Raw genomic sequence first — 198,559 nt, 5'->3', positions numbered from 1 at the left:
ACGAATCCTCACAGATCAGACGTCAACCAAACTCGGGGCAGTCCCGATTCCCGCAAACCTGCGCCTGATCACTGCGACGGTCACCGTCGGATCAGATCAGTACACGAGCCACATTCAGGGCTTCGAGTACGTCCCGACCTCCACGACCTCCGAGGTCACTGACGTGGGCGGCACCGTCCGCAAGTTCGCCGGCGAATCGGGCTGGGATCTCCAGCTCAGCGTCTTCCAGGACTTCACGACCACCGGCCTCGCCCGCAAGATGCTCGATGACGAAGGCGAGCAGGTCGAGATGGTCATCGTGGACGGACCCGTCACCTGGGCCTCGACCGTCACGCTCGTGGCGCCGAACATCGGTGGGGCGACCAAGCAGGTCGGAGTCTCGCAGGTCACGCTGCCCTCGTCGCGCCCCACCCCTACGACGACCGCCTGACCATGGCCGGGGGCATCTCGCTCCTGATCGACAGCCCTCTGCAAGCGCTCGCGCGCTCACTCCGGGCCGTTGGTCCGGACGTACGCAAGCAGATCAGCACGCACACGAAGAGCGCGGCCCAGCCCATCTGGGCCGAGGAGACCCGGGGGCGCGCAATGACGCGGCTCAAGCAGCGCGCCCTTGTCGGGACCGCCCGCGTCGGCGTCACCTCACGCAATGTGCTCCTCCGCTCGGGCGGGCTGACGTTCAAAGGCGGGAAGTCCGCTGACCGCATGACCGGCGCCGCTGAGTTCGGCGGCGGCGCCGGCAAGGTCATCACGTCACGCAGCCGCCTGGGCACCACCTACACCCGACGCCTCGGCGCGACCTTCGGCCCACCGTACCGCGGCGGCTCCGTCGTCTACCCGGCCGCAAGCGACTCGATCTCCCGGTTCGCGAGCCTCTGGGTACAGACCGCACGGCGCACGATTCACGAAGCCATCGAGGGGGTCTGACCGTGGCACGCAAGGGCGATATCGAGATCCCGGTCGCCGTCGATACCGGCGGCGTCGAGAAGAGCATTCAGAAGGGCCTCATCGACCCGATCGAGGACGCCGAGAAGGCGCTCGAAGCCCTCGGCAAGGTCGACGCCGGCCGCGACATCGACCGGGACATGAAGAAGGCGCAGGACGCCACCGAAGACCTCGACCGCGAACTGAACGCCACGCGCAAGGAACTCGACAAGCTCGGATACGCAGCGCGCGACGTGGGCGACGAAGGGCAGCGCGGATTTCGCAAGCTCGGCGACACCGGAACCGAGGTCGGCGGCGAGCTTCGCCAGAACCTCGGCGAGACGTTCTCATCCTTCCGCGGCGACCTCGAAGACCTCCCTCAGATCGCGCAGGACACCCTCGGCGGCCTGGCCGGATCAGGGGCACTCGGCGGCATCCCCGGCCTCGTCGCCACCGCGGCCGGTGCCGCTGGCCTCGGCCTCCTCATCGGCGCACTCGATCAGGCCGGCGAAGCCCAGGAGCGCCTGAAGGAGAAGGCACAGGACTGGGCCGACACGTTCATCGAAGAAGGCTCGCGCGTCCTGTCCACCGCCACCACGATCGCAAAGGGCCAGCAGATCCTCGCGGACTCCTACGACGAGGTGGCCGAGAACGCAAAGATCTGGGGCGTCAGCGAATCCACCGCACTCGCAGCGATGTCCGGGTCGGCGTCCGCGCTCGATGAGGTCACGCAGGCGCTCCGCCGCAAGAAGGACGCCGCCGCCGAGGACGCGAAACTGGCACAGGAGGTCGCTCAGGCGAACGGCGGTGTGCTGGCCTCTCTCACGGTGCTGGAGCAGGAATACGCCAAGGGCAAGCAGCGCCTGGATGAGATCAACGGAGCGATGGAGCAGGGCGCCGCCCAGGCCGACACGTACAGCTACTTCCTCCGCGACCTCGCCGCGAACACCGCCGGCGCGACGACCAAGGTCGATGAGTTCGGCGACACGGTGACCGAGCTGCCTGACGGCACGGTCATCTACATCGACGCGGAGACCGGCCAGGCTACGAGCGACGTCGACGCAATCGAGAAGAAGTTGTACAGCGTGCCGAGCGAGGTCAGGACGAAGGTCAAGGTCGATGTCGACTCGAGCGCGTGGGACAACTACCGCCCTCTGCCCAAGCGCGCCTCTGTCATCGCGCGACCGGGCGCGAACCCGAGAGGCGGGGTGAGCTGGGAATGAGCACCATCATCACTCAAGGCGACGAGACCATCGCGCCGCACGCCGTCGAGGTCTGGCAGGACTCTTCCGAGGGCGGCAACATCGTTCACCCGATCCTCGGCCGCGCCAACCCCGATGTCACGTTGCGGCCGGCTGCGCTCCCCACCGGGACGCTCTCCCTGGTGTTCGATGACGCCGCCGCCGCCCTGGCAGCACGCGACCTACACCGAAGCGGCGGGACATTCACTCTCATCAGCGCCGATCGCCCCGAACTCGATATGACCTACGTCGTTTCCGGTCGCGTCACGCGCACGCAAGACACTGAGACCCTCGCATTCTGGCGCATCACTGCCGACTACCAGGAGATCGAATGACGGTCTCTACACACGTCTACGCGGCGCACCTCCTCGGCTCCCCCGACATCGCGCTATCCGTGGTCGGTGGCCGAATCGCGCTTGACGCGGGCGCGGCACCGCATGTTCAGGCACAGCTCACAATCTCCATGCCCGACCCCGCGGCCCTCACGCGCCTCGATCCCCGCGAGGATGCCCGCATCCGCATCGAGGTAGACGGCATCTATCCGAGCTTCAGCACTCATCGAGAGTTCGATCTGGGGCTGCGGGATCGCGACGTCCAGCACTCGGAGGGCGCGCTGTCCCTGTCGCTGGCAAGTGACGAGGCACTTCTCGCCGACTTCGCCCCGCTCGCTGACGACACCGGGGCATTCGACCTGGCGGCCTCACTTCGAGATGTCGTGGCCTATGTGCTCGGCAAGGCAATCCCCGGCGCTACCCTCGAGCCGTCCCCCGCCATCGACGCGGACATGACGCCCTACTGGCCAGTGACCAACATGCACCCTAACCCGCGTGTGGTCGGCACCACGCTCGGATTCCAGAACGGCGGCGGCGCCAATCCCCCGACCCTGAACGGAGGCCCTCCAACGCACGTGCGCTGGACGACAACGGCCGCAGCATCGAATCTCATCGTGGCGCCCTCCCTCACTGCGTTCCGCGTCACTCCTGGCAGACGGTATGTGTTCGAAGTCGATTGGTCAGCCAGCGCGGTCGGACGAACGGGCCGCGCCATCATCCAGTGGCGCAACAACGGCTCCGCCACTGTCGTAGGAAACTCCTACGGTCCCGAGTTCGTGCGCTCCCCGGACTACCAACGGCTCTACGTCATCGCCACTGCACCGGTCGGTGCCGAATACGCGTACCCAATCCTCTCCACCGCGGGCAACACGACGGTCACCACGCACCTTGCCCGCGTGCCGATGTTCTACGAAGGTTCCTGGCGTGTTCCCTTCTTCTCCGGCTACTCCGCAAACACCGACGTATACGCATACGAGTGGGCGGACCCCACGGCGCCCGACACCTCGAGCAGCATTCGCAAGCCTCTAGTCGACTCGCCTGATCCGGATTCCTTCACGTGGAAAGCAGGGCAGTCGGCCCTCGACTTCCTGCACCCTCTCCTCCAGGTCGCGGGCTTCCGCCTCGTGTGCGACGAGCAGCGCCGTTGGACGCTTCGCGACGAGAATTATGCCGCCGCCGGCTCGCTGAGCATCCGTCACGCGGTCAACCTCATCGACGGTTCCGACACAATCAGCCGCGACAGCGGACTCTGGTACGACGCCGCGGTGACGACCTACACATGGCGGACACCGCAAGGCGAAGAGCAGACACGCGCCGATGCCTACGCGCTGAATACGCCGCACACACGGCTACGCACGTTCGAGAAGACCACCGCTTACCCGGGTCCGGGCTTCAGTGAGTACGCCGTCAGGCGCGCCCAAGGGCGTGGGCGCGAGGTGACGGCTATCGCCGTTGCCGACTGGCGCGCGAATGCCGAGCAGGCGGCCACCGTCGTGCTCGAGAACACCCCCACGCAGACGGGCCGAACCGAGCGCATCGAGTACGACCTCGACACCGACCGTATGACCGCGACCCTGCGCACCACCGACACCCCCGAACTCGCGTGGGTGCTCGGCTCTGGCGCGCTGACCTGGGACGACGCTGGACCCGTCACCTGGGACGACCTCACTGAATGGAGTGACCTCTGATGCCTACCGGAGACGACGCCCTCGCCGCAGGAATGGACATCCTCGACCCGTCCACGGATCTCGTGCGAGACGGCGCAGAGGAGATCAACCGAACCCGCGACTACCTCGCACAGCGCACGGCCAACGTCACGCCGATCGCTAAGGGCGGCACCGGCGCAACCAACGCGGCGGGCGCTCGCGCTGCGCTCGGCGCGTTGGGCAACGACGACGCGGCGGCTCCCGGCACCGTGTCGGGCGGAAAGCTCGTGAGGTTCAAGGGCAATACGCGCATCACGGTGTCGTCCCCGCTCGAAGCCGCCGACGCGGCGAACAAGACCTATGTGGATAGTGCGATCGCGAGCATCACCCCGCCTTCGTTCAACGGCGGCACGGTCGGCGGTCAGATCTATTTGCCCAACTCTTTCGCCGCGGCATCCGGATACGTCGTCGCCTACATCAACGGCGACGGCCGCATCAGCCGTGGTGCATCCTCGGCGCGCTACAAGGAGGGCATCACAGACGCACCCGATCTCGGCGACCTCTTCGTGACGCCACTGCGCGAGTTCGAGATGATCGGCGGCGACGGCAAGCCCGTCATCGGCTACATCGCCGAGGAACTCGCCGAACACCCCGACACGGCCCGGTTCGTGGTCCGGTACGGAGACCCGGAACGCATCGAGTCGATCGACTTCATCCAGCTCTTGCTCGCACAGGTGGCGCAACTCCACGCGCGGGTCGCGACGCTCGAGGCGGCCTGAACTCTCACCTGACCACTCAAGCCGCATACACCCTAAAACCAGCGTAGGCCGGTAAGGCGCTTCACGGCGTGTCGGATCACTCCGATGTCGGCACCCCTCCATAGCATGCTTCCAAGGAATCCCCACATCGCAAACAAGTCCGCCAAATCGAAGGACGCACGATGTTCGGGAATTCCGAAGTCATTGAGTCGCTCATAGCCTGCCCAAACAACGAGGAGCACCGGGCAGTGGTTGGAACCGGATGCCGCTTGTGCGGCATCCTCCTGTGGGAAACAGTAGAGCAGGAGTTTGAAGCCGTAGGCGGCTAGCAGCCGAGCTAGCAACTTTGGTTCCCTTCGATACCTTCGAGCGGGCCGGACAGGGCGTCCGGCCCGCTCTCCCGTTCACCGCACGGGGCACTAGTAGGCTCCGGTTCATGGGACTCGCGGAAGACCTGCAAGTCGTCGTCCTCGGCGCTGTGAACGCATACCGGCGCGCGATCCTGGAAGGCATTGCTCACCTACCCGAAGACGAGCAGGGCGCGGCGGCGCTACTGCTCCTGCGAGAGCCAGTCACGGGTGTTTAACGACAAGTCCTATTGCGAAGATGCGGTCGCGACTCTTCGCCACCTACGGCGTCAACGTCGTCGCGGGCCTAGCGCGCGGGCTCAAGGACTCGTCACCGATCGACTCCGCGATGCTCGCCCTCTCGGGATATCTCGGCACCCGCTATAGCGGGAGCAGCGAACGCGTACAACTCAGACGAAGCACGGCGAGGGAACGGCTAGAGCCGCTCCGATCGGGTTGGCGCCGACCACTTGAGATCGTTGCATTCCACGAAATAAGCCGTAGGCGGCTCTGTCATTGACCCAACAACGGCCGGCACGCTCGCCGCGAGCGCTGACAGGATCGCGCTGTAGAAGCCGAGGCCGCGGGCGTCTTCTGGCTCCCTCATGCCGACCCAATGGAGCGACGCAGACCGTAGGCCTGCACGCTCCGCGGCATTAATAGTCTGCGCGAAGTCCTTCGTCACGATCACGTCAAACCGGCGGGCGGCAAGCTCCTCAAAGAGCGGCAAATCGTACACGCCCGAGAGCTTCTCGTCCCTGTGGGAACGGAAGACGAGGCGACGGTAAGCACGATGAAGCGAGCCCGCGAGCTGGTGAGGCAGGTTCTCATCGATGTAGATCCGAGGGCGCTCGATCGACACTAGGCGACCCTAACCTCATCGTTGAACGCCAGGGCGTCGAGCGCAGCAGATCGCGAGACACGGGGGTAGAAGTCTTTGACGTCCTCTGGAAACACGGTCTTGAAGTCGACGAGCTTAGCGACTGAATCGAACGCAACCCTTGTGCCGGAAATCGTAGGCCAGCCGCCTAACGTCTCGGGATGAACGGAGAGGTGCCGCGCAGGATTGCGGAATGGCACTACAGGCCGCCCGCGAAAGTCTTCGAACTCCTCGAAGAGTTGCTCGAAGGTGTACTGCACGATGGTATGCCCAGGGTGCTTCAGCAGATCAAGTGGGCCGTCTGGCCCCGCGACGAAGATCGCGTTACCGTCCGTTCCGAATGAGTATTGGCCCGGATGGTCGGTTAGGTGAACGACCGGGAGGTTCCCCCAGGCTTTCCTTAGCCGCTGTGAGGACGTGCGCGCGCGGAGGAAGACCATCGAACGCAACGCCAGCAGGTCCTGATACGAGTAGAGCATCGGTCGGTGACGTTTGACGCCTGGTGTTAAAAGGTCTTCGCGAGCCCATCGTCGCAACTGAGAGGGCGTCGCCCCCGTTAGTTTGCTGGTCAACTGAAGCGGAAAAGCCATCGCCCCACCTCCCCCCATGTCATGAGGCGAATCATATCCATCTCGCCCTCCTGCGCGCGGGACTGAAGGGGATCGCGAGATCGGGCACTGGTCATATTGACAAGATGCGGTCGGGAGCATTCACCCACAGCTCCTCGACCGTCGGATCGTCGATGTATGCCTGCAACGGCCCGTACCCCGCGACGGCGGCGAGCACCTCGCGCACACACGCCGCCTCGTCATCGACGGGCACGAGCCCGCGGGCCAGCGCGAAATCGTTGTGACGGCGCACCTCATCGCGCGCGACACGCCCGGCATGCTCGGGATCGCGCGTCGGATCGCTCTGCTCGCGCCGCAGCCGCTCGCGCACGCGCTCGGCCACGACGGTGGCGGCAACGGCCCGGCCACGGGCGAAGACGGAGGCGGCGGCGGAACTCATCGGAGCATCCTCGCAAGCCACCACAGAGGCACCGCGAAGTTGTCCACAGAGCGGGGTTCTGGTGAAGACAGCGTGGGGCAGGCAGGATGGATCCAGCCAGGGAAAGGAACCCCATGTCCGTGAAGAAGAACCTCCCCCTCCCCGCGCGCGGCGCGATCGGGGTGCTCGCCATCCTTCAGGTGACCTTCGCGTTCCTCGCGTTCTGGGACCTCAGCCACCGCGACAAGCGCGAGGTGAGAGGGCAGAAGCCCGCCTGGATCCCCGTGATCCTCGTGAACTGGATCGGCCCGGCGACGTACTTCCTCTTCGGCATCAAGCACTGACATCCGGGGGCCAGCACCCCGTGCGACGTAGGCCCTCCTCAGTAGACTTGTGAGGCTCGCGGGAGTGGTGAAACTGGTAGACACGCAGGATTTAGGTTCCTGTGCTTCAGGGCGTGTGGGTTCGAATCCCACCTTCCGCACGAATTCCCATGCCCTTCAGACCGCGAACGATCGACCCCGACGGGACCCCTCGTGCAGCACCTCTCCCTGATTCCATGGCTCGACCCTGCGATGATCATCGCCGCAGCGGGCCCATGGGCGCTCCTCGTCGTGTGCTTCATCGTGTTCGCCGAGACCGGTCTTCTCGTCGGCTTCCTGCTGCCCGGCGACACCCTGCTGATCATGGCCGGGCTGCTGTCCCACCCGATCCCCGGCGCAGAGAACGGCGTCTTCGGCATCAGCGCCTGGATCGTCGCGCTTTTGATCGGTCTCTCGGCGTTCGTCGGCGGAGAGGTCGGCTACTTCATCGGCCACAAGGGCGGCCCGGCGGTGTTCGAACGCAAAGAGTCGGGCATCTTCAGCCGTCGCAACGTCGAGCGTACAAACGCGTTCTTCGAGAAGTACGGCGGGCTCACGGTCATCCTCGCCCGCTTCGTGCCGATCGTGCGCACCTTCGCCCCCGTCGCGGCCGGCGTCGGCCACATGCCGTGGCGGCGCTACTCGCTCTACAACTTCATCGGCGCCCTCATCTGGGGCTTCGGCCTCACGATGCTCGGCTACGGGATCGGCTACATCCCCGGCGTCGGCGATTTCGTCGCCGAGTACATCGATGTCATCTTGCTCGTCGCGGTCGCCGGCACGGTGATCTTCGTCGTCTGGCACTTCTTCGCGGAGCGCCGGAAGGTCCGCAAAGAAGCCGCCGAGGGCAGCGACACCGTGACGGATGCTGAAGAAGCCGAAGCGCTCGCGCTCGACCCCGAGGTCTTCAACGAGGCAGCCGAGGGCGACTCGCGGGCTTGACCCGCCTCACGACGCCTTCTTCTTGGCGCCCGTCTTCTTCGCGGGCTTCTTCACACTGGTCGCCGTGGTCTTCGCCGCGCCGCGCGCCGCGCGCGACCGCTCGACGCTCGCCCGCAGCGCATCCATGAGGTCGATGACCTCACCGCCGGCGTCGGCCTCTTCGCTCTCACCGAAGGTCTCGGCCGTGTCGAGCGCGTCACCCTTGTCGAGCTTCGCTTCGATGAGCGTGCGCAGTTCGCGCTGATAGTCATCGGTGAAGTCCTCGGGCGCGAAGTCGCTCGCGAAGCTGTCGACGAGGGATGCCGAGAGCTCGAGCTCCTTCGCCGAGATGCGCACGCTCTCATCGAGCGACGGGAACGCGGCCTCGCGCACTTCGTCGGCCCACAGCAGCGTCTGGAGCACGAGCACATCGCCGCGCACGCGCAGCGCCGCGAGGCGGGTCTTCTGCCGCAGCGAGAACTGCACGATCGCCGTGCGCTCGGTCTGCTCGAGCGTGCGACGTAGCAGCACATAGGCCTTCGGCGACGCCGAATCCGGTTCGAGGTAGTAGGCGCGATCGAACAGGATCGGATCGACCTGGTCGCTCGGCACGAACTCGACGACGTCGATCTCACGGCTGCGCTCGGCAGGGAGCGAGGCGATGTCCTCTTTCGTGAGCACGACCGTCTTCTCACCGTCGTCGAAGGCCTTGTCGATGTCCTGGTACGGCACGACCTCACCGTCGATCTCGCAGACGCGCTGGTAGCGGATCCGCCCGCCGTCCTTGTTGTGCACCTGATGCAGCGACACGTCGTGATCCTCGGTCGCGGAATACACCTTGACCGGCACGTTCACGAGACCGAACGTCAGCGCACCCTTCCAGATCGCTCTCATCCCACCAGTAGACACCCGTCACACCTCTCATCGCCAGCCTCACGGTTCCCCTTGACAGGCACGGCAGGATGGGCGCATGGCGAAATCTGCCGGTGAGCTCGTGCGGATCGACGGCCGCCGTCTGCGCGTGACGAACCTCGACAAGGTCATGTACCCCGAGACGGGCACGACCAAGGGCGAAGTGATCGACTACTACACGCGCATCGCACCGCTGCTGATCCCCCACGTCGTGGGGCGCCCCGTGACCCGCAAGCGGTGGGTCGAGGGCGTCGGCACCGACGAGCATCCCGAGCCCGTATTCTTCGCGAAGGACCTCGAGCCCGGTGCTCCGTCGTGGATCGCAAGGCGGCCGATCGAGCACTCGGGCGGCGCCAAGGACTATCCGCTCATCGGCGACGTGCCCACGCTCGTCTACCTCGCCCAGGTCGCGAGCCTCGAACTGCACGTGCCGCAGTGGCGGTTCTCCCCCGACGGCAGCCGGGGCGATGCCGACCGGCTCGTGCTCGACCTCGATCCCGGACCGGGCGTGGGCCTTGCCGAATGCGCCGTCGTCGCGGGCTGGGCGCGGGGCATCCTCACCGATATGGGACTCGAGCCGTACCCCGTCACCAGCGGCAGCAAAGGCATCCACCTGTACGCGGCACTCCCCCCGGGACAGTCCACAGAGGCGGCCTCGGCGCTTGCCCGCGAACTCGCGCGCGCGATCGAAGCCGACCAGCCCGACCTCGTTGTGAGCAGCATGAAGAAGGCCGAGCGCGCGGGCAGGGTGCTCATCGACTGGAGCCAGAACAACGGCGCCAAGACGACGATCGCCCCCTACTCGCTGCGTGGCCGCGCGCACCCCACCGTGGCGGCGCCGCGCACGTGGGAAGAGATCGACGACCCCGACCTTCGTCACCTGACCTTCGACGATGTGCTCGAGCGGATGGACCGCATCGGCGACCCGATGGATGCCCTGGGGTTCCACGCCGGCGCGCGCGAGGCCGAGCACGGTCCTCTCTCGGCGTACATCTCCAAGCGCACGGCAGGACGAACCCCCGAACCGGTTCCCGCCAATCCGCTGGGTGAGACGCCCGACACCGACACCCCCGCCTTCGTCATCCAAGAGCACCACGCGTCGCGCCTGCACTGGGATTTCCGTCTCGAACGCGACGGCGTGCTCGTGAGCTGGGCCGTGCCCCGCGGCGTGCCGCACTCGTACCGGCGCAACAGCCTCGCGATCATGACCGAGGACCATCCCCTCAGCTACGGGTCGTTCGAGGGCACGATCCCCTCCGGCGAGTACGGCGGAGGCACCGTCACGATCTGGGATGAGGGCCGCTACGAGCTCGAGAAGTGGCGCGACGACGAGATCATCGCCACTCTCGAGGGCCGCCCGGGCGGCCCGCTCGGGCGCGTGCGTCTCGCGCTCATCCGCACCGAGGGCGAGGGTGAGAAGTCGAGCTGGCTGCTGCACCGCATGAAGACGGATGCCTCGGGCCGGCCGCAGCCCGACGGCACCCCCGTCTCACCCTCCCGCCAGGGCGATGAGGACAAGCCGCCGCGGATGCCCGGTGGTCCGGCGGTTGAGAAGGAGCAGGCGGATGACCCGCCTGACACCGACGCGGATTGGCCCCCCGCGGCGCAGGACCTGCACCCCATGCACTCCGCGCCCGCGACCCCCGGCATCGTCCGCGCCGCCGCGGCGCGCTGGGGCGCGTGGGTCGAGATGAAGTGGGACGGCATCCGCGCCGTGGGCGTGTGGGACGACGCCCGACTGCGCCTCGTCGCGCGCAGCGGCAACGACATGACACCCCGATACCCCGAACTCACCGCCGTCGACGCGGGTCTCGGCGGTTCCCGGACGATCGTCGACGGCGAGCTCGTCGCCCTCGAACCGGACGGCCGGCCGAGCTTTCCGCTGCTGCAGAGCCGGATGAACCTCGAGCGACCCGGTGACATCGCCCGCGAAGCCCGCCGCATCGCCGTGCGGTACTACCTCTTCGACGTGCTCGTGCACGAAGGGCGCGATGTGACGGGGCTCCCTCTGACCGAGCGCCGTCGCATCCTCGAAGAGCTCGCCGCGGATGCGATCAGCGCGATCACCGTCCCGCCGGTCTTCGACGACGTCGACGCGGCGCTCGAGACGAGTGAGACTCTGCGCCTGGAGGGCATCGTCGTGAAGGATCCGGCGTCGACCTATCGACGCGGCATCCGCTCGGAATCATGGCTCAAGGTGAAGCTCACCCGCACGCAGGAGGTCGTGATCGCCGGCATCCGCCCCGGCAAGGGCGGCCGCAGCGGCACGTTCGGGTCGCTGCTGCTCGGCATCCCCGGCGATGAGGGTCTGCAGTACGCGGGGCGCGTCGGCACGGGGTTCAGCGACGCCGCGCTCGCGCATCTGCTGCGAACACTCACCCCGATGCGCACCGACGACAACCCGCTCACCGGCGTTCCCGCGGCCGACGCACGCGATGCCCTCTGGGTGCGCCCCGAACTCGTCGGTGAGGTCGAGTACGGAGAGTTCACGCCGGGGGGGATCCTGCGCCATCCGCGGTGGCGAGGGCTGCGGCCCGACAAATCCCCCACGGACGTGCGTCGCGAGGACTGAGGCCCCTCACGCGTGCGCGTCGTGCTCGGTGTGCCCGGCAGGCTCGAGCTGGAACGTCGAGTGCTCGACGTCGAAGTGCTGGGCGAGGCAGTCCTGCAGCGCGCCGAGCAGCGCCCCCGTGCCGTCGCGGAAGGCCGCCTCGTCGACGACGACGTGCGCGCTGAAGACCGGAGCTCCGCGCGTGAGCTGCCACACGTGCACGTCGTGAACGTCGACGACGCCCTCTTTGCTCATCAGGTGCGCGCGGATCTCGGCGACCTGCATGCCGCGGGGCGTCGACTCCGACAGCACCGAGGCCACCTCGCGCAGGAGCGCCACGGCGCGCGGCACGATGAGGGCCGCGATGAAGAGAGACGCGATCGCGTCGGCGGCGGCCCATCCCGTCACGATGATGACGATGGCGGCGATGATGACGGCGGCCGACCCGATCAGGTCGCCGAGCACTTCGAGATATGCGCCGCGCACGTTGATGCTGCGCCTCTGCGCCGAGCTGAGCAGCCACAGGGCGACGGTGTTCGCCACGAGACCGATGACCGCGACGACCAGCATGAGACCGCCGCGGATCTCGACCTCGCCCGGGTCGACGAGACGCCGGATGCCCTCGACCGCGACCCAGACCGACAGCACGATGAGGATCACGCCGTTGATGAGCGCACCGAACACCTCGGCGCGCTGATAGCCGAACGTGCGCCGATCGTCAGCGGGCCGGGCGGCGACGATGCTCGCGACGAGGGCGATCAGCAGTGCGGCAGCATCCGTGAACATGTGCGCGGCGTCGGCGAGGAGCGCGAGGGAGCCGGTGAGCACGGCACCGATGACCTGGGCGACCATGACGACAGACGTGATCGCGAGCGAGATCGCGAGCAGGCGGCGGTTGCCTGCGCCCCGGATGCCGCTCGGCGCGTGATCGTGCATGTGTCCAGGCTAGGCCGGGTTCACCCGGCGGCGGGCATCGGCCCGGTCACAGCCGTTCGAGGAGGGGAACGAGCGCCCGGAAGGCCCGCGCGCGGTGCGACGCGGCGTTCTTCTGCTCGGCCGTCCACTCGGCGACCGAACGATCCGCGGACGCGCCGTCGGGCTGTTCGCCGGCAGCGCGGTCGTCATCGGGCTGCTCATCGGGCACGAAGACGGGGTCGTAGCCGAAGCCGCCCTCGCCGCGCGCCTCGCGCGCGATGCGTCCCGGCCACACGCCTTCGACGACGTCTTCGCTTCCCGTGGCGGGATCCACGAGCGCGATCGTCGAGACGAAGCTCGCCGTGCGGTGCGGATCGGCGATGTCGGCGAGCTGATCCAGGAGCAGCTCGCGGTTCGCGACGGCGTCCTTCGCGTGGCCGGCCCAGTATGCCGAGAAGACCCCCGGCGACCCGCCCAGCACGTCGACGCACACCCCTGAGTCATCGGCGAGCGCCGGCAGCCCCGTGTGAGCCGCCGCGGCGCGCGCCTTGATGAGCGCGTTCTCGGCGAACGTCACGCCGTCCTCGACCGGCTCGGGGCCGTCGTAGCCGACGACCTCGAGGTCGGGGCGCGTCGCCGCGACGATCGCCTGGAACTCCGCGACCTTGTGCGGATTGTGCGTCGCGAGGACGACCCGGCCGCTCATGAGGCAGCGAGCGCCGCGGTCTGGATGTCGCGCAGATCGCCGCACCCGGCGAGTCCGAGCTCGAGCATGGCGTCGAGTTCGCGCTTGTCGAACGGCGCCCCCTCGGCGGTGCCCTGGACCTCGACGAAGAGTCCGCGGCCGGTCACGACGACGTTCATGTCGGTGCCCGCGCGCACGTCTTCGACGTAGGCGAGATCGAGCATCGGCTCGCCGTCGATGATGCCGACCGAGACGGCGGCGACCGAGTCGAACAGCGGCGTGGCCTTCTGCGCGATGAACTTCTTCTCGCGGCCCCACTCGATCGCGTCGGCGAGCGCGACGTACGCGCCTGTGATCGCGGCCGTGCGGGTGCCGCCGTCGGCCTGCAGCACGTCGCAGTCGATGACGATCGTGTTCTCACCGAGCGCCTTCGTGTCCACGACTGAGCGCAGTGCACGTCCGATGAGGCGGGAGATCTCGTGCGTGCGTCCGCCGACGCGGCCCTTGATGCTCTCGCGGTCGTTGCGCGAGTTCGTGGCGCGCGGGAGCATCGCGTACTCCGCGGTGACCCAGCCCTTGCCCTTGCCGGTCAGCCAGCGAGGCACGCCGTTCGTGAACGACGCCGTGCAGAGCACCTTCGTGCCTCCGAACGAGATGAGCGCCGAGCCCTCGGCGTGCGCGCTCCACCCGCGCTCGATCGTGATGGGTCGCAGCTGCTCGGGGGTGCGGCCGTCGGCGCGGACGATCTCGGTCATGCGGGGTTCCTCTCGGGTGTGCGGTCCCGGATGGGGCTGCACGGTCTGGGGTCAGGGGGTCTGTCGGGGAAGGTCGATCGCGCCGGTGTGCACCAGCTGCACCTCACGCACTTCGCGGCCCATCAGGCGGTGCGCGAGGCGGAGGAACTCATCGGCGGACGCACCGGTCGCTTCGTACGTGTGCCGCGGCGTGGCATCCGGACCCGCGAGCAACGAGCGCGACACGAGCTGGCGGTAGACGTCTTTCGCCGTCTCGGTGTCGCTCGAGACGAGGCTCACGCCCTCGCCCATGACGTAGCTGATGGCGCCCTCGAGGAACGGGTAGTGGGTGCAGCCCAGCACGAGCGTGTCGACGCCGGCGTGCCGCAGCGGTGCGAGGTACTCCTCAGCGACGGCGAGCACGTCGGGGGAATCGGTGACACCGGCTTCGACGAAGTCGACGAAGCGGGGGCACGCCTGCGCGAAGACCGTGAGGCGCTCGTTGACCTCGAGCATGTCCTGGTAGGCGCGCGAACCGATCGTGCCGACGGTGCCGATGACGCCGATGCGGCCGTTGCGGCTCGTCGACATGGCGGTGCGCACAGCGGGGCCGATCACTTCGACGACGGGCACGTCGTAGCGCTCGCGCGCGTCGCGCAACATAGCCGCCGATGCGGTGTTGCACGCGATGACGAGCATCTTCACACCCTGCTCGACGAGCGTGTCCAGCACCTCGAGCGAGTACCGCCGCACGTCGGCGATCGGCTTGGGACCATAGGGCGAGCGCGCCGTGTCGCCCACATAGAGGATCGATTCGCGCGGCAGGAGCGCCGACACAGCCCTCGCGACCGTGAGCCCGCCTACTCCGGAGTCGAAGATCCCGATCGGCGCGTCATTCACGATGCCCCAGCCTACGCCAGCACGCGCGGCTCACTAGGCTGACCGGCATGCACGCCTCCAGCGCCCTGTACACCGACCGGTACGAGCTGACGATGCTCGACGCCGCACTGCGCGACGGCACGGCCGAGCGCCGCTGCGTCTTCGAACTGTTCGGACGCCGGTTGTCGGGCGGGCGCCGCTTCGGCGTCGTGGCCGGCACAGGGCGCCTCCTGAGTCTCCTCCGCGACTTCCGCTTCGGCGACGACGAGCTGCGCTTCCTGCGCGACGAACGCGTCGTGGGCCCCGCGACGATCGACTACCTCGCCGAGTACCGGTTCACCGGCTCGATCACGGGCTACCGCGAGGGCGAGCTGTACTTCCCCGGCTCCCCCATCCTCACGTTCGAGGGCACCTTCGCCGAGGCCGTCGTGCTCGAGACCCTCGCCCTCAGCGTCATGAACCACGACTCCGCCGTCGCGACGGCGGCCGCGCGCATGAGCATCGCCGCGGGAGACCGCCCGCTCGCCGAGATGGGCTCGCGCCGCGCGGGCGAGGCCTCGGCGATCGCTGCGGCTCGGGCCGCCTACATCGCAGGCTTCACGGCGACGTCGAATCTCGAGGCGGGCCGAACGTGGGGCATCCCGACGATGGGCACCGCAGCCCATTCGTGGACGCTCCTGCACGACACCGAAGAAGACTCGTTCCGGTCTCAGATCGACGCACTCGGCGTCGAGACGACGTTGCTCGTCGACACGTACGACATCCGCCGCGGTGTCGAGACGGCGATCCGCGTCGCCGGCACGGGCCTCGGCGGCGTGCGGCTGGACTCGGGCGACCTGCCCATCGTCGCCGCCGACGTACGCGCGCAGCTCGATGAGCTCGGCGCGACCGGTACGACGATCACCGTCACGAGCGATCTCGACGAGTTCGCCATCGCGTCGCTGGCCGCCTCACCGGTGGACTCGTACGGTGTCGGTACATCGGTGGTCACCGGATCGGGCGTGCCCACGGCGGGCATGGTCTACAAGCTCGTCGCTCGGCAGGATGCCGCGGGCGGGTGGGTCCCGGTCGCGAAGGCGTCCGCCGACAAGGTGTCGACGGGCGGTCGCAAGGCGGCTTTCCGCCGACTCGACGAAGGCACCGCGACAGACGAGGTCATCGCGGTGTCAGACGGGTTCGAGCCCCTGGATACGTCCGCGGAGCACCCCGACGCGCGGCCGCTGCAGGTGAGCCTGGTCGAAGGCGGCGAGATCGACTCAGGCTTCGAGGGGCCACAGGGCGTTCAGGCCGCCCGCCGCCACCACGCACGCGTGCGCGAAGAACTGCCCGTTCGCGCACTCGCGCTCAGCCGGTCAGACCCCGCGATCCCGACGGTCTACTTGTTGAGCGACGCGTAGATCTCTTTGCAGGTGGGGCAGACGGGAAACTTCTCGGGGTCGCGCCCCGGAGTCCACTTCTTGCCGCACAGCGCGCGCACGGGCTTGCCGGTGATCGCCGACTCGAGGATCTTGTCCTTCTTGACATAGTGCGAGAAACGCTCGTGGTCTCCCGGTTCGATCGACTCCTCGCGGATGAGCTCTTCGAGTTCGCGGTCGAGGGTGGCCAGCCCGCCCTGGTCAGGGCTGTCGAGAGGAGTGCTCATGGTTCGTCATTCTATCCGCGCGTCCACGTCATGGGCGCGCTTCGCGGACGCTGCGACACCGGTCATCCGGTTGATTCGGCGAACTCCATGACGCGGCCGCCCCGGTGTTCGAACAGAACCGCGCCGACGACCGTGCCGATCACGAACACACCGATGCCGATGCCCAGCCCGCTCCAGAGCGCGGGCATGATGCTCGATTCGGCGCCGTTCATCGCCTGCCAGCACCATCTCAGGGCGGGAATCGAGCACGCGATCGCGCCAACCATGACCGCCGTCTGCGAGATGGCGCCGGCGGCACTGGTTCGTTGCGGCTGCTGGAACGGGCTCTCTCCTGGGCGCGACACCGCGTAGGGGGCCAGCACGGATGCGACGCTCGACAGGCCGAGCGCCGAGAAGAAGAGCGACGCGGAGACCCCCGCGAGGGCGGGAAGCAGCGTCGGGTCGCCGTTCAGCGCAACCGCGACCGGGACGGCCACGGCGAGCAGCGGCACGCCGATGAGCAGCACGGGGACGATCCGCCCCAGCCGGTCAGACCACCCGCGCACACCACTCGCGACGTGCATCCATACAGCGGTCGAGTCGTACGCGATGTCGTTATGCGGCAGCCAGCCGAGGAAGAGCGCGGCGAACAGCACCGGCACGAACACGGCGATCTCGAGCGGCACGCCGGCCACCAGCAGCGGCACAACCGTCACGACGGCGGCGAACGGGATCACGATCATGTTCATGAGGTAGCGGCGATCGCGGGACCAGTACAGCAGGCTGCGCGCCGCGATCGCTCCGCCGGGCGTACCGGGGGCCACGGCGAACCAGCCGAGGCCCGTGCGCTCGCGCACCGACAGCGGCCGCTCGGTCGTCGTGAGCAGGCGACCGACGATCCAGCGCCAAGCCGCAGCGAGCGCGATGAGGGTGAGCAGCGCCACCGCGAGGGTGGGCCACACATCGTCGTCGGCTGCGACGCGGCCCGGGATCGCCCACGCAGCACCGAGCGGCATCACGGCGAGGATGTCGACGGCATCGGCGAGCGCGGCGGGCACAGTGCCGTTCCATTCGAGCGAACCGAGGAAGACCGCTGCGGGCACGACCACGACGACCACGAGAAGCACGAAGAGTCCGGTCATCTCGCGTGTCCGTCGCTCGCGGAGGAACAGCGAGGTCAGCCCCATGAAGACCCGTGCCGTCAGGACGCACGTCGTGACTCCGAGGACGGCGGCGGCGATTCCCGCGACGAGAGGCGACCCGTGCTCGCCCCAGACGACGGCAGATGTCACCGCGACAGCGGTCAGCGCGAGAACGGGGACGCTCACGAACCCGGCGAGAGTGAGCACGGCGGCAAGCTTGCCGGGCGCGAGCGACATCAGTGCGAAGCGGCGTGGATCGAGCGGGTCATCGACGCCGCCGATGACGGGTGTGAGCGCGAAGCCGAGGGTGAGCGCTGAGCCCCCGAGCACCGTGACGGCGAACAGGGCATCGGGTGCCGCGTCGGTCATCGAGACGAGCGCGCCGCAGGCGGCGAACGTTGCCGCGGCGAGCAGGATCAGCGCGACGGCGACGCGGGTCGCGTGCCCCGTGCTCCCCCGCAGCGCGCCGAAGAGAAGCGCGAGCCTCAGCCGGAGAACGTGTGCAGCCACTCGAGGCCCTCCACGTCGCTCAGGCCACCGGCCAGTTCGATGAAGCGCTGTTCGAGCGTGAGTTCGCCGCGCACCTCGTCGACGGTGCCTTCAGCCAGGACCTGCCCCGACACGATGACGGCGACGCGCGTACAGACGCGCTCGACGAATTCCATGCCGTGGCTGGACAGGATGACCGTGCCCCCGTGCGCCACGTAGGCCGACAGAATCTCGAGGATGACAGCGCTGGACACAGGGTCGACGGCCTCGAACGGCTCGTCGAGCACGAGCACGCGCGGCGAGTGGATCATGGCGCCCGCCAGCATGACCTTCTTGAGCATGCCCGCGGAGTAGTCGCTCACGACGCGACCGAGTGCGCCGGTGAGATCGAAGGCCCTCGCGAGGTCGGCCGTGCGACTCTCGACGACATCCCGCGGAAGGCCGCGCAGCACGCCGTAGTAGTAAAGCAACTGCCGCCCGGTCAACCGGTCGAACGTGCGCAGCCGGTCGGGCAGCACACCCATGAGCCGCTTCGCGGCAAGAGGATCGGATGCCGCGTCCACGCCGGCGACGCGGACGACACCCCGATCCGGGGTGAGCAGGCCCGCGATCATCGAGAGGGTCGTCGTCTTACCCGCACCGTTCGGCCCGACGAGGCCGTAGAACGTGCCCGCAGGAACCGTGAGGTCGATCTCTTCGACGGCGCGTGTGTCTCCGAAGCTCTTCGAGACGCCGCGCAGGCTGAGTGCCGCGGAGTCGTCGTCTGCCGCGAGCTCGGCGTGGGCTGCGGCGAAGACGGCTGCGAGGGAATCCCCGTCGTCGACGCGTTCGTCCGGCTCGTCGAGATCGGCGAAAAGCGTCTCGGCATCGTCTTGGGCAGATGCGGGCTCGGTGTCGATCGGCGCTGCGGAGGTGTCGGTGTCGGCGAGAGGCTCGGGCGCGGGCTCGACGAAAAGCTCCGGCTCCGACTCGGCCGCGCCGAGCGGCTCGGGCTCGGGCTCGGACGCGACGAGCGGTTGGGGCTCGGGCGCCGGGTCGACCAGAAGCTCAGGCTCAGGCTCGACGACGACCTCCGGCTCGACTTCGGCAAAAGGCTCGGGGTCCACCTCGGGGAGAGGCTCGTGCACCGCTTCGGGTACCGGCTCGGGGTCGAGTTCGGTCACCGACGCGACGAACTCGGCATCGACTTCCGCCGTCTCGGCGTGGTCGTCGTCGAGCGGCGCGTCCTGGACAGCGGAGTCGGTGTCAGACTCCTCGACCTCGTGGATCACGACGGCCGCGGATTGCTTTGACGCGGTCGACGGTGCTTCGAATGCCGCCGCAGCGACATCAGGGGCGACGTCCGGCTTCGGAGGTACGGGAGGCACCGGAGGCGCCGGAGGAGGCGCAGCCGCCGCCAACGCGGCGGGCACCTCGGGTTTCGGCGGCACCGCGACGTCGGCGAACTCGGGCGGCAACGGCGGCGGAGGCCCAGGATCGGCCGTCGCGGCCTTCACGGCAGAGGCGCGCGCAGTGCGCGGAGCTCGTTTCTCAGGCGTGGCCGAAGCCTCGTTATCCGCCCACGGCGTTCGTGCCTTCGAAAACTCGACGATGCGCCCTCCGCTTTCGTGCGTGTCAGTGTCTTCCGGCTCGTCCGGAAGCGCCTCATGTGGCACCGGCAGGAAGGCTGTCACCGTTCAACGGTACCAACCGGATGCGACATGATCGCTATGGATGTCATCAGGTTTCAGACTGTTCACGGATCACGAATCTGCAACGACGGTCACGCTTCCTGCCCGTTCCCAGCCACCGTCGCTAGCATTGTCGCGGCACGAGGGAGTGTCGTGTCGGCGAACTGTCGATGAACCTCGCACTCCAGGAGCAGCACGTGACTCTTCAGACCGTTATCCTCGCCGCCGGCATGGGCTCACGCCTCGGCCGCAGTCTTCCCAAACCGCTGACCGAGCTCAGCGACGGCCGCAGCATCATGCAGCAGCAGCACGACAACATCAGGGCGGCGTTCGGCGATGACGCGCGCATCATGGCCGTCGTCGGCTACCGCGCCGAGACGATCGTCGAAGCCTTCCCCGCGACGGACTACGTCTACAACGACCGGTACGACCAGACGAACACGTCGAAGAGCCTCCTGCGCGCCCTCGCCAAGACGGGCCGCGCCGGCGTGCTGTGGATGAACGGCGACGTCGTCTTCGACCCCCGCATCCTCGGTCGCGCGATCGAGTTCATCGAGCGCGATCAGTCGTTCGTGACGGTCAACACCGCCAAGGTCAGCGACGAAGAGGTCAAGTACACCGTCACCGCCGAGGGGTTCATCGATGAGCTCTCCAAGACCGTCAAGGGCGGCATCGGCGAGGCCGTGGGCATCAACTACATCGCCGCCGCCGACAAGAAGGCGTTCATGCGCCAGCTCACGCGCGTCGACGACCAGGACTACTTCGAGCGCGGCCTCGAGCTCGCGATCGCCGAAGACGGCCTGCTGCTCGAACCGATGGACATCTCGGACCTGTACGCCGTCGAGGTCGACTTCGCCGAAGATCTTGAGCGGGCGAACCTCTTCGTCTGATCTCAGCGGGAACCCAGAGTCGCAGTCCTAGGATCGCGTCATGGCCGAGAAGGTGCACCGCATCCACTCCTTGCCCTCTGACGCACCCTGGGCAGGCGGGCTGCCGCCTGTCGGATCCGAAGAGCACCCGCGTGTCGTGCGCATGCTCGACCGGGTGCTCGCGATCCAGCGCCCGGCGGTGCTGGCGCATCTGCGCAGCGTCCGCCTGCGGTATCCGCACGCGACGACCGACGCGATCATCCGCATCCTCGAGCGCCGCTATCTCAGCGCCGTGACGACCGGCGGCGCCGCCGTGGGGGCGACCGCCGTGATCCCGGGGGTCGGCACGAGCGTGACGCTCGCGTTGAGCGGCGTCGAGACAGTCGGATTCCTCGAGGCGACGACGCTGTTCGCGCAGTCCGTCGCCGAAGTGCACGGGATCCCCGTGTCGGACCCCGACCGCGCGCGGGCGCTCGTGCTCGCTCTCATGCTCGGCAAGGAGGGCACCGACCTCATCGCCCAGCTGGCGGGTCAGGCGACGGGCAAAGGCGTCGCGCGCGACCGGTACTGGGGTGAACTCGTCACCAAGACGCTGCCCCGCGCCGCGGTCGGTCCGCTCGTCGACCGACTCAAGACGGCCTTCGTGCGGCAGTTCGCCGCGCGCGGCGGCGCGTCGTGGCTCGGCAAGGCCCTCCCCTTCGGGGTCGGGGCGGTCGTCGGCGGTGCCGGCAACAACGTCCTCGGCAGGCGCGTGCTGGTCAACTCACGACGAGCGTTCGGGATGCCCCCGGTCACGCTCCCGGCCGAGCTCGAGCCGCGCCCCGGAGCGGCACGCCTCGAGACCGTGGCCGGACGCGCGGCACGCCGCGCCGGTGGCGCGATCGCGGGCGGCGTTTCGAAGGGCGCCTCGGCGGTGGGCGGTGCGGCCCGCACGGTCGGACGCGCCGTCGCGCCCCGCCGCCGGCCCGGCGAGGTCGAAGCCGGCGCACACCCCGACGACCTCGGCGACGACTGAACGGAGACAACCATGGGACTGTTCCAGCAACGACCCGAAGAGCCCAACGACTGGGCGGGGCTGCCCTCGGAGCCCGCGAAGACACAGCCGCCGGCGGCGCACGTCGACACGTCGACGTCACTCGACGTACTGGGCCTCACCCCCGAATCCACCGCCTCGGTGTCGATCCCGCTCCCGACACCCGAACCCTGAACCGAGCGTCGAGGCCGGGAGCGCGGTCAAGGGCTTCAGCGAACGTCAGGCGGTGATCTCGTCGTCGAGCTCGGCCTCGTCGGAGTCGGACGAGTCGTCACCGTCCGTGAGCGCCCGGGCGTGCCAGGCCTCCCACTCGCCCATGAGCCGACGGATCGCACCGTGGAACCTCGCCGTCGCCGCGCCGGGCGCCGTGTCGCCGAAGTAGTGTCTGGCCCAGTGCGAGAGCCGGGCGCTGGCATCGGGGTCGGCGAGCACGCGCGCCGATTCTGCGACGATGTTCGGCGCGGCGGCAGCCGTGAGCCACTCGCACGCTGACAGATAGCCGTGCGTGTCGATGACGGCGGCGGGATCGACGGGCCGCGTGATGAGCAGCGGCTTGTCGGCTGCGAGGCGGTCGTAGACCATCGCCGAGATGTCGACCACGGCGACATCGGCCGCCGCGAGCTGCCAGCCGAGTTCGGGGCCGTCGTCGTAGACGTGGTGCGCGTCCGGGTCGCGGTCGTTCGCTGCGGCGATCGCGCCGATGATCCGACGGTCGGCGGCCCCGTACGCGGCATCTACGACACCCGAACGGGGATGCGGACGGTAGATCACCCGGTGTTCGTCCGAGCTGAGCAGAGCGTCGATGAGCGCTTCACCGTGCGTCAGGATCGACCCGTAGTGTGCCGAGGGCCGGTCGCCCTCCCAGGTCGGCGCGTACAGCACGACCGTTCGTCCATCGGGCGTGTACGGCAGGACTCCGGAGTAGTGATCGGCTTGCGGGCGCCCGATCTCGATCGTGCGGGCGTCGATGTCGTAGTCCCACAGCACGCGTGACAGGCGCTCCCTCGCGGCTTGCCCCGCCACGAGCGCATAGTCGTAGGCCTTGTACTGGTTCGTCGTCATGTACATCTTGTCCGACTCGCCATGGTTGATGAACACGTGCCAGCGGCGCCCGTACCGGAACATCTGGAAGTTGCGGGTGTTCTGGTTGACGTACAGAACGATGCGGATGTCCTGGGTCGCGAGGTAGCTCTCGAGGTGGCGCACGGTCGGCACGAAGGCGATCGGCAGAGCCTCGTCGGCCAGGAGCGCCCGCGCCCCCGTTGCGGCGCGACTGAGCACGACAACGGGCCAGATCTTCGCGAGTTCAGCGAGCGGCCGGTACCACTGCCGCATCTGGTACATGTTCACTTCGCCGTCGGCGAAGTACACCGCGACGCGGAAATGATCCCTCGGCTGCGACGGGCGAGCCGCCAGCCGACGCCGCACATCGATCGCGGCGGAGCGGTTCGTGACCGCCTTGCGCATGAGCGCGACGGCCTTCTTCACATCCGAGACAACTCCCACCCCTCCAGGGTACCTACGGGCGCGTCTGGCATGATCGATGAGTGCACGAGACCACCGGCCGAGGCAAGGATGCCCCCGCGGTGGAGCCCGGATCAGGCGTCACCTTCGTGATGCCGGTGCTCAACGAACGCGACTACCTCGAGCGCGCCGTCGAGACGGTGCTCGCTCAGGATGTCACCGAGCCGATCGAGATCGTCCTGGCGCTGGGGCCCTCCAGCGACGGCACGACCGAGCTGGCGCACAAGCTCGCCGCCCGCGATCCCCGCATCGTGATCATCGAGAACCCCGCCGCTGATATCCCCGTCGGGCTCAACCTCGCCATCCGCGCCGGCTCGTACCCCACGATCGTCCGCGTCGACGCGCACTCGGAACTCGAACCGGGCTACACCCGCAACGCCCTGGCCCTGCTCGACCGAACGCGCGCCGCCAACGTCGGCGGTGTCATGCGCGCCGACGGGCGAGCGCCCTTCCAGCGCGCCGTCGCGCGGGCCTACAACTCGCCGATCGGTCTGGGTGGGGGCGCCTATCATGGCGGCGCCCAGGCCGGCGAGGCCGAATCCGCCTACCTCGGTGTCATGCGCCGAGCCGTGCTCGATGAAGTCGGCCTCTTCGACGAGTCGATCCGCCGCGGCGAGGACTGGGAACTCAACCTGCGCATCCGCCGCGCCGGGTATCGGGTGTGGTTCGACCCGTCCCTGTCGGTGACGTACTGGCCGCGCGCGAGCTGGTCGCGCCTCGTCCGCCAGTTCTATGCGACCGGCAGGTGGCGCGGCGAACTCGTGCGCCGCTTCGGGCGCGGCAACTCCCTGCGCTTCTTCGCTCCCCCGCTGCTCGTGCTCGCCCTCGCGCTCGCCCTCGTCGTCGGGGTGCTGCAGGCGACGACCGTGCTCAGCGGATGGGTCGGTGCCCTGGCATCCGTCGTCTATCTGCCCCTCGTGGCGTATGCGATCCTCGTCATCGCCGTCGCAGCCGGGCCGGGCGGCGGCACGGGCTGGCGGGACAAGGTGTGGACTCTCGCGGTGCTCCCCTCGATGCATCTGTCCTGGGGCACGGGGTTCATCAGCGGAGTCCTGCGCGGTGCGAACGACACCGTCGACACGTCGCGACTGGGCGACCGGAACACGCCGCTTCCGTAGCGCTAGGCGCGCTCGACGAGGCCCTGATCCAGAATGCGCGTGACGACCCGCTCGGCCGCGTGCCCGTCGTCGCGCGCGTTGAAGCGCTCGCGCCAGCTCGCGTACTTCTGGGCGTATGCGGCGGGGTCGTGGTCGCGCATCGCGGCGACGAGGTCGTCCTGCCTGCTCACGACGGGGCCGGGGGCGCGTGCCGCGAGGTCGAAGTAGAAGCCGCGCAGTTCGCCGCGGTAGTGCTCCATGTCGGGCACAAGGAAGAAGATCGGCTTACCCGTCACGGTGTAGTCGAACATGATCGACGAGTAGTCGGTCACGAGCGCGTCGGCACACAGCAGCAGGAGCGACGTGTCCGGAAAGCCCGTCACGTCCACGACACGCGGGCCGACGGCGTCTGAGCCGGGCGCAAGAGTGCGGGAATGCCCTCGCACGAGCACGACAGCGTCAAGGGCGACGGCGAGCGCCGCCGGATCGAGGAAGTCGACCATCTCTTCGCGGTCGTCTCGCCAGGTGGGCGCGTAGAGCACGACCTTCTCATCGGGCCCGATCCCCAGATCGCGGCGCGTATCCGCGCCGTCACCCCCGGTCACGAGGATGTCGTTGCGCGGATAGCCCTCGACCCAGATCGGTCGACGCAGAAACGCATATGCCTTGCCCAGCATGTGGGCGGCATAGGGGTTCTGGGCGAGCAGCACGTTCCAGCGTCGCGATTCCTTGACGACGGCCGCCATTCGCCGCGGATCGAATCCGGGCCGGTGCAGAGCGAGCCGTTTGAGGGGTGTGCCGTGCCAGGTCTGCAGCACGACCTGGCCGCGGCGACGCGCGAAGCGGCGGCGCAGCCAGTCGTTGACGACGAGCAGGCGGGATGCACCGCGGGCGCGCCACCACTCCGGACTGCCGTCGACGACGGGAATCGCTCCATCGGGGACGGGCACCGAGAGGTCGACGACGCTCCAGTACCGGGTCACGTGCGGCGCACGGCGGGCGAGCTCACGATCGATCGCCAGCGGGTTGCAGCTCGCGTTGCGTCCGTAGAAGCTCTCGAAGAAGACGGCGTTCTCGAGACTCGCCGGCCGTGTCGCGTACCGACGCTCGAGGGCGTCCTGCCCTTCGCCGGAGTCGTAGGCGGGATCGATCGGCGGCCCGATGCGGACCGTGGCTGCGTCAAGGCTCGCGCGCAGCGGACCGAGCTGTGTCAGGGGAAGCGCCTCGATGGCGCCCGGATCGATCCCCGACGCTTCGATCCGGTATGTCCCGATCGGCAGCGGCAGTTCGGGACCGCCCCAGCGCGAGGCGACGAGCGGAACGACGGCCTGCCAGGTCCTGCCCCCACCGGTGATCTCGGCGGATGTCCGCGCACGGGGACCGATGAGATCGACCGATGTCGGCTTCTCCCCCTCACCCGAGAGCACCAGGGCAGGTGAACCCGCAGCAGCATCGAACCTCGCGTCGGTCATCGTCGTCCTCTCCCCCGCGGGCGCCGGGCCAGAATCGCACGGTACACCCTCGCGGCGTTCTCCCCGTCGCGGAAGGCATGAAAGCGCGCGCTCAGGGCGCGCGACAGGCCGCGCCGGCGGGCGTCTTCGCTCTCGTCGCCGAGCAGTCGGGCCAACTGCGCCGTGGCGTCGGCCCACGACGCAGCGACGTCGTCTCCGGCCACGTCGCGATACGCGCCGTAGAACCCGCGGCGTCGTGCGTAGTCGGCCAGATCGGGAGCGAGGTAGACCACCGGCAGCGGCACGAGCGCCGCGTCGAAGGCGAGCGAGGAGTAGTCCGTAACGAGCGCGTCGAGCCCCGGCAGCAGCGGCGTGACGTCAGGCGCGAGGTCGCTGCCCACTGCCCTCACCCGATCGGTCGGGAAGGGCGGCGTGTACTCGCCCGCGCCGAGCGGATGCGACCGCACGAGCAGCACGGCGTCTTCGGCGTCGAGCAGGTCGACGAGGCGGCGCCAATCCGCCGTCGACGGGATCGCGGGGTCAGCGGCCCCGTCGCGCCACGTCGGCGCGTACAGCACGACGCGCGATGATCCGACGTCGCCCACGAGATGCGAGAGCTGGGCGCGGGCGGTCGCGCGGCGCTCGTCGGCGGTGCCCTGCGAGAGCACGTCGACGCGCGGCTCACCCGTCACCGGGACGCGATCATCGCTGAGCGCGAAGGCCGATTCGAGGCGCCCGCGCACGATGTGCGATGCGGCCGGCAGCACGCGGATGCGCTGCGCGGCCCCGCGGAACATCGCACCCAGCGCGCGTCGTGCGACCACCTCGACAGGCCGCAGAACGCCCGGCACGCGCAGAGTCTCGGGTGAGTCGAGCCCGATCCGCTTGAGCGGGATACCGTGCCACAGCTGCACGACGAACGCCCCCGACACGGCGTACCGATTGACGTCGCCGAAGCCGTGCGTCACGACCACGACGCCGGCACGGGCCGTGCGCCAGAAGCCGCGCAGGGTGTTCTTGTACACGTACGGGATGCCGTGAGCCGCGGCATCCGTGGCTTCACGCGCCGATCCGACGAGCCACACCATGTCGTGACCGTCCGCGATCGCGGTCTGCCACAGCGCGAGTGCCCCATCACCGATGCCGGCCCCGCAGCCGAAGACCCACGCATCGCGCGTGCGCGGGATGAGCAGCGTGGCCAGCCGGCCGACGGCGTAGAGCGGGAGGGCGGCGAGCTTCTGGGCATTCCCCGCACCGAACGAGAAGGACGCCACCTCGCGAGCCTATCGCGGGGCGGCGTCCTTCGTCGGGTGCGGTCAGGGCAGCTCGCCGAGCGTCACCTCGGCCGTGCGCGTCTCGCCGTCGCGCACGAACGTGACGGTCGCATCGCTTCCTGCTGCGGCCGCGCGCACCTGGGCGGTGAGGTCGACCGAATCGGTGATGGGGAACCCGTTGAAGCCCGTGACGATGTCGCCCACTTGAAGCCCGCCGTCGGCCGCCGCTCCGCCCTCAACGATCTCCTGGATGTAGGCGCCCGTCATGGACGCGCCCTCCACATAGGCGGCGGCGCTGACGCTCGCGCCCAGCAGGCCGTGCGTCGCGACGCCGTCCTCGATGAGTTCACCCGTGATGCGCTCGACCACGTTCGAAGGGATCGCGAAGCCGACGCCGATCGAGCCTGCGCCGCCCGAGGATCCGCCCGCAGAGGCGATCGCGACGTTGATGCCGATGAGCTTGCCCTCGGCGTCGACGAGCGCACCGCCCGAGTTGCCGGGGTTGATGGCGGCGTCGGTCTGGATGACGGAGATCTTGATGCTCTCGGTGGCCTGACCACCGCCCTGGCCCTGACCGAAGTCGAAGAAGAAGGGAGCATCGCCCTGTTCGCCGCCGTCCCCCTCGTCTTCGGAATCCGGCGCGGCCGCCGAGGCGATCTCGATCGAGCGGTTGAGGGCGCTCACGATGCCTGTCGTGACGGTGCTCGACAGGCCCAAGGGCGCACCGACGGCGATCGCGAGGTCGCCGACGTTGAGGTCGGACGAATCTGCGAACTCGATCGGCGTGAGGCCTTCTGCATCGATGAGCTTGATGACCGCGAGATCGTAGGTGGGGTCGGTTCCCACGACCTCGGCGTCGTAGACGCGGCCGTCCGACGTCGTGACGCGCACGGCCGCACCGCCGGTCGCACCGTCGAGGGTCACGACGTGCGTGTTCGTCACGACGTAGCCGTCGCTCGTGAGCACGACGCCCGAACCCGTGCCCGAGCCGTTGTTGCTGGCGGCCTCGATCGTCACAACACTCGGCACGACCTTCGCGGCGATCGCCGTCGTCTGCTCCACCGCGTCGGTGTTGTTGACCGTGACGGTGCCGGGGCCGACCGCCGGGATCCCGATGCCCGCGCCGAAGAGCTGGAGACCGGCGTAGCTTCCGCCGAGGCCCGCGAGTCCGCCGACGAGCGCGGCAGCGACGATGATCCCCGCCACCTTGCCGGCACCCGACTTCTGCTTCGTGGGAGCTTCGGTTCCGCTGCCCGAACCGGCGAGGGGCACGGTCGGCTGCGTGTCGCCGGGGCGTCCGAACCCGCCACCGTACGGCGGCTGGCCCGCACCCCCCTGACCAGGCGTCGGGGCCTGCGGGCGCTGGGGAGCCGCGTAGCCGGCGTAGGGCTGAGCCGTCGCATAGGCGGGCAGGCGGGGCTGGGCACCGGACTGCAGAACGTAACCGGGGGGCACGGGTCCGGGTGCGACGGGACGCGTCGGCACCCCGGCGTTCGAGGCGCCGGCGGGAGTGCCCGCGGCGTTCGGGCGGGCGACCGGCGCGCTCGGGCTCTGCGCAGCCGCACTCGACCCGGCGGGGTCCTGTGCGGCACCGCTCGTCGGCGCGGGGTCCTGCGGTGCAGCTGCTGCGGGCGCGTCGGACACCGCCGGCGCGGGGTTCTGGGAGGCAGCGTCAGACGCCGATGCCGATGCCGACGGCGCCGGCGGGACGGGCGGCGCCGGGGGCGCGGCATCCGTCGCCCCGGTCTCGGGAGACGACGCGGCAGGCGCAGTGCTCGCCTCGGCCGGCGGCGCCGATGGGGCAGAGGTTTCCAGGGTGGCGTCGACGGGACGGTCGTCGTTCGTGTCGCTCATGAGTACTCCTTCTGCTGACATCATCCACCTTGCCGCGCCCACCTGTGCGTTTCTTATGCCACGGATGGGACGGATCTATGCGATCGGTCTGGATCCGACGGGTACCGTGGAGCACCATGCAGCAGATTCACGGCGCATGGCGCCGCACGGCGCAGGGCGCGGGGCTCGTCGATGCCGACGGCACCATCCGGACGACGATCTTCGCGGAGATGTCGGCGTTGGCCGCCCAGACCGGCGCGATCAATCTCGGTCAGGGGTTCCCCGACGAGGATGGCCCCGCCGAGGTGCTCGAGGCGGCACGTGAGGCGATCGCGAACGGTCTCAACCAGTACGCGCCCGGACGGGGCATGCCCGACCTGCTGCACGCGATCGCCGAGCATCAGGAGCGGTTCCACGGCATCTCGCTGGATCCGCACCGCGACGTGCTCGTGACGGCCGGCGCCACCGAGGCGATCGCCGCCGCCCTGCTCGCACTCACGGGCGCACCCGACGACGAGATCGTCGTCTTCGAGCCGTTCTACGACTCATACGCCGCCGTCACGGCGCTGGCAGGGGCACGGATCGTGCCGGTTCCGCTGCGCTGGCCCGAGTTCCAGCCGGACCTCGACGACCTCCGCCGCGCCGTCACCGATCGCACGCGCGTCATCCTCGTCAACGACCCGCACAACCCCACGGGCGCCGTTTTCACCCGGGAGGTGCGCGAAGAGATCGTGCGCCTCGCCGAGCGGCACGACGCCGTCATCGTGACCGACGAGGTCTACGAGCACCTCGTGTTCGACCAGGCGCACGTGCCGATCGCGACGATGCCGGGCGCCTGGCCGCGCACGCTCACGATCTCATCGGCAGGCAAGACGTTCTCGACGACGGGGTGGAAGATCGGCTGGATCAGCGGGCCGGCCGCACTGATCGACGCCGTCGTCGCCGTCAAGCAGTTCCTGACCTACACAAACGGAACACCGTTCCAGCCCGCGATCGCGACGGGGCTACGACTGCCCGACGAGTTCTTCACGGGGCTCGCCTCGACTCTGCGCGGCAAGCGGGACCTGCTCGGCGACGGACTGCGCGCCGCCGGCTTCGAGGTCTCCGTGCCCGCCGGGTCGTACTTCACCGTCGCCGACGCCGCACCGCTCGGGGCGACGGACGCCGACGAGTTCTGCCGCGATCTGCCGCGTCGCGCGGGCGTCGTCGGCATCCCCCTGACCGCCTTCGTGACGCCCGAGCATCGTCCCGAGTTCGCGACGCTCGTCAGGTTCGCCGCGTGCAAGCGCGTCGACGTGCTGCACGAGGCGGCATCCCGGCTCGCAACCCTCGCCGACTGACGCAGCGTCAGTCGCGCGGCACGACGGCGAACCGCCGCAGCGCGAGCGCGGGATTGACGCGGCGCACGCGCGCGACGGCATCGCGGTCGATGTGCGCGACGGCGACGTCGGTGGCCGTGCCCACCGCGGCGATCTCGATGCCCGTCGGATCGACGATCATCGACAGCCCCACGCCGAGGGGCGGCGGGTGGTCGGCTGCCGCGACGAACAGTGTGTTCTCGATCGCCCGCGCGTGCAGCAGCGTGCGCCAGTGGTGCTCTTTCAGGGGGCCGCGCACCCATTGCGCCGGGACGAGCACGACGTCGGCGCCCGCATCGGCGAGCACCCGCCCGACCTCGGGAAAGCGCACGTCGTAGCAGGTCATGAGCGCGAAGGTGAGCCCGTCGATCTCGAACGTCTGCGGTGCACCGAGCTCGCCCGGTTCGACCCAGTCCGACTCGCGCTGACCGAAGGCGTCGTACAGGTGCGCCTTGCGGTACGTCGCGACGACGCCCGTCCCATCGACCGCGACGACGGTGTTTCGCACACGCCGCGGATCGCCGGCCCGCTCGAGCAGGCCCGCGACGATGTGCAGGTCGTGCGCGGCGGCGAGGCGGGTCAGCGCCTGCGTGAACGCCCCCTCGACGTCCTGCGCATGCTCGGCGAGCGTCGCGTCGAAGGGGTCGACGAAGTAGCTGGAGTACTCCGGGAAGAGCACGAGCTTCGCGCCGCGGGCGGATGCCGCCGCGACGAGCCGGCCGATCAGCTCGAGGTTCGCCTTCTCGTCGGCCGTGGGGGCGAACTGGGCGATCGCGATCGGCGTCGTCTCGGACGGGTTCATGTGTTCTCCTTCGCGGCGTGCCGCGTGCGCACGACGAGGGGCGTGACGATCCACAGCGTAACGAGCAGGACCGCCAGAGCGATCGTCGTGAGGGCGGCGGCACCGGTGTCCAGGACGACGTCGAAGACGAACGCGACGACGCCGAGCAGCAGCGTCGCGACGGTCGCGAGGCACGTGATGAGAGCCACGTGCCCGTAGATGACGACTTCCCGCTTGGCGCGCTGCTGGAACAGGAGTCGATGCAGGGCGACGGGAGCGAGCGCGACGATGGCGCTCAGCGCCGCAAGCACGATGAGCACGAGGTAGAGCACGCGCTGTCCCCCGTCGAGGTCGGAGAACCCCGGTTGGAAGGCCAGGGCGAGCAGGAACCCCGTGAGGATCTGGGAACCCGTCTGCATGACGCGCAGCTCTTGCAGCACGTCGATCCACTGCCGGTCGGCCCGCTCTTCGGGTGACTCGTCGCGCCCGTCATCCCTGTCGTCACGGCGATCGGGATCGTGAGGGGCGGCCATGCCCTCATCCTCCCGCCCGTCGCCACACCCCGGCAACCACGCCTTCCCGCACCGGCGGTCAACGTGCCGCGGAACGCGTGGTAGAGTTATGGACGTGCCGCGGGGTGGAGCAGTTCGGTAGCTCGCTGGGCTCATAACCCAGAGGTCGTAGGTTCAAATCCTGCCCCCGCAACCAGAAGAAGAAGGCGTCCCGGACGGGGCGCCTTCTTCGTTTCCCCGCTCGGCCGCGTGATCCCCCGCTCGGCCCGGGCGTTTCCCGCTCGGCCGCGTGATTCCGGCTAGACCGGGTCGATGACGCGTCCGACGTCGCAGAGGAACCGCGTGATGGTCTCGAGCTCCGATTCGGTGTACTTCTCGGCCACCCCGCGCATGGCGCGCAGTCGCTGGCCGAAGTGGCGATAGAAGGCCTCGCGCGACTCCTGTGTGAGCACGACGATCCGCGCACGCCGGTCGGTCGGGTGCGGACGGCGCTCGAGATGCCCCGACGCCGTCAGTCGGTCCAGCAGCTTCGTCGTCGATGCGGTCGAGATGCGAAGGTGACGCGCGACATCGTGCGGGCTCACGGCCTTCTGCTGCTGCTCGCGCATGATCAGCATTCGCAACGCGGCCAGGTCGGTCGCGTTCATGATCATGTCGCCCTTCAGTCCGCCGTACATGCGGTCCATGGCGTCGCTGAAAGCCCGTATCGCGTTCAAGACGTCCATGACAGCATGGTCATGAGTGGTCTGCGGGTTCCAGGGTTGCGACATGTGGACACTTCCTCCCTTCCCGTTGTAACATCGCCACGAAGGAATTGCTAGCTAAACTAGCAAAAAAACATGGAGGATAGACGGATGCTGGACACCGAGTACGTTGTACTGCTCGACGACGACGGTGAGGCGATCGGCACCGCACCCAAGAGCAGCGTCCACGGTACCGAAACCGCACTGCATTTGGCATTCTCGTGTCACGTCCTCAACGATGAGGGCCAGATTCTCGTGACGCGACGCGCACTCGACAAGAAGACGTGGCCCGGTGTGTGGAGCAATTCCTTCTGCGGCCACCCCCGCCCCGCCGAGCCCCTCATCGCTGCCGTGCATCGGCGCGCCGAATACGAGATCGGTCTGACCCTGACCGACATCGAGCTCGCTCTGCCCCTGTTCCGATACCGCGCGACCGATGCCAACGGCATCGTCGAGCACGAAGTGTGCCCCGTCTACACGGCGCGCGCCGTGGGCGAGCCCACACTGAACCCGCTCGAGGTCGTCGATGCGAAGTGGGTTGACCCTGTCGATCTCGCCGCGTCCCTGCGGACCACGCCGTGGGCGTTCAGCCCGTGGCTCGTTCTGCAGGCTCAGCAGCTGCACCTGTTGAACGGCACCGCCCCCCAGCGACGGGCGTCATGATCACCCTGAGCTCGCGGATCGACATCGACGCCCCCATCGAGGCAGCCCTGAGTCGGCTCCGCGACCGAGCCGCGACGCTCGGGCCGAGCTTCGAGGCGCTCGCCGGCGCCGTCGCGCGGTCCACCGACGGCGGCAAGCGGATGCGGCCACGTCTCGTCGCGGCATCCTTCGAGGCGTTCGGGGGCGATATCGCCACCACGCCCGCCGTCGGGCCCGTTGCGGCCGCGTTCGAGCTGCTGCATGCCGCCTTCGTCGTACACGACGACGTCATCGACCACGACACCGAGCGACGGGGCATTCCCAATGTCACGGGCGAGTTCCGTGCGCGGGCGCTCGACAGCGGGGCGGATGCCGCCGGCTCGGCCCTGCTCGGAGACGCCGCGGGCATCCTCGCGGGCGACCTCCTGCTGCACGAGGCGTCACGTCTCATCGCCCTCGCCGGGCTCCCCCACGACACGCTCGCCCGCATCTACGATCTGCTCGACGACGCCGTGCACGTGTCGGCGGCGGGCGAGCTCGCCGACGTCGAGAACAGCATCACCGACGGCCGAGTGCCCTCTTCGGAGTTGCTCGAGACGGCCTACAACAAGACCGCCGTGTACTCCTTCCGCTCCCCGCTCGCCGCCGGCGCCATTCTGGCCGGCGCCCCCGAGGATGCCCGGCAGGTGCTGCAGCGCATCGGCGGACGCTTGGGCCTCGCCTACCAGCTCGTCGACGATCTCATCGGCGCGTTCGGCGATGCGACGCAGGCGGGCCGTGAGAGCGGCGGCGACCTGCGCGAAGCCAAGCAGACACCGCTCGTGGCTCTCGCCCGGGAGACGGCGCAGTGGACGCGCGTGAGCGACGCTCTGGCCGTGGCATACACGGGACCCATCGCCGTTCGCGACGCGCAGCGTGCCCTCGAAGCCAGTGGCGCACGCGATTCGCTCCGCGAGATGGTCACCGCGACCCTCTCGGATGTGCGCTTCTCGACCGCCGACCCCGTCCTTCCGGCCGAGGCGGGAGCGCTTCTGCGAGACCTCGCCGACCGTATCGAGGAGCGCGTGCCGTGACCGACCGAACCGTCCGCCAGGGCGGCCCGACGGGACTTCGCCTGTATGACCGCACGGCAAATGAGGCGGCCGCCGCCGTCATCTCGGCCTACTCGACCTCGTTCGGACTCGCGGGGCGGCTGCTCGGCCCGCGACCACGGCCGCACGTGCGCAATATCTATGCCCTCGTGCGCATCGCCGACGAGGTCGTCGACGGTCCCGGCGAGGAGTCGGGCCTGACCCCCGACGAGGTGCGCGAGGTCCTCGACGCGCTCGAGGCCGAGACGCTGCGTGCGATCGATCGGGGCTTCAGCGCGAACCTCATCGTGCACGCCTTCGCCCAGACGGCGCGGGAGTGCGGCATCCGTGAGGAACTGGTGCGGCCCTTCTTCCAGTCGATGCGCACCGACATCGCCACGACGCAGCACGATGCCGCATCGCACGACGACTACGTCTACGGCTCGGCCGAAGTCGTGGGCCTCATGTGCCTGCAGGTGTTCGTCAACGCGGGTGCGCGTCGCCCCTCCGATCCGCCGGCCGAGCTCGTCGAAGGCGCGCGGCGCCTCGGCGCGGCCTTCCAGGACGTCAACTTCCTGCGCGACCGCGACCATGACGCGGGCGCGCTCGGACGCGATTACCTCGGAATCGACGGTGCAGAGACGACCCGCGCCGACGTGCTCGACCGCATCGACGCCGATCTCGCCGCCGCGGCATCGGTGATCGGGCTGCTCCCCCGCGACTGCCGCGCCGCCGTGACGGCCGCGCACGACCTGTTCGCAGCGCTGTCGACGCGCCTGCGCGCCTCGGACTCCTCTCAGGGGCGCGTACGCGTGCCCGACCCCGTCAAGGCCGCCATCGCCGCACGCGCGCTGCTGGCCGCCGCACCCCGAAGGACACGCGTATGACCGCCACGACGTCGACCCTCGTCATCGGCGGTGGCATCGCGGGTCTCGCGACCGCAGCCCTGCTCGCCGCCGAGGGGCATCGAGTGACACTCCTCGAGGCTCGCGACGAGCTCGGCGGGCGCGCCGGGTCGTGGGAGCACGAGGGCTTCCGCTTCGACACGGGACCCAGCTGGTACCTCATGCCCGAGGTGTTCGATCACTTCTTCCGGCTGCTCGGCACGAGCGCTGCGGAAGAGCTCGACCTCGTGCGGCTCGACCCGGCCTACCGCGTGTACAGCGAGGGAGCTGAGCTGGTCGACGTGCACTCGGGGCGGGAAGAGGCCGCCGCACTGTTCGAGAGCATCGAGCCCGGTGCCGGCGCCCGCCTCGAGAGCTACCTCGACTCGGCCGCTGACGCCTACGACCTCGCGGTGTCGCGCTTCCTCTATGACACGTACGAGACGACGGCGGGTCTGCGGGACCGCGAGATCGTCAAGCGCCTTCCGACCCTTGCGCCGCTGCTGGTGCGCACCCTCGCCTCGCACGTCGACCGCAGGTTCACCGATCAGCGTCTGCGGCAGATCCTCGGCTATCCGGCCGTCTTCCTCGGCGGCTCGCCGTACGGCGTCCCGAGCCTCTACCACCTCATGAGCCATCTCGACCTCGGCGACGGCGTGCTCTACCCGCGCGGCGGCTTCACCGAGGTCATCGCGGCGGTCGAGCGCTGCGCCCGCGCTCAGGGCGTCGAGATCCGCACGGGCAGCGAAGTGGTCGAGATCCTCACGACGGATGCCACCGCGACCGGAGTCCGCCTGGCCGACGGCACGGTGCTCGACGCCGATCTCGTCGTCTCGACGGCTGATCTGCACCACACAGAGACGAAGCTGCTCCCGCCGAAGCTGCGGTCCTACCCCGAACCCTGGTGGCGCTCGCGCACGCCAAGCCCCGGCGCCCTGCTGGTGATGCTCGGCGTACGCGGACGACTGCCCGAGCTCGCCCACCACACGCTGCTGTTCACAAGCGACTGGCGGACCAACTTCGAGGCGATCTTCGGGAAGGACACGCACATCCCCGACCCCGCGTCGCTCTACGTGTGCCGGCCGAGTGCCACCGACGACTCGGTCGCGCCGCCCGAGCACGAGAACCTCTTCGTGCTCGTTCCCGTCCCCGCCGACCCCGACCTCGGCCACGGCGGAATCGACGGCGCAGGCGACGCCCGGATCGAACGCGCCGCCGACGTCGTGATCGACCAGATCGCCCAGTGGTGCGGCATCCCGGATCTCGCCGAGCGCATCGTGGTGCGCCGCACGGTCGCCCCCGCCGACTTCGAAGCCGATCTGCACGCTTGGCGGGGCAATTCGCTCGGCCTCGCGCACACGCTCGGCCAGAGTGCCGTCTTCCGCCCGCGGAACGTCTCCAAGAAGGTCGACCGGCTCATGTACGCCGGCACGTCGGTCCTGCCGGGGATCGGCCTGCCGATGTGCCTCATCTCTGCGGAACTCATCGTCAAGCGTCTGCGCGGTGACCGCACGCCCGGCCCGTTGCCCACGCCGCGACGTGCGAGAGTGTGAGTGTGCCCGGCCTCTACCTCATCGCGATTCTTCTGAGCGCAGCGGGCATAGCCGCGTTGGACGCGCGCTGGAAGCTCGCGGCATGGCGTACACCCGGACGCACGCTGGTGGCCGTCGCCATCGGCACGGCGTTCTTCCTCGCGTGGGATGCCGCCGGGATCGCCCTCGGCGTCTTCGTCAAGGGCGACAGCCCCCTGCTGCTGGGGATCGACCTCGCCCCGCACCTGCCGGTGGAAGAGCCCGTCTTCCTCGCCTTCCTCTGCTACCTGAGCCTCGTCGCCTACGCCGCTGCTGAGCGCTTCGTCGCGCGTCGGCGCGCCGCTGCAGAGACGAGCGGAACCTCATGACCTATCCCCTGCTCCTCGTGCCGTTCGTCGCCGTCACGGCGTTCGTCGTGCTCTCCACGATCCGCCGTCCCGGCTTCGGCCAGAGGATGGCGGCCTCGGGGATCGCCGCCCTCGTGCTGGTCATCCTGACCGCGGTCTTCGACAACCTCATGATCGCAGCGGACCTCTTCACCTATCCCGAAGAGCACGTGAGCGGCATCCGCATCGGGCTCGCCCCGATCGAGGACTTCTCCTACGCCGTGTGCGCCGCCTTCCTCGTGCCGGCCGTGCACACGCTGCTGGCCCGAACCGAACCCCGAGAGGCATGATGCGCGCCCGCACCGTCCTGACGCAGCTGTTCGTCTCGTCTCGGCCCGTCAGCTGGATCAACACGGCCTATCCCTTCGCGGCGGCCTACCTGCTCACGACCCGGTCGATCGATGCCACCCTCATCATCGGCACGCTGTTCTTCCTGGTCCCCTACAACCTCGCCATGTACGGGATCAACGATGTGTTCGATTACGAATCCGACCTGCGCAATCCGCGCAAGGGCGGAGCGCACGGCGCGATCCTCGACCGCCACCTGCACCGGGCCACCCTGTGGGCTGCGGCACTCACGTCGCTGCCGTTCGTCATCTACCTCGTCATCGTGGGCTCGCCCCTGTCGTGGCTCGTGCTCGCGGCGAGCCTCTTCTTCGTCGTGTTCTACAGCGCGCCGCCGCTCCGGCTGAAGGAAGTCCCCTTCGCCGACTCGGTCACCAGCAGCATCCACTTCTTCTCGCCGGCCGTGTACGCGCTCGTCCTCGCGGGCGCGACCTGGACGTGGCAGCTCGTGGCGATCATCGTCGCGTTCGGGCTGTGGGGCGTCGCCTCGCATGCCTTCGGCGCGGTGCAGGACGTCATGGCCGACCGCGAAGCCGGCATCGCCTCGATCGCGACGGTCCGCGGTGCTCGATGGACGGTGTGGTTCGCGCTCGTCGCCTATGCCGCAGCCGGCCTCGTGATGCTCGCGACGGCGTGGCCCGGACCTCTCGCGGCGATCGTCGTCCTGCCCTACCTCGCCACGGTGTGGCCGCATCGCCGCGTGACGGATGCGACGGCGAACACGGCGACCCGGGGCTGGGACCGTTTCCTCTGGCTCAACCAGTTCGCCGGCTTCGTCGTGACGCTGCTGCTCATCTGGTACGCGATCATCACCGCCTGAACGGTCGCGGCGCCCCGGCGCTCAGCCGGGGCGTACGCAGACTCGGCCTCTGCGCTCGCAGGGCAGATTTCGTGGTCCTGCCGTGCGCGTGAGCGACGCCGGCGGCGCCGGGAACGAGCCCCCGGAACGACGAATGCCCCCGCCGGTGAGGCGGGGGCATTCGTCGTTCGATCAGCGCTCGCCGAAGGCGATGAGCTTCTCGACCGCGGCGGTCAGTCGCTCATCCGCCTCGGCGAAGGCGGTGAGGTCACCGGCCTGCAGCGCCGTGTTGCGGTCGAGCATGGCCTGACGGGCCTCTTCGAGGGCCGTCGCGTAGTCACCTGCGGGCGGTGTGGGCGCGGGCGTGTCGGTGCCGGGCTCCGTCGGGCTCGGCGTCGGGGTGGGCGTCGGAACGGGGGTCTCGCCCTCGTCGGGCACGACCTCGCCGTCACCCGTCGTCGCGCCGGAATCGCCTCCGAACAGCGAGTCGAGGGCTTCGCTCAGGGTGTCCTCGAAGGCGATGTCATCACCGAACGCGACGAGCACCTTGCGCAGCTGCGGCAACTGGGTGCCCTCGGCCGCCTGAACGAAGACAGGCTGCACATAGAGCAGTCCACCGCCCACGGGCAGGGTCAACAGGTTTCCGTTGAGCACCTCGGACTGGCCGATCGTGAGCACGTTGATCTGCTGCGACACCGTGGGATCCGAGTCGAAGCGGTTCTGCACCTGCCCGGGGCCGGGCACCGTCGTCTCGGCTGCGATCTCGAGCATCCGCAGCTTGCCGTAGTCCTCGCCCTTGACTCCCGCTTCACTGCCGGCATTCGAATCGGCAGCGAGGTAGCCCATCAGAACGTTACGGCTCTCGGCCCCCGTCGAGGAGGACGGGATGAAGGTCGTGAACATCGAGAACGAGGGGTCCCGCTGTCCAGGCATCTGCATCGTCAGGTAATACGGCGGCTGCAGAGCGTTCTCGTTCTGCGGATCAGCCGGGGTCGCCCAGGCGTTGTCGCGCTCGTAGAACGACTGTGCGTCGTCGACGTGGTACACCTGCAGCATCGCGCGCTGCACCTTGAACAGGTCGGTGGGGTACCGCACGTGCGAGATGAGATCAGCCGGCATGTCCGCGATCGGCTTGATCTCGGTCGGGTACACGTTCTGCCAGGTCTGCAGCACCGGGTCCTCTGGCTCCCACGCGTACAGCGTGACCGAGCCGTCGTAGGCGTCGACAGTCGCCTTGACCGAGTTGCGGATGTAGTTGATGTCATCGAGCGCGAAACGCGGCTGCGTGTTGTTCGAGTCGGCGATCGCCTCAGACAGCGACACGGTCGTCGAGTACGGGTAGTTCGAACTCAGCGTGTAGCCGTCGACGACCCACTTGATCCGTCCGTCCACGACCGTGGGGTAAGGGTCGCGGTCGAGTTCGAGATACGGAGCGACCTTCGAGACGCGCGCGAGCGGGTGGCGGTCGTAGAGGATCTGCGACTCGGCGTTCACGCCGTCGGCGAAGAGGATCTGCTCGGACTGGAACTTCAGCGCGTAGATGAGGCGGTTGAAGACGTTGCCGACCGAGGGGCCGCCGTCGCCGTCGAACGTCGTGCGCGGTCCGGCGTTGCCGTCACTGCCCGACGGGTAGTCGAGCTCGATCGGGTCGGTGCCCTCGGGGGCGCCCACGATCGAGTACGTCGGCGAGGATTCGCCGAAGTACACGCGCGGCTGGAAGTCGGGGATCTCCGAGAGGAAGCCCGAGGCCGGGATGCCGCGCTCGAGGAAGACGGGGTTGCCGTCGGCCGTGCGCTCGTTGCCGGCCGCGGCGATCATGCCGTAGCCGTGCGTGTACACGAGCGTCTCGTTGACCCACGACGATCCCGCGCCGAGCTGGTCGACGTTGAGCTCCCGGACCGCGACGATCGTGTCCTGCATCTCGCCGTCGATCTCGTAGCGGTCGACGTCGAGGGGGTTCTGGAACTGGTAGTACGGGCGGTACTGCTCGAGCTGGCGCACCGTCGGGCCGATGATCGCGGGGTCCATGATGCGGATCTGCGTCGTCGTGGCGGCGTCGGCGCGCAGCTGGCCTGCATCCGCCGTGGTCTCGGCTGTGAACTCGGTCTTCTCGAGTCCGTCGATCCCGTACGCGGCCTTCGTGCCATCGAGGTTGCGCTGGTAGAACTCACGCTCGTACGCGGCCTGGTTGGGCTGCACCTGGAAGGTCGTGACGACCCACGGGTAGCCGACGCCCAGGACGAGAGCCACGATCACCAGCAGCGCCGTGCCGATGAGGGGGAAGCGCCAGCGGCCGATGACGGCCGTGACGAAGAACAGGATCGCGACGATGACGGCGGCGATCGCGAGGATCATCTGCCCCTGGATGACGGCGTTGACCTCGGTGTATCCGGGACCGGTGATCCGCCCGTCTGCGCCGGGCTGCACGAGCGTCATATATCGGTCGATCCACAGGCTCACACCCTGCACGAGCAGGTAGAGACCGGCCAGAACGGCGAGCTGGATGCGCGCCGACTTCGAGATGCGCAGCTCCTTCTGGCCGATGCGCACCGAGCCGTACAGGTAGGACACGAGGGCCGTGACGAGCAGGCAGATGAGCACAGTGGCCGAGACGAAGCCGACGACGGCGGCGTAGAACGGCAGCGCGAACATGTAGAAGCCCGAGTCCAGACCGAACTGAGGGTCCTTGTCGTTCGTGGCGACGCCGTTGATCCACATCCACGTGGTCTGCCACTGCGCCGACGCCGAGAAGCCGGCGAAGAAGCCGAAGAACACCGGGATGCCCCACATCGCGAGGCGACGCAGCGGCTCGACGACTTCCTGGTAGCGGTCCAGCTGCGAGCTGAGCCGCGCATACACGGGTCGCAGGCGATAGGCGAGCTGGATGGCTCCCCACACGGGGAGCGCCATGCCGAGGAATCCGACGACGAACATGATGACGCGCGCGGTCCACTCCGTCAGGAGGACACCGTTGAATCCGAGTTGCTCGTACCATAGCCACTCGGAATAGAGGCTCGCGAAGATGAAGAACGCCACCACGAGGGCGGCGATGATCGCCAGCGATATCGCGAGGATTCTGCGGGAATGGGGGGGCGTGGCCTGGGTCGGCGCTGAGGTCGTGGTCACACAGCCATCCTACGCGGCAGGATTCCGGGGTTCGGCCGAGTCAGCCGAACGAGACCGCGCTCAGCCGCTCGTGCAGGTCGGCAGAGCGTCGAGATCGCCGTCCTCGCGGACCGTCTCGAGAACATCCAGCGCGTCGTCGAGCGTTTCGACGGCGAAGACCCGCAGCCCATCGGGCACGTAGCCAACCACGTCATCGCAATTGGCCTGCGGCGCGAGGAACCAGTCGGCACCGGCGTCGAGGGCCCCCCACATCTTCTGGCGGATGCCGCCGATCGGACCGACGGCGCCTTCGGCGGAGATCGTGCCGGTTCCGGCGAAGCTCTCGCCGCCGGTCAGCTCGCCCGGGGTCAGGACGTCCATGATTCCCAGCGCGAACATCATGCCCGCGCTCGGGCCGCCGACGTTGTCGATCTGGATCGTCACATCGAAGGGGAAGTCGTACTCGTTGGTGAGGGTGACCCCGATGCGCCACGCGGCACCATCGGCGGTCTCGGTCTCGCGCGGAGTGAGCTGGAGCGTCTGCGGCGTTCCATCGCGTTCGATCTCGAGCGATATCGTCGCGCCGTCGCCCGCCTCGACGAGGGTGCGCAGCGCCGTGGCATCCGCGACCGTCTCGCCGTCGGCGGTGAGGATGACGTCGCCCTCTTCGAGCACGCCGTCGGCGGCGGAATCGGGGGCGACAGCGTGCACGATCAGTGTCCGGCCGACGTCCTCGCCGAGCTCGATGAGGGCCGCCGCGGTCGCCTCCTGCTGCGAGTCGACCATGAGGGCCGTGCTCTCCTCGGTGCGCTCCTCGCTCGTCTGCCCCTCGGGGAAGACCGCGTCGATCGGCAGGACGGCGCGGGTCTGGTCGAACCAGGCGAGCGCCAGCTCGAACCACGACGGAGTCCGTTCGCGGTTGCCGACGACCTGCACCGTGAGCAGGTCCAGGGCGCCCGAGGTCTCGTAGGTCTGCGCACCCTCGACCGAGATGAGCGGCACGTCCTCGCCGTCGGAGGTCTGCGCCGTACCGAGGGTGTTGTAGACGGGGCCCGGTCGCTGCACGACGTACGACGTCGGCAGGAAGGTGAGCACGAGCAGCACGACCATCGCCAGGGCGAGCGCCCACAGACCCGCGACCATGCCGCCGGTCAGCCGACGCCGGCGTGGACGGATCGAGACGTTCTCATCGAAGAGCGCCACGGCGGAACCTTCCTGTGCCTGGTCGTTCGCGACCGGCGTAAGGCGTTTAGCGTGGTGCCGGGGGGTGCGAGGGGATGCTGCGACTAGCGTAGATCCTGACGTCATGAACCGGCTGAAAGGCGCCTGAAGTGTCTGATGACGACCGCAATCCCGAAGACGACCTGCAGGAGCTGATGCGTCAGCTGTTCGGAGGCGGAAGCCCCGATTTCAGCGCGGAGAAGCTGTCCGAGCTGACCGGGATGCAGATCGATCCCGCCATGATGCAGAAGGTCATGGGCCACCTGCAGGGTGTGTTCGGAGGCGGCGGCGAGGACATCTCGTGGGACACCGCCCGCCGCCAGGCGCTGCACATCGCCAATCAGGACGGTCTCGGCGTGACGACCGGCGAACGCACAGACCTCGACCAGGCGTTCGCGCTCGCGACGCTGTGGCTGAGCGAGGCGACGACGATCTCGGATCTGGCCGTTGCACCCCGCGCCATCACGCGCGGCGCATGGGTCGAAGCGACGATGCCGGTCTGGCAGGAGCTCGCCGCGCCCGTCGCGACCAGCATGGCCGACGCGATGACGTCCGCGCTCAGCGAGCAGGCGCCCGATGACATGCAGGGCATGATCGAGGGCGCGGGCAGACTCATGCGCATGGTCGGCGGCTCGCTCTTCGCGGCGCAGCTGGGCCAGGTCGTCGGCAACCTGTCGAAAGAGGTCGTCTCCGGCGGCGACGTCGGCATCCCGCTCATGCCCGACGGAGAAGCCGCGATCCTGCCGCAGAACTTCGCCGACTTCGGTCGAGACCTCGAGATCCCCCACGACCAGCTCGCTCTGTTCGTCGCGACGCGCGAACTCGCCCACGCGCGACTGTTCCGCCACGCGCGCTGGCTGCGCCTGCACGTCATCTCGCAGGTGACCGAATTCGCCCGCGGAGTGCACGTCGACACCGACGCGCTCGAAGACCTCGCGGCGCGCTTCGATCCCTCTCAGCCCGACGAGCTGCGTCAGGCGATCGAGAGTGGAGCGCTGCTCCCCCAGCGCTCCGAAGCCCAGACTGCCGCCCTCACGCGCCTCGAGAACCTGCTCGCCACGGTCGAGGGCTGGGTCGATGTCGTGACCGAGCAGGCGCTCGCGCGCCTGCCGTCGGTCGACCGCATCTCAGAGGTCGTGCGGCGTCGCCGTGCCGTCGGCGGTCCCGCCGAGCGGGCGCTCGGATCGCTCGTCGGGCTCGAACTGCGCCCGCGCCGCATGCGGGAGGCCGCCGCGATGTGGCGCGCCGTGACCGACGCCGTCGGTGTCGCCGAGCGAGACGCGCTGTGGGACTACCCCGACCTCATGCCGACCGCCGAGGACATCGACGATCCCGCCGGCCTGGTCGCCCGGCTCGAGGCACGCGCACGAGGCGAAGAGCCGGTGCGCGACGAGATGGACGACGCGCTCGAGCGGCTGCTCGCGGGCGAAGAGCCCGATGACGACGGCGACGGCACCCCCGAGGACAGCCGACCCGTCTGACACGATCGGCTCCTCCCCAGGCCATTGGCCTGTGGATGGCCGCCGCGGAGACGCGACCGCGGGGCATGATCTCGTCATGTTCCGCCTCGACCCCGCACATCCCGTCGTCTGGCGCACGCCGTCGAGCCTGCAGTTCGGCGCCGACGCGGTCGTCGTCCTGCACGACCCCACGCCCTGGCAGGAGCGACTCGTGCGCGAGCTCGAGATCGGCGTCCCCGATTCAGCGGTCGACCCCGTCGCGCTCTCCCTCGGTGCCCCCAAGGGCGGAGCCGACGCGCTGCTCGCGCGGCTGCGCCCCGTCCTGCTCGACGACACGCCGCTCCTGCACGTGCGCGCCCTGGTCACGGCAGCAGGGGCGGTCAGTGACGACGTCGTGTCGTCCGTGTCGACGGGCCTCGCTGCGGCGGGGGTGCAGCTCATCGACGACCCCGCGGACGGGCTCGCCGACCTCGCCGTCGTGATCGCATATCACGCCATCGAACCGCGTCTGGTCGCGGGCTTCATGTCCGCCGATGTGCCGCACATCCCGATCCTCTTCACGGGGCACACCGCCGAAGTGGGGCCGTTCGTGTCACCGGGGCGCACGCCGTGCACGACGTGCCTGGCCGAGCACCGGCGCGATGCGGATGCCGCGTGGCCGGCCGTCGCGGCGCAGCTCGCTCACCGTCGGTCGGCGGCGATCCCCGCGAGTCTGGCCCTCGAAGCGGGCATCGCGGTGCTGCATCTCATCCGCGAAGACGCCGGTCGTCGGGGGCGTTCGTCTGCGGCCTCGTTGGTGCTGCACCGCGACCACGCGCACCGCGAGGTGCGGATGCATCGGCCGCACGCAGCGTGCCGCTGCCGATCTCTCGCAGGAACCGCGAGGGCTGGCGGTTCCGCTGGCCCCGTGCCCATGACAGAGCGAGCGTACGCGCGGCCCGCGTGATGCCGACGTACGCGAGCCGTCGCTCCTCGTCGACCTGCTCGAAGGTCGATGCATAGCTGATCGGCAGCTGACCCTCCGCGAAACCGACGAGGTGCACGTGGTCCCACTCGAGTCCCTTCGCCGCGTGCAGCGTCGCAAGAGTGATGGTGCGCATCGCCGGCTCATCGTGCGTGCGCGCTCGAGCCATCAGCTCGTCGGTGAACTCGCGCAGCGTCGTCGTCGCGGGCGCTTCCTCCGCCAGCCGCAGCACCGCGGCGCGCGCTTCCCACGCGTCGCGCAGGGCGCCCCCGGCCTGCGGTGGATCGTCAGTGAGCCCGCGCGAACGCAGGATGTCGCGCACCGTGTCGACGAAGCCCGTCGCGATCGGCGCGACCGTCGCGGCACGCAGCTCCATGATCGCCTGACGCACTTCGGGCAGGTCGAAGAAGCGCCGGCCACCGAGCACGGATGCGGCGATCCCGGCATCCACCAGCGCGCGGCTGATCTCGGCCGACTGCGCGTGTGCGCGGTAGAGCACGGCGATCCCACGGGGGTCGATGCCGGCGTCCAGCTGCGCGCGGATGCGCGCGGCGACGCCGCGGGCCTCGGCGACATCGTCGGGGTACTCCGTGACCGTCGGCATCGGCCCCGCGGGTGCTCCGCGCTCCGCGGCGGTGAGGTGCAGGGCGCCGGGGCGGCCGCGCATGAGCGCGTTGGCGACACCGAGGATCGCGGCATCCGATCGGTAGTTCGTCTCGAGCCGCACGACCGTGGCGTCGGCATGCCGGCTCCCGAACTCGAGCAGGTAGCGCGCGTCGGCGCCCGTGAAGGAGTAGATCGTCTGGCTCGCGTCACCGACGACACAGAGGTCCTTGCGCTCACCCAGCCACAGTTCGAGAAGGCGGTGCTGCAGAGGCGAGACGTCCTGGAACTCATCGACCGTGAAGTGCCGGTACTGCTCGTGCACGGCGCGAGCGACATGCGGCTCGGCTTCGAGCATGCCCGCGCACGAGAGCAGGACGTCTTCGAAGTCGATCTGACGGCGCTCGTCCTTGAGCCGCTCGTACGCCCGTTGCAGGTCGAGGACACGGTCGACACTCAGCCGGCCGATGCCCCCCGGACGCGCTGCGGCGTATTCGTGCGCCGAGCGCATCGTGACTTTGCGCCACTCGATCTCGGACGCCACGTCTCGCAGCGTCGCGGTGTCCAGATCGAGCCCGATCCCGTCCGCGGCGTGGGCGAGCAGGCGCACCTTGTTGTCGACGATGCGCGGCATGCTGTCGCCCGCGAGCGACGGCCAGAAGAAATTCAGCTGGGCGAGCGCCGCGGCGTGGAAGGTGCGCGCCGAGACACCCTCGACGCCCAGGGCGCGCAGTCGTCCGCGCATCTCGCCCGCTGCCTTGGCGGTGAAGGTCACGGCCATGACGCGGCCCGGTGAGTACGCTCCCACATCGACGCCGTGCGCGATGCGGTGTGTGATGACGCGGGTCTTGCCCGTCCCGGCGCCGGCGAGCACGGCCACGGGACCCCGCAACGCCGTGACGGCTTCGCGCTGCCGCTCGTCGAGTCCCTCGAGCGCGCGGTCGCTCATGCCGAATCTCCGTGCCAGCCGCTGATCAGCCGGTGGGCGATCGAGGCGCGGCCGGGCAACAGGATCTCGCTGCGCCCCGAGAGCGCGTCGCCGATCTCGGCACGCGTGAACCACCGGACGGCGGCGATCTCGTCGCCGTCGGCGAGAGCGGCGTCGTCATTGACGGCGGTGGCGAAGAAGCCGAGCATGAGCGAGCGCGGATACGGCCACGCTTGCGAGCCGCGATAGCGCACGTCGATGACGTCGACACCGGACTCCTCCCGCACTTCGCGGTGCACGGCGGCTTCGAGGGACTCCCCTGCTTCGGCGAACCCGGCGAAGCACGAGAAGCGGTCGGCGCCCCACAGCGCGTTCGAGCCGAGCAGCAGACGGTCGGGATCGGCCGCGCTCGTGATCGCGACGATGACGGCCGGATCGGTGCGCGGAAAGTGCTCGCGCCGGCAGTCGGGGCAGTGGCGTGACCATCCGGCGTTCTCGATGTCGCACCGCGCACCGCACGCGGGGCAGTGCGGTGCGTCGATGAGCCAACGGCCGAGACTCACCGCAGCGACGAACGCCTCGGCATCGGGCTCGGTGATCGCGCCTCCTGCAGTGCGCAGCCCCGCCCAGCCGTGCGGCGCGTCGAACGGTTCGCTCTCCGCCGCCTCGACCGTCGCGACGAGCAGAGCGGCACCGTCGGCGCCGCGACCGAGGAAGCCCCACACCGTGCCGGCCGGTGCGGCATCCGCGGCGACCCAGTGCAAGCGATCCGGAGCCGCCAGCGGAGCGGAGTCGCCCGCAACGACGAGGACCCGCGTCGCGGGGTCGGCGCGCGCGTCGTCGATCAGGTCGGCAACACCGCGCTCGTGGGCCGAGCGGTCGAAGGATCCGCCGAGGGGATCGCGCGTCGTCATGCAGGCCCTCTCACATCTCATCGCGGTCCGCAGCCGACTCGGACACCGGGGTCACGGTGTGCGGGCGTGGCGCGAAGACCGCCCGGCGCGCCCCGCCTAACCTGGGCACATGGCACGCTCTCCCTTCACTCTAGCCGCGTCCATAACGTCGGCTCTTCCCCGGGTCGGCGTCGTCGGAGCGGGCACGCTGACCGAGGGTGCGAGCGGCCGATACGACACGGCCATCGCGGATCTCGACGACGGCCGTCGCGTCGTCGTGCGTGTTCCGAACGACTCCGCCGCCGCCCTCGAGATCGCCGCCGAAGCCCGGGCGCTGCGCGCACTCACGCCCGGTGTCCGCAGCCTGTTGCCGTTCCGCGCGCCCGAACTGCTCGGCGAGACGACCCTCGGCGGCGAACGCGTCGTCGTCGTCGACCATCTGAGCGGGTATCGCGTCGATCCGGCGCACCTGCCCCCGGGGCCGGGAGCCGCGACCTCGCTCGGCGAGGCACTCGCGGCCCTCCACTCGCTGCCCACCTCGGTCGTTCGCACCGAGGGGCTTCCCGTCCAGACTCCCTCTCAGATCCGCGAAGACGTCTCGCGCCTGGTCGATCGTGCGGTCGCCACAGAAGCGCTGCCCCCCGCGCTCGCGGCCCGGTGGCGTCGGGCACTCACCGCCGGCGATCTGTGGCACTTCGAATCGGCCGTCGTGCTCGGCGGCATCGGTTCGACGGCGTTCCTCTTCGAGGACATCGACGACGCACCCCGCGTGACGGGCCTGCTCGAGTGGCACGGCCTGGCCGTGGGCGACCCCGCGGTCGATCTGCAATGGCTCGCCTCGGCCCCCGCTGCCGCAGACGACGTCTATGCCGCGTATACGGCGCGCAGTGAGCGTGCCCCCGACGGGCGGGCGCGGGAGCGGGCGCGACTGTACGCCGAGCTGGAGTTCGCGAAGTGGCTCATCCATGGTCACGAGTCCGAGCGACCCGACATCGTGGACGACGCCTCCGCCCTCCTCGAGTCGCTCGCCGCGAACGTCGGCGACGAAGACCTCGTGAGCGACGGTCACCTCGGCGTCGACGAAGCGATCGCCCTGCTCGACCGGGTCCCGGCGTCATCGGCGGCGCCGGTCGACACGTCGATGCAGACCGATGCATACGACCCCGAGCAGCTGTCGCAGTGGATCGCCGACGAAGACGAAGCGCGTGCTGCGGCCGACCCCGAGACGGATGCCGCCGAGCCGGCGCCCGCCGCACTGTGGACCCACGACGACGTCTCGACGGGACCGGTCGACGTGTCGTCGGTCGACCTGCCGTCGCCCGAACAGCCGACGCGCTCGGCAGACGACGGCGACGCAGTCGCCGATGCCGAGCGCGCATCCGACGCGGCGCTGCGCCGTTGGCTCAGGGACTGACGGCGCTCACGCGCGCAGGATGACGCCGTCGGACACGTAGTAAAGCACGACGTCGATGTCTTCGAGCGGCACCGCGTGCTTCGCGTGGTAGGCCCGGCGGTACAGCTCGAGCTGCAGCATCCGCTCGCGTCGTTCGGCGGCCGTGCGCGGTGATGCGCCCGTCTTCCAGTCGACGATCTCGATCCGATCATCGCGGCGGTACACGGCGTCGAGCTTGCAGATGATGACGTGCGGGCGCCCGTCGAGGTCGGTCTCGGTGAAGTCGATCTCGGTCTCGACCTCGAGCGGCTGAAGCGTCGCCCACTCCGACCGGAGGAACCGCTCGCGCAGCACCGCGAGGGCCTCAGCGTCTTCGGCCGACGCCTGGGTGTCGGGCACTTCGTCGTCGGTCTCCCACAGTGCGTCGTCGATCGAACCGCTGAGACCGACGTGCCCCGAGCGCTGCTCGACCCACGCATGGAACAGCGTGCCCAGGCGTGTCTGGCGGAACGGACGCTCGGGCATCGGGCGAGCGAGCCGGGCGAGCGTGCCGTCGTAGTCGGCGACGAAGTCCTTGTAGCGGGATGCCGCGATGCGCACGGGCGCGACGGGTGCCGGCGCCCCGCGCCGAGCCTCGCGCTCGGCAAGCAGCAGCGCGACGTCGTCGTCGGGACGCGCCCGCGGCGCGTCGAGGGCGTTGCGAGCCTCTGCGGCGGCGCGCTCGATGACCTGCCGCCGCGACCCGAGCGGGTCGATGGGCCACTGCAGCAGTCGCCGCTCGCCCGCGTAGGGGTTGTCACCGGCCTCGTCACCGGGTGGCTCGACACCGAGCGCCTCGGCGATCTCGAGGTAGAACGGGCTGCACGCGCGCGGCTTCTTCGTGCCTGACCAGCTCGCCCCCGTGAGCAGCAGGCGCTCGCGGGCCCGGGTCACGGCGACGTACGCGAGCCGGCGCTCCTCTTCGACGTGGCGTGCCTTGTTGGCCGCGACGAAGTCGTCGTACGCCTGTTTGAGCTGCTGCTGCGTCTCACAGCTGCTCCAGGGCAGCACGGGAAGCCACGGCGCGTCACCTCGGAACGCGAAGGGAAGCACGCCGAACCGCAGCCAGCCCTTCGCGTCGCGCGACGTACCGGGCAGCTCGTCGGCCACGAGGCGAACGACGGCGACGGCATCCCACTCGAGCCCCTTGGAGCCATGGATCGTGAGCAGCTGCACGACGTCGTCTTCGGGCGGCTCGGTGCGCGGAGCGAACTCGTCGAGCTGCTCGGCGTGGTCAAGCCACGCCAGCAGGCTGGACAGCGATCCGGTCTCGTCGGCGGCGAGGAAGGCGTGCACTTCGTCGACGAAGGCACGCAGCTGCGCGGCGGCGACGCGAGCGGGCCCTCGCGCCTCGTTCGCCGCGAGTTCGACGTCGAGTCGGAGTTCGCGCTCGACCAGGCGGATCAGCTCGGGGATCGGCATCCCGGTCGCCTGCCTCAGCCCCGCGAACACCGCCGCCGCCTCACGCAGACGCTCGCGCCCTTCGGCGGTGAACCCGGCGAGCCAGCCGTGGTCGGGCTTGTGCCGCAGCACGAAGTCGAGCGCGTCGACGAGCGACCCGTCATCGTCGGCCGCGCTGCCGCGGATCGCGGCGATCACCTCGGGGGCGAGCGGCTGCAGGGCGGCGTCGTGACGGGCGATCCGCCGCGCCAGTGCGGCGAGTTCGCGCAGATCGGGCAGCCCGATCCCCCATCGCGGGCCGGCGAGCAGCCGGATGAGCGACGAGCCGGCCCCGGGGTCGCTCAGGACCCGCAGGGCGCTCACGACGTCGACGACCTCGGGCGTCGAGAGCAGCCCGCCGAGCCCCAGGATGCGATGCGGGATGCCCCGTCGCCCGAGCGCGTCACCGAAGCGGACCATGTGCTTCTTGCTACGGAACAGGATCGCCCCCGTCGTCGCGTCGCCGCGCGACGCGCGCTCGGAGCGTATGCGCTCGAACCATGCCGCGACGCGGTCGGCCTCGGCGTCGACGTCGGTCTCGAAGGAGAGCTCGACGAGTCCCGGCGGGGCCGCGGGCCGCGGGCGCAGCTCGTCGACGGGCACGGGCGCCGTCGCGGCGAGCGGAGCGAGCACGGCGTTGGCTGCCGTCAGCACCGAGGTGCTGTTGCGCCAGCTCGTCGCGAGAGAGAAGCGCGCGCAGTCCCCCTGCGCGAATGCCCGGGCGAACCCGCCGAGGTTGCCGGCGCTCGCGCCGCGCCATCCGTAGATCGCCTGGTGGGGATCGCCCACTGCCATGACGGCTGTCTCGCCGAAGATGCCCGACAGCAGATCGGTCTGCACGACAGAGGTGTCTTGATACTCGTCGAGCAGAACGACGCGGAACCGAGCGCGCAGATCCTGTGCCACAACAGGATGCGCACGTACGGCTTCGAGCGCCCCCGCCACCTGATCCGAGAAGTCGATGACGCCCAGGCGTCGCTTCTCGGCGGCGTAGTCGCGCGCGAGCTCGGTCAGCAGGGAGAGCGCGCCGACCTTGTCGACGGCCTGCGCGATGTCGGCATAGACGACCGTGCCTTTGCGTGTCGAGGGCAGCTGCAGGACCGTGGCGAACCGCTCGGGAAAGTCGGCGAGGTCGTCGAAGTCGACGAGGTTGTCAACGCCGTCGCGTGCGATCCGCAGCGCGGCGTCGATGATCGAGCGCACGGCCTCGGTGCGGGTCTCCAGACGCGGATCGTCGGAGGCGAAGACGACGCGGCGCATGAGCAGCCAGGCAGCCGACTCAGACAGCACGGCGGCTTCGGAGTCCCGCCCGATGCGCAGGGCGTTCTCGCGCACGATCTGGTCGGCGAAGCTGTTGTACGTCGCGACGGTCGGCCGGTCCAGCAGCGTGTCGTCAGCGGTCGTCTGCGGCACGGCAGACGTCGTCGACGCGAGGGTGTCCAGCGCCGCCAGGCGCAGCAGCGTCCGACGCTGCCCGTCGGGAGTCTCGCGTTCGAGCTGCGCGAAGACGCCGAGCCGCCCCTCGTCATGCAGCGCGGGAAGCAACGGAAGGAGCCCTCGCCGTTCGAACTCGCCCAGCCGCGCCAGACGGCGCTGGATGCGCTCGGACAGCTCGCCGGCGGCCTTGCGCGTGAAGGTGAGCCCCAGCACCTCGTCACGGCGGACCAGCCCGTTCGCGACGAGCCAGACGACACGACCGGCCATCGTCTCGGTCTTGCCGCTCCCGGCGCCCGCGACGACCAGCGCGGGGGCCAGAGGCGCCTCGATGACAGCGGCCTGCTCGTCGGTCGGCGGGAACTGCCCGAGCGCGGCCGCGATGACCCGTGCCGACAGCACGGGCGCGACAGGGGTCGTCATGACGCGCTCACCGCGCCGATCGTGTGGATGCGGCAGAGCCCATACGTGTGTTCGTCGCGGCAGTGCTCTTCGAAGGGCGCAGCGAACGTCGTGCCGCGCATCGTCGTGACGGCGGACCGGACGCGCTCGAAGAACGCCTCGCGGCGCTCGTCATCGAACGGCGGTTGACGCGGCGTGACGTAGTCGGCCTTCGTCGAGGTGGGTTTGAGCACGAGCAGCTGCGCACCGCCGGCGGGAAGCCCCGAGGCGGCCGGGATCGCTCCCCCTTCGAACGCGAGCTGATATGCCGCCAGCTGCGGATTGTCGACGACCTTTGCGTCGGTCTGCGGCTCGTTCTTGCCCGTCTTGAGGTCGACGATGACGACCGCCCCGTCGGGGGTCTGCTCGACCCGGTCGATGTACCCCGACAGGATGACGCGATGCTCACCCTCGGAGCCGTCGATCGCGATCGGCACCTCGAAGTGGGGTTCGGCGCTGATGAGGGCGCCGCCGGCGTCTTCGAAACGGCGCAGATAGAGGTGCAGCCGACGCACGAGCTCGCGGGCGCGGTCCCGCTCAGCCCGCGCGCGCCACTCCGCTTCGAAGGACAACTCGCCCCATCGCGCCTCGACCTGCTGCCACAGAGCGGCTTCGTCGCTCGACTCGGCGTGCTCGAGCGCAGCGTGGATGATCGTGCCGACACCGGCCGTCGTGCCGCCCGGGTCTCCTCCGAGGTCGGCGATGACCCAGTTCAGCTCGCATTCCTCGAGCGCGTGCAGACGCGACGGCGACACACGGATGTCCTCGCGCGCGAGGTCGCGCAGCGGCCCGTCCGAGGTGACCGGCATCACGCCGTACCACTCCCGCGGATGCGCGCCGGCGACGACTTCGTCGGCGAGCAGCGCCAGCTGGCGTGCCGCATGCGCGGATGCCGGTGAGGCCGGCATCGTCGTGAGGGTGCGGCGGTACCTCGCGACAAGGCCCCGCAGCGACAGCGGGTGCTCGACCGTGTGCTGTTCGGCCGGGGGCAGCAGCTCGAAGAACGGGCTCGGTCCGGTGTCGTCGTCATCGACCGCCGTCACGACGACCCGCGCCGTCGCGCGGGACAGCGCACGGGCGAGGAGACGCAGCTCGTCGTGCATCGCGGCGCGTCGCCGGTCGACCGTGCCGGCTGCCTCGGTCGGTGCCCGCCGAGCGGCATCAGGCAGGCGCCAGGTTTCGAGCAGACTGCCCCGAAGCCGGGTGTTGGGCCACACGTTCTCTTGCACACCGGCCACGACGACCGTGTCGAACTCGAGCCCGAGCGAACCCGCTGGGGTGAGGATGCGGACGCTGTCGTCGATGCTCGGCGCGTCGAGCCGGTCTTGCGCGACGTCGGTGTCGAGGATCCCGCGCACGAAGACGCGCGGATCCGCGTCGAGGGATCGCTCGACGAAGCGCTTCGCGGCCTGGAAGAGCGCCACGACGGCGTCGAGATCGCGATTCGCCTGTTCGGCGAGAGGACCGCTCCCCCGCGCGAGTTCGCTCCAGGCGCGTTCGAGGCCGCTGCGCTCCCATGCCGTCCACAGCAGCTCATGCGCTGTCGCCCCGCGGTCGAATTCGGCGCGCAGTTCGGCCAGGGTGCGGGCCACCACCGCGCCCCGTCGCGCTTCGCGCGTGTCGATCAGGTCGAACTCGATCGGCTGGGACATGGCCGACAGCAGCAGTTCGCGCCCCGGACGCTCACCACCCGTCGCGAGTTCGCTGTGGCGCAGCGTCGCAACGAGGCGGCGCAGCTGAATCGCATCGAGGCGCCCGTAGGCGCCCGTCAGCACCGCCGCGACGTCGTCATAGCTCCATTGACCGTCCATCGCGATCTCGGTCAGGCGCAGCAGGTCACGCACGGCGCGGTGCACGCCCAGCGCGCGGCCGGGGCCGGCCGACCGCGCGGGCACGTCGCGCGCTGCCAACTCGGCCTCGAGCGCCGTCACCTGGCGCGTGTCATGGGCGATCACGGCGCAGCGGCTCCACGCGATGCCGTCGTGGACGTGCCGTTCCCGCAGCAGCCGAGCGATCGCGTCGCATTCTTCGGCCGCTGAGCGCACCGTCAGAGCGCGCACCGAGTCGTCGGGTTCGGCCGGACGGGGTACGCCGCGATGGGCCACGACGCCGACCGCGCCGATGCGCTCCGTCACCCGCCGCACGGTCTCGGCCTGCCACGCCGACCCGCGGTGGCACGTCTCGAGCACGTGCAGGTCGCCCAGGCTCGCCGCGAGCCGGGCGAAGTTCTCGGGGGTCGCGCCGCGGAAGGACCCCGAACCGACGTCGGGGTCTCCGAACGCGAGGACGGCGACATCCCGCGCGCGCAGAGCCTCGACGAGCTCGACACCGCCGAGGGTGAGCTCTTGCGCGTCGTCGACGAGCACGGCACGGACGCCGTCGACCGCTTCGAGACCCGGCGATCCCGCACGCAACAGCGCGACCGCTTCGCGCACGAGGCCGGCCGCGTCACGGTGCGCGCCGCGCATGTCAGCGCGCACGTCGAGGTATTCGCGGAAGAACGATGCGAGCGCCCCCCAGGCCTCGATGCCGTCGCGTTCGGCGAGCGCCTGCAGGCGGGACGCATCGATCCCGAGCGTCGTGCACTCGGCGAGGAAGGTGCGGACCTCGGTGCGAAAGCCCGGCGTGGATCGGATGCCCGCATCGAGCCACGCCGGCCACCGCGCGTGGCCGGCGGCCTCGTCTTCGGCGTCACCCTCGAGCAGGTCATGGATGATCTGGTCCTCGTCGCCTCCCGTGAGCAGCTGCGGCGGCTCGGCGCCCGCGGTGACCGACGCCGCGCGCACGATCTGGAACGCGAACGACGCCACCGATCGGGCCAGGGGCCCCGACGTCGCGCGGCCCACCGCGAGGGCCAGTCGGTCGCGCAGGGCGGTCGCCGTCTGGCGGGACGGGGTGAGCACGACGATCGCGTCCGGATCGACGCCGCGCGCCACGAGCGCACCGACGCGGGCGATGAGCGTCGCCGTCTTTCCGCTGCCCGGTGCGCCGGCGACGATCGCCGACGCGTCGTGCGCGAGGTCGACGACCGTGCGCTGCGACGGGTCGGGCGTCGCGGCATCCTGCCCTGAAACCATGACCACGACGCTAGCGCGCACCTCGGACATCGTTCGTTCGCCGAGAGCGTCGGCACGAGGAAGATCAGAGAACGAGCAGAGTCGGCGTGTTGTCGTAGAGTTGCCATGCCCCCGGGGACCGGCCCCGGCACGCAGGAGGTCATCACGTGGAGATCCGCATCGGCATCGCCAACACGGGACGCGAGCTCACGTTCGAGACGAACGAGCCCGCCGCCGAGGTCAAGAAGTCCGTCTCCGCTGCGCTGGACGCAGCCGCGACCCACGTCTCCTTCGTCGACGTCAAGGGCAACTCGTACATCGTCCCCACGGCGGGGATGGCCTACATCGAGATCGGGACCGAAGAGTCCCGCCGCGTCGGATTCGTCGGCTGACGGCCATGCAGATCCTGCTCGCACTCATCATCGGCGCCGTCGTCGGCACCGCCCTGCACTTCCTCGTCCGCGACCGCCCCACGCGGGGCGTCGTCGTGGCACCGATTCTGGGCGCTGCGGCGGCCGGCCTCGCCTGGACGATCCTCACGTGGTCCGGAATCGGCATCGACTCGCCGTGGCCGTGGCTCTCGGCGATCGTCGCCCCCCTCATCGTCGTGTGGCCCGTGCTCGTGCTCCTCGCTCGCACGCGCATCGCGCACGACGAACGCACGCGCACTCGCCTCAAGATCGGCTGACGCCCACTAGGCGGCGAGTCCCAGCGCGTCCATGCGGCGCGAGTGGGCGCCCATCAGCTCGGTGAACACGGGTTCGACCTTCTGCTCGTCCGCGAGGCGCAACCCGCCCGGTCGCAACGCGGCGCGGGCGATGAGCAGTGTGTCGCCGACGAGCCTGCGCCCCCACATCGCCAAGAGCGACTTCCATTCGGGGTCGCTGGCGATCGTGCCGCCGAGGATGTCCACGATCGCCTGCCGGTCATCATCTGCCCGCAGGATGCGCGCCACGATGCGCCCCGTCTCGGCATAGCTCGAGGCCAGAGCGAGGTAGAAGTCGTCGAGCATCCCGGCCGTGATGTGCACGGACAGCATCGTCTCCTGGGGCCGGACGCCGTGCGTGGCCCGACGGAACGCGTCCAGCGGCTCGCGGAACGGAAGCATGATCGCCGTGGGGTCACCGCCTCTGTCACGGATGACCGCGACGAGCTCCTGATGCTTCGTCAGGGCGGCACCAGCCGCTCGCGACAGGGATTCCTTCTGCGCCAGCTCGGGTGTCAGCGCGATCAGCTCGCTCAGCGTCTCGAAGAAGCCGAGCTGCAGATAGGCCGCCTGGCCGAGGAAGGTGTCGATGTCGGGTGCGAGCTCTTCGAAGTCGACGCGCGTCGCGCCGCCGAAGTCGCCCCGCGCCCGGAGCGAGAGGGCTTTCATCGCGGGTTTCTTGCGCTGCCAGAACCACTTCACCACGCCCTAAGACTACGGCTGCCGTCCTCGCGAGCCCACGGTCGGTATCCTGGAATCGTCCCGGCGACGGATCGGGACCCCGCGCCTGTGGCTGAGTGAAGGGCGTGGACCGTTCATTCCCGGCGGCTTCTCACCGCCAGACAGGCACCTATCGTGACGACTTTCGCCGAACTCGGCGTCGACCCCGACATCGTCGATGTCCTCGCAGCCAAGGGCATCGTCGATGCCTTCCCCATCCAGGAGCAGACGATTCCGCTGGGTCTTCCCGGTCAGGACATCATCGGCCAGGCGAAGACGGGAACCGGCAAGACGTTCGGATTCGGCATCCCCGTCGTCCAGCGTCTCGGCAAAGACCCCGCGCACGGTGTCCAAGCCCTCATCGTCGTGCCGACCCGCGAACTGTGCGTCCAGGTCTACGAAGACATCGACATGCTGACCTCCGGCCGCTCGACGAGCGTCGTCGCCATCTACGGCGGCAAGGCGTACGAGGGTCAGATCGAACAGCTCAAGGCCGGTGCCCAGATCGTCGTCGGCACGCCAGGCCGGCTCATCGACCTCAACAACCAGCGCCTGCTCGACCTGTCGAACGCGACCGAGGTCGTCCTCGACGAGGCCGACAAGATGCTCGACCTCGGCTTCCTGCCCGACATCGAGAAGATCTTCTCCAAGGTCCCCGCCGTCCGCCACACGCAGCTGTTCTCGGCGACGATGCCCGGTCCGATCGTCGCCCTCGCGCGTCGTTTCATGACCAACCCGATCCACATCCGGGCGACCGATCCCGACGAGGGCCTGACGCAGGCGAACATCAAGCACCTCGTCTACCGGGCGCACTCGCTCGACAAGGACGAGATCATCGCGCGCATCCTGCAGTCCGAGGGTCGCGGCAAGAGCGTCGTCTTCACGCGCACCAAGCGCGCGGCGCAGAAGCTCGTCGACGAGCTCAACGACCGCGGCTTCAACGCGGGCGCGGTGCACGGCGACATGAGCCAGGAGGCCCGCGAGCGTTCGATGGCCGCCTTCAAGGCGGGCAAGAAGGACGTGCTCATCGCGACCGACGTCGCCGCCCGTGGCATCGACGTCGACGATGTCACCCACGTCATCAACCACACGATCCCCGACGACGAGAAGACCTATCTGCACCGCGCGGGCCGCACCGGCCGGGCGGGCAAGACGGGCATCGCGGTGACATTCGTCGACTGGGATGACCTGCACAAGTGGGCACTCATCAACCGGGCGCTCGAATTCGGTCAGCCCGAGCCCGTCGAGACGTACTCGTCAAGCCCGCACCTGTTCACCGACCTCGACATCCCCGAGGGCACGAAGGGCCGCATCACGACGGCCCCGAAGACGCAGTCCGTCAAGACGCAGCGCCCTGCCCGCGCCGCCGAGGCCGCAGCAGAAGCGGGAACCGGCGATGTCGGCACGAGCCGGCGCCGCCGGCGTCGCCGCGACTCGTCCGAGAAGATCGGCGCGACCTTCGTCGAGGGCGGCGACGCGACGGCGACACAGAGTGCGTCCGAGGCCGCAGGCGAGCGCCGCGACGCCGACGGCGCCGGAACGCACGACGGCGGCGGCAGTGAGCACCACGACGGCAACGCGGCGCCCCGGCGGCGTCGCCGTCGGCGTGGCCCCCGATCGGGCCCGACGCCCGCAGCGAGCATCTGATCTCGGATCGTTATCCGCGAGGGTTCCGGGAGCGCTATCGTGAGCGCTGACGGCACAGGGTGGTCGTCGTTCGCTTCTAGAAAGGCACGATCGTGCGATTCTTCGAAACAGTCGAGTACCAGGGTTTCTGGGGCTCGTTCTGGGACCTCATCTGGTGGTTCCTGTGGGCCTTCATCTTCGTCGCTTACCTGTTCGCGCTGTTCGCGATCATTGCGGACCTCTTCCGCGACCACAAGCTGAGTGGCTGGTGGAAGGCGGTGTGGATCTTCTTCCTCATCTTCTTCCCGATCATCACGGCGCTGGTCTACCTCATCGCCCGCGGTGGCGGGATGGCGCAGCGCAGCGAGTCGCAGGTGCGTCAGATGCAGGCGGCGCAAGACGAGTACATCAAGCAGGTCGCAGGCACCAGCCCGGCCGATGAGATCGCCAAAGCCCGGTCGCTCCTCGACGCCGGCACGATCTCGCAAGACGAATACGAGCGGCTCAAAGCACGTGCGCTGAGCTGACTCCGACCGGTGCGCGCCCTCGTCCCCCTCACGGGTGGACGGGGGCGCTTCCTGTTGCGCGGTCGATGAGACGCTGCACCATGTCGTCGGATGTCGTGTTCTCGCCGGGCAGGTTGGGCTTGCCGAGCCCGTGGTAGTCGCTCGAACCCGTCACGATGAGGTCCCGGTCCGCGACGAGGCGGCGCAGCATCCGGATGCCGGGCTCGACGTTCTCCCGGTGCCCGAGCTCGAAGCCCGCGAGGCCCGCGTCGAGCATGCGATTCAGCAGCGCGCGCGGCAGGACCCCGGCGCGGCCCGCGGGATGCGCGATGATCGGGACTCCCCCGGCTTCGACGACGAGGCGGACCGCCCTGACCGGGTCGGGCGCATACAGATCGACGTAGTACGCCCCGCGCGGGCTCAGGATGCTCGCGAACGCCTCGGTGCGATCGCGTACGAGCCCCCGCGCGACGAGCGCATCGGCGATGTGCGGCCGCCCCACCGTCGCGCCGGCGCTCGTCTGGGCGACGATGTCATCCCACTGCAGGTCGTAGTCGCGCCCGATGCGCTCGGCCATGACCCGCGCGCGATCGAGCCGCGACGAACGGATGCGATGGGTCATGGCCCGCAGCCCCGGTGCATCCGGGTCGACGAGATAGGCCAGGATGTGCACGCTGCGCCACTCGTGGCGGGCCGACAGCTCCATACCGGGGATGAACGTCATGCCGAGCGAGGTCGCCGCTTCGGCGGCCTCCGCCCACCCGGCCGTCGTGTCGTGGTCGGTCAGCGCCGCCGTACGGAGACCGTGGCGGTGCGCGGCCTGCATGACGAGCGCGGGTGCCTCGGTGCCGTCGGAGTGGGTCGAGTGCATATGCAGGTCACTCGGACCCTCGAACCCCCGCTTCGCCTGCACCTGTCCGAGCGTAGCCGGGGTGAGGGCATCCGTCGGGCCGACTCTCGGCGCGGGTGCGCGGATCTCTCAGCGCCCTGACATAGAGTCACGTCCGTGTTTCGCCTGCTGGGGGTCCTGGTGACCGTGCTCTGCGCGATCGCGGCGGCCGTGCTCACCTGGCCGGGCTTCTTCCGCGTCGATCGCTACTTTCCCGTCGCGCAGGTGATCTCCTTCCGCGGCATCCTGGTCCTCGCCTTCGTCGCAGCTGCCCTCATCGCCCTGCTGCTCGCGATCGTGCGCCCCCTGCGCGCCTTCGCGCTCTCTCTCGCGATCATCTCGGGGCTCGCCGCTGTCGCGGGCGGCGTGACGGTCTTCTCGCGCGGCCTGGGAGTCACGGAGCTCCCCGCCGCGACCGAGACGAGCGTGCGGGTCATGACGTGGAACACCGCCGGGCCGGCGACCCAGCCGGATGCCGTCGCGCAGCTCGCCGTCGCGATGGAGGCCGATGTCGTCACACTCCCCGAGACGACGATCGAGACGGGCGAGCAGGTCGCGGTCGCGATGCGCGAGCTCGGGCGTCCGATGTGGGCGCATCACGCTGCCAACCCCTCTACCGAATGGGATGCCGGATCCACGACGATCCTCATCTCGCCCGAGCTGGGCGACTACTCCGTCATCGAGTCCTCACGCGACGGGTCGAGCAACACCTCGACCGTCCCGAGCGCCGTCGCGATGCCGACAACCGGCGACGGTCCCATCATCGTCGCCGCGCATGCCGTCGCCCCGCGGCGCGCATACATGCAGGCGTGGCGCGACGACCTGCGATGGCTCGCCGACCAGTGCGCCGGGTCGAATGTCATCATGGCGGGCGACTTCAACGCCACGGTCGACCACATGACAGGACTCGGCATGGACGGCGGCACTCTGGGGCGATGCAGCGACGCGGCGCTCCAGACGGGGAACGGGTCAGTGGGCACCTGGACGACGGAGCTGCCGCCGCTCGCGGGGGCACCGATCGATCACATCATGGCCTCCCAGCACTGGCGCGCGACGGGGTCCGTCGTTGTGACGTCACTCGACGGATCGGTCAGCGACCACCGCCCCCTCATCGTGCAGCTCGAGCCGGCCGACTGACACCCCGCGCCACGGCGGACATGCCAGACTTGAGGGCATGAGCACTGCAGGCGACATCCCCTCCGCCGCGTCCGTCGCAACGACTGAGACCAGCGAACCCCCCACCTCGAGCACGAACCGACGTCAGCCGTTCGGTCGTGGCTTCCTCGAAACGATCTCGACGGGGTGGGCCGAGCGGCCCGACATCGTCCCGGAGCAGCGCGAGCAGTCCCGCTACGCAGCGGCCCGGCGCGACGCCGTCTCGGCGGCCTTCCCCGGCGCCCGCCTCGTGATCCCCGCGGGCGAGCTGAAGCAGCGCAGCAACGACACCGACTACCCGTTCCGCGCGCACTCGGCCTTCTCTCACCTGACCGGCTGGGCATCCGACGCCGAGCCCGGCGCCGTGCTCGTGTTCGAGCCGACCGCCGACGGCCACGACGTCACGCTGTACTTCCGTGAGCGCGCCGACCGCACGACGAGCGAGTTCTACTCCGACGCCTCGATCGGCGAGTTCTGGATCGGACCGCGCCCCGCGATCGGCGGCGTCGCCGCTGAGCTCGGCGTCGCGACCGACCACATCGAGCGGCTGGAACGGCGTGAGGGCGACCTCGTGCTCGACGAGGATGCCGACCTCACCCGCTTCGTGTCCGAACTGCGCCTCGTGAAAGACGAGTACGAGCTCGCGCAGCTGCAGCTCGCCGTCGACGTGACGGCGAAGGGCTTCGACGACATCGTCGCGAACCTGCCCGCGATCATCGACCACCCGCGCGGAGAGCGCATCGTCGAGGGTGTTTTCCACCAGCGCGCGCGCAGCGACGGCAACTCCGTCGGCTACGACACAATCGCCGCATCCGGTCCGCACGCGTGCTACCTGCACTGGACCCGCAACGACGGCGCGGTGGTGCCCGGCGACCTCATCCTCGTCGACGCCGGCGCCGAGGTCGACAGCCTTTACACCGCCGACATCACCCGGACGCTTCCCGTCAACGGTCGCTTCACCGAGGTGCAGCGCCGCGTCTATGAGACCGTCCGCGAAGCGGCCGACGCCGCATTCGCTGCCGCACGTCCGGGTGTGCCGTTCCGCGCGCTGCACGAGGCGGCGATGGAGGTCCTCGCGACCCGCCTCGCCGAGTGGGGCCTGCTGCCGGTGACGGCTCAGGAGGCGCTCGACGCCGATGCCGGCGGCCACCACCGCCGCTACATGGTGCACGGCACGAGCCACCACCTGGGCATCGACGTGCACGACTGCGCCCAGGCGCGTCGTGAGATGTACTACGACGGCCTGCTCGAGCCGGGCATGGCCTTCACGATCGAGCCGGGCCTGTACTTCCAGATCGACGACGCGACCGTGCCCGAGGAGTACCGCGGCATCGGTGTGCGCATCGAAGACGACATCGTCCTCACCGAGGACGGCGCCGTGAACCTGTCGGCGGGCATCCCGCGCACCGCCGACGAGGTCGAGGCCTGGATCGCACGTCTGAACCCCTGAGCCGTCGTTCGTTTGCCTCACTCTGCGCTCTGCGCCCACCCGGCGCGGCAGAATGAGGCAAACGAACACTCGTGCCCGGGTGAGGCCGAGCCTCTCGCCGGACTCAGGGGGTCGAGGAGCCCGTCATACGGGCGTTCGTCACCGGTCCCCTGCTGCGCATGAAGTCGGCCACACCCGTGGCGAGGTTGGCCCCGATCTGGTCGGCGGGGCGCTTGCGGCCCGCGACCTCGAAGGAGTGACCGCCGCCCTCGATCCACACGAGCTCGGCATCGCGGCATGAGGCCACGGCGTCGCTGAGCTGGACGTGCGGATCGACGAACGGGTCCTTCGTGCCCGAGACGAACAGCTGCGGCGGCACGACGTCGGGAAGGTGCGCGACGCGCAGCTTGGTCGGGTCGCCGGGCGGGTGCAGCGGATACCCGAGGTAGACGAGCCCGGCCGGATCGATCGCGCCTTCGGCAGCGGCCATCGACGCCATCCGCCCTCCGTACGACTTTCCGCACGCCCACACCGCCACGTCGAGGCGCTCCGTCAGCCAGAGCTGCACCGCAGCCCACGCCGCCACGGCGTGCCCTGCCGGACCGGGCATGCGCCGACCCGCTTGCGCGTACGGCAGGTTGAAGCGCAGCGTCGCGACCCCCGCCGCGGCGAGGGCATCGGTGAACCCGACGAGGAACGGATGCCGGTACGCGGCCCCCGCCCCGTGGGCGACAGCGATCGCGGCCCAGGCGCCATCCGGCACCGACAGGTCGGCCGAGAGCTCGACGGTCCCCGACGTCAGGGCGACCGAGATGACGTCGTCAGCGCTCGTCATCGGCCGGGGCCGGCTGCTCGCCCGGACCCTCGGGCGACGGGTCGACCGGGAGCCTCTCGCCGTACTGCGGCGGTCCCTGCACGGCGGGCTCCGTCACGACGGGCGGTGCCGACGCGAGGGCGGTCGCACCGAGCACTTCGCGCGCGCGCTGCGCGCTGCCGGCGGCCACCGTGACCTCGTAGCGGTCGGCGAGGATCTGCACGACCGAGACGTAGTCACGTCGGCGCCTGACGAACGAGTAGGTGATCATGCTCAGCAGCATCCCGATCGCGATGCCGACGAACAGCACGCCGACGAACGCCTGGATCGGCACCGTCGGCGAGCCGATCACGAGGATCGCCGCGAACAGCAGGCCGAGGAGCATCCCGTTGATGGCACCCGTCCGCGCCGCGACGGCGTAGCCCAGCCGACCCGTGATGCGCTCGACCGAGCGCAGCCCCTGGCCGACGATCGCGACATCCCGCGCCCGCACGTCGGCGGCGATGAGCTCGGAGACGGCTTTCTGAGCACGCTCGTAGGTGGGGTAGCTGGCTACGGTCTGGCCGACATCGCCGAGCCCCTTCGGCACGCGCCCGCCCATCATGCTCATTCCCCCATTCTCCCACGCACCCCGGGCTACGCTGGAACGCGTGAGTACGCAGAGGGTCTTCGTCGCACGCCTGGCCGGGTGCGCCGTCTTCGACCCCGCCGGCGACCGGCTCGGCAAAGTGCGCGACGTCGTCGTGATCTACCGGAAGAGCGATCCGCCACGAGTCATCGGCCTCATCGTCGAGATCCCCGGCCGACGGCACGTCTTCGTCTCGATCGGGCGCGTGACATCGATCGCGCTCGGGCAGGTCATCACGACGGGCCTCATCAACGTGCGTCGCTTCCAGCAGCGCGGCGGTGAAGTGCGTGTCATGGCCGAGCTGCTCGGGCGGCGCGTGAGCCTCATCGACGGGTCGGGCGACGCCGTCATCGAGGACGTCGCGATCGAGCGCAACCGCGCCGGCGAGTGGGATGTCGGGCAGCTGTTCCTGCGTCGGCCGCGCACGAGCGCTTCGCCGTTCGCGAAGGGGCCGACGACGTTCGCCGCGTGGTCCGACGTACGCGAGCGCGGAGCGCAGGGCGCGGCGCACTCCGCCGAGCAACTCGTGGCGACGTACTCCGACCTCAGACCCGCCGACCTCGCCAACACGCTGCTCGACCTGCCCGACGAGCGCCTGCTGAAAGTCGCCGAAGAGCTCTCCGACCACCGGCTCGCCGATGCGCTCGAGGAGATGCCCGAAGACGACCAGGTGCACATCCTCGAAGCGCTCGGCGACGAGCGGGCCGCCAACATCCTCGATGCGATGGAGCCCGACGACGCGGCCGACCTTCTCGGGCAGCTCTCCGAGGAGCGCTCCGAGGAGCTGCTGGATCTCATGGAGCCCGAAGAAGCCGAAGACGTGCGCGCCCTGCTGCAGTACGGCCCCGACACGGCCGGCGGCCTCATGACGAGCGAGCCGATCGTGCTGTCCGCCGATGCGACGGTCGCCGAGGCGCTCGCCCTCATCCGCCGGCACGAACTGCACCCCGCGCTGGCTGCCGCGGTCTTCGTGACCCTCCCCCCGTTCGAGACCCCGACGGGCCGGCTGCTCGGCACCGTGCATTTCCAGCGGATGCTGCGCTATCCGCCGCACGAGCGGCTCGGAGCGATCGTGGACGATTCCCTCGACCCGGTCGCCGCGACCGCGTCGGCCGCCGAGGTGGCGCGCCTGCTTGCGAGCTACGACCTCGTCTCGGTGCCCGTCGTCGACGAGGCACGGCGCCTCGTCGGGGCTGTGAGCGTCGACGACGTGCTGGACTACCTGCTGCCCGATGACTGGCGCTCGCACGACGGCAGCGACGCCGCACCGGTTCAGGAAGGCCGCCGGTGATGGCGCGCGCCCCGCGCCGCACGCCGGCGCTCGATGCGCCGCGCGGCCGCTCGGGCATGCTCACCCCGCGCACTCCGCAGCCCTCGCGCGACCGTTTCGGTCGCGCGACGGAATGGGTCGCGCGCAACATGGGCACCCCGGTCTTCCTGCTCGGGCTCACGCTGTTCTGCGCCGCCTGGCTCGCGTGGAACACCCTCGCCCCCGTCGAGGCGCGCTTCGATTCGGCGGCGAACGGCTTCACGGCCCTGACGCTGATGCTGTCCCTGCAGGCGTCCTATGCCGCTCCGCTCATCCTTCTGGCGCAGAACCGGCAGGATGACCGCGACCGCGTGCAGATCGAGCAGGACCGGCAGCGATCCGAGCGAAACCTGGCCGATACCGAGTACCTCGCGCGCGAGGTCGTCGCCCTGCGGATGGAGATCGCGCACGATCGCTCCGAAGCCGTCACGAGAGACGACCTGCGCGCCGAGCTGCGGGCGCTCCTCGAGCAGCTCGACGAGCGTGACGAGCAGCGCCGAGAGGACCCCTCGTGACGGCAGGAGCCACCGACGCGGTGCGCCGCGCCGTGGGCGCCGTCATCGACCCCGAGCTGCGCCGACCGCTGGCCGACCTGGACATGCTGCGCGACATCTCGGTCACAGAGTCCGTCGCGCACGTGGGGATCGCCCTCACGATCGTGGGATGCCCAGCCGCCGACCGCATCTCGCGCGAGGTCCGTGCCGCCGCGGCATCCGTCCCGGGGGTCTCCTCGGTCACCCTCGAGGTCGGCGTCATGTCTCCCGCAGAGCGTGCCGCGCTCACCGAGAAGCTCCGCGGGGGCCGCGCGCCCCGCGAGATGCCGTTCGGACCCGACTCGCTGACGCGTGTCATCGCCGTCACAAGTGGCAAGGGCGGCGTCGGAAAGTCGACGGTCACCGCCAACCTCGCCGTCGCTCTCGCCGCGCGCGGCCTGTCGGTCGGCCTCATCGACGCCGACGTGCACGGTTTCTCGATTCCCGCCCTCCTCGGGCTCGTCGACGCGGACGGCGGCGCCCCACAGCCGACCCGGATCGACGATCTCATGCTGCCCCCCGTCGCCTACGGTGTGAAGGTCATCTCGATCGGCATGTTCCTGCGGCGCTCGGGCGACGACGGACCGCTCGGCGCCGTCGCCTGGCGCGGCCCCATGCTGCACCGCACCGTGCAGCAGTTCCTCACCGACGTGCACTTCGGTGACCTCGACGTCCTGCTGCTGGACATGCCGCCCGGCACGGGCGACGTGGCGATCTCGGTCGGTCAGCTGCTGCCCAACGCCGACGTGCTCGTCGTCACGACGCCCCAGTCCGCGGCATCCGACGTCGCCGTGCGAAGCGGCCTGGTCGCCCGCCAGACGGGCCAGCGCGTCATCGGCGTCGTCGAGAACATGGCCGCGATGACCCTGCCCGACGGATCGCGTCTGGCGCTGTTCGGTGAAGGAGGCGGCGCCGAGGTCGCCGCCGCTCTCACGACCCCCGAGGCGGCCGTGCCGCTGCTCGCATCGGTTCCGCTCAGCGCGGCTCTGCGTGCGGACGGGGATGCCGGCACGCCGGTCGTCGTCGCCGACCCGGGCGATCCCGCGGCACAGGCCATCAATGCGCTGGCCGACGCTCTTGCGGCCCGGCCCCGGGGGCTGGCGGGACGGTCGCTGCCGGTGAACCCGATCTGACGCGGAACCGGGGTCAGGTCGCCTCGGAGTCGAACGGCGGACGGTCGCCGGGTCGGAACGGGTCAGACGGGCGCTGGGCTGCGACCGGTGGTGTCGTGACAGCCGGGCGCGAGAGCCCGCTCGCCGATGCGACGGGGGCGTCCTCGAGCAGGGCTTCGCGGATGATGCGACGCGGGTCGTACTGACGCGGGTCGAGAGTCTTCCAGTCGACGTCGGCGAACTCCTCGCCCATTTCGTCTTTCACGCGCGTGCGCGCCGTCGTCACCCAGTCACGCGCACGCCGCGTGAGCCCCGCGAGCGCCTCGGCGTAACGAGGCAGTCGCTCGGGGCCGATGACGAACGCGGCGATGAGACCGATCAGCAGCAGCTTCTCGATCGTGAGGCCGAAGAACATGAAAGAAGGTTACCGTCGCGCCTGGCGTGCGGGCGTCCGGGCGACACGTAGGCTGAGCGCGGAGGAAGCCAGAATGCGCGAATACGACGCGAATCAGCGATTCGTCGCCGAGGTGACGATCGAACCCGACCACATCGCCCGCGCGCGTCAGCACGCTCTCGAACTGGGTGCCGAGCCGATCAGTGCGGCCGTCGGCGCGCAGTGCGCCGTGCTCGCCGCGGCTTCGCAAGCACTCAACATCGTCGAGATCGGCACGGGCGCCGGCGTCTCGGGCCTCTGGCTGCTGCACGGCTCGCCCCGCGCGACGCTCACCACGATCGACAACGAACCCGAGCACCTGGGTGTCGCACGACAGGCGTTCGCAGAGGCGCGCGTGCCCGCCGCGCGCGCACGCTTCATCACCGGCCGTGCGGCGGACGTCCTCCCCCGCATGAACGAAGCGTCCTACGACATCGTGCTCGTCGACGCCGACCCCGAGGGCGTCATCGAGTACGTCGAGCATGGCCTGCGCCTCGTGCGCACGGGCGGCCTCGTTCTCGTCCCGCGTGTCCTGAACGGGGGCGCCGTCGCCGACCCCGTGCGCCGCGACCCGGTCACCGCCGCATACCGCTCACTCATCCAGGAGACGCAGTCCTCCCCCGCCGTCATCGGTGCGCTCGCGATTGCGGGCGAAGGGCTGCTGCAGCTGACGACCCTGCCGACCGAGGACACCTCGGGACGCGGCATCCGGAGATGACGGAACGGCCGGCCCGAAGACCGGCCGTCCGTTTCGCCTCTGCGGATCAGGCGGGGTTCACAACTCCGCCGAGGACGCCGTAGAGCTCCTTCGCCTCGGCGTCGTTCACGGACACGACGAGGCGTCCGCCTCCTTCGAGCGGAACCCGAACAATGATGAGTCGGCCTTCCTTGACGGCCTCCATCGGCCCGTCTCCGGTTCTCGGCTTCATGGCTGCCATAGCGGCTCCTTTTCCTCAGGTCTGCCCGGCAAGTTTACCGAAGACACGGCAAGTGCTCCGCGTGGCGGATTCGCGCGTCATGGAATCTGCCAGAACGTGTTCCCGAGCGCGTACATGTTGTAGATCCACCACCACTGGCCGACGAGGCACGCCACGAGCACTCCTCCGCGCCACCAGGGCGAACGAGGAAGCGCCGCGGCGCCCCACAAGGGCGAGAGCGGCACGAGCAGCCGGAAGATGCTCGACTGGGGAAAGAACACCAGGAGCAGGTAGACGAGGTAGCTGGCCGACCAGAACCGCAGATCCGGGCCGAGCCGCTTGATGTGCGGCTCGAACAGCAGCAGCGCCGCGATCCCCGCGATCGCGACCCCGAGGGCGATGTAGCCGGCGATCGCGCCCGCCCCCCACACCTCGAACCAGAAGCCCGCGGCCTGCACGAATCCGTCCAGCGGAACGAAGTGCGCGTCGGCGTCGGCGATCCAGTTGCGCCGCCACGCGAGCTCCGTCGCGAGATACGCCCCCGGGTCACCCGTCACGATGCCGGCGAGCACCTGCCAGGAGAAGCCCACGACGACAGCGAGCAGGCCGGTCGCGATGATATGCACGATGTGCGATACGGGCAGCGCCTCACGGCGGCGGATGAACCAGCGGTGGATGCCGTGCAGTCCGAGCAGCAGCGCGAAGGCGAGGATGCCGGGGCGCGTGTAGCCCATCAGCGGGATGAGCAGGTAGAGCCACGCATACCGGCGCTCCTGCACGCAGCGCAGCGCCAGGAAGAGCCACAGCAGGAAGAGAGACTCGGCGTACCCGACCTGGAACAGCGCCGCGAGCGGTCCGCAGGCGAAGAACACGACGGCCCACATGCTCGCCGATGCACCCAGCCGTCGCCGGAGCAGGCCGTGAAGCGCGAGGCAGGCGAAATACCCCGCGATGAGCGAGATGAGGACGGCGCCCGCGCCCCACGACCCCAGCGGCAGTCCCACGATGCGTGAGAGAAAGGCGTAGACCGGCATGAACGCCCACGCGTTCTCACCGACGTCGCCCGCGTCGGTGACGGGCAGTTCGCTCGGGTAGCCCTGCGTCGCGACGAGCCAGTACCACTGCGCATCCCAGCCCAGCACGAAGGAGCTGAGCGGCGGGTTCGGGCCGTAGCGCGACCCGGGGCCGGACAGGGATGCCGCGAGCACGAAGAAGCCCGTCGTGATGAGCCTCGCGACGACGTAGACGATCCCGATCTGCGCCGCCGTCGGCAGGGTGCGCCAGGCCTCGGCGGCGCGCCGGGTCGTTGTCGGTGTCAGGTCAGCCACGTCCGCAGCCCGCGTTCGACCTCGATGATCTGCGCGAGCGGCACCCGCTCCTCGTCGTGGTGGGCGAGGTGGGGGTCGCCGGGACCGTAGTTGACCGCGGGCACGCCCATCGCCGAGAAGCGGGCGACGTCGGTCCAGCCGTACTTGGGTCGGGGCTCGGCGCCGACTGCCGTCAGGAACTCCTGCGCGAGCGGCGCGTCCAGGCCGGGGCGCGCGCCGGCGGCGAGGTCGACGACCTCGAGGTCGAACCCGCTGAAGACGTCGCGCACGTGCTGCTCGGCCTCGACGACATCGCGGCTCGGAGCGAAGCGGTAGTTGACCTCGACCTCGCACGCATCCGGGATCACGTTGCCCGCGATGCCGCCGCGGATGCGCACGGCGTTGAGACCCTCGCGGTATTCGAGACCCTCGACGGCGACCTCGCGCGGACGGTAGTCGGCGAGGCGCGCGAGGATGGGAGCAGCCTTGTGGATGGCGTTCTCGCCGATCCATGCCCGGGCACTGTGGGCCCGCACGCCATCGGTGCGCACGATGGCGCGCAGGTTGCCGTTGCAGCCGCCCTCGACCTGCCCGTTCGACGGTTCGCCGAGGATCGCGAAGTCGGCCGCGAACAGGTCGGGCCGGGTCGCGGCGAGACGCGTCAGGCCGTTGAGGTCGGCGTCGACCTCTTCGTGGTCGTACCACATCCACGTGATGTCGACCCGCGGATCGGCGAGGTCGTGGGCGAGCTTGAGCTGCACGGCGACGCCGGCCTTCATGTCGACCGTGCCGCGCCCCCACAGGTGGGCCTCACCGTCGATCACGATGTCGCGCGTGGGCAGGTTGTCGTTGAGCGGCACGGTGTCGATGTGCCCCGCGATCACGACGCGCTGCGCGCGCCCTCGATTCGTGCGGGCGACGATCGTGTCGCCGTCGCGGTGTACCTCGACGTGCGGCAGGGCGATGACCGCTTCGTGGATCGCGTCAGCGAGAACGGTCTCGTCGTCCGAGACGCTCGGGATGTCGCAGATCGTGCGGGTGAGGTCGATCGAGGTCGCGGTGAGGTCGAGCGCCGGCATCCCCCGATCCTATGACGGATGCCGCGTGCTCCCCGCTCGGACGGTGCCCTCCGCCCCGATACGGTGGAGGCATGAGTGACGAGCGATGGGTATGGGGTCTGGGCCTCGCGACGACGGCTGAGAACGGCACGGTCCTGGACACGTGGTTCCCTTCGCCCGCGGCGGGACGCCTGCCGCTGGGCTACAACCCCGCGATGCCCCCGCAGGAGCTCGAGCGGCTCGCTGTGCCCGACCCGCGGCGGGCGGTGACCGTCGATGTCGTCGCGCTCGAGATCGACCTCGACACGCCGCCCGTGTCGACCTCCGACGCCTATCTGCGCCTGCACGCCCTGTCGCACCGGCTCGTACGCCCCAACGACGTCAACCTCGACGGCGTCTTCGGGCATCTTCCCAACGTCGCCTGGACCAATGCCGGCCCCGTGCACCCCGATGACCTGACGCGGCTGCGCCCGCTCCTCATGCGCGACGGCGTGCAGGTGCAGTCGCTCGACAAGTTCCCCCGTCTGCTGGACTACGTCACTCCCCCCGGCGTGCGCATCGGCGACGCGAGCCGCGTGCGCCTGGGCGCGCACCTCTCCCCCGGAACGACCGTCATGCACGAAGGCTTCGTGAACTTCAACGCCGGCACCCTCGGTGCATCCATGGTCGAGGGGCGCATCTCGCAGGGGGTCGTCGTCGGCGACGGCAGCGACATCGGCGGCGGCGCATCCATCATGGGAACCCTCTCGGGCGGCGGTTCGCACAAGGTGTCGATCGGCGCGCGGACGCTTCTCGGCGCCAACGCCGGCATCGGCATCTCGCTCGGAGACGACTGCATCGTCGAGGCGGGCCTGTACGTGACGGCGGGATCCAAGGTGATCCTGGCCGACGGTCCGCCCCGCCACGACAACTCCCGCCCCGTTGTGAAGGCGGCCGAGCTGTCGGGCCAGGACGGCCTGCTCTTCCGCCGGAATTCGCTCACGGGCGGGGTCGAGGCCGTGCGTCGGTCCGGCGTCGGCGTCACCCTGAACGAGGCTCTGCACGCGTAGGATGCGGGCATGACGCAGCGCCTGCCGAAGAAGACGTACGAAGACGAGCTGCGACGCCTGCAGGCACAGCTCGTCGACATGCAGGCCTGGGTCCAGGCGACGGGGGCACGCGTCGTGGTGATCTTCGAGGGCCGGGATGCCGCGGGTAAAGGCTCGACCATCAAGCGCATTTCCGAGTACCTCAATCCCCGTGTGACGCGCATCGCCGCGCTGCCCGCTCCGACCGAGCGCGAGAAGTCGCAGTGGTACTTCCAGCGTTACGTCCCGCACCTGCCCGCCGCCGGCGAGATCGTCCTGATGGACCGCTCCTGGTACAACCGCGCCGGTGTCGAGCACGTCATGGGGTACTGCACCAACGCGCAGTACCACCGCTTCCTGCACCAGGCACCGATCTTCGAACGCATGCTGGTCGAAGAGGGCATCCTGCTGCTCAAGTACTGGTTCAGCGTCTCGGACGTCGAGCAGGAGAGACGGTTCCGCTCCCGCAACGAAGACCCCATGCGCCGGTGGAAGCTGAGCCCGAACGACGTGCTGTCCATCACCAAGTGGGAGGACTACTCCCGCGCGAAGGACACGATGTTCGTGCACACCGACATTCCCGAAGCGCCCTGGTTCGAGGTCGACAACGAAGACAAGCGGCGCGGACGGATCAACATGATCCACCACCTGCTGTCGCAGATCCCCTACGAGGTCATCGAGCGCGATCCGATCGAGATCCCCGAGCGACCCGCGCCGGGCGGCTATGAGCGACCGCCGCGCGATGAGGACAACCTCGTTCCCGACTACGCCGCGACACTCACGCGGCGCTGATACCTCGACTTCCTCGCGCGCTCGCGCGTTGTCCCACAGCACGGAGCGTTTGACAACCCCATCCGCATTCCTCTCCTCCTCGGCGTACACCAGTACGCACCGGTTCATCGCCGGAAGTCGAGAGGAAGAACCATGTCAGAAAGTTATGGACAGGGCGCCGCGGCAGGATCGGGTGCCGGAGCGGACGCCTCGTCGGGGAGCGTCGAGACGGCGAAGCACGAAGCGGCCGACGTCGCCCGCACAGCCGGCGAGGGCGCGGGACACGTCGTGGATACCGTGAAGTCCGAAGCGGGTCACGTCGCCCACGAAGCCACGTCACACGCGAAGGACCTGTTCGCCCAGACGCAGCACGAACTGAAGGATCAGGTGGCCGCGCAGCAGACGCGACTGTCCGAGGAACTGCACACCGTCGGGGACGAGCTCGGGTCGATGGCGCGGAGCGCGGAGTCGCCGGGTCTCGCATCCGACCTCGTGCAGGCGGCATCCGCTCGGCTCACGAGCGCCGCGTCGTGGATCGGCGACCGCGATCCGGACTCACTGCTGCAGGACGTCAAGGCATTCGCGCGTCGGCGGCCCGGCGTCTTCATCGCGGGCGCCGCGATCGCCGGTGTGCTGGTCGGCCGGCTCACCCGGGCGCTCGCCGAGAATGCCAAGGACGAGCAGAGCGCCGACTCGGGATCGGGGTCACCAGCGCCTTCGATGCCGGTGGCACCCGCCACGCCGCCACCCGCGCCCCGTGCTCAGCCGGTCGCCGAGCGCACACCGGTCTACGACGACACGCTGCCCGGCAGCGGGATGCCGCGGGCCGGAGTCGGCGAGGGAGGAGTGACTGATGACCGACGCAACTCCTTCTGAGGAGAAGGCCGCAACGACGTCGCTCGGGGATCTGATCAGCGAGGTCACCCAAGACATATCCACCCTCATGCGGCAGGAGCTGGAGCTGGCCAAGGCCGAGATCAAAGAGACCGTGACCCACAGCGCGAAGGGTGCGGGGCTCCTGGGCGGTGCCGGATACGCGGCGCTCATGGCGGTCTTCTTCCTGTCGCTCGCCCTGTGGTGGGCGCTCGGGACACTGGTCGGCGGGGGCTGGTCCGGCGTCATCGTGGCCGCCCTGTGGGGCGTCATCGCCCTGATCCTGTTCCTCGTGGGACGAAAGCAGATGAAAGAGGCGAAGGGAGTTCCGCAGACGGTCGACAGCCTGAAGCAGATCCCCGACGCCTTGAAGAGAAATGAGGAGAACCGATGAGTGACACACCTGACCAGATCCGCGCAGGCATCGAGCGCACGCGCACCGAACTGAGCGGAGACGTCGACGCGCTCGCCGACAAGGTGACGCCGTCGAAGATCATGGACCGCCAGACCGACAAGGTGAAGAAGGCCTTCTCGTCGGTGCGGGAGCGTGTCATGGGCGCGGCCGACGATGCCGGCTCGTCCTTGCACGGAGCCGGCTCATCCGCTGCCGATGCCCTCTCGGACAGGGGGCGTCGCGTCGCCGCGAAGGCCGAGGGAAACCCCCTGGCCGTCGGCCTCATCGCCTTCGGCGTCGGCCTGCTGGCGGCATCCCTGCTGCCGACGACCCCGCGCGAGAAAGACGTCGCGACCACGGTGAAGGACCAGGCGCAGCCGCTCGTGGATACCGTCACGGATGCTGCGAAAGAGATGGGCGAGCACCTCAAGGAACCCGCTCAGGAGGCTGCGGCGTCACTGAAGGACACTGTCTCGGAGGCCGTGTCCAACGTGACGTCCGAGGCCGAGACGGCCAAGGACGACGTGGTCGGGCGCACCCAGGAGGCGCGTCAGAACATCTCTGACAGCTGAGCCGTTCGCCGCGTGGCGGCGGGGCACAGCCCCGCCGCCACGCCTCTAGAGGNGGGTAGATGGTGTGTAGGCGTCAACAGGGGGTCCATGAAAACCTTTCTTATCTTCTGCGTTTTTTACCGTGGGTTTGTGCCCCCCCCCCCCCCCCCCACGCCTCTAGAGGAGTTTCCATGGCACGCGAAGCCCGTTCCGAAAAGCGCGACGACCTCACCGCACCCGACCCGGAGCACCCGGCCAAACCGGACTCGGTGACCGACATCACCAAACGATCCTGGACCTACGTCGTGAAGAAGGTGGTGCGCGAGTTCTCCGCCGATCACTGCACCGACCTCGCGGCCGCGCTCACATACTTCGCCGTACTCTCGATCTTCCCGGGCCTGCTCGCCGTCTTCTCGCTCCTGGGCATCCTCGGTCAGAGCCAGGCGGCGACAGACGCGATCCTCGGAATCGTCGACGATGTCGCGCCAGGCGACGCCGCCGCGGTGCTGCGGGGGCCGATCGAGCAGCTCGCCGGGTCGCCGGCGGTGGGCTTCGCTCTCGTCACCGGTATCGTCCTGGCGATCTGGTCTGCGTCGGGTTACGTCGGGGCCTTCAGCCGGGCAATGAACAGGATCTACGAGATCGAAGAGGGTCGGCCCTTCTGGAGGCTCAAGCCCGTCCAGCTCATGGTGACGATCATCGCCGTCGTCCTCATAACCGCGGCGACACTGCTGCTCGTGGTCTCCGGCCCGGTTGCCGAGGCGCTGGGACAGGCCCTCGGCGTCGGCGAAGGGGTCGTGACCGTGTGGCAGATCGCCAAGTGGCCCGTCCTGGCCTTCATCGTGGTGCTGATCCTCGCCGTGCTGTACTACTTCACCCCCAACGCGAAGCAGCCGAAATTCCGATGGATCAGCATCGGGGCGCTCGTTGCGATCGCTGTCCTGGCGATAGCGACGGCAGGGTTCGGGTTCTACGTCTCGAACTTCGGAAACTACGAACGCACGTACGGCTCGTTTGCAGGCATCATCATCTTCCTGCTGTGGCTGTGGATCGCGAATATGGCGCTTCTGCTCGGCGCTGAGTTCGATGCCGAGATCGAGCGGGGCCGTCAGCTCCAGGCGGGTATCGCGGCAGAAGAGGAAATCCAGCTCCCACCCCGGGACACGACCAAGATCGAGAAGGCGGCGAAGGCCGAAGAGAAGGACATCGAGGAGGGACGGCGCATCCGCGAGCAGCATGCCTCCGACGAAGAGCGCCTGCGCTGACGCGTGTCAGCACCGGCGCTCTGGCCGAGCGTCAGGCCTGCTCGTCCTCTTCGGGCTCGAAGGTCGATTCCACCCCGGTGAAGCCGGCGGCGACGCCGTCCGGGTCCGCGGGGATCGTGCTGTCCTTGCCGAGGCCGCCGACTTTCGGCTCGGCTCGGTCGTCTTCCAGCTCAGAAGCGTTCTCGAGGGCGTCGTCGTTCGCGCGGGTCTCACGGTCGTCGTTCATGGGGTCCTCCTCCGTCGTGCGTGAGAAGAGCCTGACACGACGACGCCGCCGCGCGAAGGGGTTGACGAAACGCTGCTCGAGCGTCAGCCGACGCCGGGGTAGTTGCGCTCGCCGGCGCCGATGTACAGCTGCTGCGGGCGACCGATCTTGCTCTGCGGGTCGTTGATCGACTCACGCCACTGCGCGAGCCATCCCGGCAGCCGCCCGATCGCGAACAGCACGGTGAACATTCGCGTGGGGAACCCCATCGCCTTGTAGATGACACCCGTGTAGAAGTCGACGTTGGGGTAGAGCCGGCGGTCCTGGAAGTAGCTGTCGTTGAGAGCGATCTCCTCGAGCTCTTTCGCGAGATCCAGCAGCGGGTCGTGCACGCCGAGCTCACGCAGCACCTCGTCTGCCGATTCCTTAACGAGCTTCGCGCGCGGGTCGTAGTTCTTGTAGACACGGTGTCCGAAGCCCATGAGCTTGACGCCGTCTTCCTTGTTCTTGACCCGCTCGACGAAACGCTGCACGCTCTCACCCGAATCGCGGATGCGGGCGAGCATGTCGAGCACCGCCTCGTTCGCGCCGCCGTGCAGTGGGCCGTAGAGGGCGTTGATGCCCGCCGAGATCGACGAGAACTGGTTCGCCCCGGTCGAGCCCACCAGACGCACGGTCGAGGTGGAGGCATTCTGCTCGTGGTCTTCGTGCAGGATCAGCAGACGCTCGAGCGCGCGCGACATGACCGGGTTGACCTCGTACTCCTCGCTCAGCACACCGAAGTTCAGCTTGAGGAAGTTGTCGACGAAGCTCAGCGAGTTGTCGGGGTACAGGAACGCCTGTCCGATGCTCTTCTTGTGCGCATACGCCGCGATGACGGGCAGCTTGGCCAGCATACGCACGGTGTTGAGCTCGACGTGCTCGGGGTTGTGCGGGTCGGACTCGTGCTCGTAGTAGGTCGACAGAGCCGAGACGGCTGAAGACAGCACCGACATGGGGTGCGCCGTGTGCGGCAGCGCCGAGAAGAAGCGCTTGAGGTCTTCGTGCAGCAGGGTGTGCCGACGGATGCGGCCGTCGAAGTCGGAGAGCTCGCTCGCGGTAGGCAGCTCGCCGTACGTGAGCAGCCAGGCCACCTCGAGGTACGTGCTGTTCTTCGCGAGCTGCTCGATGGGATACCCGCGGTAACGCAGGATGCCCTGATCGCCGTCGATGAAGGTGATGGCCGACTTGGTGGCCGCCGTGTTGACGAAGCCGTAGTCCAGCGCCGTGTGGCCGGTCTGGCGGGTGAGCGTCGAGACGTCGATGACAGGAGCGCCATCCGTCCCGTGCAGCACGGGCAATTCCGCCGTGCGATCCCCAACCGTGAGGGTGGCCTTGTCCTGCTGGGTGCTCGCGTCGCTCACGCCGCCTCCTCGCGATGTTCTTGGGTGTGCGGTGATGCTGTCCGCACGGGCGCCGGCCGGTCAAGGCCGCCGCCGTCGGACTGCTGCAAGGGCGAGGGATGCCACGCCTCTGCGCCGTTACAGCCTAATGGGCGTGGCGCACAGCTTCGGACACCGCCAAAGGTATGCCGAATCCGGTGGAGGATTCCTCCTGCTGCCCGATCCTTCAGAACCGTGGCGGGCGGCCTGTCAGGATGCGGAGGCGCGGCGCAGTCGCTCGGCGGCGGCGGCGATGCGCTCGTCGGTCGCCGTGAGCGAGAGCCGGACGTGCTGCGGATGGTGCTCCCCGTAGAAGTGCCCGGGGCCGGCGAGGATCCCGAGGACGGCAAGGCGGTCCATGCTCTGCCACGCGTCACGGCCTTCGGTCGCCCACAGGTACAGGCCCGCCTCGCTGCGATCGACCCGGAAACCCGCAGCCTCCACGGCGGGGCGCAGCACGTCGCGCCGAGCGCGGTAGCGCTCCTTCTGCACTGCGACGTGCTCATCGTCGTCCAGCGCCGCCGTCATGGCGCGCTGAACGGGAGCGGGAAGCATCAGACCCAGGTGCTTGCGCCCCGTGAGCAGTCGCGCGATGAGAGCGGGGTCACCCGCGAGGAACGCGGCCCGGTACCCCGCGAGGTTCGATTGCTTGCTGAGCGAGTATGCCGCGACGATGCCGCTCAGATCGCCGCCCGTGACGCGCGGATCCAGCGCCGAAGGAATGCGCTCGTGATCCCACGGCGCGTCCCACCCGAGCTCGGCATAGCACTCGTCCGACGCGAGGACCGCGCCGAGCTCACGCGCACGGTGCACGGCAGCGCGCAGCGCGTCGACGTCGAGCACGCGTCCGTCAGGGTTGCCCGGTGAGTTGATCCACACGAGCCGCGTCTTCTCGGGCCACTGCGACGGGTCGTCCGAGGCGAAGTGTGTCGCACCCGCGAGGCGCGCGCCCACCTCGTAGGTCGGATACGCCGCCGTCGGGTGCACGACGATGTCGCCGGCTCCGAGATCGAGGAGCAGCGGCAGCAGAGCGACGAGCTCTTTCGAGCCGACCGTCGGGAGCACGTTCCCGGGCGTCAGGCCCGATACGCCGCGGCGCCGCTCGTACCACTGCGCGATCGCGGCCCGGAGCTTCGGGGTGCCCATCGTCTGCGGATAGCTGTGCGCGTCCGTCGCGGATGCGAGGGCTTCGGCGACGACGGCGGGAGTCGCATCGACGGGCGAACCGATCGACAGGTCGACGATCCCGTCCGGATGGGCGCGCGCCCGCTCTGCGTAAGGCAGGACGGCGTCCCACGGATAGTCGGCGAGGTCGGCGACCCCCATGCTCAATGCTCCTGCGGAGGAAGAGCAGCCACGACGGGGTGGTCCTTGGGGATCACGCCGGTCTTGGCGGCGCCTCCCGGGGAACCCACGTCGTCGAAGAACTCGACGTTGGCCTTGTAGTAGTCCTGCCACTCAGCGGGCAGGTCATCTTCGTAGTAGATCGCCTCGACGGGGCAGACCGGCTCGCATGCGCCGCAGTCGACGCATTCGTCGGGGTGGATGTAGAGCATCCGATCGCCCTCATAGATGCAGTCGACCGGGCATTCGTCGATGCAGGCACGGTCCTTGAGGTCCACGCAGGGAAGGGCGATCACATACGTCACGCCCTCCAGTCTAGTTCGCCTCGGGAGCGCCTCGGTCCCTCACGGGGGCTGTCGTCGCGACGGGCGACGGCCACGCGATCACGAGCGCCACGATGACCGGCAGGGCGAGCGTCCACACCGTGCCCAGCGTCGATTCGGGCACGATGACCGAACCGCCGGGACCGCGTCCCGAGAAGACGAGACTCGCGATCGTCATGCCCAGGCCGGTCGCGAGAGCCGTCCACCGGTCCCCCGTCAGCAGACGCACGGCGACCACGAGCGCCGTGCAGCCGACCAGCGCGAGGACGAGGCCGAGGGGCAGACCGACGAGCGTGTACGCGTGCGCGATCGTGCCCGCCAGACCGTATACGGCGCCGACGACCAGCGCGACGATCCACGTGCTGACGCGCGTCCACGAGTAACCCACCGCGTCAGCCTACGCCGCCCAGCCCCACAGCCGCATGAGCGCGGCGACGACCGCCGCAGCCACGACGACGACGAGGAACGGCGCGCGCAGCATGAGCAAGCCTGCCGCGACGAGCACGGCGGGAACGCGGGCATCGAGGATGATGCCCTGCCCCACGCCGAACGTCTGCACCGCGACGAGTGCCGCCAGCAGCGCGACGGTGAGCAGGTCGGCCGTGCGCGCGGGGCGCGGCGCCTCGAGCCAGCGCGGGGGCACGAGATACCCGAGCGTCTTCAGCGCGACGCACACGATGGCCGCGACCAGGACGGCAGTCCACATCGTCATGGCAGACCCTCCCGCTCCGGCACGTCCTCACCCGTCGACGGGCCCGCCGACGGACTGTCGAGCCAGTTGAACCAGCCGACGACGATCGCGACGAGCGCCGCGACGATCACCGGCAGGCCCGGCATGAGCACGGGCGTGAGGATCGTCGCGACGACGGCCGCTGCGATACCGACGGCGATCGGCTGCCGACGCGTGAGCCGCGGCCACAGCAGCGCGAGGAAGGCGGCTGCCGCCGCGGCATCCAGTCCGTAGGCCTTGGGATCGCCCAGCACGTCGCCCAGCAGCGCTCCCGCGAGGGTCGACAGGTTCCAGCCGATGTAGATGCCGATTCCGGTGACCCAGAAGCCCACCCTGCGGGCGTGCCGTGTGCGCTGGGCGAGCGAGACCGCCGTCGACTCGTCGATCGTGAAGTGCGCCGCGGCAGCGCGCGTGAAGAACCCGGCGCCGATCACATGCGACATCCGGATGCCGTAGGCGACGTTGCGGACGCCGAGGAGCGATGCCGAGGCGATCGCCGCCGGCGCCGCCGCCAGTCCCCCGGCGCCGACGACGCCCACGAACGCGAACTGGGACCCACCCGTGAACATGAGCAGACTCAGGACGCAGGTCTGCCAGACGTCCAGCCCCGAGGCGACGGCGAGCGCGCCGAACGAGATTCCGTACGCGCTCGTCGCGAGCGCGACGCCGATCCCCTCGCGGGCGGCACGACGCGCCTCACCGGGCTCGTGCGCGTCATCGAAGGCGGGATCGAGCGTCACTCGATGAGCCTACCCAGGCTCAGCCGCGGGACTGCGTCACACGTTGGCGTCTTGGCGCTTGAGACGCGACGTCGCGCGACCACGCTCGGTCTGGCTCAGGATCACCTTGCGGATGCGCACCTTCTCGGGCGTCACCTCGACGCATTCGTCGTCGCGTGCGAACTCGAGGCTCTCTTCGAGCGAGAGCTGACGCGGCGGCGTCATCGACTCGAACGTGTCCGAAGTCGAAGCGCGCATGTTGGTGAGCTTCTTCTCCTTCGTGATGTTGACGTCCATGTCATCGGCGCGGGAGTTCTCTCCCACGACCATGCCTTCGTAGACCTCTTCGGTGGGCTGCACGAAGAAGCTCATGCGCTCCTGCAGAGCGATCATGGCGAACGGCGTCGCCACGCCCGCGCGGTCAGCGACGATCGAGCCGTTCTGACGCGCCTGGATATGGCCTGCCCAGTCGTCGTAGCCGTGCGAGATCGCGTTCGCGATTCCCGTGCCACGCGTCGTGGACATGAACTCGGTGCGGAAGCCGATGAGGCCGCGCGAGGGCACGACGAACTCCATGCGCACCCAGCCGGTGCCGTGGTTCGTCATGGTCTCCATGCGTCCCTTGCGGGCCGCCAGCAGCTGCGTGATCGAACCGAGGTACTCCTCGGGGGCATCGATCGTCAGGTGCTCGAACGGCTCCTTCACCTTGCCGTCCTCGCCGCGGCGCGTGACGACCTGGGGCTTGCCGACAGTGAGCTCGAATCCTTCGCGGCGCATGTTCTCGACGAGGATCGCGAGAGCCAGCTCACCGCGGCCCTGCACCTCCCACGCGTCGGGGCGACCGATGTCGACCACCTTGAGCGAGACGTTTCCGATGAGTTCGCGGTCGAGGCGGTCCTTCACCATGCGCGCCGTGAGCTTGTGGCCCTTGACCTTGCCGACCAGCGGCGAGGTGTTCGTGCCGATCGTCATCGAGATCGCGGGATCATCCACCGTGATCGCCGGCAGCGGCCGGACGTCTTCGGGGTCGGCGATCGTCTCGCCGATCGTGATCTCTTCGATGCCGGCGATCGCGACGATGTCGCCGGGGCCGGCGGACTCAGCGGGGTAGCGATCGAGAGCGCGGGTCTTCAGCAGCTCCGTGATGCGGGCGTTCGACTGTGTTCCGTCGTGACGGACCCACGCGACCGTCTGGCCCTTCTTCAGCGTGCCGTTGAAGACGCGCAGCAGCGCGAGACGGCCGAGGAAGGGATTGGAGTCGAGGTTCGTGACCCACGCCTGCAGGGGCGCCTCGTCGTCGTACGACGGGGCCGGCACGTGCTCGAGGATCGCACCGAAGAGCGGCTCGAGGTCTGCGTTGTCAGGCAGCTCGCCGTTCTCGGGACGGTTGAGCGAGGCAGCGCCTGCGCGACCGGAGGCGTAGACGACGGGCACGTCCAGCAGCGCGTCGACGTCGAGGTCGGGCACGTCGTCGACGAGGTCCGACGCGAGACCGAGCAGCAGATCGTGCGCTTCTTCTTCCACCTCGGCGATGCGCGCATCGGGGCGGTCGGTCTTGTTGACGAGCAGGATGACGGGAAGCTTCGACTCGAGGGCCTTGCGCAGCACGAAGCGCGTCTGCGGCAGCGGCCCTTCACTCGAATCGACGAGCAGCACGACGCCGTCGACCATCGACAGGCCGCGCTCGACCTCGCCGCCGAAGTCGGCGTGGCCGGGCGTGTCGATCACGTTGATCGTGACGGGGACGTCGCTGTGGACACCCGTGTAGGTGATTGCCGTGTTCTTGGCGAGGATCGTGATGCCCTTTTCGCGCTCGAGGTCGTTCGAGTCCATCGCGCGCTCTTCGAGGTGCTCGTGTGAGCCGAACGAGCCGGTCTGACGCAGCATCGCGTCGACGAGCGTGGTCTTGCCGTGGTCGACGTGGGCGACAATCGCCACGTTACGGAGGTCCGGACGGAGGGCACGCGCCATGAGGGGGATCCTTGCAAAGTTTGGGAAGCGGAGAGGCCGAAACTCGAGGGTCCGACGTTCCAGTTTATCGCAGACGCCTGGACAGATCCCGTATGTGCCCGTCCCGGAGTGTCAGCCGGCGTCGCGCTCGGCCTGCAGCAGCTGGTGTCGCAACGTGCGTCGCGCGGCCTGCACATCGGGGTCGGGCACGGGGATCGCGGCGATGAGCCGCTGCGTGTACGGCTCCTTGGGGGCCCGCAGAATCTGGTCACGTGTCCCCTGCTCGGCGATCTTGCCGTGATGCAGCACGATGATCCGGTCGGCCATCGCATCGACGACGGCGAGGTCGTGACTGATGAACAGACATGCGAACTGGTGCTCGGCCTGAAGCTGAAGCAGCAGCTCGAGCACGCGCGCCTGCACCGACACGTCGAGGGCGCTCGTGGGCTCGTCGGCGACGAGCAGTCGCGGCTGCAGGGCGAGGGCCCGAGCGATGCCGACGCGCTGCTTCTGCCCCCCGGACAACTCGTGCGGGTACCGATTACGGTAGCTGCGCGGCAGGTTGACTTCGTCCAGCAGGGTCTCGACGCGCTTGTCGAGCGCTGCGCCCTTCGCCTCGCGAGCGAGCAGAATCGGCTCGCCGATGCTCTCACCGATGGGCAACCGCGGATTGAGGGATGACGACGGGTCCTGGAAGACGATGCCGACCTTGCGGCGCAGCGACGAGATCGTCTTGCGCGCACCCGAGCTGATGTCGATGCCGTCGACCACGAGCTTGCCCTCGGCGATCGGCTGCAGCCCGATCGAGGCGCGCCCGATCGTGGACTTACCGGAGCCCGACTCGCCGACGAGGCCGACGATCTCGCCCTGGCCGATCGCGAGCGACACGTCGTCGACGGCACGGAACGCCGCGACACGCCCGCGCTTGCCGTACTCGATCGACACTCCCGACAGCTCGAGCACCGGCGCCGTGACGGGGGCGACGCTCGGGGCGCGCTCGGTCACGTCGATGCCGGCATCCACCTCCTGGACGACGTGGGCGAGGCTCTCCACGACATCGACGACGTCATCATCGCCCGCACCCTCGCCGAGGCGGGGCACAGCGGCCAGCAGAGCCTGGGTGTACGCGTCGCGCGGGTGCTCCAGCACCTGCCGCACGTCGCCCTGCTCGACGATCTCGCCGTCCTTCATCACGACGATCCAGTCGGCGAGGTCTGCGACGACACCCATGTCGTGCGTGATGAGCAGGATCGCGGAGTCGAGGCGATCGCGCAGGTCGCGCAACAGGTCGAGGATCTCGGCCTGGACGGTGACATCCAGTGCCGTCGTGGGTTCGTCCGCGATGAGCAGAGCGGGGTCGAGGCTGATCGCCTGCGCGATCATGGCGCGTTGACGCTGCCCGCCCGAGAGCTGGTGCGGGTACGACGCGAACGCCTTCTCGGGGTCGGGCAGCCCCACGAGCCCGAGCAGCTCGATCGCGCGGGCCCGCGCCTCGGACGGGCTCTTCGCCGTGTGCGCGCGGATCGCCTCGACGACCTGGAACCCGACCGTGAGCACGGGGTTGAGTGCCGTCATCGGCTCCTGGAAGATCGCGGCGACCTGCGGGCCGCGAAGCTGCCGCAGCTGGCGCGAAGTCATGCCGACGATCTCACGGCCGTTCACCTTGATGCTGCCGCGCACACGGCTGTTGCGCGGCAGCAGGTCGAGAACCGCCATCGAGCTCGCGCTCTTGCCCGAACCCGACTCTCCGACGACCGCGACGACCTGGCCTCGTTCGATCGAGTACGTGAGGTTCTTCGCCGCGGGAACCCAGACGTCGTCCACCGCGAAGTCGACGCTCACGTCGGACATCTCGAGGGCGGGGCCGTTCGGCTGATCGGTCGTGCTCATGAAGTGATCCTCCCTGGCTCGCGACGGGGGCCGCCCCGACGCGAGGATGACAGAATGACCGGATGCCGCGGCTCGTCTTCCGTCCGATGTTCAATCGAGTACTGAGCGTCACGATCTGGGTGGCGCTGGCCGCCCTCGCGGTGTCCGCGCTCGTGGTGCCCGCCGCGGGCGGGGCGGCATCGGGACTGCTCCTGGGTGCGGCATCCGCAGCCGCGCTCGTCTGGGCGCTGCTGTGGGCGCCGTTCGTCGCCGTCGATGACGACGCCGTGACGATCGCGAACGTCGTCGTGCGATACCGCGTGCCGTGGGCCGCGGTCATCCACGTCGAGACGCGGTACTCGCTCGTCGTGCACACGCCCGGACGCCGCATCAGCGCGACGGCTGCACCGGCCCCGGGCGCCATGGCGGGTGTGCGCGCCGCGCGCGCGCACCGGCGATCCGAAGAGACCTCGGCTCCCGGCATCCGCCCGTCGGATCTGCCGACGACCGACTCGGGCCGCGCCGCCGATCTCGTGCGCGGTCGGTGGCAGGAGGGTCTGCGTGCAGGCCGCATCGAGGCCGGTGTCGCGGACGCGACGCCCGTCGCCGTGAGCCCGCGCACGCTGTCGGTCGCGGCGATCGTCGCCGGCGCCGCGGGACTCGTGTGTGCAGCGCTGCTGATCTGAGGCGCTCGTCATGAGCGATCCCGCCGACTCTCGACGGGCTCCTTCGTGCGCCGCAGCGAGAAGCGCTTCTGGCGCGGGTCGAAGGCGTCGCGCAGGCCGTCGCCGACGAAGTTGATGAGCAGCGCGAGAAGCACGATGAAGGTCGCGGGCCACCAGAACAGCCACGGTCGCGTCTGGAACGCGGACTGGTTGTCCGAGATGATGAAGCCGAGCGACACATCCGGCGGGCGCACACCGAGGCCGAGATAGCTCAGGGCCGTCTCGAGCAGGATGGCCGCCGCCGCCAGCAGTGTCGCCGCGACGATCACGACGCCGATCGCGTTGGGCAGGATGTGCTTGAAGATGATGCGGGCATCGCTGGCGCCCGCGACCCGTGCCGCCTCGACGAATTCGCGTTCGCGCAGCGTGAGGAACTCGCCCCGCACGAGACGCGCGATTGTCATCCAGGACACCATCGCGAGAAAGAACGCGAGCGGCCAGACACCGAGGCCCCCCGTCGCGCGGCCGACGACGGCGCCGATGACGAGCACGGGGATGACGATGAAGACGTCGGTGATCCGCATGAGGATCGAGTCGACGATGCCGCGGTAGTAGCCCGCGATCGCACCGATGACCGTGCCGACGATCGTGCCGACGATCGAGATGACGAACATCACCACGATCGAGTTCTGGATGCCGCGCATCGTCATCGCGAAGTAGTCGATGCCGATGCGGTCCTGCCCGAAAGGGTGCTCGCCGAGCGAGATGCCGGCGCCGCCGAGCCAGTGCGGGATGAGCGAGATCGTCGGGGCGCCGCCGTTCTGCTGCGCGTTGAGCGTCGTGTAGTTGTGGTGCCACCAGCCCGGGATGGGGCCCATGCCGATCGCAGAGATCGAGAACACCACGATGAACAGGAACAGGATGCCGGAGACCACCGATACCCGGTTTGCGAAGAAGCGACGCAGGATGAGCCGTCCCTGGCTCACTCCCACCGTGTCCTCATCGTGCGGTGGGGCGTGCGGGGTCGGCGGTTCGGGCAGAATCTGCTGGCTCATCGGATGACCTCCCAGGAGGAGCGGTTCTCGGCGATCATGCGGCCACCCGCACTCGAGGATCGAGCGCCGCGTAGGCGAGGTCGGCGAGGAAGTTGAAGACGATCGCGGTGATCGCGATGACGAGGAAGTAGCCCATGACCGGGTTGACGTCCACGCGTTGGATGCCCAGCACGAACAGCGAGCCCATGCCGCTGATCGCGAAGACCCGTTCAGTGATGACGGCGCCGCCCAACAGCGCGCCGACGTCGGTCGCGATGAGGGTGACGATGGGGATCAGCATGTTGCGCAGGGCGTGCCGCATGACGACGGTGCGCTCGGGCAGACCCTTGGCACGAGCCGTGCGGATGTAGTCCTGGTTCATCACTTCGAGCAGGCCCGCGCGGGCGTACCGCGTGTAGCCCGCGAAAGAGATCAGCAGCAGGGCGACGGTCGGCAGCAGCAGATGGGTGAAGCTGTCGATGCCCGTCAACCAGACGTCGCCGGAGAAGCCGGGCGTGCTCGCGCCGACGGTCGCGATGGGGCGGCCGTTGATGCGCGGGTTGGCCATGTACTCAGGCCACGACTGCATGTAGCGGTCGAGCACGACGAAGGCGCTCGAGATGAAGGCGACGATGCCGCCGATGCGGGCCGCCATGCCCCGGTCGGGCCCACCCAGAAGCAGCCCCGATCCGATGCCGACGCCGAGCGCGAGCAGTCCGAGGATGATGAGGGTGCCGAGCGTCGACACGTCGAACAGGCCCTGCAGAGTGAAGTAGCAGACGTAGGCGATCGCGCCGTTGAGCGCGGCGATCATGAGGGCGCGGCGGTTCTCGAGGCCCGCCAGCAGCGCCGTGGTCAGGACGACCGTTCCGCCGATGAGCAGAAAGAGGCCCACGGGGCCGAGTCCGGGCTGGCGGAACCAATCCGAGATGTCGAAGTAGATGAGGAGAGCGGCCGTGACACCACCGGAGGCGACGGCGATGACGACGCGGCGACGCACCGGGCCCCCGATCATCGCCTGCCAGACGACGGCGCTGACGATGGAGACGAGCACGATGACCAAGGGTGGGATGGTCGTCGCCGATTGCAGGAAGTTGTTGAATCCGATCGCGAGGAATTCCTTGAGCAGCACCGCGATGAGGAACGAGGGCAGCGAGTACAGGAAGAAGCTCAGCAGGGTGACACTGAAGTCGAAGCCGCTGTACTGGCGCAAGGCGGTGACGATGCCGACGGCGACCCCGAGCACGATGGCGATGAGGAAGGCGGCGGTCACGAGCTGCAGCGTCGACGCCATGGCCGGCGGCAGGATGTCGGTGACGGCGGCGTTCGAGATCGTCATCCCGAGGTCACACGTGCCGACGAACGGGATGAGGCACTGGGCCGCGCCGCCGAGCCACAGGAAGTAGCGCAGCACAGGAGGCACATCCAGATCGAGCGCGTTGACCCGCGCCGCGATGAGCTGATCCCGGTTGGGCGCGTTGCTTCCCTCGAGATCCTGCAGCGGGTTGCCGGAGTTCGCCGCGAGCACGTACATCAAGAAGGATGCCGCGAGCAGTACGAGGATCGAGACGGCGATGCGCCTGAGGACGAATCCCACCATGGGGTGCCCAGTCTCCTTCGATCAGGTCGAGGCGGCCAGGCCGCTCCGACGGGCTGTGTCATGCGACGGCTGAGGCGCCGGAGCCGTAGAAGACTCCGGCGCCTCGCTGTTGTCACACGGGTGTCATGCCCGGGGCATCAGCCCGCGAGCGTCCACTCCTGCGCGTTCCAGACGATACCCGTCTGGCCGCCGAAGTGCTCGATACCGGTGACCGAGCCGTTGTCGGCGAACAGACCCGGCAGCTGGAACAGAGGCAGACCGTAGAAGTCGGCCGCGGTGGCGGCGTCGATCTCGATCTTGATCTCCGTCAGGCGATCGTCGTCCAGCGTGACCTGGCTCTCGTCCGCCAGAGCGTTGACCTCGGCGTTGTTGTAGTTGTTGTAGTTACCGCCCCCGCCGTTCTTGAAGATCTGCGGAAGTGCGGCGTTGCCGGCACCGGGCGAGATCCAACCGAAGATGGACGCGTCGTAGCTGCCGCTGCCCAGGAGCGAGCTCCAGTCGGGCGAGCCGGCGTCCTCGATCACGAAGCCCGCCTCCTGAGCCGACTGCTGGATGGCGCGGAAGCTGTCGACACGGTTGGGGTTGTTGGTGTTGTAGAGGATGCGCACTGTCGGCGTCGCGCCTGCGAGGAGCTCCTTGGCGCCCTCGATGTCCGGCTCGTCGTACGCGTCGTAGCCACTGGCTGCGACGGCGTCGGCGTAGGCGGCATCCGTGGGCAGGAAGATCTGCGAGTTGAGCACACCGGCGTCGGGGTTGACGGGGGTGATGATCGATTCGAGGATCTGCTGACGCGGGATCGTCTTCATGAACGCCTCGCGCACGTTCGCGTCAGCGAACACGCCCGTGAAGTTCAGGTCGAGGTGGTCGTACGACAGCTGGTCGCCCGCGTGGATCGTGGCGCCGGCGTTGTCGAGTGCCGTCAGCGTGTCAGCCGAGGCCTGCGGGTAGATCGCGTTGACCTCACCGTTCTGAAGGGCCGTGACCTGCGCGTTCGAGTCGCCGATGAAGCGCATGATGAGCTGGTCGTACGAGGGCGCCAGGTCACCGGTGTACTCCGGGTTCTTCTCGAGCGTGATGCTCGACTCCGGAACGAAGTCGGTCACGATGAACGGTCCGCTCGCGACGAGGAGGCTCTCGTCGGTCGGCATGGCCGTCACGTCGTAGCCCGTGTTCCAGAAGTCGGCGGCCGCCTTCAGGACGGGGTTCGGGTCGACGGGAGCGTCGACGTCACCCTGAGGCATCTCTTCGATGGTCGAGATGAACTCCTCGAGCGACACACCGGCCTTCTCGGCGAGCACGTGAGCGGGCTTGCCGATCGGGTTGATCAGCTCCCAGTCGACGTAGGGGGTGTCGTAGGTGATCGTCATCGACAGGTTGTCGTCGCCGATCTCGGGGTACGAGGTCGTGTCCAGGCCCGCCGTGCTGCCGGCGAGCGAGAAGTACTGCGTGCCGCCGTTGGTGACATCGCCCGTCGCGGGGTCGATGATGGCGTCGTTGAAGTACCCCGAGTTGACGACCCAGCTCACGAGCATGTCGTCAGCGGTGATCGGCTCGCCGTCGGACCACTTCAGGCCCTCCTTGAGGGTGTACTGCACGGTCAGCGGGTCTTCCGAGATCCGCTCGTACGTGCCGAAGCCTTCGTTCTTGAGCAGGCTGTAGTCCTGGTCCAGACGGACGAATCCGCCGAGGCCGAGACCGCCGCTGACACCGGTCAGATAACCGACCATGCCGTTGGTGTCGAGGTTCGCCTCGGGGGTGTCGCCATTGAACGAGGTAAACGCGTTGGTGGTCGCGATCGTGATCGTGCCGCCCTGGGTTTCGGGGGTCTCGTCGTTGTTGCCACCGCCGTCGGTGGTGCAGCCGGCGAGCACGAGAGCCGCGATCGCGACCGCACCCCCGACCGCCACGGCGCGAGAGCGCCGGATCTGAATAGTCACATTTCCTCCTGTGCAAGGTTGAGTGCCCGGTATGTGAAACCCGGACACGGACACGGACACAGTAAGCACGCCTCGGGACCCCCGCAAACGGGCTGTGGAAACCGTTACAGATCCTTGACTCCGCGTAACCGCGGTGTGACATTCTTGACAAGGTGCACACCGATCGCCCCGTCAAGATGCTCGGTGGGGGTCCGCGGCGAACGCGGACGAAGTGGGAGATCGGGCTCGTCCTGGCCATCACTGTCGGGCAGTCCGCCGTGTATTCGGTGCTCTCCCTCGTGCGGGCCCTCCTGCGCCCGACTCCGATCGGGGATCAGCAGACGCAGCTGAACCCGGCGCGTGACGAGGTGGCGATCTGGGACGCCGTCTATCAGCTGCTGTCCGTGTTCTTCGGCCTCTGTCTCGTGGCGTTGGTCGTGTTCCTGCTGTGGGAACCCGGCACGAACGCGCTGCGGCGGATCGGGCTCGATTTCCGGCGCTTCGGCGGCGACCTGGGCCGTGGCCTCCTGCTCGCGGCCCTCATCGGTGTGCCGGGCCTGGCGCTCTATGCGATCGGCCGCGCACTGGGCATCACGATGCAGGTGCAGGCGTCGCCGCTGGATGCCGCGTGGTGGACGGTTCCGCTCCTCGTGCTGGCCGCGGTGCGAGCGGGACTGACCGAAGAGGTCATCTTCGTGGCCTACCTGTTCGATCGCCTGCGGCGCCTGGGGTGGGGCTGGTGGACGATCATCCTCGCGACCGCCGCCCTGCGTGCGGGGTATCACGCCTACCAGGGTTTCGGCGCGATCATCGGCAACTTCGTCATGGGCATCGTGTTCGGCTGGTGCTACCGCCGCTGGGGTCGCGTCATGCCGCTCGTCATCGCCCACACCGTCATCGACATCGTGGCCTTCGTCGGCTATCCGCTCGCGGTCGTCCTCTGGCCCGCCCTCTTCGCCTGACCGCGGCCCCGGCGCACCTCGCCGGTGAAACGGCGAACGGCGCGCCGAGACCGCGGGTGACCCCACGGTCTCGGGGCGCCGTTGGCGTATCGGCCGGGTGGCGTCAGGCGAAGGCCTCGATCGGCGGGCAGGCGCACACGAGGTTGCGGTCGCCGTACGCCTGGTCGATGCGGTGCACGGGAGGCCAGTACTTCGTGCGCACGAGAGATCGCACGGGGTAGACCGCCTCGGCACGCGTGTACGGGTGCGTCCACTCCCCCTCGATCACCGACGCCGCCGTGTGCGGCGCATTCACGAGCGGGTTGTCCTCTGCGGGCCAACGACCCGCCGCGACCGCGTCGGCCTCGGCCTTGATCGCGATCATGGCCTCGATGAACCGCTCGATCTCGGCGAGGTCTTCGGACTCCGTCGGCTCGACCATGAGGGTCCCCGCGACGGGGAACGACATCGTCGGCGCGTGGAAGCCGTAGTCGATCAGCCGCTTCGCGACGTCGTCGACCGTGATGCCGGTCGCTTCGCGCAGAGGCCGCAGGTCGAGGATGCACTCGTGCGCGACGAGTCCGCCCTCGCCCGTGTAGAGCACGGGGAAGTGCTCGCGCAGGCGCGCGGCGATGTAGTTCGCCGACAGGACGGCAGCCGCCGTCGCCTCGCGCAGCCCTGCTGCGCCCATCATGCGCACGTAGGCCCACGAGATCGGGAGGATGCCGGCCGAGCCCTGCGGCGCAGCCGAGATCGGACCGCCGTCGAAGACGAACCCACCGGCGTGGTCCTTGCGCTGCGAGAACGGATGCGACGGCAGATACGGCGCGAGATGCGCCTTGGCTGCGACCGGCCCGACACCGGGACCTCCCCCGCCGTGCGGGATCGCGAACGTCTTGTGCAGGTTGAGGTGCGACACGTCGCCGCCGAGGTCGCCGAACCGGGCGAACCCGAGCAGCGCGTTGAGGTTGGCCCCGTCGACGTAGACCTGTCCGCCCGCGTCGTGCACGGCCTGCGTGATCTCGAGCACATCGTGCTCGTACACCCCGTGCGTCGAGGGGTACGTGATCATGAGCGCCGACAGCTCGTCGGCGTGCGCGGCGATCTTGGCGCGCAGATCCGCGAGGTCGACGTTGCCCGCCTCGTCGCACGCGACGACGACGACCTTCATGCCGGCGAGGACCGCGGAGGCCGCGTTGGTGCCGTGCGCCGACGACGGGATGAGGCACACCGTGCGCTCGGTGTCGCCGTGCGCGCGGTGATAGGCGCGGATCGCCATGAGCCCGGCAAGCTCGCCCTGCGACCCCGCGTTGGGCTGCAGTGAGACGGCGTCGTACCCCGTCACCTCGGCCAGCCACGTCTCGAGCTGCTCGATGAGCGCGAGATAGCCGCGCACGTCGGCTTCGGGAGCGAACGGATGCACGCGCGCGAACTCCGGCCACGAGATCGCAGCCATCTCCGTCGCGGCGTTGAGCTTCATGGTGCACGATCCGAGCGGGATCATGCCGCGATCCAGCGCGTAGTCGCGGTCGGCGAGCTGCTTGAGGTACCGCATCATCGCCGTCTCGGAGCGGTGCGATGAGAAGACGGGATGCGTCAGGTACTCGTCATCGCGCAGGAGCGAGGCCGGCACTGCGGACAGGGGCGCCGCATCCGCGAACGGCACGGCGCGCTCGCCCTGCTCGCCCGCTCCCAGGAACTCCCCCTCGGGCAGGCCGAACGCCCACGCGACGGCCGCGAGGTCTTCGTCGGTCGTCGTCTCGTCGACCGAGATGCCGATCGTCGCGTCGTCGGCCCAGAACAGCTGGTACCCCCGCTCGCGTGCGCGATCGATGACGCGGCGCGACGGTCCCGGCGTGACGACGCGGATCGTGTCGAAGAACGAGTCGGACCGCACCGAGAGACCGTACGAACGCAGCCGCTCCGCGAGGGCCTCGGCCTTCTTCGCGACGTCCGTCGCGATCGCCTTGAGCCCGTCGGGTCCGTGGTAGACGGCGTACATCGCGGCCATGACGGCCAACAGCACCTGTGCCGTGCAGATGTTCGACGTCGCCTTCTCGCGCCGGATGTGCTGTTCCCGGGTCTGCAGCGACAGGCGGTACGCGGGCTGACCCGCGGCATCCACCGACACGCCTACGAGGCGCCCGGGCAGCTGACGCTCGAGACCCGACCGCACGGCCATGTAGCCCGCATGCGGGCCCCCGAAGCCGAGCGGCACGCCGAAGCGCTGCGTCGTGCCGACGGCGACATCGGCTCCGAGCGAACCGGGCGAGCGCAGCAGCGTGAGCGCGAGCAGGTCGGCGGCGACGACGACCAGTCCGCCGGCGACGTGCGCCGCGTCGATGACTCCCGACGGGTCCCACACGCGACCGGATGCACCGGGGTACTGCACGAACGCACCGAAGAGGTCGTCAGGCAGCGCCGCGCCGTCGGCGAGCGCGAGCTCGACGAGTTCGACGCCGACAGCGCCGGCACGCGCGCGCAGGAGCGCCTTCGTCTGCGGCAGGGCGTCCGCGTCGACGACGAAGACGTGGGAGCGCGACTTCGATGCGCGCCGGGCGAGCAGCATCCCCTCGACGACGGCGGTCGACTCGTCGAGCATCGACGCGTTGGCCGTCGCGAGGCCCGTGAGGTCGGTCACCATCGTCTGGAAGTTGATGAGCGCCTCGAGGCGACCCTGCGAGATCTCGGGCTGGTAGGGCGTGTAGGCCGTGTACCACGACGGGTTCTCGAGCACGTTGCGCGTGATGACCGACGGCGTGAAGGTGTCGTAATAGCCGAGCCCGATCATGGGCCGGGCGGCGCGGTTCTGCGACGCGAGCCCTCGCAGCTCGGCGAGGGCCTGGGCCTCGGTCGCCGCCGCGGGGATGTCGCTCGTCTCGCGCGGTGAGACGTGGATGGATGCCGGGACGGCGGTCTGCACGAGAGCCTCGAGCGAGTCGTACCCGAGCTCGTCGAGCATGGCTCGCTGCGCCGCGGCATCCGTTCCGACATGCCTCGCCGCGAACGCGCCCGTCATTCGGCGCCGCCTGTGAGAGCGACGTAGGCCTCACGGTCGAGCAGGCCGTCGGTCGTCGGCGCGGCGACGCGGATCTTCAGCAGCCAGCCCGCGCCGTAGGGGTCGGAGTTGACCAGCGACGGGTCATCGACGACGGCCTGATTGGCCTCGACGATCTCGCCGGTGAGCGGAGCGTAGAGCTCGCCAACCGACTTCGTCGACTCGATCTCGCCGACGATCGTGCCGCCTTGGACGGCGGAGCCCTGGTCGGGCAGTTCGACGAAGACGACGTCGCCGAGCTTCTCGGCGGCGTAGTCGGTGATGCCGACCGTCGCAAGATCCCCGTCCAGGGCGATCCACTCGTGCTCGGCGGTGTACTGGAGGCTGTTGATGTCGGTCACGAGTTTCTCCGATAGAAGGGCAGGGCGGTGACGGTCGCGGGGATGCGGGTTCCGCGCACGTCGATGGACAGTTCGGTTCCGGGCTCGCTCACGCCGGGCGCGACGTACGCCATGGCGATCGGATACCCGAGGGTGGGGCTGAGTGCGCCCGAGGTGATCTCGCCGACGGGCGCGTCGCCGTGCAACACGGCATAGCCGGCGCGGCCCGCGCGACGCCCCTCTGAGACGAGCCCGACGAGCACGGGGGCAGCCGAGGCGACGACGCTCTCGAGCGCCGAGCGGCCCACGAAATCAGCGGCCTTGGTCTTCAGGGGCACGACGCGCCCCAGGCCGGCCTGTGCCGGCACGACGTCCAGCGTCAGCTCGTGGCCGTAGAGCGGCATCCCCGCTTCGAGGCGCAGGGTGTCGCGCGCCGCCAGACCGGCGGGAACGAGGCCGAGGGGCTCGCCGGCGGCAACGAGCGCATCCCACAGGGCGCCCGCGTCGGACGCGGCGACGCTCAGCTCGAAGCCGTCCTCGCCCGTGTAGCCCGTGCGGCTGACGAGAACCGTGCCGGAACCGAATCGCATGGCCATCGCGGTGTAATACGGCAGCGATTCGAGCGTGTGGCCGAGCGCGACGGCGTCATCGTGGACGAGGCCTGCCGTCGTGCGCAGGATCTGCTGTGCGTGCGGGCCCTGGACGGCGATGAGCGCGTCGTCGGTCTCGAGGATCTCGACGTCGAACCCCTCGCGGCGGTCCTGCAGCGCGGCGCGCACGGCGTCGCGGTTGCCCGCGTTGGCCACGAGCAGCAACTCTTCGGGCGCGGTGCGCGTCACGATGAGGTCGTCGACGATGCCGCCCGTCGGGGCGAGCACCATCGTGTACTTCGCCTTCGACAGCGCGAGCTTGGTCGGGTCGAACGCGAGCGCGTACGCGAGGAAGTCCTCGCGGCCGGGCCCCGTCACACGGAACTGCGCCATGTGCGAGATGTCGAAGATCCCGGCCGCCGAGCGCACGGCATGGTGCTCGGCGAGATCGGACGTGTAGCGGACGGGCATCGACCATCCGCCGAAATCCGTGAAGGTCGCTCCGAGCGCCTCGTGGCGCCCTCGGAGCGGAGTCGAGCGTAGGTCTGACATGAGTTCTCCCGTCGAACTGTCGGGCGGACGCCGTCCACCGACGTCCAGGGAACTCCCCCTCTGTCATGGGCCTGAGAGCTTCGCCGGCGGGGCCGGTTTTCTCCTTCGGCGGATGCGTGCCAGGCAGCACGCGCGCATCACTCTCCAGAGCGGCCGGACGTGAGCGGTACGCGGACCTGAGAGATTGGCGGGGAGGCTTGCTCCTTCGGTGCCCGCTCCGTCGCCGGATCGGGGCTCTCCCGCACACGTCATGCGGCCTGTCTTCAATTACCTCGACAGCATAGCGGCCTCACCCGACACACCTGCCCGATGAGACGGCCGTGGCGTAGTCGGGTGCGGCCTCGGCGACCGGGGCGAGCTCGGCCATCGTCATGGCGTAGCCGCGCGTGTCATCGCCCTCGGCGCGCGCGAACACGACCCCCGCGACCTCGCCGCCGGCGGTGAGGAGCGGTCCGCCGGAGTTTCCCGGCCGCACGCTGGCCTGCAGCGCGTACACCTCGCGGGGCGTGAGCCCTTCGTCGTGGATGTCGGCGACCGGCACGGTGCCGACCGACAGCACGCTCGCGGGGTTCGACGTGAAGGGCCCGCCGTGCGGGTATCCCTGCACGGCGGCGGCCGCGCCCGGGGCGAGAGTCGGCGAGCGCGGCAGCGCCTCCGCACCGAGGTCGTCGACGGCGATGACGGCCAGGTCGTCGACCGGGTCGAAGTAGACGATCCGGCCCTCTCGCGCCGCCTGGCCGGGAAGTTCCACGATGGGCACGTCGACGCCCGCGACGACGTGCGCGTTCGTCACGACGCGATCGGGCGCGACGACGAAGCCGCTGCCGGTCGCACTGATCCCGCACGAGTAGGCCGTGCCCGAGACGCGGGCCACGGATGCCGCTGCCCGCTGCAGCGCCGGATCGTCGAGAGCGACCGGTGGAGCCGGCTGCGCGACTCCGGGACCGAGCAGGTCGCCCAGACGCGGCAGGCCGTCATCGAGCACGGTGGATCGCAGCTCGGCCAGCGCCGCGTCGACGGGCGCGGGGGTCAGTGCGTCGAGTGCCTGCAGCACGCGCGAGGACGCGACCGCGGTGGAGATGCCCGGAATGCCGACGGCCGACACCGCGGGGGTCACGAGCACGAGCGCGAGGCCGGCCACCACGACGCTCGCCACGCCACCGAGGAAGCGTTCGATGCCGCGCAGCTTGAGCCGGTCGGTGCCCGAGCGCAGCGCCGAGCCGATCGCCGACCCGACGACGGCGCCGACGATGAGCAGGCCGACGACCGAGCCCAGCACGGCGACACCGCGCCACGCCGAGGACGGCACCCAGGCGCTCACGAGCGGGGTGAGCCAGAACGCGGCGATGCCGCCCGCGACGAGCCCCGCGAGGGTTCCGACGCTCGCGAAGAAACCGCGCCGCACGCCGCCGACCAGCGCCGCGACGAGCAGCACGACGAGCACGATGTCGACGATGATCACAGGCGTCCCCTCTCTGCGCACCAGCGTAAACACCTCGTCTGACAGAGCGCCGGTTTGCGTTCGTGTCACCGTGACTCTAAGATCGCACCGGAAGTTAGGGTCATGATGACACGAACACGAGAGACCACAGGTCCCGCGACCTCGGGCGTCACCGACGACGCGACGCGCGTCGCCGTCTCGACCGTCATCTTCACGCTTCGCCGACCGCCCGGTGACGGCCACCCGTCGCTGGCGCTGCCGCTCGTGCGCCGCACGCGGGACCCCTATGCCGGCCTGTGGGCTCTTCCCGGGGGCTGGCTCGACGTCACGGAGAGCCTGGATGCCGCCGCATCACGCACTCTCGCAGAGACCACGGGACTGGCGCCGAGCTATCTCGAGCAGCTGTACGCGTTCGGCGCCGTCGACCGCTCCCCGAGCCGCGTCGTCTCGATCGTCTACTGGGCGCTGCTGCGCGCCGACGACGCCGCGACAGGACTCGTCGACCCCGCCGTGCACGACCCCGAGAACGTCGGCTGGTTCGACGCTGCTTCCCTCCCCCCGCTGGCATTCGACCACAGCGAGATCATCGACTATGCCCTGTGGCGGCTGCGCAACAAGGTCGGCTACAGCCGCATCGCGCACGGCCTGCTCGCCGACGAATTCACCCTCGCCGAGCTGCGCGAGGTCTACGAGTCGATCCTCGACCGGCGTCTGGATCCCGCGAACTTCCGACGCCAGGTCGAGAACTCCGGCACGCTGCTGCCGACCGACCGCTTTCGCACCGGCAGCCACCGCCCCGCCCGGCTGTACCGCTACAACCGAGACGTCGAGCTGACCGATCGCGGTCCGCTCGGTGCTCGCGACTGACCCGACCCGAACGGACACCCGACATGCCCGCCGTCAACATCACCCTGCAGCCGCGTCGCGAGCTCGACGCATCTGTCGATCACCTCATCCAGGACATCGTCTCGGGCACCTCGAGCGGTGACACGTGCAGCACGGACCTCGCCGCCGGCCCGTGGTCGTTCGATGACCGACCGGGTTACGGCCCCGGCTCGTCGATGGGCGATGTCATCCCGACGGGCGCGCCGCGCCAGGGCGAGCTGCCCGCGCAGTACCGCGAGGCGTCCGACGACGAGCTGCACTCCCGCATCCGCGCCGCGAAGCAGGCGCTCGGCGACCGCGTCGTCGTGCTGGGTCACTTCTACCAGCGCGAAGAGGTCGTCCGTCACGCCGACTACGTGGGCGACTCGTTCCAGCTCGCAGGCGCCGCCCTGGAGCATCCCGAAGCAGAGGCGATCGTCTTCTGCGGCGTGCACTTCATGGCCGAGACCGCCGACCTGCTGTCGCGCCCCGAGCAGGCCGTCATCCTGCCGAACCTCGCCGCGGGATGCTCGATGGCGGACATGGCCGACATCGACCAGGTCGAGGAGTGCTGGGAGCAGCTCTCAGACGTCTACGGCGACCTCGAGGCGGTCGACGACGAAGGCCGGGTGCCGGTCATCCCCGTCACGTATATGAACTCGTCGGCGGCGATCAAGGGATTCGTCGGGCGCCACGGCGGCATCGTATGCACGTCATCGAACGCGCGGACGGTGCTGGAGTGGGCGTTCGCGCGCGGGCGCCGCGTGCTGTTCTTCCCCGATCAGCACCTCGGCCGCAACACCGCCAAGGCGATGGGCGTTCCTCTGGAGCAGATGCCGATGTGGAATCCGCGCAAGCCTCTCGGCGGCTCATCCGTCGACGAGCTCGAGGAGGCCCGGGTGATCCTGTGGCACGGCTTCTGCTCGGTGCACCGCCGGTTCACCGTCGACCAGATCGACCAGGCGCGCGCCGAGCACCCGGGGGTCCGCGTGATCGTGCACCCCGAGTGCCCCATGGAGGTCGTCGACGCGGCCGACGAAGCCGGCTCGACCGACTACATCCGGCGCGCGATCGAAGCAGCGACGACGCCGACGACCTTCGCGATCGGCACCGAGGTCAACCTCGTGCAGCGCCTCGCCGCCGCCAACCCGCAGCATGAGATCTTCTGCCTCGACCCGGTCATCTGCCCGTGCTCGACGATGTACCGCATCCACCCCGGGTACCTCGCATGGGTGCTCGAGGGACTCGTCGCCGGTGAGGTCGTCAACCGGATCACCGTCCCCGCCGACGTCGCCGATCCCGCTCGCATCTCCCTCGAGCGGATGCTGGCGGCCAAACCCCCGGCCCGATGACCCACGACCATCCCGCCGCCCGCGCGACTCGGACGGCCGAAGGGTCGCCGCACGTCATCGTGGTCGGCAGCGGCATCGCCGGGCTCACGGCCGCGGAGCGCGCCGCCGCCCACGGCTGCCGTGTCACCCTCGTGACGAAAGACGAGCTCGAGCACGCCAACACGCGCTTCGCACAGGGGGGCATCGCGGGGGTCATGTTCGACGACGACCGCGTCGAGGACCACATCGCCGACACACTCACCGCGGGAGCCGGACTGTGCGACCCCGTCGCCGTGCGGGTGCTCGTCGAAGAGGGCCCGGCGCGCATCCGAGAACTGATCGCGGCCGGCGTCGTGTTCGACCGCGGCGACGACGGCGTCTTCGTCAAGGGCCTCGAGGCGGCGCACTCGTATCCGCGCATCCTGCATGCGGGCGGGGATGCCACGGGCACAGCGATCGAGTCGGCCCTCGTCGCGCGGCTGCGCGGCACCGACGTCCGCGTGGTCGAGCACGCCTTCCTGGTCGACCTCGTCGTCGAGTCCGGGCGTGTGCGCGGGGTCGAGCTGCTCGTCGGCAGCGCGTCGCCGCCCCCCCGACGCGATGTCCTCGCAGCGGACGCCGTCGTGCTCGCGACCGGCGGGGCGGGCTGCCTGTATGCGCACACGACCAACCCTCCGGTCGCAACCGGCGACGGGATCGCGGCGGCGCTGCGCGCGGGCGCCCTCGTGGACGACCTGGAGTTCTTCCAGTTCCACCCCACCGTGATCGGCGGTGCCGACGCGTTCCTGATCTCCGAGGCGGTGCGCGGCGAGGGCGCCACCCTCATCGATGAAGACGGCAGGCGCTTCGCCTTCGACGCGCACCCTCGAGGCGAGCTCGCACCGCGGGATGTCGTCGCGCGGGCGATCGCGCGACGGATGGACGGGCAGGGCGGCCGACCGGTCTTCCTCGATGCGACGCACCTGCACTCGGTGGATCCAGAGGCGCGGGCGGCATTCCTCGCGCGACGGTTCCCGACGATCGACGCCGCGCTGCGTGCGCGCGGCATCGACTGGGCGCGGACGCCCGTTCCCGTGACCCCGGCCGCGCACTACCTGATGGGCGGAGTCACGACCGACCTCTTCGGGCGCACCTCGATCCCCGCGCTCTACGCCGTCGGCGAGGTCGCCCGCACCGGAGTCCACGGCGCCAACCGCCTCGCCTCGAACTCGCTCCTCGAGGGTGCCGTCTTCGGCGCGCGTGTCGCCGACGCCGTCCACAGCGACGCGGCATCGGGCGCGTGGCCGCGTGCGTCGCAGGCGCGCTCCGCGAGGACCCGCTCCGCGCCCGCGCACCCCGAGACCGGAGAACCCCGCGCCGCGCAGCCGTTCTCGCGCACGGCTCTTCAGCGACTCATGTGGGAGTGCGCGGGACTCGCGCGCACGGCGGACGGTCTCGGACGCGCCTCCGCCGTCCTCGCGACGTGGAGCGGCGAGCGCCGCACACCCGACACCGTCGCCGACTTCGAAGACGAGAATCTGCTCGTCGTGGGTTCGGCGCTCGTCGAGGCGGCCATGGACCGCAGCGAGTCGGTCGGAGCGCACTTCCGCGCCGACGCCGACCCCCCGAGCACCCCAGCGATCAGCACGTCCGCGCTGATCGACGTACCCCACCTGCAGGAGGCCGTTCCGTGTTGAGCCCCGTCACGATCAACCGCGTCGTCGCCGCCGCGCTGGAGGAGGACGCGCCGTGGGGAGACCTCACGAGCCAGACCCTCATCACCGAAGCCGCGACGGCCCGCGCCGACCTCGTCGCCCGCGAGGCCGGTCTCTTCAGCGGCGGCGACGTCTTCGCCGCCGCCTTCACCCTCACCGACCCCCGCATCCAGGTGCAGCTCGTCGTCGAAGATGGCGAGTGGTTCGAGCCGGGCGCCGTGCTCGCCGTCGTGACGGGCCCCGCCCGCGGCGTGCTGCAGGCCGAGCGCATCGGACTCAACTTCGTGCAGCGCATGTCCGGCATCGCGACCCTGACCGGCCGCTACGTCGCCGAAGTCGCGCACACGGGGGCCCGCATCGCCGATACGCGGAAGACGACGCCCGGGCTGCGCGCTTTCGAGCGCAAGGCCGTGCGCGACGGCGGCGGTCGCAACCACCGGGCCTCGCTCTCGGACGCCGTCATGGCAAAGGACAACCACCTCGCGATGCTCGGCGGCTCGGTCACCGACGCCCTCCGCGCCGCCAAGGACCTACTCCCCCACACGACGCACATCGAGGTCGAGGTCGACCGCCTCGACCAGATCGAACCCGTGCTCGCGGCGGACATCGGCACGATCATGCTCGACAACTTCTCGCTCGACGACCTGCGTACGGGTGTCGCACGCGTCGCGGGCCGCGCGACGGTCGAGGCCTCGGGCGGCGTCGACCTCGGTACGGTGCGCGCCATCGCCGAGACCGGAGTCGACGTCATCTCGGTCGGCGCCCTCACCCACTCGGCGCGCGCGCTCGATCTAGGGCTGGACGTGCGCATGGACGCGCCCTGACCGTGCACTACCTCGACAACGCCGCGACGACGCCGGTGCGCCGGGAGGTCCTCGAGGCGATGGTGCCGCACCTCACGCACGGATACGGCAACCCGTCGAGTCACCACACGGTCGGCGAGGCCGCCGCCGACGCCCTCGCCGACGCCCGTCGCCGGGTTGCGCGGGTGCTCGGGATGCGGGCCTCGGACGTCGTCTTCACCTCGGGCGGCACCGAGGCCAACAACCTCGCGATCAAGGGCATCACGCTCGCCGCCGCCGGGCGACACATCGTCACGACGCCCATTGAGCACGAATCGGTGCTCGAATCGGTCCGGTATCTCGAGCGCCTGCACGGCGTCGAGACGACCCTGGTACCGGTCGATGACACGGCACGTCTCTCGCCCGAGTCGCTGGCCGCGGCCCTGCGCGACGACACGGCGCTCGTGACCGTGGGCTACGCCAACAACGAGGTAGGCACGGTGCAGGATGTCGCGTCCCTCGCCGCCGTCGCGCGCTCGCGGGGCGTCCCGATCCATCTCGATGCCGTCCAGGCCGCCGGATGGCTGCCCTTGGATGACACGGGCGCCGACGCCCTCTCGATCGCGGGGCACAAACTCGGCGCGCCGAAGGGCATCGGCGCTCTCGCGGTGCGCGGGCGCATCCCCCTCGAGCCGCTTCTTCACGGCGGCGGTCAGGAGGGCGGGCGCCGCAGCGGCACTCAGGATGTCGCGGGCGCCGTCGGATTGGCCACGGCGCTCGAGCTCGCTGAGGCTGAGCGACTCGAATCGGCCGCACGGGTGCAGGCCCTGCGCGACGCGTTCATCGCCGCCGTCCTCGCGAGCATCCCCTCGGCACGTCTCACGGGGCATCCCGTGCACCGCCTCGCGGGCACGGCGAGCTTCACCTTCGCGGGCACGAGCGGCGAAACCGTCCTGCTCGAACTCGAACGGCGCGGCATCGTGAGCTCGAGCGGCTCGGCGTGCGCGGCCGGCAGCGACGAGCCCTCGCACGTGCTCGTCGCGCTCGGCATCGCCCCACCGCTCGCGCAGACGGCCGTGCGCATCACATTCCCGCGCGACGCGCGGCTCGATCCGCGGCAGCTCGCGGCCGACGTGGCGGCATCCGTCGCGGCAGTAGCATCGACCGGGTGAACTCCGCCGCCGTCACGGTCATCGTCCCGGGCTTCGACGTCGCACCGTATGCGCGCGCGGCGATCGACTCGCTCTCGGCACAGTCCCGCGGCGACTGGACCGCCGTGCTCGTCGACGACGGATCGGCGGATGCGACAGGCGCGATCTTCGACGCGGCCGCGGCGACCGATCCGCGCTTCCAGGTCGTTCACCACCCTCGGCGCGCCGGCCTCGGCGCAGCCCGGAACACAGGCCTGGACCTCGTTCGCACGCCGTTCGTCGGCTTCCTCGACGCCGACGATGTGATGATGCCCGACGCGCTCGACCGGCTCGTCGGCACGCTCGAGCGGACGGGCAGCGACCTCGCGGCGGGCGCGTACGTGCGGCTGCGCCCCGACGGCGCGGGCGGGTACGCACCCGATCCCGTGCAGCCTTGGGTGGCCGCGGCGACCGACCCCGCCCGCGAAGGAACGAGCCTCGCCGCGCATCCCGCGGCATCGGGCAACATCGTCGCCTGGTCGAAGGTGACGCGCGCCGAGATGTGGAACGACCTGCGCTTCCCCGAGGCCCAGGCGTACGAGGACCAGATCGTCGCGCAGCTGCTGTACACCCGGGCGCGGGCGTTCGATGTCGTGCCCGACGTCGTCGTGCAGTGGCGCGAGCGCGCCGACGGCACCTCGATCACGCAGCGAAAGGGTGCGCTCCCGGTGCTGCGCGACTACCTCGCGGCACTCGCGGGCGGAATCGACGTGCTGAATGCCGCGGGCCGGCCGGCGGCTGCCGCTGCGCGCATCGTCCTCATCCTCGCTATGGATCTGCCGCCGCTCGTGCGCATCGCGGCCGGCCACCCCGACGCCGAGTATCGGCGCGAGCTCGGGGCGTTCGTCCGTCAGGTCGCGATGCGCACGACGACCGTCCCCGCCGACGTCGCACCCGCTCTGGCCTGGGCGGCCTAGAGATCGGGAGCCCGGTCGGCGCGGCGTTCGGGAAGCGCTGCGGGCGGGTCGGACTCCTCGGCCTCGAGAATGCGGGATGCCGCCATCTGCTCGGCGGCGAGCTCGCTGTAGAGTCCCCCGGCCGCGAGCAGCTGGGTGTGCGTGCCCGACTCGACGATGCGCCCCGCCTCGACGACGTGGATGACGTCGGCGGCGATGACGGTCGACAGTCGATGCGCGACCGTCAGGGTCGTGCGTCCGCGGGCCGCGGCATCCAACGCCTCTTGCACGACCCTCTCGGACACGGTGTCCAGAGCCGACGTGGCTTCGTCCAGCAGCAGCACGGGCGGGTCCTTGAGTAGCACACGAGCGATCGCGATGCGCTGCTTCTCGCCGCCCGAGAGCCGGTAGCCGCGCTCGCCGACGACCGTGTCGTACCCGGCCTCGAACCCCTCGATGATGTGGTGGATGTTCGCCGCCCGGCACGCCGCCTCGAGTTCGGCGTGGGTCGCGTCGGGCTTGGCGTAGCGCAGGTTCTCGGCGATCGTCGCGTGGAAGAGGTAGGTCTCCTGCGACACGATGCCGACGTCGTCGATGATCGACTCCTGCCGCAGCCGACGCACGTCGGCGCCCGCGAAGAGCACCTCTCCGCCGGATGCCTCGTACATGCGCGGCGTCAGGTAGAGGATCGTGGTTTTTCCCGCTCCCGACGGCCCCACGAAGGCGACGTGCTGTCCTGGTTCGGCTGTGAAGGAGACACCGCCGAGTGTCGGACGGGCATCGGCGGCGGCATCCGGATAGCGGAACACGACATCACGGAACTCGATCCGGCCCGGCGGCCCCGGCGCGTCGGCGACAGAGATGGCATCGGGTGCGTCGCGGATGGCCGGCACGAGGTCGAGGTACTCGAAGATGCGGGCGAACAGGGCGCGCGAGGTCTGCAGGTCGAGCGCGACCCGCATGAGCCCCATGAGCGGCTGCAGCAGCCTCGCCTGCACCGTCGTGAAGGCGACGACGGTGCCCGCCGTGATGAGGTCTGTGCCGCCGGTGATGATGTAGCCCGACGCGAGGTAGATGACAGCAGGAACACTCGCCATGAGCACCTGCACGACGGCGAAGAACCCCTGGCCGCTCATGGCGCGCCGCACCTGCAGCACGACCTGGTTGCGGTTCTCATCGGCGTAGCGGGCGGACTCCGTGCGCTGCCGGTTGAACGACTTCGACAACAGGATGCCCGAGACGCTCAGGGTCTCCTGCGTGATGGCCGACAGCTCGGACAGCGACTCCTGCGTCTCGCCCGCGATGCGCGCGCGCACCTGACCGACGCGGCGCTGCACGACGATGAGGAACGGCATGAGCACGACCGCGATGATCGTGAGGCGCCAGTCGATCAGGATCATCGCGACGAGCGAGGCGATGACCGTGACGACATTGCCCAGGATGCTCGTGACGGTGTTGGTGAGCACCCCCGCGACCCCGCCGACGTCGTTCTGCAGCCGCGACTGGATGACGCCGGTCTTGGTGCGTGTGAAGAAGCCGAGCTCCATCGACTGCAGATGCTCGAACAGGCGCACCCGCAGATCGCCCGTCACGGCATTGCCCACGGTCGAGGTGAGCCAGGTCTGCACGACGCCCAGGCCCGCGGAGAGCAGGAAGAGCCCCACCATGATGAGCACGAGGCGCCACAGCAGCCCCAGCTCGGGGGCGCCGCCGTCGAGCGGGAAGAGCGCGTCGTCGAAGATGCGCTGCACGATGAGCGGCGGGACGACGGCGACCGCGGCACCGACGACGACGAGGATCGCGGTGACGATGATGCGGCCCCGGTACGGCCGGAAGAGCGCCACGATGCGGCGCCGGAGGTTCTCGACGCGCGGCGCCTGCGCGTTGATCTTCTTCTGCGCCGCGAAATCGAGGGGGCGGCCACCGCCACCCCTGCCGCCCATACTCATGAGCGCCAGCCTAACCAGGGGATGCCACGGCCCCGGCTAGGCTTGCGGCATGACTTCGACCCCCGAGAACCCCCACACCGACGGCGAAGACCTCGCGGAGCTGCGCGAAGAGATCGACCAGCTCAAGGCGATCCCCGAGGAGGAGCTCATCAGCCCCACTCCGTCGATCCCCGAAGAGATCGAGCCGGTGCCGCACCCGACGAACGCGATCGGCAGCGAGCAGTGGGACAAGCCCGTCGAAGACGAGTCCCTCGAGCAGGACTGACCCTCGGCGATCCTGATCGGCGCCGCGTGGGCGCCGATCAGGACGACGCCGCGCGGGGCTGCTCGCGCCTCAGTGGTGGATGAAGGCCTTCAGCGCGACCAGCACGAGGCCGAACGCCGCCGTGATGAGCGCGCTCACGGCCCGGGACCACACGTGCCTCGTCCAGCGCGAGACGGCGAACCAGCCCAGCAGGCCGAGAAGCACGGTGTCGACGATCAGTGCCGTCCAGATGGCGGTGTCGTCTTCGAATACATGCCAGACGCCCAGCAGCAGGATGACCAGCGGCGGCACAGCGGCCACCAGCATCCCGAGCGAATGCAACGCTGAAGCGCGCAGGCTCGGGAAGAATCCGGCGACCCCGTCGGTCGCGGCGAGGCGAGCGAGGGTGCCGGCGTAGATGTGCGCCGCGTAGAAGACGATCACGGTCACGACGACAGTGATGAGTGCGTTGAGCGAAGTGCCGACGAGGCTGTTGCTGACGACGATCATCCCCGAGACGAGGATGAGCCCGTAGACGGCCTCTTCGGACTGCATGACCCGCGCTACGGCGGGACGAAGCAGTCGACGGTCGGTCACGACCGGACGTGCGACGGCGCTGTCGTCAGTTGCTGCCACAGCTGCTGCCGCCGCAGCAGCTGCCGCCGTCGGTCTCCGACACCGTCAGCAGGTTCTTGTCTTCCGGCACAGCGGTCGTGGGCGTGGTGAGGGGCGAAGTCGTCATGGCGTCCATGCTACCCACGGGCGCCCGGTCCCGGATCGCACTCGCGCGTTGCCACGTGTCGTGCGGGGGCGCAACCCCCTCCGGCCCTCACGGTCGCGTGCCTACCGTGGACGCACACCCACCGACACGAAGGAGACATCATGCCCCGCATCGCAGGCAAGAAGATCGCGTTCCTGCTGACGGACGGTTACGAGGACAGCGAGCTCACCTCTCCCTGGGAAGCAGTGACGACCGAAGGCGGCCAGGCGACGCTCGTCTCGCCCGCCGACGGCCCGGTCTCAGGCAAGAACGGCCACGAACAGCCGGTCGATCTCTCGGCCGCCGACGCCGACGCCTCGGACTTCGACGCTCTCGTGCTCCCCGGCGGAGTCGTGAACGCCGACCACCTGCGCATGGACGAGGACTCCGTCTCGCTGACGCGCGCATTCTTCGAGCAGCACAAGCCCGTCGCCGTCATCTGCCACGGCGCCTGGATCCTGATCGAGGCGGGCGTGGTCGACGGCCGCACGATCACGAGCTATCCGAGCCTGAAGACCGACCTGCGAAACGCCGGCGCCCAGTGGGTCGACGAAGAGGTCGCGGTCGACAACGGCCTCGTCTCGAGCCGCACACCCGATGACCTTCCCGCTTTCAACGCGAAGCTCGTCGAAGAGATCGCGGAGGGCACGCACGAGGGCCAGACGGCCTGACCCCTCACGCGAGCTGTTTGCGCAGGTACACCTCGGCGATGCCCCCACCCTGGTCGACGCGCTCGGACTCGACGTAGCCGAGGCGTTCGTAGAGGCGCAGGTTGGCTTCGCTCAGCGAGCCGGTGAAGAGCTCGGCCGCGCGGCATCCGACCTCGCGGCCGCGCTCTTCGACGGCCTCGAGCACGGCAGAGCCGACTCCCCCACCCTGCACGTCGGGGGCGATCGCGATCCGCCCGACCAGCAGAAGGTCTCCGTCGGCACGCGCCCGGGCCGCGCCGATGAGGCGCGTGCCGGCGACGGCGACGCAGCCGAGGTTGTCGTCGAGCTCGGCGGTCAGCTCCTCCAGCGTCTGCGTCAACGCGGGCATGTTCGGGTCGCCGTAGACGAGTGCCTCCTGAACGAACGCTGCGCGCTGCAACGTCAGCACCTCGCCGGCGTCGGAGGTCTCCATCGGGCGGATGCGGAAGGTCGTCATGCCCCGATCGTAGGTGCCGCGTGGTGCGGCGGATGCGACCGCTCCAGCGCAGAACCCTCGACATCGACGTTCGGGAGGATCCGGTCGAGCCAGCTCGGCAGCCACCACGCCGACCGGCCGAGCAGGTGCATGACAGCCGGGATCAGCACGAGCCGCACGACGAACGCGTCCAGCAGCACGCCGATTGCAAGGCCGAAGCCCATCGATTTGATGATGGTCGACTCCGACGTGATGAAGCCCGAGAAGACGGCGATCATGATGAGTCCCGCCGCGATCACGACGCTCCGACCGGCCCGGAAGCCCTGCGCCACGGCGAGCCGGGCGGGCGAGCCGTGCACATACGCCTCTCGCATCCCCGTGGCCAGGAACAGCTGGTAGTCCATCGCGAGACCGAAGAGGATCCCGACGAGGATGACGGGCAGGAAGCTCAGCACGGGACCCGTGCTGTGGATGCCGAACAGCTCTGCGCCCCACCCCCATTGGAACACCGCCGTGATGGCGCCGAACGTCGCGAACAGCGACAGGATGAACCCGCCCGTCGCGATGAGGGGCACCAGGAGCGAGCGGAACACCATGATCATGATGAGGAACGACAGTCCCACCACGACCGTGAGGTAGAGCGGCAGCACGTCCTGCAGCGACTCCGAGATGTCGATGTTGATGGCGGCCTGGCCCGCGACGCCGAGGGGCTCACCGTCGACGTCGAGTGCGCGCAGGTCCCGCACGAGGGCGTCGGTCGACAAGCTGGTCGGCCCCTCTTGCGGCACCACCTGGAACGCCGCGAGTCGACCGTCGTCTGAGACGGCGATCGGCGCGACGGCGACGACGTCGTCCTGATCGGCGAGAAGAGTGCCGATCTCGAGCTGGCGCTCGAGGACCTCGTCGTCGCTGAGGTCTGCAGGAAGCACGGCTGTCACCAGGAGCGGACCGTTGGCCCCCTCGCCGAACGCGGCCTCGGTCGCGGTGTACGCGCGGTAGGCGCTCGAGCCCGCGGGCTCGGACCCGCCGTCGGGCAGCCCGAGCCGCATGGACAGCGCAGGCACCGCCACGATGAGAAGCGCGACGACCGCGACGAGCGAGGTGAGGACGGCGCGCATGGGCGACATCGTCCGGATGGGCGCGACGGCGGCGTCTGCCGTACCGACGCGGGCACGCGCGCGCCGCGATAGCAGGCGCTCGCCGGCGAGGCCGAGCAGCGCCGGGGTGAGGCTGATCGCGATGAGCACGGCGATCGCGACGCTCACACCGCCGACGGTTCCCATGAGGCCCAGGAACGGGATGCCCGTGACATTGAGCGCGAACAGCGCGATGACGACCGTGGCGCCGGCGAAGACGACCGCGTTGCCGGCTGTGCCGTTCGCGAGCGCGATCGAATCCGTGGTCTCGACCCCCTGCAGCAGCTGCTTGCGATGGCGATGGATGATGAAGAGCGAATAGTCGATGCCGACCGCGAGGCCCAGCATGACGCCGAGCACGGGCGTCACCGAAGCCATCTGCACGGCGCCAGAGAACGCCAGTGTCGACAGCGCCCCGATCCCGACGCCGACGATCGCCGTGACGATCGGGAACGACGCGGCCAAGAGAGATCCCAGCATGACGATGAGCACGATCGCCGCGATCGCGACGCCGACGATCTCGCCCACGCCGAGGATCTCCGGCACGCCCTGTGAGATGTCGGTCGAGAACGACACGTCGACGCCCTCGATCGGTTCGGACTCGAAGTGCTCGATGACGCCCTGCTTCGATTCCTCCTGCAGTTCGAGCCGCGGCTCTGAGAACGAGACGTTGACGAGTGCCGTCGAGCCGTCCTCCGACACGACGCGGATCCCGTCGGCGAGCGCGAGCAGCGCGGCTCCGCGCTCGAGCTGCGTCTCGGCGGTATCGAGGTCGGCACGGCCGCTGTCGATCTTCTCCTGCTCTGCGTTCAGCGCCGCACGCTGCTCGTCGAGAAGCTGCTGCTGCGCATCCAGCTGCGTCGTGGGCAGGCCCGCGGCCTCGATCTGAGCACGGCCCGCGTCGAGCTGAGCCTGCGCGTCATCCAGCTGGACCGCAGCGGCGTCGAGCTGAGCCTGACCCGCATCGAGCTGCATACGTCCGTCGGCGATCTCGTGCCGGCCTTCGGCGATCTGGGCGACGCGGTCGGCGCGCTCCTGCTCGGTGGCGAACGGGTCGATGACGTCCGTGACATCGGTGAGGCTACGAGCCGAGGCGACGAGGTCGCTGATCTGGGCGCGCTGATCGTCGGTGAGTTCAGAGCCGTCCTGGGTCGCGAACACGACCGTTCCCGTCGCCCCGCCGTAATCCGGCAGTCGGTCTTCGAGCTCTTCCAGCACGGCACCCGATGCCGTGCCCGGGACATCGAAGCTCGAGCTCAAGCCCTTGAACCCGACGAGGAAACCACCGGCCGCGAGGGCGATGATGACCAGCCACGCGGTGATGACGGTCCACGCGCGGCGGGACGCGAACGCCCCCAATCGATACAGCAGTTCAGCCACGCGGCATCCTCTCACCCAGTCCCCCGATGATACGGACCGTATGCCTCTTCGAGTCAGACGGTCTCACTCGGGGTCGGGCGGGCAGACCGCGCTGATGCGCGCCCACTCCTCGGGCGACAGACCAGTGACGAAGCCATACGCCGTCCACGCATCGGGTGTGTCGTAGAGCGCCGCGAACTCGCGCCGCGACGGCGGTTCGGGGACCGCGATGCCCTGAGCGCGCAGGCAGCTCGCGATGCTCACCTCGACCGGATACCACCGCAGACCGCGCAGTTCGCGGATGCGGTCGTCGTACTCGGCGCGCACCGTCGCGGCGCACGCTCTCACCGCGGCGGCATGGCCCTCGCGTTCATCGGTGAAGGCCAGAGTGCCGGTCGATTCATCCCACTCGACCTGCCAGGCGTCGGCCTCGAGGCAGTCGATGACGGCGCTCGTGCTGTCGGTGAGCCACCCCTCCCCCTGCACGATCGTCTGGAAACGCACGGGGGCTGCCGGCTCGGCCGTCGCGATGAACGTGGTCACCGCGACCGAGACAGCGGCCGTCACGCCCACGACAGCGGCGAGGATGACGGCGAACCGCCGGGGCCTCCGGGACACGGGATCACCTGTCGGGGGCTCCGCATCGGGCGACGGAGAGGATGCCGGGTCGGGCTCGCCCTGCGCGCGGTCCTCGAGCTGCTGCAGCCGCGCGAGCGCGGACGGATCGGCCTGCACGTCTGCGTCAGGCGCGTAGGCGCGGGCTCGCAACCGGGCGAGCTCGCGGAGTTCCTGCGCATCGAGCACACGCCCATCATGCGCGGACGATCCTCGTGGTGCCAGCATCCGTTCGAATCCGTGCTATGCTCGATCCATCCTGCCTGGCACATGCGAACCGTTCCAACTTCTCACAGTGGAGAAGGTTCGCTGTATTGCGCTCTTTGAGCCCCGCTGGCCCTTCATCTCATCATCACCTGCGCTTCGGGTTCTCGCCCTTTCGCAAGCTTGGATCGCTTTTTGTTCGACAGCATTTCGATTGCTGCCCTCGCGCCTCACACCACGCCGCAGTGGCGTAAGGCCGACGACGGCGTGCACGTCGCCACCTTCGCCGGAGAATACGCCGGCTTCACCCACACGTCGCCCGGCGGTGTGCACGCGCACAGCGCCCGCGGCGAAAGCCTCGGGGTGCACAGCACGCCGAGCAGCGCTCGTGCCGCCGTTGCGGCATCCCTCACGACTTCGGAGCCCGCGCACACGCGACTCGCTCCGCATCCCCGTCCGCGTCGCATACTTGGCGTGGCACAACCGGTCGCCCCGGCGACCCGAATGGTAAAAGGAAAGACACGATGGCCACTGGCACCGTGAAATGGTTCAACTCCGAAAAGGGATACGGCTTCATCGCTCCCGATGACGGCTCCGCCGACCTTTTCGCTCACTTCAGCGCGATCGCGGCCGATGGCTTCAAGGAGCTCCGCGAAGACCAGAAGGTCGAATTCGACGCAGAGCGTGGCCCCAAGGGCATGCAGGCGGCGAACATCCGCCCCCTCTGATCCACGCGTTTAACGAGGCCCGTCCCCTATCTGGGGACGGGCCTCGTGCCGTTTATCGCACGTCGCCGTCGAGGTAGAACCAGCGTCCGTCCTCGCGTACGAAGCGCGATCGCTCATGCAGGACACCGACACCCCCCTCGTCGGCGAGATAAGTCGCACGGAACTCGACGACCCCGGTGGCATCCTGCGGTCGGCCGGCGACCGTCTCGACGATCTGCAGGCCGCGCCAGCGCGGATTGTCGCTCAGGTCCAGCGACCCCGGTCTCGTCGAGGGATGCCACGAGTCCAGCAGCCACGCGGCATCCCCTCGCCGGAAGGCATCGAAACGCGACCGCATGAGCTCTTCGGCGGTCTCGGGTTCGCGCGGCATAAGACCCTCCTGGTCGATCGTGGGCGGGTGGTCAGCTCGCGGCGCTCGAAGGGCCGCTCTCGGCGAGATGCGGGAAGGTCCAGCTGCCGTCGCGCACCTCGTCGCGCGGCCGGTACAGCCGCACGAGATAGTTCCACCCTTGGCTGATCGGAATCGCATTGGGAACGTCGGCCGGATAGTCACCGAAGCGCACGGTCGTCGAGCCGTCGGGGTTCTTGACCGCCGTGATGTCGTTGACGGTGTACGCCCCGCGGTCGTTCGCCTCGAAGAATCCCGCGGCGTTGTAGACCGAGATCGACCAGAACCCGTCGACGGGAACCTCGCCGACGGTCAGTTCGTACTGCCCGACCGGCAGGCGCGGGTCAACGCCGATGTAGGTCGCTTCGCTCGCGGGCAGACCGCCCCAGCCTGCCGCGGTGCCGATCAGGTGCCGGACCGGCTGCACGTCGCCGGGGCCGCCGAACATGTGATCGAAGTCGGTGAGATTGCGCGCGAGGACGAGCAGCGCGTTGCGCGTCTCATCGAAGGACTCGGTGTCATACGCCGGCAGTTCGAAGGTCTCAGCCGATGCGCTTTCCAGGCGGATCTGGTCTTGCAGCGAGCCGACAGTGCCGACATCGGCGGGCTCGGCGGGGTCGACCAGGATGCGCACGGCGATGCAGACATAGCGGCTGCCCAGCGCCTCCGCCGTGAGCCGGTGTTCGCCCGCGTCGTGGAGGATCGCCGCGACGTGATGGTCCTCGTTGACGACCATGGCCGACAGGTACCGGCCACCTGCGTCGGGAAGGGTCAGCGTCGCGCCCGCGGCGACATCGACGACGGCGAAGCTGTAGAGCGTGTCGCGATTGAGGCGGATCACTGCCTGGTTCTCGATCGCGGCCGGCTCGCGATTGTGGGCGAAGCGGTTCACACCCCCGGCGTTGTGCTGCAGGTCACGCAACATCCGGTGCGTCTCGGCCCGGACGAAGTTGTCGACGTTCACGCGTATCTCCACGGTGCCGATACTCCCATAACGAGCGTCGCCTCCCCCTGCTCCTCGTCCACGCGGGATCGCGTCTCGCACGTCAACCCCCTCGCGAGGAGAGCCTCGACACCGCAGGCTGAGGACATGCGAAGGGAGAACCATGACCGAGAACACGCGCACCGTCCTCACCCACTCCAACCGCGGCCAGTGGGAGAACGTCGTCGAGGGGCATCCCGACCTGTCCCACAGCTATACGAGCCGCGATGAGGCCGTCGAGGAGGGTCGGGCCGTGGCCCACCGCCTCGGCTGGGCGCACCGCGTCGAAGACGCCGATCCCACGGGGGCGATCACCGACCCCCAGCAGGATGGCGAGCAGGCGTAAGCACGTGGGTGATCGTGAACACGACATCGTCCTGCTCGGGGCGACGGGCTTCGTCGGCAGATTCACAGCGCGACATCTCGCGGAATCCGCTCCTGCCGACGTGCGGATCGCCGTCGCGGGCCGATCGCGCGAGCGACTGGGTGCCCTGACCCGCGAGCTCGGCGTGACGTGGCCGATCCTCGAGGTCGACACAGCCGACGAAGCGGCAGTCGACCGCCTTGCGGCTTCGACGTCCGTCGTCGCAACGACGGTGGGGCCCTACCTGCGATACGGCATGAAGGTGGCCGCCGCGTGCGCTCGCGCCGGCACGTCGTACGCCGATCTGTCGGGCGAAAGCATCTTCGTGGCGCGCAGCATCGAGCACAATCATGCCGCCGCCGAGGCGAGCGGTGCCCGGATCGTGCACTCGTGCGGTTTCGATTCGATTCCATCCGATCTCGGACTGGGCGTCGCCCATGCAGCAGCCGGCGGACTGCCGATCGTCGAGGCCACGTTGCGGGTGCGCTCCCTGCGCGGCGGAGTAAGCGGAGGCACGATCGACTCTCTGCGGCAGCAGATGAAGGAAGCGCAGTCGGATCCCGCGGCCCGCCGCCTCGTCACAGACCCCTACGCCCTCACGCCCGGGCCCTCGGTGCGTCTGCCGCGTCGGACCTCGAGCGGCGTCACCCGACGCGGAGCGCTCTGGCAGGCGCCGTTCGTCATGGGGGCGTACAACCAGCAGATCGTGCAGCGCTCGAACTACCTCACGGGGTGGGGCTACGGCCAGCTCATGCGCTATCGCGAACTCGTCGAGACCGGCCGTGGTGCGGCGGGGGCGATGCGGGCCGCAGGCGTCAGCGTCGGCACAGCCGGGCTCGTCGGAGCCTTGGCATTTCCGCCGACGCGGGCGCTGCTGGATCGGGTGCTCCCCGCACCGGGGACCGGCCCGGACAAGCAGACGATCGAGCGCGGCCGGTTCGTCATCGACGTCGATGCGTACCCCGTCGAGGGTGCGCCCGTGCGCGCGCGGGTGGCGGCGCCGTTCGATCCGGGATACCGCGGAACAGGGGTCATGCTCGGCGAATCGGCGCTGAGCCTGGCGTGCGACGACCTTCCCGATCGTGCCGGCGTGCTCACCCCGATGGTCGCGATGGGCGACCATCTCGCCGAGCGTCTGCGCGCGCATCGCTTCACGGTGACGACGGAGCCGCTTCACTGACCGTCCCGCCGCGCACGCGCCCCTGTCAACCCCGCCCGGTCGAGCCGCGCTGACACCATAGTGTTCTCCTGGACGTTTCCGACGACAGGAGCAGAATGACGCGTGTCGACGACAGCCGGGTGCGCGTGAGCGTGATCGTTCCCGTCTTCGAGCCGAAGCAATCCTTCGACGAGTTGATCCGATCGCTCGACGCACAGACGATGGATGCCGCACAGTACGAGGTCATCCTCTGCGACGACGGATCAGGCGAAGAGACCCGGCGCCGACTCGAGGACGTCAGCCGGTCGCGCGCGCACGTCCGCGTGCTCACGCTCGAGCACACGGGGTGGCCGGGCACGCCGCGGAACCACGGAATCGACGCGGCCCGCGGGCGGTACGTCTTCTTCGCCGACCAGGATGACCGACTGTTCGAGAACGCCCTGCAGAGCATGTCCGACGAGGCCGACGCCCACGCATCCGATGTGCTCGTCGGCAAGGTCGTGGGCGTGGGTCGGCGCATCCCCGAGGCGATCTTCCGCCGTGACGTCGCCCGCGCAGAACTCGGGCGCGATCCCCTGCTGCAGCTGCTGACACCGCACAAGCTGTTCCGCACGGCCTTCCTGCGTGAGAACGGCATCCGCTTCCCCGACGGACGCGTGCGCCTCGAGGATCACCTGTTCGTCATGCAGGCCTATTTCGCGGCCGGGACGATCTCGATCCTCGCGTCGAAGCCGTGCTACGCGTGGGTGGCGAACGAGGGCAGCGCGAGCTCGTCGCGCATCGCCCCGCAGACATACTTTCCGTCGCTGAGCCCCGTGCTCGACGTCGTCGAGACGAACACCGCGCCGGGTAAGCTGCGCGACACCCTGCTGCGGCACTGGTATCGCGGCAAGATCCTGAAGCGGATCGAGGGGCGCCGCATGGTGCGCTACCCCGACGAGTACCGCACGCGGCTGCTCGATGCGGTGATCCCGCTCGCTCGCGAGCGGTTCGGACCGGGGGTCGATGCGGGGCTCCCCTTCGCACACCGAGTCCGGTCGGCGTTGCTGCGCGCGGAGCGGCGCGACGAGCTTGTGGCCCTCGCCCGGTTCGAGTCCGAGCTGGAGTGTCAGGCCGACCTCGTGTCGGCGCGGTCGCGCGTCGGTCTGCTGACGCTCGGCATCGAGGTGCGGATCCTCCACGAGGGCGTGGATGCACTCATCTTCGACGGCGACGGGGTGTGGCAGGCGCCACCTGAGATCGGGGCACTCCCCCGCGAAGCGCTGACAGCGGGGCAAGACGTCGACACGAGCCGCGTGGAACTGCTGCTGGGCGAGGACGCGCGCGTCATCGGGCGAGCCCGCCTGCGCGAGGGCGAAGCGCGCATCGCGATTGACCCGGTCATCGCGTTCGACGAGGTGACGGATGCCCGGCTGTCGGTGCGCGTGCGCTCGGCGGGCTGGACCTTCGAGGTGCCGCTGCGCGGCTCTGCGGCGATGAGCGGCCGGCGTTCGCTCGAGGGAACGACCTGCCGGATCGAGGTGGGCGACGACGGTGCGGTGCGCGTGCTGCCCGCTCGCACGAACCGCCGGTGGAGCGCAGTGACGGCCCGAGGGCTGCGCAGCGCTCGCCGCATCGCGGGCAGGATCCTTCCGGCACGGGTGAAGCGGCTTCTCGCCGACAGGCTGCTGTAGCGAGTCAGTCGGTGCTCTCGTGCTTCAGCAGAGAGCGCGCGAGGAGCGTCGACCCGGCGACCGCGGCCGGCATCGTCGCGACAGCGCCGCCGGGGATGAGGAAGCACAGCTGGGTCGCGACGCCGAACCCGAGCGCCCGCGTGCGATTGCGGCGCAGCAGGTCCTTCCGCGCGGAGGGAAGGATGCCCCGCGCCGTGAGGGCGCGGGAGGACAGCTCGGTGGCGAGGAGCCACCCCGTGAGAAGCACCCCGAGGATCGTCGCGAGGATCCCGCCGACGAGCGGGATGAGGCCGGTCAGCGCAGCGAGCAGCGCGACGCCCACGCCGCGCACGATCAGCCCGACGGTGTCGCCCACAGAGCGCCAGAATCCATAGTCCGCGCCGAGCCCGGGATCACCGAGGTCCGTCTCGACAGCCTTCCAGATGCGCTCGTAGAAGGGCTCGCCGACGAGGAGGGTGAGCGCCGTGAACGTGACGGCGACCACCACGAGCGCCGCGCCGATCAGGGCGGTGCCGATCGCGATGCGGATGATCGTGGCCCACAGCGCCGGCCATGACCCCGCGAAGGGCGTCAGGGCTTCGGTGAGCCCCGGAAGCGATGCGGCGAGCGCGATGATTCCCGCCAGGAAGAGGATGCCGACGATCGCCGCGGGAACGAGACCGAGGGCCATGAGCGCGGGGCGCTTCGACCAGTAGCCGAACCCGCTGCCCAGCAGCGCGACCCCCCGCCCGAACTCTCGCATCGGCTCAGCATATGCGCCGCCGTTGGGGCTCAGCGGGAGGCTGTGGAATCCAGGGAGATCATGTCAAGCCCATCCGGCTCACGCTGTGTGGCGCTTAACCTGGTCGTCGATCGACGGGACGGGGACGCAATGGCTGATCACGAAGACGACGAGCTGCGGATACGGGCAGCCGCGGGCGAGACCGAGGCGCGGCCCCCCGCTCCCCCGTCGACCGCCGAGACAGTGCGCAAAGACATGACCTACAGCCCGGCGAGCGAGACCGAGACCGAGCGCAAGCAGGAGGACCCAATGCCTGACTCGCTCGACGACGACATCGACCCGCGAGATGTACGCGCGGTGCCGGGCACGGGCGGGCCCGACGACGCGGGCGACGTCGAGGTGGACGCCGAGGACTTGAATCTGCCCTGGGAGGAACCCTCTGAGTGATCCGCAGGTCAGATGCTCAGAAGTCGGCGATCGTCAAGGGGGTGCGCCGCGCATGCGCGTGAGTCCAAGGTGACGGCATGACCAGCCACGCGAACCACCGTCATGCTCTCGACCCCGACCAAGCCGAAGCGATCGAGAGCGTCGTCGAGCAGGTGGCCGACGAGATCCGCCACGGCCACGTGTCCGACGACGTGAACCACCTGCTCGGCCAGCGACTGGATGCCGCCGGCATCGCTTTGCCGCCCGAAGCCGTCGACGATCTCGCCGAAGACATCGAGACCGAGGTCTCGCTCTGACTCCTGCCACGCCCGTGCGCGGCGCGGGGTCATGTCCTCGGCGAAGGACACTCGCTTCGTAGGGCACCATGGAGGGGACCCCCGGCGGACGAACGGAAGCTCCCGAGTGAAGATCATCGACCTGCAGCGGTTTCAGGCGCTCGTCGCCGACGACCTCTACGTCCCGCGCGCCGCCGCGACTCTCGGCATCCCGCTCGCAGCACTTCACTCCTCGATCGAGCGACTCGAGACCGAGGTCGGGCATCCGATCATCAACCGCACGAAGTCGGGGTGGGTACTCACCGATGCGGGCATGCTCCTTCTCGACGAGGCGAAGCGCCGCGCAGCCGAGACCCCGACCTCGGAACCGAAGCGGAACGCGCCCGCCGGCGGAAAGGCGAAAGCCTCGAAGGGCAAGGGCCGCGCACCGGTCGTGAAGGGCCAGCCCAAGCCGTACAAAAAGCGTCAAGGTCGGTAGCGGCTGGGAGCTAGAGCTCGGTCACCTGACCGGCCTCGACCCGCCACTGTCGATCGGTGCGCACCGTCGACAGCATCCGGCGGTCGTGGGTCACGAGCAGCAACGTGCCGTCGTATGACTCGAGCGCCTGCTCGAGCTGCTCGATCGCGGGCAGGTCGAGGTGGTTGGTCGGTTCGTCGAGCACGAGCACGTTGACGCCGCGTGATTGCAGCAGCGCGAGCGCGGCGCGGGAGCGCTCGCCCGGCGACAGCTCCGCGACGGGGCGAAGCACGTGATCGGCCTTGAGCCCGAACTTCGCGAGCAGCGTGCGCACCTCGCCCGACGCCAGGGAGGGAACGAGGGACTCGAACGCATCGGCGAGCGGCTGCGCGTCTGCGAACGCCGAACGGGCTTGATCGATCTCGCCGATCTGCACGTTCGCGCCCACCGACGCCGTGCCCGCATCGGGCTGCTGCGTGCCGAGCAGCGCGCGCAGCAGTGTCGACTTTCCGGCGCCATTGGGCCCCGTGATCCCGATGCGCTCCCCCGCGTTCACCTGCAGCGACACAGGGCCGAGGGTGAACGAGCCCTGCCGGAACACGGCGCCGCTGAGCGTTGACACGACGGTGCTCGAGCGCGGAGCCGACCCGATCGTGAACTCGAGCTGCCACTCCTTGCGCGGTTCCTCGACCTCGTCGAGGCGCGCGATGCGGCTCTCCATCTGGCGCACCTTCTGCGCCTGCTTCTCGCTGGATTCCGTCGCGGCCTTGCGCCGGATCTTGTCGTTGTCGGGCGCCTTCTTCATCGCGTTGCGCACGCCCTGGCTCGACCACTCGCGCTGCACCCGCGCCCGCGTGACCAGGTCGGCCTTCTTGTCGGCGAACTCGTCGTACTTCTCGCGGGCGTGGCGACGAGCCGTCGCGCGCTCCTCGAGATACGAGTCGTACCCGCCGCCGAACACGCGATTCGAGTTCTGGGCCAGATCGAGTTCGAGCACGCGTGTCACACACCGTGCGAGGAACTCGCGGTCATGACTGACCAGCACGACGCCGCCGCGCAGTCCCTGCACGAACGTCTCGAGCCGTGCGAGTCCGTCGAGATCGAGGTCGTTCGTGGGTTCGTCCAGCAACACGATGTCGAAGCGCGAGAGCAGCAGCGCGGCGAGTCCGACGCGCGCCGCCTGGCCGCCCGAAAGCGCCGTCATGAGCGCGTCCCCGTCGACCTCGAGCCCGAGATCGGCAAGCAGCGGCGGCATTCGCTCATCGAGATCGGCCGCCCCGCTCGCGAGCCAGCGTTCCAGCGCCGCCGAGTAGAGATCGGATGCCGCGGCATCGGAGCCGTCGCTGAGAGCGGCGGCGGCGGCATCCATGTCTCTCGTCGCCTCAGCGCACCCCGTGCGACGCGCGATGTACTCGGCGACCGTCTCACCGGCGATCCGTTCGTGCTCCTGCGGCAGCCACCCGACGAAGGCGTCGGTCGGTGCGAGTGAGATACTGCCGGCCTGCGGTTCGTCGATGCCCGCGAGGATTCGCAGCAGGGTCGATTTGCCGGCACCGTTCGCGCCGACGACACCGATGACATCTCCGGGCGCCACGGTCAGATCGAGTGAATCGAAGAGCGTGCGATGGCCGTGGCCGCCCGCGATTCCACGTGCGACAAGGGTTGCGGTCATTGCCCAATCCTCTCAGCTCGGGCGACCTCTCAAACGTCTCGGCCCGGGCACCCGCCCGCCCGGCGATGTCGGAGCCCCTTCGTAACATTAGAACATGCATTCGAACAAAGTGATCGGCCTCACCGACGCAGCCAGCGCACAGTTGGCCGAGATCGTCGCCGAGGTCGAGAAGACGCAGGTCTTGATCGCCGCAGCTCAAGCCGCGCAGACCCGCGCACTCGCCCGTGCGGGCCACCTCGCCCGCACGCAGGCTGCGCGCAGTCGCGCCAGCGTGCGAGAGCACGACATGGTGCTCCGGTCGATCGCTGCCGAGGTCGCCGGGGTGCTGCGCGTCACCGACCGATCCGTGCAGCGCCAGATCGGCGATGCGACCGAAGTGGTCGAGGACTACCCCGCGACCCTGCAGATGTGGGAGGCAGGCGCGATCACCCGCGCGCACGTCCGGGTCATCACCGAGACCGGCGCACACCTGCCACCCGAGCAGCGAGGGGCGTTCGAACACGAAGCGCTGCGCCGGTGCGCGGTCGAAACGCCCGGGCGGGTGTGCCGCGAACTCGAGCTCCTCGCCGAGCATCTCCACCCCCGCACCCTCGCCGAACGGCACGCCGACGCCGCCGAACGACGCACCGTCCGGATCGTGCCGGTCGGCGACGGCATGTCCGACCTCTGCGCGACCCTGCCCTCGCTCCTTGCCGATGCGATCTACGACCGCCTCACCCAGCAAGCCCGCAGCATCGCCGACGCGCGCAAACGGGTCGGCGGCACGGCAGGAGAGACGCCGATCGATGAGGACACCCTCCGGCTTCGAGTCATCGCCTCCGACACCCGCTCGATCAACCAGCTACGCAGCGACCTGCTCGCCGACATGCTCCTCACCTCCGCGCCCGGCGCAGACCCCACCCGCATCGACGACGGGCCCGGAACGCTCGGCGCCATCCGCGCGAAGGTTCAGATCGTCGTTCCCGTGCTCACGCTTCTCGGTTCCGACACCGCAGCGGCCGACCTCGTCGGCCATTCCCCCATCGACCCTGTCACCGCCCGCGAACTCGCCGCCACCACACGCACCCCGTGGGAACGCATCCTCACTCACCCGATCACCGGCAGCGTCCTTCACGTCGACACCTACCCGCGCACGACAGCCATCGACCGCTACCTCCGCGCACGCGACCAACACTGCCGTTTCCCCGGCTGTCGCCTTGCCGCCATTCGCTGCGAAGTCGACCACACAGTCGACGCCGCGCTGGGCGGGCCCACCGACGTCTGCAACCTCGCTCACTTATGCCAACGGCACCACAGCATGAAGCAATTCACCCCGTGGAAAGTCGAACAGCTCGCCGACGGGTACTGAGATGGACCTCACCCCTGGGACGCGATTACCTCGACCATCCCCCATCCCTCGGTGTGCATTTCCGACCGGACGACGGACCACCCGCGCCGTTCTGATCGGCAGCTGCTGCTCTTCAGTCCCAGTCGAGATATTCCTCGATGATGACCGCGGTCTCGATGGGGTGCGTCAGCGGAAAGAGGTGCCCGGCGCCCTCGACGGTCTTGACGCTGGCACGCTCGGGAGCAGTGGCCTGCAGGCGCTCGCCGTTGGCCGGAACCGTGACTTCGTCGCCGTCGCCCTGCACGATCAGGACCGGGATCACCGGAGCGAGCGGGATGGCCGCCTCCTCGACCCCGAGAAGAAGCAACCCGTTCGCCCGGTCGCCGTGCGCCGCGACGACCGCCCGCGCGACCGTGCCACCGAAACCGTGCCCGCCGATCCAGGCGTCGTCCACGCCGAGGTGATCGAGCACCGCGACGACATCACGCACCCGCTCGTCGAGCGTGTCGGCATCCGCCCGAACGCCGATCCGGATGACATGGAATCCCGCTTCCTCGGCGAGGTAGTGCGCAACGACAGCGAGGACGTCCTGTTCCGACTCGGGCAGCAGCACGAGCTTGACGGGGCCCTCCCCCTCTTCGACGAACGGGATGCTGCGGCCCTCGGGCTCGAAGATCTGGGTGTCTGTCATGAGTGGGAGTCCTCTCGCGTGGCGTGGCCTTCCTCAAGGGTATTAGGCCGGCGCCTTCACCGATTCTCGGGAAGCGTCTGCCCGCGGCCTACACTCCCGGACGGATCGCCACGTCGACGACCTGCGCGTCGCGTGGCAGGTCGAGCGCCGCCAGGATGCTCGTTGCCACCGACGCGGGGTCGATGAGGCCTGTCGTGTCGTACTCGCGCCCCTCTTGCTCGTAGACCCGCTGCTGCATCGGGGTCGCCGTGCGCCCGGGATAGACCGAGGTCACGCGAACACCGTGCGTCGCCTCCTCGTGGCGCAGGCCGTCGGCGAGCGCCTTGAGCCCGTGCTTCGAAGCCGCGTAGGCCGCCCACTCCGGCGACGTACGCAGTCCGGCCCCCGAATTGACGAAGAGCACCTGCCCCTTCGCCGCGCGCACCGCCGGCAGCAGCAGCCGCGTGAGTTCGGCGGGAGCGATGAGGTTGACGGTGAGCTGGCGCTCCCAGAGCGCCGTCGGCATGTCGGCGACGGCACCGAGATCGACGACCCCGGCGATGTGCAACAGCGTGTCGATCCGTGCGGGCAACTCCTGGTTCGACAGCGCGTCGGCCAGGCCGGCGGGGTGCGAGAGGTCGCCGACGGCGGTGTGCGACCCGGGGAACTGAGCCTCGAGCTCGAGCGCCCGCTGCCCATCCCGGGCGAGCAGCACGAGGTCGTCTCCGCGCGCGAGCAGGCGCGCGGCGAGCGCCGCGCCGATCCCGGAGCCGGCGCCGGTCAAGAAGTGCGTTGACATTCATCCATCGTCACACACGCGTATCCGTGCGGCCCCCGGGTCGATCGCGGACACATCCTGTCCTCCTCGCCTGGCAGAGTGACTCCCATGGGAACTCCCGAGACTGAGCCTGTTCCGCTGGTCGTCGCGGACGCCGACGCCTGGCGCGAGTGGTTGATCGCTCATGAGCACGACTCCGACGGTGTCTGGCTGATGCTCGCGAAGAAGGGCGTGGCATCACCGACCTCGGTCACGTATCCGGCGGCGCTCGAAGAAGCGCTGTGCAGCGGGTGGATCGACGGACAGAGCAAATCCATCGACGAGCGCGTCTACCGCCAGCGGTTCACTCCGCGCCGTGCGCGCTCGATCTGGTCACAGCGCAATGTCGGCATCGTCGCGCGGCTCGAAGCCGAAGGTCGTCTGCGCCCGCGCGGGGTGGCAGAGATCGAGCGCGCGAAGGCCGACGGCCGCTGGGACCGCGCGTACGCCGGTTCGGCGGACGCCGAGCCGCCCGCGGCCCTGGTCGCCGCTTTGGACAGAGAGCCAGAGGCACGGGCCGCGTTCTCTGCGCTGAGCCGGTCCGAGCGCTACAGCGCGCTGCATCCGCTCCTCATCGCGGCGACCCCCGCGACACTCGAGCGGCGCATCGAGAAACTCGTCGCGAAGCTCGTCGCTGTCCGCGTCCACACCGCGCAGCGCGGTGCTGACGGCGGCGAAGATGCGTCCGTGACACCCTCACACGGCGAGCGTCGCGAGAGAACATAATCTAGACCTGTGTTCGTTCGACGCCTCCTAGCCCGCGCCTTCTGGTCCCTCAGCGGGTGGCGCCTCGTCACCGAGCCGGCACCCGACCGCCCCACCGTGCTGATCGGCGCACCCCACACCTCGAACTGGGACTTCGTGTTCATGCTCGCGATCGCCTGGCGCCTCGACATGCACTTCCGCTGGCTCGGCAAGAAGAGTCTCTTCCACGGATGGCGCGGCGCCATCATGAGACGACTCGGCGGCATCCCCGTCGACCGGGATGCACCCGCCGAGGTCGTCTCAGAAGTGCTCGACCGCATCCGCTCGGGCGATGTCTTCGGCCTCGTCGTCACGCCCGATGGCACACGCTCGGGCCACACTCACTGGAAGTCCGGTTTCTACCGCATCGCCCGTGAAGCCGGGATGCCCGTCACCCTCGGATTCGTCGACCGCACGACGAAGACCTCCGGCCTCGGACCGACGATCGAGCTGACGGGTGACGTGCCGTCCGACATGGACCGCATCCGCGCGTTCTACGCCGACAAGGCGGGTGTGCGGCCGGAGCACCGCGTCGAGCCGCGGCTGCGCGAAGAGACCGGCACGTAGGCCGAGAATCCCTCGGTTACGGCAAGACCTTCTTCACGACGCTCGACTTGAGCTGCATGCGCCCGAAGCCAGGAACGGTCGCGTCGATGTCGTGGTCGCCCACGCCATCCTCAATGAGACGGATGCTGCGGACCTTCGTGCCGACCTTCACGACACCACCACCCGCACCCTTGACTTTCAGGTCTTTCGCGATGGTCACGGTGTCACCATCGGCGAGCACGTTGCCGACGGAGTCTTTGACGACGGGCGAAGCATCCACATCGGCTGTGGCCTCCGCCGCCCACTCGTGACCGCACATGGGGCACATCAGAAGCGCGCCCTGCTCATACGTGTACGCCTCGGAGCACTCCGGGCAGGGCGGCAGCGCGTCAGACATTGAAGCGGAACTCCACCACGTCGCCATCCTGCATGACGTAGTCCTTGCCCTCGAGGCGCGCCTTGCCCTTTGCGCGGGCTTCGACGACGGAGCCGGTCTCGACGAGGTCGTCGAACGAGATGACCTCGGCCTTGATGAAGCCCTTCTCGAAATCGGTGTGGATGACACCAGCGGCCTGCGGCGCCTTCCAGCCCTTGCCGATCGTCCAGGCGCGCGCTTCTTTCGGGCCCGCCGTCAGGTACGTCTGAAGCCCGAGCGTGTCGAAGCCGATGCGCGCGAGCTGGTCGAGCCCCGATTCTTCCTGACCGGTGGATGCCAAGAGCTCGGCGGCATCCTCAGGGTCGAGGTCGATCAGTTCCGACTCGATCTTCGCGTCGAGGAAGACAGCCTTCGCCGGTGCGACCAGAGCGTCGAGCTCGGCTTTGCGCGCGGGATCGGTCAGCACCGTCTCATCGACGTTGAAGACGAAGATGAACGGCTTCGCCGTGAGCAGGCCGAGTTCCTTGATGGGCTCGAGGTCGAGGCCCGACGCGGACAGCAGCACACCGCGCTCGAGCGCATCCTTCGCGGCGCGCGCAGCCTCGAGCACCGAGGGGTCGAGCTTGCGACCCTTGACCTCTTTCTCGTAGCGCGTGATGGCCCTCTCGAGGGTCTCGAGGTCGGCGAGCTGCAGTTCGGCGTTGATCGTCTCGAGATCGTTGCGGGGGTTCACGCCGCCCTCGACGTGGACGACATCGTCGTCGGTGAAGCCGCGCACGACCTGCGCGATCGCGTCGGCTTCGCGGATGTTCGCGAGGAACTTGTTGCCGAGCCCTTCGCCCTCACTCGCGCCGCGCACGATGCCGGCGATGTCGACGAACGACACGGCGGCGGGCAGGATGCGCTCGGAGCCGAAGATCTCGGCGAGCTTCTGCAGTCGCGGATCCGGCAGGTTCACGACCCCGATGTTCGGCTCGATCGTCGCGAACGGGTAGTTCGCTGCGAGAACCTGATTCTTGGTGAGGGCGTTGAAGAGAGTGGACTTGCCGACGTTGGGCAGGCCGACGATGCCGATAGTGAGAGCCACGGGCATCGAGTCTACGTCGCCGGGTGCGACGAAATCCTCCGCCCGTCGTTTCAGACGGGCGTCGGCGCGCCTCACGATCGGGTCAGAGGCGTCGGGTGAGGGTGGTTCGGTGCCCCTGGATTTCACCGCAATCGACTTCGAGACGGCGAATTCCAGCAGCGCCTCTGCCTGCGCCGTGGGACTCGTACGAGTGCGCGACGGCGAGGTCGTGGCCAAGACCGGCTGGCTCATCCGCCCGCCCGCGGGGCACGACTCGTTCTTCGACATCAACACCCGCATCCATGGGATCTGCGCCGACGACGTCGCGGATGCCCCGACATGGAGCGAGCAGCTGAGTGACCTCGCAGCCTTCGCGGGAGCCGACATCCTCGTCGCCCACAACGCCGGCTTCGACATGGCCGTGCTGCGCCGGGCATGCGAAGCGACGGGCGACGAATGCCCGCCGTACCGCTACGCGTGCAGCCTGCAGGTCGCGCGCCGTGTGTATCAGCTCGAGTCGTACCGCCTTCCGTTCGTCGCCGCCGAAGCGGGCTTCGCCGACTTCGCCCACCACAACGCGACGGCCGATGCCCTCGCGTGCGCGCACGTCATGATCGACGCCGCCCGGCGGGTGGGTGCGTCGGACATCGAGGCGCTCGCCGTGGATGCGGGCGTCCGGGTGTCACAGATCGCCGTCGCGGCGGATCCGGCGGGAGCCGTCGCGATCGTCGCCTGACGGCTCGTTCCCGGCGGGAGCCCGAAACCGCCCCGTCAGCGCGGCGATGTCCGAGGCCCACGGCACGATGGGTGCATGGACGCATTCAGCATCACGCTCGTCGTCATCGGCTGCCTCGCGCTCGGGGCACTCGCGGGCTGGTTCGGGGGCAGCATGCGCCGCGCCGCCACGGCGATGCGCGACCAGTCAGCACTTCGCGCCCAGCTCGCCGCCGCCGATGCGGCGCGACAAGGCGTGCAGGCGCAGCTCGACCACCAGCACACGCTGTACCGCGAGCTCGCGACGCAGACACGCAGCGACCAGGCCGCCCGCGAAGAGCGCGAGCGACGCGAACAGGCGGTGCTGCGCGCACTGGCTCCCGTGCAGGAGTCCCTGCAGAGCATGCAGTCCAAGGTCGACGACCTCGAACGCGACCGGCACTCGCAGTTCGGCGCCCTGGCCGAGCAGCTGCGTCGCGCCCACGAGTCCGACGAAGTGCTGCGCGCGACGACCGAGTCGCTTGCGAGCGCCCTGCGCTCGGGGGCGACCCGTGGCGTGTGGGGCGAGACGCAGCTGCGTCGTGTCGTCGAAGCCGCGGGTCTTATGCGCTACGTCGATTTCGACCTGCAGACCACGATCGAATCGGATGCCGGCACGGGCCGCCCCGACATGGTGATCCGGCTCCCCGGCGACAAGGCGATCGCCGTCGACGCCAAGGTGCCGCTCGATGCCTACCTCGAGGCGAGCGCGATCCCCCTGACGGCGCAGGGGCCCGAAGCCGCACGACGACGCGCGCTGCTCGAGAAGCATGTCAAGGCCGTCCGCGGGCACGTCGACGCGCTCGCGAAGAAGGCGTACTGGGCGGGTCTCACCTCGAGCCCCGAGTTCGTCGTCTGCTTCGTGCCGAGCGAATCGCTGCTGGCGGCCGCGCTCGAAGAAGACCCCGCGCTGCTCGACCACGCTTTCGCCAAGCGCGTCGCACTCGCGTCTCCGGTCAACCTGTGGGCTGTCCTGAAGACGGTGGCCTACGCGTGGACTCAGCAAGACGTCACACACGAAGCCCGCGCCCTGTTCGATCTGGGCAACCAGCTCTATGAACGACTGGGGCTGCTCGCCGGCCACGCCGACGACCTGCGCCGGGCGATCGAGCGCACGGTCGACAGCTACAACAAGTTCGCAGGCTCCCTCGAGTCACGCGTGCTCGTCACGGCACGGCGGTTCCCGGGGATCGACGAGACCAAGCTCGACGCCACATCGCCTCCCGCCGTGATCGACAAGTCGACGCGACGGCTGACCGCGCCCGAACTCCTCGACGGACTCGGCACAGCCGACGGGGTCGAAACGACGCGCGACGCGGCGGCGGCCGGGGCGGACGTCGGTGAGCTGCGCGAGCGATTGACCCTGCCCGAGTGAGCCTCAGGCCCCGCCGGGCACGAAGCTCAACAGCGCGATGACGGCCGTCGAGACGAACACGAAGGCCCCGATCATCCACCAGGGACTCATCTCATGACCCTCGTCGCGACGTACGCGCAGAAGGACATCCGGCCGACGGGCGGGATCGAGAGCGTCGGCTACGACGGCGTGGGCTCCGGTCGGCGGACCGGTGGTGCCTGATTGCGGTGACATCGAGAGCCTCCTGAAATCGGGGAACAGCGACGTGTCGTCGCTGACACCACTGCCGATTGTGCCAGACGCGCCCGAGAAAAACCGTAAAGCGACACAACAGAAACCACGTTAGTCACACCAGCAACACCGGGCGTCCGGTGTCCGTCGCGAGGAACCCCAGATCAGAGGTTGATCAGAGCCACTTCGACACGAGATGCTCCGATGACACGCGCCGCAGTGTGCCCGAAGCGCCGCGCAGCACGACGCTCTCGGTGTACACGTACTTGTCGTCGCGGCTCACGCCGGCGACGAGCTGACCATCGGTGACACCGGTCGCGACGAAGATCGTGTTGTTGCCGCGCACGAGGTCATCGGCCTCATAGACGTGGTCACCGAGCTTCAGTCCCGCGTCGATGCCGCGCTGCTTCTCATCATCGTCACGCGCCCACAGGCGTCCTTGGATGTGCCCACCGAGCGCCTTGATGGCGCACGCCGTCACAATGCCTTCGGGGCTTCCGCCCACGCCGACGCACATGTCGGTGCGCGAGTTGTGCCGCGCCGCGTTGATGCCACCGGCGACGTCGCCATCGGACATCAGTCGCGTGCCGGCGCCGGCCTCGCGGATCTCTTCGATGAGCTGCTCATGACGAGGGCGGTGCAGCACCGAGACGACCATCTCGTCGATCGGCTTTCCGAGCGCCTTCGAGAGCAGTCGGATGTTCTCACCGATCGGCAGACGGATGTCGACGACTCCGACACCGGCCGGGCCGGTGACGAGCTTGTCCATGTAGAACACGGTCGAGGCGTCGAGCATCGTGCCGCTGTCCGAGACCGCGATGACCGACAGGGCGTTGTTCCGACCCGCAGCCGTCAGCGACGTGCCGTCGATCGGGTCGACGGCGACGTCGCACTTCGGCCCACGGCCGTTTCCAACCCGCTCGCCGTTGAACAGCATGGGGGCTTCGTCCTTCTCGCCCTCGCCGATCACGATCGTGCCGTCGAAGTTCACCGTTGTGAAGAAGGCGCGCATCGCATCGACGGCCGCGCCGTCGGCATCCTCCTTACGGCCTCGCCCGATGAAGGGCACGGCGCGGATAGCGGCGGCCTCCGTCGCACGGACGAGCTCGAGAGCGAGATTTCGGTCGGGATGCAGCGGACTCATGTCGGCGGTCAGACTCACCATGGCGCCAGCCTATTCCAGGCGGAACGAGAACCCTCGCCGTTTCCGGGACCGACCAGCGAAGGAATCCACGAACTTTCACGTACGACAGGTCAGGCCGAAGCAGAGCGTCACCCCCCTCCCCCCGTCGGGTCCCTTCGCTAAAGTCAGAGGTAAGCAGGAGCCGACCGACCGCAAGGAGCACTCATGCCCGTCGCCACCCCCGACCAATACGCCGAGATGCTGGACCGAGCCAAGGCCGGCGGCTTCGCCTACCCCGCCATCAACGTCTCGAGCTCGCAGACGATCAACGCCGTCCTCCAGGGGCTCACCGAAGCCGGGTCCGACGGCATCATCCAGGTCACGACCGGCGGCGCCGACTATTTCGCGGGCCACACGGTCAAGGCCCGCGCCGCCGGCGCGCTCGCCTTCGCCCGCTTCGCCACCGAGGTCGCCAAGAACTACCCGATCACGGTCGCGCTGCACACCGACCACTGCCCCAAAGAAGCACTGCCGACCTTCGTGCTGCCTCTCATCGAGGCATCCGAAGAAGAAGTGCGCGCCGGGCGCAACCCGATCTTCCAGTCGCACATGTGGGACGGCTCGGCCGTGCCTCTGGACGAGAACATCGAGATCGCTAAAGACCTGCTCCCCCGGCTGAAGAACATCAACGCGATCCTCGAGGTCGAGATCGGCGTCGTCGGCGGCGAAGAGGACGGCGTGACGCACGAGGGCTCGAACGACGCCCTCTACACGACCGTCGCCGATGTCACGAAGGCCGTCGAGGCTCTCGGGCTCGGCGAGAACGGTCGCTACATCTCGGCCCTGACCTTCGGCAACGTGCACGGCGTCTACAAGCCCGGCAACGTCAAGCTGCGGCCCGAGCTGCTCGGTGAGATCCAGGAGGGCATCGCCGAGAGGTTCGGCACGGGCCCCAAGCCGCTCGACCTCGTCTTCCACGGCGGCAGCGGCTCGACCGACGAAGAGATCGCGCTCGCCGTGGCCAACGGCGTCATCAAGATGAACATCGACACCGACACGCAGTACGCGTTCACCCGCTCGATCGCGGGCTACATGTTCTCGAACTACGAGGGCGTGCTCAAGATCGACGGCGAAGTGGGCAACAAGAAGCAGTACGACCCGCGCGCGTGGGGCAAGGTCGCCGAATCGGCGATGGCCGCCCGCGTCGTCGCGGCGACCCGCCAGCTCGGCTCGTACGGCAAGAGTCTCGGCGCGTGACGGCTCCGGGCGGTCACTGAGCCTGCCGACATGAGGATGCCGCGGCCCGCTCGGGTCGCGGCATCCTCATGTTCATGGACAAGCGATGCTCAGTGCCCGCGGAAGACCTCGAGCACCGTGGGGGCGTCTTCGGGTCGGTGCGTTACGACGATCTCGTCGCCTGCCTGCACGCGGCCGGTCGTCAGCACGCGCAGGTAGGGGCCGAGACGCCCGGCGGCGGAGAATCGCTTGACCCAGCCTCGCTCGTCATCACCGCCGACCCATCGCGCGAAGGTCTGGCACGGCGTGCGCGGCATCGTGACTTCGACCTCGACGCGCTCGCCGATACGCCAGCGCTCCCCGACACGCGCGGCGTTGACGTCGATCCCCTCGGTGCGCAGGTTCTCACCGAACCAACCGGGCGCGAGCTGCCTGCCGAGTTCGCTCTCCCAGAACCGGGCGTCTTCCTCGGCGTACGCGTAGAGGGCCTTGTCGAGCCCGCCGTGGTGCTTGCGATCGGCCTGCACGTCGGCGTACACGCCGTAGGCGCCGACCTTGACGGGACCCGTCACGGCACGCTTGTCGATTCCCGTGACACCGACCGACCCTGCATCGCGGCGCAACTGGTGCACAGCGCAGACGGCGACGAGTCGAGGCGTGGTCATCGGATCGAGGTGACGTACTCCTGGAAGGCGGGGTCGCCCGTGAGCGGCACCATGAGGCACAGGCTCACGATGAAGAACGTCACGACGCCCCCGACGATCGGGATCCACCACGACACACGACCGGCCGTGAGGCGCTTCCACGAGAAGATGAGCGTGGCGATGTACCCCGACACGAGGACGACCGCCGCGATGAGGCCCCACTGCCGCGCGGCCGCGAGGTTGGTGAAAGCGCCGTCGATGCCCAGCAGCGCGTACGAGCCTTCGAGCGCGGAAGCCAGGTCGAGGTAGCTGAACAGCGAGACCAGCACATTCGCCGCGCCCGCGGCGAGCAGCATGATCGTCGCGAGCCGGTTCACCGACGAGCCTCGGCGAACGGGAGCGGGAGCAGGCGCGGGTCCTGGCGCGGCGACGATCGGCTCGGGATCGGATGCCGAGGGCGCGATGCCCGCCGACAGCGCTTCGGTCGCGTCGGGCTGCTGGATGCGGGCGCGCTGCTCATCCGCCGACGCGTACTCGCCGTACCGCGGCCGCTGACGGCCGTCGGGACCGACGTGGGGCGCGTAGTCGCTCACGCGCGGACCCGTCCGCCGATGGCGCGGTCATCACGCGAGCCGTCGGCGTTCTGACGCAGTTCCTTGGGAAGCGAGAAGAGCAGGTCCTCTTCAGCCGTGCGCACCTCTTCGACATCGACGTAGCCCGCGTTCGCCAGGTCTTCGAGCACCTGCTGCACGAGCACCTCGGGCACCGAGGCGCCGCTGGTGACGCCGACGGTCTCGACGCCGTCGAACCATGCCTGCTCGATCTCGTCGGCGTAGTCGACGCGATACGCCGCCTTCGCGCCGTACTCGAGCGCGACTTCGACCAGACGCACACTGTTCGAGGAGTTCGCGGATCCGACGACGATGACGAGGTCGGCATCCTTCGCGACCTTCTTGATCGCCACCTGACGGTTCTGGGTCGCGTAGCAGATGTCATCCGACGGGGGATCCTGCAGGTGCGGGAACCGAAGACGCAGGCGCCGCACGGTCTCCATCGTCTCGTCGACGGACAGCGTCGTCTGCGACAGCCAGACGACCTTGGACGAGTCCTTGACCTCGATCGTGTCGGCCTCCTCCGGAGAGTTCACGACCGTGACGTGGTCGGGGGCCTCGCCGGCGGTTCCTTCGACCTCTTCGTGCCCTTCGTGACCGATCAGCAGGATTTCGTAGTCATCGCGGGCGAAGCGCACCGCCTCGCGGTGCACCTTCGTCACGAGTGGGCACGTCGCGTCGATCGCGCGCAGGCCTCGGTCGGATGCCGCATCCACGACGGCGGGAGAGACACCGTGCGCGCTGAAGACGACGTGCGCCCCCTCAGGCACCTCGTCGACCTCTTCGACGAAGATCGCACCGCGCTGTTCGAGCTCGGTCACGACGTGGATGTTGTGCACGATCTGCTTGCGCACGTAGACGGGCGCGCCGTACCGCTCGAGGGCCTTCTCAACCGCGACCACGGCGCGGTCGACACCGGCGCAGTATCCGCGCGGGGCAGCGAGCAGCACCTTCTTGTGTCCGGGGACGGGGATATCCTGAAGGCGCTCGCGCCGCCGCGGAACGCGGGGCACCGCCATCCGTACGATCGGGTTCGCAGACACAGCAGTCACATGCATGAGTCTATGGGCGGACACCTGTGCGAAGGCCGGACCACGTCGCGGCGCGCGCACACGAGAGGACTGCATGACCACTTTCCAGGCCGCCCCCGTGCCGGGCGCGGCTCCCCCGCCCGATTCGGTGCATCCGCGGGATTCCTCCCTCGAGGCCCCGACGTCGGTTTCCCGACTCAACGAGACCATCCGCGGTTTCGTGACGAAGTGGGGCTCAGTGTGGGTCGAAGGCGAGATCACCTCGTGGAACCTGCGCGGCGGCAACGTGTTCGGGCGCCTCAAAGACGTCACGTCGGATGCCGCCATCTCGTTCCGCCTGTGGTCGTCGACCCGCGAGCGCCTGCCGGCCGACCTCAAGGTCGGCGACCACGTCATCGCGTGCGTCAAAGCCGACTATTTCGGGCGCACGGGCGACTTCAGCTTCGCCGTGTCGGCGATGCGCCACGTGGGTTTGGGCGACCAGCTCGAGAAGCTCGAGCGCCTGCGGGCCCAGCTGCGCTCGGAGGGCATGTTCGATCCCGCGCACAAGAGGCCGCTGCCCTTCCTCCCCCACCTCATCGGCCTCATCACCGGCGAGAACTCCGACGCCGAGAAAGATGTGCACCGCAACGCCGAGCTGCGCTGGCCGCACGTTCGGTTCCGTACGATCCACGCCGCCGTGCAGGGCGACCGGTGCGTGCCCGAGACTCTCGCGGCGCTTCGCACCCTCGACGCCGATCCCGAGGTCGACGTCATCGTCATCGCACGCGGCGGCGGCGACCCGCAGACGCTTCTGGGCTTCAGCGATGAGCGTCTCGTGCGGGCTGTCGCCGCGGCATCCACACCCGTGGTGAGCGCGATCGGCCACGAGAACGACCACCCGATCCTCGACGACGTCGCCGACCTGCGCGCATCGACCCCCACCGACGCCGCAAAGCGGATCGTGCCCGACGTGGCCGAACAGCGCGCCTACGTCGCGCACCTGCTCTCCCGTCTGACGTCGCTGCTGACGACCCGCGTCGGCCACGACATCGCCCAGCTCGAACAGCTGCGCTCCCGGCCGGTGCTGCGCGCACCCGAGTCTCTCCTGACGACGCGCGCCCACGAGCTGCACCTGCTGGGCGCGCGGGGGCGCGATGTCGTCGACCGTGCCCTCGAGCGGCAGGGGCGACGCACGGCCGAACTGCGCGCGACGCTGCGCGCGCTGTCACCCGCGGCGACGCTTGCCCGCGGCTATGCGATCGCCCACCTCGGCGACGGCGCCATCGTCCGCGATGCCGAGCAGGCACCGGCGGGGGCGCACGTCGCCGTCACGGTCGCACGAGGCTCCTTCGGGGCCCGCTCGGAGGGCCCACTCGACGAAGGCGACGCGACCGGGCGTCCGGCGGCTGCGAACTAGGATGGAGCCCATGACCGACTCGACCGCCGCGGCAGTCTCGGACCTCTCGTTCGAGCAGGCACGCGACGAACTCGTCCGTGTCGTCGCCGAACTCGAACAGGGCGCTCCGACCCTCGAGCACTCGCTCGCGCTGTGGGAACGAGGCGAAGCCCTCGCCGCCCGCTGCGAAGAGTGGCTGCTCGGCGCGAAGCGCCGCCTCGAAGCCGCGCGCGGCACCACCCAGCCGGACGCGGAGGCGTGATGGCGTCGCGCCAGCCGCGGATCGTGGCCGAACTCGGCCGCCCCGAGACCCCCGCCGAGACCGCGACCCGCAAGGCCGAAGCCTCGCGCACCTACCGGTCGAGCCAGACCACCCGCAACCTCATCGCGGCACTGCTCGTCACGATCGCGATCGTCGCCGTCATCGTCCTGGGCGTGCCCCGCGGCACGCCGCCACCGCAGGAGCCGATCGATGTCGCGGCAACGGCCGAGAGCATCGGCGTCGCTGAGGGGCACACCGCGATCGCCCCCGCCGTGTCCACCGACGACTGGGTCGTCAACCGGGCTTCGGTCGATGGTGACGGCTCCGTCCGCGCCTGGACGATCGTCTACGCCCCCGCCGATGAGAAGATCCCCGGATACCTCATCGTCGCGCAGGCCTTCGACGCTGACGCCGGCTGGATCACACGCGAGCTGTCGGGGTCCGCGCCGAGCGGCACGCAGAAGATCGGCGGCGTGACGTGGGACCGCTACGACCTCGAGGCGAGCCGCACCGGCAACATCACCGTCGCCCTCGGCACGACCGCCGGCGACGACTCGATCCTGATCTACGGCACCGCCGCTGACGCCCTCCTCGAAGACATGGCGACCGCGGTGGCCGACGAAGTGCTGACGCTGCGAGAGGACGCTGAATGAACGGGATGCCGACACCGCAGGAGGCGTGGGACGAGATGCGGCGCGGCAACGAGCGATTCGTCGCCGGCGCGCCGCGGCACCCCCATCAGGATGCCCAGCGTCGCCACGAACTCGCGAGGGGGCAGCGCCCGCACGCGGCGCTCTTCGGCTGCTCGGACTCCCGACTCGCGGCCGAGATCATCTTCGACAAGGGCCTGGGCGACCTGTTCGTCATCCGTAACGCCGGTCAGGTCATCTCGGACTCGGTCGTGGGCAGCATCGAGTACGCCGTCGCGGTGCTCGACGTGCCCCTCATCGTCGTGCTCGGCCATGACGAGTGCGGCGCCGTCGCGGCCGCGATCGAGAGCACGCAGCTCGACGCTCCCCCGCTCGCGCCCCACATCTGGCGCCAGATCGCGCCCATCGTGCCCGCTGCACGCCGCGTCATCCGCGAGCAGACCGTCGACGGCGTCCGTCCCGGGACCGTTGACGCCGAGCTCGTCGGCCGTGAGCACCTGCGCGACACCGTTGCGTGGCTGCTGCATTCGTCCGAGCTCGTCAGCCAGGCGATCGCCGAGCAGCGGGTGGGCATCGTGGCTGCGAACTACCGCCTGGCCGAAGGGCTCGCCGCCCCGGCCATCAGCCTCGGCGTCACGACAGACGCCTGACCCCCGAGATCCAGAGACGAGAGGAACGACGACGTGACCGATATCGAGTACCGCACCGAGCACGACACCATGGGAGAAGTCCGGGTGCCCAAGGACGCCCTCTACGGCGCACAGACGCAGCGTGCCGTCGAGAACTTCCCCATCTCCGGAGACCGTCTCGAGCCGGCCCAGATCGCCGCCCTCGCGCTCATCAAGAAGTCCGCCGCGCTCGCCAACGCTGAGCTCGGCACGCTCGACGCCGACATCGCCGACGCCATCGCGCGCGCGGCCGACCGCGTCATCGCGGGCGAGTTCGCCGACCAGTTCCCCATCGACGTGTACCAGACCGGTAGCGGCACCTCGTCGAACATGAACATGAACGAGGTGCTCGCCAAGCTCGCCTCGCTCGACCTCGGGCAGCCCGTACACCCCAACGATCACGTCAACGCGTCGCAGTCGTCGAACGATGTCTTCCCGACGTCCGTGCACATCGCCGTGACGCAGGAGATCATCGACGACCTCATCCCGGGCCTGGACCACCTCGCGGTCGCGCTCGAAGCAAAGGCCGAAGCCTGGGCGAGCGTCGTGAAGTCGGGCCGCACGCACCTCATGGACGCCACCCCCGTCACGCTCGGCCAGGAGTTCGGCGGCTACGCGCGCCAGATCCGCCTCGGCATCGAGCGCGTGCAGGCCGTCCTCCCCCACGTCGCCGAGGTCCCCCTCGGGGGCACCGCCGTGGGCACCGGCATCAACACGCCGCTCGGGTTCCCGCAGAAGGTGCTCGAACTCATCGTGAACGACACCGAGCTGCCGATCACCGAGGCGAAGGACCACTTCGAGGCCCAGGCGAACCGCGACGCTCTCGTCGAGGCATCCGGTGCCCTGCGCACCGTCGCCGTCTCGCTCACGAAGATCAACAACGATATCCGCTGGATGGGCTCCGGCCCCAACACGGGTCTCGGAGAACTGCACATCCCCGACCTTCAGCCGGGCTCCTCGATCATGCCGGGCAAGGTCAACCCCGTCATCCCCGAGGCCGTGCTCATGGTGTGCGCCCGCGTCATCGGCAACGACGCGACGATCGCGTGGGCCGGCGCGTCCGGATCGTTCGAACTCAACGTCGCGATCCCCGTCATGGGCTCGGCGCTGCTCGAGTCGATCAGCCTGCTCGCGAATGCCTCACGCCTGCTCGCCGACAAGACGATCGACGGGCTCACGGCCAACGTCGACCGCGCGGCTGCCTTCGCCGGCATGTCGCCGTCGATCGTGACCCCCCTCAACAAGCTCATCGGGTACGAAGCGGCGGCGAAGATCGCGAAGCACTCGGTCGCCAACGGCATCACGGTGCGCGAGGCCGTCCTCGACCTCGGCTACGTCGAGCGCGGCGAGCTGACCATCGAGCAGCTCGACGAGAAGCTCGACCTGCTGTCGATGACGCACCCGGGCTGATCGAAGCCGAAGCACCACGCGGGGCCACGGGGGTCCATAATCAGGGAGTGGCCCGAACACCACGCCCGATCTCGGCGCGCGTCCGCATTCTCGGCGCGGTGCTTGCCGTGGCCTGCGTCGGACTCACGATCGTCGGTGGTGTGACCTTCCTGATGCAGCGCGACTGGGTGGTCACCGAGATCAACGAGCGCCTGGAAGCTCAGGTGGCGCGTCTGCAGACGGTCGCCGACGCCCCTCTGTCCTCGCCCCCCGGCGACGGGCAGACCCAGACGGCGGTCGAGGACGTCCCCGTCACCGACTTTCCGTCCGTCGACGCGTACCTCGAGGCGGTCGTCGCGCGGCTCGTCCCCGCGCGCAACGAGGCCTCGATCGCGATCGTCGACGGCGTTCCGCGATTCGTTCCCTCGACGCTGTCGGGCTTCGACATCTCGGACGACCAGGACTTCGTCGATCGCGTCGTCTCGGAAACGGCGTCCGGGCAGACAGTGCGCGGTACCGCAGTGACCTCGCACGGGCCGTTGAGCTACATCGCGATCCCGATCCGTATGGACGGCGATCCGCAGGAAGGCGTGTACGTGCGCGCCGTCGACCTGGAGGCGGAGCTCGAGCCGGTGACCGCCGCGATGGCGACGTACGGCGTCGCGACGCTCATCGTGCTCATCGCGATGGGGGTCGTCGGCTGGTTCGTGACGGGGCGCCTGCTCTCGCCGATCCGGCACCTGCGCGAAACGGCCGACACCATCACCCTGGACGACCTGTCGCCGCGCCTTCCCGCCGTCGGCAACGACGAGATCGCCGACATGTCCCGCACCGTCAACTCGATGCTGGACCGCCTCGAAGGTTCAGTCGATGTGCAGCGCCGACTCCTGGATGACGTGCGGCACGAGCTGAAGACGCCGATCACGATCGTGCGGGGACACCTCGAACTCATGAACCCCCGGGATGCCGCCGATGTGACCAGCGCCCGAGATCTCGGCATCGCCGAGCTTGACCGCATGACCCGACTCGTCGAGGACATCGATCTGCTCGCGAGCGTCGAGGGGGGCTCGTTCACCCTCACCCGTATCGATCTCGCTGCACTCACCGAGCGCGTCGGCGAGCTCGTCTCGGTCATCCCGGGTCACACGTGGCGTGTCGAGCATGTCGCGCGCGGCCGCCTGCTGGGCGACGACGACCGTCTGTTGCAGGCGTGGCTGCAGTTGGCCGACAACGCCGCCAAGTACACCACCGAAGGGTCGGTCATCGAGATCGGCAGCGCGAAGGACTCCTCCGGCATCCGACTGTGGGTGCGCGACCACGGTGCCGGGATCCCGCCGGCGGCGCGGCATCGCATCTTCCGCCGCTTCGACCGCGCACACGGCAAGCGCAGCGTCGGCGGGTCGGGTCTGGGCCTGGCGATCGTCGACGCCATCGCCAAGGCGCACAACGGTCACTGCGCCGTGACCGATACCCCCGGCGGGGGTGCGACCTTCACGATCCATCTCCCCCTTCCCGTCGCAACGACGGAGTTCCCCGCACCCGTCCGCGCCGGTGACGTCGTGCTTCAGCGAGAGGCATCGGGATGACGACGATTCTGATCATCGAAGATGAACCCCACATCGCGGCGTTCATCGCACGCGGGCTCGAGACCGCCGGCTACGACACGATCCAGATCGAAGACGGCGCCGAGGGGCTCCAGGCAGCGCTCAGCGGTGCCGCCGACCTCGTCCTGCTCGACATCGGGCTCCCCACGATGGACGGCTTCGAAGTGCTGCGCGAGCTGCGGGCCGGCAACACGGCGCTTCCGGTCATCATGCTGACGGCCCGATCGAGTACGCGGGACACGGTCGAGGGACTGGACGCCGGTGCCAACGACTACGTCGCCAAGCCCTTCACATTCGACGAACTTCTCGCACGTGTGCGCTCACGGCTACGTGAATCCACGCAGGCCGGCGGTGTGCTGATCAGCCGCGGCGACATCGTGCTCGATGTGCTGGCACGCCGAGTGACCGTCGCGGGCGTTCCCGTCGAGCTGTCGGCGCGCGAATTCACCCTTGCCGAGCAGTTCCTTCGCCACGCGGGCAGCGTCCTCAGCCGCGAACAGCTGCTGAGCACCGTGTGGGGCCTCGATTTCGACCCCGGTTCGAACGTCGTCGATGTCTATGTGCGCTACCTGCGCGGCAAGCTGGGGGCGCATCACATCGTCACGGTGCGCGGCGAAGGCTATCGCTGGGAATAGTCCCACGCGAGAGAAGCCCCCGACGTTGGGGGACGTCGGGGGCTGGAAGACCGGTCTGGGGGAGGCCGGTCGCACATCAATCGCGTGAGTCTGGGGAACCTTGCGATCGATCTCTCTTCGAGCCGTCCCCGTGCAGGGGTGTCCCGGGGACGGACGATCTCACCGCCGGAGCGGAAGTCTCAAGGGGCGCCGGCGCCTCGCCGCGCAGGCCGAAGCGGGGGTGGTCGTGGGTGTCGACGCTCTCACGGTTGTCGCGATCGGGGCGCTCGGCGCGGCTCGACGGACCCGGCCCGACGACCGTGACGTCCGGTACGACCACGATGGGCGCGGGAGCAGGCACGACGACGGCGACCGGCGGTTCGGCGACGACCGGCGGCGTATGGACCACGGGCGGGGCGACCGGCGTCGCCGGCGGAGCCACGGCAGCGGGCGGCTCAGCGGCGGCGGGAGGCGCCACGGGCGAGGGGACGTCTTCGCTGACGATCTCGGTGACGGGCGACACGTCGGCCGGTCCGGCGGCGGGCGCCGGCGTGACGGTCGCCTGCGGTGCTCGACTGATCTGGACCGTCGCGGTGTTGACGGGAGCCCCCGGCAACTCCGCGAAGATCGCGGCATTGCTCACGACCACGGTGGCGACGACGGCGGCACTCACCGCAAACGCGGTCGTACCTCCGATCGCGATCCGTGCGCGCGTGTCCACGAGAGCCGTCCCTTCGAGTCCGTGGAATTCACGGACCCTTCAATGGTGTCAGAGCCCACCCCCTGACCGTCCCTCTCGCGGGTGAGACTTTTCTCATACCGGCCGCCGATTCAGGCCAGTTCACCCGCCTCCAGCAGGTCGGTGACGAGCGCGGCGATCGCCGACCGCTCGGATCGCGTGAGCGTCACGTGCGCGAACAGGCCGTGTCCCTTGAGCGTTTCGATGACCGATGCCACCCCGTCGTGCCGTCCGACGCGCAGATTGTCGCGCTGTCCGACGTCGTGGGTGAGCACCACTCGGGAGTTCAGCCCGATGCGGCTCAGCACGGTCAGCAGCACGTTGCGCTCAAGGGACTGAGCCTCGTCGACGATGACGAACGCGTCGTGGAGCGAGCGGCCACGGATGTGCGTGAGCGGCAGCACCTCGAGCAGACCGCGCTCGATCACTTCGTCGAGGACATTGCTCGAGACGACCGATCCGAGGGTGTCGTAGACCGCCTGACCCCACGGGTTCATCTTCTCCTGCTGGTCTCCCGGCAGATACCCCAGCTCTTGCCCGCCCACGGCGAAGAGCGGTCGGAAGACGATGATCCGCTTCTGCTGCTGGCGCTCGAGAACGGCCTCGAGGCCCGCGCACAGCGCGAGCGCCGACTTGCCGGTCCCCGCGCGGCCACCGAGCGAGACGATGCCCACGTCAGGGTCCAACAGCAGGTCGATCGCAATGCGCTGCTCGGCCGAGCGGCCGTGCAGTCCGAACACCTCGCGGTCTCCCCGCACGAGCGAGAACGAGCCGTCGCCATGTGCCCGCCCGAGCGCCGACCCCCGCTCGGAGTGCACGATGAGACCGGTGTTGACGGGAAGACCCCGCACGTCGTCGCTCTCGGCGACCTCGCTCTCGTACAGGTCGCTCATCTCGTCGCCCGAGACATGGATGTCGGCGATGCCCGTCCATCCCGAGTCGACGGCCTGCTCGGCGAGGTACTCCTCGGCGCTCACGCCGAGCGAGGCGGCCTTGACGCGCATCGGCAGGTCCTTCGAGACGACCGTGACCTCGTGGCCGTCCTGCGCGAGGTGCATCGCGACCGCGAGGATGCGGGAGTCGTTGTCGCCCAGGCGCATGCCCTGCGGCAGCACCGAGGCATCGGTGTTCGACAGCTCGACACGCAGCGAACCGCCCTCGCCGACGGGTACGGGAAAGTCGAGTCGACCGTGCTCGACACGCAGCTCGTCGAGGTGGCGCAGGGCCTGGCGGGCGAGGTAGCCGATCTCGGGATCGTGGCGCTTGCCCTCGAGCTCGGTGATGATGACGACCGGGATCACGACGCTGTGCTCGGCGAATCGGAAGAACGCCCGCGGATCACTCAGCAGCACCGAGGTGTCCAAGACATAGGTGCGCAGCGTCTGATCGGCCTGGTCGAGGCCGGGCAGCTCCTGGTCGATCTGCTCGTGTGGTGCTCGTGTGGTGGTCACAACCCACTCCCCGCCCCGGGTGGAGAACCCGGCAGTCACGAGTCGACCAGGTGTCACGAGTCGCGATCCAAGAGGCCGACCCGACCGGGCACGATGCCCGATGCGATGAACGTACGTCCGCCACATGACATCCGCTGCGTTCGACACGCCGAGGCGAGGCTAAGCGGCGGTGAACGTGCGTTCCGACACGCGCGCCGTCGCGAAGGCGGGGGCCGTCAGCTGCCGAATCGCCGATCGCGGTCTGCGTAGTCGCGGATCGCGCGCAGGAAGTCGACTTCGCGCAGATCCGGGCCCAGCGCCTCGACGAAGTAGAACTCGGAGTGCGCTGACTGCCACAGCAGGAAGTCGCTCAGTCGCTGCTCGCCCGAGGTGCGGATGACGAGGTCCGGGTCGGGCTGACCGCCCGTGTAAAGGTGTTCGCCGATCTGCTCGGGAGTCAGGCTCTCGGCGAGCTCGTCGAGTGATCCCCCCGACGTCGAGTGATCCGCGATGATGCTACGCACGGCATCGACGATCTCGCCTCGCCCGCCGTATCCGACGGCGAGGTTGACGTGCAGACCCGTGTTGCCCTTCGTGCGCTCCTGCGCTTCCTCGAGCACGCAGGCGAGATCGGGCGGCAGCAGCTCGGACCGCCCGACATGCTGCACTCGCCAGTCGCGTTCGCGTGAGAGTCCGTCGGCGAGTTCGGCGATGATGTCGATGAGGTCGGACAGCTCACGCGAGTCGCGCTTGGCCAGGTTGTCGTTGGAGAGCAGGTACAGCGAGACGACCTCGACCCCGATGTCGTCGCACCAGCCGAGAAAGTCGCGCATCTTGGCCGCGCCGGCGCGATGTCCGTGAGCGGCCGAATCGTAGCCGAGCTGGCGGGCCCAGCGCCGGTTGCCGTCGATCATCATGGCGACATGCCGCGGTACCGCCGCGTCATGGAGGCGGCGGCGGAGCCGGTTGATGTACAGCCGATAGAGGGGCCCTCTACCCTCGTTCGACGAAGCGCGCGCCACACCCCTACGCTACCGCGCGACGCCGCGCGGCATGTTTCCCGCGGCATACTCGGACGCGTAATCTGTGCGTGTGACCGACCGCCGCCGTGTTTCCGAAGAACCCGACGTTCCTGAGCTGCCCCTCATGGAGGCAGCGGACGTCGACGCCGCGACCCCCGAGATCCGCCCGACCTGGCGCGGCTGGATCCATGCCGCGACCTTTCCGATCGCGATCGTGGCGGGCATCGTGCTCATCGCTCTGGCGCAGGGCGGCCCGGCGAAATGGGCCTCGGCCGTCTTCATGCTCACGTCGATGCTGCTCTTCGGCAATTCCGCCCTGTACCACCGCATCGACTGGGGTCCGCGCACCAAGGCCATCCTGAAGCGGATCGACCACGCCAACATCCTGCTGCTCATCGCCGGCACGTACACCCCGATCGCGGTGCTTGCGCTCCCGACCGCCCAGGCCGTGACGCTGCTCTCGCTCGCCTGGGGCGGCGCGCTGCTGGGCATCCTGTTCCGGGTGTTCTGGATCGACGCGCCACGCTGGCTCTATGTCGCCCTCTACCTCGTGCTGGGCTGGGCGGCCGTCATGTACCTCGTGCCGCTGTTCGAGGCGAACCCGGCGATGATGATCCTCGTCGTCATCGGCGGTCTGCTCTACACGCTCGGCGCGGTCATCTACGCGCTCAAGCGGCCGAACCCGTGGCCCGGGCACTTCGGCTTCCACGAGATCTTCCACGTGTGCACCGTGCTGGCGTTCCTCTGCCACTGGACGGCGTGCCTGCTCATCGCTATGCAGCCGGCCTACCACGGCCCCTGATCCTCAGGCGCGCGGCGGTGCCTGCGAGTCGTCTGAACGTGAGCCGTCCGCCTGCCCGGCCGCATCGCGCGCCTCGGCCTCTTCGCGCAGTTCGTCGGCGATGTCAGCGCGCACGCGGCCTCGACGGATCCGGCGCAGCATGTCGAAGATGAGCAGGAAGACCGCGACGACGATGAGCACGATGACGGCGAAACCCAGTGGACCGGGAGTCACCAGCGACGGGTCGACCGTCATGCTCGGCGTCGGCTGGGGGGCTGCGGTCGCGAACGCGGCGATCACGGCGTGCATGGTGTCCTCGATCCGCGCAGAAAGCGCATAGCCTGGATGTCCCAGCCTAATCTTCTCGACAGGATCGCGATGACGACCCAGGACATGCTCGACCGGCGCTATGGTCGGCGCAGTCGTTCGGGTTCGCGTGCGCTCGTCATCATCGGGATCACACTTGCCGTCATCGCCGTGGGACTCTTCTCGTGGATGACGGTGGCTTCGTCCCTCGATGCGGTCGACGCCGACACGACGGGCTTCGATGTGGTCGATGAGCGCACCATCGTCATCGACTTCCAGTTCACCTCTCCCCCGGAGCGCAGCGTCGCGTGCGTCCTCGAGGCTCAGGACGAAGATCACGGCGTCGTGGGCTGGAAGGTCGTCGAGTACGAGGCGAGCGACCTGCACGGCCGCGCGTTCAGCGAGGTCGTTCCCACGACGGCGGGCGCGGTATCGGGGTTTGTCAACGACTGCTGGGTGACGTAGTCTGTTCCCGTTCACGCCCTGGCAACCGCCGGGGCGTTCGCCGTACCGCCCCCACAGCAAGGAGATCGACGTGTCCAGCGATGCCCAGGTGACCTTTCTCACCCAGGATGCCTACGACCGTCTCGCCGACGAGCTCGAGCGTCTTTCGACGACCGGCCGCGAGGAGATCGCCAAGCGGATCGAAGCCGCCCGCGAAGAGGGCGACCTCAAAGAGAACGGCGGCTACCACGCCGCCAAGGACGAACAGGGCAAGCAGGAGGCCCGCATCCGCACGCTGCAGCAGCTGCTGAAGGATGCGACCGTCGGCGAAGCACCCGAGAGCACGGGCGTCGTCGAGTCCGGCACGGTGGTCACCGCCATCGTCGCGGGCGGCGAAGAGGTCTTCCTGCTGGGCAACCGCGAGATCGCGGTCGGCTCCGAGCTCGACGTCTACAGCGAAGCCTCGCCTCTCGGCTCGGCCATCCTCGGCCTCGCCGAGGGCGAGAAGACCTCGTACACCGCACCGAACGGCCGCGAGATCGCGGTCGAGGTCGTCAAGGTGGAGACCTACGCGGGGCAGTGACCCTCGCGCGGGCCCGGCGACAGCTCAGCCGCGGACGATGACGGGCTCGAAGCCCGCCTCTTCGAGCACGGCGATGACGTCGGCGCGGTGCTCTTCGCCGCGCGTCTCGATGCTCAGCTGCAGAATCACCTCGCTGATCTGCAGACCCTGACCGTGCCGCGTGTGCAGCACCTCGATCACGTTCGCCCCAGCGCGCGAGACCAGCTCAGACACACGCGCGAGCTGCCCCGGGCGATCCGGCAGCGGGATCCGCAGTGACGTGTACCGGTCGGATGCCGCAAGTCCGTGCGCGACGACGCGCTGCAGCAGCAGCGGGTCGATGTTGCCGCCAGAGAGCACACTGACGGTCGTGCCCGTCGGTTGCAGCTTGCCCGCGAGCATCGCGGCCACACCGACGGCGCCGGCGGGTTCGACGACCTGCTTCGCACGCTCGAGCAGGACGAGCAGCGCCCGGGCGATGTCGTCTTCGGAGACGGTGACGACTTCGTCGACGACTTCGCGGATGATCTCGAATGTCAGATCGCCGGGGCGGGCCACGGCGATGCCGTCGGCGATCGTGGGGCGCGTGGCGACCGCGACCGGGTGACCGGCGGCGAGCGAGGCGGGGAAGGCTGCGGAGTTCTCGGCCTGCACGCCGACGATGCGGATCGAGCGCCCCACGGCCGCGGCACGCGCTTTGAGGGCGGCTCCGACCCCCGCGATCAGTCCGCCTCCGCCGATGCCGAGCACGACCGTGTCGATGTCGGGCAGCTGGTTCCACAGCTCGATGCCGAGCGTCCCCTGCCCCGCGATGATGTCGGGGTGGTCGAAGGGATGGATGAGCACGGCGCCCGTGCGCTCGGCGAACTCGGCGGCGAGGCGCAGAGGCGTCTCGACGGTCTCACCTTCGAGCACGACGTCGGCTCCGTACCCGCGCGTCGCGAGGAGTTTGGGCACGGGCACACCGAGGGGCATGAAGATCGTCGCGGGGATCCCGAGCTCCTGCGCCGCGAGGGCGACCCCCTGGGCGTGGTTTCCCGCCGAGGCGGCGACGACACCACGCGCGCGCTCGTCGGCGGTGAGGCGCGAGAGTCGGTAGGTCGCCCCACGGATCTTGAACGAGCCCGTGCGCTGCAGGTTCTCGAGCTTGAGGTGCACGGGCACACCGAGCAGCTCGGACAGGTACTGCGAGGCATCCACCGGGGTCGGTGAGATCACGCCGGCCAGCGACGCCGCGGCATCCTCGAAGGCGGCCAGCGGCGGCACGGCCGACCGGATCTGAGATGTGCTCACGCGCTTGTCCTCCTGGGACGTGGGACGGTCGTCCAGATGAAGTCGCCGGTGGGTGGCGCGCCGGTCTCCCACGCCCGCCTGCTGAGATACACCGTCACGACGTTGGCGAATGCGGCCAGCGGTACGGCAAAGAGCGCACCCGGGATGCCGGCGATCATGGCGCCACCCGCGACGACGATGACGATCGCGAGCGGATGCACCTTGACGGCGTGGCCCATCAGCAGCGGCTGCAGGACGTGACCCTCGAGCTGCTGGACGCCGAGGACGACAACGAGCATCCACAGCGCGATCCACGGGCCGTTGTATACGAGGGCGAGGAACACCGCGACGGCGCCCGTCAGCACGGCACCGACGATCGGAACGAACGCACCGAGGAACACGAGGACGGCGATGGGGATGGCCAGCGGCACGCCCAGCAGGAACGCGCCCAGCCCGATTCCGACGGCGTCGATCGTCGCGACGAGCATCTGCGTGCGGGCGTAATTGACCACCGTGACCCAACCGGCCTTCGCAGCTCCGTCTACGGCAGGGCGCGCCCGCCGCGGGAAGAGCCGTGTCGCCCACTTCCAGATCCCCGCGCCGTCGGCGAGAAGGCACAGCAGGATGAAGACGGACAGCAGCGCCCCGGCCGCGACGTGACCGAGCGTTGTTCCGATCGCGAGTGCACCCGACCACAGCAGCTGACCCTGCTCCTGCATGAGCTGGCTGCCCTGCGCGAGCAGGTCGTCGATCTGCTGCTCCGTGAGGTGCAGCGGGCCGTCGACGAGGTACTGGCGGAACTCGACGACCGCGTCGACGGTGCGTGCCTGCACCGATGCCAGCTCCTTGCTGATCTGCCACCCGACGAGCCAGAGCAGGCCCGACACGACCGCGAGCGTGCCCACGACCGAGATGACGATCGCGATCCATTTCGGAACGCCTCGGCGCAGCATCCATGAGAAGGCCGGCCACAGCAGGGCCGTCACGAGGATCGCGATGAGAAGAGGGATGACCAGCAGCTTGAGCTGGATGATGAGCCAGATCGCGACCCCGACGGCCGCGGCGATGACGAGCAGCCGCCACGAGTACGCGGTCGCGATGCTGAGGCCGGGCGGCACGGTGCGGCTCGCCTCTGTCGTGACGACGCGCCTGCGATCCCGCAGGGCGTCGAACAGCGAGCCGCGCGGCGGGGGTTCGTCCCGCCCTGACTCGGTGCTGCTCATCCATCAAGTCTACGACCGGCGCATTCCGCAGTCATGATGCTCGCACGCGGTGTCGGGAGCGGTCATTAGGCTGACGCCCGTGAAGTCCTCGCTCAGTCGTGCCGAGGCCCGCCGCATCGCCGTCGCCGCGCAGGGCTTCGCCCGCCCGTATCCCGATGACGTGGGCACGCGGCAGCTCAATCTCGCCCTCGGTCGCATGGCGACGCTGCAAATCGACTCGGTCAACGTGTTCGCGCGGTCCCATTACATGCCGCTGTTCTCGCGTCTCGGGCCGTACGACCCCGCACTTCTGGATCGACTCCTCTTCGCTCAGCGCCCGCCCTACCTCGAGTACTGGGCGCACGTCGCGGCGTTCATCCCGGCGACCGACTGGCCGCTGTTCCGGTTCCGCATGGATGCGCTGCGCGCGAAGTACGGCACAGGTCCCGATACGTGGTTTCAGGCACATCGCCCGGTCGTGGACTGGGTGCGCGCCGAGCTCGCTGAACGCGGCCCGCTCCGACGGGCGCAGATCGAGTACGACACGCAGCGCGGCGCGCGCGGTGAGTGGTGGGACTGGGATGCCGTCAAGCGCGCGCTCGAGCAGCTGTGGCTCTTCGGCGAGGTCGCGATCGCCGGCCGCCGCGGCTTCGAGCGCCGCTACGCTCTCGCCGCGGATGTCGTGCCTGCTGCGTCCCTCGGTGCGCGCGTGCCGCGGGAAGACGCCATCCGCGAGCTCGTGCGGCGCGCGGCGCGCGCCTACGGCGTCGCCACGGCGGCCGATCTCGCCGACTACTGGCGGATCACCGACCGCGCCGCGCTGCGGGCTGCCCTCCATGATCTCGTCGAATCGCGTGAGCTGCAGCCCGTCACGGTCGAGGGGTGGACGACGGGCGGCAGACCCACGCCGGCCTGGGTGCACACGGATGCCCGCCTCCCCCGGAGCATCGAGGCGAACACGATCCTGACCCCGTTCGATCCCCTCGTGTGGTTCCGCGACCGCACCCAGCGCCTGTTCGACGTCGAGTACCGGATCGAGATCTACACGCCGGCCGCCCGCCGCCGGTTCGGCTACTACTCCCTGCCGGTCCTGCAGGGTGACGACGTGGTGGGCCGCGTCGACCTCAAAGCCGACCGGGCGGCATCCCGTCTGCTCGTGCAGTCCGCGTGGTGGGAAGCAGGTCATCCCCCGGATGCCGCGGGGCATCTGGCTGACCGGTTGCAGGCCGCCTCCGCGTGGCAGGGGCTCGACACCCTGTCGATATCGGGGTGGGGCGATGCGGTCGACGATCTCGCGGCAGCGCTCCCCCGCGCCGGGCGTCACGATGCAGGTCCGCTCACCGCGGGTTAGCGTGGCACTGTGCAACGCCGTGTCATCGCAGGGGTGGTCGCCGGCGTCGCGGCGGTCGCGGTCGGCGCCGGCATCGCGGCGTGGGCGCTGACGCGTCCGCCGTCGGCCGATGACGCCGCCGAGCAGTACCTGCGCGCACTGTCCGACGGAGATTTCGCCGCGATCTCTCCCCTGCTGCCCGAGACGGCCGACGCGACGCGCCTCGAAACGGCGTTCGCGGGGGCGACAGGACACCTCAGCGACTACACCGTGAGGGTGACCGACGAGGGCGACACGGTCCACGCGCGGGCCGACGTGCAGCTCGGCGGTGCCGACGGCGTCGTCGTCTTCGAGCTTTCGCGCAGCAAGACGGGCTGGGTGCTCACGGCAGAGTCATTCGCGAGCCTCGAGGCCACGACGACCCTCGGCGACTCCGTCGTCATCGGCGACGCGCTCGAGCCCTCGGGTACACCGATCCCGCTACTCCCTGCTGTCTACCCCGTGTCGGCGGCGCCGACAGGGCTCCTCGACGCGCGTGTCGAGGCGGTCGTCACGGGCGAGCGCCCCGTCACGGTCGCGCTCGATCCGATCCTCACGCCGACAGCGACAGAGGTCGCCCAGCAGCAGCTCGACGCATACGCCGAGGCGTGCACCGCACCGGCGGCCACGGTTCCCGAGCGGTGCGGCCTGCGCGTGCCGTGGGCTGCGGATCTGCGTGTGCTCGAGCGCGTCGCCTTCCGCGTAGAAAAGCTCCCGACTCTTCAGATCGGCCCCGACGGCCGATCGTTCGAAGCGACCGGCGGCGCCATCGTCGCCACCGCGACCGGCACGACCAGAGCCGGCTCGGCGGCCTCGTTCACCTACCGTTCCGGTGCGTGGGCGCTACGTGGGACCGTCGACTTCGAGGGCGAACAGATGGTGCTGCGGGTCCACTGACCGCCTACCGAGACCGGCGCTGACACGACAAATGCCGCATATCTGCATCGACGAACGCGACATTGTGGCCGCGCATATCAGAGTGGACGCAGTTCAACAAGACTTATATCCGCACGCGCGCGACGCTATGCAAGGAGTATGACAACATCCCTACCCCTACCCGGAACAGCTCGGAGGCGTCGCGGCACAGTTGCCGCCACCGTCACCGTCGCAGCCCTCGCGGCTGCTCTGCTCAGCCCGACGGCGGCATCAGCGACAGCCGCTGACCCCGTCATCACGATCGAAGACGGCGTCACCCAGCCGGTCTTCGACTACGGCACGGCCGTGCGTGAGCGCGTCTTCATCCCCGTCGAAGGCGTCGACCAGGACAACGACGGCATCACCGATGTCACGTCCGTCGACATCATCCGCCCGGCCGCGGCCTCGCCGGAGATGAAGGTCCCCGCGATCATCGACCCGAGCCCGTACTACACGACACTCGGACGCGGCAACGAGTCCCAGCTGCTGACGGACGTCGACGGCGACGGCGTCGCCGATCTGTTCCCCCTGTTCTACGACAACTACTTCGTACCGCGCGGCTACGCCGTCATCCACGCGCAGATGAACGGCACCGGCTGGTCGACCGGGTGCCCCCACCACGGTGGTGCCGGTGACATCGAGAGCATGAAGGTCGTCGTCGACTGGCTCAACGGCCGTGTCCCCGCCTTCAACGCCGCCGGTGACGCCGTCGCTGCGACGTGGCACAACGGCAAGTCGAGCATGATCGGCAAGTCCTACGACGGCACGCTGGCCAACGGCGTCGCCGCAACCGGCGTCGACGGACTGTCCACGATCGTCCCGATCGACGCGATCAGCGACTGGTACCGCTACTCGCGCACAAACGGCATCCGCCACAACTCGAACTACCCGGCGAGCCTGTCGAACACCGTCACCAACCCCGACCGTCGCGCCCTGTGCGCCCCGTCGCGTGCCGTGTTCAACGACATCGACGGTGACGAGACGGGCGACATGAACCCGTTCTGGGACGAGCGGAACTACCTCAACGGCATCGACAACGTCAAGGCGTCGGTCTTCGCGATCCACGGCCTCAACGACGACAACGTGCGCATGAGCCAGTTCGGCGACTACTGGGAGGCCCTCAGCGAGCGCAACGTGCCGCGCAAGGTCTGGCTCCCCCGCCTCGGCCACATCGACCCGTTCGAGTTCAATCGTGAGGTGTGGGTCGACACGCTGCACCGCTGGTTCGACTACTGGCTGCACGGCATCGACAACGGCATCATGAACGAGCCGCAGTCCACCGTCGAGTTCGGTCCGTCCGAGTACGTCCACGAGGCATCGTGGCCGGCTCCCGGCACCGAGACCGTCGAGCTCAACCTCTCCGGTGCGACGCAGGGCGCTGCCGGTGCGCTGCGCATGGCCCCGGTCGCCGATGCATCGACCCTCTCGTTCCGCGGCGGCTCCAACGCGCCCGCTGAGAACACGTTCATCCAGAACCCGACCGCCGCCCAGGCCAACCGCGTCGTGCTGCTCTCCGAGCCGCTCACGCAGGACCTGCGTGTCTCGGGTACGCCCGTCGTCAAGCTCGACGCGTCGCTGAGCCAGGAGCAGTCGAACCTCGCTGCGCTGCTGGTCGACTACAGCACCGACGTGCGCACCCCGCGTTCGCCCGGTGATGGCATGCTGACCACAGACGTCCGCACCTGCTGGGGCGTTTCGAGCGCCACCGACAGCGCGTGCTACCTCGAGGCTGAGCGTCGCTCGGCATCGTCGGACTTCTGGCGCGTGTCGCGCGGCGTCCTGGACTCGTCGAACCGTGAGGGCATCGCCGAGGGCCAGGCATCGCCGGTCGTCCCCGGTCAGAAGTACGACTTCGACTGGAAGATGGAGCCGTACGACCACGTGTTCAAGGCAGGCTCGCGCATCGGCGTCATCCTGACGACGAACCTGTCGGGCTACCAGGCCGGCTCGCCGAACGCCACCGTAACCTTCGACGCTGCCACGTCGACGATCGCCCTGCCCATCGTGGGCGGCGCGAACGCGGCGGCCTCGGCCGGTCTGAACACCGTCGCCCTCGATGCAGCCGTCACGGCGCGCTGCCTCGCCGGCAAGGTGTACAACACGGTATCGGTCACGAACAACGACTCCGTCGCTGCGAACATCTCGGTCACGAGCCAGCACGGCAACAAGTCGTTCGTCTCCGTCCAGCCGGGCAAGACCGTCTCGGTCTCGCTCAACACCCGCACGGCAACGCTGACCGCGGGAGAGATCGGCATCGGCGGTAACGCTGACGGCCGCACCGACCGCACCAGCACGGTCACCTACGCCGCACACACCTGCGGCTGATCCATCACTGACGCCGGCCGCGGCATCCTGGTTTCGCCAGGGTGCCGCGGCCGTCGCCGTCGGTACCGGCGATTCCCCGTCGCACTCGGCACAGCCGGGCGGCGGGGTCTTGCCCGCATCGCGCCGGCCGGGTCGGAGTGCATTCGCGCTGACGGCACCGTCGCGGTGACACCGCGGCACTCGCCGGAGGCGCCGGGCCGGTGGCAGCACCCAGCACCCAGCACGCAACAGGCACACCGATAGCGCCCCTACCGGCACGTCCTCATCGCTGAGGGCCGGGTCACAGCAACGCGTCTGCCCCCGGCAGGGAGCAGACGCGCACGGTGGATCAGAACTGCACGCGGGGCGGCTCCGAGATCGCGGCGCCGTCGACGACCTCGAAGAACTCGCGCTCGTGGAATCCGAGGTTGCGTGCGAAGAGGTTGTTCGGGAACACCTTGATCTTGGTGTTCAGCTCGCGCACGCCGCCGTTGTAGAACCGGCGCGACGCCTGGATTTTGTCTTCCGTGTCGACGATCGACTGCTGCTGGTGCAGGAAGTTCTGGCTCGCCTGTAGCTGGGGGTAAGCCTCGGCGACGGCGAACAGCGACTTGAGCGCCTGCTGCATGTGCCCTTCGGCCACGCCCGTCTCAGCCGGCCCCGTCGCCGTGAGCGTCTCGGCGCGCGCCCTCGTGACGTTCTCGAACACGGCCTTCTCGTGCGCCGCATAGCCCTTCACCGCCTCGATGAGGTTGGGCAGGAGATCGGCACGCCGTTTCAGCTGCACGGTGATGTCGGCCCACGCCTCGTCGACGCGGACGTTCAACTGCACAAGCGAGTTGTACGTCGCCCAGAGGTAGACACCGGCGATGACGACGAGCGCCACGACGATGAGAACCGGAATGAGCCATTCCCACATAGCCACAAACTCCGTTCGAAAGATCACCTCATCCTAACGGCGGCACCGACGCCGCGACCGGCACCAGAGGAGACTCCCAGCTACTCGCCGAGCACACGTCCGAGGTAGGAGTTGTGGAACATGCGCGTCGGATCGAGTCGATCCCGCACGGCGATGAAGTCGTCGAACCGCGGGTACCGGTCGCGCAGGTCCGAGGCATCCCGCGTGTGCATCTTGCCCCAGTGCGGTCGTCCGCCGAAGCGCAGCATCACCTCCTCCGCGGCTTCGAAGTACGCCGTCGGGTCTTCGCGGACGTACCGGTGCACCGCGATGTACGCGGTCTCGCGTCCTGACGCGGTCGACAGCCACAGATCATCGGATGCCGCGAACCTGACTTCGATGGGAAAGGAGATGCGCCACCCCTCGTCGGCGATGAGGGTGCGCAGGGCCGCGAAGGCGGGTACGGCGTGCTCGGCAGGCAGGGCGTACTCCATCTCACGGAAGCGCACGCTGCGCCGGTGGGCGAAGACGCGCGCCGAGTAGTCGGTCTGCTCGCTCGTGCCCGTGAGCTTCGTCGCGGCACGCGACACCGCGGGCACGACGCCGGGAACCGCCGACCCGAGCGCGCACGTCGCGCGGTACACGCCGTTGGCCAGGAGGATCTCGTCGACCCAGCGCCGGACGACCGGAACCGGTTGGCGCACGTCGCTCTCGGGCAGGCGTGTCAGCGACGTGGTGAGCGCCACCTCGGTGTGCGGGAACCAGAAGAACTCCGTGTGGTCAGCCGCGCGCACACGCGCGGCGAGCCCGTCCAGGACGTCATCGAGCGGCTCGCGGCGCTCGACGGCGTGCAGCAGGAACGCCGGCACGCATTGGATCGTGATCTCGACGAGGATGCCCAGGGCACCGAGGCCGAGAGCGACCGCCGGCAGCAGATCGGTGTTCTCGTTCTCGTCGACGGTCATCCGCTCACCGTCGGCCTGCACGAGGGTGACGCCCGTGACCTGGGTCGCGAGTCCGCCGAACCGCGCACCCGTGCCGTGCGTACCGGTCGAGATCGCGCCGGCGAGCGACTGCCGGTCGATGTCGCCGAGGTTCTGCATCGCGAGCCCGTACCGCGCCAGCAGACGCGGGATCTGGTGCAGGCGGGTGCCGGCCAGCAGCGTCACGCGGGACAGCTCGCGGTCCACGCGCACGACACCGCTGAGATCGGTCAGATCCAGCAGCACCCCCGGCGCAACGGCGATGGCCGTGAAGCTGTGCCCCGCGCCGACGGCTTTGACGCGCATCCCCCGTGCGGCCGCCGCTCGGACGGAACGCTGCACGGCCGACACCGACCGCGGAAACTCGATGCGCTGCGGCCGCACCGAGACCGAACGCGCCCAGTTGTGCCATGTCCCGCCCGGACGCGTCACAGGAAGGCCTTCCCCTCGCCGCGATAGGTCGGCAGCTCGTCGACGACGGCTCCGTCATCGACGACGTGATATCGGTCGAGCCGCTCGGCGAGCTCGCCGCTCTTCGCGTGGCGGAACCACACCCGGTCTCCGACCGACAGCATGCGCGCCGCTTCGCCCTGCAGCGGGGTCTGCACCTCGCCGGCGCCTTCGCGAGGCAGCATCCGCAGTCCCTCCGGCCACACGGGTCGCGGCTGTCGACTCGCCGCCGGCGGGCCCGATGCCACCCATCCCCCGCCGAGCACCGTGGCGATGTCGGGGCGGGGTTTGCGGACGACCTCGAGCGCGAAGGCTGCGGCCGGCGCCGGGTCGAAGGCGCGGTAGCCGTCGAAGAGGTGTCCCGCGAGCAGTCCGCTGCCTGCCGTGAGCTCGGTGACCGACTGATCGGATGCCGTGAGCTCGAGCGAGCCCGTCCCCCCGGCGTTGACGAACTCGAGCGGCGCGACATCGCGCAATGCCGCGACGATCGCCGCTCGCCGGTCGAGCAGCTCGTGCGCCGAGCGGCGCTGCATCCAGCGGATCGCCGCATCGCCCGCCCCCGTGGCATCGCCCTGCCCCGCGATCTGGGCTTCGTACATCATCAGACCGACGAGACGGAAGCCGTCGCGAGCCGCGATCGAACGGGCGAGAGATGCCACCTCCCCCGGCTCGTGCAGAGGCGAGCGGTGCACCCCGATGTGCCCGAGGCCGGGTGCCCGCCAGGACGCGTCGGCGTCGATCGCGACCCGCAGCTCGGGCCGCGCTCCGGGTGCGGCGACGGTGTCGACGAGGTCGAGCTGCGCGGCGTCATCGATCATGAGCGTGATGCGGGAGGCCGCTCGCTCATCGGCGGCGAGCGCAGCGATCGAGGTGCGGTCGGCCGTGGGATAGCCGAGCACGACGTCCTCGTGCGTCTCGGCGAGCCAGAGCGCCTCGGGCAAGGTGAAGGCGAGCACGCCGCGGTAGCCCGCGAGGGCGAGAGTCGCATCGAGCACTCCGCGCACACGCACCGACTTGCTCGCGATACGGATCGGCACGCCGCCCGCGCGCACCACCATGTCGAGGGCGTTGTGGCGCAGCGCCGCGACGTCGATCACCCCGACAGGCCCCGAGATGTCGGCGACAGCGCGGGTCAGCGTCGTCCAGTGCCGAGCGGGTTCGGGCCAGGTGGGAGCCGAGGTGGCCGTCGCGAGCAGGTCCATGCGCCCCAGCCTACGAGGCCGTTGCGCACGGCACCCGCGTGCGGTTCGATGTGGGCATGACCACTGCCATCCACTACCTCGCGCCCGGCACGAGTCGTCCCGCGTGCGGCGACACGAGCCCGGACGCTCTGTCGTCGGGGTCCCTCGCTTTGGTGACGTGCACGGCGTGCGCACGCGTCGTCACGACGCCGCGCCGGCCGACGCCACACGGGCGAACCAACTGACGCGCGCGAAAGAGCACCGTCGTGCCCCCGGTGGGACTCGAACCCACACTTCAGCGATTTTAAGTCGCCCGCCTCTGCCATTGGGCTACGGGGGCATCGTCGTCGACGACACCCACGCTATCGGTCAGCTCGAGACAGCGGCCTTCTCGGCGTCGGCGTTCTTCGCATCGGCCGACTTGCCCTGGTCACGGGCTTCGGCCGGCGGCGTGACGGCCGGCTGCGTCGGACGAGGGCGGGCGGCGAACTCTTCGAAGACGTAGCGCGGGCTCTGCACGGTCTCGAGGTTGACGAGGTCGCGACCCAGCCAGAAGTTGTTCCACCAGCCGCCGATCACGCGCCACTTGCGCTCCCACGACGGCATCGCGAGGCCATGGTAGCCACGGTGCGCGACCCAGGCGACGAAGCCCTTGAGTGCGATCTTGCCGGACTGGAAGACGCCGTTGTAGAGACCGAGGCCAGCGACGGCGCCCAGGTTGTGGTGGACGTACTCGCGCGGCAGCTCGCCGCGCAGGACACCGACGATGTTCTTGGCGAGCAGCTTCGCCTGACGCACGGCGTGCTGCGCGTTGGGCACGCAGTAGCCGCCCACGCCGCCGCCCGAGAGGTCGGGCACGGCCGAGATGTCGCCGGCCGCCCAGGCGCCCTCGACGATCTCGTCAGCGGTGCCGACGCGCAGGTCGGGGCGGGTCTGGATGCGACCGCGCTCTTCGACGGGCAGGTCGCTGCCGCGCACGACGGTCGGGTTCGCCATGACGCCGGCGGTCCAGATGATGAGGTCGGTCGGGATCGTCTCGCCGGTCGACAGCTGGACGTTGCCGTCGACGGCACCGGTCACCTGGGTGTCCAGGTGCACCGAACCGCCGCGCTCGGCGAGGCTCTTGAGCACCCACTCGCTCGTCTTGAGCGAGACCTCGGGCATGATGCGCCCCATCGCCTCGACGAGGTGGAAGTGCGTGTCATCGAACGTGATCTGCGGGTAGCTCTTCACGAGCGAGGATGCCAGCGAGCGCAGCTCGGCGAACACCTCGATGCCGGCGAACCCGCCGCCGACGACGACGACGGTGAGCAGACGGTCACGCTCGGGTCCGGGCGGCAGCACGGACGCCTTGTCGAAGTTCGACATCAGGCGGTCGCGGATCGCGACGGCCTCTTCGATGGTCTTGAGACCGATCGCGTTGTCGGCGATGCCCGGGATCGGGAACGTGCGCGACACGGCACCGGCGGTCACGACGATCTGGTCGTACTCCTGCTGGTACGGCTCGCCTGCGACGGGGGTGATCGTCGCGACCTTGCGGGCGTGATCGATTCCCGTGACCTTCGCCGCGATGACGGCGGTGCGCTTGAGGTGACGACGCAGCGCCACGACGGAGTGACGCGCCTCGATCGAGCCGGCAGCTACCTCGGGAAGGAACGGCTGGTACGTCATGTACGGCAGCGGATCGACGATCATGACTTCGGCTTCGCCCTTGCGGAGAAGCTTCTCCATCTTCCAGGCGGTGTAGAAGCCCGCGTATCCGCCTCCGACGATGAGGATTCTGGGCACAGTGTTGCTCACGGCGGGGAAAACTCCTCGTGGATCAGCGGCTCGGCGCGCGGGACGCCATTCGGATGCGTCGGACAGTTGCAGTGACGCCGAGCCCCATCAGTATAGCGGTGGACGTCAGCACCAGGAGCGGGAGCGTGCCATACAGCAGAGACTCATACGACGGCAGCAAGGGGGAAGCTTCCACCGGCCCGTCAGCGACCGGCGGCAGAGGGTCGATGTCGACGGGGCCGCCCGTCGGCGCGGGCGCGGGTGCGGCATCCGCTCGGCGGTAGAGGCGGACCCACTCTTCCAGGCTGCCCATCGGATTGGACGAGACGGCGGGAACATCCGCCGAGATCGCGGCAGCGGCATCCACGAGACCGTATCCGTACAGCGGGTCGGGGTGCGCCGTCGCCAGCGGAGACGGTCGCGCCGTCTGGATGATGCGGTTGATGACGTTGTTCGCGTCGAGGTCGGGGTGCGCGGAGCGCACGAGCGCTGCGATGCCGGCGACGATGGGGGCCGCCCCGCTCGTGCCCTTCCACAGCACGACCTGGCCATCGGCTGCGATGCCGAGCAGGTTCTCGCTCGGCGCCGAGACGCCGATCGTGATCCCCTGCGTCGAGGCTTCGACGCTCGCGCGTCCCTCGGGGTCGACGCCGCCGACGGTGAGGACGCCCGGGATGGTCGCGGGGGCGCCGACGCGCGACGTTCCGCTCGCGCGGTTGCCCGCCGCGACGACGACGACGACGTCGTTCTCGTAGGCGTAGAGGAAGGCTTCGTCCCAACTGCGGTCCCAGTCGGGCACGTTGGTCGTGAGCGAGAGGTTGATGACGTCGGCGCCGTTGTCGACCGACCAGCGCATCGCCTCGGCGATCTGGTCGACGAAGGGCACGGAGGCGGCAGCTCCGAAACCGACCGACACCGACAGCAGCTCCGCTTCGGGCGCGACGCCGATCATGCCTGTCCCGGGCCCCGTGCCGCGCGCCGCGGCGAGCGAGGCCACGAGCCCCCCGTGACTGCGATCGACCGTGCCGACGGGCTTGCGGCCTTCGGGACCGCCGGTTCCCGAGACATCGATGCCGCCCACGACGGCACCATCGAACTCGACGGGGCCCCGTGCGATGCCGGTGTCGATGATCGCGATGCGAACACCCTCGCCCCGGGTCGTCTGCCAGGCCTCTTCGATGCCGTACTCGTCCAGCCAGTACTGCATTCCGCGGATGGGGTCGATCTCGGGCACGTCCGCAACGGCCGGGGCGGCGGCCAGCGGAGCGACGAGCGACAGCAGGAGCGCGCCGGCCGCGAGCGCGCCGCGCCTCACCCCGCGGCTCCCGGCTGGGCGCATACGCAGCGCTCGGGCGTCCACGACGACAACGCGAGCGCCCGGTCACCGAAGGGGTTGACGCCGGGTCCTGCCGCGAGCGTGTGCGCGAGCACGGCGTGCAGGCACTTGATGCGGGTCGGCATGCCGCCCGCGGAGATGCCTTCGATCTCGGCGACCTCGCCGTAGGGCGCACGGTCGGCGAGGTAGGCCTCGTGTGCGCGCTGATACGCCGCGCGCACGTCGTCGTCGTTCGCGAGGTCGTCGGTGAACTCCCGCATCACCTGACCCGCTTCCAACGTCGACATCGCCGCCGTCGCGGCGGGATGCGTCAGGTAGTAGAACGTCGGGAACGGCGTGCCGTCGTCCAGGCGCGGCGCCGTCGCGGCGACCGTCGGGTTGCCGCACACGCACCGCGCGGCGATGCCGACGACCCCCCGGGCTGGACGCCCGAGTTGGTCGCGCAGGACCGCGAGATCGGCGTCGCTGACAGGCGGATAGGGAGGCGTAGGCACGCTCTCCAGGTTACCCGGCACCTCCGGGAGACAGCTGAATCTCCTCACCCCTCGGGCGAGTCCGCCGGCTCCGGGTCGGGCACGCCGATCGTCGGCGGTGCGACCGTCTGCGCGAGGCCCGCTTCGGTGAGCGAGCGCACGAACTGCGACATCCAATCGGTGCGCGTCTGCTCGACGTCTTCGCTCACGGAATCGAGCTCCTGCGGACGCTGGTATGCGGGCAAATCGTTGTCGACGAGGTAGATGACCTCGCCCGGCTTGACGTAGTAGAGACGCTCGCGCGCCTGCGTCGTGATGTACGCGGGGTCGCGCCAGCGTTCGCGCTGCTCTTCGAGCGCGGTGACCTCTTCACGGCTCATCTGCACCGAGCGCTCGAGCGCCGACAGCTGCTGCTGCTGCTCGATGTACATGCCGATCGTGGGGACGAGCACGAACGCCGCGAGCACGACGAGCCCCAGCATGATCACCATGAAGCCCGACAGGCGGATGCCGCCGAGCCACTGCCTGACATCGACCTGACGCGCTTCGCGCGACCGCCGGGCACGAGAAGGGGAAGCCGTCGTCTTCGCCACGGCTTCCCCCTTTGCGTGAGCAGCCCGCGCCCGGGCGTATCTGGATCTAGGCCTTGAAGCGCGGGAAGGCCGAGCGACCCGCGAAGACCGCGGCGTCGCCGAGGTCTTCCTCGATGCGCAGAAGCTGATTGTATTTCGCAACGCGCTCGCTGCGGGCGGGCGCGCCGGTCTTGATCTGACCGCAGTTCACCGCGACGGCGAGGTCGGCGATCGTGGTGTCCTCGGTCTCGCCGGAACGATGCGAGAGCATCGAGCGGTAGCCGTTCTGCGTCGCGAGAGCGACGGCGTCCAGCGTCTCGGACAGCGTTCCGATCTGGTTCACCTTGACCAGAAGCGCGTTGGCCACTCCGAGGTCGATCCCCCGCTGAAGTCGCTCGGGGTTCGTCACGAACAGGTCGTCGCCGACGAGCTGCACCTTCGAGCCGAGCCTGTCGGTGAGAACCTTCCAGGCGTCCCAGTCGTCTTCGTCGAGGGCATCCTCGATCGTGACGATCGGGTAGTTCGCGACGAGGTCCGCGAAGTAGTCCGTCAGCTTCTCGGCCGACCAGGACTGCCCCTCGACGGTGTAGACGCCGTCGTCGAAGAACTCCGTGGCGGCGACGTCGAGCCCGACGGCGATATCGGTGCCGGGCGTGTAGCCGGCCTTCTCGATCGCGCGCATGAGGAAGTCAAGGCCGTCGCGGTTGCTCGGCAGGTCGGGGGCGAAGCCGCCCTCGTCGCCGAGTCCCGTCGCGAACCCCGCAGCCTTCAGCTCGCCCTTGAGGACGTGGTAGACCTCGGTGCCCCACCGCAGCGATTCGGCGTAGGTCTCGGCACCGATCGGCGCGAGGAAGAACTCCTGGAAGTCGATGCCGTTGTCGGCGTGCTCGCCGCCGTTGATGACGTTGAACAGCGGCACCGGGAGAACATGTGCGTTGGGACCGCCGAGGTAGCGGAACAGGGGCAGGTCGGCAGCATCGGCGGCCGCCTTCGCGACGGCGAGCGAGACGCCCAGGATCGCGTTGGCGCCGGTGCGCGACTTGTTCTCAGTGCCGTCGGTCTCGATGAGGACCTCGTCGACGATGCGCTGCTCGCTCGCCTCGACTCCCTCAAGGGCCGGTCCGAGCTCGTCGATGACGGCGGCGACGGCCTTCTGAACGCCCTTGCCGCCGTAGCGGCTCTTGTCGCCGTCGCGCAGTTCGTACGCCTCGAACGCTCCGGTCGATGCGCCGGAGGGGACGGCCGCACGCTGGACGGTGCCGTCATCGAGCAGCACCTCCACTTCGACGGTCGGGTTGCCGCGCGAATCCAGGATCTCGCGCGCGCCTACAGCCTCGATGAGTGCCACGGGGGACTCCTTAGGTCGTGGAAGTGGGGATCGGCGGAGCGTCGTCGGTCCGTCGGTGCGAGTCTAGTGATCGGACGCCCTTTCGGAACGGCCCCGGCCACTCCCCGGCCGCCCCCGGAGCCCGCCGGGGATGTGTCACCCGCCGTTATACGACCAGCGCGATGGCGATGCCGTCCCAGCCCTTCGCGTCGAGCGTCTGGATCGCCGTCGCATCGAAGCGGGGGTCACGGCCCAGCATCTCGAGGCCGCGCTGCACGCCGATGATCTGCGGGTCCTCGGTCGCCGGATCGGCCACCTCGCCCGAGCGGACCGTGTTGTCGACGACGACGATGGTTCCCGCCCGCCCCAATCGCGCGGCCCAATCGAGGTAGATCGTGTTCGACTCCTTGTCGGCGTCGATGAAGACGAGGTCGAACGGCTCGCCGCCCTGAAGTGTCGGCAGCACATCGGCGCCGCGACCGAGCGCGATCTCGACCCGGTCTCCCACGCCGGCGCGGTCGAGGTTTCTGCGCGCGACCTCGGCGATGTGCGGCTCGGCCTCGATCGTCACGACGCGGCCACCCTCGGGAAGCGCGCGGGCGAGCCAGATCGTCGAGTACGCGCCCAACGTTCCGATCTCGAGCACGCGACGTGCGTGGGACATGCGGGCGAGCAGGTGCAGGAGCTTGCCGTTGACGGGAGCGACCTCGATCGACGGCAGGCCTGCTGCCCGCTGATCGGCGACGGCCTCCTCGAGGTCGGCGTCATGGCCGACGAGCGTGTCGGTCAGGTAGGCGTCGACCCGACGCCAGGAGTGCGGGTCGGGAAGAGGTTGGTTCACCCGTCCAGACTCGCCGGACCCTCTGCGTCCGTCAACCCGGCGGCGATCGGCGGGTCTGCGCTTTCGCGCGCGCCGCCATCGTGGCCAAGAGCGCGGCCCCGGTCTCGGCATCGTCGACCGTGACGACGAAGGTGCGCCCGTTCGACCTCGAGACCTCGATGCACGATCCCGTCCGCAACACGGCACCGTATCGACCGTCGGGCGACCAGCGCATGCCCCACCCGCCGAAGTCGGCCATGGGGTTCACGTGCGATGCCGTCACCGCCGCGACGTCGCTCGCGGCGATTCGGAACCTCGGGATCCCGAGCGCCGAGCGCACCGTGAGCCCGGACGCATCGACCACGACGTGGAAGACCGTGTTGGAGGCGATGAGGAGCGCCATCAGCGCGCCGAGGCCGAGGCCGATCCACCCAGCGCCCGACTCCCCCGCGAGGATCATCCCCACTCCGATCGCGACGAGAAGCGCCACGGCGCCGGCGAGCAGGATCATGCCCCCGCGCGACATGACGGCCGAGCGGATCCAGACCGCCTGCACGCCCTCGGCGAGCGGCAGCGGTGCGATCTGCGCGAGGGCGGCACGCGGCGGCGCCGCCGGCAACGACGCCCACGCGATCGCGACCCCGACAGCGCCGGCCACGACGCCGACGAGCATGCTCGGCCAGATCGTCGGGGCATCCGTCGCCTCATCGGCTCCCACCTGTGCGAGCACGGCGGTCGTCATCAGCACGACGATGAAGGCCGTCGTGCCGAGCGACACCGCGCCGATGAAGCGGTAGGAGCCGCCGCCGTGGTCCGCCCGCGGGTCGACGCGGCGCGGCCACAGGGCGGGTCCGACGACGATAAGCGGCAGCAGCACCCCGATGGCCGTCAGTGCGAGGGCGACCCAGGCGGGAGCGTGCCCGTCGGGCTGCCCGCTCACCCCCCAGTGGATCACGATCTGCGCGGGAAGGCGCGGCAGGCAGATCGCCTGGATGATCATGCCGGCGAGGGCGAGCGCGACGGGGACGACCAGACCGACGACGCGCAGCCGGGAGGCGACCTCCCGGCTCATCGCGCCGTTGCCCGTCGACCGGGAGAGCGGAGGCTCACGTGTCGTGTTCGATGATCCCCACGTCCTGCCGGTGGTCGTCAGGGTCGCCGGGTGGGAAGACCGCGACCTCGGGCCTCTTGCGCAGCGAGAGGGCGCTGGCGACCGCCCCACCCCACACGACGACGATCGACAGGACGAGGAACGTGATGGCGAGGGGGGTCATCGGGACGCCTTTCGCTGAGCCGACAGGGTTTTCGGCGCCGGGGGAAATGGCGGCCAGGCCTCGAAGTCATCCGGCGAGCGCTTCCACCGAAGCGCGGTCAGCACGGCGGCGCCGACCACGATGACCCCGATCGTGCCCCAGCCGAAGGTGAGGAGGTACCAGTCGGGCAGGCCGCCGTAGCCTTCCGTGACGAGCACGATGATGCGCTGCACGAGCATGTAGCCGAGGACAACCGGACCGAGGACACCGACCAGGAAGATCCACCAGCCGCCGACACGGAAGGTCGAGAGGGTATTGAGGTGGTAGCGCAGCTCGGGCCCCTTGCGCGCGACCCACACGACCAGGATCGTCAGGAACACCGCGGATGCGACGATGCCGATGTTGTTCGCCCACTGGTCGACCGTGTCCAGCGCGAGCAGACCCGTCGTCGTCGAGAAGATGAGGATCGACAGCACGGCCGACACGACGCCGACACCGATCGATGCCGTGCGGCGCGTCCACCCGAACTTCTCCTGCACGGCCGCCGAGACGACTTGCAGGATCGACACGAGCGACGTGAAGCCGGCAAGGGTCAGCGAGCCGAAGAACAGGCATCCGAAGATCGGGCCGCCCGGCATCTGCGACACGATCGCGGGGAACGTGATGAACGACAGTCCGACGCCCGTCAGCCCTTCGAGCTCGTCGACCGCGATCCCCTGCTGGAAGGCGAAGAATCCGAGCGTCGCGAAGACGCCGATGCCGGCGAGGATCTCGAACGACGAGTTCGAGAACGCCACGACGAGACCCGGCGTCGTGAGGTTGGACTTGCGGCGGCGATACGACGCGTAGGTCACCATGATGCCGAAAGCGATCGACAGCGAGAAGAAGATCTGGCTGTACGCCGCGATCCACACGTTCGGGTTCCCCAGTGCCTCCCAGTCCGGCGTGAACAGGGCGTTGAGGCCCTCGGCCGCGCCGTCGAGGAAGAGCGCACGCACGACCAGCACGGTGAAGGCGACGACGAGCACCGGCAGCGCGATCATGTTCGTGCGCTGCACGCCCTTGGCGACACCCGCCGCCATCACGATGATCGCAACGACCCAGACGATCGCGAGCGGAATGAGTACGCCCGGCACGAACTCGAGGCTGAAGCCCGGATCGCCGACCTTCAGGTAGTCGTTCATGAGGAACGCGCCCGGGTCATCGCCCCAGCGCAGATCGAACGAGAAGACGAAGAAGCTCAGCGCCCATGCGATGACGGCGGTGTAGTACAGCGCGATGACGAAGGCGATCATCGCCTGGAACCAACCGAGGGCCTCGAACAGGCCCTTGCCCCGGCGTGCGAGCCGGCGGAACGCCGTCGGCGAGGCGCCGCGGAAGCGATGGCCGATCGCGTAGTCGAGGAAGAGGATGGGGATGCCGGCGGTCAGCAACGCGATCAGGTACGGGATGAGGAAGGCGCCGCCGCCGTTCTCGTACGCAACACCCGGGAACCGCCAGATGTTGCCGAGACCCACCGCCGAGCCGATCGCGGCAATGATGAAGCCGACCTGGCCGGTCCATTGCTCGCGGGGCTTCTCGGTGCTCACTCCGGTGCGCGACTGTGCTGTGGCCACAGGTAACTCCCTCGTCAGTGTGACGACCGCGCGCAATCTGGGGGGGGTGCGGCGGTCACCGGAACGCTACCAGCCTCGTGCGCGTGCGCGCGAACCGCGCGGATCGCCGCTGCTCAGCCGAGCGGCTTGATCTCGAGGTCCGCGCGCGTCGCGCCGGCTGCCACGGTGGCGAACGCCGTGTACCCGTCGGATGCCGCGCGCTCGAGAAGCGCCTTGAGGTTCTTCGTGCGCCGCTCCAGGCGCACGCGCGAGCCCTCGGCGACGAGGGCTGCCTTGATCGCGATGAGCTCGTCCTGTGCCGTGTCGCGGTCGTGCACCAGGACGACGGCCGACGCTGCGGCATCCGCTCCCTCATGGACCAGGTCGACGATGCGCTCGAAGCCGATCGAGAAGCCCACGGCGGGCGCGTCCTGTCCGAGGAAGCGACCGATCATGCCGTCATAGCGGCCTCCGCCGCCGAGCGAGTAGCCGACGGACGGGTGTGCGAGCTCGAAGATCGTTCCCGTGTAGTACCCCATGCCGCGCACGAGGAAGGGGTCGAAGACGAGGGGGATGTCGGCGGCTTCAGCCGCCGCGTCAGCCGACGGGCGTGCCGCGGCCACGGCCGCGCCGATGCCAACGAGGTGCGCGACGATGTCGTCGGGCGCCCCCTCGGGAAGCATCCTGCGGATCTGGCGCTCGCTGTACGGGATGTACTCGAGCGTCATGGGGCGGGTGAGGAATGCCTCGAGGGCGTCGACGGCGGCGGGCGTCACGGCCCGGTCCCGCAGCTCGGACACGACGCCGGCGGGCCCGACCTTGTCGAGCTTGTCGATCGTGATGAGCACGCCGGGGCGCTCACCGGGGGCGAAGCCGAAGCTGTCCAGCATCCAATCGAGGATTCGGCGGTCGTTGATGCGCACCGTGCCGCCATCGAGCCCCAGGGTGTCGAGCGTGTCGAGCGTCGCCACGACGAGCTCGGCCTCGGCGCGCGCCGTGGCGTCTCCGATGATGTCGATGTCGCACTGCACGAACTGGCGGTAGCGGCCCTTCTGCGGGCGCTCGGCACGCCACACGGGGGCGATCTGGATCGCGCGGAAGACACTCGGCAGCTCACCGCGGTGGCTGGCGTAGAACCGCGCGAGAGGCACGGTCAGGTCGTAGCGCAGCCCCAGGTCGGTGAGGGCCGACGGGTCGTCGGCGGCGGCGCGGATCGCATCACTGTCGAGACCGCGCTTGAGCACGTTGTACGCGAGCTTCTCGTTGTCGCCGCCGATGCCGGCGTGCAGGCGCGCGTACTCCTCCATGACGGGGGTCTCGATCTCGTCGAACCCGTGCGCGCGGTAGCGCTCGCGGATGACGGCGAGCACACGCTCGCGGCGGGCCTTATCGGCGGGGAGGAAGTCGCGCATGCCGCGCGGCGGATTGACGGATGCCACGGCTCTATCTTTCCAGGTCTCGCAGCTGCTCTTCGGCCGCACGGATCTCGGCCTCGAGGTCGCGCAGCCGCACCCGCAGTGCGCGCTCTGCATCCCACCCGTTGGCGCGGGCGACCGCGACGAGCCCGAGCAGCGCGTCGCCGAGTTCGGCCTCGGTCGTCGGCTCGTCGACGACCTCAGGGGCCGGGTCAGAAGGTGAGCCCGCTTCGGGGCGCTGAGCTCGTGGAAGCGTCGCCGCCTTGCCCAAGAGCTTCTGCGCGAGCGCGAGCGAAGGCATCCGGTCGCTGACGCCGTCGAGAACGCTGGTGCGCTCGTGCTTCTCTGCGGCCTTTGCGGCGTTCCAGTGCACGAGCACCTCATCGGGGGTGCGCGCGACGGCGTCGGCGAAGACATGCGGATGCCGCCTCATCATCTTGTCGGTGAGCCCCCGGGCGACGTCGTCGATGTCGAACGGCTCGACGGCGTCGCGCGAGGCGATCTCGGCGTGGAACAGCACTTGCCAGAGCAGGTCGCCGAGCTCTTCACGCAGCTCGGCGGGCGTGCCGTCCTCGACGGCGTCGATGACTTCGGCGCTCTCCTCGACGAGGTACGGCACGAGGTCGCGATGATCGATCTGCTGGGTCCACACACAGCGATCCCGCACGGCGCGCATCGTCTCAGCCGCGGCACGGAGGGCATCGGGCTGCGAGCGCGGGTCGGGTGCGGCATCCGTCATGCGATCTGGCCCTTCGTCTCCTCCTGCGGCGGCAGCTTCTCGTCACGGGTCTCCGGCGACATGCGGCGATAGTGCAGCGCGCGCTGCGCGACGAGCGCAGCCGCCAGCACGATCGAGATCACCGAGCCGGCGAGCACGCCGAGCGTCGCCTCGTCGCGCATGAGCGGGCTGTCCGCGAACGCGAGCTCGGACAGCAGCAGCGACACCGTGAAGCCGATCCCGCCGAGCGCGCCGGCCGCGACGAGGTCGAGGAACGCCAGATGCGGCGCCGTCCCGCGTTTGCCGATGCGCAGCGATATCCATCCCGCGATCGTGATGCCGATGATCTTTCCCACGGGCAGCGCCACGAGGATGCCCCAGAACGCCGGCGAGAGCTCGGTGGGCGACACCATCGGGATCACCACGAGCGCCGCAGAGAAGGCGAACAGCGGCAGGACGAGCCCGTTCACGAACGGTTCGAGCGTGTGACGCGTGCGCATCGCGGGCTGCTGCGCCATCACGAGGCCGAGCGCGACACCGGCGATCGTCGCGTGCACGCCCGAGAGGTACACGAGCACCCACGTCGCCGACCCGAGCACGACGAGCCCTCCGATGACGGCGCCGTCCGCACGCGAGCCGAGCATGCGGCTCAGAACGGCGAAGATCGCCACGGCGACGACGGCGAGCGCGAGCAGGCCGACGTTGACGTCGTTCGTGAAGAGCACCGCGATGAAGACGATGCCCACGATGTCGTCGAGGATCGCCAGCGCGAGGAGGAAGATCCGGATGCCGCTGGGCAGGCCCTTGCCAAAGACGGCGAGCACGCCCAGGGCGAAAGCGATGTCGGTCGCCGTGGGGATGGGCCATCCCCCGGCGGCGTCGGACCCGCCGGCGAAGAGCAGGAACACCCCGATCGGCACGAGGACTCCCCCCGCGGCAGCGATCGCCGGCTGCAGGGCCTTGCGTGCGGAGTTGAGCTCCCCCACCGTCAGCTCGTACTGCAGCTCGATCGCGACCACGAAGAAGAAGATCGCGAGCAGACCGTCCTGCACCCAGTGTCCGACGGACATCTCTAAGACGCCCGGGATGCCGAGGTACGTCGCCTTTATCTCGGCGATGGCAGGGCCTATCGGCGAATTGGCCAGGACCAGACCGAGGATGGCTGCGGCCAGCAGCAGGACGGCGGGAAAGCGCGCGGAGCGGAGCAGGGACATGGGCCTCTTTCGAGTGAGTCGGCAGGGTACGGCAGCACCGTGCCGACCAGACTTCCCGGCTCACCGCGGCCCAGTGTACCCAGACGTGGTCAGTCCACGCGCGTGTCCTTCGCGTGGCGGGCGAGACTCTGCCCGTAGCGCTCCGTGAGCTGCACCATGAGGTCGGGGGTCTCGGCGTCGAGGCCGAAGACGTAGCCGGGGAAATCGAGTTCGCGCTGCGCCGCCCAGATCTCCTCGTGGCGCTCCGGCGGCAGGATCCGGGCGGGCTCGCCGACAGCGACCCATCCGATCGGGACGACCGACTCGGGCGGCAGAGTCGTGCGCAGGTGCACGACGGCGTTGATGCGGATGTCGCTTCGCGCACCGATCCGGGCGCCGTTGAAGACGCGGGTCCCGGTCGCCAGGAACACTTCGTCCTCGATCGTCGCGCCCGAAACGCTGGCCATCGGCCCGACGAGCACGTGGTCTCCGATGTGCACGGGATTCGTCGCCGTCGCGCGAACGAGCGCATTCTCCATGACGATCACGTCGTGCCCGAGCGTGACCCGACCTCCCTCGGAGGTGAGGACGGCTCCGTGCAGCACTTGACACTCGGGGCCGATCTGAACGTCTCCGCTGATGACAGCAGTCGGTGCGATGACCGCCGTGGGGTGGATGCGGGGCTCGACCCCGAGATGCGTGAACCTCATCGTTCCTCCTCGGTCGGCGCTCAGCGTAGCGCGCCCTGACGCGCGTGGCATCCGCTCAGGAGTCGCGCGCGTTAGGCTGATGTCTCTCATCCGTGCCGATGCGCGTCACCCGCGCACCCCCCGGACAGCCACGCACAATCCGCGTCGCACCCGGCAGCCCACGAACCCGTGGGTGGGGATCGCCGGTTCCGGGTGCTATCGCTCCGGCCAGAAAGTGCTCTCCGTGACCGAACCGCTCGCCGCTCTTCCGCCCGCCGTCACCGAGGTGTTCGACACCGTTCAGGCACGCAACCCCCACGAACCCGAGTTCCTCCAGGCCGTGCACGAGGTGCTCGAGTCGATCGGTCCCGTGCTCGAGCAGAATCCCGAGTTCGTCGACGGCGGCATCGTGGAGCGGCTCGTCGAGCCCGAACGACAGATCCTGTTCCGCGTGCCGTGGGTTGACGACAGCGGGCGTCTGCGCGTAAACCGCGGATTCCGCGTGCAGTTCTCGTCGGTGCTCGGGCCGTACAAGGGCGGACTGCGCTTCCACCCGTCCGTGAACCTCTCGATCGTGAAGTTCCTCGGCTTCGAGCAGGTGTTCAAGAACGCGCTCACGGGCCAGGGCATCGGCGGAGCGAAGGGCGGCAGCGATTTCGACCCGCACGGCCGCTCCGGCGGTGAGGTCATGCGCTTCTGCCAGGCGTTCATGGACGAGCTGTACCGCCACCTCGGCGAGCACACCGACGTCCCCGCGGGCGACATCGGTGTCGGCGCGCGTGAGATCGGCTACCTCTTCGGCCAGTACCGCAAGATCACGAACCGTCACGAATCAGGCATGTTCACCGGCAAGGGCGTGCAGTGGGGCGGCGCCGAAGTGCGCACCGAGGCGACCGGCTACGGCGCGGTGTTCTTCGCGCAGGAGATGCTGGGCGTGCGCGGTCAGTCGCTCGCGGGCCTGCGCGTCGGTGTGTCCGGCTCGGGCAACGTCGCCATCTACGCCATCAAGAAGGCCTGGCAGCTGGGCGCGACCCCCGTGACGGCTTCGGACTCGTCGGGTTACGTCGTCGACGACGCCGGCATCGACGTCGAACTGCTGCGCCAGATCAAAGAGACCGAGCGCGCTCGGATCTCGGAGTACGCCGCACGCCGGCCGTCGGCACGATTCGTCGAGGGTGCTCGCCCGTGGGAAGTGCCCGTCGACATCGCGATTCCGGCGGCGACCCAGAACGAGCTCGACGAGCGGGACGCCCGCGCGCTCATCGCCAACGGAGTGCGTGCGGTCGCCGAAGGGGCGAACATGCCGTCGACGCCCGGCGCTGTCGCGGCCTTCCAGGCCTCCGGCGTGCTGTTCGGGCCGGGCAAGGCCGCCAACGCGGGCGGTGTCGCGACCTCGGCGCTCGAGATGAGCCAGAACGCGTCACGCCAGCGCTGGACGTTCGATGACAGCGAGGCGCGCCTGCGCGCGATCATGAAGGACGTCCACGATGCGGCCTTCGATGCCGCGGCACGCTACGGTCGCCCCGGCGACTACGTCGTCGGGGCCAACTCGGCTGCCTTCGAGCGTGTCGCGCAAGCGATGCTCGCGCAGGGCGTCATCTGACGCCTTTCGACGACGCGTGCGGTCAGCCGGCCTCGGCCGGCGCCGCATCCTTCTGCGGCCAGAGCTGATCGAGCAGCTGCGCGACCCACGCGATGAGCTCGCCGTCGCGCAACACTTCGCCGCCCGCGGTCGGCAGCGGGACGACGAGGGCGTCACCGCTCGAGACGAGCTTCGCCTTGGGGTACAGCCGCTGCAGCCGCACCCGCATCGAATCGGGCAGGTTCGCCGGGGCGATGCGCAGATTCGGTCCCATCGCGACGACGTCGGCCAGCCCCGCGCGCGCGGCGCGACGCCGCAGCCGCGCGACCGCGATGAGACCGTCGACGTCGCTCGGCAGGTCGCCGTAGCGGTCGGTGAACTCGTCGACGACGAGATCGATCGCGTCGTCCTTCGCCGTGAGCGACGCCGCAGCCGAGAGCTTCTGGTAGGCCTCGAGCCGCAGCCGTTCACTGTCGATGTACGACTCGGGGATCCGCGCCTGCACGGGCAGCTCGAGCCGCAGCTCGGTCGGACCCTCGACATCGTCGCCGCGGAAGGTCGCGACGGCCTCTCCGATCATGCGCAGGTACAGGTCGAACCCGACCCCCGCGATGTGACCCGCCTGCTCGGCACCGAGCAGGTTGCCGGCACCGCGGATCTCGAGGTCCTTGAGCGCGACCTGCATGCCCGACCCGAGGTCGTTGTTGACGGCGATCGTCTCGAGGCGGTCCGCGGCGGTCTCGGACAGCGGCTTCGTCTCGTCGTAGAGGAAGTACGCGTACGCCCGCTCGCGCGCGCGCCCCACGCGTCCGCGCAGCTGATGCAGCTGCGACAGTCCGTATTTGTCGGCCCGGTCGATGATGATCGTGTTGGCGTTGGAGATGTCCAGGCCCGTCTCGACGATCGTCGTGCAGACGAGCACGTCGAACCGGCGCTCCCAGAACGCATCGACGACCTCTTCGAGGGCGTGCTCGCCCATCTGGCCGTGGGCGACGGCGATGCGCGCCTCGGGCACGAGCTCCGCGAGGTCGGCCGCGACCCGCTGGATCGACTGCACGCGGTTGTGCACGAAGAAGATCTGCCCCTCGCGCAGCAGTTCTCGCCGGATGGCCGCAGCGATCTGCTTGTCGTTGCGCGGACCGACGAACGAGAGGATCGGATGCCGGTCCTCGGGCGGCGTCTGCAGCGTCGACATCTCCCTGATGCCGGTGACCGCCATCTCGAGCGTGCGGGGAATCGGCGTGGCACTCATCGCGAGGATGTCCACGTTCATCTTCAGCTTCTTCAGCGCGTCTTTGTGCTCGACGCCGAAGCGCTGCTCCTCGTCGACGATCAGGAGCCCGAGGTCTTTGAAGATGACCTTCTCGGTGAGGATCCGGTGCGTCCCGATGACCATGTCCACCGTGCCGTCGGTGATCCCCGCGAGCACGTCGCGCGCCTGCTTGTCGGTCTGGAACCGCGACAGCGCTTTGACCTTGACGGGGAATCCGGCGAACCGCTCCGTGAACGTCTCGAAATGCTGCTTCACGAGCAGTGTCGTGGGCACCAGCATCGCGACCTGCTTGCCATCCTGGATTGCCTTGAAGGCCGCCCGCACGGCGACCTCGGTCTTGCCGAAGCCGACGTCGCCCGACAGCAGCCGGTCCATCGGGATCGGCTTCTCCATGTCGGCCTTGATCTCGTCGATCGTCTGCAGCTGATCGGGAGTCTCGGCGAACGGGAAGGCCTCTTCGAGTTCGCGCTGCCACGGTGTGTCCGGACCGAACGCGTGACCCTTGGCCGCCATGCGCGCCGAATACAACTTCACGAGCTCGACCGCGATGTCGCGCACGGCCCGGCGCGCCTTGCCCTTCGCCGCGGCCCAGTCGCTGCCGCCCATCTTGGACAGTGTCGGCGCTTCGCCTCCGACGTAGCGCGACAGCAGGTCGAGCTGATCGGTCGGCACGAACAGCTTGTCGCCCGGATACCCGCGTTTGGACGGCGCATACTCGAGCACGAGATACTCGCGCACGCTCTTGACCGGATTCCGCCCGCCGCTGGAGACCTCGCGCTGCGTCAGCTCGATGAAGCGCCCGATGCCGTGCGTGGCGTGCACGACGGGATCTCCAGGCTTGAGCTGGAGCGGGTCGACGACGTTCTTGCGGCGCGACGCGAGCTTCTTGACGACGCGCTGGTCGCCACCGATCGTGCGGCCGTAGAACTCGGTCTCGGTGAGCACGGCGAACTTCGCGTCGGCCACCTCGAAGCCGCGTTCGAGCGGTGTCGCGACGACGTACGCCACGCCGCCATCCGGAATACCAGAGAGGGTCTCGACCTTGCGCGCCGCGATGCCGCGTTCGGCGAGCACGTCCCGCGCGCGATCCACGAGGCCGCCGCCGGACGCGGCGACGACGACGCGCCATCCGTCGGCGAGCAACTGGCCGACATGCGCCGTCGCCCCGTCGACGTTGCCCTGGAACGAAGGCACGGATGCACCGGGCACGCGGATCGCCGAAGCCTGCTCGAGGGCGACGTCGATGTCGATGTCCTTGCCGGCCTCCTGAGCCGCGCGCAGCTCGGCGATCGCGTCGGCCGCACCGGAGTCGAAGGCGCTCAGCGTCCACCACACGGCGCCACGCTCGTGGGCAGCCTCACGCAGACGCGGCAGTGTGATGAAGTCCCCCGCGCCGAGGTCGATCGGTGCCTCCGCACCGGCCGTCGCGGCGCTCCACGCGGCCTCGAGGAACTCGCGGTTGGTCTCGCCGAGGGTGATGGCGCGCGCGACGGCACGCTCGGGGTCGACGAGGGCGATCGCGGCGCCCTCGGGCAGGTAGTCGACGAACGTGACGATCCGATCGGCGACGGCCGGCAGAAGCGACTCCATGCCCTCGGTCGGGATACCCTCGGCCATCTTCTCGAGCATGCCGCGCAGGCCCGGGAAATCATCCGCCAGGGCGCGGGCACGCTCGCGGACATCGCTCGTGAGCAGCAGCTCGCGGCTCGCGATGAGCTGCACGGCGTGCACGTCTCCGGGCAGCGAACGCTGGTCGGCGACCGAGAAGGCGCGGATCTGGTCGACCTCGTCGCCGAAGAACTCGATGCGGTAGGGGTGCGGGGCTGTGGGCGGGAAGACATCGAGGATGCCGCCGCGCACCGCGAACTCGCCGCGGCGCGACACCATGTCGACGCGCTGATACGCCAACTCGACGAGGCTCAGCGCGATCGTCGACAGGTCGTGGCCGCGTCCGCCGACCGAGAGCTCGACGGGGGGCACGTCGGTCAGGCCCGCGGCGAGGGGCTGGATCGCACCGCGCACCGAGGTCGTCACGACGAGGGGGGACGTGCCGTCCCACCGCGCGATGCGGCCGAGCACGTCGAGCCGGTTGCCGACGATCTCGGCCGACGGGCTGAGTCTTTCGTGCGGCAGGGTCTCCCACGCCGGGAAGTGCATGACCTCGGCGCCGGGAAGCACCGACCCGAGCGACGGCCCGAGCGCATCGGCGCGGCGACCCGTCGGCGTGATGACCAGTAGCACGGGCGGATGACCCGCCGCGCGGCGCCTGTCGAGGAGCGCCGCGAGCAGCGGAGCGTCGAGGCCCTCGACGAGCGAGAAGTCGGCATCGACGGAGGCTGCGCTCGCGGCATCCCGGAAGGACTCAGCCTGTTCGAGGGCACGCACGATCCCGGGAACTGTCACCGCAGAAGTCTACGCGTGACGACGGACATGGTTGCCGCGGGCGCTCGTAGGATGAACGGGTGAGCGATCGACAGCCCTTCGGGAGCACCCCCGCGAATGCCCCGTACGCTCCGCCGTACGTGTTTCCGCGCGCGATGGTGATGCCGTCTCCTCCCCCGCCGCGGCCTTCGGCGACGATCGGGATCGTCGCGCTCGTCGCCGCACTGGTCGCCGCCGTTGCGGCGCCCCTCGTCGTCGCGTTCGCGGCGTACAGCATCGGAGCGTCGGGCATCGACTTCGCCCGGCTCGTGAGCGGGCCCGACCTCGACCTGGCAGTGCTCAGCCCCGTGCGCGACACGGTGCTCGTCAGCGAGATCGCGGGGTGGGCGGGCACGGCGGCGGGCATGTGGGCCCTCGTGCAGGGCATCATCGCGATCGCGACGGGCGCAGGGCGCGGTCAGGGGATCGCGGCCGTCGTGCTCGCCGTCTGCGGTCCGCTGCTCTTCGCGATCGGCGTCCTGGCCGGTCTCGCGCTCGGCCACGCGGCAACGCCGATCTGATCCGACCGCGCCGTACGCCTCAGACGCGTGGGGCGTGATGCTTCTGCTGCGCCGCGAGCAGTCCCTCGCCGACGAGCTGCTCGACGGCATCGGCGGCGTCGGAGAGCAGGATCGGCAGCGTCTTGCGCTCCGTCGCCCCGAAGGGATCGAGCACCCAGTCCGCGGCATCCTGACGCCCGGGGGGCCGGCCGATGCCGACCCGCACGCGCGGGAAATCCGGAGTGCCGAGAGCCTTCGCGACGTCGCGCACACCGTTGTGACCACCGTGGCCGCCGCCTGTTTTCAGCTTCAGGGTGTCGAACGGGATGTCCAGCTCGTCGTGCACGACGATGACATGGTCGGCATCGATGCCGTAGAACTTCGCGAGCCCCGCGACGGGCCCTCCTGAGACGTTCATGAACGAGTTCGGCTTCGCGAGGATGAGCTTCGCACCCCCCGGCCGCAGCCACGTCTCGACGACCCGGGCATTCGCCTTGTGCGCCTTGAACCCCTCACCGCGCCGTGCCGCGAGCTCATCCACGACGAGCTGCCCGACGTTGTGCCGGGTCGTTTCGTAGCGCGGCCCGGGGTTGCCGAGGCCGACGACAAGCCATGCATCTGCCATGTCCACCATCCTGCCCGAACGCCACACGACTCAGCGCCGCCCGTCCCAACACCGAAGGGGTGCGTCGCCCGATCGGACGACGCACCCCTTCATGAGCTTTCGGAGTCTTACTCTGCGCTCTCGGCCGACTGCTCGGCGGCGAGGGCGGCGTCGTCCTGGGCGATCTCTTCTTCAGCGGCGATCGCGGCGGCGGGCACCGAGATGGCGACGATGAGCGTCTCGGGGTCGGCGATGAGCGACGAGCCCTTGGGCAGCGTGAGGTCGGCGGCGGTGATGTGCGTGCCGTCCTCGAGGCCGTCGATGTTGACCTCGATGCCCTCGGGGATGTGGGTCGCCTCGGCCTCGAGCAGGATCGTCGCGGCGTCGAGGTTGGCGATCGTGCCCGGGGCGGACTCGCCCACCATCGCGACGGGAACGTCGACGTGGACCTTCTCGCCCTTGTTCACGACGAGCAGGTCCATGTGCTCGATGATCTGGCGTACCGGGTCACGCTGCACGTCCTTGACGAGCGTCAGCTGCGACGAGCCCTCGATGTCGAGGTCGAGCAGCGCGTTGGCGCGGCGCACGAGCAGCGAGACCTGGTGGCCCGGCAGCGCGACGTGCACGGGGTCGGTTCCGTGACCGTAGATGACGGCGGGGATCTTGCCCTCGGCGCGGAGGCGACGGGCGAAGCCCTTGCCGAAGTTGTGGCGGGTCTCGGTGGCGACCTTGTTGTCGAGTTCGTTCGACATGATGTTTCTCCTTAGGGCACGCGGCCCGTCTGCTCTCGGGCACCGCGCGAGTCGCGGGCCCACGTAGATGGGGGTCTCGACTCGAACGCGAGTGCGTGAGGAAACCCGAAAGGCCTGCACACCCCCGTCGATAACGGATTCCGTCACGTACCGCCGGGGCGGCAAGCGACGATCCCTCGCCGAAGTCCTCCACGAGTCTACCAGCGCTCCCGCTACGATGAGGAACGGACCATCCTGCCCCGACCCCGGAGGACCCCGTGACCATCGATACCCAGCTCGCCACGACCCTCATGTTGGGGCTCATCAGCCTCCTGAGCGCCCTCGGACTGATCGCCCTCGCCGGCGCCCTGTGGTCGCTCGGCCGCTCGGGGTACCGCAACAGCTGAGCGCCCCGGCGCGGTGGGCGCGCCGCCATCCCCGCGCGATCGCGTCACGCGTTGCGCACCGAATCGTCCCTTCATCGATCCCAGGAGCACGCGTGCCGCAGACCGACCCCTCCCACAGCAACGACATCTCGACCGATCGCGACGACCAGCCGGGCTCGGCTCCCGCCCACGAGGGCGCTCCGCGGCCCGAAGAGGTCGACCGTCCCGTTCCTTCGCCCGAAGGGCCGGATGCCGCGGTCTCCGCGACGGCGAACATCGGTGTCGTCGGCCTGGCGGTGATGGGCTCGAACCTGGCGCGCAACCTCGCCTCGCGCGAGGGGAACACCGTCGCGGTGTTCAACCGCACCTACGCCAAGACCGACGAGCTCGTCACCGAGCACCCCGAAGCCGGTTTCGTCGCCACGTCGTCGTACGAGGAGTTCGCCGCGTCGCTCGTGCGTCCGCGCACGGCCGTCATCATGGTGAAAGCCGGCCCCGCCACCGACGCCGTGATCGACGCGCTCGTGTCGGTGTTCGAGCCGGGCGACATCATCGTCGACGGCGGCAATGCGCTGTTCACCGACACGATCCGCCGCGAGAAGGCCGTGCGGGACACGGGCGTCAACTTCGTCGGCATGGGCGTCTCCGGCGGCGAGGAAGGCGCGCTGCTCGGTCCCTCGCTCATGCCCGGCGGATCCGACGAGTCCTGGACCACGCTCGGCCCGATCCTGCGTTCGATCGCGGCGGTCGCCGAGGGCGAGCCGTGCGTGACGCACGTCGGCCACGACGGCGCCGGACACTTCGTGAAGATGGTGCACAACGGCATCGAGTACGCCGACATGCAGCTGATCGCCGAAGCGTACGACCTGATCCGGCGGGCCACCGGCAAGAGCCCCGCCCAGATCGCGGACATCTTCACGCAGTGGAACACCGGCGAGCTCGAGTCGTATCTGATCGAGATCACCGCCGAAGTCCTCCGCCAGACCGACGCCTCCACCGGCGAACCGCTCGTGGACGTCATCGCCGACCAGGCGGGCGCGAAGGGCACCGGGGCATGGACGGTGCAGACCGCCCTCGACCTCGGCGTGCCGGTGTCCGGGATCGCGGAAGCCACGTTCGCCCGGTCTCTCTCGGCACAGGGCGCCCAGCGTCCGTATGGCGCGAACCTGCCCGGCCCCGACGGCGACCTCGACGTCACCGACGTCGAGGCGTTCATCGAAGACGTGCGGTTGGCGCTGTACGCGTCGAAGATCGTCGCGTACTCGCAGGGATTCGACCTCATCCGCGCCGGCGCCGCCGAGTACGGCTGGGCGATCGACCTCGGCGCCATCTCGAAGATCTGGCGCGCGGGCTGCATCATCCGCGCCCAGTTCCTCAACCGGATCGCCGACGCCTACACGCAAGACCCCGGTCTGCCCCTGCTCATGGCCGCTCCGTACTTCGACGAAGCGCTCGGCCGGGCACAGGGGGCATGGCGCCGCATCGTCGCCGATGCCGCCGTCAGCGGCATCCCCTCCCCCGCATTCAGCTCGTCGCTGGCCTACTACGACGGCATCCGCGCCAAACGACTGCCGGCGGCGCTCATCCAGGGCCAGCGCGACTTCTTCGGTGCGCACACCTATCGGCGGATCGACCGCGAGGGCACCTTCCACACCCTCTGGTCGGGGGACCGCACCGAGATCGAGGCCGAAGACACGCACTGACGCGCGCCCGTGACCCCGAGACACCGGCCGCCGAGAGCGGTCTCGGTCATCGGGCTCATAGGAAGTGCATAGACAGTGCCGAGCGCGGGGCGTAGGCCAGACCCGGGGAACAGCCCACAATGGGAAGCGTGAACGCAACCCCCACTCTGCGCCGGCCCGACGGCACGGCCCTGCGCGTGCTCGTCGTCGACGACGAGCAGATGCTCACCGACCTGCTCGCCATGGCGCTGCGCATGGAGGGCTGGGAGGTGCGTGCCGCGTCTTCGGGCACCGAGGCGCTGCAGGCCGCGCGCGAGTTCGAGCCCGACGCCATGGTCCTCGACGTCATGATGCCCGACCTCGACGGGATGGCCGTGCTGCAGCGCCTGCGCCACTCGGGTGACAACGTGCCCGTGCTCTTCCTCACGGCGAAGGACGCCGTCGCCGACCGCGTCGCGGGTCTCACCGCGGGCGGCGACGACTACGTCACGAAGCCCTTCAGCCTCGAAGAGGTCGTGGCGCGTCTACGCGGCCTCATGCGCCGCGCAGGAACGGCGCATACGAGCGGCAGTGAGCCCATCCTGCGCGTCGGCGATCTCACGCTCAACGAGGACAGCCACGAAGTCGAGCGCTCGGGAACAGAGATCGAACTCACGGCGACCGAATTCGAGCTGCTGCGCTTCCTGATGCGCAACCAGCGCCGCGTCGTGTCGAAATCCCAGATCCTCGACCGGGTGTGGAACTACGACTTCGGCGGGCGCTCATCGGTCGTCGAGCTGTACATCTCGTACCTGCGGAAGAAGATCGATGCGGGCCGCGAACCCCTCATCCATACCGTGCGCGGCGTCGGGTACATGATCAAGGCCCCGCAGTGACGTCGGATGCCGCTCCCCCGGCGTCACCGAAAGGCCGACGGCCCTGGACCCTGCAGAACCGCCTCATCATCACGATCGTCTCGATCGTCTCGCTCATCCTCGTGCTCGTCGCCGTCGCGATGAGCGCGATCCTCGGCACCGTGCTCGAGCAGCGCCTCAACGCGCAGCTGACCGCGACGGCGAACCGCACGGCGCTGTGGATCGGGCCCCTGCTGAACGCGGGCCTGTCCGCCGCTGACGTGCTGCGCGAGAATCCACAGCCGGTCGGATCGCTGCTGGCGATCTCGTCGCCGTTCGGAGACGCGACGGCCGCCGTCGTCACCGAGGACGGCAGCGTCACGGCGCTCGATGACGATCAGATCTCTCAGATCGAACAGGGACTGCGCGTCGAGGGACCCATCGTCGCGTCGATCGACGGTGTCGGGACGTACCGGCTCGAGGGACTGCGTGCGGGGGCCACCGTCGTGCTCGTCGGCCTGTCGCGCGCCGATGTCGCCGCCACGATCGGACAGATGCTCACGACGATCACTCTGCTCACCCTCGGCGGACTGATGCTGCTCAGCGTCGCGACGGCGTGGACGATCCGCGTGGGACTCGCGCCGCTTCGGGCCGTCGCCGACACCGCAGCGCGGGTGTCGGCGCTGCCCCTGGCCGAGGGCACCGTGTCGCTCACCGAACGCGTGCCGGCCACGCAGGCCGACCCGCGCACCGAAGTCGGACGCGTCGGCGCGGCGCTCAACACGCTGCTCGATCACGTCGCGGCTTCGCTCGATGCGCGTCAGCGCAACGAAGAGCGGATGCGGGCTTTCGTCGCCGATGCGAGCCACGAGCTGCGCACGCCCCTCGCCTCGATCCGGGGGTACTCCGAGCTGTCGCTGCGATCCCTGCGGCAGGCGCAGGGATCGGGCGGGGCGGCCGCGGACACCATTGCGCGCGAGACGACGGAGGCCTCGCTCGAGCGCATTCAGGCGCAGTCGCTGCGCATGACGGCGCTCGTGGAGGACTTGCTGCTGCTCGCCCGGCTCGATGAGGGACAAGAGCTCGTCTACGGCTCTGTCGACCTCTCGCGGCTCGTGATCGATGCGACGGGCGACGCGCGGGCGGCGGCATCCGATCATGACTGGTCGCTCGATCTCGACGAGCAGCCCGTCGTCGTGGCGGGAGACACCGGGCGGCTCACGCAGGTCGTGGCCAACCTGCTCGCCAACGCGCGCGTGCACACGCCCGCGGGCACGCACGTCGCGGTCTCGGTGCGCCACGACGGCCGAGACGCCGTCGTGCGCGTGCACGATGACGGCCCGGGGATCGACCCCGCCGTCGCCGACGAGCTGTTCCAGCGCTTCGCGCGCGGCGACCGCTCGCGTGCGCGGCAGACCGGCGGCACGGGCCTCGGGCTGTCGATCGCGCAGGCGATCGCCCGCGCACACGGCGGGTCGCTGTCGGTGCGGTCGGCACCGGGCGACACGACGTTCGAGCTGAGGCTTCCTGCGGCGCGACCGGCTGACCCGGGCGCGCACCCCGCTCAGTAGCCGCTGAAGGCGTCGGTCGTGATCGAGCGCGCGCGCTCGAGGGCGGGCGCGAGGTCGGCGATCAGCCCGGCCGGCCCGGAGATGTAGGCGTGCCGTGAGGTGATGTCGGGTACGACGCGCACGAGGCCCTCGGCGTCGAGCCGGACACCCCGCGCCCACATCCAGTGGGACGGCAGATCCTCGGGCCGATCCCGCGTGAAGACGACCACGGGCACGCCCGTCGACTCGAGGTCGGAGCGGTAGGCGAGCTCGGACGCCTCGGAGGCCACGTACACGAGAATGACGTCGCGTGCCTCGTCGGCGAGCTTCGCGGCACGCAGCTGCGACACGAACGGCGTCACGCCGATGCCGGCGGCGACCAGCAGCAGGGGCGCGCTCGTGCGCCGGGGCAGCACGAAGTCGCCCCACACGCCCGTGACGGGCAGCGCGGTTCCGGGTTCGACGGCCGCCAGCGCGCGCTTGTACGAGCTCGGCGGCTTCGCCCCGGAGCTCGGCGCCTCGCGGAAGGCGACGCGCACGAAGGGCATGTCCTGCGGCGCCGAGGCGATGCTGAACTCGCGCCGTGTTCCGCGGGCATCAGGGTGGTGGTGGGGCACTTCGAGCTCGAGGTACTGCCCCGGCACGAACCGCAGAGGACGACGGGCGCGGAAGGTGATCTCGCGGACGGTCGGGGTGAGCTGTGCGCGTGATTCGAGCACGAGGCTCACCGACGAGCGCACCGCGAACGCGAAGGCGACGAGGTTGCCGATGAGCAGCGCCCGCTCCTGCCCGAGAGTGATCGCTCCGAGATCGATCGGCCAGCCCGCGAGAAGGCCCACGACGCCGGCGACGATGAACTGCTGGCGACGACGCGGCGGCAGGGTGAGGGGCTCGGAGAGCATGAACGCGCCGAGGAAGAGGAAGGGGGAAGACGACAGGATCGGCCAGAAGATGTCGCCGACCTCGGTCGACACCCCCGCCGCCTGATACTGCGCCGCCGTGCGCACGACGGCGACGCCGACCGCGACGACGAGGAAGACACCGATCACCCGCAGCTTCTCTGTGCGCCACAGGACCACGATGCCGAGCAGCGCGACGGGTACGGCCATCGCGGGTGTGCCGACCCACCACGACGGCATCCCGAGCGATGGCACGGCCAGTGCGACCAACGTCAGCACCGTCGCGCCGACGGCGGCGGGGTTGAGGATGTGCCGGCCCTGCCACGCCAGGATGTACTTCGAGAGGGATGCCACGGCGGCTGCCAGCGCGATCCCGGCCAGTCCCGCGAGGTCGAGCGTCGGGCGCAGCACGAAGAGCAGGATGTGCGCCGTGATGAGCGAGGACTCCAGACGCCACGGCAGCGAGAGGATCCGCTGAGCCGCGGCATCCACCCCCACGCACACGACCGAGAGCACCGCGAGCGTCGCGATCAGCTCGAGCGGACCGGGGGCGACCAGACCGAAGAACGACAGCACGAAGGCGACGGCAGCCAGCGCGGCGAGCGCGAGCATCACGAGCCGGTACATCGATACACGTCCGAGAACCGCGAAGACCCGGCTCCAGAGGACGGTCAGCGAGCCCAGCACGTCACACCACCTCACGAGAGAGGTCGGCAGACGAACGGAGGCGCGGCGAAGACGTGTCGGTCACCGTTCCACGGTACTGCCCGCACCGAACAGCTCTGCACCGCAGCCGGGCGACCACTGCACCCGACCGTCGGTGCTCATCCGCACCCACTCGACGCCCCAGGCGTGGGCGAGCCGAGGACCGCCGTCGAAGAACAGCGCCGTCGCGATCGCGTCGGCCCGCAGCGCCGTCTCGCCCACAGCCCACGTCGCCGCGATCGCGCGCACGGGCTCCCCCGTCCGGGCATCGAGCACGTGGTGCAGGCGCTCGCCCCACGCGCGCCGGTTCGTCGCCGAGGCGCACAGCGCGGCATCCTCGATCTGCCACACCCCGATCGCGCGGCGAGCGTCGAACGGGTGCTCGAGCCCGATCCGCTCGCGCGTACCCCGCACCGCGATGTCGCCGCCGGCGTCGACGACGGCATCTCGGCATCCCGCGCCGGTGAGGACGTCCGCGACGAGGTCGACGAGACGACCCTTGCCGACCGCGCCGACATCGATGAGGGCGGGATGCCGCAGGCCGAGATGGTGCTCGCTCCAGGTGAGCAGGTCGCGCCAGTCGGCGGCCGCGGGCTGCGCGCCGCGATCGACGAGAGAGAAGTCCGCGTCGTATCCGCGATGCGCGAGCGCGTCGCCGACGAGGGGCTGCACGGCGCCGGCCGTCGCCTCGGCCAGAGCGACGTAGACGTCGAGCATGGCGCGGGTGTCCGCGGGCGCAGGCACCTCTCCCCCGTCACGCGCGAGCAGGCTGATGAGCGAATCGGGGCGGAAGCGCGACCAGGCGGCATCGAACGACGAGATGACGGATGCCACGCGGTCACGCACGGCGCTGGGCACCGGATCGGCGGTCTCGATGTGCCACACCGTGCCGATGGCGGTGAAGCCCCACTGCGAGCGCGGCGACACGTGCGTCAGCCCGCGGCGTCGGCCTTGATCGCCCCGAGCGCCTCGGCGAAGCCGCCGCTGGTGAGCGAGGACCCGGCGACGCGGCTGACCGAGATCTCATCGAGCGGCTTTCCCACGACCTCGTCAGAGATGCCGCCGATGAACTGCGACTGGAACTGCCCCGACTCGGCGCGTTGCGGGTCTCCGACGACGCTCACGTCGGTCACGACCTCATCGGCGAGCGTGAGGGTCACCGTGATCGTCTCGACCGTCTCGGGCGTCGCGTACGAACCCTGCGCCGTGTAGGTGCCGTCGGCGTACTGCCCTGTGGAGCGCTCACCGTCGGGTTCGGCGGAACCGCACCCCGCGAGACCGAACGCACCAGCCACACCGAGCGCGGTCGCCATGACCACGCGAGTACGAGCGATCACGCCGCCCCGTCGAACATGCTCGTGACCGAACCGTCCTCGAAGATCTCGTGGATCGCGCGGGCGAGCAGCGGAGCGATCGGCAGGACGGTGAGGCTCGGGAAGCGCTTCTCGGGCGGCAGCGGGACCGTGTCGGTGACGACGACCTCGTCGATCGCTTCGCTCTGCAGACGCTCAGTGGCGGGAGCGCTGAAGATGGCGTGCGTCGCGGCGACGATGACGCGCTCGGCGCCGCTCTTCTTGAGAGCCTCGGCCGCCTTCACGATCGTGCCACCCGTGTCGATCATGTCGTCGACCAGCAAGCAGACCCGACCCTCGACGTGCCCGACGATCTCGTTGACGGACACCTGGTTGGCGATGTTCGGGTCGCGGCGCTTGTGGATGATCGCCAGCGGCGCGCCGAGACTGTCCGACCACAGGTCGGCGACGCGCACGCGGCCGGTGTCGGGAGAGACGATGGTGAGCTTGGCGCGGTCTTCCTCTGAGAGCGTGTTCTCGAAGTACTCCAACAGCACAGGCTTGGCGAACAGGTGGTCGACGGGGCCGTCGAAGAAGCCCTGGATCTGCGCGGCGTGCAGGTCGACGCTCATGATCCGATCCGCGCCCGCGGTGCGCAGCAGGTCGGACACGAGTCGGGCGCTGATCGGCTCGCGACCGCGACCCTTCTTGTCCTGACGCGAGTAGGGGTAGTACGGCATGACCACCGTGACGCGCTTCGCGGAAGCGCGCTTGGCGGCATCCAGCATGATGAGCGTCTCCATGAGCCACTCGTTGACCGGCGGCCCGAAGCTCTGGATGAGGAAGAAGTCGCATCCGCGGATCGACACCTCGAAGCGGGTCAGGATCTCTCCCGACGCGAACGTGCGGTACTCGGTCGGAACGAGCTTCGTACCCAGACCCTCGGCGACGTCGGCCGCCAGTTCGGGGTGCGAACGGCCCGACGCGACGACGAGCCGCTTCTTGGTCTTCGCTACCAGGCCCGGGGCCATGTCCCGCGCGTTGTCGCGGTCAGCCGTCTTGCTCTTGCGCCCCATCGTCCGCTTTCTGTGCGGACCGAGCCTTGGCCGCGACGTCCGCGGCTCCGGTTCCCGGTCTGTTCATCTCGACCCACCCCTCGACGTTGCGTTGAGGTGAGACGCTCAGTGCCAGGGCACCCGCGGGAACGTCCTTGCGAACGACGGCTCCCGCCCCGGTCTTCGCGCCATCTCCGATTCTAACCGGCGCGACGAAGACGTTATGCGACCCCGTGTGTACCTCGTCGCCGACCTCGGTGCGGTGCTTGGCGAGATCGTCGTAGTTGGCGGTGATGGCGCCGGCACCGAGGTTCACACGGCGGCCGATCGTCGCGTCGCCGATGTAGGACAGATGAGGAACCTTGCTGCCCTCGCCGATCGTGGTGTTCTTCGTTTCGACGAACGTTCCGATCTTGCCGTTCTCGCCGAGGATCGTGCCGGGCCGCAAGTACGAGAACGGTCCGACCGTCGCACCTGCGCCGATGACGGCCAGTGTCGCGTCGGTGCGCTTGACGGTCGCACCCTCCCCCACTTCGCAGTCGGACAGCGTCGTGTCGGGTCCGATGACCGCGCCCGAGGCGATCGTCGTCGTCCGCAGCAGATACGTGTTCGGCAGGACCGTGACATCGGGCGCGAGCGTCGCGTCGACGTCGATCCATGTCGTCGCGGGGTCGAGGATCGACGCGCCTTCGAGCTGCCAGCGTCGCACCGTGCGGGCATTGAGCAGACGCGCCGCCTCGGCCAGCTGCACGCGGTCGTTGACCCCGAGCGCGACGGCGGCGTCGGGGGCCGGTGCCGCGGCGACCGGCTCGTCGGCACCGCGCAGCAGGCCCACGACATCGGTGAGGTACATCTCGCCCTGCGCGTTGGCGGTGCCCACGCGCGCGAGCTGCGTGCGCAGCGACGCCGCGCGGAAGACATAGACCCCCGCGTTGATCTCGGTGACGGCGCGCTCCTCGGGCGTGGCATCCTTCTGCTCGACGATGCGCTCGACAGCGCCCGACGCGTCGCGGATGATGCGGCCGTAACCGGTCGGCTCATCGAGGATGGCGCTCAGCACGGTCGCGGCGGCGGCACGCTCACGGTGCGTCCGAAGCAGCATCTCGAGGGTGTCCGCGTCCAGCAGCGGCACATCGCCGCTCAGCACGAGCACATCCCCGTCGAAGGCGGGGATCGCCTCGAGCGCGATCTCGACGGCGCGGCCGGTGCCGGGGACGTCGTCCTGATCGACGACGACGGCCTCGGGGTCGGTGTCGACCACGGCCTGCGCGACACGGTCGCGCTCGTGCCGCACGACGACGAGCACGGCGGCGGGTGAGAGCGCGCGAGCCGTGCGCACGACGTGCCCGACCAGCGGAAGCCCGCCGATCGGATGCAGCACCTTGGGCAGCGCCGACTTCATACGGGTGCCCTGCCCCGCGGCGAGGACGACGACGGCCAGCGGTGTGTGCGTGTTCGACATGCTCCGCCGCCAGGATTCGAACCTGGGCCTAACAGCTCCAAAGGCTGTCGTGCTGCCGTTACACCACGGCGGACCGGCCGCCACCGCGGCACCCGACAAGTCTGCCACGTGGAAGGCGGATGGGATGATGGGCGGGTGGCGGATAAGTCGGACGAAGTCGATCGCATCGTCGAGGCGTGGGTCGCGCAGCGCCCCGACCTCGACTTCTCGCCGCTGGAAGTGCTCTCGCGCGTCGACCGGCTCTCTCGCCACCTCGATCGCGCGCGTCGCGATGCGTTCCGCCGCAGCGACCTGGAGCCGTGGGAGTGGGACGTGCTGTCGGCTCTGCGGCGCGCGGGTGAGCCGTTTCAGCTGAGCCCCAAGCAACTGCTGCAGCAGACGCTCGTCTCCAGCGGCACGATGACGAACCGCATCGATCGGCTCGTGGCGCGGCGGCTCGTGCGACGCGAAGCCGACCCCGACGACGGGCGCAGCATCCTCGTCACGATCACCGATGACGGACGCCTGCGCGTCGATGCGGCCATCACGCGCCTCGTCGACGCCGAGGCGACGCTGCTCGCGACTCTCTCCCGCGCCGACCGCGATCGCCTCGCCGGGCTGTTGCGAAAGCTGAGCCTCGGCTTCGACCGCTGAGCGCATCCGGGCCGGCGTCACCACCGGGCCCGGATGCCACAGGTCAGCGTCCGACGGACTCCGCGAGGTCAGCGCCGGCCGACTCGTCGAGGTAGCGCTCGAGGCTGTCATCGAGTTCGTCGATCCACGGCGTGTGGTGCTGCACGGCGATCGTTCCGGTCATGACCGAGCGGTAAGTGCGGTCACGGTAGCCCATGATGTCCTCGGCCTTGTCGTGCTTCCACGCCAGGAAGATCTCGACGACCTCATCGATGTCGAACATCGGGTGGTCCGTCGCATCGATCAGGTCACGGATGTAGTCGCCCTGGAAGCGGATCTCATCGGCGGCGCTGGCGATCGCGTGGAACCGCGCGAGCCACTGATCGATGTCGATCTGCCGCGTCGCGGCATCCGGAAGCCGGATGCCGCCGAGGATGACATCGCGCACGAACCAGGCCTGGGCGTCGAACATGTTGAAGGTGAACCACTGGTCCTGCGCGCCGAGATAGAACACGTGCGGGTTGTCCTGCCACACGACACCCTTGTACAGCCCCGCGGGGTAGACGCAGTTGCGCGATTCCAGGGCGAGCTCGTCGGGAAGGAACGGGTACTTGTGCAAGTAGCCCGTGCACAGGATGACCGCGTCGATCTCGGCGACGCTGCCGTCCGAGAAATGCGCCGTCGATCCCTCGAAGCGATCGATGAGCGGACGCTCTTCGAACCCCTCGGGCCAGTCGTATCCCATGGGCTGCGTGCGATAGCTCGCGATGACGCGGCCGGCGCCCATCTTGTAGGCCTGGCTGCCGATGTCCTCGGCCGAGTAGCTCGAGCCGACCACCAGGACGGTGCGGTCCTTGAGCGCCTCCGCGCCACGGAAGTCATGCGCGTGCATGATGATGCCGGGGAACGTCTCGACACCGGCGATCTCAGGCTGGGACGGGAACGAGAAGTGACCGGACGCCACGATGATGCGATCGAACTGCTCGCTGGTCGTCGTGCCCTTGACGAGGTCTTCACTCGCGAGTGTGAACGTCTCGGTCTCGGGGTCGTAGTCCACCCAGCGAACGACCGTGTTGAAGCGCACCGCTGTGCGCAGGCCGGCCTTCTCGACGCGGCCGTTGATGTAGTCCCACAGCACCTCACGCGGCGGATAGGACGAGATCGGCTTTCCGAAGTGCTCATCGAAGCTGTAGTCCGCGAACTCCAGGGCTTCCTTGGGGCCGTTGGACCACAGGTTGCGGTACATGCTGGAGTGGACCGGCTCGCCGAATTCATCGAGACCCGTGCGCCACGTGTAATTCCACTGGCCGCCCCAGTCCTCCTGCTTCTCGAAGCAGACGATCTCGGGAACTTCTGCGCCCGCTTGCTCTGCCGCGTGGAAGGCTCGCAGCTGCGCCATCCCACTGGGACCGGCGCCGATAATCGCTATTCTCATGTATTCGTATCCTCTAGTTACGTGTCATTTGCATCTGCGTCATCGCATACGTCGGCACCGCTGCGGCACGGGGAAGAAGCACCACGCGCACCGTTCGGGTATCGGTGCTGACCGTTTTCCAGGGTATCAAGCACGCGATCAGAGGCCCTTTCCAGAGGTCACGGTCACCACGAAACACTGCGCGGGCCCGCCCCCGAAGGGACAGACCCGCGCAGTGTTCTGGAGAGGATCGGCTACGAGCCCTGATATGGGGTGAAGACCGTGAAGGTCTCGCCCGTCTCGAGGTTCGTCACCGTCACGGTCGCTTCACCGTCGGCGACCGACGCCGACCGTGAGTTGAGCGAGACGGCGACGGTCTTGCCCGGTGCGACCGACGAGAACGACTTCTTGCCGAAGGCCGTCGCGACGTTGATGTTCACCGGGGCATCCCCGTCGTTCGTGACCGAGACGGTCACGTACGCCGTGCTGCCGAGCGAGCGCGTCGCGGTGCCGGCCGTGACGGTGAGCGAGTCTGCGAGCTCTCCGCAGTCACCGACCGTCGCGCCACCCAGGGCGTTCGTCGCGCCGAAGTCACTCAGCGCGGCGCTGTTCGCGTCACAGGTGAGCGTGCCGTACACGGTGTTGCCTGCGAACACGGGACCGTACGCACCGGCGAGCCTGCTGAAGCGCTCGTTGGCGGTGACCTGCGTGTTGCCGGACAGCTCGACGCCACGACGGAACGTCGTGCCCGCCGCGGTGACGTCGCGCTCGACGCCGCTGATGGTCGCGGCGCCCTCGACGGTCGATCCGAAGATCTGGAACGTCTCGGCGTCGTTCACGGCGAGTGCGCCCGAGATGACCGTGTCGGTCACCAGGGCAGAGGCACCGTCGGCGACGGTGAGGGCCCCGGCGATGTCGGCATCCGTGATGCACGTGGCACCCTCGGTCAGCGTCACGGACTCGAGCGAGCCGGTCAGCGTCTGAGTGCACTCGAGAGCCTCGCCGGGCAGTGCCGTCGCGGTGTACGAGTCGGCATCGCCGATGTTGCCGGCGGCGTCGATTGCGCGGTGCTCGACGAGGTGCGTACCGAACCCGGGGATGAAGCCGCCCAGCGGGTGGTCATCCGGAAGGGTCTGCTCGAACGCGGCCTTGCTCAGTCCACCCGAGCCGAGGTTCCCGTAGGTGAGAGCCTTCAGGTCGGTGCCGGAGTGACGGAAGCGGAACGGCGAGTCGGGCATCGGCTGCTCGGGGAAGCCCGAGTAGTCGAGCCATCCGTCGCCGTTGAGGCGCAACTGGCCGACGACGTAGCGCTCGCTGTCGTACCCGACGGTGGAATCCGTCGGGTCGAGCTTCATGTCCCATCCCCCGAAGTAGATCGGGTGCGCGTCGGTCGTCGAGGTCGCAAGCGACTCGGACAGCGTCCGCGGCGCGGTGGGCATGACGGCGTCGATCTTCCACGCCTGGGTCGCCGGAGCGACGTCAGGGTGTGCCGGGTCGGTGACCGAAACCGTCAGGTCGTAGGTTCCCGAACCGAGATCGAGAGCGCCCAGATCGAGCGTCGTGCGCGTGCCGGACTGCACCTCGACGCCGTCGATCTTCCACGTCACCGTGGGGATGCGGTCGCTCGGGTGGTTCGTCCGGACGAAGACGACCTCGTCGTGTGCGAGCGGCGTGGCAGTGAGGCTCGCCGAGGTGATCTCTGCACCGGGAGCGGACGGAACGACGGCCTCTGCGCCGATGGTCCACTGACGGGTCTGCACGAAGCGCGGACCGTTGTATCCCGAGTCGGTTGCCGTGTTGTTCGTCGACGGGATGCGGACCCAGTCGATGCCGTCGGGACCGACGGGGTCACGAACCTCGACGTGGACGATCGTGCCCTCGGGCAGGTCGAGCTCTCCGAGATCGAGGCTGCGCTCGGGGCCTGAGGCGATGATCTCGCCCTCGGGACCGCCGTTGCGCCACGTCACCGTGAGCTCGTGGAAGCGCGGCTGGCCGGACTCGGTCCACAGGGCGCTGTCGGCGGGGACGACGCCCTCGGGCGTCGACGTGACGACCATCTGGCCCGAGTCGCGCAGGCCCGTGATGCGGGCGACCATGTGCTCGAGGCCGATCTGATCGAAGTCGTATCCGACCCAGCGCATCATCGAGTGCTCGCTCGGGCGGAATTGGCCACAGGGGTACAGGCCGCCGGATTCGTAGAGGCCGATTCGGCCGCCTGAGCGGCTCTCTTCGCCGAGCCAGCGGAACCACTTGTGCTGGTCGGCAATCATCTGCTCTTCGGACGTGTACGTCGTGTGGTGGAAGCTCGTGCCCGACTCAGCACCCGTGTAGCACGAACGGACGATGTCGCGCGAGTTGTAGGGGTACTCGTCGCGCAGCGTGCCGAGCGAGTGGCCGAGCTCGTGCAGCGAGACGACGGGTCCCTGCGGGGAGCCCGCGGAGGTCGTCGCGTCGCGTCCGCCGATGCCGCCGTACGTGAAGGTGTTGGCCAAGGCCAGCGTCTGGACGTTCTGCGCCGTGCGCGGAATGCCCAGCAGCGGAGCGACGTAGTCGTCGAGGATCCGGCGCTGAGCCTCGATGCCCGTCTCGCAGGGGTTGACGCCCTCGGGGTAGCGGCCCGCCTGCGACGCGCAGTCGACGGGGGCGCGGCCGTAGGTGATGCCCCGGGCGAGCGGGTCACTGCAGCCACTCAGCGTGAGGCGCAGGGCCGTGTTCTTGGTGGCGAGGGGTCCCTCACGCTCGCCGGTGTCGCGGATCGTGCCGTCGGGGTGACGCACACGGCCGTCGGGGTCGCAGTGCACGCCGTAGTCGATCGAGGCGAGCTGCACGGCGTAGATGTTGATGTAGTTCTTGTAGCTGCGGAAGGGCTCGGTCCCCCACAGCACGCCGAGGTTGCGGTCGAGGTCGGCCATGAACAGGCTCTGCTGGTCAGCCTGGTAGCCGTCGCCGAAGACGACGAGGTTCAATCGCTCGCTGGGGTCGCCGGTCACCTGGATCGGCACGACATTTGGCTCGGGCAGCGGGTCGACCGCTGTCGCCGTCGCTGTCGCGGCACCGCCGACGACGAGCGTTGCGGTCATCGCGACCGTCGCGAGTACCGCGCCGATCCTCGATGACGCTCTTCTGGGGGTTTTCAACACGTGAACCTTCCTCTTCCGGGGACGCGTCGGTGCGCCATCACGGATCCACACCGCTTCGTAGGGGTGCAGGGGTCTCCGGGCGGGCGCCCGGTGACGTGTTACACACTACTGAAGCGCTCCGACAACGACCACGGACGGACGCCCGCGGTTAGTAATATTTGACATATCACTGATGGCCCTGCGACGATTCGGGCACCGTCGACGGATTCCACGCGGCACGACGTCGTGACAGCACCACGGAATCCCGTCGATCAACGCAACCGCTACGCACGATGCCCGCGGTGAGGCGGGCACGTGCACGGACCCCGACATCGTCGAAGAAGGGACCCTCCACCGTGAGACTCAGAACGCCCGCAGCCGCGGCTGCCCTGGTGTGCGCCGGCCTCGTCGCCGCCACGGCGACCCACCCCGCGACCGCCAGCACCACCGCGCCCCCCGAGATCGTCGTCGCCGACGGCGTGACCCAGCCGGTGCACGGCTATGCCGACGCCGTACGCGAGCGCGTCTGGGTGAAGGCAGGCATCGACAGCGACCGCGACGGCGTCGAAGACGTGATCCGAGTCGACATCATGCGCCCGGCCGCGACCGAAGACGGCCTGAAAGCCCCGGTCATCATCGACAACTCCCCCTATTACACGACGCTCGGACGCGGCAACGAGTCCGAGCTCAAAGCCGATGTCGACGGCGACGGGCTCAACGACCGGTGGCCGCTGTACTACGACAACTACTTCGTGCCGCGCGGATACGCCGTCGCGCTCGTGGACATGACCGGGACCGCCGGATCGACAGGGTGTCCGACGATCCAGGGCGAGTCCGAGAACCTCTCGGGGCCCGCCGTCGTGGATTGGCTCAACGGTCGCAACACCGCCGTCGATGCGAACGGCGACCCCGTCGTCGTGGACTGGCACAACGGCAAGTCCGGCATGATCGGCAAGTCGTACGACGGCGCGCTGGCGATGGGAGCCGCCGTCTCGGGCGTCGAGGGTCTTGCGACCGTCGTGCCGATCGGCGGGCCGTACAACTACTACGACTACACCCGCACGAACGGGCTCGTGCAGCGTGGGGGCAACTACCTGCGGTCCCTCGCCACGACGATCACGAACGACGACCGCGCGCGCCAGGCCCGGTGCGCACCGGTGTGGGATGAGATCGACGCCGCCGACGGCGACGAGAACGGCGACTACTCGCCGTTCTGGTACGAGCGCAACTACCTCGACGACGTCGACAAGGTCACCGCCTCGGTCTTCCTCGTGCACGGCCTGCAGGAGGAGAACGTGCGCGCCGATCACGCCTCGAAGATGTGGGCAGCCCTGGGCGCCCACGACGTCGAGCGCAAGATGTGGCTCTCACGCACGGGCCACATCGAGCCCTTCGACTTCCGCCGCGGCGAATGGGTCGACACCCTGCACCGCTGGTTCGACCACTACCTGCACGGCATCGACAACGGCATCGACGACGAGCCGATGGTCGATGTCGAGGTCGCCGGCGGCGAGTGGGAGCAGCACGCCGACTGGCCCATCGCAGGGACAGAGCACGTGGAGTTCTATCTTCGCCACAACGGAGACGGGGCCGGGTCGTTCGCCCTGACCCCCGCTCCGGGCGAAGCGTCGTCGGCCTCGTTCGTCGATGACTCGCGCCAGACCGAGGCGCAGGCGATGGCGAACCCGCAGGCGACGTCGGCATCGCGGCTGGCCTTCCTGTCGGAGCCGCTCGCCCGGGATCTGCGCATCTCGGGAACCCCCGTCGTCGAGCTGACGGCCGCCTCGAGCCAGGACGTCGCCTATGTCGGCGCGATGCTCGTCGAGTACGGCCCGAGCAGGCAGAACGACCGCACCGGCGACGGCATCCGGCAGAACACGACGGCACCCGAGACGTGCCACGGTGAGGCGTCCGAGCACGATGACGCCTGCTACCGGATCGTGGACTACCGTCCCATCACGACCGACCAGTGGCGCGTCACGAAGGGCGCGATGGATGCCCGCAACCGCTTCTCGCTCGAGGAGGCGACGCCGCTCGTGCCGGGTGTGCCCGAGAGCCTCAGCTTCCCGATGCTCCCCGAGGACTACACGTTCACCGAGGGAAACCGCATCGGCGTGATCCTGGTCGGCTCGTACCGGTCGTACTCGGTCGAGACACTGGCATCCCGCCCCGAGATCACCGTCGACACGAAGGTGAGCCGCATCAGCCTCCCCGTCGTCGGCGGGACCCAGGCGGCATCGGATGCCGGGGTCGAAGCGCTCGCCGGAGCGGCGACGGCCACGACGCGCACGCTCGGCGGCACGGCCTACGTGAGCGTCACGGTCGGCAACGACGCCGAGGGCGCGGTGGACATCACCGTCGAGACGGAGTTCGGCACGAAGAGGTTCGCCTCGGTCGCGTCCGGCAAGACCGTCAGCGTGTCGTTCAACACGCGTGCGACCTCGGTCGGCGCGGGCGAGGCGACCGTCACGGTGACCGGTGTCGTCGACGGTGAGACGATCACCGTCATCAAGAAGGCGCCCTACTCGGCGCGCTGAGTCCAGAGGCGGCGGGGGTGCGCTCTCGCACCCCGCCGCCTGCCGCTCACTCCTCGACGGTGGACAGCTCGAACCAGCGCTCCTCGACGGCATCCCGGTCGGCCTGGAGCGCCGTGATCTTCGCCATCTCGGCGGCGAGGCCCTCGTAGTCGGCCTGGTCGTGGTCTGCCAGCGCCGCGCGCGCGGCGGCGATCTGCTGCTCGAGCTTCGCGAGTCGACGCTCGAGCGAGGCGAGCTCCTTCTGCATGGCCCGCAGCTCGGCGCCGCCCAGCCGCGGTGCATCCGGTGTGTCAGCGGATGCCGCAGCCCGGTCCGCTGCAGGAGCGTTGCGCTCGCGCTCGCGCAGGCGCAGGTACTCATCGACGCCGCCGGGCAGGTGACGCAGGCGCCCGCCGAGGATCGCGAACTGCTGATCGGTGACCCGCTCGATGAAGTATCGGTCGTGGCTCACGACGAGGAGCGTGCCCGGCCACGTGTCGAGGAGGTCCTCCATGGCGGCGAGCATGTCGGTGTCGAGATCGTTGGTGGGCTCGTCGAGGATCAGCACGTTCGGCTGCTCGAGCAGGATCAGCAGCAGCTGGAGGCGCCGCTTCTGGCCGCCCGAGAGGTCCTTGACCGGCGTTGAGAGCTGAACGCTCGAAAAGCCCATCTGCTCGAGCAGCTGACCGGGGGTGAGTTCCTGCGCCTTCGAGCCCGCGCCGAACGTGTACGACGTCCGCAAGCTCGCGATCACGACGCGGACCGGGTCGTTCAGGTGCTCCTCGAGTTCGTCCAGGCGCTGCGTCAGCGTGGCCACCTTGACGGTCTTGCCTCGCTTGACGCGGCCCGTCGTCGGTTCGACCTCACCCGAGACGAGCCCGAGCAGGGTGGACTTGCCGGCGCCGTTGACACCCAGGATGCCGGTGCGCTCCCCCGGCGCGATGCGCCATTCGACGGGGTGCAGCACCTCACGGTCGCCGTACGAGACCGACGCGTCGAGCAGGTCGACGACGTCCTTGCCGAGCCGGGTGACGGCGAGAGACTGCAGCTCGGTCTTGTCGCGGATCTCGGGCACGTCGGCGATGAGCTCGTTGGCGGCGTCGATGCGGAACTTCGGCTTCGACGTGCGCGCGGGGGCTCCTCGTCGCAGCCACGCCAGCTCTTTGCGGGCGAGGTTCTGGCGCCGCGCCTCGATCGTCGCCGCCTGACGGTCGCGCTCGACCCTCTGCAGGATGTACGCGGCGTACCCGCCGTCGAAGGGCTCGACGATGCGGTCGTGCACTTCCCACGTCGCCGTGCACACCTCGTCGAGGAACCACCGGTCGTGCGTCACGACGAGCAGTCCGCCCTGATTGGCCGGCCAGCGGCGCTTGATGTGGTCGGCGAGCCAGGCGATCGCCTCGACGTCGAGGTGGTTCGTCGGCTCGTCGAGGAAGATCACGTCGTGGTCGCCGACGAGAAGCTGCGCGAGCGCGACACGACGGCGCTGACCGCCGGACAGGCCAGCGACCGGACCGTCCCACGCGATGTCGGCGAGGAGCCCCGAGATGACGTCGCGCACGCGCGGCGAGCCCGCCCACTCGTACTCGGGCGTGTCGCCGACGACGGCTTCGGCGACCGTGCCGGTCTCACCCAGAGTGTCGGACTGATCGAGCACGCCGACGCGCACGCCGCCGCGCACGGTGACCCGGCCGCCGTCGGGTTCGAGTCTGCCGGCGAGCATCGCGAGAAGGCTGGACTTGCCGTCGCCGTTGCGGCCGACGACGCCGATCCGATCGCCTTCGTCGATGCCCAGCGAGACGGAGTCGAAGACGACTTTGGTCGGGAACTCGAGGTGCAGGGCTTCCGCCCCGAGAAGATGCGCCATATTCCTTCCAGGCTATGCCCCCCGTGAGCCCGAGAGTGCACCAGGGGCCGAGGCTGCGGGATTCACCCGATGTTCACGGCGGCGGACGGCCGCCCGCCGGCGCGCGGTGAGGGCCTACGGGGTCAGTACCAGAACGACAGGCGGGGCGACGACGGCCACGACAGGATCGCCGCGGCGCGGATCGGGTCGGGGGTCTCGGCCCGTCCGGCGGCGGCGAGGGTCGCAAGCGAGACCCCGCCGAGGTAGACCGCGCCGAGCTCAGCGGCACCGAGCGCGACCGGAAGCGCGTCGACAGGTGCGTCACCGTCGACACGCGACACCCGGGCCGCGCCGTCGTCGGCGACATCGAGCAGGTATCGCCCCGCCGCGAAGCCCAGCGGGTCGGTGACCTCGAGCACGAGCCGGCCCGGCGACGCATACCGCCGTGCCTCGAGGGCCCCTTCGACGTCGAGGATGCGCACGTACTGGTGGTCCTGAACCGTCACGACCGCCGCACGCTGGTCGGCGATCATCCACCGCAGCGGCTCATCGACCGAGACCTCTTCGGCGCGCACCTCGGCCACGAGGTCGAGCTCGAGCAGGAACCGCCACAGCGCCGCGTACGCGTCATCGCCGTCCGCGACGAGGTAGTGCACCGAGGCCGTCGCCTTCGTGAAGTCGTCGTGGTTCTCGCGGACGGCGTACACCGCCACGCCGCGCACCTCGCCCGCAGCATCCGTGTACTGCACGGCCCGCTTGTCGCGGGCCTTCTCGGTGTCGGGGCGCGTACCGGCGAAGCCGTCCCAGTGGGAGTCCGGGATCTCGATCTCGCCCGCGACGCGCAGGCGCGACCGCTCGTGCACGAGGGGCATGAGCTCGCGAGCCCGCTCGCGGGTGATGAAGTCGACCCGCCCGTCGGGGCGCGGTCCGATCCATCCGGCGCGCGCCGTCTCGATCCGCACCGACGCGCTCATCGCCGCGGGTCCGAAGCCGTAGCGGCCGTAGAGCGTCGACTCGCTCACCGTGAGCATCGCCGCCGGCACACCGGCATCCCGCGCGGCGCGCAGCTCACCCTCGAGCATCGCCCGCGCGATCCCGCGGCGGCGGTGCGTGGGCGAGACCGTCACGGCGGAGATGGCGCACGAGGCGATGCCGCCGCCACCGGGCACCGTGAGCTCGGAGATCCACGACGCGATCGTGCCGACGGGCGCGTCGGCCATGGGCGCCGTCGGGTCGTAGACGCCCGTCAGTCGCCGGTACCCACTGCGCTCGCGGACCGCCGCGACCTGCTCGTCGGTGCGCTCGCCGTCCTGGAACCCGCGGCGGACGACCTGCAGCCACGGCGCGAAGCCGTCGGAGTCGACGGCGACGCGGCGATATTCCAGCCCGCTCGTGGCGAGCCGCTCGGCCGATACGGCATCCGCTGCTCCCTCGCGGAACGCCGCACGGGCGGCGTCGTCGAACAGGTTCATGGGCGTTCTCCTCGGTAGGTCGCGGTCGACAGGTCAGGTGTGGACGACGCGGGCACCCGCGACGGGACCGTGCACGTGCAGGGCGTCATAGCCCGCGGCCGACAGCGTCACCTGAAGGTCGATCGCCCCCTCGGCATCGCTCGCAAGGAAGGCGATCGTCGGCCCGGATCCCGACACGATACCCGCGAGCGCCGACGCACTCGACTCGCCGAGTTCGAGCAGCTCGCGCAGGTCGGGTCGCAGCGACAGCGCCGCCGTCTGCAGGTCGTTGCTCAGCGCGTCTGCCAGCGCCGCGGCATCCCCCGCGCGCAGCGCCTGCAGCACGGGCGGCGCGACGTCAGGCGTGCGGTCCGGACGGGGGGCGTCTGTGGTTTCACGCAGCTCGTCGAGGTGCCCATAGACCCGCGGCGTGGACAGGCCGTCGTCCGAGGGCACGATGACCCAGTCGAACCGCCCCTTCGCGAGTGCGGGACTCAAGCGATCGCCCCGGCCCGTGCCGACCGCCGTGCCCCCGAGCAGAGCGAAGGGCACATCGGCGCCCAGGCGGGCGGCGAGGCGGTGCAGCTCGGCACCGCCGAGGTCGGTCCCCCACAGGGCGTCGCACGCGACGAGCGCGGCGGCGGCGTCGGCCGAGCCGCCGCCCATGCCTCCGGCGACCGGCACATGCTTGACGATGTCGAGGTGCACGCCCCCCGTGTAGTTCGCCCTCTGCGCGACCAGTCGCGCGGCGCGCACCGCGAGGTTGCGGTCATCCAGCGGCACGCCCGTGACATCGACCGAACCCGACACCGACATGGTGAACTCGTCGGAGTGCGAGGCCACGACGTCTTCGTACAGCGACACCGCCTGGTACGCCGACGCGACGTCGTGGTATCCGTCTTCCTGCACGCGCCCGACCTCGAAGAACACGTTGAGCTTGCCGGGCGCGCGCACACGCACGTCGTCGTTCACGAATGCGTGCGTCACGTGTCCTCCGCTTCCTGCCACAGGTCTCGCTGACCGCCCTCGCCGAGCGCATCGATGCGGGCGAGTTCGTCAGCGGTGAAGGGCGCGCCCTCGAGGGCGGCGAGGTTCTCGTCGATCTGAGCGGGGCGGGACGCACCGATGAGAGCGGATGCCACGACACTCTCGCGCAGCACCCATTGCAGCGCCAGCTGGGCCAGCGACTGGCCGCGCTGCTGCGCGATCTCGTCGAGGCCCCGCAGCCGCGCCAGGCCGGCGGGGGTCAGCGGACGGTCAGGGAGCGATGCGCGCTTCTGCGACCGCTGGGCGGGGGTGCCCGCGAGGTACTTGTCGGTGAGCAGGCCCTGCGCCAGCGGGACGAACGCGATCGCGCCCATTCCCTCCTGGTCCAGAACGTCCGTCAAGCCGTCCTCGATCCAGCGGTCCAGGACCGAGTACGACGGCTGGTGGATGACCAGCGGCGTACCCATCGACCGCGCGATCGCAGCGGCCTGCGCCGTCTGCAGCGCGTCATACGACGACACCCCGACGTAGCGCGCCTTGCCCGCGCGCACGAGCGTGTCGAGGGCTCCGATCGTCTCCTCCAGCGGAACGTGCGGGTCGAACCGGTGCGAGTAGAAGATGTCGACGTGGTCCAGACCCATGCGCTGCAGGGACTGGTCGGCGCTGGAGAGCAGGTAGCCGCGCGATCCGCCGTCGCCGTAGGGACCGGGCCACATGCGATAACCGGCCTTGGACGAGATGATGAGCTCGTCCCGGTAGGGCGCGAAATCCTCACGCATCATGCGGCCGAAGTTCGTTTCGGCCGAGCCGAACGGCGGGCCGTAGTTGTTGGCGAGGTCGAAGTGCGTGATGCCCCTGTCCAGCGCGTGGCGAAGCAGAGCGCGCTGATCGTCGAAGGCGATGTTGTCGCCGAAGTTCCACCACAGACCGAGCGACACGGGGGGCAGGACGAGCCCGGACGATCCGACACGGCGGTACGGCACATCCTGATAGCGGTCCGCGGCAGCGGTATAGGGACGGTGCAGGTCTCCACCGTCAGGCGTTCGGGAGGGCACGTCGCTCACAGATCCAGGCTAGTGATCGACACGGGCGATGCGCAGGTAGTCCTCGACCGTGAGGCTCTCGCCCCGCGCCGTCGGGGCGACGTGCGCCGCCTCGAGCACGGCGCTGGCGTGCGCGGACGAGCCGCCGAGGACCTCGGAAAGCGCCTGGCGAAGCATCTTGCGTCGCTGTTGGAAGGCCGCGTCGACGATGCGGAAGGTGCGGCGACGTTCGTCCTCGGTGCCCCGCGGTTCGGCGTCGCGCTCGAAGGCGACGAGCACGCTGTCGACGTTGGGCACGGGCCAGAACACGTGACGGGACACCGTGCCGGCGAGGCGCCAGGTTCCGTACCAGGCCGCTTTGACGCTGGGCGACCCATAGGTCTTCGATCCGGGGCCGGCGGCGAGGCGCTCCCCCACTTCGGCCTGAACCATGACCACTCCGCGCTGCAGCCGCGGAAAGGTCTCGAGGAAATGCAGCAGGACGGGCACGCTGACGTTGTACGGCAGGTTCGCCACGAGCACCGTGGGGTCACCCGGAAGCTCCGTCACCCGCAGCGCGTCGGCGTCGATGACCGTGAGCGCACCCTCGGGCACGCCGTGCGCGCGGGCGGTGTCCTCCAGACGCGCCGCGAGCCGGTGATCGATCTCGACGGCCGTGACGGCGGCCCCGGTCTCGAGGATCGCAAGAGTGAGCGAGCCCAGCCCCGGTCCGACCTCGACGACGCGCTCCCCCGCGGCGACGCGGGCGACGTTCACGATCTTTCGCACGGTGTTCGCATCGACGACGAAGTTCTGCCCGAGCTTCTTCGTCGGGGTGACATCGAGTTCTGCCGCGAGCGCGCGGATCTCGGATGCACCGAGGAGAGTCACGGCCATGCGTCAACTGTAGTCACGTGGCAGAGGCTCTCCGTCCCTAAGATGTCGAGGTGCCTTCCCTCGGTGACTTCATCGCGCCGCGGCGACTCGGCAGGGACTTTCGCTGGCTGCTCTCCTCGTCCTGGACGAGCAATCTCGGCGACGGCATCGCGCTGTCGGCATCCCCCCTTCTGATCGCCTCGCTGACGTCGTCGCCTCTGCTCGTGGCCGCCGGGGCGATGATGCAGTTCCTGCCGTGGCTGCTGTTCGGCCTGCTCGCCGGCTCGATCGCGGATCATCACGACCGCCGGCGGCTCGTCATGATCGCCAACGCCTCGCGCGCCGTCGTCGTCACGGGACTCGTCGTCTTCCTGCTGACGGACCAGGTGACCGTGGTCATCGTGCTCGCGGCGGCCTTCCTCTACGGCACGGCCGAGGTGTTCGCCGACACGGCGGGCGCGACGCTCCTGCCGATGCTCGTGCGCCCGGCCGACCTCGGCATCGGCAATGCGCGCCTGCAAGCGGGGTTCCTCGTCGGCAATCAGCTCGCGGGACCGCCCCTGGGCGCTTTCCTCTTCGCGGCGGGCTCGTTCTGGCCGTTCGTCACCCAGATCGTCTGCGTGAGCCTCGCCGTCATCCTCATCTCGCGCATCGCCCGCACACCCGTTCCGCCGAAGGAGGATCCCGCCCCCGAGGTGAAGCCGCGTCCGATCCGCGAAGGGCTCGCCTGGCTGCGCGCCAACGCGCCCGTGCGCACACT

General features: G+C 69.4%; 188 protein-coding genes, 4 tRNA genes and 2 riboswitches (1 of these 194 running past the window's edge). Of the genes, 87 read left to right on the top strand and 105 right to left on the bottom strand.

Annotated elements, in window-relative coordinates; all coding sequences use genetic code 11:
• From AC25YV_RS11815 to AC25YV_RS11790, 6 genes are all read left to right on the top strand, one after another.
• A partial coding sequence (locus AC25YV_RS11815) for a hypothetical protein (RefSeq protein WP_488124033.1) occupies window positions 1–430 on the top strand: 430 nt, incomplete at its 5' end.
• Window positions 431–432: 2 nt separating this feature from the next.
• Window positions 433–924: a hypothetical protein gene (locus AC25YV_RS11810; RefSeq protein ID WP_488124032.1), complete on the top strand. Its 492-nt coding sequence runs from the start codon at window positions 433–435 to the stop codon at window positions 922–924.
• A gap of 2 nt (window positions 925–926) precedes the next feature.
• Complete coding sequence (locus AC25YV_RS11805) at window positions 927–2,144, top strand: hypothetical protein (RefSeq protein WP_488124031.1); 1,218 nt, start codon at window positions 927–929, stop codon at window positions 2,142–2,144.
• Window positions 2,141–2,497, top strand: coding sequence for a hypothetical protein (locus tag AC25YV_RS11800; protein WP_488124030.1), 357 nt, complete (start codon window positions 2,141–2,143; stop codon window positions 2,495–2,497). The genes AC25YV_RS11805 and AC25YV_RS11800 overlap by 4 nt, the downstream gene beginning before the upstream one ends.
• Window positions 2,494–4,182 carry a hypothetical protein gene (locus AC25YV_RS11795; protein WP_488124029.1) on the top strand — a complete coding sequence of 563 codons (1,689 nt, stop codon included), beginning with the start codon at window positions 2,494–2,496 and terminating at the stop codon, window positions 4,180–4,182. Before AC25YV_RS11800 ends, AC25YV_RS11795 begins: the two co-directional genes overlap by 4 nt.
• Window positions 4,182–4,919, top strand: coding sequence for a hypothetical protein (locus AC25YV_RS11790; protein ID WP_488124028.1), 738 nt, complete (start codon window positions 4,182–4,184; stop codon window positions 4,917–4,919). Before AC25YV_RS11795 ends, AC25YV_RS11790 begins: the two co-directional genes overlap by 1 nt.
• 762 nt (window positions 4,920–5,681) lie before the next feature.
• Here the strand turns inward: AC25YV_RS11790 and AC25YV_RS11785 are convergent.
• The 3 genes from AC25YV_RS11785 to AC25YV_RS11775 form a co-directional block, all read right to left on the bottom strand.
• Window positions 5,682–6,107 carry a PIN-like domain-containing protein gene (locus tag AC25YV_RS11785; RefSeq protein ID WP_488124027.1) on the bottom strand — a complete coding sequence of 142 codons (426 nt, stop codon included), beginning with the start codon at window positions 6,105–6,107 and terminating at the stop codon, window positions 5,682–5,684.
• A complete protein-coding gene (locus AC25YV_RS11780; RefSeq protein WP_488124026.1) occupies window positions 6,107–6,715 on the bottom strand; it encodes a DUF433 domain-containing protein in 609 nt (202 codons plus the stop codon). Before AC25YV_RS11780 ends, AC25YV_RS11785 begins: the two co-directional genes overlap by 1 nt.
• 91 nt (window positions 6,716–6,806) lie before the next feature.
• Window positions 6,807–7,133: a hypothetical protein gene (locus AC25YV_RS11775; RefSeq protein WP_488124025.1), complete on the bottom strand. Its 327-nt coding sequence runs from the start codon at window positions 7,131–7,133 to the stop codon at window positions 6,807–6,809.
• 113 nt (window positions 7,134–7,246) lie between these two features.
• Here AC25YV_RS11775 and AC25YV_RS11770 point away from each other — a divergent pair, with 113 nt between their 5' ends.
• From AC25YV_RS11770 to AC25YV_RS11760, 3 genes are all read left to right on the top strand, one after another.
• Window positions 7,247–7,456, top strand: a complete 210-nt coding sequence (locus tag AC25YV_RS11770) for a PLDc N-terminal domain-containing protein (protein ID WP_488124024.1) — start codon at window positions 7,247–7,249, stop codon at window positions 7,454–7,456.
• A 58-nt stretch (window positions 7,457–7,514) separates the two neighbouring features.
• Window positions 7,515–7,596, top strand: a tRNA-Leu gene (locus tag AC25YV_RS11765).
• Between the two features lie 91 nt (window positions 7,597–7,687).
• Window positions 7,688–8,416 carry a DedA family protein gene (locus AC25YV_RS11760; RefSeq protein WP_488124053.1) on the top strand — a complete coding sequence of 243 codons (729 nt, stop codon included), beginning with the start codon at window positions 7,688–7,690 and terminating at the stop codon, window positions 8,414–8,416.
• Between the two features lie 6 nt (window positions 8,417–8,422).
• Here AC25YV_RS11760 and ku read toward each other — a convergent pair whose 3' ends face one another.
• Complete coding sequence (ku, locus tag AC25YV_RS11755) at window positions 8,423–9,289, bottom strand: non-homologous end joining protein Ku (RefSeq protein ID WP_488124023.1); 867 nt, start codon at window positions 9,287–9,289, stop codon at window positions 8,423–8,425.
• A 76-nt stretch (window positions 9,290–9,365) separates the two neighbouring features.
• On the opposite strand from ku, the gene AC25YV_RS11750 reads away from it, so the two are divergent.
• The gene (locus AC25YV_RS11750; protein ID WP_488124022.1) at window positions 9,366–11,879 is read left to right on the top strand and encodes an ATP-dependent DNA ligase; all 2,514 of its coding nucleotides are present in this window, start codon (window positions 9,366–9,368) and stop codon (window positions 11,877–11,879) included.
• A gap of 6 nt (window positions 11,880–11,885) precedes the next feature.
• Here the strand turns inward: AC25YV_RS11750 and AC25YV_RS11745 are convergent, their stop codons facing one another.
• Genes AC25YV_RS11745 through murI form a run of 4 tightly spaced genes read right to left on the bottom strand, consistent with a single transcriptional unit; the run spans window position 11,886 to window position 15,092 of the window.
• The gene (locus AC25YV_RS11745; RefSeq protein WP_488124021.1) at window positions 11,886–12,794 is read right to left on the bottom strand and encodes a cation diffusion facilitator family transporter; all 909 of its coding nucleotides are present in this window, start codon (window positions 12,792–12,794) and stop codon (window positions 11,886–11,888) included.
• A gap of 46 nt (window positions 12,795–12,840) precedes the next feature.
• Complete coding sequence (locus AC25YV_RS11740) at window positions 12,841–13,479, bottom strand: non-canonical purine NTP pyrophosphatase (protein WP_488124020.1); 639 nt, start codon at window positions 13,477–13,479, stop codon at window positions 12,841–12,843.
• A complete protein-coding gene (gene rph / locus AC25YV_RS11735) occupies window positions 13,476–14,213 on the bottom strand; it encodes a ribonuclease PH (protein ID WP_488124019.1) in 738 nt (245 codons plus the stop codon). The genes AC25YV_RS11740 and rph overlap by 4 nt, the downstream gene beginning before the upstream one ends.
• Window positions 14,214–14,264: 51 nt before the next feature.
• Window positions 14,265–15,092, bottom strand: coding sequence for a glutamate racemase (gene murI / locus AC25YV_RS11730; protein ID WP_488124018.1), 828 nt, complete (start codon window positions 15,090–15,092; stop codon window positions 14,265–14,267).
• A gap of 47 nt (window positions 15,093–15,139) precedes the next feature.
• Between murI and AC25YV_RS11725 the strand changes: the two genes are divergently transcribed.
• Window positions 15,140–16,468: a nicotinate phosphoribosyltransferase gene (locus tag AC25YV_RS11725; protein ID WP_488124017.1), complete on the top strand. Its 1,329-nt coding sequence runs from the start codon at window positions 15,140–15,142 to the stop codon at window positions 16,466–16,468.
• Here the strand turns inward: AC25YV_RS11725 and AC25YV_RS11720 are convergent.
• The 3 genes from AC25YV_RS11720 to AC25YV_RS11710 all read right to left on the bottom strand — a co-directional run bounded on the left by AC25YV_RS11720 (window position 16,447) and on the right by AC25YV_RS11710 (window position 19,735).
• The gene (locus tag AC25YV_RS11720; protein ID WP_488124016.1) at window positions 16,447–16,713 is read right to left on the bottom strand and encodes a DUF3039 domain-containing protein; all 267 of its coding nucleotides are present in this window, start codon (window positions 16,711–16,713) and stop codon (window positions 16,447–16,449) included. The two genes, AC25YV_RS11725 and AC25YV_RS11720, sit on opposite strands and share 22 nt — an antisense overlap.
• Window positions 16,714–16,775: 62 nt before the next feature.
• The gene (locus AC25YV_RS11715) at window positions 16,776–18,344 is read right to left on the bottom strand and encodes a hypothetical protein (protein WP_488124015.1); all 1,569 of its coding nucleotides are present in this window, start codon (window positions 18,342–18,344) and stop codon (window positions 16,776–16,778) included.
• Entirely contained in the window at window positions 18,320–19,735 is a 1,416-nt protein-coding gene (locus AC25YV_RS11710) for an ATP-binding cassette domain-containing protein (protein WP_488124052.1), read from the bottom strand. The genes AC25YV_RS11715 and AC25YV_RS11710 overlap by 25 nt, the downstream gene beginning before the upstream one ends.
• Before the next feature lie 455 nt (window positions 19,736–20,190).
• On the opposite strand from AC25YV_RS11710, the gene AC25YV_RS11705 reads away from it, so the two are divergent.
• From AC25YV_RS11705 to AC25YV_RS11695, 3 genes are read left to right on the top strand one after another with little or no spacing between them, the layout of a single operon-like run.
• A complete protein-coding gene (locus AC25YV_RS11705) occupies window positions 20,191–20,883 on the top strand; it encodes a phosphocholine cytidylyltransferase family protein (protein ID WP_488124014.1) in 693 nt (230 codons plus the stop codon).
• 40 nt (window positions 20,884–20,923) lie between these two features.
• Entirely contained in the window at window positions 20,924–21,877 is a 954-nt protein-coding gene (locus AC25YV_RS11700) for a hypothetical protein (protein WP_488124013.1), read from the top strand.
• Between the two features lie 12 nt (window positions 21,878–21,889).
• The gene (locus AC25YV_RS11695; RefSeq protein WP_488124012.1) at window positions 21,890–22,069 is read left to right on the top strand and encodes a hypothetical protein; all 180 of its coding nucleotides are present in this window, start codon (window positions 21,890–21,892) and stop codon (window positions 22,067–22,069) included.
• Window positions 22,070–22,114: 45 nt separating this feature from the next.
• Here AC25YV_RS11695 and AC25YV_RS11690 read toward each other — a convergent pair whose 3' ends face one another.
• Entirely contained in the window at window positions 22,115–23,401 is a 1,287-nt protein-coding gene (locus AC25YV_RS11690; RefSeq protein ID WP_488124011.1) for a CDP-glycerol glycerophosphotransferase family protein, read from the bottom strand.
• A gap of 110 nt (window positions 23,402–23,511) precedes the next feature.
• Between AC25YV_RS11690 and AC25YV_RS11685 the strand changes: the two genes are divergently transcribed.
• Window positions 23,512–24,537 (top strand): glycosyltransferase, encoded by a 1,026-nt coding sequence (locus AC25YV_RS11685; protein WP_488124051.1) that lies wholly within the window; start codon window positions 23,512–23,514, stop codon window positions 24,535–24,537.
• 2 nt (window positions 24,538–24,539) lie between these two features.
• Here AC25YV_RS11685 and AC25YV_RS11680 read toward each other — a convergent pair whose 3' ends face one another.
• The 3 genes from AC25YV_RS11680 to AC25YV_RS11670 are packed head-to-tail and all read right to left on the bottom strand — an operon-like array spanning window position 24,540 to window position 29,095.
• Window positions 24,540–25,988 carry a CDP-glycerol glycerophosphotransferase family protein gene (locus AC25YV_RS11680; protein WP_488124010.1) on the bottom strand — a complete coding sequence of 483 codons (1,449 nt, stop codon included), beginning with the start codon at window positions 25,986–25,988 and terminating at the stop codon, window positions 24,540–24,542.
• On the bottom strand, window positions 25,985–27,241 hold the full coding sequence (locus tag AC25YV_RS11675) for a CDP-glycerol glycerophosphotransferase family protein (protein WP_488124009.1): 1,257 nt from the start codon (window positions 27,239–27,241) through the stop codon (window positions 25,985–25,987). Before AC25YV_RS11675 ends, AC25YV_RS11680 begins: the two co-directional genes overlap by 4 nt.
• A 42-nt stretch (window positions 27,242–27,283) precedes the next feature.
• Window positions 27,284–29,095 carry a S1C family serine protease gene (locus AC25YV_RS11670; RefSeq protein WP_488124008.1) on the bottom strand — a complete coding sequence of 604 codons (1,812 nt, stop codon included), beginning with the start codon at window positions 29,093–29,095 and terminating at the stop codon, window positions 27,284–27,286.
• Between the two features lie 116 nt (window positions 29,096–29,211).
• Between AC25YV_RS11670 and AC25YV_RS11665 the strand changes: the two genes are divergently transcribed.
• Window positions 29,212–30,414, top strand: coding sequence for an aminotransferase class I/II-fold pyridoxal phosphate-dependent enzyme (locus AC25YV_RS11665; protein ID WP_488124007.1), 1,203 nt, complete (start codon window positions 29,212–29,214; stop codon window positions 30,412–30,414).
• A gap of 7 nt (window positions 30,415–30,421) precedes the next feature.
• Here AC25YV_RS11665 and AC25YV_RS11660 read toward each other — a convergent pair whose 3' ends face one another.
• Window positions 30,422–31,234, bottom strand: a complete 813-nt coding sequence (locus tag AC25YV_RS11660; protein ID WP_488124006.1) for a carbon-nitrogen hydrolase family protein — start codon at window positions 31,232–31,234, stop codon at window positions 30,422–30,424.
• Window positions 31,231–31,746 (bottom strand): DUF6328 family protein, encoded by a 516-nt coding sequence (locus AC25YV_RS11655; RefSeq protein WP_488124005.1) that lies wholly within the window; start codon window positions 31,744–31,746, stop codon window positions 31,231–31,233. Before AC25YV_RS11655 ends, AC25YV_RS11660 begins: the two co-directional genes overlap by 4 nt.
• 98 nt (window positions 31,747–31,844) lie before the next feature.
• Here AC25YV_RS11655 and AC25YV_RS11650 point away from each other — a divergent pair.
• Window positions 31,845–31,921 (top strand) — tRNA-Met (locus AC25YV_RS11650).
• Between the two features lie 103 nt (window positions 31,922–32,024).
• Here the strand turns inward: AC25YV_RS11650 and AC25YV_RS11645 are convergent.
• On the bottom strand, window positions 32,025–32,450 hold the full coding sequence (locus tag AC25YV_RS11645; protein WP_488124004.1) for a MarR family winged helix-turn-helix transcriptional regulator: 426 nt from the start codon (window positions 32,448–32,450) through the stop codon (window positions 32,025–32,027).
• Between the two features lie 129 nt (window positions 32,451–32,579).
• On the opposite strand from AC25YV_RS11645, the gene idi reads away from it, so the two are divergent.
• From idi to AC25YV_RS11610, 7 genes are read left to right on the top strand one after another with little or no spacing between them, the layout of a single operon-like run.
• A complete protein-coding gene (gene idi, locus AC25YV_RS11640) occupies window positions 32,580–33,131 on the top strand; it encodes an isopentenyl-diphosphate Delta-isomerase (protein ID WP_488124003.1) in 552 nt (183 codons plus the stop codon).
• Complete coding sequence (locus AC25YV_RS11635) at window positions 33,128–34,183, top strand: polyprenyl synthetase family protein (RefSeq protein WP_488124002.1); 1,056 nt, start codon at window positions 33,128–33,130, stop codon at window positions 34,181–34,183. Before idi ends, AC25YV_RS11635 begins: the two co-directional genes overlap by 4 nt.
• On the top strand, window positions 34,180–35,067 hold the full coding sequence (locus AC25YV_RS11630; RefSeq protein WP_488124001.1) for a phytoene/squalene synthase family protein: 888 nt from the start codon (window positions 34,180–34,182) through the stop codon (window positions 35,065–35,067). The genes AC25YV_RS11635 and AC25YV_RS11630 overlap by 4 nt, the downstream gene beginning before the upstream one ends.
• Window positions 35,064–36,617, top strand: a complete 1,554-nt coding sequence (gene crtI / locus AC25YV_RS11625) for a phytoene desaturase family protein (RefSeq protein ID WP_488124000.1) — start codon at window positions 35,064–35,066, stop codon at window positions 36,615–36,617. The genes AC25YV_RS11630 and crtI overlap by 4 nt, the downstream gene beginning before the upstream one ends.
• A gap of 2 nt (window positions 36,618–36,619) precedes the next feature.
• Window positions 36,620–36,964 carry a lycopene cyclase domain-containing protein gene (locus AC25YV_RS11620; protein WP_488123999.1) on the top strand — a complete coding sequence of 115 codons (345 nt, stop codon included), beginning with the start codon at window positions 36,620–36,622 and terminating at the stop codon, window positions 36,962–36,964.
• Complete coding sequence (locus tag AC25YV_RS11615; protein WP_488123998.1) at window positions 36,961–37,272, top strand: lycopene cyclase domain-containing protein; 312 nt, start codon at window positions 36,961–36,963, stop codon at window positions 37,270–37,272. Before AC25YV_RS11620 ends, AC25YV_RS11615 begins: the two co-directional genes overlap by 4 nt.
• Window positions 37,272–38,147, top strand: coding sequence for a prenyltransferase (locus tag AC25YV_RS11610; RefSeq protein ID WP_488124050.1), 876 nt, complete (start codon window positions 37,272–37,274; stop codon window positions 38,145–38,147). The genes AC25YV_RS11615 and AC25YV_RS11610 overlap by 1 nt, the downstream gene beginning before the upstream one ends.
• A 171-nt stretch (window positions 38,148–38,318) precedes the next feature.
• Here AC25YV_RS11610 and AC25YV_RS11605 read toward each other — a convergent pair whose 3' ends face one another.
• Window positions 38,319–41,252 carry a UPF0182 family membrane protein gene (locus AC25YV_RS11605; protein ID WP_488123997.1) on the bottom strand — a complete coding sequence of 978 codons (2,934 nt, stop codon included), beginning with the start codon at window positions 41,250–41,252 and terminating at the stop codon, window positions 38,319–38,321.
• 60 nt (window positions 41,253–41,312) lie between these two features.
• Window positions 41,313–42,434 (bottom strand): YlbL family protein, encoded by a 1,122-nt coding sequence (locus tag AC25YV_RS11600; RefSeq protein WP_488123996.1) that lies wholly within the window; start codon window positions 42,432–42,434, stop codon window positions 41,313–41,315.
• 173 nt (window positions 42,435–42,607) lie between these two features.
• Here AC25YV_RS11600 and AC25YV_RS11595 point away from each other — a divergent pair, with 173 nt between their 5' ends.
• Window positions 42,608–43,933, top strand: coding sequence for a zinc-dependent metalloprotease (locus tag AC25YV_RS11595; protein WP_488124049.1), 1,326 nt, complete (start codon window positions 42,608–42,610; stop codon window positions 43,931–43,933).
• Between the two features lie 725 nt (window positions 43,934–44,658).
• Here the strand turns inward: AC25YV_RS11595 and AC25YV_RS11590 are convergent.
• Both AC25YV_RS11590 and nudC read right to left on the bottom strand, forming a co-directional pair.
• Window positions 44,659–46,428: an ATP-dependent helicase gene (locus AC25YV_RS11590; RefSeq protein ID WP_488123995.1), complete on the bottom strand. Its 1,770-nt coding sequence runs from the start codon at window positions 46,426–46,428 to the stop codon at window positions 44,659–44,661.
• Window positions 46,425–47,321 carry an NAD(+) diphosphatase gene (nudC, locus tag AC25YV_RS11585; RefSeq protein ID WP_488123994.1) on the bottom strand — a complete coding sequence of 299 codons (897 nt, stop codon included), beginning with the start codon at window positions 47,319–47,321 and terminating at the stop codon, window positions 46,425–46,427. The genes AC25YV_RS11590 and nudC overlap by 4 nt, the downstream gene beginning before the upstream one ends.
• A gap of 109 nt (window positions 47,322–47,430) precedes the next feature.
• On the opposite strand from nudC, the gene AC25YV_RS11580 reads away from it, so the two are divergent.
• Window positions 47,431–48,714, top strand: coding sequence for a phosphotransferase (locus tag AC25YV_RS11580; protein ID WP_488123993.1), 1,284 nt, complete (start codon window positions 47,431–47,433; stop codon window positions 48,712–48,714).
• 6 nt (window positions 48,715–48,720) lie between these two features.
• Here AC25YV_RS11580 and AC25YV_RS11575 read toward each other — a convergent pair whose 3' ends face one another.
• Window positions 48,721–52,029 (bottom strand): ATP-dependent DNA helicase, encoded by a 3,309-nt coding sequence (locus AC25YV_RS11575; RefSeq protein ID WP_488123992.1) that lies wholly within the window; start codon window positions 52,027–52,029, stop codon window positions 48,721–48,723.
• Window positions 52,026–55,124, bottom strand: a complete 3,099-nt coding sequence (locus tag AC25YV_RS11570; RefSeq protein ID WP_488123991.1) for an ATP-dependent helicase — start codon at window positions 55,122–55,124, stop codon at window positions 52,026–52,028. Before AC25YV_RS11570 ends, AC25YV_RS11575 begins: the two co-directional genes overlap by 4 nt.
• 146 nt (window positions 55,125–55,270) lie before the next feature.
• Between AC25YV_RS11570 and AC25YV_RS11565 the strand changes: the two genes are divergently transcribed.
• Together AC25YV_RS11565 and AC25YV_RS11560 are read left to right on the top strand one after the other, a co-directional pair.
• Window positions 55,271–55,495 (top strand): DUF3107 domain-containing protein, encoded by a 225-nt coding sequence (locus AC25YV_RS11565; RefSeq protein ID WP_488123990.1) that lies wholly within the window; start codon window positions 55,271–55,273, stop codon window positions 55,493–55,495.
• 5 nt (window positions 55,496–55,500) lie between these two features.
• Window positions 55,501–55,791 (top strand): hypothetical protein, encoded by a 291-nt coding sequence (locus tag AC25YV_RS11560; RefSeq protein ID WP_488123989.1) that lies wholly within the window; start codon window positions 55,501–55,503, stop codon window positions 55,789–55,791.
• 6 nt (window positions 55,792–55,797) lie between these two features.
• Here the strand turns inward: AC25YV_RS11560 and AC25YV_RS11555 are convergent, their stop codons facing one another.
• The gene (locus AC25YV_RS11555; RefSeq protein ID WP_488123988.1) at window positions 55,798–56,514 is read right to left on the bottom strand and encodes a ferritin-like fold-containing protein; all 717 of its coding nucleotides are present in this window, start codon (window positions 56,512–56,514) and stop codon (window positions 55,798–55,800) included.
• Between the two features lie 150 nt (window positions 56,515–56,664).
• Here AC25YV_RS11555 and AC25YV_RS11550 point away from each other — a divergent pair, with 150 nt between their 5' ends.
• On the top strand, window positions 56,665–58,176 hold the full coding sequence (locus AC25YV_RS11550; protein WP_488123987.1) for a DEAD/DEAH box helicase: 1,512 nt from the start codon (window positions 56,665–56,667) through the stop codon (window positions 58,174–58,176).
• A gap of 92 nt (window positions 58,177–58,268) precedes the next feature.
• A complete protein-coding gene (locus AC25YV_RS11545) occupies window positions 58,269–58,682 on the top strand; it encodes an SHOCT domain-containing protein (RefSeq protein ID WP_488123986.1) in 414 nt (137 codons plus the stop codon).
• Between the two features lie 28 nt (window positions 58,683–58,710).
• Here AC25YV_RS11545 and AC25YV_RS11540 read toward each other — a convergent pair whose 3' ends face one another.
• Window positions 58,711–59,532 (bottom strand): PHP domain-containing protein, encoded by an 822-nt coding sequence (locus tag AC25YV_RS11540; protein WP_488124048.1) that lies wholly within the window; start codon window positions 59,530–59,532, stop codon window positions 58,711–58,713.
• 135 nt (window positions 59,533–59,667) lie between these two features.
• Here AC25YV_RS11540 and AC25YV_RS11535 point away from each other — a divergent pair, with 135 nt between their 5' ends.
• Complete coding sequence (locus AC25YV_RS11535; protein ID WP_488123985.1) at window positions 59,668–60,687, top strand: endonuclease/exonuclease/phosphatase family protein; 1,020 nt, start codon at window positions 59,668–59,670, stop codon at window positions 60,685–60,687.
• 37 nt (window positions 60,688–60,724) lie between these two features.
• Entirely contained in the window at window positions 60,725–62,155 is a 1,431-nt protein-coding gene (locus AC25YV_RS11530; protein WP_488123984.1) for an aminopeptidase P family protein, read from the top strand.
• 103 nt (window positions 62,156–62,258) lie between these two features.
• On the opposite strand, the gene AC25YV_RS11525 is transcribed toward AC25YV_RS11530, so the two are convergent.
• Window positions 62,259–62,969, bottom strand: a complete 711-nt coding sequence (locus AC25YV_RS11525) for an alpha/beta hydrolase family protein (RefSeq protein ID WP_488123983.1) — start codon at window positions 62,967–62,969, stop codon at window positions 62,259–62,261.
• Entirely contained in the window at window positions 62,956–63,558 is a 603-nt protein-coding gene (locus tag AC25YV_RS11520; protein ID WP_488123982.1) for a YflT domain-containing protein, read from the bottom strand. Before AC25YV_RS11520 ends, AC25YV_RS11525 begins: the two co-directional genes overlap by 14 nt.
• A gap of 40 nt (window positions 63,559–63,598) precedes the next feature.
• Here AC25YV_RS11520 and AC25YV_RS11515 point away from each other — a divergent pair, with 40 nt between their 5' ends.
• Genes AC25YV_RS11515 through AC25YV_RS11505 form a run of 3 tightly spaced genes read left to right on the top strand, consistent with a single transcriptional unit; the run spans window position 63,599 to window position 66,551 of the window.
• The gene (locus tag AC25YV_RS11515) at window positions 63,599–64,867 is read left to right on the top strand and encodes a magnesium transporter MgtE N-terminal domain-containing protein (protein WP_488123981.1); all 1,269 of its coding nucleotides are present in this window, start codon (window positions 63,599–63,601) and stop codon (window positions 64,865–64,867) included.
• Window positions 64,867–65,400 (top strand): DUF1003 domain-containing protein, encoded by a 534-nt coding sequence (locus tag AC25YV_RS11510; RefSeq protein WP_488123980.1) that lies wholly within the window; start codon window positions 64,867–64,869, stop codon window positions 65,398–65,400. Before AC25YV_RS11515 ends, AC25YV_RS11510 begins: the two co-directional genes overlap by 1 nt.
• Entirely contained in the window at window positions 65,397–66,551 is a 1,155-nt protein-coding gene (locus AC25YV_RS11505; RefSeq protein ID WP_488123979.1) for an Mrp/NBP35 family ATP-binding protein, read from the top strand. Before AC25YV_RS11510 ends, AC25YV_RS11505 begins: the two co-directional genes overlap by 4 nt.
• A gap of 13 nt (window positions 66,552–66,564) precedes the next feature.
• On the opposite strand, the gene AC25YV_RS11500 is transcribed toward AC25YV_RS11505, so the two are convergent.
• Window positions 66,565–66,945: a twin-arginine translocase TatA/TatE family subunit gene (locus tag AC25YV_RS11500; RefSeq protein ID WP_488123978.1), complete on the bottom strand. Its 381-nt coding sequence runs from the start codon at window positions 66,943–66,945 to the stop codon at window positions 66,565–66,567.
• A 73-nt stretch (window positions 66,946–67,018) separates the two neighbouring features.
• Between AC25YV_RS11500 and AC25YV_RS11495 the strand changes: the two genes are divergently transcribed.
• On the top strand, window positions 67,019–67,681 hold the full coding sequence (locus AC25YV_RS11495; RefSeq protein WP_488123977.1) for an O-methyltransferase: 663 nt from the start codon (window positions 67,019–67,021) through the stop codon (window positions 67,679–67,681).
• 46 nt (window positions 67,682–67,727) lie between these two features.
• Here the strand turns inward: AC25YV_RS11495 and AC25YV_RS11490 are convergent, their stop codons facing one another.
• From AC25YV_RS11490 to dapE, 3 genes are all read right to left on the bottom strand, one after another.
• Complete coding sequence (locus AC25YV_RS11490; protein ID WP_137845070.1) at window positions 67,728–67,901, bottom strand: DUF3117 domain-containing protein; 174 nt, start codon at window positions 67,899–67,901, stop codon at window positions 67,728–67,730.
• A 77-nt stretch (window positions 67,902–67,978) separates the two neighbouring features.
• Window positions 67,979–69,208 carry a hypothetical protein gene (locus AC25YV_RS11485; protein WP_488123976.1) on the bottom strand — a complete coding sequence of 410 codons (1,230 nt, stop codon included), beginning with the start codon at window positions 69,206–69,208 and terminating at the stop codon, window positions 67,979–67,981.
• The gene (dapE, locus tag AC25YV_RS11480) at window positions 69,196–70,266 is read right to left on the bottom strand and encodes a succinyl-diaminopimelate desuccinylase (protein ID WP_488123975.1); all 1,071 of its coding nucleotides are present in this window, start codon (window positions 70,264–70,266) and stop codon (window positions 69,196–69,198) included. The genes AC25YV_RS11485 and dapE overlap by 13 nt, the downstream gene beginning before the upstream one ends.
• A gap of 71 nt (window positions 70,267–70,337) precedes the next feature.
• Here dapE and dapD point away from each other — a divergent pair, with 71 nt between their 5' ends.
• From dapD to AC25YV_RS11450, 6 genes are all read left to right on the top strand, one after another.
• Complete coding sequence (gene dapD / locus AC25YV_RS11475; RefSeq protein WP_488123974.1) at window positions 70,338–71,294, top strand: 2,3,4,5-tetrahydropyridine-2,6-dicarboxylate N-succinyltransferase; 957 nt, start codon at window positions 70,338–70,340, stop codon at window positions 71,292–71,294.
• Window positions 71,295–71,303: 9 nt separating this feature from the next.
• Window positions 71,304–72,104, top strand: a complete 801-nt coding sequence (ppk2, locus tag AC25YV_RS11470; protein ID WP_488123973.1) for a polyphosphate kinase 2 — start codon at window positions 71,304–71,306, stop codon at window positions 72,102–72,104.
• Window positions 72,105–72,236: 132 nt separating this feature from the next.
• On the top strand, window positions 72,237–72,959 hold the full coding sequence (locus AC25YV_RS11465; protein ID WP_488123972.1) for a hypothetical protein: 723 nt from the start codon (window positions 72,237–72,239) through the stop codon (window positions 72,957–72,959).
• On the top strand, window positions 72,937–73,350 hold the full coding sequence (locus AC25YV_RS11460) for a phage holin family protein (RefSeq protein ID WP_488123971.1): 414 nt from the start codon (window positions 72,937–72,939) through the stop codon (window positions 73,348–73,350). Before AC25YV_RS11465 ends, AC25YV_RS11460 begins: the two co-directional genes overlap by 23 nt.
• Window positions 73,347–73,922: a DUF3618 domain-containing protein gene (locus AC25YV_RS11455; RefSeq protein ID WP_488123970.1), complete on the top strand. Its 576-nt coding sequence runs from the start codon at window positions 73,347–73,349 to the stop codon at window positions 73,920–73,922. Before AC25YV_RS11460 ends, AC25YV_RS11455 begins: the two co-directional genes overlap by 4 nt.
• Before the next feature lie 170 nt (window positions 73,923–74,092).
• Window positions 74,093–75,166 carry a YihY/virulence factor BrkB family protein gene (locus tag AC25YV_RS11450; protein WP_488123969.1) on the top strand — a complete coding sequence of 358 codons (1,074 nt, stop codon included), beginning with the start codon at window positions 74,093–74,095 and terminating at the stop codon, window positions 75,164–75,166.
• Window positions 75,167–75,197: 31 nt separating this feature from the next.
• On the opposite strand, the gene AC25YV_RS11445 is transcribed toward AC25YV_RS11450, so the two are convergent.
• The 9 genes from AC25YV_RS11445 to AC25YV_RS11405 all read right to left on the bottom strand — a co-directional run bounded on the left by AC25YV_RS11445 (window position 75,198) and on the right by AC25YV_RS11405 (window position 83,748).
• A complete protein-coding gene (locus AC25YV_RS11445) occupies window positions 75,198–75,392 on the bottom strand; it encodes a hypothetical protein (RefSeq protein ID WP_488123968.1) in 195 nt (64 codons plus the stop codon).
• An 83-nt stretch (window positions 75,393–75,475) separates the two neighbouring features.
• Complete coding sequence (locus tag AC25YV_RS11440; RefSeq protein WP_488123967.1) at window positions 75,476–76,774, bottom strand: citrate synthase; 1,299 nt, start codon at window positions 76,772–76,774, stop codon at window positions 75,476–75,478.
• Between the two features lie 228 nt (window positions 76,775–77,002).
• Window positions 77,003–78,118, bottom strand: a complete 1,116-nt coding sequence (dapC, locus tag AC25YV_RS11435) for a succinyldiaminopimelate transaminase (protein ID WP_488123966.1) — start codon at window positions 78,116–78,118, stop codon at window positions 77,003–77,005.
• Window positions 78,119–78,120: 2 nt separating this feature from the next.
• On the bottom strand, window positions 78,121–78,441 hold the full coding sequence (gene fdxA, locus AC25YV_RS11430) for a ferredoxin (RefSeq protein ID WP_488123965.1): 321 nt from the start codon (window positions 78,439–78,441) through the stop codon (window positions 78,121–78,123).
• 10 nt (window positions 78,442–78,451) lie between these two features.
• On the bottom strand, window positions 78,452–78,847 hold the full coding sequence (locus AC25YV_RS11425) for a histidinol dehydrogenase (RefSeq protein WP_488123964.1): 396 nt from the start codon (window positions 78,845–78,847) through the stop codon (window positions 78,452–78,454).
• Window positions 78,848–78,856: 9 nt separating this feature from the next.
• On the bottom strand, window positions 78,857–79,171 hold the full coding sequence (locus AC25YV_RS11420; RefSeq protein ID WP_488123963.1) for an AzlD domain-containing protein: 315 nt from the start codon (window positions 79,169–79,171) through the stop codon (window positions 78,857–78,859).
• The gene (locus AC25YV_RS11415; RefSeq protein WP_488123962.1) at window positions 79,168–79,929 is read right to left on the bottom strand and encodes an AzlC family ABC transporter permease; all 762 of its coding nucleotides are present in this window, start codon (window positions 79,927–79,929) and stop codon (window positions 79,168–79,170) included. Before AC25YV_RS11415 ends, AC25YV_RS11420 begins: the two co-directional genes overlap by 4 nt.
• 36 nt (window positions 79,930–79,965) lie before the next feature.
• Window positions 79,966–81,879: a translational GTPase TypA gene (typA, locus tag AC25YV_RS11410; protein WP_488123961.1), complete on the bottom strand. Its 1,914-nt coding sequence runs from the start codon at window positions 81,877–81,879 to the stop codon at window positions 79,966–79,968.
• Between the two features lie 111 nt (window positions 81,880–81,990).
• Window positions 81,991–83,748: a dipeptide ABC transporter ATP-binding protein gene (locus AC25YV_RS11405; RefSeq protein WP_488123960.1), complete on the bottom strand. Its 1,758-nt coding sequence runs from the start codon at window positions 83,746–83,748 to the stop codon at window positions 81,991–81,993.
• Window positions 83,749–83,810: 62 nt separating this feature from the next.
• Here AC25YV_RS11405 and AC25YV_RS11400 point away from each other — a divergent pair, with 62 nt between their 5' ends.
• Window positions 83,811–84,413 (top strand): PH domain-containing protein, encoded by a 603-nt coding sequence (locus tag AC25YV_RS11400; RefSeq protein ID WP_488123959.1) that lies wholly within the window; start codon window positions 83,811–83,813, stop codon window positions 84,411–84,413.
• A gap of 8 nt (window positions 84,414–84,421) precedes the next feature.
• Here the strand turns inward: AC25YV_RS11400 and AC25YV_RS11395 are convergent, their stop codons facing one another.
• The 3 genes from AC25YV_RS11395 to AC25YV_RS11385 all read right to left on the bottom strand — a co-directional run bounded on the left by AC25YV_RS11395 (window position 84,422) and on the right by AC25YV_RS11385 (window position 88,963).
• Window positions 84,422–85,447, bottom strand: a complete 1,026-nt coding sequence (locus AC25YV_RS11395; protein ID WP_488123958.1) for an ABC transporter permease — start codon at window positions 85,445–85,447, stop codon at window positions 84,422–84,424.
• Window positions 85,448–85,481: 34 nt separating this feature from the next.
• Window positions 85,482–87,026 carry an ABC transporter permease gene (locus tag AC25YV_RS11390; protein ID WP_488123957.1) on the bottom strand — a complete coding sequence of 515 codons (1,545 nt, stop codon included), beginning with the start codon at window positions 87,024–87,026 and terminating at the stop codon, window positions 85,482–85,484.
• Between the two features lie 137 nt (window positions 87,027–87,163).
• A complete protein-coding gene (locus tag AC25YV_RS11385; protein ID WP_488123956.1) occupies window positions 87,164–88,963 on the bottom strand; it encodes an ABC transporter family substrate-binding protein in 1,800 nt (599 codons plus the stop codon).
• Window positions 88,964–89,139: 176 nt separating this feature from the next.
• Between AC25YV_RS11385 and AC25YV_RS11380 the strand changes: the two genes are divergently transcribed.
• Window positions 89,140–89,904: a CPBP family intramembrane glutamic endopeptidase gene (locus AC25YV_RS11380; protein WP_488124047.1), complete on the top strand. Its 765-nt coding sequence runs from the start codon at window positions 89,140–89,142 to the stop codon at window positions 89,902–89,904.
• 103 nt (window positions 89,905–90,007) lie between these two features.
• On the opposite strand, the gene gcvP is transcribed toward AC25YV_RS11380, so the two are convergent.
• The 4 genes from gcvP to AC25YV_RS11360 form a co-directional block, all read right to left on the bottom strand.
• Window positions 90,008–92,902, bottom strand: a complete 2,895-nt coding sequence (gene gcvP, locus AC25YV_RS11375) for an aminomethyl-transferring glycine dehydrogenase (RefSeq protein ID WP_488123955.1) — start codon at window positions 92,900–92,902, stop codon at window positions 90,008–90,010.
• Window positions 92,899–93,282, bottom strand: a complete 384-nt coding sequence (gene gcvH / locus AC25YV_RS11370; protein ID WP_488123954.1) for a glycine cleavage system protein GcvH — start codon at window positions 93,280–93,282, stop codon at window positions 92,899–92,901. Before gcvH ends, gcvP begins: the two co-directional genes overlap by 4 nt.
• Window positions 93,279–94,403, bottom strand: a complete 1,125-nt coding sequence (gene gcvT / locus AC25YV_RS11365; RefSeq protein ID WP_488123953.1) for a glycine cleavage system aminomethyltransferase GcvT — start codon at window positions 94,401–94,403, stop codon at window positions 93,279–93,281. Before gcvT ends, gcvH begins: the two co-directional genes overlap by 4 nt.
• Window positions 94,404–94,456: 53 nt before the next feature.
• A riboswitch (glycine riboswitch) is annotated at window positions 94,457–94,556 on the bottom strand.
• A gap of 1 nt (window position 94,557) precedes the next feature.
• Window positions 94,558–94,655, bottom strand: a riboswitch (glycine riboswitch).
• A gap of 37 nt (window positions 94,656–94,692) precedes the next feature.
• Complete coding sequence (locus tag AC25YV_RS11360) at window positions 94,693–95,865, bottom strand: MarP family serine protease (RefSeq protein ID WP_488123952.1); 1,173 nt, start codon at window positions 95,863–95,865, stop codon at window positions 94,693–94,695.
• 105 nt (window positions 95,866–95,970) lie between these two features.
• Here AC25YV_RS11360 and AC25YV_RS11355 point away from each other — a divergent pair, with 105 nt between their 5' ends.
• From AC25YV_RS11355 to AC25YV_RS11330, 6 genes are read left to right on the top strand one after another with little or no spacing between them, the layout of a single operon-like run.
• Window positions 95,971–96,711 carry an NUDIX hydrolase gene (locus AC25YV_RS11355; RefSeq protein WP_488123951.1) on the top strand — a complete coding sequence of 247 codons (741 nt, stop codon included), beginning with the start codon at window positions 95,971–95,973 and terminating at the stop codon, window positions 96,709–96,711.
• Window positions 96,712–96,734: 23 nt separating this feature from the next.
• The gene (gene nadA, locus AC25YV_RS11350) at window positions 96,735–98,060 is read left to right on the top strand and encodes a quinolinate synthase NadA (RefSeq protein ID WP_488123950.1); all 1,326 of its coding nucleotides are present in this window, start codon (window positions 96,735–96,737) and stop codon (window positions 98,058–98,060) included.
• A complete protein-coding gene (gene nadB, locus AC25YV_RS11345; RefSeq protein WP_488123949.1) occupies window positions 98,057–99,715 on the top strand; it encodes an L-aspartate oxidase in 1,659 nt (552 codons plus the stop codon). The genes nadA and nadB overlap by 4 nt, the downstream gene beginning before the upstream one ends.
• The gene (nadC, locus tag AC25YV_RS11340; RefSeq protein ID WP_488123948.1) at window positions 99,709–100,557 is read left to right on the top strand and encodes a carboxylating nicotinate-nucleotide diphosphorylase; all 849 of its coding nucleotides are present in this window, start codon (window positions 99,709–99,711) and stop codon (window positions 100,555–100,557) included. The genes nadB and nadC overlap by 7 nt, the downstream gene beginning before the upstream one ends.
• Before the next feature lie 2 nt (window positions 100,558–100,559).
• On the top strand, window positions 100,560–101,687 hold the full coding sequence (locus tag AC25YV_RS11335; RefSeq protein WP_488123947.1) for a cysteine desulfurase family protein: 1,128 nt from the start codon (window positions 100,560–100,562) through the stop codon (window positions 101,685–101,687).
• The gene (locus AC25YV_RS11330; RefSeq protein ID WP_488123946.1) at window positions 101,684–102,622 is read left to right on the top strand and encodes a glycosyltransferase family 2 protein; all 939 of its coding nucleotides are present in this window, start codon (window positions 101,684–101,686) and stop codon (window positions 102,620–102,622) included. The genes AC25YV_RS11335 and AC25YV_RS11330 overlap by 4 nt, the downstream gene beginning before the upstream one ends.
• On the opposite strand, the gene AC25YV_RS11325 is transcribed toward AC25YV_RS11330, so the two are convergent.
• On the bottom strand, window positions 102,619–104,544 hold the full coding sequence (locus tag AC25YV_RS11325) for an ABC transporter ATP-binding protein (RefSeq protein WP_488124046.1): 1,926 nt from the start codon (window positions 104,542–104,544) through the stop codon (window positions 102,619–102,621). The two genes, AC25YV_RS11330 and AC25YV_RS11325, sit on opposite strands and share 4 nt — an antisense overlap.
• A 55-nt stretch (window positions 104,545–104,599) precedes the next feature.
• Here AC25YV_RS11325 and AC25YV_RS11320 point away from each other — a divergent pair, with 55 nt between their 5' ends.
• Entirely contained in the window at window positions 104,600–104,815 is a 216-nt protein-coding gene (locus AC25YV_RS11320; RefSeq protein WP_488123945.1) for a hypothetical protein, read from the top strand.
• Window positions 104,816–104,884: 69 nt separating this feature from the next.
• Here AC25YV_RS11320 and AC25YV_RS11315 read toward each other — a convergent pair whose 3' ends face one another.
• A complete protein-coding gene (locus tag AC25YV_RS11315; protein ID WP_488123944.1) occupies window positions 104,885–105,430 on the bottom strand; it encodes a hypothetical protein in 546 nt (181 codons plus the stop codon).
• Between the two features lie 246 nt (window positions 105,431–105,676).
• Between AC25YV_RS11315 and AC25YV_RS11310 the strand changes: the two genes are divergently transcribed.
• Window positions 105,677–106,225, top strand: a complete 549-nt coding sequence (locus tag AC25YV_RS11310) for a type 1 glutamine amidotransferase domain-containing protein (protein WP_488123943.1) — start codon at window positions 105,677–105,679, stop codon at window positions 106,223–106,225.
• A gap of 4 nt (window positions 106,226–106,229) precedes the next feature.
• On the opposite strand, the gene AC25YV_RS11305 is transcribed toward AC25YV_RS11310, so the two are convergent.
• The 3 genes from AC25YV_RS11305 to AC25YV_RS11295 form a co-directional block, all read right to left on the bottom strand.
• Window positions 106,230–106,700 carry a GNAT family N-acetyltransferase gene (locus tag AC25YV_RS11305; protein WP_488123942.1) on the bottom strand — a complete coding sequence of 157 codons (471 nt, stop codon included), beginning with the start codon at window positions 106,698–106,700 and terminating at the stop codon, window positions 106,230–106,232.
• Complete coding sequence (locus AC25YV_RS11300; protein ID WP_488123941.1) at window positions 106,697–109,195, bottom strand: MMPL family transporter; 2,499 nt, start codon at window positions 109,193–109,195, stop codon at window positions 106,697–106,699. The genes AC25YV_RS11305 and AC25YV_RS11300 overlap by 4 nt, the downstream gene beginning before the upstream one ends.
• A gap of 63 nt (window positions 109,196–109,258) precedes the next feature.
• Entirely contained in the window at window positions 109,259–109,978 is a 720-nt protein-coding gene (locus tag AC25YV_RS11295) for a hypothetical protein (RefSeq protein WP_488123940.1), read from the bottom strand.
• A 539-nt stretch (window positions 109,979–110,517) separates the two neighbouring features.
• Between AC25YV_RS11295 and AC25YV_RS11290 the strand changes: the two genes are divergently transcribed.
• Window positions 110,518–110,721, top strand: a complete 204-nt coding sequence (locus AC25YV_RS11290; protein ID WP_376127225.1) for a cold-shock protein — start codon at window positions 110,518–110,520, stop codon at window positions 110,719–110,721.
• 52 nt (window positions 110,722–110,773) lie between these two features.
• Here the strand turns inward: AC25YV_RS11290 and AC25YV_RS11285 are convergent, their stop codons facing one another.
• Together AC25YV_RS11285 and AC25YV_RS11280 are read right to left on the bottom strand one after the other, a co-directional pair.
• Complete coding sequence (locus AC25YV_RS11285) at window positions 110,774–111,091, bottom strand: YchJ family protein (RefSeq protein WP_488123939.1); 318 nt, start codon at window positions 111,089–111,091, stop codon at window positions 110,774–110,776.
• Between the two features lie 31 nt (window positions 111,092–111,122).
• Entirely contained in the window at window positions 111,123–112,085 is a 963-nt protein-coding gene (locus AC25YV_RS11280; RefSeq protein ID WP_488123938.1) for a DUF1214 domain-containing protein, read from the bottom strand.
• Between the two features lie 130 nt (window positions 112,086–112,215).
• Between AC25YV_RS11280 and AC25YV_RS11275 the strand changes: the two genes are divergently transcribed.
• From AC25YV_RS11275 to AC25YV_RS11265, 3 genes are all read left to right on the top strand, one after another.
• Window positions 112,216–112,437 carry a DUF2188 domain-containing protein gene (locus AC25YV_RS11275; RefSeq protein ID WP_488123937.1) on the top strand — a complete coding sequence of 74 codons (222 nt, stop codon included), beginning with the start codon at window positions 112,216–112,218 and terminating at the stop codon, window positions 112,435–112,437.
• A gap of 4 nt (window positions 112,438–112,441) precedes the next feature.
• Window positions 112,442–113,635, top strand: coding sequence for a saccharopine dehydrogenase family protein (locus tag AC25YV_RS11270; RefSeq protein WP_488123936.1), 1,194 nt, complete (start codon window positions 112,442–112,444; stop codon window positions 113,633–113,635).
• A gap of 95 nt (window positions 113,636–113,730) precedes the next feature.
• Window positions 113,731–115,287: a glycosyltransferase family 2 protein gene (locus AC25YV_RS11265; RefSeq protein WP_488123935.1), complete on the top strand. Its 1,557-nt coding sequence runs from the start codon at window positions 113,731–113,733 to the stop codon at window positions 115,285–115,287.
• 4 nt (window positions 115,288–115,291) lie between these two features.
• On the opposite strand, the gene AC25YV_RS11260 is transcribed toward AC25YV_RS11265, so the two are convergent.
• On the bottom strand, window positions 115,292–116,029 hold the full coding sequence (locus tag AC25YV_RS11260; protein ID WP_488123934.1) for an EI24 domain-containing protein: 738 nt from the start codon (window positions 116,027–116,029) through the stop codon (window positions 115,292–115,294).
• 129 nt (window positions 116,030–116,158) lie between these two features.
• Here AC25YV_RS11260 and AC25YV_RS11255 point away from each other — a divergent pair, with 129 nt between their 5' ends.
• From AC25YV_RS11255 to AC25YV_RS11245, 3 genes are all read left to right on the top strand, one after another.
• Window positions 116,159–116,455: a hypothetical protein gene (locus AC25YV_RS11255; RefSeq protein WP_488123933.1), complete on the top strand. Its 297-nt coding sequence runs from the start codon at window positions 116,159–116,161 to the stop codon at window positions 116,453–116,455.
• A 77-nt stretch (window positions 116,456–116,532) separates the two neighbouring features.
• Window positions 116,533–116,751 (top strand): hypothetical protein, encoded by a 219-nt coding sequence (locus AC25YV_RS11250; protein WP_488123932.1) that lies wholly within the window; start codon window positions 116,533–116,535, stop codon window positions 116,749–116,751.
• 106 nt (window positions 116,752–116,857) lie between these two features.
• The gene (locus tag AC25YV_RS11245; protein ID WP_488123931.1) at window positions 116,858–117,208 is read left to right on the top strand and encodes a LysR family transcriptional regulator; all 351 of its coding nucleotides are present in this window, start codon (window positions 116,858–116,860) and stop codon (window positions 117,206–117,208) included.
• Between the two features lie 10 nt (window positions 117,209–117,218).
• Here the strand turns inward: AC25YV_RS11245 and abc-f are convergent, their stop codons facing one another.
• Window positions 117,219–118,859: a ribosomal protection-like ABC-F family protein gene (abc-f, locus tag AC25YV_RS11240; protein WP_488123930.1), complete on the bottom strand. Its 1,641-nt coding sequence runs from the start codon at window positions 118,857–118,859 to the stop codon at window positions 117,219–117,221.
• A 94-nt stretch (window positions 118,860–118,953) separates the two neighbouring features.
• Between abc-f and AC25YV_RS11235 the strand changes: the two genes are divergently transcribed.
• Window positions 118,954–120,207: an HNH endonuclease signature motif containing protein gene (locus AC25YV_RS11235; protein WP_488123929.1), complete on the top strand. Its 1,254-nt coding sequence runs from the start codon at window positions 118,954–118,956 to the stop codon at window positions 120,205–120,207.
• A 112-nt stretch (window positions 120,208–120,319) separates the two neighbouring features.
• On the opposite strand, the gene AC25YV_RS11230 is transcribed toward AC25YV_RS11235, so the two are convergent.
• Both AC25YV_RS11230 and AC25YV_RS11225 read right to left on the bottom strand, forming a co-directional pair.
• Complete coding sequence (locus AC25YV_RS11230; RefSeq protein ID WP_488123928.1) at window positions 120,320–120,877, bottom strand: alpha/beta fold hydrolase; 558 nt, start codon at window positions 120,875–120,877, stop codon at window positions 120,320–120,322.
• An 88-nt stretch (window positions 120,878–120,965) separates the two neighbouring features.
• Window positions 120,966–121,655 carry an SDR family oxidoreductase gene (locus tag AC25YV_RS11225; protein WP_488123927.1) on the bottom strand — a complete coding sequence of 230 codons (690 nt, stop codon included), beginning with the start codon at window positions 121,653–121,655 and terminating at the stop codon, window positions 120,966–120,968.
• A gap of 87 nt (window positions 121,656–121,742) precedes the next feature.
• Between AC25YV_RS11225 and AC25YV_RS11220 the strand changes: the two genes are divergently transcribed.
• Window positions 121,743–122,399 (top strand): YdeI/OmpD-associated family protein, encoded by a 657-nt coding sequence (locus tag AC25YV_RS11220; protein WP_488123926.1) that lies wholly within the window; start codon window positions 121,743–121,745, stop codon window positions 122,397–122,399.
• A gap of 9 nt (window positions 122,400–122,408) precedes the next feature.
• Entirely contained in the window at window positions 122,409–122,984 is a 576-nt protein-coding gene (locus AC25YV_RS11215) for a 1-acyl-sn-glycerol-3-phosphate acyltransferase (RefSeq protein ID WP_488123925.1), read from the top strand.
• 16 nt (window positions 122,985–123,000) lie between these two features.
• Here AC25YV_RS11215 and AC25YV_RS11210 read toward each other — a convergent pair whose 3' ends face one another.
• Both AC25YV_RS11210 and ychF read right to left on the bottom strand, forming a co-directional pair.
• The gene (locus AC25YV_RS11210; protein ID WP_488123924.1) at window positions 123,001–123,360 is read right to left on the bottom strand and encodes a zinc ribbon domain-containing protein YjdM; all 360 of its coding nucleotides are present in this window, start codon (window positions 123,358–123,360) and stop codon (window positions 123,001–123,003) included.
• Window positions 123,353–124,426 (bottom strand): redox-regulated ATPase YchF, encoded by a 1,074-nt coding sequence (gene ychF / locus AC25YV_RS11205; RefSeq protein ID WP_488123923.1) that lies wholly within the window; start codon window positions 124,424–124,426, stop codon window positions 123,353–123,355. Before ychF ends, AC25YV_RS11210 begins: the two co-directional genes overlap by 8 nt.
• A gap of 109 nt (window positions 124,427–124,535) precedes the next feature.
• On the opposite strand from ychF, the gene AC25YV_RS11200 reads away from it, so the two are divergent.
• Window positions 124,536–125,141: an exonuclease domain-containing protein gene (locus AC25YV_RS11200; protein ID WP_488123922.1), complete on the top strand. Its 606-nt coding sequence runs from the start codon at window positions 124,536–124,538 to the stop codon at window positions 125,139–125,141.
• Between the two features lie 75 nt (window positions 125,142–125,216).
• Window positions 125,217–126,533, top strand: a complete 1,317-nt coding sequence (locus AC25YV_RS11195) for a DNA recombination protein RmuC (RefSeq protein WP_488123921.1) — start codon at window positions 125,217–125,219, stop codon at window positions 126,531–126,533.
• A 3-nt stretch (window positions 126,534–126,536) separates the two neighbouring features.
• On the opposite strand, the gene AC25YV_RS11190 is transcribed toward AC25YV_RS11195, so the two are convergent.
• Entirely contained in the window at window positions 126,537–126,746 is a 210-nt protein-coding gene (locus tag AC25YV_RS11190) for a UDP-N-acetylmuramyl pentapeptide phosphotransferase (protein ID WP_488123920.1), read from the bottom strand.
• Between the two features lie 172 nt (window positions 126,747–126,918).
• Complete coding sequence (gene glpX / locus AC25YV_RS11185) at window positions 126,919–127,908, bottom strand: class II fructose-bisphosphatase (protein WP_488123919.1); 990 nt, start codon at window positions 127,906–127,908, stop codon at window positions 126,919–126,921.
• Window positions 127,909–128,091: 183 nt separating this feature from the next.
• Here glpX and fbaA point away from each other — a divergent pair, with 183 nt between their 5' ends.
• Entirely contained in the window at window positions 128,092–129,123 is a 1,032-nt protein-coding gene (fbaA, locus tag AC25YV_RS11180) for a class II fructose-bisphosphate aldolase (RefSeq protein ID WP_488123918.1), read from the top strand.
• A gap of 89 nt (window positions 129,124–129,212) precedes the next feature.
• On the opposite strand, the gene AC25YV_RS11175 is transcribed toward fbaA, so the two are convergent.
• Genes AC25YV_RS11175 through AC25YV_RS11165 form a run of 3 tightly spaced genes read right to left on the bottom strand, consistent with a single transcriptional unit; the run spans window position 129,213 to window position 131,376 of the window.
• Window positions 129,213–129,767 (bottom strand): MOSC domain-containing protein, encoded by a 555-nt coding sequence (locus AC25YV_RS11175; protein WP_488123917.1) that lies wholly within the window; start codon window positions 129,765–129,767, stop codon window positions 129,213–129,215.
• A complete protein-coding gene (locus AC25YV_RS11170; protein ID WP_488123916.1) occupies window positions 129,764–130,339 on the bottom strand; it encodes a DUF6264 family protein in 576 nt (191 codons plus the stop codon). Before AC25YV_RS11170 ends, AC25YV_RS11175 begins: the two co-directional genes overlap by 4 nt.
• On the bottom strand, window positions 130,336–131,376 hold the full coding sequence (locus tag AC25YV_RS11165; protein WP_488124045.1) for a 4-hydroxy-3-methylbut-2-enyl diphosphate reductase: 1,041 nt from the start codon (window positions 131,374–131,376) through the stop codon (window positions 130,336–130,338). Before AC25YV_RS11165 ends, AC25YV_RS11170 begins: the two co-directional genes overlap by 4 nt.
• Window positions 131,377–131,482: 106 nt before the next feature.
• Here AC25YV_RS11165 and xseA point away from each other — a divergent pair, with 106 nt between their 5' ends.
• From xseA to AC25YV_RS11130, 7 genes are read left to right on the top strand one after another with little or no spacing between them, the layout of a single operon-like run.
• The gene (xseA, locus tag AC25YV_RS11160) at window positions 131,483–132,787 is read left to right on the top strand and encodes an exodeoxyribonuclease VII large subunit (RefSeq protein ID WP_488123915.1); all 1,305 of its coding nucleotides are present in this window, start codon (window positions 131,483–131,485) and stop codon (window positions 132,785–132,787) included.
• Window position 132,788: 1 nt separating this feature from the next.
• Window positions 132,789–133,028, top strand: a complete 240-nt coding sequence (locus AC25YV_RS11155; RefSeq protein ID WP_488123914.1) for an exodeoxyribonuclease VII small subunit — start codon at window positions 132,789–132,791, stop codon at window positions 133,026–133,028.
• Complete coding sequence (locus AC25YV_RS11150; protein ID WP_488123913.1) at window positions 133,028–133,681, top strand: DUF4245 family protein; 654 nt, start codon at window positions 133,028–133,030, stop codon at window positions 133,679–133,681. Before AC25YV_RS11155 ends, AC25YV_RS11150 begins: the two co-directional genes overlap by 1 nt.
• The gene (locus tag AC25YV_RS11145; protein WP_488123912.1) at window positions 133,678–134,328 is read left to right on the top strand and encodes a carbonic anhydrase; all 651 of its coding nucleotides are present in this window, start codon (window positions 133,678–133,680) and stop codon (window positions 134,326–134,328) included. Before AC25YV_RS11150 ends, AC25YV_RS11145 begins: the two co-directional genes overlap by 4 nt.
• Before the next feature lie 33 nt (window positions 134,329–134,361).
• Complete coding sequence (locus tag AC25YV_RS11140; protein ID WP_488123911.1) at window positions 134,362–135,756, top strand: class II fumarate hydratase; 1,395 nt, start codon at window positions 134,362–134,364, stop codon at window positions 135,754–135,756.
• A gap of 47 nt (window positions 135,757–135,803) precedes the next feature.
• A complete protein-coding gene (locus AC25YV_RS11135) occupies window positions 135,804–137,321 on the top strand; it encodes a sensor histidine kinase (RefSeq protein ID WP_488123910.1) in 1,518 nt (505 codons plus the stop codon).
• Window positions 137,318–137,974: a response regulator transcription factor gene (locus AC25YV_RS11130; protein WP_488123909.1), complete on the top strand. Its 657-nt coding sequence runs from the start codon at window positions 137,318–137,320 to the stop codon at window positions 137,972–137,974. Before AC25YV_RS11135 ends, AC25YV_RS11130 begins: the two co-directional genes overlap by 4 nt.
• Window positions 137,975–138,050: 76 nt before the next feature.
• Here the strand turns inward: AC25YV_RS11130 and AC25YV_RS11125 are convergent, their stop codons facing one another.
• From AC25YV_RS11125 to AC25YV_RS11115, 3 genes are all read right to left on the bottom strand, one after another.
• Window positions 138,051–138,674: a hypothetical protein gene (locus AC25YV_RS11125; RefSeq protein ID WP_488123908.1), complete on the bottom strand. Its 624-nt coding sequence runs from the start codon at window positions 138,672–138,674 to the stop codon at window positions 138,051–138,053.
• Window positions 138,675–138,784: 110 nt separating this feature from the next.
• Window positions 138,785–140,113 (bottom strand): RNA 5'-3' helicase PhoH2, encoded by a 1,329-nt coding sequence (gene phoH2, locus AC25YV_RS11120; protein WP_488124044.1) that lies wholly within the window; start codon window positions 140,111–140,113, stop codon window positions 138,785–138,787.
• A gap of 245 nt (window positions 140,114–140,358) precedes the next feature.
• A complete protein-coding gene (locus tag AC25YV_RS11115) occupies window positions 140,359–141,144 on the bottom strand; it encodes an isoprenyl transferase (protein WP_488123907.1) in 786 nt (261 codons plus the stop codon).
• A 124-nt stretch (window positions 141,145–141,268) separates the two neighbouring features.
• On the opposite strand from AC25YV_RS11115, the gene trhA reads away from it, so the two are divergent.
• A complete protein-coding gene (trhA, locus tag AC25YV_RS11110) occupies window positions 141,269–141,946 on the top strand; it encodes a PAQR family membrane homeostasis protein TrhA (RefSeq protein WP_488124043.1) in 678 nt (225 codons plus the stop codon).
• Between the two features lie 3 nt (window positions 141,947–141,949).
• Here trhA and AC25YV_RS11105 read toward each other — a convergent pair whose 3' ends face one another.
• Complete coding sequence (locus AC25YV_RS11105; RefSeq protein ID WP_488123906.1) at window positions 141,950–142,234, bottom strand: hypothetical protein; 285 nt, start codon at window positions 142,232–142,234, stop codon at window positions 141,950–141,952.
• Between the two features lie 69 nt (window positions 142,235–142,303).
• Between AC25YV_RS11105 and AC25YV_RS11100 the strand changes: the two genes are divergently transcribed.
• Both AC25YV_RS11100 and greA read left to right on the top strand, forming a co-directional pair.
• Window positions 142,304–142,696, top strand: a complete 393-nt coding sequence (locus tag AC25YV_RS11100; RefSeq protein WP_488123905.1) for a DUF4307 domain-containing protein — start codon at window positions 142,304–142,306, stop codon at window positions 142,694–142,696.
• A 70-nt stretch (window positions 142,697–142,766) separates the two neighbouring features.
• Entirely contained in the window at window positions 142,767–143,258 is a 492-nt protein-coding gene (greA, locus tag AC25YV_RS11095) for a transcription elongation factor GreA (protein WP_488123904.1), read from the top strand.
• Window positions 143,259–143,282: 24 nt separating this feature from the next.
• On the opposite strand, the gene ilvA is transcribed toward greA, so the two are convergent.
• Together ilvA and AC25YV_RS11085 are read right to left on the bottom strand one after the other, a co-directional pair.
• Window positions 143,283–144,530: a threonine ammonia-lyase gene (gene ilvA, locus AC25YV_RS11090; RefSeq protein ID WP_488123903.1), complete on the bottom strand. Its 1,248-nt coding sequence runs from the start codon at window positions 144,528–144,530 to the stop codon at window positions 143,283–143,285.
• Window positions 144,527–145,732 carry an AI-2E family transporter gene (locus AC25YV_RS11085; protein WP_488123902.1) on the bottom strand — a complete coding sequence of 402 codons (1,206 nt, stop codon included), beginning with the start codon at window positions 145,730–145,732 and terminating at the stop codon, window positions 144,527–144,529. Before AC25YV_RS11085 ends, ilvA begins: the two co-directional genes overlap by 4 nt.
• Window positions 145,733–145,811: 79 nt before the next feature.
• Here AC25YV_RS11085 and AC25YV_RS11080 point away from each other — a divergent pair, with 79 nt between their 5' ends.
• The 3 genes from AC25YV_RS11080 to AC25YV_RS11070 all read left to right on the top strand — a co-directional run bounded on the left by AC25YV_RS11080 (window position 145,812) and on the right by AC25YV_RS11070 (window position 150,320).
• On the top strand, window positions 145,812–147,062 hold the full coding sequence (locus AC25YV_RS11080; RefSeq protein WP_488123901.1) for a winged helix-turn-helix domain-containing protein: 1,251 nt from the start codon (window positions 145,812–145,814) through the stop codon (window positions 147,060–147,062).
• A 9-nt stretch (window positions 147,063–147,071) separates the two neighbouring features.
• On the top strand, window positions 147,072–147,977 hold the full coding sequence (locus tag AC25YV_RS11075) for a hypothetical protein (protein ID WP_488123900.1): 906 nt from the start codon (window positions 147,072–147,074) through the stop codon (window positions 147,975–147,977).
• Between the two features lie 138 nt (window positions 147,978–148,115).
• Window positions 148,116–150,320 carry a CocE/NonD family hydrolase gene (locus AC25YV_RS11070; RefSeq protein WP_488123899.1) on the top strand — a complete coding sequence of 735 codons (2,205 nt, stop codon included), beginning with the start codon at window positions 148,116–148,118 and terminating at the stop codon, window positions 150,318–150,320.
• A gap of 328 nt (window positions 150,321–150,648) precedes the next feature.
• On the opposite strand, the gene AC25YV_RS11065 is transcribed toward AC25YV_RS11070, so the two are convergent.
• From AC25YV_RS11065 to AC25YV_RS10985, 17 genes are all read right to left on the bottom strand, one after another.
• The gene (locus tag AC25YV_RS11065) at window positions 150,649–151,218 is read right to left on the bottom strand and encodes a LemA family protein (RefSeq protein ID WP_488124042.1); all 570 of its coding nucleotides are present in this window, start codon (window positions 151,216–151,218) and stop codon (window positions 150,649–150,651) included.
• Between the two features lie 80 nt (window positions 151,219–151,298).
• Window positions 151,299–152,612 carry a D-arabinono-1,4-lactone oxidase gene (locus tag AC25YV_RS11060; protein WP_488123898.1) on the bottom strand — a complete coding sequence of 438 codons (1,314 nt, stop codon included), beginning with the start codon at window positions 152,610–152,612 and terminating at the stop codon, window positions 151,299–151,301.
• Window positions 152,609–153,832, bottom strand: a complete 1,224-nt coding sequence (locus tag AC25YV_RS11055; RefSeq protein WP_488123897.1) for an alanine racemase — start codon at window positions 153,830–153,832, stop codon at window positions 152,609–152,611. Before AC25YV_RS11055 ends, AC25YV_RS11060 begins: the two co-directional genes overlap by 4 nt.
• A 246-nt stretch (window positions 153,833–154,078) precedes the next feature.
• A tRNA-Leu gene (locus AC25YV_RS11050) sits at window positions 154,079–154,151 on the bottom strand.
• A 29-nt stretch (window positions 154,152–154,180) separates the two neighbouring features.
• Window positions 154,181–155,599 carry an NAD(P)/FAD-dependent oxidoreductase gene (locus AC25YV_RS11045; protein WP_488124041.1) on the bottom strand — a complete coding sequence of 473 codons (1,419 nt, stop codon included), beginning with the start codon at window positions 155,597–155,599 and terminating at the stop codon, window positions 154,181–154,183.
• Between the two features lie 34 nt (window positions 155,600–155,633).
• Window positions 155,634–156,929 (bottom strand): S8 family serine peptidase, encoded by a 1,296-nt coding sequence (locus AC25YV_RS11040; RefSeq protein ID WP_488123896.1) that lies wholly within the window; start codon window positions 156,927–156,929, stop codon window positions 155,634–155,636.
• Window positions 156,902–157,420, bottom strand: a complete 519-nt coding sequence (locus AC25YV_RS11035) for a DUF501 domain-containing protein (protein ID WP_488123895.1) — start codon at window positions 157,418–157,420, stop codon at window positions 156,902–156,904. The genes AC25YV_RS11040 and AC25YV_RS11035 overlap by 28 nt, the downstream gene beginning before the upstream one ends.
• Window positions 157,421–157,464: 44 nt before the next feature.
• On the bottom strand, window positions 157,465–157,992 hold the full coding sequence (locus AC25YV_RS11030) for an FtsB family cell division protein (RefSeq protein WP_488123894.1): 528 nt from the start codon (window positions 157,990–157,992) through the stop codon (window positions 157,465–157,467).
• A gap of 46 nt (window positions 157,993–158,038) precedes the next feature.
• Window positions 158,039–159,319: a phosphopyruvate hydratase gene (gene eno / locus AC25YV_RS11025; RefSeq protein ID WP_488123893.1), complete on the bottom strand. Its 1,281-nt coding sequence runs from the start codon at window positions 159,317–159,319 to the stop codon at window positions 158,039–158,041.
• 145 nt (window positions 159,320–159,464) lie between these two features.
• Window positions 159,465–160,139 (bottom strand): O-methyltransferase, encoded by a 675-nt coding sequence (locus AC25YV_RS11020; protein ID WP_488123892.1) that lies wholly within the window; start codon window positions 160,137–160,139, stop codon window positions 159,465–159,467.
• Between the two features lie 31 nt (window positions 160,140–160,170).
• Window positions 160,171–161,190 (bottom strand): DUF1648 domain-containing protein, encoded by a 1,020-nt coding sequence (locus AC25YV_RS11015; protein ID WP_488123891.1) that lies wholly within the window; start codon window positions 161,188–161,190, stop codon window positions 160,171–160,173.
• A 34-nt stretch (window positions 161,191–161,224) separates the two neighbouring features.
• A complete protein-coding gene (locus AC25YV_RS11010; protein WP_488123890.1) occupies window positions 161,225–161,392 on the bottom strand; it encodes a methionine/alanine import family NSS transporter small subunit in 168 nt (55 codons plus the stop codon).
• Complete coding sequence (locus AC25YV_RS11005) at window positions 161,389–162,987, bottom strand: sodium-dependent transporter (RefSeq protein ID WP_488123889.1); 1,599 nt, start codon at window positions 162,985–162,987, stop codon at window positions 161,389–161,391. The genes AC25YV_RS11010 and AC25YV_RS11005 overlap by 4 nt, the downstream gene beginning before the upstream one ends.
• Window positions 162,988–163,100: 113 nt before the next feature.
• Entirely contained in the window at window positions 163,101–164,378 is a 1,278-nt protein-coding gene (hisS, locus tag AC25YV_RS11000; protein WP_488124040.1) for a histidine--tRNA ligase, read from the bottom strand.
• A 31-nt stretch (window positions 164,379–164,409) separates the two neighbouring features.
• Window positions 164,410–165,120 (bottom strand): nucleoside triphosphate pyrophosphohydrolase, encoded by a 711-nt coding sequence (locus AC25YV_RS10995; protein ID WP_488123888.1) that lies wholly within the window; start codon window positions 165,118–165,120, stop codon window positions 164,410–164,412.
• A complete protein-coding gene (locus tag AC25YV_RS10990; protein WP_488123887.1) occupies window positions 165,117–166,313 on the bottom strand; it encodes a Na+/H+ antiporter NhaA in 1,197 nt (398 codons plus the stop codon). The genes AC25YV_RS10995 and AC25YV_RS10990 overlap by 4 nt, the downstream gene beginning before the upstream one ends.
• Window positions 166,314–166,402: 89 nt before the next feature.
• Window positions 166,403–167,002 carry a gamma carbonic anhydrase family protein gene (locus AC25YV_RS10985; protein ID WP_488123886.1) on the bottom strand — a complete coding sequence of 200 codons (600 nt, stop codon included), beginning with the start codon at window positions 167,000–167,002 and terminating at the stop codon, window positions 166,403–166,405.
• 223 nt (window positions 167,003–167,225) lie between these two features.
• Between AC25YV_RS10985 and gdhA the strand changes: the two genes are divergently transcribed.
• The gene (gene gdhA / locus AC25YV_RS10980) at window positions 167,226–168,584 is read left to right on the top strand and encodes an NADP-specific glutamate dehydrogenase (protein WP_488123885.1); all 1,359 of its coding nucleotides are present in this window, start codon (window positions 167,226–167,228) and stop codon (window positions 168,582–168,584) included.
• A gap of 22 nt (window positions 168,585–168,606) precedes the next feature.
• Here the strand turns inward: gdhA and mfd are convergent, their stop codons facing one another.
• The gene (gene mfd / locus AC25YV_RS10975; RefSeq protein WP_488123884.1) at window positions 168,607–172,239 is read right to left on the bottom strand and encodes a transcription-repair coupling factor; all 3,633 of its coding nucleotides are present in this window, start codon (window positions 172,237–172,239) and stop codon (window positions 168,607–168,609) included.
• Window positions 172,240–172,298: 59 nt separating this feature from the next.
• Between mfd and AC25YV_RS10970 the strand changes: the two genes are divergently transcribed.
• Window positions 172,299–172,778 carry a hypothetical protein gene (locus AC25YV_RS10970; protein ID WP_488123883.1) on the top strand — a complete coding sequence of 160 codons (480 nt, stop codon included), beginning with the start codon at window positions 172,299–172,301 and terminating at the stop codon, window positions 172,776–172,778.
• Window positions 172,779–172,797: 19 nt separating this feature from the next.
• Here the strand turns inward: AC25YV_RS10970 and pth are convergent, their stop codons facing one another.
• The gene (gene pth, locus AC25YV_RS10965; protein ID WP_488123882.1) at window positions 172,798–173,382 is read right to left on the bottom strand and encodes an aminoacyl-tRNA hydrolase; all 585 of its coding nucleotides are present in this window, start codon (window positions 173,380–173,382) and stop codon (window positions 172,798–172,800) included.
• A 107-nt stretch (window positions 173,383–173,489) separates the two neighbouring features.
• Window positions 173,490–174,113, bottom strand: a complete 624-nt coding sequence (locus AC25YV_RS10960) for a 50S ribosomal protein L25/general stress protein Ctc (RefSeq protein ID WP_488123881.1) — start codon at window positions 174,111–174,113, stop codon at window positions 173,490–173,492.
• Between the two features lie 257 nt (window positions 174,114–174,370).
• Here AC25YV_RS10960 and AC25YV_RS10955 point away from each other — a divergent pair, with 257 nt between their 5' ends.
• The 4 genes from AC25YV_RS10955 to AC25YV_RS10940 all read left to right on the top strand — a co-directional run bounded on the left by AC25YV_RS10955 (window position 174,371) and on the right by AC25YV_RS10940 (window position 178,564).
• Entirely contained in the window at window positions 174,371–174,499 is a 129-nt protein-coding gene (locus AC25YV_RS10955) for a hypothetical protein (protein WP_488123880.1), read from the top strand.
• Window positions 174,500–174,753: 254 nt separating this feature from the next.
• Window positions 174,754–176,181 carry an NADP-dependent phosphogluconate dehydrogenase gene (gndA, locus tag AC25YV_RS10950; protein ID WP_488124039.1) on the top strand — a complete coding sequence of 476 codons (1,428 nt, stop codon included), beginning with the start codon at window positions 174,754–174,756 and terminating at the stop codon, window positions 176,179–176,181.
• Window positions 176,182–176,309: 128 nt separating this feature from the next.
• Entirely contained in the window at window positions 176,310–177,035 is a 726-nt protein-coding gene (locus AC25YV_RS10945; RefSeq protein WP_488123879.1) for a response regulator transcription factor, read from the top strand.
• Between the two features lie 119 nt (window positions 177,036–177,154).
• Window positions 177,155–178,564 (top strand): sensor histidine kinase, encoded by a 1,410-nt coding sequence (locus AC25YV_RS10940; RefSeq protein WP_488124038.1) that lies wholly within the window; start codon window positions 177,155–177,157, stop codon window positions 178,562–178,564.
• Here AC25YV_RS10940 and AC25YV_RS10935 read toward each other — a convergent pair.
• From AC25YV_RS10935 to AC25YV_RS10910, 6 genes are all read right to left on the bottom strand, one after another.
• Complete coding sequence (locus AC25YV_RS10935) at window positions 178,558–180,129, bottom strand: FAD-dependent oxidoreductase (RefSeq protein WP_488123878.1); 1,572 nt, start codon at window positions 180,127–180,129, stop codon at window positions 178,558–178,560. The genes AC25YV_RS10940 and AC25YV_RS10935 overlap by 7 nt on opposite strands.
• Window positions 180,130–180,189: 60 nt before the next feature.
• Window positions 180,190–181,074, bottom strand: coding sequence for an FAD:protein FMN transferase (locus AC25YV_RS10930; RefSeq protein WP_488123877.1), 885 nt, complete (start codon window positions 181,072–181,074; stop codon window positions 180,190–180,192).
• A 5-nt stretch (window positions 181,075–181,079) separates the two neighbouring features.
• Window positions 181,080–181,460, bottom strand: a complete 381-nt coding sequence (locus AC25YV_RS10925; RefSeq protein WP_488123876.1) for an FMN-binding protein — start codon at window positions 181,458–181,460, stop codon at window positions 181,080–181,082.
• A gap of 20 nt (window positions 181,461–181,480) precedes the next feature.
• Complete coding sequence (locus AC25YV_RS10920; protein WP_488123875.1) at window positions 181,481–182,515, bottom strand: ribose-phosphate diphosphokinase; 1,035 nt, start codon at window positions 182,513–182,515, stop codon at window positions 181,481–181,483.
• Window positions 182,490–183,956 (bottom strand): bifunctional UDP-N-acetylglucosamine diphosphorylase/glucosamine-1-phosphate N-acetyltransferase GlmU, encoded by a 1,467-nt coding sequence (gene glmU / locus AC25YV_RS10915; protein ID WP_488123874.1) that lies wholly within the window; start codon window positions 183,954–183,956, stop codon window positions 182,490–182,492. Before glmU ends, AC25YV_RS10920 begins: the two co-directional genes overlap by 26 nt.
• A gap of 1 nt (window position 183,957) precedes the next feature.
• Window positions 183,958–184,029, bottom strand: a tRNA-Gln gene (locus tag AC25YV_RS10910).
• Between the two features lie 62 nt (window positions 184,030–184,091).
• Here AC25YV_RS10910 and AC25YV_RS10905 point away from each other — a divergent pair.
• Window positions 184,092–184,589 (top strand): MarR family winged helix-turn-helix transcriptional regulator, encoded by a 498-nt coding sequence (locus tag AC25YV_RS10905; protein ID WP_488123873.1) that lies wholly within the window; start codon window positions 184,092–184,094, stop codon window positions 184,587–184,589.
• Between the two features lie 43 nt (window positions 184,590–184,632).
• Here AC25YV_RS10905 and AC25YV_RS10900 read toward each other — a convergent pair whose 3' ends face one another.
• Both AC25YV_RS10900 and AC25YV_RS10895 read right to left on the bottom strand, forming a co-directional pair.
• Window positions 184,633–186,003: an NAD(P)-binding domain-containing protein gene (locus AC25YV_RS10900; RefSeq protein ID WP_488123872.1), complete on the bottom strand. Its 1,371-nt coding sequence runs from the start codon at window positions 186,001–186,003 to the stop codon at window positions 184,633–184,635.
• Between the two features lie 233 nt (window positions 186,004–186,236).
• A complete protein-coding gene (locus AC25YV_RS10895; RefSeq protein ID WP_488123871.1) occupies window positions 186,237–189,062 on the bottom strand; it encodes a M64 family metallopeptidase in 2,826 nt (941 codons plus the stop codon).
• A gap of 395 nt (window positions 189,063–189,457) precedes the next feature.
• Here AC25YV_RS10895 and AC25YV_RS10890 point away from each other — a divergent pair, with 395 nt between their 5' ends.
• Window positions 189,458–191,638 (top strand): CocE/NonD family hydrolase, encoded by a 2,181-nt coding sequence (locus AC25YV_RS10890; RefSeq protein ID WP_488123870.1) that lies wholly within the window; start codon window positions 189,458–189,460, stop codon window positions 191,636–191,638.
• Window positions 191,639–191,684: 46 nt separating this feature from the next.
• Here the strand turns inward: AC25YV_RS10890 and AC25YV_RS10885 are convergent, their stop codons facing one another.
• From AC25YV_RS10885 to rsmA, 5 genes are all read right to left on the bottom strand, one after another.
• The gene (locus AC25YV_RS10885) at window positions 191,685–193,484 is read right to left on the bottom strand and encodes an ABC-F family ATP-binding cassette domain-containing protein (RefSeq protein ID WP_488123869.1); all 1,800 of its coding nucleotides are present in this window, start codon (window positions 193,482–193,484) and stop codon (window positions 191,685–191,687) included.
• A 122-nt stretch (window positions 193,485–193,606) separates the two neighbouring features.
• Entirely contained in the window at window positions 193,607–194,935 is a 1,329-nt protein-coding gene (locus AC25YV_RS10880; protein ID WP_488123868.1) for a GNAT family N-acetyltransferase, read from the bottom strand.
• Window positions 194,936–194,968: 33 nt separating this feature from the next.
• Window positions 194,969–195,901, bottom strand: a complete 933-nt coding sequence (locus AC25YV_RS10875) for a 4-(cytidine 5'-diphospho)-2-C-methyl-D-erythritol kinase (protein WP_488123867.1) — start codon at window positions 195,899–195,901, stop codon at window positions 194,969–194,971.
• Window positions 195,898–196,965, bottom strand: coding sequence for an aldo/keto reductase (locus AC25YV_RS10870; RefSeq protein WP_488123866.1), 1,068 nt, complete (start codon window positions 196,963–196,965; stop codon window positions 195,898–195,900). Before AC25YV_RS10870 ends, AC25YV_RS10875 begins: the two co-directional genes overlap by 4 nt.
• Before the next feature lie 9 nt (window positions 196,966–196,974).
• Complete coding sequence (rsmA, locus tag AC25YV_RS10865; protein ID WP_488123865.1) at window positions 196,975–197,820, bottom strand: 16S rRNA (adenine(1518)-N(6)/adenine(1519)-N(6))-dimethyltransferase RsmA; 846 nt, start codon at window positions 197,818–197,820, stop codon at window positions 196,975–196,977.
• Window positions 197,821–197,870: 50 nt separating this feature from the next.
• Here rsmA and AC25YV_RS10860 point away from each other — a divergent pair, with 50 nt between their 5' ends.
• Window positions 197,871–198,559 carry the 5' portion of an MFS transporter gene (locus tag AC25YV_RS10860; protein ID WP_488123864.1) on the top strand. It continues 583 nt past the right edge of the window, so the window shows 689 of its 1,272 coding nt (coding positions 1–689); it begins with the start codon at window positions 197,871–197,873; its stop codon lies beyond the right edge, outside the window.

It is taken from the genome of Microbacterium sp. Y832 (genome assembly GCF_057669765.1).
This window is presented reverse-complemented; position numbering and strand designations above follow the sequence as displayed.

Excerpts from the sequence above, each read along its gene's own strand:
- AC25YV_RS11810 (WP_488124032.1), top strand. The coding sequence starts at position 433 with ATGGCCGGGGGCATCTCGCTCCTGATCGACAGCCCTCTGCAAGCGCTC.
- AC25YV_RS11800 (WP_488124030.1), top strand. The coding sequence starts at position 2,141 with ATGAGCACCATCATCACTCAAGGCGACGAGACCATCGCGCCGCACGCC.
- AC25YV_RS11795 (WP_488124029.1), top strand. The coding sequence starts at position 2,494 with ATGACGGTCTCTACACACGTCTACGCGGCGCACCTCCTCGGCTCCCCC.
- AC25YV_RS11790 (WP_488124028.1), top strand. The coding sequence starts at position 4,182 with ATGCCTACCGGAGACGACGCCCTCGCCGCAGGAATGGACATCCTCGAC.
- AC25YV_RS11780 (WP_488124026.1), bottom strand. The coding sequence starts at position 6,715 with ATGGCTTTTCCGCTTCAGTTGACCAGCAAACTAACGGGGGCGACGCCC.
- AC25YV_RS11775 (WP_488124025.1), bottom strand. The coding sequence starts at position 7,133 with ATGAGTTCCGCCGCCGCCTCCGTCTTCGCCCGTGGCCGGGCCGTTGCC.
- AC25YV_RS11770 (WP_488124024.1), top strand. The coding sequence starts at position 7,247 with ATGTCCGTGAAGAAGAACCTCCCCCTCCCCGCGCGCGGCGCGATCGGG.
- AC25YV_RS11760 (WP_488124053.1), top strand. The coding sequence starts at position 7,688 with ATGATCATCGCCGCAGCGGGCCCATGGGCGCTCCTCGTCGTGTGCTTC.
- ku (WP_488124023.1), bottom strand. The coding sequence starts at position 9,289 with ATGAGAGCGATCTGGAAGGGTGCGCTGACGTTCGGTCTCGTGAACGTG.
- AC25YV_RS11750 (WP_488124022.1), top strand. The coding sequence starts at position 9,366 with ATGGCGAAATCTGCCGGTGAGCTCGTGCGGATCGACGGCCGCCGTCTG.
- AC25YV_RS11745 (WP_488124021.1), bottom strand. The coding sequence starts at position 12,794 with ATGCACGATCACGCGCCGAGCGGCATCCGGGGCGCAGGCAACCGCCGC.
- AC25YV_RS11740 (WP_488124020.1), bottom strand. The coding sequence starts at position 13,479 with ATGAGCGGCCGGGTCGTCCTCGCGACGCACAATCCGCACAAGGTCGCG.
- rph (WP_488124019.1), bottom strand. The coding sequence starts at position 14,213 with ATGACCGAGATCGTCCGCGCCGACGGCCGCACCCCCGAGCAGCTGCGA.
- AC25YV_RS11725 (WP_488124017.1), top strand. The coding sequence starts at position 15,140 with ATGCACGCCTCCAGCGCCCTGTACACCGACCGGTACGAGCTGACGATG.
- AC25YV_RS11720 (WP_488124016.1), bottom strand. The coding sequence starts at position 16,713 with ATGAGCACTCCTCTCGACAGCCCTGACCAGGGCGGGCTGGCCACCCTC.
- AC25YV_RS11700 (WP_488124013.1), top strand. The coding sequence starts at position 20,924 with ATGGCCGAGAAGGTGCACCGCATCCACTCCTTGCCCTCTGACGCACCC.
- AC25YV_RS11695 (WP_488124012.1), top strand. The coding sequence starts at position 21,890 with ATGGGACTGTTCCAGCAACGACCCGAAGAGCCCAACGACTGGGCGGGG.
- AC25YV_RS11685 (WP_488124051.1), top strand. The coding sequence starts at position 23,512 with ATGCCGGTGCTCAACGAACGCGACTACCTCGAGCGCGCCGTCGAGACG.
- AC25YV_RS11680 (WP_488124010.1), bottom strand. The coding sequence starts at position 25,988 with ATGACCGACGCGAGGTTCGATGCTGCTGCGGGTTCACCTGCCCTGGTG.
- AC25YV_RS11670 (WP_488124008.1), bottom strand. The coding sequence starts at position 29,095 with ATGAGCGACACGAACGACGACCGTCCCGTCGACGCCACCCTGGAAACC.
- AC25YV_RS11665 (WP_488124007.1), top strand. The coding sequence starts at position 29,212 with ATGCAGCAGATTCACGGCGCATGGCGCCGCACGGCGCAGGGCGCGGGG.
- AC25YV_RS11660 (WP_488124006.1), bottom strand. The coding sequence starts at position 31,234 with ATGAACCCGTCCGAGACGACGCCGATCGCGATCGCCCAGTTCGCCCCC.
- AC25YV_RS11655 (WP_488124005.1), bottom strand. The coding sequence starts at position 31,746 with ATGGCCGCCCCTCACGATCCCGATCGCCGTGACGACAGGGATGACGGG.
- AC25YV_RS11645 (WP_488124004.1), bottom strand. The coding sequence starts at position 32,450 with ATGGACGTCTTGAACGCGATACGGGCTTTCAGCGACGCCATGGACCGC.
- idi (WP_488124003.1), top strand. The coding sequence starts at position 32,580 with ATGCTGGACACCGAGTACGTTGTACTGCTCGACGACGACGGTGAGGCG.
- AC25YV_RS11635 (WP_488124002.1), top strand. The coding sequence starts at position 33,128 with ATGATCACCCTGAGCTCGCGGATCGACATCGACGCCCCCATCGAGGCA.
- crtI (WP_488124000.1), top strand. The coding sequence starts at position 35,064 with ATGACCGCCACGACGTCGACCCTCGTCATCGGCGGTGGCATCGCGGGT.
- AC25YV_RS11615 (WP_488123998.1), top strand. The coding sequence starts at position 36,961 with ATGACCTATCCCCTGCTCCTCGTGCCGTTCGTCGCCGTCACGGCGTTC.
- AC25YV_RS11610 (WP_488124050.1), top strand. The coding sequence starts at position 37,272 with ATGCGCGCCCGCACCGTCCTGACGCAGCTGTTCGTCTCGTCTCGGCCC.
- AC25YV_RS11595 (WP_488124049.1), top strand. The coding sequence starts at position 42,608 with ATGCGTCAGCTGTTCGGAGGCGGAAGCCCCGATTTCAGCGCGGAGAAG.
- AC25YV_RS11590 (WP_488123995.1), bottom strand. The coding sequence starts at position 46,428 with ATGAGCGACCGCGCGCTCGAGGGACTCGACGAGCGGCAGCGCGAAGCC.
- nudC (WP_488123994.1), bottom strand. The coding sequence starts at position 47,321 with ATGACGACGCGCGATCCCCTCGGCGGATCCTTCGACCGCTCGGCCCAC.
- AC25YV_RS11580 (WP_488123993.1), top strand. The coding sequence starts at position 47,431 with ATGGCACGCTCTCCCTTCACTCTAGCCGCGTCCATAACGTCGGCTCTT.
- AC25YV_RS11575 (WP_488123992.1), bottom strand. The coding sequence starts at position 52,029 with ATGACGACCCCTGTCGCGCCCGTGCTGTCGGCACGGGTCATCGCGGCC.
- AC25YV_RS11570 (WP_488123991.1), bottom strand. The coding sequence starts at position 55,124 with ATGGTTTCAGGGCAGGATGCCGCGACGCCCGACCCGTCGCAGCGCACG.
- AC25YV_RS11560 (WP_488123989.1), top strand. The coding sequence starts at position 55,501 with ATGCAGATCCTGCTCGCACTCATCATCGGCGCCGTCGTCGGCACCGCC.
- AC25YV_RS11540 (WP_488124048.1), bottom strand. The coding sequence starts at position 59,532 with ATGCACTCGACCCACTCCGACGGCACCGAGGCACCCGCGCTCGTCATG.
- AC25YV_RS11530 (WP_488123984.1), top strand. The coding sequence starts at position 60,725 with ATGAGCACTGCAGGCGACATCCCCTCCGCCGCGTCCGTCGCAACGACT.
- AC25YV_RS11525 (WP_488123983.1), bottom strand. The coding sequence starts at position 62,969 with ATGACGAGCGCTGACGACGTCATCTCGGTCGCCCTGACGTCGGGGACC.
- AC25YV_RS11520 (WP_488123982.1), bottom strand. The coding sequence starts at position 63,558 with ATGAGCATGATGGGCGGGCGCGTGCCGAAGGGGCTCGGCGATGTCGGC.
- AC25YV_RS11510 (WP_488123980.1), top strand. The coding sequence starts at position 64,867 with ATGGCGCGCGCCCCGCGCCGCACGCCGGCGCTCGATGCGCCGCGCGGC.
- AC25YV_RS11500 (WP_488123978.1), bottom strand. The coding sequence starts at position 66,945 with ATGTTCTTCGGCCTCACGATCGAGAAGCTGCTGCTGATCGGTCTCATC.
- AC25YV_RS11495 (WP_488123977.1), top strand. The coding sequence starts at position 67,019 with ATGCGCGAATACGACGCGAATCAGCGATTCGTCGCCGAGGTGACGATC.
- AC25YV_RS11490 (WP_137845070.1), bottom strand. The coding sequence starts at position 67,901 with ATGGCAGCCATGAAGCCGAGAACCGGAGACGGGCCGATGGAGGCCGTC.
- dapE (WP_488123975.1), bottom strand. The coding sequence starts at position 70,266 with ATGCCGGCGCTCGACCTCACCGCGACCTCGATCGACCTCACCCGCACG.
- dapD (WP_488123974.1), top strand. The coding sequence starts at position 70,338 with ATGAGTGACGAGCGATGGGTATGGGGTCTGGGCCTCGCGACGACGGCT.
- ppk2 (WP_488123973.1), top strand. The coding sequence starts at position 71,304 with ATGACGCAGCGCCTGCCGAAGAAGACGTACGAAGACGAGCTGCGACGC.
- AC25YV_RS11465 (WP_488123972.1), top strand. The coding sequence starts at position 72,237 with ATGTCAGAAAGTTATGGACAGGGCGCCGCGGCAGGATCGGGTGCCGGA.
- AC25YV_RS11460 (WP_488123971.1), top strand. The coding sequence starts at position 72,937 with ATGACCGACGCAACTCCTTCTGAGGAGAAGGCCGCAACGACGTCGCTC.
- AC25YV_RS11455 (WP_488123970.1), top strand. The coding sequence starts at position 73,347 with ATGAGTGACACACCTGACCAGATCCGCGCAGGCATCGAGCGCACGCGC.
- AC25YV_RS11450 (WP_488123969.1), top strand. The coding sequence starts at position 74,093 with ATGGCACGCGAAGCCCGTTCCGAAAAGCGCGACGACCTCACCGCACCC.
- AC25YV_RS11445 (WP_488123968.1), bottom strand. The coding sequence starts at position 75,392 with ATGAACGACGACCGTGAGACCCGCGCGAACGACGACGCCCTCGAGAAC.
- dapC (WP_488123966.1), bottom strand. The coding sequence starts at position 78,118 with ATGGGGGTCGCCGACCTCGCCGACTATCCGTGGGACGCCGTCCTGCCT.
- AC25YV_RS11420 (WP_488123963.1), bottom strand. The coding sequence starts at position 79,171 with ATGACGATGTGGACTGCCGTCCTGGTCGCGGCCATCGTGTGCGTCGCG.
- typA (WP_488123961.1), bottom strand. The coding sequence starts at position 81,879 with ATGGCGCGTGCCCTCCGTCCGGACCTCCGTAACGTGGCGATTGTCGCC.
- AC25YV_RS11405 (WP_488123960.1), bottom strand. The coding sequence starts at position 83,748 with ATGAGCACGACCGATCAGCCGAACGGCCCCGCCCTCGAGATGTCCGAC.
- AC25YV_RS11400 (WP_488123959.1), top strand. The coding sequence starts at position 83,811 with ATGCCGCGGCTCGTCTTCCGTCCGATGTTCAATCGAGTACTGAGCGTC.
- AC25YV_RS11395 (WP_488123958.1), bottom strand. The coding sequence starts at position 85,447 with ATGAGCCAGCAGATTCTGCCCGAACCGCCGACCCCGCACGCCCCACCG.
- AC25YV_RS11390 (WP_488123957.1), bottom strand. The coding sequence starts at position 87,026 with ATGGTGGGATTCGTCCTCAGGCGCATCGCCGTCTCGATCCTCGTACTG.
- AC25YV_RS11380 (WP_488124047.1), top strand. The coding sequence starts at position 89,140 with ATGCTCGGTGGGGGTCCGCGGCGAACGCGGACGAAGTGGGAGATCGGG.
- gcvP (WP_488123955.1), bottom strand. The coding sequence starts at position 92,902 with ATGACGGGCGCGTTCGCGGCGAGGCATGTCGGAACGGATGCCGCGGCG.
- gcvT (WP_488123953.1), bottom strand. The coding sequence starts at position 94,403 with ATGTCAGACCTACGCTCGACTCCGCTCCGAGGGCGCCACGAGGCGCTC.
- AC25YV_RS11355 (WP_488123951.1), top strand. The coding sequence starts at position 95,971 with ATGACACGAACACGAGAGACCACAGGTCCCGCGACCTCGGGCGTCACC.
- nadA (WP_488123950.1), top strand. The coding sequence starts at position 96,735 with ATGCCCGCCGTCAACATCACCCTGCAGCCGCGTCGCGAGCTCGACGCA.
- nadB (WP_488123949.1), top strand. The coding sequence starts at position 98,057 with ATGACCCACGACCATCCCGCCGCCCGCGCGACTCGGACGGCCGAAGGG.
- AC25YV_RS11325 (WP_488124046.1), bottom strand. The coding sequence starts at position 104,544 with ATGGGCGGCAGGGGTGGCGGTGGCCGCCCCCTCGATTTCGCGGCGCAG.
- AC25YV_RS11320 (WP_488123945.1), top strand. The coding sequence starts at position 104,600 with ATGACTTCGACCCCCGAGAACCCCCACACCGACGGCGAAGACCTCGCG.
- AC25YV_RS11310 (WP_488123943.1), top strand. The coding sequence starts at position 105,677 with ATGCCCCGCATCGCAGGCAAGAAGATCGCGTTCCTGCTGACGGACGGT.
- AC25YV_RS11305 (WP_488123942.1), bottom strand. The coding sequence starts at position 106,700 with ATGACGACCTTCCGCATCCGCCCGATGGAGACCTCCGACGCCGGCGAG.
- AC25YV_RS11290 (WP_376127225.1), top strand. The coding sequence starts at position 110,518 with ATGGCCACTGGCACCGTGAAATGGTTCAACTCCGAAAAGGGATACGGC.
- AC25YV_RS11285 (WP_488123939.1), bottom strand. The coding sequence starts at position 111,091 with ATGCCGCGCGAACCCGAGACCGCCGAAGAGCTCATGCGGTCGCGTTTC.
- AC25YV_RS11275 (WP_488123937.1), top strand. The coding sequence starts at position 112,216 with ATGACCGAGAACACGCGCACCGTCCTCACCCACTCCAACCGCGGCCAG.
- AC25YV_RS11265 (WP_488123935.1), top strand. The coding sequence starts at position 113,731 with ATGACGCGTGTCGACGACAGCCGGGTGCGCGTGAGCGTGATCGTTCCC.
- AC25YV_RS11260 (WP_488123934.1), bottom strand. The coding sequence starts at position 116,029 with ATGCGAGAGTTCGGGCGGGGGGTCGCGCTGCTGGGCAGCGGGTTCGGC.
- AC25YV_RS11255 (WP_488123933.1), top strand. The coding sequence starts at position 116,159 with ATGGCTGATCACGAAGACGACGAGCTGCGGATACGGGCAGCCGCGGGC.
- AC25YV_RS11250 (WP_488123932.1), top strand. The coding sequence starts at position 116,533 with ATGACCAGCCACGCGAACCACCGTCATGCTCTCGACCCCGACCAAGCC.
- abc-f (WP_488123930.1), bottom strand. The coding sequence starts at position 118,859 with ATGACCGCAACCCTTGTCGCACGTGGAATCGCGGGCGGCCACGGCCAT.
- AC25YV_RS11235 (WP_488123929.1), top strand. The coding sequence starts at position 118,954 with ATGCATTCGAACAAAGTGATCGGCCTCACCGACGCAGCCAGCGCACAG.
- AC25YV_RS11230 (WP_488123928.1), bottom strand. The coding sequence starts at position 120,877 with ATGACAGACACCCAGATCTTCGAGCCCGAGGGCCGCAGCATCCCGTTC.
- AC25YV_RS11225 (WP_488123927.1), bottom strand. The coding sequence starts at position 121,655 with ATGTCAACGCACTTCTTGACCGGCGCCGGCTCCGGGATCGGCGCGGCG.
- AC25YV_RS11220 (WP_488123926.1), top strand. The coding sequence starts at position 121,743 with ATGGGAACTCCCGAGACTGAGCCTGTTCCGCTGGTCGTCGCGGACGCC.
- AC25YV_RS11210 (WP_488123924.1), bottom strand. The coding sequence starts at position 123,360 with ATGTCTGACGCGCTGCCGCCCTGCCCGGAGTGCTCCGAGGCGTACACG.
- AC25YV_RS11195 (WP_488123921.1), top strand. The coding sequence starts at position 125,217 with ATGGACGCATTCAGCATCACGCTCGTCGTCATCGGCTGCCTCGCGCTC.
- AC25YV_RS11190 (WP_488123920.1), bottom strand. The coding sequence starts at position 126,746 with ATGTCACCGCAATCAGGCACCACCGGTCCGCCGACCGGAGCCCACGCC.
- glpX (WP_488123919.1), bottom strand. The coding sequence starts at position 127,908 with ATGGTGAGTCTGACCGCCGACATGAGTCCGCTGCATCCCGACCGAAAT.
- fbaA (WP_488123918.1), top strand. The coding sequence starts at position 128,092 with ATGCCCGTCGCCACCCCCGACCAATACGCCGAGATGCTGGACCGAGCC.
- AC25YV_RS11175 (WP_488123917.1), bottom strand. The coding sequence starts at position 129,767 with ATGACCACGCCTCGACTCGTCGCCGTCTGCGCTGTGCACCAGTTGCGC.
- AC25YV_RS11165 (WP_488124045.1), bottom strand. The coding sequence starts at position 131,376 with ATGGCGGTGCCCCGCGTTCCGCGGCGGCGCGAGCGCCTTCAGGATATC.
- xseA (WP_488123915.1), top strand. The coding sequence starts at position 131,483 with ATGACCACTTTCCAGGCCGCCCCCGTGCCGGGCGCGGCTCCCCCGCCC.
- AC25YV_RS11155 (WP_488123914.1), top strand. The coding sequence starts at position 132,789 with ATGGAGCCCATGACCGACTCGACCGCCGCGGCAGTCTCGGACCTCTCG.
- AC25YV_RS11150 (WP_488123913.1), top strand. The coding sequence starts at position 133,028 with ATGGCGTCGCGCCAGCCGCGGATCGTGGCCGAACTCGGCCGCCCCGAG.
- AC25YV_RS11145 (WP_488123912.1), top strand. The coding sequence starts at position 133,678 with ATGAACGGGATGCCGACACCGCAGGAGGCGTGGGACGAGATGCGGCGC.
- AC25YV_RS11130 (WP_488123909.1), top strand. The coding sequence starts at position 137,318 with ATGACGACGATTCTGATCATCGAAGATGAACCCCACATCGCGGCGTTC.
- trhA (WP_488124043.1), top strand. The coding sequence starts at position 141,269 with ATGGAGGCAGCGGACGTCGACGCCGCGACCCCCGAGATCCGCCCGACC.
- AC25YV_RS11105 (WP_488123906.1), bottom strand. The coding sequence starts at position 142,234 with ATGCACGCCGTGATCGCCGCGTTCGCGACCGCAGCCCCCCAGCCGACG.
- AC25YV_RS11100 (WP_488123905.1), top strand. The coding sequence starts at position 142,304 with ATGACGACCCAGGACATGCTCGACCGGCGCTATGGTCGGCGCAGTCGT.
- AC25YV_RS11085 (WP_488123902.1), bottom strand. The coding sequence starts at position 145,732 with ATGAGCAGCACCGAGTCAGGGCGGGACGAACCCCCGCCGCGCGGCTCG.
- AC25YV_RS11070 (WP_488123899.1), top strand. The coding sequence starts at position 148,116 with ATGACAACATCCCTACCCCTACCCGGAACAGCTCGGAGGCGTCGCGGC.
- AC25YV_RS11065 (WP_488124042.1), bottom strand. The coding sequence starts at position 151,218 with ATGTGGGAATGGCTCATTCCGGTTCTCATCGTCGTGGCGCTCGTCGTC.
- AC25YV_RS11055 (WP_488123897.1), bottom strand. The coding sequence starts at position 153,832 with ATGGACCTGCTCGCGACGGCCACCTCGGCTCCCACCTGGCCCGAACCC.
- AC25YV_RS11040 (WP_488123896.1), bottom strand. The coding sequence starts at position 156,929 with ATGCGCCCAGCCGGGAGCCGCGGGGTGAGGCGCGGCGCGCTCGCGGCC.
- AC25YV_RS11015 (WP_488123891.1), bottom strand. The coding sequence starts at position 161,190 with ATGAGCCGGGAGGTCGCCTCCCGGCTGCGCGTCGTCGGTCTGGTCGTC.
- AC25YV_RS11010 (WP_488123890.1), bottom strand. The coding sequence starts at position 161,392 with ATGACCCCCCTCGCCATCACGTTCCTCGTCCTGTCGATCGTCGTCGTG.
- hisS (WP_488124040.1), bottom strand. The coding sequence starts at position 164,378 with ATGCGCGACTTCCTCCCCGCCGATAAGGCCCGCCGCGAGCGTGTGCTC.
- AC25YV_RS10995 (WP_488123888.1), bottom strand. The coding sequence starts at position 165,120 with ATGACGGATGCCGCACCCGACCCGCGCTCGCAGCCCGATGCCCTCCGT.
- AC25YV_RS10990 (WP_488123887.1), bottom strand. The coding sequence starts at position 166,313 with ATGTCCCTGCTCCGCTCCGCGCGCTTTCCCGCCGTCCTGCTGCTGGCC.
- AC25YV_RS10985 (WP_488123886.1), bottom strand. The coding sequence starts at position 167,002 with ATGAGGTTCACGCATCTCGGGGTCGAGCCCCGCATCCACCCCACGGCG.
- pth (WP_488123882.1), bottom strand. The coding sequence starts at position 173,382 with ATGGCAGATGCATGGCTTGTCGTCGGCCTCGGCAACCCCGGGCCGCGC.
- AC25YV_RS10960 (WP_488123881.1), bottom strand. The coding sequence starts at position 174,113 with ATGTCGAACGAACTCGACAACAAGGTCGCCACCGAGACCCGCCACAAC.
- AC25YV_RS10940 (WP_488124038.1), top strand. The coding sequence starts at position 177,155 with ATGAGCGCGATCCTCGGCACCGTGCTCGAGCAGCGCCTCAACGCGCAG.
- AC25YV_RS10925 (WP_488123876.1), bottom strand. The coding sequence starts at position 181,460 with ATGGCGACCGCGCTCGGTGTGGCTGGTGCGTTCGGTCTCGCGGGGTGC.
- AC25YV_RS10920 (WP_488123875.1), bottom strand. The coding sequence starts at position 182,515 with ATGGGGCGCAAGAGCAAGACGGCTGACCGCGACAACGCGCGGGACATG.
- glmU (WP_488123874.1), bottom strand. The coding sequence starts at position 183,956 with ATGTCGAACACGCACACACCGCTGGCCGTCGTCGTCCTCGCCGCGGGG.
- AC25YV_RS10900 (WP_488123872.1), bottom strand. The coding sequence starts at position 186,003 with ATGAGAATAGCGATTATCGGCGCCGGTCCCAGTGGGATGGCGCAGCTG.
- AC25YV_RS10895 (WP_488123871.1), bottom strand. The coding sequence starts at position 189,062 with ATGACCGCAACGCTCGTCGTCGGCGGTGCCGCGACAGCGACGGCGACA.
- AC25YV_RS10885 (WP_488123869.1), bottom strand. The coding sequence starts at position 193,484 with ATGGCGCATCTTCTCGGGGCGGAAGCCCTGCACCTCGAGTTCCCGACC.
- AC25YV_RS10880 (WP_488123868.1), bottom strand. The coding sequence starts at position 194,935 with ATGAACCTGTTCGACGACGCCGCCCGTGCGGCGTTCCGCGAGGGAGCA.
- rsmA (WP_488123865.1), bottom strand. The coding sequence starts at position 197,820 with ATGGCCGTGACTCTCCTCGGTGCATCCGAGATCCGCGCGCTCGCGGCA.